We start from the raw sequence: 226,877 nt of genomic DNA on the forward strand, positions 1-226,877 counted from the left end.
CATCAGGGCGTACTGCCGGACATCGATTTCCCGTCGATTATCGACACCAAGGAAATCGGCGAAAGCGCCCTGCCGGAAGCCATGCCTTGGGACACCATCCGTCCTGCGATCAAGCCTGCTTCGGACCCGTTCAAGCCGTTCCTGGCGCAGTTGAAGGCTGACCACGACACCCGCTCCGCCAAGGATGCCGAGTTTGTGTTCATCCGCGACAAGCTGGCCCTGGCCAAGAAGCTGATGGAAGAAAAAACCGTCAGCCTCAACGAAGTGGACCGTCGTAAGCAGCACACCGACATCGAGAATCAGCAGCTTGTGCTGGAGAACATCCGCCGCAAGGCCAAGGGTGAAGACCCACTCAAGGAACTGAAGAAAGAAGACGAAGACGCGCTGCCAACCGAGGCGGATAAAACCAAGCCGGAAGACGACGCTTACCTGGCCGAGACAGGCCGGATCCTGCTGGATTACCTGAAGATCAGTAAACAGGTGGCCAAGCAGTAAATGATGGCAATTTAATGTGACCGCTCTGCGGAGTGTCATCAAATAGACATCATTCTGTCGTGAAATGAAGGACCCCAGGCGCAACGCCTGGGGTCCTTTTTTTCGATCGAGATCGCCATGACCATGAACGAACAGCTGAATGCACTGGGCTCTATCCTGGCTCAAGGCAGTTTGCACAGCCTGTTCCAACCGATCATCTGCCTGTCCGAACGGCGCGTTCTTGGCTACGAAGCCCTCAGCCGTGGCCCCTCCAACAGCCCGCTGCACTCCCCTGTCGCCTTGTTCTCGGTGGCCAGCCAGGCCGGGCGTCTCAGTGAACTGGAAATGGCCTGTCGCCTGAGTGCATGCCGACGTTTCAGCGAACAAAAGTTACCAGGCAAGCTGTTCCTGAATATCTCCCCGCAATCCCTGATGGAAACGGCGCACCAACCGGGGCGCACCCTGCAACTGCTGCGCGACTTCGGCATCCCGCCGAGTCAGGTAGTGATCGAACTCACCGAGCAAACCCCCACCGACGATTTCGACCTGCTGCAAACCGCCCTGCATCATTACCGCAACATGGGCTTTTCGATTGCCCTGGATGACCTGGGCGCTGGCTATTCGAGCCTGCGGTTATGGTCGGAGTTGCGCCCGGATTACGTGAAAATCGACCGACACTTTATCGATGGCATTCATCAGGATGCACTCAAGCGCGAGTTTGTCGGTTCGATCTTGCAAATCGCCAAGGCGTCCCGTGCCCAGGTGATTGCCGAGGGCATCGAGTTAGCTGAAGAACTGGCGGTGTTGACAGAAATGGGCGTGGACCTGGTCCAGGGTTACCTGCTCTGTCGTCCGCAGGAACAGCCGCCGCAGGAAGCGCGCCTGATGCTGCCCAAGCCAGACCAAAATATCGCAACCCTCAGCGAGGAAGGCAGCGACCTCAGCGCTCTGCTCAATGAACAACCGGCGGTGGACCAGGACACCGCCACGGCGCAAGTGCTGGAAGCGTTCCGCCGCCAGGCCAACCTCAACTCGCTGGCGGTGCTGGATGGGCGCGGCCACCCGGTGGGCATCGTCCATCGGCATTCGCTGTCCGACGCACTGCTCAAGCCGTTCGCCACCGACCTGTTTGCGCGCAAGCCCATCAGCCGTTTAATGAGCACCGACTTTTTGGCGGTAGAACTGAGCCAATCGCTGCAACAGGTCAGCCGCCTGCTCACCAGCCGCGCGCGGCAACGCATCGAAGAAGACTTCATCATCACGCTCAATGGCGACTACTTGGGTCTGGGGCGGGTGATCGATGTACTCAAGCTGATCACCGAGTTGAAGATCCAGCAGGCACGCTATGCCAACCCGCTGACTCTGCTGCCCGGCAATGTACCGATCCAGCAATGCCTCACACGGCTGTTGCAACAGCAACGGGAGTCGGTGATCTGCTACGTGGATATCGACAGCTTCAAGCCGTTCAACGACATCTATGGCTACGGGCGAGGGGATGAGGTGTTGCTGTGCCTGGCCCAATGCCTGAATGACCGGGTGGACCCCAGCCGCGATTTCGTCGGGCACATCGGCGGCGATGACTTTTTGCTGGTGCTGGGGCCGCAGGACTGGCGCAAGCGGCTCAATCAACTGCTGGACGACTTCCACACCCAATGCCGGCGCTTCTATCGCGCCGAGCACCTCGACGCCGGCTGTTTTGTCGCGTTGAACCGTCAAGGCGTGCGCCAGGAGTTTGCACTGCTGTCGCTGTCGATTGGGGTGGTGCATTTGTATCCACAGGCCTGTGGACAACTCGATGCCAGCCAGTTGGCAGAGCTGGCGTCGCAGGTCAAGCATCACGCCAAGGATGTGGCCGGTTACAGCATCCATGTGATCGACAGCATGGACACGCTACCCCAGGCCCTTTAAGCCTCGGCAGACTCCGGGTATTGGTACTCAAACACCCGCACCACTTCCGAAGCGTGCCAGGAGGCGGCGGCGACGCCATCGGACGGCCCACTGAAGCGCCCCAGGCGCTCCACGCATTCGAAGAACCCGGTGCGCGGCAGGCGGCTGGCGCCCTGGCTGATCACCAGAGAGCTGCGCAACGGCTGCTCGGCCTTGGCGTCCAGCGCCGCCAAGTGTTCCAGGGCCGCGGCCAGGGTTTGCATCGCCGGCGTCGGAAATTGCAGGCGTTCAAGCAGCGCGCGGTACGTCAGCAGATGCCGCTGGCGGCGCGCCTGATCCAGTTCATTGAGTAAACCATCCCAATGTTGACGGCTGATACGTAGGCTCAAGATTCATCCCTCCAACCTGCAACGCCCAATTCCCAGGCCAGGCTGCGGCGGATCGCTGCATCCGGCTGACGTTCACCACTTTCGATCAATCCGAGATACGAAGGGCTGATGCCCACGGTGCGAGCCAGGGTTTCGATAGCCAGGCCCTTGGCTTCACGCAATTGGCCCAGGTCCGCCAGCGGGCGCAGGTCCCGGTCGGGTGCGGCGTGTACAGGAGGAGAAGGAGTGTGCGTCGGTTGTTGCTGACCGGCAGCTTTTAGCAGCGCCTGGTACTGATCCCATGGCAGCACCGCGTATTCGGGCTCGCCATTGCGTGAAATTATCTGAATATCCATGACTGCCCCGTAGGATAACAACACTTACCAAGTAAGCCCTTTCCTTAGGAGTGTAATCCTAACAGCCACAAAGGTCGCAGGGGGATAGCCGAGTCGTCAGTTTTTTTGCGGGTTTTCCTTGGCCAGCAAGGCTGGCGTGGCAGGCAGCCGCTCTACAACAGCAAGCTTTTCCGGGCGCAGGGCGTCTCGCCAGGCACGAAAAGCACTGAGTTCGCCCTCCAGAGTTTTCATGATCCAGGCCAGTACAGCAATGTCATCGAGCATGCCGAACATGGGGATGAAGTCCGGGATCGCATCAATCGGGCTCAGGAAGTACATCAGCCCCGCCACCACCGAGATCAGCGCCTTGGGGCTGATCGCCCGGTACTCGCCCCGCCAGTACGCCAGGCAGAGGGACTGCAGCAATTTGAAATCATCCTTGAGCTTGCCCAGGCGATTGCCCTGGTTCGAACTCTTGGCGGCCACGGCGAACAACAGGGTCGGCAAGCGCCCACGGCCCAGCAAGCGTGCGGCCATGGGCAGGAAACGGGTGAAATTGAAGGGTGGTTTCATCTGTCACTCCAGTTCCATCAAACAGAAAGGTTATCCACACAAATTGTGGATAACCTTGTGAACAGAGCCTTTTTAAATGCCTGAAAGCCACGGACTACAAGGCTTCCAGTCAGATCGGGCGTTTTTTGCGCACATGAAAAAAACCCAAGATTTCATTGACTTGGCGAAGGCGTGCGGCTAGCCGCACTTGAGTCTTATATCAGACTGTTACCCACTACGGACGTTCGTTCGGATTTGCAGCGGCGCCCCACGTGGGAGCAAGCGCCCTCACCCATGTGGATCGATGCATGCCGCAGAAACAACAACGCCCCGTCGAGACGGGGCGTTGTGTGTTCAGGCGCCGATTACTTCTTGGCGGCAGGTGCAGCAGGTGCGTCAGCCTTGGCTGGGTCCTTGATGGCCAGCAGCTCCAAGTCGAATACCAGCACGGAGTTGGCTGGAATCGCCGGGCTCGGGCTCTGGGCGCCATAAGCCAGGTCGGACGGGATGTACAACTCGACCTTTTCGCCCACGTGCATCAGTTGCAGGCCTTCAACCCAACCCGGGATCACGCCGCTGACCGGCAGGTCAATCGGGCTGCCGCGATCCACGGAGCTGTCGAACGTGGTGCCGTTGGTGAGCTTGCCGGTGTAGTGAACAGTCACCACGTCAGTCGGCTTAGGCTGTGCGCCGTCGGCCTTCTTGATGATCTTGTACTGCAGACCGGAAGCGGTAGTGACTACGCCGTCTTTCTTGGCATTGTCTTCGAGGAATTTCTTGCCGGCGGCTGCCGACTCTTCGCTCATCTTGGTCATGCGTTCTTCAGCACGTTTTTGCAGTGCGGCAAACGCTTCAACCAGTTCGTCGTCCTTGAGCTTCTGCTCTTTCTTGCCGACAGCATCTTCGATGCCCTGGGCTACTGCTTTGGAGTCCAGGTCATCCATGCCTTCTTGGGCAAGGCTTTTGCCCATGTTCAGGCCGATGCCGTAGGAAGCTTTCTGCGCCGGGGTTTTCAGCTCTACGCTGGTCTGCGAATCACAACCCGCAAGTACCAGGCTAACCAGGGCCACCGCCGCCGCCAACCGATGCTGTTTCATGCTATTTCCTTGTTCATGCGCCAATAGGGCATTCGAATAAAGTCGCGAGCTTATCAGGCGGCCACGACCAATGGCTACCGGCATGTGAGCAGGAAACTTCCGATAAGTTCACGTGTTTAAAAGCATTTTCATTCATGATGGGGCCCCGCGAAGGATCGTGGGATCGCCTACTACCGGGCTCAGGGTCACTTGCCGCATGTGTGGCGTAGTGGCATAACAACACGACTCCTCGACAAGACCGAGACAAGGATAGCCATCTTGCGCATTTTTCGCCGTGTATTACTCCTGTTACTTGCCGCGCTGGGCCTGATCCTGGCCGTGGTGCTCTATTACACCGTCAACCCCAGGCTGCCGGACTATGTGCCCGTGGAACAGGTGCACTACCAGGATCAATGGAGTGCCGCCGACCGTCAGACGTATTACTTCACGCCTCAGGGCACCCAGGTCAAGGGCCTGCATTACGACTGGTTCACCGCCCTGGAATTGCCGTTCTCCGAGCGACGTTTTGCCACGCCCGACTACCTGGCGCGTTTCGGCTTCCTGGTCGACCCCAAACAAGTGCCCTCCGCGCAAAACCCCGGCAACCTGCCGGTAGGTTTCGCCCGGCACAAAAATGCCGGCAGCAACGTTGAATACCTGGATATCACCTGCGCCGCCTGCCACACCGGCGAGCTGCATTTCAAAGGTCAGGCAGTGCGTATCGACGGCGGTTCGGCGCAACATGTGCTGCCTTCCAGCGTGCCGACCTTGCGCGGTGGCAGCTTCGGCCAGGCCTTGGTCGCCAGCCTCGCCGCCACGTATTACAACCCATGGAAATTCGAGCGTTTCGCCCGCCAGGTCTTGGGTGACCGTTACGACGCCGAGCACAGTCAACTGCGCCAGGACTTCAAGCAGTCGTTGAACTCGTTCCTCAAGGTCGCCTGGAACGACACGCACCGCGGCCTCTACCCCACCGAAGAAGGCCCTGGCCGTACCGACGCCTTCGGCCGCATCGCCAACGCCAGCTTTGGCGACGCCATTACGCCGGACAACTACCGCGTCGCCAATGCGCCAGTAGACTACCCGCAGTTGTGGGATATCTGGACCTTCGACTGGGTGCAATGGAACGGTTCGGCCCAGCAACCCATGGCCCGCAATATCGGCGAAGCCCTGGGCGTGGGCGCCACCCTGACCTTTTTCGACAGCGCCGGCCAGCCGCTACAAGGGGATGCCCGCTACCCATCGAGCGTGCGCGTGCGCGACCTCAACCTGATCGAAGAAACCCTGCAACGCCTCAAGCCACCGACTTGGCCCGAGGACGTGTTCGGCGCTGTCGACAAGCCTCTCGCCGCCCAAGGCCGTGCGCTGTTCACCGAGAACTGCGCCAGCTGCCACGTACCCAGCGTCACCCAAGAAGGTGGCCGCCCGGTGCAGCACCTGAAGATGCTGCCCGTGGATTACATCGGCACCGACCCCGGCACCGCCAGTAATATTGCCGACCAACGCTACGACCTCAGCGCCCTGCAATGGGACCCGGCGGAGCTGGCCAAGCTCAATGTCCAACTGCACCCGACACCGACCGAGCCGCTGGACCTGAAAAAAATGTCGGTCGCCAAGGGCCTGGCCTACGTCACCGCCTTCGTTGAAGACCATGCCTACCGCGCCGCCGGCGTAACCCCCGCCGAACGCCCACGCCTGGACGGCTATGGCCTGCCCATCGGCGTGCGCGAGTTGCGTGCCTACAAAGCCCGCCCGCTGGCCGGCGTGTGGGCCACCCCGCCGTTCCTGCATAACGGCTCGGTGCCAACGATCTACCAGTTGCTTTCGCCCCAGGACGAGCGCAGCACCACCTTCTATAAAGGCACCTTCAATTACGACCCGCGTCACCTGGGCTTTGAGACCGGCGCGTTCAAGAATGCCTTCCTGTTCGATACCAAAATTACCGGCAACCACAACAGCGGCCACGAATTCCGGGCTGGCGAGCGTGGCAAAGGCGTGATCGGCCGCGGCTTGCTGCCGCAGGAACGCTGGGCGCTGCTGGAATACCTCAAAGTGCTGGGCGGCCCGCTGGAGCAACAATTGCCATGATGATCCGATCTCGATATGACCAACCGTCCCTGCTCGCCCGCCTGTGGCTGCGCCTGGGTGCGTTTCTCGGCAAGACCCTGTTGTGGCTGGTGGGCCTGGGCCTGCTTGGCTGGCTGGCGGCCACCGCCTGGTACGCCTGGCAACACAGCGGGCCAGTGTCGCCGGATGAACAGGTCCCGGCGGGTGAAGCAGCGATGACCCAGGGCATCATTCAGACCGCGGTGCGCATCGTCGACCAACACCGCGAAGGCACCCGCTACCTGCGCGATGCACACGCCAAGGCGCATGGTTGCGTGAAGGCCGAGGTCAGCGTGCTGGCCGACCTTGACCCGGCACTGCGCCAGGGCGTGTTCGCCGAGCCTGGCAAAACCTGGCAGGCGATGATGCGGCTGTCCAACGGCAACGCCTACCCGCAATTCGACAGCATTCGCGATGCCCGCGGCATGGCGATCAAGCTGCTCGACGTGCCGGGCAAACAGCTGCTCGCCGACCAGCAAACCCGTGCCGAACAGGACTTCGTGATGTTCAGCCATCCGAACTTTTTTGTCAGCGATGTGGCGGAATATGCGCAAAACATTGGTGCCCAGGCCGATGGCAAGAAAGTCCTGGCATTCTTCCCCAACGTCGACCCGCGCAGTTGGCAGGTGCGCCACCTGTTTATCGCGCTGGCGACCCTGGCACCCGCTCCGGCCAGCCCCACGCAGACCACTTATTTCTCGGTCTCGCCCTACAAGTTCGGCGCGGCCAACGCCAAGTTCCGCGTCGCCCCCGACCCGCAAAGCTGCCCTGAATATGTATTGCCTAAACAGAATCAGGACCTGCCGAACTTCTTGCGCAGAGCCCTGAGCCAGCAGCTTTCCACCGACCGCGTACCGGCGTGCTTCGTGTTGCAGATCCAGCGGCAGAACCCGCAGAAATTCATGCCGATCGAAGACACCAGCATCGAATGGAAGGAAAGCGACGCGCCCTATGAAACCGTGGCCAAGGTAAAGATCCCGGCACAAGACTTTGATACCCCGCAACTGAACCTGGCCTGCGACAATCAATCGTTCAATCCGTGGTTTGGTGTAGAAGAGCACCGCCCGATCGGCGGCATCAACCGTTTGCGCAAGGCCGTTTACGAGGCTGTCAGCGACTACCGCCATAGCCGCAACGCGCCGTAAAGGATAAAGGTGGAATCAAGCAGGAGGCGGCTCTATAGCCGCCCTCCTCCCACGCCACCGTACTTACGGGCTCGGGGGCATGTTTAACCGGTCGCCATAAACGCTGGCTTGCTCAGTAACGAGCATGCCCGCATGAATGCTTGCGGCATCAATGATGGCATTAAAATATCAAGTAAGCGCTTGTTTGAATTTTCGTATGTGATTTCTTGAAATCCTCTCGTCCTTGGTCAATCTTATAGGCCTGCTCATTCATGGATGAAGCCGTCATGCCAGCCAAACAAGCGAACCGTAGTTGCGAAAAATTCAATAAAATCTACGAGCCTGCTACGGAAGCGGAGCCCGCATATAGGGTGTCTACTTTTTCGGAACGGTTATGCCCTAAGTGCAAACAACAGTACTCACTAGAGTATGTCAGCAGTGCATTACGCGTTAATGTGGAAAAGTTATGCATGTTAGCGAACAAGAGAAACGGTTGACCTGATTTATACACGAACGTATGGACTTTTTGCGGTAGTGCATTCATTCGGGTGGAGGGGGAATGTAGGGCTTCGGGTTAAATGGCACAGTGCCAGACGGCCGCCACCTCACGTTTTCAAGCCCATAGCGCTCTGCCATCGGTTTGCTGATGCGTTTGAGCTTGTCATTACGTGACCTCGGAATGATGCCTATCCCCGCATCGCAACAAGCCCAGTGCCAAGCCTCTGCATTATTCATAACTTCGCTTCTTATAATGAAGGACCGGGGTGTGTGATGAAGTTCATACTCGATGATATATAAATAGCTTGTCATGTTTGCTCCTTCTGAATTTTTTTTGTTATCTCGTCAGAAGGAAGGTTCAGATTTTTTTCCTGTACAAATCATACCGCTTCGTACAAGTTTCCCCCTTGCCGGCTTATTACGCCGTTGGTCGGCATCGCACAAAAGAAAATAAACTTGCGAAGCGTTTTATGTTTCTCACTACTGAGTCTGTGCACTCATGCAGTCTCTAAAATTCCTGTCTTGCCCGCACTCTGCGGGCTTTTTTAATGTGGGTTTAGTCCGACGGAGTTGGCCGATGTGTGCCATTCACCAATGACGTCAATCGATCCTTTTTCTGCCTTTGCGCATAGGCAGCTTTGGCTCAGCCTCAACCCGCACAAATCTTCTAAACTTCCTGTTCAAAAGCGCGGTAATTTAGCCGCCCGCACCGTTCAAAACTGACCCCTACCTCTGGAGCCTTCCGTGGATAAACGCAACTGGATTGAGCTGTCCCAGGATGCCGATACCGGGATTGAATCGATTCGCGCCCATTTTCAGGGGCATGCCTACGATCCGCACTGGCATGACAGTTTTCTGATTGGGGTCACCGAACAGGGGGTACAGCAGTTCAATTGCCGACGCGTTCGCCATCTCAGTACACCGGGCAAGGTATTCATGCTGGAGCCGGGGGAAATCCACGACGGACATGCGCCGACCGAGGAAGGGTTTACCTATTCCATGCTGTACCTTGACCCGCACTGGCTTGAACGGGAGCTGCATGCGTTGTTCGAGCACGCGCCGGCCAATAGTCAGCCGGGCTTTGCCGACACCCTGAGCCAGGAACCGGGCCTGGCCGCTGCCGTTTATCAAGCCTTCCACGTGCTTCACGGGGGTGATTTGCGCATCGTGCGCCAGAACGCCATCGATACCTTGTTAGGGTCGCTCACTTGCCACCTTGATTGGCGCAAGCGGCGGGTGTTTGATCCGCGCCTGCCGTTGGTGGCCCAGGTGGCGCGTGACTATCTGCATGCCCATGTCTACGAGGACATCGGGCTGGATGATCTGGCGCAAGCCTGTGGGGTTGATCGCTTTCGCCTGACGCGGGCCTTCAAGGCCGCCTTTGGGCTGGCGCCTCATGCTTATCTGATCCAGTTGCGCCTGGCCAAGGCGCGGCAGCTACTGGCGCGGGGCGAGTCACCGGCGCAGGTGGCCAGTGCTCTCGGGTTCTCCGATCAAAGCCATCTGGGGCGCTGGTTCCGCCGTGCTTACCAGCTCACACCAGCGGACTACCGCAAGCGCTGCTCAAACCTTCCAGACTGAATCCAGCTGACCCGCGACCATGGCCTCCCATCTGATCAAGGAGTCCATGCCATGTTTTTTTCGCTGTTCTTTTCTGCCCCTTCGACGCGTCCACTGGGAGCCTGAGCCATGGAATCGTTGTTGCCGTTCCTGCTGTTTGCGATCGTTGCCTCGATCACCCCGGGGCCGACCAATATTCTGGTGCTGAGCCACAGTTCGAGGTGGGGGCTGGGCGCCACACTGCCGATCATTTTTGGCGCATGCATCGCGGCGGCGCTGATTGTGTTTGTCGTCGGGTTCGGCGTGGGCGAGACGCTGCTGCGGTTTCCGCGCGTGCAGCAGGCGATGGCCTGGGCCGGGGTGCTGTGGTTGACTTGGCTGGCCTGGCAGATTTTTCAAAGCGCGCCGCCGTCGCTGAACCCGACTACCCCACGCGACGAGGGCCTGAGCGTGTTCGGTGCCGCGACCCTGCAATTGCTCAACCCAAAAGTCTGGATGATGGCAGTGGCGGTGGCGAGCGTGTTTGTCGGTGGCGGCGACAAGACCACGCGGCTGGTGGTGTTGTCGCTGGTGTTCCTGTTGGTCTCCTTGCCGTGCATGACCCTGTGGGCATTGCTCGGGGTGGCGAGCGCGCGGCTTTTTGGTTCGCCACAGGCGTTCAAACGCGCGAACTATGCACTGGCTTTTTTGCTGCTGGTGTCGGCCTGGCTGACGGTGCTGGCGTAGAGGTCACTGAATAACGTACTTAAATGTGTACTTAAAACCCGTGGCTGGAGATGGATCGCAGCGCAATGCTGCAGACGAAAAAAAGCCCGCTCAATGAGCGGGCTTTCTGTGGTGACCTGGCGTTCAGCGTTCCAGGTTACCGAATATGGCGCAGCGGACGGGACTCGAACCCGCGACCCCCGGCGTGACAGGCCGGTATTCTAACCGACTGAACTACCGCTGCGCGTAACACATGAAGCGAATGGTGGGTGATGACGGGATCGAACCGCCGACCCTCTGCTTGTAAGGCAGATGCTCTCCCAGCTGAGCTAATCACCCTTCGTTTCGGTGTGGGCGGCATAATACAGCAAAAATCTGCAATGTCTTGATTTAAATGCAATTTATTTTAAATATTTTCTGGATAGCACCACAGCCCCCGTAAATACGGGTGTTTGCCCTCAACCCTGGCGCTTTGCGCCGAATGTAGATGCCGTCTACGTGCTGAACGAAGCCGAGGTAGACAGAACCGGCCCGGCCGCAGCGATTGGCTTCAAGCCACGGGACAACTGCCCGCCCTCCCTTTTGTCGTCTTTGGAGCATAAACCCGTTTCCGGGACTTGCACTGCCGGTATTATGGTATACCATCAGACGCATAGACACCCAAACCCCTCTACGGAGCAGCTCATGAGTTTCGAAATCCGCAAGATCGTCAGCTATGTCGAAGAAACCTTTATCGAAGGCGGCAAGGCTACTGACAAGCCTGTGACTATGGTCGGGCTGGCCGTAGTGATGAAAAACCCTTGGCTGGGCCGCGGGTTCGTTGAAGACCTGAAACCGGAAATCCGCGCCAACTGTTCCGACCTCGGTGCGCTGATGGTCGAACGCCTGGTGAACATCATCGGCGGTGCCGAAAAGATCGAAGCCTACGGCAAGGCCGCGGTAGTCGGTGCCGACGGCGAAATCGAGCATGCTTCGGCGGTGATCCACACCCTGCGCTTCGGTAATCACTACCGCGAAGCCGTTAAAGCCAAAAGCTACCTGAGCTTCACTAACAAGCGCGGCGGCCCGGGCACTTCGATCCAGATCCCGATGATGCACAAGGACGATGAAGGCCTGCGTTCGCACTACATCACGCTGGAAATGCAGATTGAAGATGCCCCGCGTGCCGACGAAATCGTGGTGGTTCTGGGCTGCGCCGATGGCGGCCGCCTGCACCCACGCATCGGCAACCGTTATATCGATCTGGAAGAGCTGGCGGCCGAGAACGCTCAGTAATCCAGGTTAGTCACCAAAACAAGAAAGGCATGCAGGAGCGCTCCATGATTCGGCTCACCGCTGAACGCACCCCGGCTGGCACCAGTTACCTGGCGACCGGCCAAGGCCAGCCCGTGGTTTTGATCCACGGCGTGGGCCTGAACAAAGAAATGTGGGGCGGCCAGGTTGTCGGCCTAGCCACGAAGTACCGTGTGATTGCCTACGATATGCTTGGCCATGGCGCCAGCCCGCGCCCGGAAAGCGGCACGCCTCTGCTCGGCTATGCCGATCAGTTGCTGGAGCTGCTCGACCACCTGCAATTGCCCCAGGCGACCGTGATCGGCTTTTCCATGGGCGGGTTGGTCGCGCGGGCTTTTGCCTTGCATTACGCGCAACGCCTGCAAGGCCTGGTGGTGCTCAACAGCGTGTTCAATCGCAGCCCCGAACAGCGTGCCGGCGTCATCGCACGCACCGCTCAAGCGGCCGAGCACGGACCGGATGCCAACGCCGAAGCCGCCCTGTCGCGCTGGTTCAGCCGTGAATATCAGGCGGCCAATCCGGCGCAGATTGCGGCCTTGCGCCAAACCCTGGCAAACAACGACCCTCAGGGTTACCTGACCACCTATAAGCTGTTCGCGACCCAGGACATGTACCGCGCCGACGATCTAGGCAGCATTCAGGTGCCGACACTGATCGCCACCGGTGAGTTGGACCCGGGTTCGACAGCGCAAATGGCCGAGCAATTGGCCGCACGCATTCCCGGCGCGACCGTTGCCGTGCTCGCCGAGCAGCGGCATATGATGCCCGTAGAATCACCGCGCCTGGTCAACCAGCTGCTGCTGGAGTTTCTCGACACCGCGCACTCCCGACAAAACCAAATAAAGGGGATCGTTGCATGACACTCGCACGCTTCCAGATGTGCATCGGCGGTGAATGGGTCGATGCCCTGTCCGGCAAGACCTTTGAAAGCCTAAACCCGGCGCTGGCCCAGCCTTGGGCCGAATTGCCCGACGCCGACGAAGCCGATGTCGAGCGCGCCGTGCAGGCCGCGCAAACCGCTTTCGACAGCTCGGCATGGCGTGGCTTGACCGCCACCGCTCGTGGCAAATTGCTGCGACGCCTGGGCGACCTGATCGCCGAAAACAAAGAACAACTGGCGCAGCTGGAAAGCCGCGACAACGGCAAGCTGATTCGCGAAACCCGTGGCCAGGTCAGCTATCTGCCGGAGTTCTTCCACTACACCGCGAGCCTGGCGGACAAGCTCGAAGGCGGCACTCTGCCGCTGGACAAGCCGGACCTGTTTGCCTACACCGTGCACGAAGCCATGGGTGTGGTCGCCGCAATCATTCCGTGGAACAGCCCGCTGTACCTGACCGCGATCAAACTCGCCCCGGCCCTCGCGGCGGGCAATACGATCGTGATCAAGCCGTCGGAACACGCCTCGGCGACCATCCTTGAACTGGCGCGCCTGGCGCTGCAAGCCGGCATCCCACCGGGCGTCGTCAACGTAGTGACCGGCTACGGCCCGAGCACCGGCGCCGCCCTCACCCGCCACCCGCTGGTGCGCAAGATCGCCTTTACCGGCGGCGCCGCCACGGCACGGCATGTGGTGCGCAGCAGCGCCGAGAACTTCGCCAAGTTGTCCCTGGAACTGGGCGGTAAATCACCGAACATCATCTTTGCCGACGCCGACCTCGACAGCGCCATCAACGGCGCGATTGCCGGGATCTATGCCGCCTCCGGGCAGAGCTGCGTCTCGGGCTCGCGCTTGCTGGTTCAGGATGAAATCTACGACGAATTCGTCGAGCGCCTGGTGGAGCGCGCCCAACGCATTCGCATCGGTAACCCTCAAGACGACGCCAGCGAGATGGGCCCCATGGCCACCGCGCAGCAACTGGCCGTGGTCGAAGGCCTGGTAGCGGTGGCCATCGCCGAAGGCGCGCGCCTGCGCACCGGCGGCAAACGCCCGCAGAACCTCGGCGAAGGCTGGTTCTACGAGCCGACCTTGTTCGAGTGCGACCACAATTCGATGAAGATCATGCAGGAAGAAGTCTTCGGCCCGGTGGCCTCAGTCATCCGCTTCAAGGATGAAGCCCAAGCGCTGGCCATTGCCAACGACTCGCAGTTCGGCCTCGCCGCCGGTATCTGGACCCGCGACCTGGGGCGTGCCCATCGCCTGGCCCGGGACGTTCGTTCGGGGATTATCTGGGTCAACACCTACCGCGCCGTCTCGGCCATGGCGCCGATCGGCGGTTTCAAGAACAGCGGCTATGGACGCGAGAGCGGCATCGATTCGGTGCTGGCCTACACCGAGCTGAAAACGGTGTGGATCAACCTCTCTCAGGCCCCCATGCCTGATCCCTTCGTGATGCGCTAGGAGCCCTGAAAAATGATCGAACCCGGCATTTACAAAGACGTCATGAGCTCGTTCCCATCCGGGGTCACGGTGGTGACCACCCTGAACCAGGACGGTGAGATCGTCGGCATCACCGCCAGCGCCTTCAGTGCGCTGTCGATCGATCCGGCACTGGTGCTGTTCTGCCCCAACTATGCCTCGGACACGTACCCGATTCTGCGTGACAGCAAGCAGTTCGCGATTCATCTGCTATCGGCCGACCAGACTGCCGAAGCCTATGCGTTTGCGGGCAAAGGCAAGGACAAGGCCAAAGGCATCGAGTGGCACTTGAGCGATCTGGGCAACCCGCTGCTGCACAACGCCACGGCGATCATCGAGTGCGAACTGTGGCGTGAATACGACGGCGGCGATCACGCGATCATCGTCGGCGCGGTGAAGAACCTGATTCTGCCCCAGCAACCGGTCACGCCGATGATCTATCACAAAGGCAAGCTGGGCCCGCTACCCACGCTGGCCTGACGATGACATGGGGGCTGCGTCTACCCGCTCAAATACACCTGGATGGGCGGGCTCGATGACTTTGGGAGCACACAGCAATGAACAACGAAAAATATGAAAAAGGCCTGAAAATTCGCACTCAGGTGCTGGGTGAGGCTTACGTGAACCGCTCCATCGAGCAAGCCGACGACTTCACCCGGCCGCTTCAGGAGATGGTCACCGAGTACTGCTGGGGCCACGTCTGGGGGCGTGAGGGTTTGTCGCTTAAAGAGCGCAGCATGATAAACTTGGCAATGATTTCGGCCCTCAATCGGCCTCACGAACTCAAGCTGCATGTACGCGGCGCCTTGCGTAACGGGCTGAGTCGTGAACAAATACGCGAAATTCTGCTTCAGGTCGGTATTTATTGCGGCGTTCCCGCTGCCGTAGACAGTTTCCGGCTCGCCCGTGAAGCGTTCGCCGAAGCCGATGCCGAGGCCTCCAGTTAACCCTTGGCTGTTGTGATGACCTGAGCACGATGATCCTGGATCGACGTGCTCTTTTTGCATGGACAGCCACACTCAGAGCGGACCCCATGAAACGCCTGCCACTCGACGACAGCTTCAAGGTCAATCGCAACCCCGTTACCCTGCGCGAAATCGTGCTGGATAAACTGCGAAGCGCCATCATGAACTTCCAGCTCTTGCCGGGAGATCGTCTGGTTGAACGCGATCTGTGCGATCGCCTGGGCGTCAGCCGCACGTCCGTACGAGAAGCCTTGCGTCATCTGGAATCCGAAGGTCTGGTGGAATTTGCCGACGCCAAGGGCCCACGGGTGGCGATCATTACCCTGGCCGATGCCGTGGATATCTATGAGCTGCGTTGCGTGCTCGAAGGCCTGATCGTCCAGCTGTTCACCCTGCGTGCCAAGGCCAAGGACATCAAGGCCCTGGAAAAAGCCCTCGAGGAAAACCGCAAGGCCCTCAAGGAAGGTGAACTGCAACAGGTGATCGATTCGGTTCAAGGTTTCTACGACGTCCTGCTCGAAGGCTCCGGCAATCATGTCGCGGCCACTCAACTGCGTCAGTTGCAGGCACGGATCAGTTACTTGCGGGCGACATCGGTGTCCCAGCAAAACCGCCGTGGCGCGAGCAATCAGGAAATGGAACGCATGGTCGAAGCGATCAAGAGCGGCGATCCCCTGGCCGCCCACCAGGCTTGTGTCGACCACGTGCGCGCCGCCGCGACTGTCGCGCTCGATTACCTCAAGCGCAAACAGGAAGAGACCGGAAAAATCCCCGAGATCACCCTGCCCATCGCGCTCAAAGAACCTCGCATAGGTCGCTAAGCATGTTCAGCCCGAGCTTTTGTCCAAAGTGCGGCGGCGGTGACCTCGGTTACCAGCTACCACCGGGCGATACGCACGAGCGTCTGATGTGCCGCGGCTGCGACTACATCCATTACGTCAATCCGAAAATCATCGCCGGCTGCATCATCGAGCAGGACGGCAAGTACCTGTTGTGCCAACGCGCGATCCCGCCGCGTCCGGGCACCTGGACGCTGCCGGCGGGCTTCATGGAAGGTGGCGAGACCACCGAGCAGGCAGCACTGCGTGAAGTCTGGGAAGAGAGCGGCGTGCGCGCGGAAATTCTCTCGCCCTACTCGATCTTCAGCGTGCCGAAGATCAGCGAGGTGTACATCATCTTCCGCGCCATCGCGCTGGAAATCACCGGCCAGTACGGGCCGGAAACCCTCGACTACCAATTCTTCGCGCCCGAGGACATTCCTTGGGACAGCATCTATTACCCGGCAATCCGGCAGATCCTCGAACGCTATATCGAGGAGCGCCAGGCCGGGGTCTACGGCATCTACATCGGCAACGACGATACCGGCAAGATCCACTTCATTCGCTGACATCTACTGGGGCGTCACGCCCTCGACAATGATCACCTCAGCCCGGGCCACGCCCTCACGGTGACGTTTCGCCTCCTGATAGGGCTCGCTGTGGTAACAGGGTCAGCGCCTGCTCGTAGGAATCGAACTCGATGACCACGCTGCGTTGCGGTGTCGACCGGCCTTCCATCGCTTCACTGCGCCCACCGCGAGCCAACATCCGCCCGCCATATAAAGCGAACGCCGCCGGAGCGCGCTGGGTGTATTGGCTGTAGTGATCGGGGTCGGTGACATCCACGTGAGCAATCCAGTACGCCTTCATAGTGACCTCTTGGTTTATTTTGTATTATGGTATACCAATAAATATACCCACCAATCACTGAGAGTTCCAGCATGGCCTTCAACAGCATCGAAGAAATCATCGAAGATTACCGGCAAGGCAAGATGGTGCTACTGGTCGATGACGAGGACCGGGAAAACGAAGGCGATCTGCTGCTCGCCGCCGACCGCTGCACCGCCGAGGCCATCAGCTTCATGGCTCGTGAAGCGCGGGGATTGATTTGCCTGACCCTGACCGATGCGCACTGCCAGCGCCTTGACCTGGAGCAAATGGTGCCGAGCAATGGCAGCGTGTTCAGCACCGCGTTCACGGTTTCCATCGAGGCCGCCGTGGGCGTGACCACCGGTATTTCCGCCGCCGATCGGGCGCGTACCGTGGCCGCCGCCGTAGCGGCCCATGCAGGCCCAACGGACATTGTGCAGCCCGGCCATGTCTTCCCGCTACGCGCCAAGGAAGGCGGCGTGCTGACCCGCGCCGGCCACACCGAAGCGGGTTGCGACCTCGCTCGCCTGGCCGGTTTCACGCCCGCCTCGGTGATCGTTGAAGTGATGAACGACGACGGCACCATGGCCCGCCGCCCGGATCTGGAAGTGTTCGCCCGCAAACATGCCATCAAGATCGGCACCATCGCCGACCTGATCCACTATCGCCTCAGCACCGAACACACCGTGGTGCGCATCGGCGAACGCGAGCTGCCGACGGTGCATGGCACCTTCCGCCTGATCACCTTCGAGGACCGCATCGAAGGTGGCGTGCACATGGCGATGGTCATGGGTGACATTCGTCGAACAGAACCCACCCTGGTGCGGGTGCATGTGATCGATCCGCTGCGCGATCTGGTCGGTGCGCAGTACAGCGGCCCGTCCAACTGGACGCTGTGGGCCGCACTGCAACGGGTGGCCGAAGAGGGTCGTGGCGTGGTGGTCGTCTTAGCCAATCACGAATCATCCCAGGCGCTGCTCGAACGCGTCCCTCAACTCACCCAACCGCCAAAACAATTCAGCCGCTCACAATCGCGCATCTATTCTGAAGTAGGGACTGGGGCGCAAATTCTTCAGGAGCTTGGCGTGGGAAAATTGCGTCATCTCGGCCCACCGTTGAAATACGCAGGTTTGACCGGCTACGACCTGGAAGTGGTCGAGAGCATCCCTTTCACCGAATGAGTCCGGGGTTGGCCCCGTTCTACGCAAGTCACTCATAAAGGGCCTGACGGCAAAAAAACCGCTTTTGCGCTGATAGCCGGTACGGCAAAGTGCTTGCACAAAGTTTGGAATACCATAATATGATATTCCATAGGCCAGCTGCTCGTCATTGACCAGATGGACCTACTGCTCCCGATAGGCGGGCACTCGAAGCCCCGCTCATAAACACAACAATGAGGGCGTGAAAATGGTGTTGAACAAACGTGCGACCGCAGTTCTTTTGGCGGGACTGCTGAGTGTGACCAGCCAGGCATTGCTGGCGGCTGAAAGCGTCAACTTCGTGAGTTGGGGCGGCAGCACCCAGGATGCGCAGAAACAGGCCTGGGCCGACCCGTTCAGCAAGGCCAGCGGCATCACCGTGGTGCAGGACGGCCCGACCGACTACGGCAAACTCAAGGCCATGGTTGAAAGTGGCAACGTGCAATGGGACGTGGTCGATGTCGAAGCCGACTTCGCCCTGCGCGCTGCCGCCGAAGGCTTGCTCGAGCCCCTCGATTTCAAAGTCATTCAGCGCGACAAGATCGACCCGCGCTTCGTCAGCGATCACGGCGTCGGCTCGTTTTTCTTCTCCTTCGTCCTCGGCTACAACGAAGGTAAGCTCGGCGCCGGCAAGCCTCAGGATTGGTCCGCGCTGTTCGACACCAAGACCTACCCCGGCAAACGCGCCCTCTATAAATGGCCAAGCCCCGGCGTGCTCGAACTCGCACTGCTGGCCGACGGCGTGCCTGCCGACAAGCTGTATCCGCTGGACCTGGACCGCGCCTTCAAGAAACTCGACACCATCAAGAAAGACATCGTCTGGTGGGGCGGCGGCGCGCAGTCGCAGCAACTGCTGGCCTCCGGTGAAGCAAGCATGGGCCAGTTCTGGAACGGCCGGATTCACGCCCTGCAGGAAGACGGCGCCCCGGTCGGCGTAAGCTGGAAGCAGAACCTGGTCATGGCCGACATCCTGGTCATTCCCAAGGGTTCAAAAAACAAGGACGCGGCGATGAAGTTCCTGGCCAACGCCAGCAGCGCCAAGGGCCAGGCGGACTTCTCCAACCTGACCGCCTACGCTCCGGTCAACGTCGACAGCGTGCAGCGCCTGGACTCGGTGCTGGCGCCTAACCTGCCGACCGCTTACGCAAAGGATCAGATCACGCTTGATTTCGCGTACTGGGCCAAGAACGGTCCGGCCATCGCGACACGGTGGAACGAATGGCTGGTCAAATGAAAATGACGGCCACTGCGTCCCGTCCCTCCACTGCCACCGGGAGCGCGACCAGCGCTGCCGGTTCGGCCCACGGCAAGGCCAGCGCAATAGCGCAAGCCCCGTCCTTCAAACAACGCTGGCGTGGCGCCGGCAATCTGTTGCCGGCGCTGCTGTTCCTCGGCCTGTTCTTTCTCGCGCCGTTGATTGGCCTGTTGTTGCGCGGCGTGCTGGAACCGACCCCGGGCTTTGGCAACTATGAACAACTGTTCGCCAACTCGGCGTACGCAAGGGTGCTGCTCAACACCTTTTCGGTGGCTGGGTTGGTGACGATCTTCAGTCTGTTGCTGGGCTTTCCGCTGGCCTGGGCGATCACGCTGGTGCCACGCGGCTGGGGACGCTGGATCCTCAACATCGTGCTGTTGTCGATGTGGACCAGCCTGCTCGCCCGCACCTATTCGTGGCTGGTGCTGCTGCAAGCCTCGGGGGTGATCAACAAGACCTTGATGGCGCTAGGCATCATCGATCAGCCGCTGGAGATGGTGCATAACCTCACCGGCGTGGTGATCGGCATGAGCTACATCATGATCCCGTTCATCGTGCTGCCGTTGCAGGCGACCATGCAGGCCATCGACCCGATGATCCTGCAGGCCGGCTCCATCTGCGGCGCCAGCCCGTGGACCAACTTCTTCCGGGTGTTCCTGCCGCTGTGCCGGCCGGGCCTGGCGTCCGGCGGGTTGATGGTGTTCGTGATGTCGCTCGGTTACTACGTCACCCCGGCGTTGCTCGGCGGTGCGCAGAACATGATGCTGCCCGAGTTCATCATTCAGCAGGTGCAGTCGTTCCTCAACTGGGGCCTGGCCAGCGCCGGCGCCGCGTTGCTGATCGCGATCACGCTGGTGCTGTTCTACTTCTACCTGAAGCTCCAGCCGGAATCCCCGGTTGGCGCCAGCAATGCGAGGTAAGTCGTCATGCTCCTGACCCCCAATGCCATGAGCCGGCGCATGCGCTTCGGCCTGTATGCGACTACCGGGCTGATTGGTCTGTTCCTGCTGCTGCCGATTGTGTTCATCGTGCTGCTGTCGTTCGGATCGTCGCAATGGCTGGTGTTCCCGCCGCCGGGCTGGACGTTGAAATGGTACGGCCAGTTCTTCTCCAATGCCGACTGGATGAACGCGGCAATGGCCAGCCTCAAGGTCGCGGTGTTGACCACCTTTTTCGCCGTGGCCCTGGGCCTGCCGACAGCGTTCGCCCTGGTGCGTGGCCGCTTCCCCGGCCGCGAAATGCTCTACGGCCTGTTCACCCTGCCGATGATCGTGCCGCTTGTGATCATCGCGGTGGCGGTGTACGCGCTGTTCCTGAAACTGGGTTACACCGGCACCCTGTTCGCGTTCGTGGTCAGCCACGTCATCGTCGCGCTGCCGTTCACCATCATCTCGATTATCAATTCGCTGAAGCTGTTCGATCAGTCGATCGAGGATGCGGCGGTGATCTGCGGCGCCTCGCGCCTGCAAGCGGTGTTCAAGGTGACCTTTGCGGCGATCCGTCCGGGCATGGTGGCCGGCGCCCTCTTCGCCTTTCTCGTCTCGTGGGACGAAGTGGTGCTGAGCGTGATGATGGCCAGCCCGACCCTGCAAACCCTTCCCGTGAAAATGTGGACCACCCTGCGCCAGGACCTGACGCCCGTGATCGCCGTCGCCTCGACGCTGCTGATCGGCCTCTCGGTATTGGTCATGGTGATCGCCGCCGCTCTGCGCCGGCGCAACGAAATCAGCGCCTGAGCGCCAGGAGTACGACATGAGTGCAGTGATCAAAAATTCCGCCCAGCACCACGACACACCGCTGGTCAGCCTGCGCAACCTGAACAAGTACTACGGCGACTTTGCCGCCGTGGACGACATCTCGCTGGACATCAAGGACGGTGAATTCCTGACTTTCCTCGGCTCCAGCGGCTCGGGCAAAAGCACCACGCTGTCGATGCTCGCCGGCTTCGAAACCCCGAGCAGCGGCGAAATCCTGGTCAACAGCCAGTCGCTGGTGAACGTGCCGCCGCACAAGCGCGACATCGGTATGGTGTTCCAGCGCTACTCGCTATTCCCGCACCTGTCGGTACGCGACAACATCGCGTTCCCGTTGGCCATCCGCAAACTGGCCGCCGCCGAACGCGAGCGCCGGGTGGATGCAATGCTTAAACTGGTGCAGCTCGAGCAGTTCGCCCATCGCCGCCCTTCACAACTGTCCGGTGGCCAGCAGCAACGGGTCGCCATTGCCCGTGCGCTGGTTTACGAACCACGCATCCTGCTGATGGACGAACCGCTCGGTGCCCTGGACAAGAAACTGCGCGAAGACCTGCAAGATGAACTGCGCCAGCTGCATCGGCGCCTGGGCATCACCATCGTCTACGTGACCCACGACCAGGAAGAAGCCATGCGTTTGTCCCAGCGCATCGCGATCTTCAGTCACGGCAAAATCGTTGGCTTGGGCAGTGGCTATGACCTTTACCAAAATCCGCCAAATGCCTTCGTTGCCTCGTTCCTCGGCAACTCGAACTTTCTCAAACTCAAAGCCCAGGGCAATGCGGTCGCTTCGTTTGAAGGTCAGTCTCTGTCGATTCGCCTGAGCGCAGGGCTGCAGACCGATCAAGATGTTTTGCTGATGGTACGACCGGAGAAAGCGTTGGCCTTGAGTGCCGAGCAGGCCACGCAGGAACCGTTGGCGGCGGGCTGGAATGAAGTGTCGGCCAAGGTCGTGGAGGTGCTGTTTCTGGGTGAAAGCCAGACTTGCAGCGTGGTCACTGGCGGTGGCACGTCGATGACGGTCAAGGCACTCTCCGCTGCGGGCATGCCGCTCAAGGCCGGCGATCCGGTGTTGGTACGTTGGGCCACCGCCGATGCATGCGTTTATACCGAATGGGCCGAGAGCGATCTGAACAAGGCTGCTGGCGCTCATTGATCCTCAAGCGGCCCATGCCAGTGGGCCGCGCGTTATCGGTCACCCTTGGGCCGCTGCAACGTCGGGTTGCAGCGGCCTTTTTTTATCTCACTCTCCCCTCTGCCTGACTCTTTGCTTTTAAGAACAAAGGTCCCGGATCGCCACGAACACAGCACTCGAACTCGGTACCAATCAACTGTGCGCCTTCAACTCCCCCTCTGTTTGCCATCCAAACGAAAATGCCCGGCACAGGCCGGGCATTTCACACATACAGAACACGAGTTTGATTAATCGGCATAACCGAATCTGGAAGCTTTGCGCGCGTGCACTTGGCTGCGGGTAGCCAGGCAGTAATACAACGGGCAAGTCACCACCAACCCCACCAGCCACGACAGATCAGCCCCTTGCACCCAATTGGCATACGGCCCGACATACAACGACGTATTGGCAAACGGCAACTGCACAATAATCCCGATGAAATACGCAACGATCGCATGCAGGTTGAAACCGCCGCGGGTGAAGAAGTCCGCGGGCAAGTCATGAGCGAAGACGTATAGGAAACCGGCGAGCAAGGCACTGCCCATGACCCAGCTGCCAATGCGATTGAGGGTGTGAATGAAGCGGTAACCGATCACCCCGATCGCGGTGGCGCTCAAGGCGCCGATGAGGATGCTCGCCGGCACCGGAACCGAAGGCACGATACCGACAATGGACTTGCCGGCCAGCACGATATTGGAGATGAAAAAGCCGATGTAGATAATCGCCGCAAAGCACACGATCAGCAGCGCACCATAACGGCCGAACTGGCCGCGGCTCTGGACCATCTGCGCAATCCCCATGCGCGGACCTTGCGCCGACGCCAGGGCAATCACCTGACCGCCGACCATATGCCCGAGCGCGATCGCCAGCAGCCCCCAGAACAGGTCGAGGTGGAACACCTGAACCACCATGGCACCGGTCACGATGGGCAACGGCGCGATGTTGGTACTGAACCATAAAGTGAAAAGGTCGCGGGCCTTCCCGTGGCGTTCCGCGAGTGGAACGTAATCGACCGTGTGATTCTCGATGAGGGGGTCTCGCCGGGACATCTGGCACATGTGCATGAACTCTAGTTTGTCTGATCTTATAGTTGTACGAAGCCAAACCGGGGAGCTCTTTGGCCACCCCTCAGATGCAAACCATATTATGGTACTCCAAACTTTTAACAAGGCTGACCCGATGTTTTAGAACCCATCTGAGCCGCAACCTTAAAGCGACAGCGCGTGTTCAATCGGGCTAAAAGCCCAGTAAACATTAGCTAAAAGACCAAAGGCGTACGTTTATTGGGTCCAAAAAAAGCCCTTGCAAAGCATGTATTACGGTATACCATAAGACTACAAACACATAAACACCGCCAGAGGACCCTCCCATGATCGATGCCGCCATCTACAAACAAGTGATGGGTTCGTTTCCTTCCGGGGTGACGGTGATCACCACGCTGGATGACGATGGCCAAATCGTCGGCCTGACCGCCAGCGCCTTCAGCTCTCTGTCCATGGACCCGGCCCTGGTGCTGTTCTGCCCCAACTACAGCTCCGATTCCTATCCAGTACTCATCAAGAACAAACGCTTTGCCATTCACGTCCTGTCCGGCGGCCAGCAGAGCGAAGCCTATGCCTTCGCGCGCAAAGGCAAAGACAAGGCGCAAGGCATCGAATGGACATTGAGCGAACTGGGCAACCCGATTCTGGCTAACGCCACGGCGGTGATCGAATGCGAGCTGTGGCGCGAATATGAAGGGGGCGACCACGCAATCATGGTCGGCGCGGTGAAGAACCTGATCGTGCCCCAGCACAACGCCGGGCCACTGGTGTATTGCCACGGCAAAATGGGCGCCCTGCCTGCCGTCGCCTGATCCAGACGTATTTTGCGCATAGTGCGAATTTCGATTATTCAATAAGCCGCCAGCCGACTCCCGATCGACAGGCCAACAACAAAAGATCCGAGGTAAGCGTCATGAAGTTTTCCCTGTTCGTGCACATGGAACGTTGGGACGAAAGTGTCAGCCACCGTCAGCTGTTCGACGACTTGACCGAACTGACCCTGATGGCCGAAGCGGGTGGTTTCAGCACCGTCTGGATCGGCGAACACCACGCCATGGAATACACCATCTCGCCGAGCCCTATGCCGCTGTTGGCCTACCTGGCCGCCAAGACCACCACCATTCACCTCGGCGCCGGCACCATCATCGCGCCGTTCTGGCACCCGTTGCGGGTCGCGGGCGAATGCGCCTTGCTGGACGTGATCAGTAACGGTCGCATGGAAGTCGGTCTGGCCCGTGGCGCTTATCAGGTGGAGTTCGACCGAATGGCCGGTGGCATGCCCGCCTCCTCCGGCGGCCAGGCGCTGCGCGAGATGGTTCCGGTGGTGCGCGCCCTGTGGCAAGGCGATTACGCCCACGATGGCGATATCTGGAAATTCCCGACCTCCACCAGCGTGCCCAAGCCGATCCAGAAGCCTAATCCGCCTATGTGGATCGCCGCTCGCGATCCGGACTCGCATAACTTCGCCGTGGCCAACGGCTGCAACGTCATGGTCACGCCGCTGATGAAGGGCGACGAAGAAGTCCTCGATCTGAAGAACAAATTCCAGGCCGCGCTGGATAACAACCCGGACGTGCCACGCCCGCAACTGATGGTGCTGCGTCACACCCACGTTCACGCGGCCGACAACCCCGAGGGCTGGAAAGTCGGGGCCAAGGCGATCTCGCGTTTCTATCGCACCTTCGATGCCTGGTTCGGCAACAAGGTAACGCCGGTCAACGGCTTCCTGGAACCGAGCCCGGAAGAGAAGTTCGCCGAGCGCCCGGAGTTCCAACTGGAGAGCCTGCACAAGACCGCCATGATCGGCACCCCGGAAGAAATCATCCCGCGCATCAAGTACTACCAGCAATTGGGTGTCGACGAATTCAGCTTCTGGTGCGATAACAGCCTGCCTCACGCGGAAAAGAAAAAATCCCTGGAGCTGTTCATCAAACACGTGGTCCCGGCGTTCCGCTGAAAGTCCACCACCCCGGCCCCTCGGACGCAAAGCCAGGGGCCGCCTGACGTGTAGGGTCGATTCCAATGATCAATGATCGCCGCCCATCACTCGCCCTTCCCTCCGGCGCCGAGCAGGCTTACCTGCGCGGCGAATCGACCGTTTCACATCTGCATTTCAAGCGCCTGCGCGCCAGCGTGACTGCCAAGCAGAACGGTTTCTGGCAACCCGTTTATTGAGCTGACCCGAACTGGAATTCACGCACCCGCGTCTCTTCAAAACGAGGCGTGCCCGGTGCTTTGTGCTTCGGCCCATGATCAGGTTTGCTCAATGAATAATAAAAATGCGCTGTTGATCATCGACATGCAGCAGGAGGACGGATTCGTCCTGGAACACTTCGACACCGTGGCGGCCAACACCGTCGCCCTGCTCAAGACCGCCCGCCGCCAGCGGGTGCCTGTCATCTATACCCGTCACATCAATCAGGCCGACGGCAGTGACCTGCCGCGCGGCGAACCGCGGGCGGCCGACGGCGGCCCCAGCAGCTATCGCGCGGGCACCCGCCAAGTGGAAATCCTCGAACTTTTGGCGCCGCAGCCTGATGAGCTCGTTATCGACAAGAGCCGTTACAGCGCCTTCCACCGCACCGACCTGGATGGCCGGCTCAAGGCGCTCGGGGTCGATACCCTGATCGTCTGCGGCGTGTTGACCGATGTTTGCGTGCTCAGCACGGTGTTCGACGCCTTCGCCCTGGGTTATCAGATTCGGCTGGTCAGCGATGCCTGCACCACGACCACACTGGCGGGGCATTACTCGGCGCTGCTGATGATGGCCAACTGGATCTACGCCATGGAAATCCTGACCGGCGCCGAATGCCTGCGAGCCCTGGAGAACCGCGATTATCTAAGCCTGATCCCCGAGCGCCCAGACCTGTTCGCCCACCAGCCCCATGAGCTGGAACGCACCATCGCCCGCTTGCAAACCCATCTCGCCCGGACTCAGGAGTAATCGCCATGCAAGTTGAAAAAAGAAGCATCGATTTCATCCCTGAGGCTGAACGCCATGGCCAACCCGGCTCGCTGTTCTTCATCTGGTTTGGCGCCAACATGAACATCACGACCATTGCGTCCGGCGTGTTGCCGGTCGTGATGGGGCTCAATCTGTTCTGGAGCGCGCTGGCGATCATCATCGGTTCGCTGCTGGGGGCCATCTTCATGGCCTCCCATTCTGCCCAGGGACCGAAACTGGGCATCCCGCAAATGATCCAGAGCCGGGCGCAATTCGGCGTGCTGGGGGCGGTATTGCCGCTGCTGTTCGTGATGCTGATCTACCTGGGGTTTTTCGTCAGCAACACCTTGCTCGCCGCCCAGGCATTGGAGTCCGTCAGCCCGTTGCCGGCCACCGGCAACATCTACCTGATCGGGGCATTGTGCTTTGTCGTCGCGCTCTACGGTTATCGCCTGATTCACCGCTTGCAGAAGCTGCTGTCGATCCTTTCGCTGCTGGTGTTTATCGGCGCGACCGTGTCAGCGCTCCAGTTGCCAATTCCTGCGGAGCAATGGCTGCCAACCGACTTCTCGTTGTCGAAGTTCCTGGTGGCGGTGAGCATCGCCGTGACCTGGCAACTGTCCTACGCGCCGTACGTGGCCGACTACTCGCGTTACTTGCCGAGTAGCACGCCAACCGCAAAAGTGTTCTGGTACAGCTACGTCGGCACGGTCAGCGGCGGTGCCTGGATGATGATTTTAGGGGCGATTCTCAGCGTCGGTATCACGGGCTTTTCCAGTAACGTCGGCAGCCATATCGCCGGCCTGTTTGGGAGCGGCGCGCTGCTGCTGTTCGCCTTCATCGTCTATGGCCAGGTGTCGATCAATGTGTTCAACCTGTACGGCGCCTTTATGTCGACCATCACCGTGATCGAACCCTTTGCCCAGCTCAAGGTGACACCTCGTGTACGCGGCCTGTTCATGCTGCTGATCAGCCTGGTGGCCACAGCCTTGTGCACCATCAGTCAGGACGACTTCATCAACTTTTTCCTCAATTTCATTTTCTTCATGAGCTACTTCCTGATCCCTTGGACGGCAATCAATCTGGTGGATTACTACTGCCTGCGCAAAGGGCAGTACCGGATCGATGACATCTTCGACAAGGACGGGATCTACGGGCGCATCAACTGGATCGCTTGCGGCAGTTTCGTGCTGGCGATCGCGCTGGAAATCCCCTTCATGAACACCACGTTGTATGTCGGCCCGGTGGCCAACGCCCTGGATGGCGTAGACCTGGCGTGGATGGTCGGGTTGCTGGTACCCGCCCTGAGTTACTACTGGCTGATGAAACTCGGCAAGCGTGCCCAGGGGGTGGGCGAGATGTCTTGAGTGTGAGGCAGGGCAGCAGGTGTAAGGCCAACATCGATCGGTAGCCAACATGCCCTTGCTCGCAGGTTTGTGATGGATCATCGGGGCGCAACGATGCCTCGATGATCAGGTCTGTTTTCGGATCGAGGTCTTGATCGGGGCACAGGGAGCAAACGACCGTGTTGTTTCGCTGCTCACCCGGTGCGAATATTTCGCTTTATGTACCAGGCAATAGGGAGGCTTCGAACGTGAGCGCTACTGCTTCAATCTGGTTATTTGTCGTGCCATTCGCCATTGCAGCCGCAATCCCCGGCCCTGCTCAGGGAGCCCTGCTCGGCCAAGTGGTGTCGCGCGGCGCAAGGTCTACGATACCCTTCATCGGCGGTATGGTGCTGGGAAATGCGGCCTGGCTGGTGGTTGCCACCCTCGGTCTTGCGGCGCTGGCACTGCAGTTCGAGCATGTGTTCATCGCGGTGAAATGGCTGGGTGTTGCCTTTATTCTGTTCATCGCATGGAGCCTATGGTGCAAGAGCACCGAACAACCTCAAGCACCTCCCAAGCGCTCAGTGGGCCGAGGCCTTCTTGCAGGCGCTGTGCTGACCCTGAGCAATCCAAAGGCGGTGGTATTTTTCGGCGCGGTGTTGCCTCATGCATTTGATCTGACGGCTCTGTCCTGGCCCGAAGTCCTCTTTATCACCGCACTCGGCATTGGGATTGATCTGACCATCCAATTGGCTTACCTGGTTACCGCATCGCGAATCAAGTGCGCCCTCCAGTCACCCAAGGCAATGAAGCGTCTGAACAGAACATCCGCCGGCGTAATGACTGGCTGTGCGGGCTGGATGGCTGTTTCACACTGATCTGCTTGCAGCAATGTTCACCGTTGAAGTCTACGCCGCCCCAGGTTGGCCTTTTGCATCAAGGATGAAATGCGCAATGCTGCAGACGAAAAAAAGCCCGCTCAATGAGCGGGCTTTCTGTGGTGACCTGGCGTTCAGCGTTCCAGGTTACCGAATATGGCGCAGCGGACGGGACTCGAACCCGCGACCCCCGGCGTGACAGGCCGGTATTCTAACCGACTGAACTACCGCTGCGCGTAACACATGAAGCGAATGGTGGGTGATGACGGGATCGAACCGCCGACCCTCTGCTTGTAAGGCAGATGCTCTCCCAGCTGAGCTAATCACCCTTCGTCTCGGTGTGGCGCGCATTCTACGGAGCGACCCTGGGTCTGGCAAGCACTTTCTTAAATCTTTTTTTTGAGGCCTTCCAATGGCTTAGGCAGGGTTGGCCTGGGGCGTTATCAAGAGAATAATGCCCCCCTTTGTATAAAGGAGAGACTCACCCCATGTGGTTCAAGAACCTGCTTATCTATCGCCTGACCCAAGATCTGCCTGTTGATGCCGAGGCGTTGGAGACTGCAATGGCCACCAAACTGGCGCGCCCTTGTGCAAGCCAGGAGTTGACCACTTACGGTTTCGTCGCGCCTTTTGGTAAAGGCGAAGACGCTCCCCTGGTACACGTCAGCGGAGATTTCTTGCTGATCGCCGCACGCAAGGAAGAACGCATTTTGCCGGGTAGCGTGGTACGTGACGCGCTCAAAGAGAAAGTCGAAGAGATCGAGGCCGAGCAGATGCGCAAGGTCTATAAGAAGGAACGCGACCAGCTCAAGGATGAAATCATCCAGGCCTTCCTGCCGCGCGCGTTTATCCGTCGCTCGTCGACCTTCGCCGCCATCGCGCCGAAACAAGGCTTGATCCTGGTGAACTCGGCCAGCCCCAAACGCGCCGAAGACTTGCTGTCGACCCTGCGTGAAGTGATCGGCACCCTGCCGGTACGCCCACTCACCGTAAAAACCGCACCGACGGCGATCATGACCGACTGGGTGACCACCCAAAAACCTGCCGATGACTTTTTTGTCCTCGACGAGTGCGAACTGCGCGACACTCATGAAGACGGCGGCATCGTGCGCTGCAAGCGCCAGGACCTGACCGGCGAAGAGATCCAACTGCACCTGACCACCGGCAAGGTCGTGACGCAACTGTCCCTGGCGTGGCAGGACAAGCTGTCCTTCATACTCGACGACAAAATGACCGTCAAACGCCTGAAGTTCGAGGACCTGTTGCAAGACCAGGCGGAACAGGATGGCGGCGACGAGGCCCTGGGCCAACTGGATGCCAGCTTTACCCTGATGATGCTGACCTTCGGCGAATTCCTGCCGGCGTTGGTTGAAGCGTTGGGCGGCGAAGAGACCCCACAGGGCATTTAAAGCCATGTGAATCAAACTGTGGGAGGGGGCTTGCTCCCTGCCACATTTGATAGGTGTTCAACTTCAAGAATCTGATAACAAGGACATCCCCATGCGCGCACTCGCCGCCCTGAGCCGCTTCGTCGGCAATACCTTCGCCTACTGGGTGCTGATTTTTGCCGTGCTGGCCTTCCTTGAACCCGGTTGGTTCGTCGGCCTGAAAAGCACCATCGTCCCGCTGCTGGGCCTGGTGATGTTCGGCATGGGGCTGACCCTCAAACTCGATGACTTCGCCGAAGTCGCGCGCCACCCATGGCGAGTGGCGCTCGGCGTGGTTGCGCACTTTGTGATCATGCCGGGCGTGGCCTGGTTGTTGTGCCAAGTGTTCCACCTGCCGCCGGAAATAGCCGTCGGCGTGATCCTCGTCGGGTGCTGCCCAAGCGGCACCTCGTCCAATGTAATGACGTGGCTGGCACGCGGCGATTTGGCGCTGTCGGTGGCCATCGCGGCCGTCACCACCCTCCTCGCCCCACTGCTCACGCCGGCGCTGATCTGGCTGCTGGCCTCGGCCTGGTTGCCCGTGTCGTTCATGGAACTGTTCTGGTCGATCCTGCAAGTGGTGCTGCTGCCGATCGTGCTCGGCGTGGTTGCACAACGCCTGCTCGGCGAGCGGGTGCGTCATGCCGTGGAGGTGTTGCCGCTGGTGTCGGTGATCAGCATCGTGATCATCGTTGCGGCGGTGGTTGCCGCCAGCCAGGCGAAGATCGCCGAGTCGGGCCTGTTGATCATGGCCGTGGTGATGTTGCACAACAGCTTCGGTTTCTTGCTGGGTTACTTCACAGGCCGCGTGTTCAGGTTGCCATTGGCGCAACGCAAGTCGCTGGCGCTGGAGGTGGGCATGCAGAACTCCGGGCTGGGCGCTGCGCTGGCCAGCGCGCACTTCTCGCCACTGGCGGCGGTGCCGAGTGCGCTGTTCAGCGTCTGGCACAATATTTCCGGGGCGTTGCTGTCGACCTACTTCCGTCGCATGAGCGAAAAGGAAGACCGGCGCATGGTGGAGAACACTCCGCAAACTTGATCGCCCGATCCGTTTTCGGCACTCTACGGGCTTCGCGGGGACGACCTCGCGACGCCAACGAGCGTTGAATCCGGGGACGACCCCGCCTGAAGAAGCGAGGTCATCATGTCCTGGATCATTCTGTTTTTTGCCGGGTTGTTCGAAGTCGGCTGGGCCGTGGGCCTTAAGTACACCGACGGTTTCAGCAAGCCGCTGCCCACTGCCCTCACGATTGTCGCCATGGCCATCAGCCTCGGCCTGCTGGGGCTGGCAGTCAAAGAGCTGCCACTGGGTACCGCCTATGCCGTATGGACTGGCGTAGGCGCCGTGGGTACGGTGATTGCGGGCATTGTCCTGTTTGGTGAATCCATGGCGTTGTTTCGGTTGGCCAGTGTGGCCTTGATCATTTGCGGGCTCATTGGTCTCAAGATCAGCACTTAGGCCACTGCCGCTTCCCAGAGCGAGCCCCACATTTTGATGTGTGAATGTGGGGCTTGCTCCCGATGAGGCCGACCCAACCCATGCAGGGCTACCGGACACTCCCCCGCAAACCGCCCACCACAGCCTGCAACTGCACAGGCGTTGCAGCCTGCGCGGCAATCGGCTCCCCGGCCACCAACACCACCCGCGACCAAATCCGGTGGAAAAACCCCTTGTTTGGATCGCGACTGAAGAAACTTCCCCACAGCCCCTGCAACGCCATCGGGATCACCGGCACCGCCGTCTCTTCCAGAATGCGTGTCACCCCGCCACGAAACTCATTCATCTCGCCATCGGCGGTCAGCTTGCCTTCCGGGAAGATGCACACCAGTTCGCCGTCCTTCAGGTACTGCGCAATCCGTGTGAAGGCCTTTTCGTAGATCTGGATGTCTTCATTGCGCCCGGCAATCGGAATCGCGCCGGCGGTGCGGAAGATAAAATTAAGTACCGGCAGGCGGTAGATCTTGTAGTACATGACAAAACGAATCGGCCGACGCACTGCGCCGCCAATCAACAATGCATCGACAAACGACACGTGATTGCACACCAGCAACGCCGCGCCTTCATCAGGAATGGCCTGCAGGTTGCGATGTTCCACCCGGTACATGGAATGGCTGAGCAGCCAGATCATGAAACGCATGGTGAACTCGGGGACGATCTTGAAGATGTAGGTGTTGACCGCGACGTTGAGCAGCGACACCACCAGGAACAGTTCGGGGATCGACAGCTTGGCCACGCTCAGCAGCACGATCGACACAATCGCCGACACCACCATGAACAGCGCGTTGAGGATGTTGTTGGCGGCAATCACCCGTGCGCGCTCGTGCTCGGCGGTACGCGACTGGATCAGCGCATACAGCGGCACGATATAGAAACCGCCGAACACCCCCAGGCCGAGGATATCGAACAACACCCACCACGCCTGGCCGACACTGAGCACCGCCAGCCAGTCGTTGGCCTGGATGTTCTGCACGAAGCCGCCGGAATGCCACCACAGCAACAGGCCGAACACCGTCAGGCCGAATGAGCCAAAGGGCACCAGGCCGATTTCCACCTTACGCCCGGAAAGTTTCTCGCAGAGCATCGAACCGAGGGCGATACCCACCGAAAACACGGTGAGGATCAACGTCACCACGGTTTCGTCGCCATACAACCACTCTTTGGCGTACGCGGGGATCTGCGTCAGGTAGATCGCCCCGACGAACCAGAACCATGAGTTGCCGACGATCGAGCGCGACACCGCCGGCGTCTGGCCCAGGCCCATGCGCAAGGTGGCCCAGGACTGGGTGAAGATGTTCCAGTCCAGGCGCAGCTGCGGGGTCGACGCCGCCGCACGGGGAATGCTGCGACTGGCCAGGTAACCCAGCACCGCGACGCCAACAATCGCCACGGACACCACAGGCGCATAGTGGGCGGACGACATCATCACTCCCGCACCGATAGTGCCGGCCAGAATAGCCAGGAAGGTGCCCATTTCCACCAAGCCGTTGCCGCCCACCAACTCGTCGTCGTGCAGGGCCTGGGGCATGATCGAATACTTGACCGGGCCGAACAGCGCCGAGTGCGTGCCCATGGCAAACAGCGCCAGCAGCATCAGCTCCAGATGGTTGGTCAGGAAGCCTGTGGCGCCCACGGCCATGATCACGATCTCGCCGATCTTGATCGCGCGGATCAGCGCATCCTTGTTGAATTTCTCGCCAAACTGCCCGGCCAACGCCGAGAACAGGAAAAACGGCAGGATAAACAGCAGCGCGCACAGGTTGACCCAGATAGAGCGGTCACCGTCGATGGTGAGCTTGTAGAGAATGGCCAGGATCAACGACTGCTTGAAGATGTTGTCGTTGAAAGCGCCCAGCAACTGGGTAACGAAGAACGGCAAAAAGCGCCGTGTGCGCAGCAAGGTAAATTGCGAGGGGTGGCTCATCGTCCGTGTTCCTGCGTGGCCTTTATTTATCAGGCCACGACTTTACCTAATCGCGCTTACTTATTCCCTAATCCTGCAATGCAGGGTGAAACAAAAAGCTCACCTTTGTAGGCGCCTTGCACGGTGCGCTTGGCGACAACCCACCACATCAGCGCCAAGGCCGCTACCAACACGCAGCCCATTACGCCGAAGAAGCCCAGGTGCAGCACGGCTGCCAGTTTCAGCGTAGCCAGGGCATACACCCCCAATGGGAAGGTAAACCCCCACCAACCGAGGTTGAACGGGATACCGGCGCGCAAGTAACGCAGGGTGATCAGCACCGCGATCAGCATCCACCACAGGCCGAAGCCCCACAGGGTGATACCCGCGATCAGGCCAAGGCCGCCGGCAATTTCACCGACGCCGGGCAAGCCATTGGCGGCAAAGATGACGGGAGCATCGCCGCCCAGCAACAACATCCCAAGGGCCCCGGTGCCGATGGGACCGAGCGCCAGCCAACTCGACGCGGCCATATTGGCGTGGGGCAATTTATGCAGGGCCATGCGCAGCATCAGGATAGTCAGGATGCTGAACGCCACCGGCAGGGAAAACGCCCATAGCACGTAGCTGGTCACCAGCATCACCAATTGCCCATGGGCATCTGCCAGGTGTGGCGCGAGCAAGCCACCGCTGGCTGCGGCGACTTCAGCGGCGACTACAGGCAGCAGCCACACGGCGGTCATCTGGTCGATGCTGTGTTCCTGACGGGTAAACATCATGAACGGGATCAGCACACCGCAGGCCAGCGCCATGGCCACGTCCAGCCACCACAGCGCTTCGGCCAGCGGAATCACATCGGCACCCCAGCGCGGCAGGCCGAACAGCAACAAGCCGTTAAGAATGGTTGCCAGGCCCATGGGAATGGTGCCGAAAAACATCGAAACCGTGGAATGCCCGAAGATCCGGCGCGCCTCGTGAAAAAACATCACCCACCGCGCCGCATACAAAACGCTGAACAGCAGGAACAGGCCAATGGTCAACAGCCAAAGCCCTTCGGCGAGCGCCTGCACACCTGGCAGAGTGACGGGCAACTGCGCCAAGGCCAGCGCCAGCACCCCGGTGCCCATGGTCGCGGCAAACCAGTTGGGGGTGAACTGGCGAATCACTTCCCGAGGGCGGGTCAGGTGGCTGAAGGGTTTGAAGCGGGCAGTAGTCGAGCAGGTCATGATGGCAATCCTCTTCCTCGCATGAGGGTGGGACCATGGTAGAACCTGATCGAATATCTATATAACGGGTAATATCTCTAACTGTTATCTATTTTGCCGATAAGCGCTAAACACTGCCCTCGCTTTCTATCACCAGAATTCGCGCAGGGCCCTGGGGATGAGCCACGTGCTCGGTGCCGACGCTGGCGTAGAAAATATCCCCCACCGCCAGCTCCGCCACCTGCTCCAACCCATGGTCGCGGTAGTACATGTTTACCCGCCCATCCAGCACCACAAACACTTCTTCACCGTCGTTGGTGTGCCAGCGATACGGCTGGTCGGTCCAGTGCAAACGGGTGGTGATGCCGTTCATGTTGGCAATATCCAATGCTTCCCAGGCACGGCTGCCGGTGAAGTCCTTGCTGCGGATGATCTTCATGCTTGAATCTCACGGCTTTTTGAATCGGCGATTATTACCGGATCAAGGGCTGGATGTCGCCTTGCGCCTGGAAGAATCCTGCATGAGCAGCGCGACCAAGGCACTGAGTGTCAGCCCGATCAACAGCGCCCCATACGCATCCGTAGTGGCAATTAAACCAACGCTGCGGATCAGATTACCCGCCAACAGTGATGGCACGCAGAACGCCAGGTAACTCAGCACATAGAACGCCGACATCAAACCCGCCCGCTCGTGGGGCAAGGCCAGCGGTACGACGCTGCGCACAGCCCCAAGGAACCCGGTTCCGAAGCCACTGCCGGCGATCAGCGTGGCGACAAAAAATAACGGCAAGCTGCCGGCGTGCACAGCGCTCAGGATCAACGCCACACCCACCGCCAGCAATACAGCCCCCAGGCGCAGGAGCCTGTCGGCCGAGCGATTGCGCAGGCTGTAGATCATCAGCGCTGCGCTCAATGTCAGCACGGCCACCAACCCGCCACCGATCAGATGGGATGTGGAGCCGGTCGCCGCCCGCACCAGCGACGGCGCGAGGGACAGATAAAAACCTCCCATGGCCCATACCGCGACGTCTACCGGCAACGCCACCCATAACGCGCGGCGAGCCTGGGCCGGCACGTGCAAGGTGGGCCACAGCGAGGCCAGCGCTCCCGGTATCCGGCTGACGGTTTCCGGCAAGCGCACTACATACAAGGCTTGTAACAGCATCAGGCTGAACAGCACCGCGTAAATCAAGGTGGTCGGGAACGGTGCAAACTCCACCAGCAGGCTGCATCCCATCGCCCCGCACGCCATCCCCAACATCGGCGCCACACTGTTGATCAGCGGCCCTCGCTGGCGATCGGTATCGAGCAACGCCGCCCCCAGCACCGCCGTGGCCATGCCGGTGGCAAAGCCCTGCAATGTACGCGCGGCAATCAGCCAGGCCACGCTGCTTTCATTGATAAATAGCAGCATCGCCAGCATGTTCAGGACCAGCGCGGCAAAAATCACCGGCCTGCGCCCCAGATGGTCCGACAACGACCCCACGGTCAGCAGCGCCGCCAGCAGGCTCAAGGCGTACACGCCAAAGATCAGCGTGAGCATGCCTGCCGAGAAATGCAGGCCTTCCTGATACAGAGGGTACAACGGCGTCGGCGCGCTGGAGGCGGCCAGGAATGTGAGCAAGGTGATCGCGAGGAACACCAGACTGGAACGATGAGACGTCAGGTTGGGCATGGGCACGCTCCGCTAAAGCTAATATTTTGCTTTTGTGGAGTGTGCGACCGGCCAGCACTTAAAGCAAATTCTTTGTGTTAAGGTCACAAACATGGTGATTAAAGAAGGCCTCCGCCCGGGAGGCCGTAGTGCCCGGGTACAAGAATCCGTTCATTCGGCAATGCGCGAACTGCTGGAGACCCATGAACGCACGAGCGTGACCGTGCCGATGATAGCCGCGCGCGCAGGCGTCACCCCGTCGACCATCTACCGACGCTGGGGCGACCTGTCGGTGCTGCTCGCCGACGTGGCCCTGGCGCGCATGCGCCCCGACAGCGAACCGGCCAACACCGGCAGCCTGCGCGGTGACCTGCAAGCCTGGGCCGAGCAATATCTGGATGAAATGAGTTCGGCGCCGGGGCGCAACATGATGCGTGACGTGCAGTGCAGCGTGACGCCAGGATATTGCGTGAGCATCTTGAGTGGGCAGTTGCAGGCGATTGTCGACCGCTACCCGGACCAGGCGCCACCGAGCGTGGACCGTTTGATCAACCTGCTGGCGGCGCCGACGGTGTTTCGCATTCTGTTTTCAAGCGCACCGTTGGAAGTTGAACAACTGCACGAGCTGATCGAGCTGGCGCTGAAGTCATAAGGCCTCATACAAAACCAAATGTGGGAGGGGCTTGCCCCCGATGGCGGTGTAACAGTCCACATAGTTTTGACTGCGCCACCGCTATCGGGATGTAAGCCCCCTCCCACATTTTTTACCGCGTTCAGATCAGTACTTACGTACGCATCCCACGCCCACTCACCAGCAACCGCGCGCAACCGATATACAACACCACGGTGGCCACGATCATGAAGGTGATCGCCACGCTGATCTTGATATCCGACACACCCAGGATGCCGTAGCGGAAGGCGTTGACCATGTGCAGCACCGGGTTGGCCAGTGACACGGTCTGCCAGAACGGTGGCAGCAAGGTGATGGAATAGAACACGCCGCCCAGGTAGGTCAGCGGCGTCAGCACGAAGGTTGGGATGATCGAAATATCATCGAAGTTGCGTGCAAACACGGCGTTGATAAACCCCAGCAGCGAGAAGATCGTCGCCGTGAGCACCACCACCAGAATCGTCACCCCGAGGTGATGCACTTGCAGCTGCGTGAAGAACAGTGACAACAGCGTCACGATCACCCCGACCATCAAACCGCGCAGCACGCCACCCAAGGTGTAGCCGATCAGAATGGTGTGCGGCGACACCGGCGACACCATCAATTCTTCGATGGAGCGCTGGAACTTGCTGCCGAAGAAACTCGACACCACGTTGCCGTAGGAGTTGGTGATCACTGACATCATGATCAGGCCCGGCACGATGTACTCCATGTAGGTGAAACCACCCATGTCGCCGATCTGCCGACCGATCAGGTTACCGAAGATCACGAAATACAGGACCATGGTGATCGCCGGCGGCAGCAACGTCTGCGGCCAGATCCGGGTAAAGCGCTTCACTTCGCGGTAGACGATGGTTTGCAGCGCAACGAGGTTAGGTTGCAGTTCGGAACTCATACCGCCACCTTCGTCAGATTTTTCTCCACCAGGGACACGAACAACTCCTCAAGGCGATTGGTTTTGTTACGCAGGCTCAGCACTTCGATGTTCTGGGTTGCCAACTGCGTGAACAGCGCGGTAATGCCCATGGCTTTGTCGACCTGGACTTCCAGGGTGTGGCTGTCCACCAGGCGGCTCGGGTAGCCGAGCAGTTGCGGCGGCACCGACAGATTGTTCTTCAGGTCGAGCAGGAAGGTTTCCACATGCAACTGGCCCAGCAGGTTACGCATGCTGGTGTTCTCGACGATGGTGCCGTGGTCGATGATGCCGATATTGCGGCACAGCTGCTCAGCCTCTTCCAGGTAATGGGTGGTGAGGATGATGGTGATGCCCTTCTCGTTCAGCTCGGTGAGGAAGGTCCACATCGAGCGACGCAGCTCGATGTCCACGCCGGCGGTGGGCTCATCGAGGATCAGCAGGCGCGGTTCGTGCACCAGTGCGCGGGCGATCATCAAGCGGCGTTTCATACCACCGGACAGCGAGCGCGAAGGCACATCGCGCTTGTCCCACAGGCCCAGTTGGGTCAGGTATTGCTCGGCGCGCTCCTTGGCGACTTTCATCGGGATGCCGTAGTAACCGGCCTGGGTCACGACGATGTCGAAGGTCTTTTCGAACTGGTTGAAGTTGAATTCCTGGGGCACCACGCCGATAGAGCGCTTGAGCGCCGCCGGGGATTTATCCAGGTCATGACCGAAAATATTCACCGTGCCGCTGGTCTTGTTCACCAGGGTCGAGAGGATACCGATGGTGGTGGATTTACCTGCGCCGTTGGGGCCGAGCAAGGCGAAGAAGTCACCTTCGGCGACGTCCAGATCGATACCACTCAGGGCCTGGAAACCGTTGCCGTAGGTTTTGGTTAGCTGCCGGATGGACAGAGCGGAACTCATATCGGAATACGCACCAAAGAAGGGAATAGAAAGAATAGATGAGGGCGCACCGCAGGTAGTTCAACCCGCGGCGCATGGCGAGCATGGTGCGTGCCCGCGTCGCACAAGTACAGTCACCTGTATTAATAGTCAGTATTAAGTCAACACGGTCATGACCGCTTTGCGATACGCCGGCCGCTGCTGCAGGCGTTGGTACCAGGCCTCTAGATGGGGCATTGCAGGACGTTCGATGGGCATTTCGAACCAGGCATAAATGAAACAGCCCAAGGGGATGTCCCCCATGCCGAAAGCGTCGCCGGACAGGTAAGGCTGCCCGGCGAGGGCCTGCTCGACCGTCTGGAGCGCATCAATGCAGGCTTGGCGTCCTGCGTGGATGGCGTGCCAGTCCTGTTTTTCTGCGGGGGTACGCAATACCCCCCAGAACACGATCTTGAAGGGCTCGGCCAGGGTCGAGGTGGTCCAGTCCATCCACTTTTCGGCATTGGCACGGGCTTGCAGGTCGCTTGGGTAAAACGCCGACGCGTGCTTGGCGCAGAGGTAACGCACAATGGTGTTGGACTCCCACAACGCAAAGTCGCCGTCCTGAATCATCGGCACCCGGCCATTGGGGTTCAGCGCCCGGTACTGCGGGGTATCGACCACACCAAAAGCCCCGCCCGCATCAATTGCCTCATAGTCCAGGCCGAGCTCCTCGGCGCACCACAGTGCTTTCCTGACATTGGATGAATTTTTACGACCCCAGATCTTCAGCATGACCGCGCCTTATTGTGGTGAACATGGCTTGATGAACGCAGCAGCATACGCCGGTTCACCCACGGCTTAAATCGCTCTGCAAGTCGCCCAGCAGGCTCGGCATGTGTTCGGCAAACAGGTGCGGGTAACATTTCTCAATATGGGCGAAGAACATTTCTTCGGGCACATCGGCAAATTGCCCATGGTCCAGCACGTACTCCATCGAACGCTGGCCTTGGCGATTGAACGCATGGAACACGCTGTCGTTAACCCCATCGAATTCCAGCGGCGGCACATCGAATAGCTCACACAATTGCTGATTGAACGCCGGCGTGGCCTTGACCCAGCCACCGTCCAGGTACAGCTCGGTGTAACCGTGCATGGCGAACACATCACTCTTGAGCAACGCGAGCAGACGCGGGGTCGACAGGTGATTACGCACATCCGCCAGGCCGATGCGCGCGGGGATACCGCAATGGCGGGCGCAGGCGGCGAGCAAGGTGGCCTTGGGCACACAGTAGCTCTCGCGGGTAGCCAGGGCGAAGCTGGCGTTCAACGTGCCGGGGTCGCGGCTGAAGGTGTAGGGGTTGTAGCGCACAGCCTCGCGTACGGCGAGATAGAGACTGACTGCCTGGTCACGTAAATTCGCATGGGTTCCGCGGTTTTTTTCGGCGAACTCCACCACCGCAGGGTGGTCACTATCGATGAAGCGGCTGGGACTCAGGTACGTTTCCATGAGCTTTATCTCCAAAGGAAGCCTGAAGTCTAACGACCGGCCTGCCGCAGAGATAACGACGATTCGGCCAAATGTCGGCGCCTGCTGATCGTTGCCTCCCGTACAACTCGTTACACCCCGACCACCGCGCTTTCTAGGATGCCGACTAAGCTCCTTGGTGGTTTCGCCCTGGTTCACGGAGGATTGAATATGCTGTTGTTGTGGATACTGGTTCTGGTGGTCGGCGTTGCTTACCTGGCGCACCGCCGCACGGCGCCCCTGCCCGCCTTGGGCGTGGTTGCCGTTTACTTGTTGGCGATGGGGGCCTGGAGCCATGCACCGGGTTGGCTGCTGCTGATCTTCTGGGTGTTGATCGCCATCGTCGCCGCGCCCTTGTTGCTGCCCGACCTGCGCCGCCAATACTTCACCAAACCACTGTTCAGTTGGTTTCAGAAAGTCCTGCCGCCGATGTCCGAAACCGAGCGCGACGCCATCGACGCCGGCACCGTGTGGTGGGACGGCGAGCTGTTCAGCGGTCGCCCCGACTGGGACAAATTGCTGGCCTACCCCAAGGCCCGATTGACCGAAGAAGAACAGGCCTTCATCGACGGCCCCACCGAAGAACTCTGCGCCATGGTCAGCGACTGGGAAATCGGCCAGGCCATGGACCTGCCGCCCGCCGCCTGGGAGCACATCAAGACCCACGGTTTCTTTGCCCTGATCATCCCCAAGGAATACGGCGGCAAGGGCTTCTCCGCCTACGCCCACTCCCAGGTCGCGATGAAGCTGGCCACACGCAGCGGCGACCTGGCGTCCACTGTGATGGTGCCCAACTCCCTCGGCCCGGCCGAACTGTTGCTGCATTACGGCACCGATGAGCAACGCAACCACTACCTGCCGCGCCTTGCGCGTGGCGACGACATCCCGTGTTTCGCCCTCACCGGCCCGCTGGCGGGCTCCGACGCAGGCGCCATGCCCGACACCGGCGTGATCTGCAAAGGTGAATGGGAAGGCCAGGAAACCCTGGGCCTGCGCCTGAACTGGGAAAAACGCTACATCACCCTCGGCCCGGTCGCGACCTTGCTCGGGCTCGCCTTCAAGGCCTATGACCCGGACCACCTGCTGGGTGAAGAAGAAGACCTGGGCATCAGCCTCGCGTTGATTCCTACCGATACCCCTGGCGTGGAAATCGGCCGTCGCCACCTGCCGCTCGGCGCCGCCTTCATGAACGGCCCCAACTCCGGCAAGGATGTGTTCATCCCCCTGGACTACCTCATCGGCGGCCAGGAAATGCTCGGCAAGGGCTGGATGATGCTGATGAATTGCCTGTCGGTAGGCCGTTCAATTTCCCTGCCGGCGGTCGGCACCGGCGCGGCCAAGTTCACCAGCCTGGTGACCGGCCAATATGCTCAGGTGCGCGAGCAGTTCAATGTGCCGCTGTCGGCTTTCGAAGGAATCCAGGAAGCCCTGGCGCGTATCGGCGGTAACGCCTGGCTGATGGACAGCGCCCGCATGCTCACCGCCAACGCCGTCGACCTGGGCGAGAAACCCTCAGTGCTGTCGGCGATCCTCAAATACCACCTCACCGAGCGCGGCCGCGAGTGCATCAGCCACGCCATGGACGTGCACGGCGGCAAGGGCATCATCATGGGCCCGAACAACTACCTGGGCCGCAGCTGGCAAGGCGCGCCCATTTTCATCACGGTGGAAGGCGCGAATATCCTCTCGCGCAACCTGATGATCTTCGGCCAGGGCGCCATCCGCTGCCATCCGTTCGTGCTCAAGGAAATGGCCCTGGCCGGTCGTGAAGACCACGACCAGGCGCTGAAAGAGTTCGATGGCCTGCTGATGCAGCATATTGGTTTTGCCGTGGGCAACGCTGCCAGCACCCTGGTACTGAATCTCGGCGTTGGGCATTTCGAGAAAGCCCCCGGCAACCGCTTGAGCCAAGGCTATTTCCGTGCACTCAATCGCCAGGCCGCCGCGTTCGCCCTGCTCGCCGACTTGAGCATGATGCTGCTGGGCGGCGAGCTGAAACGCCGCGAACGCCTGTCGGCACGCTTGGGCGATGTGCTGAGCCACATGTACCTGGCGTCGGCGGCGCTCAAGCGTTATTACGACCTGGATTCGCCCGACCATCTGGAACCGCTGTTTGCCTGGGCCATGGAAGAAAGCCTTGGCGAATCGGAACGCGCACTGGATGAACTGCTGAGCAACTTCCCGAACAAGGTGCTCGGCTGCCTGCTGCGGGTGATCGTGTTCCCGTTCGGCCGTCGCCACACCGGGCCGTCGGATGCACTGGATGCCCAAGTGGCTGCGGTGATCGGCCGCGCCAAAGGCGACCCGACCCTGGAAGAATTGCTGGCCGGCTGCTACCGCCCGCAATCGGCGGACGATCCGGTAGGCGCGCTGCAACAGGCTTACGATCTGCTCGGCGCCAGCCATCCGCTGCAGAAAAAACTCCACACCGCGCTGAAAAGCGGCCAGGTCAAACCGGCCGCCGGCGAGCATGCCATTGACGCCGCGCTGCACGCCGGCGTGCTGCAACCGGCCGAAGCGCAGGCCCTGCGTGACGCCGAAGCGGCGCGACGCAAGGTGATCGACGTGGATGATTTCAGCAAGGAAGAACTGAGCCAGGCAGAGGGCAAAACCCGCTGAGTCGAGCGGTCATATAAATACGGGCGCTTGAGCTATATACTCTCGCGCCCGTTTTTGCTTTAGAGGACTTATCTCGTGTCCAACGTCGTTGCCGATCATCTCGTCTTGCTCGACCACCTGCGCAGCATCCTGGTTGCCGTCGGCGAAGCCGAACAGGTGCCCGAGGAAAGCCACACCCTGTTCCTGGAGCGCTTTGACGAATTGCGCGCTCTGCTGCCCATCGACCCGATCGAGAGCCAGTACCTGGGCCAAGACCTGATGAGCCAGGTCATCCTGCGCTACCCGCAAATTGCCCACCTGGTGCCGCGCGACCTGCTGTGGTTCTTTGGCGGCGATTGCCTGCACTTTATGCCCGACGAAGAACTGGACCTGTACCAGGCCCTGGAAGAGCGTCGCTATGAAGCCGAACAGAACGACGAACCGTTCGATTGGAACCAGGAAAAGCAGTTGATGGCGATGCCCCAGGATCAGAGCAAGCACTGATCTGGAGAATGCTGAATTCCAGTCTGTGTGCGAGCACGCCCGCACACATTTCCATTGCGTTTCTACCGTCGACGCAATGTCGGCTCCTTCGCCATGCACTCCACCAGATAGTCGATAAACACCCGCAACTTCGGCGGCAGGTAGCGCGTGGGCGAATGCAGCAACCATGCGTCGCCATGGTAGGACGCAATAAAATCCCACCCTGGCAACACCTGGACCAATCGCCCCTCCTCCAGCGCATGACGCGCCGTAAAGTACGGCAGGCTAGCGATACCCACATGCTGCAACACCGCATCCAGCCGCACGCCGGTGTGATTCGCCACATAGCGCCCGCGCACGCCGACGGTGACGGCCTTGCCGCCCTGACGAAATTTCCAGCGTGAGTCAGCCGGGGTTTCGCCAAGGTAAATGCAACTGTGCTGCAGCAAATCATGGGGATGCGCCGGCGTGCCGTGTTCGGCCAGATAGTGCGGCGTCGCGCAGAGCAAATGCTCGATCGGCAACAACTGTCGCCCCACCAGCCCCGGCGGCGGGCTGTCGGTAATGCGGATGCTCAGGTCGACGTTATCGTCGATCAGGTCCACATGCCGGTCTTCTAGGATTAACTGCACATCCACCTTGGGATAGCGCCGCAGGAACGCCGGCATATGCGGATGCACCACAAACCGCCCCACCGCCTTGGGCACGCTGACCCGCACCAGGCCCTCGGCTTCATGAGTGAACTGGCCACTGACCTCCATTACCGAGCGCGCCGCACTGACCATCTCCTTGCAGCGCTTGAAGACTTCTTCACCGCCTTCGCTCAGGCGCAATTTGCGCGTGGTGCGTTGCAGCAAGCGCGTGGCCAGGGCCTTCTCCAGGCGCGAAATACTGCGGCTCACCGCCGACGGCGAAACGCTCAACTGTCGCGCCGCTTCGGAGAAGCTGCCGGTTTCCACCACTTTGACGAAAATTGCCATTTCGCCCAGTAGCGGCAAAGGAAGATTGATGCTCATGACGCATAGGTCCATTGATAATTGCGCGGATTATCACTCATCGGCGCACTATTTATACTGCCCACAGAACCCTGATGCGGATGTAGAAATGACCGAGCGCCTGTTTTTCACCCATGACCACCTGACCGCCGAACTTGAAGTGATCAGTTGCATACCCCGCGAGGGCCAGTTTGCGGTGATCCTGCGGTCGACGATTTTTCACCCGCAGGGCGGCGGCCAGCCCTTCGACACCGGCCAGCTCGGCGAAAGCAACGTACTGCGCGTGGCCCTTGAGGCCGATTGCGTGGTGCATTACCTCGACCAACCCGTGGCGCCCGGGCCAATCACCGTGCGCGTCGATGCACAACGCCGCGCCCTGCATAGCCGCCTGCATTCGGCCGGGCACTTGATCGGCAACGCTGGTGAAACCCTGGGCTGGAAGCCGATCAAGGCGCACCACTGGCCAGGTGAAGGCAAAATCACCTTTATCCGCGGCGAGGCCGCTCAAGCGATGAATGCCGAAGTGATTCAACAGCAAGTCAACCAATGGATCGCGGCGGACTTCCCACGCCATACGGCCCTGGAAGACGGCACCCGTGAAGTGGGCTTCGGTGAATTGCCCGTCTATGCCTGCGGCGGTACCCACGTGCAAACGCTCAGCGAATTGGGCCAAGTGACGATCCTGGCCTTATCAGAGAAAAAGGGCGCACTGTCGGTGCGTTACACCCTCGATTGAGGGGTGTGGCCATACCCTGGCCAGCCTTGACCATGGCCACCCGAGTAGTGGTAGTGTGTAGAAATGTTTCTGACAGATCGATCAGAAACGCCCTACTCCCACCTTGCAAAGGAATGCTTTCAACAATGCACTTTCCACTCAAGCAATTGGCGGCGGCCACCCTGTTCGCGGCTGGCCTTTCGTTAGTGACCTCGCCCGCCTTCGCTAATATCACGCCGTCACAAAGTACGGCGATTCTCAAACAGTTCAACGAAACGTCCGTCACCGATTTTCGTGGTTTCCTCGGCACCCTGGCCAAGGGCGACCTGGGCAAAACCGATGACGTGGGCCCGGCGATCGGCGCCTTCCTCGATAACCAAACCTTGAGCGCCGACCAGCAAAACGAGATCAACCGCCTGCTGGGCATTTATACGCGGGTGAAATACGGCAAGGCAGCCCTGGAAACCCTGCGCGAGCTGGTGGAAATTCCGACGTTCAATGTGGACGGCGTGCCGCAATACCAAAACCCGGAGTTCCTCAAGATCGCCGACAAGATCCAGGCCCTGGCCAAGACCTTCAACCTGGACTTCCGCAACGTCGATAACCGCGTGTACGAAATCTCGCTGGGAGGCAGCGGCGACGAAGTGGTCGGCATTCACGCACACGCCGACGTAGTGCCGGTGACGCCGGAAAACTGGGTGCTCAAGGACGGCACCAAACTCGACCCGTTCAAGGTCACGTTGATCGGCGACCGCATGTACGGTCGCGGCACCGAGGACGACAAGAACGGCATCGTGGTAGCGATGTACGCGATGAAGGTGATCAAAGAAGAAAAGCTGCCGCTGGCGCGCAACTTCAAGCTGCTGGTGGACACCACCGAGGAGACCTCCGGCGACGCGATCCCTTATTACTTTGAACACAACCCCACACCGCAATACAACCTGGCGCTGGATGGCGGCTACCCGGTGGTGATTGCCGAGAAGGGGTATGGCACCGTCATGGCCACGTTCCCGCGTCGCACGGGCGAAGGCAAAGGTGCAGAAATCGTCGCAATGACGGGCGGCATGGCGACCAACCAGATTCCGTCGGCCTCGGTCGCCACCTTTATCAGCGACACGCCTGCGCAATTGGCGGCCAGCCTGCAAACGGCCGGCACCGAATACGCCAAGCGCAACGGGGGCGACTTCGAGGTCACCGCCAAGGTCGACGGCAAGGACGTCAAACTGACCGTCACCGGTGTGTCGGCCCACTCCTCCGAGCCGGAATCCGGTATCAACCCGGTGGCGCGCATGCTGGAGCTGATCCACAGCGTCGACGGCAAGATCGCCCTCAAGCACAACCACATCACCGACGCTGCGCGGTATGCGTCCGATAACTGGGGCCTGGATTATCTGGGCGGTAAATTGGGCGTGGGTTTCTCCGATGAATTCATGGGGCCATTGACCACCTCACTGACCTTTGTCGGCCTGGATGACAACACTTTCAAGCTGGCGGTGAACCTGCGGGTGCCGAAGGGCAAGTCCCCGGAGAAACTCAAGGCCCAGATCGCCGAGAAGCTGAGCGCCTGGGACAAGCAGACCAAGGTCAACGTGAACTTCACTTACTCGGTCGCCGAGCCGATGTTCCGCAACCCGGAAGGTGAATGGGTGAAGGCCTTGCTCGCGGTAGCCAGTGAAAACCTGGGCATGGAACACAGGTTCGGCACCTCGGCCGGCGCAACCTCGGTGCATGAGCTGCCGAACGGCGTGCAATTCGGCCTGGCGCGGCCGGAGGTGAAGTACACCGGGCATACCGACAATGAGTTCAAGACGGTCGAGCAGTTCTTGCTGGACCTGCAGATCGTCACGGAAATGATGGGGCGTGTGGGGCAGTTGCCGAAACTCTGAAACCTCTGCTCTCACCCATATGAAAACGCCGCTCCCCCTCAGAGCGGCGTTCTTGTCTGGGCAGAACATGCGTAGGAAACCTCCTGTTTTGCTCGACCTCAGCCCCTATGAGTCTTTCAGGCTGCTGTTCGACACCACTTTCCATGGCATTGGGTGCTAGTTTCGACAGGCCTCTCCAACTACCTACGCAGATAGGAGTGCCATAATAATGAACAACCCACTCAAAGCACTGCTCGCCGCCACTGCGCTCGCCGGCAGCCTTTCAACATTCTCCCTGCCCACATACGCCAACATTACCCAGCAGCAGAGTTCAGTCATTCTCTCGACTTTCAGTGAGACATCGTTCACCGATTTTCGTGAGTTCCTGAGACGCCTGGGCACCAGCAGCCTCGCCGTCAGCCAAACACTCGCACCGGCAATCAATGCCTTCCTCGATGCCAAGGACCTTACCAACGAGCAGCAAAACCAGCTTCATCGACTGCTTGGCTTGTATGCACGACTCAAATACCGTGATGCAGCCATCGATACCCTGGGTGAACTGGTGGCCATCCCAACCTTCCGCGTGGAAGGCGTCGCTCAGCATGAAAATCCCGAGTTCCTTCGGTTCGCCTACACCCTCGAACGCATTGCCCGATCGTTCAACCTGACATTTCGCAACGTCGACAACCGCGTATATGAAATATCCTTGGGCGATAGCGGCAACGAGGTCGTGGGAATCCATGCGCATGCCGACGTGGTACCAGCCAATCCAGAGGACTGGGTGCTTGAAGACGGCACACGCCTCGATCCATTCCAGGTTACTCAGGTAGGTAACCGCCTGTATGGCCGAGGCACGGAGGATGACAAAAACGGGATCGTCGTGGCGCTATATGCAATGAAAGTCATCAAGGAAGAACAACTGCCGCAGGTACGCAGTTTCAAACTACTGGTGGATACCACCGAGGAGATCGCCGGCGATGCGATCGCCTACTACTTTTCACGCAACCCAACCCCCAACTACAACATCGCACTCGATGGCGGCTATCCCGTGGTGATCGCCGAGAAGGGCTACGGCACGCTAGTTACCCATTTCCCCCGGCGCGACGCACAGGGCAAGGGCGCCGAAATCACCTCCGTGACGGGAGGACTTGCCGCGAACCAGATCCCGCGGACGGCCGTCGCGACTTTTGCCGATGACAACCCGGCACAATTGGCGGCCGTCCTGCAAAAGACTGGCGCCGACTATGCCAAGGGCAATGGCGGCGACTTCGAGGTGACCGCCGAGGTCGTCGGCAAGGACGTCAAGCTAACGGTTACGGGGGTTGCGGCCCATTCCTCGGAACCCGAGTCAGGTGTAAACCCCGTCGCCAGGATATTGGGCCTGATCCACGAGTTGGCGGGAAAAATCGCCCTCAAGCGCAACCACATCACTGACGCAGCGCGCTACGCCACCGACAACTGGGGCCTGGATTATCTGGGCAACAAACTGGGGATTGGCTTTACCGATACATTCATGGGGCCACTGACCACCTCCTTGACCTATATCGGTATGGACGAAAGAGCTTTCACCGTGACGGTCAATCTGCGAGTGCCGAAGGGCAGGGCCACAGAAGTACTCAAAACCGATATCGATGAAAAGCTGCAAGCCTGGAGCCAACAGACCGGGGTGGCGATGACCATCGATTGCTCGATTGCCGAGCCGATGCACCGCAACCCCGAGGGTGAATGGGTCAAAGCATTGCTGGCCGTGGCCACCGAGAACCTTGGCATGGAGCCCAAATTCGGCGCGTCCGCAGCCGCTACATCGGTCCATGACCTGCCCAACGGCGTGCAATTCGGCCTTGCCAGACTCGATACCAAATATACCGGCCACACCAACGGTGAATTCAAAACAGTCGACCAGTTCCTCCTGGATTTGCAGAACGTGACCGAGATGATGGGGCGAATCGGGCAAATGCCCAAGCTCTGACGACGAGGTCTTTATAAATCAAGCACAAACAAAAACGCCGATCATCACTGATCGGCGTTTTTGTTGAATATGGAGCGGGAAACGAGACTCGAACTCGCGACCCCGACCTTGGCAAGGTCGTGCTCTACCAACTGAGCTATTCCCGCAAATGGCGTCCCCTAGGGGACTCGAACCCCTGTTACCGCCGTGAAAGGGCGGTGTCCTAGGCCACTAGACGAAGGGGACACGCTACTGAAACACATGGTGTGTATCTCAGTGCCCAGAGGCCTCGCCCGAAGACGCGGCCCTGGTTTCACTCAATGTCGCCCAAAGGCAACACTGCTTAAAATTTGGAGCGGGAAACGAGACTCGAACTCGCGACCCCGACCTTGGCAAGGTCGTGCTCTACCAACTGAGCTATTCCCGCAAATGGCGTCCCCTAGGGGACTCGAACCCCTGTTACCGCCGTGAAAGGGCGGTGTCCTAGGCCACTAGACGAAGGGGACACGCTACTGAAACACATGGTGTGTATCTCAGTGCCCAGAGGCTTCGCCCGAAGACGTGGCCCTGGTTTCACTCAATGCCGCCCAAAGGCAACACTGCTTAAAAATTGGAGCGGGAAACGAGACTCGAACTCGCGACCCCGACCTTGGCAAGGTCGTGCTCTACCAACTGAGCTATTCCCGCATATGGCGTCCCCTAGGGGACTCGAACCCCTGTTACCGCCGTGAAAGGGCGGTGTCCTAGGCCACTAGACGAAGGGGACACACGTACAACATTCACTACTCAACGCGTTTTGCTGTGTGCTTTACGCTTTAAGTGGCGCGCATTCTATGGATGGATTGGTAGATCGTCAACCCCCAAGGATAAATTTATTAAAATCAATGACTTCGCCTGCGTTTGCAGGCTTTCATGGGCATTCTGCCCGTCCAGGCCTTGGCGCCTATATTCTGGCGCACGACAAGACGTTATAGTTCGCTCAAGCAAATGATGGCAATGTGCATCCATGCAGGGAGCGCGTACCTATATAGAAGAAACTACCTGGGCAATTGGTCGATCAGTCCTATCCGATAGCTGGCCCAGTCACTACACTCCACTGTAAACCCTATAAAGAGGTCACACCGGTGACACCACTCATGATCACCCTGCTGGTAATAGCCGGGATCGCAATACTGATCGCCATTGGCTACATGAACCACGTGGTGGAAAACAACAAGCTGGAAAAACAACGCACCGTGATCGAGCTCAACGATCGCATGCGTCGTTGCGGTGAAATCACCGAGACGTTCCCTGGCCAATTCATGACCCCGGCGCTCAAACTGTTGTTGACCCGCCTGGAGCTCAACGTCAACCAGCGCCTGTTAAACCTCAACAAGACCAGCGCAGCTCACAAGGCGCGCATCACCGAGTTGAGCGCGCTGGTGGCCCAGGGCGAGTCCATTCCGGTAAACAACCCACCCACGCCGATCCAGACCGAAGCCAAGGCCAAGGACGTACGCTTTTTGCTCGAAGCCCTGCATGGCCAGGTCACTCGCGCCGCCCAGGACGGTTTCCTGCCGGCAAACGAAGCCAAGCACTGGATCAAGGAAATTCGCCATATCCTGGTGCTGCTGCACATCGAGTTCTTCAATAACCTCGGCCAGCACGCCTTGCAGCAGGGTCAGCCGGGCCAGGCGCGCCTGGCCTTCGAGCGCGGCGCGCAATACCTGCGCAAGCAACCGGAGCCTGTGCTCTATAGCGCGCAGCTGCAGCAGCTGGAAGCCCAACTGGCGCGTACCAACGCTACCGTGCTGGCCAACAGCCAACAGACGATAGAAGAAGCCAGCGAATTGACCGAGGGCATGAAAGAGGTCGAGGCCGACGCCGAGTGGAAAAAGAAAGTCATCTACGACTGACCAAGCCTCCCCTCGTGGTGAGCCCTGCTCACCACGAGATGCCATCACTTTGCACCTATCCCCATGCCCAAGACTCGCGTAAAAACATGCCCCTCACTCCGTGAAGTTAGAGGTCGTGCCATGCCTGTCGCCGTGATTGATGGACAACCGCTGCACTATATCGACCAGGGCACAGGCCCCGTGGTCCTGCTGGGGTCAAGCTACCTGTGGGACCGCCATATGTGGGCACCGCAGATCGAGGCCCTGTCGCAACAGTACCGCGTCATCGTTCCCGAGCTGTGGGGGCATGGCGAATCGGGCCCGCTGCCCACGCACACCCACTCCCTCGACGACCTTGCGCGCCAGGCCCTGGCGCTGCTGGATCAGTTGGACATCGCGCAAATCAACCTGGTTGGCCTTTCGGTGGGGGGCATGTGGGGCGCGCGTCTCGCATTCTTGGCGCCCGAGCGCATCAACAGCCTGGTGCTGATGGACACCCACCTCGGGGCCGAACCCGAAGCCACGCGCCAATACTACTTCTCGCTGTTCAAGATGATCGAAGACGCCGGCGCCATTCCTGAGCCGTTGCTGGATGTGATTGCCCCCATCTTCTTTCGCCCGGGTATAGACCGCGAGTCGGCGCTGTATCAGGATTTTCGCTCGTCGCTGCAAGGCTTCCCACGGGAACGCCTGCTGGACAGTATCGTGCCATTGGGCCGCCTGATCTTCAGTCGCGAGGATGTACTCAAGCAACTGCCGAGCCTGGACCGCGACACCACATTGGTGATGTGCGGCGAGCAGGACAAGCCGCGCCCCCCGCACGAGTCCGAGGAAATGGCCGAACTGATCGGCTGTACCCTGACATTGATTCCAGACGCCGGGCATATCAGCGCACGGGAAAACCCGGACTTCGTCAACGAAGCCCTGCTGACCTTCCTCGCCAACCACGCCTGACCACCCTCGCCTTTGCTCACCGCTCCCCGGCGGCGATCAGAGGCGGAAGTGCCCCACCATCCCCTTGAGCTGCGCCCCCAACTGCGCCAGTTGGATGCTGGACGCGGCGTTACCCTGCATGCTCAACGCCGACTGATCGGCGCTGGCACGGATACTGGTGACACTGCGGTTGATCTCTTCGGCCACCGAGCTTTGCTCTTCGGCCGCGGCGGCGATCTGCTGGTTCATCTGTTGAATCAATGACACCGCCGCCGCGATGCTGCCCAAGGCACTTTCTGTTTCCAGGGCATCACTGACCGCCAACTTCACCAGTTCGCCACTTTGCTGGATCTGTTGCACCGACGACTGGGGCCTGTCATAAATTTTGTGTTCGGGCATAACATGTTGATAGAGGTGCATGTATGCCGACCAAAAAGAAACCGGCCCGTGAGGCCCCGCGAGACCTTCCATCCATTCCCCAAGAGCTGATCGACCAGTTCGTCAGCGGCCCGATGAGTGCCGAAGCCATTCAGGATGCCTCGATGGCGTTCAAAAAGGCGCTGATCGAGCGAGCTCTTGGTGCCGAGTTGGGCCACCACCTTGGCTACCCTCAGGGCGCGGAGCGCCCTGAGGAATCGAGTAACCAGCGCAACGGCAAGAGCGGAAAAACGGTGCTAACCGATGACGGTCCGCTGCGTTTGGACATTCCCAGAGACCGTGATGGAAGCTTTGCTCCGATTCTGATCCCCAAACACGAACGGCGTTTTACCGGCTTCGATGACAAGATTATCGCGATGTATGCCCGAGGCATGACGGTTCGCGAAATCCGGGCGTTTCTCTCTGAACAGTACGGAACAGACGTCTCTCACGATTTCATCAGCTCAGTCACTGACGCAGTGTTGGAGGAGGTTACCGCCTGGCAACAGCGACCGCTTGAACCGATGTACCCGGTAATTTTCTTCGATGCATTGCGAGTCAAAATTCGCGACGAAGGCCTGGTTCGCAACAAAGCGATCTACTTGGCACTGGGAGTATTGCCGGACGGAACGCGAGATATTCTGGGCATTTGGATTGAAACAACCGAAGGCGCCAAATTTTGGATGAAGGTCTTTAACGACCTGAAAACCCGAGGCGTCGAAGACGTCTTGATCGCCGTAACTGACGGTCTCAAAGGCATGCCCGAAGCGCTGAGTGCTGTGTTTCCTGAGACGACGTTGCAGACCTGCATCGTCCACCTGATCCGTAACAGCCTCGATTACGCCCCGTGGGATAAGCGCCGTGAGCTGGCCAAGGCACTGAAACCGATCTATCAAGCACTCAATGCTGACGCCGCAGAACAAGCGCTACTGGCTTTCGAAGCCGGGCCTTGGGGTAAGCAATATCCGACAGTCGTATCGGCTTGGAAACGTGCTTGGGATCGAGTTATACCGTTCTTCGTGTTTCCCCCGGCAATACGCAAAGTGATCTACACAACCAATGCCATCGAGAGTATCAATGCCCAGTTGCGCAAGGTCATCAAAACGCGAGGCCACTTCCCAACGGATGAGGCCGCGACAAAGCTAATCTGGCTGGCATTACGAAATATCACCGCGAACTGGGGCAGTGCGGCTCATGATTGGAAGAACGCAATGAATCAATTTGCGATTCTGTACGGAGATCGATTTATCAGGCCGACCTGGTAAAGATAGGGCCTGCCTGACGGCAGGCCTTAACCGGCCCGAACACAAAAAATCTGACACTCTCACGACTGCGCCGCGCTGCGCAAGGTGCTGACCAGCCTCTCGATTTCTTCGGTCGATTGCTGAGTCCGCTTGGCCAGCGCCCGGACCTCATCGGCGACCACGGCAAAGCCACGGCCTTGCTCACCTGCACGGGCGGCCTCGATGGCTGCGTTCAAGGCCAGCAGGTTAGTCTGCTCGGCCACGCTCTTGATGACGCTCAACACCGTGCCGATGTTCTGGATTTCGGCGCTGAGGCTTTGGATGCTGGCACTGGCACTGGTGCTCGAATTGGCCAGCAACTCGATGCGCTGCAAACTCTGGCGGACCACTTGTTGGCCGCTGTCAACCTTGTCGTCCGCCGTCTGCGCGGCTTGCGCGGCCTCTTCGGCATTGCGCGCCACGTCGTGCACGGTAGCGGTCATCTGGTTCATCGCCGTGGCCACTTGCTCGGTTTCTTCCTTCTGGCTGCTGACCTCGACATTGGTCTGCTCGGTGACGCTGGACAACGAATGCGCCGAGCTGGCCAATTGCTCAATGCCAGCTTGCAGCCCACTGACCATATCGCTCAAGCCGTTCCCCATCTGTTGCATCGCCTGCATCAACTGCCCGATTTCATCCCGGCGGCTGACCTCCATGCGCCCACTCAGATCACCGGCTGCGATTTGCTGCGCCACCGCGATCACACTGCGCAGCGGCGCGACGATCAGGCGCGTAATCACCCAGGCCGCAATCAACCCCACCAGCAACGCCAACGCCGACGACCCGATGATCAACATCGCGCTTTTCTTCAGTTGTGCCCGCATCGACACATCTTCAGCGTCATAGGCCTGGTTGACCCGGCTGACCACTTGGTCGGCCCGATCATGCAACTGTTTGTAGACGACCTTTTCCTGCGCCAGCAGGCCGGTGTATTCGCCCAGTTTCTCGCTGAAGGCGGCGATATGCCCCGAGACTTCGCCGAGTACCGTCTGGTAGCCAGGGTCCTTGACCGCGGTTTTCAGCTGTTCCACCTGAGCCAGGGCTTGATCGGCCTGCTCGATCTTGCCTTGCTCGGCGTCATCCGCATCGACCCTGCGGCTCTGGTCCAGGCGCACGTGGGCTTCGTTCATGGCCTGCAGCATCAAACGCGAGACCTGACTGACCTGGCCGGCCTGCTCGATAAACTCGGCGCCCTCCTTGCCTTGGCTTTCCTTGAGACCATAGGCGCCGTCGTCCGCCAGCCCGGCCTGCAACACGTCGAGGTTATTGGCCACACTGGACACCGACCAACTGGCCATTTCCAGGGCCAGGTCCTTGGTCTGGGTCAGTTCGACAAACTCGTCGAACGCCTTGCGGTAGGCGGCCAGAGCCTGCTCTACATCCGTCATCACCGGCACATTCGCCGCAGACTGGGCCTTGAGGCTGGCCGCCTGCGCGGCCAGGGCATCGATACTTTCATGCAAGGCATCGACCGCCTTGGGGTCGGCATGCAATGCATAGTCCTGCTCGATCAAGCGCACCTTGAACAAACCGCTGTTGAGCGACGACATGGCCTTGAGGTCTTCGAAACGCTGACCAACGGTTTGCAATGACCACACGCCGATAGCCGCTACCAAGGCCGTCAGCAGCAGCACCAGAGTGAATCCAAGAGCCAGTTTTTTCGCCATACCGAGGTTGGCGAAACGTCGTTGCACGCCCGAAATCATTGCACGTGATCCTCTTGCAATGGCAGATGCCATCAAGCCCGATTGACAAGACACGAGATTCGCAACGACCAGGCCATCAACACAAGGCGTCGGCGCCACAATAATGGCAAAAAGCTACACGATCGTCGTTTTCAGGATGGTCGAGGTCGATCTGGCAGGTGCCATGGCACGGAACAAGGCCAAGGCCCGCTGATCAGCAGCATAGGCCACATTTATACGCAGCCACTCACTGTGTTCACCGGTCGGGCTGAACAGCGCCCCAGGCGACAGCAGCACCCCCAGCCGTCGGGCACAGGCTTGTAGCCGCGACAGCTCACTCTCGGCCGGTCGCGCCCATAACAACATGCCGCCGGCGGGCACGGCGAACACCTCCCATTCTTCGTCCTCCAGCACTTGCAACGTGGCGGTCATTTCCGTGCGCAGCCGCTTGCGCAAGCGCTGCACCCACTTGCGGTACGTACCATTGGCCAGCAGCGCGGCGACCACTGCTTCGGCAAACCGCGAAGTGCCGAAACCGGTCAACGTCTTGAGGCTGACCAACTGCGCGATGATCGCCGCGCTGGCACAGAGGTAGCCCACGCGCAACGCGCTGCTCAGGGTCTTGGAAAAACTTGCGATGTAGATCACGCGATCGCCATGGGGCAGCGCCGAAAGCCGTGTGCAGCTGGCGTGCTGCAGATCCCCGTAGACGTCTTCTTCAATGATCAGGAAGTTGTCGCGATGGGCCAGCTCCAGCAAGCGCTCGGCCACCGCCCGACCGAGGCTGGTCCCGGTGGGGTTGTGATACAGGCTGTGAATGAACAGGCATTTGGGGCGATGCTGCTGCAACAGCGTTTCCAGCGCCGGCAGGTCCGGGCCGCCTCGGGTGCGCGGCACTTCCAGCAGGTGCACGCCCTGGAACGCCAATTGCCGATAGAGGTTGCCATACCCCGGCGTTTCCACCACCACGCTGTCACCGGCCCGAAGTAACGTGCGTATCAACAGGTCCTGGGCATGGCTGGCGCCTGCGGTCGTGAGGATGCGATCAAGGCTGGTGGCGATGTGAACCCGGGTAAGGTGCTTGAGCAGTTGCTCGCGCAGCACGGGCAAACCCAACGGGGTGCTGTAGTTGAACAGGCCCGCCGTGTCGGAGCGGGTGACTTCACGAATGGCATAACTGATGTCATCGCTTTCATGCCAGGTATCCGGCAGCCAGCCGCAGCCGAGTTTAAGCTCGCCCACGGGGTTATCGGCAAACGCCCCCCAATCGCGCTCCGCGCCCTCATACCAGTGGCCCTCGTGCGAGACAGGCGGCTGGGCCACCACAAACCCCGAGCCCTGCCTCGGTGCCAGCAACCCTTGAGCGACCATCCGCTCGAAGGCCTCGATGACGCTGGATTGGCTAAGCAGGTTATCCAGGGCCACCTGCCGGATGGACGGCAGGCGCGTGCCGGGACTCACCCCGTCCTTGCGGATCCATTGCGCCACCGCGCTGACGATTTGCTGCACCACCGGTACAAGGGCTTGTCGATCGATCCCTAAATCCATGAGCCACTCACTTCAACTGTCTGATTTCAACCCGAAGAGTTAAGCACAGAAGCCCGTAGTGGCCGGCGGCAAAAATCTATTAAATTATTGATTTTATTAGCTTATTTACCTAATGATACACATTCGATCACAGCGTTTTGCCAGCTTTGGAAAAGCCCCACAGCACCCCAGACTTTTTCGAATAGGGTGCGGCGCAAGGTCCTAGATCGCCGTCGCGCCACCGTCGACCGCCAGGGCGTGGCCGGTGGTGAACGCAGCGCCATCGCTGCACAGGTACAACACGGCGCTGGCGATTTCCTCGACTTTGCCGATCCGCCCAACCGGGTGCATGGCCGCAGCGAATTCGGCCTTGCGGGGGTCGGCCTCATAGGCGCGGCGGAACATATCGGTGTCGATCACCGCCGGGCACACCGCGTTGACGCGGACTTTCTTCTTCGCATACTCGATGGCCGCCGACTTGGTCAGGCCGATCACGGCGTGTTTGGAAGCCGCATAAATGCTCATTTTCGGCGCCGCGCCCAAGCCCGCCACCGATGCGGTATTGACGATGGCACCGCCGCCCTGGGCCAGCAGCAACGGCAACTGATACTTCATGCACAGCCACACCCCCTTGACGTTGACGCCCATGATGGCGTCGAACTCATCCAGGCTGCCGTCCGCCAGCTTGCCTTTCTCGATCTCGATCCCGGCGTTATTGAAGGCGTAGTCAAGACGGCCATAGGCGTTGACGGTTTGCGCCATCAGTTGTTGCACGTCCGCCTCCAGCGTGACGTTGCAGCGCACGAACAGCGCCTCACCGCCAGCTTGCCGGATCAACGCCACAGTGCCCTCGCCGCCCGCCACATCCAGGTCGGCAACCACGACCTTCAAACCTTCTGCGGCGAACGCCAGCGCGGTGGCGCGGCCAATACCGGCGGCGGCGCCGGTCACCAGGGCGACCTGGCCGGAAAACGTCATGCTCATGGGAATGTCCTGTGGAAGAAATAGCGGTGGCGCGAGTCTAGCCAACGCCGGGACTTGCACGTCAGCACTATCAAACGGCCGGTTAGCGCTGCATGAGTGCGGGTGATAAGCCTCCAGGGCCGACTATCAATGACACCTATCGACAAGCATTCGCCCCCAGCACGAACCTTGCCCGCAGGCCCTGGAAGGTCTATCACTCATGCTTCATTTCTAAAGAGCCGCTGCCATGACCGCCCAGACCAATCGCCAATTCCTGCTCGCCAAACGCCCGGTCGGCGCAGCCACCCGGGACACCTTCACCTACCAGGAAGTGCCGGTGGGCACGCCGGCGGACGGGCAAGTGTTGGTACACAACGAATACCTGTCCCTCGACCCGGCCATGCGCGGCTGGATGAATGAGGGCAAGTCCTACATTCCGCCCGTCGGTATCGGCGAAGTCATGCGCGCGTTGGGCGTGGGTAAAGTAATTGCGTCGAACCACCCCAACTTCGCCGTCGGGGACTACGTGAACGGTGCCCTGGGCGTGCAGGATTACTTCGTCGGCGAACCGCGGGGTTTCTATAAGGTTGATCCGTCACTGGCGCCTCTGCCCCGCTACCTGTCCGCGTTGGGCATGACTGGCATGACCGCCTACTTTGCCCTGCTGGACACCGGCGCGCCCAAAGCCGGCGAAACCGTGGTGATCTCCGGCGCGGCCGGCGCGGTGGGCAGCATTGCCGGGCAAATCGCCAAACTCAAGGGCTGCCGCGTGATCGGCATTGCCGGCGGTGCCGACAAGTGCAAGTTCCTGGTGGATGAACTGGGCTTCGACGCCGCCATCGACTACAAGAACGAAGACGTACCCGCCGCCCTCAAACGTGAATGCCCCAAAGGCGTGGATGTGTATTTCGATAACGTCGGCGGCGACATTCTCGACGCGGTGCTCAGCCGCCTGGCGCTGAAGGCACGGGTGGTGATTTGCGGCGCCATCAGCCAGTACAACAACAAGGAAGCCGTGAAAGGCCCGGCCAATTACTTGGCACTGCTGGTCAATCGCGCGCGCATGGAAGGCTTTGTGGTGATGGATCATGCGGCGAACTTTGCCGCTGCCGGGCAGGAGATGGCCGGTTGGATGGCCCAGGGCAAGCTCAAGAGCAAAGAAGACATCGTAGACGGGCTGGAGACCTTCCCGGAGACGCTGATGAAGCTATTCAACGGCGAGAACTTCGGCAAGTTGGTACTCAAGGTCAACTGAACCACCCTGGAACCTCTCAACAGGGGAGCGGGCTTGGCTCGCTCCCCTGTTTTTTTACCGCGTATGCCCCAAGGTCAGGCGATCTCGGCCACTACCGCCGCCAACGCCTTGGCCGGATCGGCCGCCTGGCTGATCGGACGACCGATCACCAGATAGTCGGAACCCGCGTCCAGCGCCTGGCGCGGGGTCAGGATACGGCGCTGATCGTCGTGGGCGCTGCCTGCGGGACGGATACCCGGCGTCACCAATTGCAACGACGGGTGAGCGGTCTTCAGCGCCTGGGCTTCCAGGGCCGAGCACACCAGGCCATCAAGGCCGGCTTTCTGTGCCAGGGCGGCCAGGCGCAGTACCTGCTCCTGGGGCTCGATGTCCAGGCCGATCGCCGCCAGGTCTTCGCGTTCCATGCTGGTCAGCACGGTCACACCGATCAGCAGGGGCTTGGGGCCGCTGCGCTGTTCCAGCACTTCGCGGCAGGCACTCATCATGCGCAGGCCGCCTGAGCAGTGCACGTTGACCATCCACACGCCCATTTCGGCGGCAGCCTTGACCGCCATCGCGGTGGTGTTGGGGATATCGTGGAATTTCAGGTCGAGGAACACTTCAAAGCCTTTGTCACGCAGGGTGCCGACGATTTCCGCGGCGCAACTGGTGAACAGTTCCTTGCCGACCTTGACCCGGCAAAGCGCGGGGTCCAACTGGTCAGCCAGCTTCAGTGCGGCGTCACGGGTGGGGTAATCCAGGGCGACGATGATAGGAGTCTGGCAGACGGACATTGGGATGGGCTCTCAGGCAAGTCGAAATCGGCGCGGATTGTAGCGCAAGCGGCGCCGTTGCGGGATCCGATGATCGGTAAATACTGACCAAGCGCTACCCGGCGGGCATTGGCGGGCATTATGTCAAAGCCGATACATTCACGACATGCCCCCAACACGCCCCGCCGCTAGCCTCGCTCGCACGACCTACCGACCAGCACTTCCAGCCATGGGGCTGGGCGCCTATGCTGACCGCAACAACCAGGCAGACGATCGCACTATGCAGACCCCCTTTGTCCCAGTGAACGGCGAACAGAAAGGCGCGGTAATCGCCGATGAAAAACGTTGGAACACCCGCGCGCTGATCGTCGATGACGATGTGCCGATCCGCGAATTGCTGATCGACTACCTGGCCCGCTTCAATATCTTCGCCACCGGCGTCACTGACGGCACCGCGATGCGCCTGGCCATGCAGGCCGAAACCTTTGACGTGGTGGTGCTCGACCTGATGCTGCCAGGCGAAGACGGCCTGTCGCTGTGCCGCTGGCTGCGCGCGGAGTCGGATATCCCGATCCTGATGCTCACCGCCCGCTGCGAGCCCACCGATCGCATCATCGGCCTGGAGCTGGGCGCCGACGACTACATGTCCAAGCCGTTCGAGCCGCGCGAGCTGGTGGCGCGTATCCAGACCATCCTGCGCCGGGTGCGGGATGACCGTACCGAGCAACGCGCCAATATCCGCTTCGACAACTGGCGCCTCAACAGCGTGCTGCGCCAGTTGGTGGCCGACAACGGCCTGGTGGTGCCGCTGTCCAACGCCGAGTTCCGTCTGTTGTGGGTGTTTATCGAGCGCCCGCGCCGGGTGCTGAGCCGCGAGCAATTGCTGGATGCGGCCCGTGGGCGTTCCATCGAAGCATTTGATCGCAGCATCGACCTGCTCGTCTCGCGCCTGCGCCAGAAACTGGGGGACGACCCCAAGGCCCCGCAGTTGATCAAGACCGTGCGCGGCGAAGGCTATCTGTTCGACGCACGGGATATCGGTTGATGCGTGCGCCCTTCAACACACTGTTTGGTCGGTTGTTCGGCGTGTTGCTGGTGGCGATTGTGCTGGCCCATGCGCTGGCGTTCTTCTGGTTTCACCACTACGGGCAACCGCCTCCACCGCCGGAGCGTTTTATCGAGCAGCCGGGCGCGAGCAGCATGCCGCTGCGCGAAAAGCCCCCCCGCCCTTGGTTCGGCGGCCCGGTCGTGCCCCTGACCTTTCAATTTTTCTCGCTGATTATTGCGGCCTGGTACGGTGCCAAATTGTTGAGCCGACCGATCCAGCGCCTGAGCGAAGCGGCAGAACGCTTGAGCCTGGACCTCGACAGCCCGCCCCTCGACGAATCCGGCCCACGGGAAGCGCGCCAGGCAGCCTCGACCTTCAACCTGATGCAAAAGCGCATTCGCGAACAGGTCAGCCAGCGCGGGCGCATGCTCGGCGCTGTCTCCCACGACCTGCGCACTCCGCTGTCACGCCTCAAGCTGCGCCTGGAGCAGATCGACGATACAAAATTGCAGGGCCAGATGCGCCAGGACCTGGACGACATGATCGGTATGCTCGACGCCACCCTGAGCTACCTGCACGAACAGCGCACCAGCGAAACCCGACACTGGCTGGACGTGCAAGCCCTGGTGGAGTCGACGAGTGAAAACGCCCAGGACCAGGGGTCGGATGTGCAATTCACCGGCACCTGCGCCCCACTGCAGGTGCAGCCCATGGCCTTGCGCTCCTGCTTGAACAACCTGATCGACAATGCGTTGCGCTATGCCGGCACGGCACGTATCGAGCTGGCGGACAGCAGCGAAGCCTTGGTAATTCGGGTGATCGACCAGGGCCCGGGCATTGCCGCCGACAAGCGCGAGGCGGTGTTCGAGCCGTTCTATCGGCTCGAAGGCTCCCGCAATCGCAATTCCGGCGGCGTGGGTTTGGGCATGACGATTGCCAAAGACGCCGTGGAACGCCTCGGCGGCCGCCTGAGCCTGGAGGAGACCCCAGGCGGCGGCTTGACGGCGGTGATGTGGTTACCCCGCACCTGACCCGGTAGCCACTACGACGGTTTGTCTTCGCGGCGCCCCTGCGCCTGGGTGGCGCTCCAATCCGTCAGCAGGCTGTACGCCACGGCCAACAGGGTGGGGCCGATAAACAGGCCGATAAAGCCAAAGGCGATCAAACCGCCGAATACCCCGAGCAACACGATCACCAGCGGCAGGTTGCCGCCACGGCTGATCAGGTACGGCTTGAGCACGTTGTCCACGCCGCTGATGATGAACGTGCCCCACACGCCCAGGAACACCGCGTAGGTGTAGTCGCCCTTCCATGCCAGCCAGGCCGTGGCCGGGATCCACACCAGCGGCGGGCCCATGGGGATCAGGCTGAGCAGGAACGTGACGATCCCCAGCACCAGCGCGCCCGGCACACCGGCGATCAGGAAGCCGATCAGCGCCAGCACGGCTTGGGCGGCGGCGGTGCCGATCACGCCGTTGACCACCCGTTGCACCGTACCGGCCACCAGTTCGATGTAGTACCCCGCGCGGTCACCGATCAGGCGCTCCAACAGGCGGTGCACGAACATCGCCAACCGTGGGCCATCGCGATAGAAAAAGAATACGAACACCAGGCTCAAGGTCAGTTCAAGGATGCCGCCGCCGATCTGCGCACTGCGCGCCAGCAACCAGTTGCCCACCTGGCCCAGGTAAGGCTTGAGGCTGACCATCAACGCCGCACCCTGCTGATCGATGCTGTTCCACATCCCGACCAGGCGCTCCCCCACAAAAGGGATCGAACCCAGCCAGGTCGGCGCCTCGGGCAGGCCGTCGACCTGAATATCCTTGATCAATGCCACGGCGTCGCGCACATGGTCCGCCAGGTTGAACCCCAGCCACACCAGCGGCACCGCCACCAGCAGCATCCAACCCAGGGTCAGGATGCCGGCCGCCAACGATTCGCGGCCGCCCAGCCAGCGCGTCAGCAGCACCATCAGCGGCCAACTGGCAAATGCCAGTACCGCGCCCCAGAACAGCGCCGACCAAAATGGCGCCATCACCCAGAAGCTGGCACCAAACAACACCAGCAGCAGGATTTGCACCAGCAGGCGATCGTTATTGAGCATGGGTATCTCGAGAAGAAGACTGTAGGAAGAGAGCTTAGGCGAACGGCGCGGGTCCGTTCGCCTGGTAGCGGTCAGCGTATCAGATGCAGGTGCAGGCCTTTGGTTTCAGCGGTACCGGTTTCCAAACGGGCGGCGCGCACGCCTGTGTCGACCAAGGCCTGGCGCCAGGCCTCGGCATGCGGGCCGGCCAGGCTGACGCGCAACGTGGTGTCGAGGTTCAAGCCACGGGAGATCAAGGTCAGCCAGGTGGCGTCCGGCTCTGCGCCGAGTGCGGGAAAGTCCAGCTCGCCGGTGCTTTTCAACTCGCGCAACAACGTCGCCGAGGTGGGCAACAGAGCCCCCAGCGGCGCGCTCGCGTTCATTTGCTCTACATGCAGATAGGCGCGGCGGTTACCGCGGGTGATGCCGTACAACGCTACCAAGGCATTGTCCTGCGGTGCGGCCAGACGCAGCAGCAGGTATTCCTGCTGGCCATCGGCACCCACCAACTTGGCGTTGCCGAAAATCTCGTTGGCCCACAGGCTGCTTTCGCCGCAATCGCGGGCCTGGCACCAGAACAACAGTTGCGCGCCGTTGGCCTGCAATGCCTCGCGGGTGGCGGTAAACGCAGCGCTGGAGCTGTGTTCGGCGGGCATTTCATAGGTAATGGCGGTGGTTTGGCCGCGCGCGGTGGCCTGGCCTTCATAACGCAATTGGCCGCTGATCTTGCGGATCGCGCCCATGGGGTAGATACGTTCTTTTTCTTCGGCGGGGCGGTAATCGACGATTTGCGCATCGACCTGACGGGCCACGGCAGGCAGGTCCTGGCTACCCGGTACGTCGGCGGCAAACACCCAGGGGCTGAGAAGGCTCAACCCGAAGATACGGATACATCCGTTACGCACGCTCATAAGATCAACGCGCCTTGGCCATCGTAGGTCGCAGCGGTGTTGAGATTGTTCATGGTTGACTCCCTTTCAATCCGCCCAGCCTCGGCAGTTGACCGCGCCAAGTCAAGGCGCGGAGAAGAACCGATTGAAACAGTCTGCAACAAGAACCGCACCGGGCTCATCATTCAGGTGCAAATGATGGCCACCTGGCAGCGTCGTCACGCTAAAGGGGAGCTGGGAAAGCAATTCCGGATGTTTCGCCAGCATGCCGTCGGCTGCCACCACCAACTGCGCAGGGCAAGCGACACGACGCACGAAAGCCATGGCCTGTTCGTCGGTCAGACGCATCGGCGAAGCCAGGGTCAAGCGGCTATCGGTGCGCCAGGTATAACCGCCCGGCACCGGCATCAAACCACGCTGGGCCAGCAGTTCGGCGGCTTCACGGCTGACGGCCACCAAGCCTTTCATCCTCGCCTCGACGGCGCGATCCAGGGTGGTGTACACCGGCTTGCGCTTGCCTTGCAGGTTCAATTGCGCCTGCAACGCCATGCCCAGGCGCTCGGCCGCGTTCTCGCCACTGGCCGTCGGAGGGATCACACCGTCGATCAACCCCAAGTGCGTGACCCGTTCCGGCAAGGCACCGGCCAGCACCAGAGAAACGATGGCGCCGAGGGAATGGCCAAGTAATGCAAAACGTTTCCAACCCAGTTGCTCGGCCACTTGCAACACATCGAAGACGTAATCCCACAATGCATAACCGGCGCCGGTTGGACGGTGCGCCGAATGCCCATGGCCCGCCATGTCCAGCGCCACGATGCGCAAGCCTTCGAGCTTGGGCGCCAGGCGCGCAAAGCTGTTGGCGTTGTCCAGCCAGCCATGCAGGGCGATCACCGGCACGCCATCCTCCGGGCCAGACAAATGCGCGGCCAATTCGATATGCGCCAGGCTCAGGCGGACTTCTTCGACCGGCGTGCTCATGCGCAACTGCGCTCGCGGGCCTGCCAGCGGGCGAACAGGGTCTTGATCAAGGTCGCCGTGTCTTGCGGACGTTCAAGCGGGAACATATGTCCGCCCGGCATGGTGAGCATCTCTCCCATCGGCAGGCGGTCTACGCCGCTGGCATGGTGACGCATCACCACGCGGCTCTGGCGGCCGCGCACCACCGCCAAGGGCACCTTCAACTGGCGTACCTGGCCGGGGCTGGTGTGGGGCACACCACGGTAAATGCTGATTTCAGTGGCCGGGTCGAAACGCAAACGCAGGCGATCACCCGCCTGGTACAGGCCATGTTGCAGGTAAGCCTCGAAGCAATCCGGGTCGAAGCCACGAAACAGTGTCTTGCCGGCGAAGTAACTGCGCGCGGCGTCCAGGTCGCTGAACTCCTCACGCCGGCCCAGGGTGCGCCCCGCCGGGGTCAGGCGGTCGATAAAGCCGAAACGCTTGGCCGCGCGTATCACCCAGCGGTCCGCACGGGTCAGTACCGGCGAGTCGAGCATTACCACCCCGCGATACAGTTGCGGCCGGCGCAGGGCCGCGTGCAAATGCAACACGCCCCCCAAGGAGTGGCCCACGCCCCATACTGGTTCCGGCCGTTGTTCCAGATGGTGGATCAATTCATCCACCAGGTTCTGCCAGTTATCGTCCACGGGAAACCTGGGGTCGTGGCCGTGCTGCGGCAAGTGAGCCACGCTGTATTGCGGGGCCAGGGCGGCAAACAGCTTGCCGTAGGTGGCCGATGGGAAGCCATTGGCGTGGGCAAAAAACACGTGCTGCGACATACCGGCCCCCTCTCCAAAACAAAAGTGGATTGTCACAACGCCAGGTCGGCACAGCAATGACTGTAACTGCCAGGAATGATGACACTCACGCCACGCCTATCGCGCCGGCGGGTTCTCGCCCAGGGGCACCACGGCCATGGTCAGGCGCGAAACGCAGTTGGCCTTGCCATCCTCGGTGGTCAGGCGAATGTCCCACACCTGGGTGGTGCGGCCGATATGGATCGCCTTGGCCACCGCCGTCACGCGCCCGCTGCGCACGCCGCGCAAGTGGTTGGCGTTCACCTCCAGGCCCACGCAGTAGAACTTGCTGGGGTCGATGCACAAGTAGGCGGCCATGGAACCGACGCTCTCGGCCAGCACCACCGAGGCGCCACCGTGCAGCAGGCCGTAGGGCTGATGGGTGCGGTGATCGACCACCATGCTGGCGGTCAGGGAGTCGTCGTCGAAGCTTTCAAAGCGAATATCCAGCAGTTCACCGATGGTGTTTTTCTGCGCGGCATTGAGCTGTTCGATATTCGGTTGGGTGCGCCACAGGCTCATGGGGGTAGTCCTTGTTGGTTTTATGATGGGCCTAATCCTGCCACACAACGGTCTCGGAACGCTCGCTCCAACGCTGCAATTGCGCGCCGTAGGTCGACTCGATGACGTTGCGCTTGATCTTCAAGGTTGGCGTCAGGAAGCCGTTTTCCACGCCCCAATTGTCGTTGACCAACACCAACTGACGCAGGCGCTCGTGCTTATCCAGCGCCTGGTTGACGTGTTCCAGCCAGCGCTCAAGGCTAGCGCGCAACGCTTGTCGGTCATGGCCTGCCGCCGACAGCACGCACAGCCCTATCGGCGCCGCGAGGCCATCACCCACCACGCACACCTGCTCGATGCTCGCATGTTCGGCCAGGCGGTTTTCGATCGGCGCCGGGGCCACATATTTGCCTTTGCTGGTTTTGAAGATCTCCTTGAGCCGCCCGGTCAGGCGCAGGCGGCCGTCGGCATCCTGCTCGCCTTTGTCGCCCGTGCGCAGGAAACCATCGGCAGTGAGTGTCTCAGCGGTTTTTTGCGGGTCTTTGAAATAGCCGAGCATGGTCGCGTCGCTGCGCACCTGCACTTCTCCCGACGGTTCGATCCGCACCTCGACGCTCGGGCACGGCGGGCCGATCCAACCGATTTTCTGCGCGCCCGGGCGGCACACATGGGAATAACCGCAGCTCTCGGTCATGCCATACACCTCAAGCACGTCCAGGCCCAGCCGCCAATACCAGCGCAGCAGGGCTTGCGGCACCGGCGCCGCGCCGGACAGCGCAATACGCAACGCATCCAGGCCCAAGCCGGCAAGCACCTTATGGCCAACGTACTTGCCGATAAACGGCAGGCGCAGCAAGGTGTCGAGGCGCTTCTGCGGGATCTTGGCGTACACCCCCATCTGGAATTTGGTCCAGATACGCGGCACGCCAAACAGCGCGGTCGGGCGTGCCCTGCGCAAGTCCGCCAGAAACGTGTCCAGGCTCTCGGCGAAAAACACGGTTTGCCCGGTATAGATCGCGGCCATCTCCACGAACATACGCTCCGCCACGTGGCACAGCGGCAAGTACGACAGCAAGCGGTCACCCTCCCCCAGGCCAAACAATTCGGCGCCGCGGGTAGCGGCGAAGCCCAGGGCACCGAAACTGTGCATCACGCCTTTAGGCAGGCCGGTGGTGCCGGAGGTATAGATGATGGTTGCCAGGTCGGCGGCCGCAGGCGCGGGGTTGTCCTGGATCGGCGGGCAGGCTTGGAGGTCGGCCCAGCTGAAGTCGAACGCGCCACCCGGGCACAGCGGCAGGCTGATGGTCGGCAAGCCGCCAGGTACGCCAGGGGCCATGGCGGGCCAATCGTCGAGTTTGCCGACAAACACCAGCGCCGCTTCGGAATGCCTGAGCACATGGGCAACCGAGTCAGCCGTGAGGTTGGGGTAAAGCGGCACCGAGACATGCCCGGCCATCCAGATCGCCAGGTCGGCGATGACCCAGTGCGCACAGTTTTTCGAGATCAGGGCAATGTGCGAACCCGCCGGCAATTCCCGCTCGCGCAGCCAGCGCGCAGCGCAACGGGCCTGGTGGCCTACTTCACTCCAGGTGAGCGTCTGCACCTTGCCCCCGCGAAGGGGCTGAACCAGAAAGCGCTGGCGCGGATGGCGCGCCTCACGTTCGAAGAAGACGTGCAACGGCAAACGAACAGCGACGGGCATGGGACGCGCTCCTTTGTGATCCGACCATAGCCAACCAAGCACTTGCTTGGTCTACGGTATAGCACACACAAAGCAGCGCCAGCGCCTAGGGGTTCTTCACGCTCACCAGGCTCATCAGCCCCGCCAGCGGGAAGTCGCCCTCCAATTCCGCCAGGCTGGCGGTGTACATCGGCTGCGGCTGGCGTTGATGGCCATGCTGCAAAAAGCTGATCAGGCTGCCGACCAATGGCTGATGGCTGACCAGCAGCACAGTGTCATCGGTCTCGAGTTTTTGCAGCACCTCCAGTGGGTTGCCCTCCGGGGTCAGCCACGGCACGGTGCGGACCTGAGGTTCAAAACCAAGGGCTTCGCGCACCAGTTGCGCGGTCTGCTGCGCCCGTACGTAGGGGCTGGCGATGATCGCCGTGATCGGCTGGCCGATCAGGTGCGCGGCGCTGCGCAGCACTTCGGCGCGGCCATGCTCGGTGAGGTTGCGTTCAGCGTCGCTAGGGGCATGCCCCTCGGCCTCACCGTGGCGCAAAATCCACAGCTTCACAGTTTCGGCTCTTCATCACGCACCGGGTGCGGCGCCGGCGGCACGCTGTGGGCGGCCTCGCCCTCCGGTGCGCGCGGGGTGGGCCAATCGGCGAAAGGCCAAGGCTTTTGTTCGCTGTGAAAGCTGCCGAAGCGGCCGATCTGCGCCAGGAACTGGCTGAGGCTGTCGCCGAAGTTCATCAGGCCCAGGCTCGGCGCGCCGTACACCAGGCGGTAGATCAATTGCACCACGACCAGCGCGCCAAGGAGGAACTGCGCCACTTGCCACACCAGGGCAAACACCAGCATCCAGAGAATGCGCAGAACAATGGATTCGTATTGGGGGGCTGCTTTCGGATCGTTCATGACGCGTTCCTCAGTTGAAACCACTGGTGGAAATAAAGTCGACATCGGTTTTCGGCTCGGCGCGCATCAGCAACTCGATGACCTGATTCAAGGTGCGCCCTTCGAACAGGATCGCGTGCAGCCCGGCGACCAGCGGCATATACACGCCCACTTCCTGAGCCTTGGCCTTGAGCACCTTGAGCGTGTTGACCCCTTCGGCCACTTCGCCAAGACGCGTCACCGCGTCGTCCAGGCTCAAGCCCTGGCCCAGGGCGAACCCCACCTGGTAGTTGCGGCTTTTCGGCGACGAGCAGGTGACGATCAAGTCGCCCACGCCCGCCAGCCCCAGGAAAGTCATCGGGTTGGCCCCCTGGTTCACCGCGAAGCGGGTCATCTCCGCCAGCGCCCGGGTGATCAGCATGCTCTTGGTGTTTTCGCCCATGCCCAGGGCCACCGCCATGCCGGCGATGATCGCGTAGACGTTCTTGAGCGCGCCCCCCAGTTCGACGCCGAAGCGATCGCCGCTGGCATACACCCGGAACGTACGCCCGTGCAACACCGCCTGGACGCGCTCGCACAAGGCCTCATCTTCACTGGCGACCACGGTGGCGGTCAGCGCATGCTCGGCCACTTCCCGTGCCAGGTTCGGCCCCGACAGCACACCAATGCGCGCCTGGGGGGCGATGTCTTCAAGGATTTCGCTCATCAGCTTGAAGGTCTGCGCCTCGATGCCCTTGGTCAGGCTGACCAGCATTTTGCCCGCCAGGCGTTCGGCGTGAGGCGCCAGCACTGAGCGCAACGCGCTGGACGGCAGCGCGACAAAACACAGCTCGCAGTCGGTCAGGGTGGCCAGCAGGTCGGTAACCGGTTCGACCGCCGGATGAATCTTGATGCCTTTAAGGTAACGAGGGTTTTCGCGATGCACGCGAATGGCCTCGGCTTGCTCGGGATCACGCATCCACTGGCGCACCGCGTGGCCGTTCTCGGCCAGCAGGTTAGCCACGGCGGTACCAAAACTTCCGCCTCCCAGGACCGCAATAGGGCGCTGTTCAGTCATATGCAATCCGTTAATCCATACCAGTGGCGATGGCGGCATTATACGGAGCGGCCCGTTTGCGGCCAGCCCCCGTGTCAATTCGTGCGCCTGTCGGAAAATGCCATGTCTGTGTGAAGTAATTGCAAGGGCGACGACTGGCAAATGGCCCCGCCTCGGTTAACATGGGCGGCTACCCGTCATTATCAAGGCCGTGTCGTGTCTCTGGGCCCTCCTCCCCGTTCATCTGTATTGCTGATGCTGCTCTGCAGTGGCGCCGTGCTGGCCGACGACCTGTTCCTCGACAGCCAGCCGCTGCCGCAGGTCTTGACCGCCACCCGCCTCAAGCAGTCGGCCGCCGCCGTGCCCGGCAGCATGACCGTGATCGACAGCGAATTGATCAAGGCCAGCGGCGCGCGGGACGTCAGCGAACTGCTGCGCCTGGTGCCGGGGATGATGGTCGGCTACACCACCGGCAACCAAGCGGCGGTGAACTACCACGGCACCAGCGCCAGCGATGCGCGACGCATGCAAGTGTTGATCGACGGCCGCTCGGTGTATCGCGCGGGCCTGGCCACGGTGGACTGGAGCGACATTCCGGTGGCCATGGAGGATATCGAGCGCATCGAGGTATTCCGTGGCCCCAACACCGTCAGCTACGGCGCCAATGCGCTGATGGCAGTGGTGAATATTCTTACGCGCTCGCCGGCCAACAGCCATGGCTCGCGGGTAAAAGTCATTCGCGGCGAACGCGGAATCAACGACTTTTACGCCAGCCAGGGCGTGGGTTGGGAAACCGGTGATTTGCGCCTGACCTTGTCAGGGCAACAGGACGAGGGCTTTGACAGCGATGCCGCCGGCGCCGACCGCCGCGACGGCCGCCGCCTCAACCGCTTCAGCCTGGCAGTGAGCCAGACGTTGAATGCGCAGCAGAGCATCGACTGGCAGCTGGACGCCAAGGAAGGCACCAACCAACGCCCGTACACCTACACACCGGTATTTGCGGGGATTAACGAAGGTGGCGACAACTCCGACGTCAGCGCCAAGGACTACGCAGGCTCCCTGCGCTGGAACGTCGACTTCAACCCCGAACACAGCCTGTATGTGCAAGGCTCGGCCCAGCAGTGGGACCGCCGGCAAATCTGGAAAGCCTGCGACGCCAAGGTCTCGTTCAGCCCCGAGCTGACCCAGTTGTGGCAGCTCAACCCCAACTACGCCGAGCTTCTGGCCCGGCATATGGATACCTTCAGCAGCGCCCCACCCGGCAGCGCCGCCGAGCAGGCCTTGGCCAACCAGGTGCTCGATCAATGGCGCAACGGCGCCAACCAGAGCGTGTGCGGTGACATCGACCAAAGCACCCGCGAAAGCCGATACGACCTGGAGATCCAGGACACCCTCAGCCTGTCCGACAGCCTGCGCCTGGTCAGCGGCATCAACTACCGCTACGACCGCGCCGACTCCGACACTTACTTCAACGGCACCCTGGACGACACCACCTGGCGCCTGTTCGGCCAGTTGGAATGGCGTGCCAGCGAGCATTGGTTGCTACAAGGCGGCGCCATGTATGAAGACACGCACCTGAGCGGTCATTCCTTGACGCCCCGAGTGGCCGTCAACTACCTGATCAACCCGCGCCACGGCCTGCGCGCGGTGTATTCCGAAGCGATCCGCTCGCCGGACATGTTCGAGAACAACGTCAACTGGAGCTACCGCGTCACCAACCTCAGCTCCCCCACCTATGGGCAGAACACCGGGCAGTACTTCGTGAAGACCCGCGGCCCGGGCAACCTCGACAAAGAACTGATGCGCTCGCGGGAACTGGGCTACAACGGTTTTTTTGCCGACATCGGGCTGAACATGGACGTGAAGCTGTTCTACGACGAAATCACCAACATGATCAGCTCGCCCCTGCGCAACAACCAGTACATCGCCAGCAACGCCAACCGTTCGCGGTTCACCGGGGCGGAGTCGCAGTTCGACTGGCGCCTGAGCAACGCCGACCGCCTGCGGCTGACCTACGCTTACGTGGACGCCACGACCAGCAACCCGCTGGACAAAGCGCAAACCGCGCGTAACAGTGGCTCGGCCGGCTGGTTGCGCGAGTGGGGCCAGGGTTGGTCCAGCGCGCTGTTCTACTATGGCGACGACGCACTCAACCAATATCGCTTCGAACGGGTCGACCTGCGGGTGGCCAAGCGCATTGCCCTGGGCAAAGCCAATGTGGAGCTGGCCGGCATGTTGCAACAACGCCTCGATAACCAGCCCACCACCTGGGCCGACAACCATTACGACCATCGCCATGTGCTCTACTTCAGCGCGGAGTTAGAGTTCTGACATGGGCGACTCGTCACGGATGACCTTCTTCTTTATCCATACGCTGTGGCGACGCGCCGTGCTGCTCGCCTGCCTGCTGCTGGCCACGCCCGCGTGGAGCGCCGACATCCTGCTGACCGCCGCCGACGACGCTGCCGGCGTGCAGGCCTTTACCCACGCCCTGGCCGCGCAGCGCCCTGAAGACCGCATCACCTTTACCGCCCTCAAAGACTTGCCGGCACCCAACCGGCTGCCTGCCGGCACGCGCCTGATCCTGCTGGACCTGCCCGGCCTCGACTGGCGCCTGCAAGACCCCCAAGGGCCACCGACCCTGGTGCTGCGTATCAGCCGGCTGCAAGCCCATCAGCGGCCAGGTGTCGCGCAGCACGCGCGCATCAGCCTGTTATGGAGCGATCCACCGCTGGAACGTCAGTTGCAGCTAATCACCAGCATCCTGCCCCAGGCGCGGCGCATCGGTGTGCTCTATGGTGCCGAAAGCGAATTCCTGCTGCCCGAGCTGCGCCACCGGGCGTCGGCACTGGAGCTGGAGATAGTGCCCCAGCGCTGGGACAACACCAGCGACAGTCGCCCGCTGCAAACGCTGTTCAGGAACAGCGACGTACTGCTGGGCCTGGACGACCCGCAGTTATACAACCCGAAAACCGCGAAAAACCTGTTGCTGAGCAGCTACGCCCAGCAATTGCCCCTGGTGGGGCCCAATGCAGGGTTTGTACGGGCCGGCAGCCTGGCCAGCACCTACAGCGACCAGACCGACTGGCTGGCTGTGCTCGACCGCCTGTTGGATCACCCGCCGGCCAATTGGCCACGCACGCTGTACCCGGAACACTTCAAAGTCGTGGCCAACCCACAAGTCGCGCGCTCACTGGGCATCGAACAGATAGACGAAGCCGGCGTCGCCGCCCGCCTGGCCGAAGGAGAAAAACGCCCATGACCTTGCGCCGTCGTTGGGACATCAATACCCGCACCCAGCTCATCACCCTGGGCCCGGCGCTGTTGCTGACACTGCTGTTGATCAGCTTCTTTACCTTCGTGCGTATCCAGGACCTGCGCCAGGAACTGGACCACACCGGTCAATTGATCGCCAACCAGTTGGCCCCCGCCACCGAGTATGGGGTGATTTCCGGCAACAACGAGGTGCTCGAAAGTTTGCTGCGCGCCACCCTGGCCACACCGCACGTGCGTTTCCTGGAGATTCAGGACAGCACCGAAAACATCCTGGTGTACGTGGAGCAACCGTCGGAAAAACACGACCGCTCGCTGTCGGTAAAAGTGTTCCAGGCGCCGATTCGCCTGCAGCATATCCAATTGGGCAATGACTTTTTCCAGGACAACCTCAACGAACCCAAGGCGCCGCGCGCCGATTACCTGGGCCGGGTGATCGTCGGCATGTCCAACGATGCCTTCAGCCAGCGCCAACAGGAGATCCTGTTCAAGGCCGGCATCCTCGCGCTGTTCGCCCTGCTGTTTACCTTCCTGCTGGCCCGGCGCCTTGCCGCCAGCCTGTCGCAACCGATCAGCGCCATGGGCCATGCGGTCAAGGCCATCCAACAAGGCGACTACAAGACGCCGCTGCCGATTGTGGATGACTCCGAGCTGGGCGACCTGTCTCGACATATCAATAACCTCGCCGAAGGCCTCAACCAGGCCAGCCGCGAACAGCAGCAGGCCATGGCCCAGTTGATCCAGACCCGCGAAGAAGCCGAGCGCGCCAACAATGCCAAGTCGGACTTCCTGGCAATGATGAGCCACGAACTACGCACGCCGATGAACGGCGTGCTGGGCATGCTGCAGTTGCTGGAAACCACCGAAATGACCGAGGAACAGGCCGAATATGCGGCGCTGGCCTCCGAGTCCACCGAACACTTGCTCAAGGTCATCAACGACATCCTCGACTTTTCGCGCATCGAGCGTGCGGCGCTGGAGCTGGAACACATTCCGTTCAACCTGGCCGACCTGATCAACAGTTGCGCCCAGGCCTTCCAGCACAGCGCACAGCAGCGCGGGCTGGAGCTGAAGCTACCGATTCCGCCGGGCATGGAGACCTTGCGGGTGCAGGGCGATCCGACGCGCATCCGCCAGATCCTGGTGAACCTGATCGGCAATGCGCTGAAATTCACCGAGCACGGCAGCGTCAGCGTCGAGCCGCACTGTCAGCCCCTGGACCATGAGCTGGTGTGGTTCACCTGTACCGTGCGCGACAGTGGCATTGGTATTTCCACCGAACGCCTGGAGTTGATGTTCGATGCGTTCCAGCAGGCCGACAGTTCCATTTCAAGACGTTACGGCGGTACCGGCCTGGGCCTGCCCATCGCCCGCACCCTGGCCGAACGCATGGGCGGCACCCTGCGCGCCCAGAGTGAAGAAGGCCGTGGGTCAGTGTTTACCCTGGAAATCCCTCTGGCCATCGACCAGCACAGCCTGCCCGCCATTGCCTCGGACGCCGAGGGCAAAGCCAGTGCCGGTGATGGCCGCCATGTACTGCTGGTAGAGGACAACCCGGTCAACCGCGCGGTGGTCGAAGCCATGCTACGCAGCCTGGGTTTTGAAGTGAGTTTGGCTACCGACGGCGCCGAAGCGATCCGCAGTGCCGAAAGCCTGATTTTCACGGCCATCCTGATGGACTGCCGCCTGCCATTGATCGACGGCTATGAAGCCACTCGGCAGATTCGCCAGTTGCCGGGCTGCGCCGACCTGCCGATCATCGCGTTGACCGCCAATGCCTTGCAGGGCGACCGCGAAGCCTGCCTGGCAGCGGGAATGAACGATTACCTGGCCAAGCCGTTCAAACGCACCGAGTTGCAGCAAATCCTGCAGCGCTGGGTACAGTAGCGCCGCGCCATCAGCCAACTGCGACTGGCGTGAAAGACGAAAGTGCGGCAGTCTTAGGCACCCGAACGGGCCTATAAACAGACCCGGTTTAAAATTTCAGTGAACAAGTGTACATTCAGTGCCTTGAAGCTGTGACTTTCACTACAACGCAATAGTCTATGTGTAGGCTGCCGACATGAGGCATGAACGCTTCATTCGGTTCGGGAAGATTTGCCCTACCCTGCCGCATGGGATTATTGAGGAGCTCGCATGACCAAACAAAACGCCTTTACTCGGGAAGACCTGCTGCGCTGCAGTCGCGGTGAGCTGTTCGGCCCAGGTAACGCGCAATTGCCCGCCCCGAACATGCTGATGGTGGATCGCATCACCCATATCAGCGAAGAGGGTGGCAAGTACGGCAAAGGTGAATTGGTCGCCGAGCTGGATATCAACCCGGACCTGTGGTTCTTCGCCTGCCACTTCGAAGGTGACCCCGTGATGCCAGGCTGCCTGGGCCTCGACGCCATGTGGCAACTGGTCGGCTTCTACCTGGGCTGGCAAGGCCTGCCGGGCCGGGGTCGCGCCCTGGGTTCGGGCGAAGTGAAGTTCTTTGGCCAGGTCTTGCCGACCGCCAAGAAAGTCACCTACAACATTCAAATCAAGCGCGTCCTCAAGGGCAAGCTGAACCTGGCCATCGCCGACGGTTCGGTGACTGTCGACGGTCGCGAGATCTATACTGCCGAAGGCCTTCGGGTCGGCGTATTCACTTCCACTGACAACTTTTAAGGGTTATCCGCATGCGCCGCGTCGTTATCACTGGTCTGGGCATCGTTTCTTGCCTGGGCAATGACAAAGAGACCGTCACCGCTAACCTGCGTGCAAGTCGCCCTGGCATCCGCTTCAACCCGGAATATGCCGAAATGGGTCTGCGTAGCCAGGTTTCCGGCTCCATCGACCTGCCCCTCGAAGAACTGATCGATCGCAAGATCTATCGCTTCGTCGGCCACGCTGCCGCCTACGCCTACCTGGCCATGAAAGACGCCATCGCCGACTCAGGCCTGAGCGAAGACCAGGTTTCCAACGTACGCACCGGCCTGATCGCCGGCTCCGGCGGCGCATCAACCCTCAACCAGATGGAAGCGCTGGACATCCTGCGCGAAAAAGGCGTGAAGCGCGTTGGCCCCTACCGTGTAACGCGGACCATGGGCAGCACCGTTTCGGCCTGCCTGGCCACGCCGTTCCAGATCAAGGGCGTGAACTACTCGATCTCCTCCGCCTGCGCCACCAGTGCTCACTGCATCGGTACCGCCGTAGAGCAGATCCAGTTGGGCAAGCAGGACATCGTATTCGCCGGCGGCGGTGAAGAAGAGCATTGGAGCCAGTCGTTCCTGTTCGACGCCATGGGCGCACTGTCCACCCAGTACAACGAAACCCCGGAAAAAGCCTCCCGTGCCTACGATGCCAAGCGTGACGGTTTCGTCATCGCCGGCGGCGGCGGCATGGTGGTGGTTGAAGAGCTGGAACACGCTCTGGCCCGTGGTGCCAAGATCTACGCGGAAATCGTTGGCTACGGCGCAACGTCCGACGGCTACGACATGGTTGCGCCAAGCGGTGAAGGCGCCATCCGTTGCATGCAGATGGCGATGTCCACCGTCGACACCCCAATCGACTACCTGAACACCCACGGCACTTCGACTCCGGTCGGCGACGCCAAGGAAATGGAAGGCGTGCGTGCGGTATTTGGCGACAAGGCTCCGAAAATCAGTTCCACCAAGAGCCTGTCCGGTCACTCCCTGGGCGCCGCCGGTGTTCATGAAGCGATCTACTGCCTGTTGATGATGGAAGGCAACTTCATGGCCGGCTCGGCCAACATCGACGAGATCGACCCGGTCGTCGCCGATATGCCGATCCTGACCAAGACCGTTGAAAACGCGAAAATCGACACCGTGATGAGCAACAGCTTCGGCTTCGGTGGCACTAACGCCACCCTGGTGCTGAAACGCTGGCAGGGTCAGTAAGCCCTGTAGCCCCATGAAAAAGCCCCGACTGGTTCGGGGCTTTTTTATGGGTGAGCCCATGTGGAACCGCCTGGCCTTTACCGCACCTTCATTGCATTCAGCGCTTGGGCAGGATGGCCAGGAAGTTATCGCGGGCCACCTTGCGGGCGATGTCCTCAGGCAAGGCGTCCAGGAAAGGCTCAAAGCGGCGCATTTCCTTACCCAATTTGTTGAAACGCCCCACTACGTCCGAGCCCAACATAAACCGCTCCGGAAAGCGCTCCACCAGCTCGACCCACTCCGCACGAGGCACGCCTGCGTCATCAAGCAAATACGGCGTGAGCATGCTCCAGGACAGGTCGATGTACAGATTGGGGTAAGCCTCCAGCAGGCGACTCAAGGTGGGCAGCAAAAAATCCATCTGCACCTGATGTCGATGGATCTCTTTGCTGGTACCCGCGTGCGCCCAGATAAACCGTGTGTGCGGGTGGTTGCGCAGTGGCTCTTCGATTTCGGCCAGGTACAACGGGTTGCGCTCGCGCTTGGAGGTGATGTTGGAGTGCAGCATCACCGGCAAGTCGTTTTCGGCGGCCAGGTGGTAAATGCGCGTCATGGCTTCGTTGTTGGCGCGAGGGGTGTCGCCGGACGTCAGGGCCGTGAGGTCATCGTGGCGGGTAAACACCTCACCGATGCCCTGCCACAGGCCTGGGTTAAGGTCGAGCATGCGCTGGATATGCGCGTCGGAATTCTTGTCGTTGGGGTTGAAACCGCTTAGAAACGGATGAAAGTGCTGGCGCTGTTCAGGCGTCAGCTTATTCACGGCCGCGGCGACAATAACGTCGGTGGCGCTGTACCAATAGGCATCTGCGTCATCGCCCGCGTAGTAGCGCGGGCGCTTGGGTTCGTCTTCGTGCCACTTTTTCGCCACGGGGATGCCGGAAATCATCACGTGCTCAATGCGATTTTCGTGCATGGCCTTGAGCAATTTTTCCATGCCCGCCGTTTCCTGGAAAAAATCCACGTAATGCAGGTGCGCGTCGCTGTAGGCATAGTCGCGGGCCTGCACGGCAAGGCTGCTGGCGGCGAACAACAGGGCAACACTCAGGCGGGTCCAGAGCACGATACAACCTCGATCAGGGCGAGTACGAGTAGACCTTGCCTTGCGCGCCGAGGTTCATCATGCAAAAACGTGGAACACCCCAAGGCCCGCATGCTCTATAACTGCATGACCTACATCCTGCCACCCTGTGAGGTTTGCCATGCCTGTTACCGTGAATACACTGAACGCTGAAAATTTTCGCCACAGCGTCAACATCAATAACCACGAGTTGTTTACCGACCTGCCCAAAAGCCTGGGCGGCGACGACTCCGCGCCCTCCCCCCACGATTACTTCGACGCGGCATTGGCGTCCTGTAAAGCCCTGACCGTCAGGCTGTATGCGCAGAAGAAAAACATCCCGCTCACCGGCGTCACCGTGGAAGTGACCCACGACGCCGCCGAGGAACAAAAGGGCAAATACAAACTCGGCGTCAAGCTGACCCTCAAGGGTGTGCTCACCGACGCACAGCGCGACGAGTTGCACCGCGTTGCCGACAAATGCCCGGTGCACAAGCTGATGACCACCGCCGAGATCAGCATCGAGACCACGCTATCGGAAGGTGCGTTCAGCCAATAGCAGCAACCTCTCGTCGAGCGGGTTATGCTCACGGCCAACTAACCCGCTCAGATTGGGACGCACCATGACCCTCCTCACCGTGATCCGCCCTCGCCAGGAAGAGGTTGAAGGCCAGCCGATCCTGCGCCCGCTGCCCTCGCGCGAATGCCGTAGCGTCGGACCTTTTGTATTTTTCGACCATATGCTGTCCACCCGCTACGCACCGGGCAGCGGCATGAATATCCGCCAGCACCCGCATATCGGCCTGTCCACCCTCACCTACCTGTTTGAAGGCGCGTTGCAGCACAAGGATAGCCTGGGCTCCGACCAAGTGGTGCAGAGCCGGCGATGTGAGCTGGATGACTGCCGGCAGCGCAATTGCCCACGTCGAGCGCACACCCGAAGCCCTCAAGGCCAGTGGTTTCAGCCTGCATGGGTTGCAAGTATGGCTGGCCTCGCCCAGGGACCACGAAACCGGACCAGGCCATTACAGCCATCACCCCGCCAACAGCCTGCCGGTGAGCGACAACCTGGGCGTGTGGACTCGCATGATCGCGGGCAACGGGTTCTGCCTCGAATCACCGGTGCCGGTGCTGTCGCCCACGCTGTATGCCGAGGTGCGCATGCAGACGGCCACCACCCTGCCGATCCCGGACGAGCATCAGGAACGCGCGGTGTATGTGCTGGAGGGAGAAGCGCAGCTCGACGGCGAACTGTTGCAGGCACATAGCCTGGTGATATTGCCGAGCGGCCAAGCGATGACGTTGTTTGCCGAGTCCGATTGCCACCTGGTGGTGTTTGGCGGCGCGCCATTGGATGGACCGAGGCGGATCAACTGGAATTTTGTCGCGAGTGATCCCGCAGTGATCGAGCAAGCCAGGCAGCGTTGGGCGGCTGGGGATTGGCCGACGGTGCCGGGGGAATCCGAAAGAATTGAGTTGCCTGCGAGATAGCCATCGGAAGCAAGCCCCCTTCCACATTTGAAGGTGTATACCAATCAAGTGTGGGAGGGGGCTTGCTCCCGATGGGGTCGGAACAGGCGCTAGAGAATCAACCCTTGAACACTTCATCCAACAAGTTATGCATCGAGCGGAACGCCCGTGCAGCAGTCTTCGCGTCGTACATCATCTTGCCCGGCACATTGGCGTGCGGGTCGGTGAAGGAATGCACCGCGCCACCGTAGCTCAGCAGTTGCCAATCCACACCGGCGGCGTTCATTTCGTCTTCAAAGGCCGGCAGTTGCTCTTTGGGCACCAACGGGTCGGAGGCGCCATGCAGCACCAGCACCGAACCCTTGATGTTATTGGCATCTGCCGGGTTTGGCGTGTCGAGGGTGCCGTGGAACGATACCGCTGCCTTCAATGGCGCGCCCGTGCGGGCCAGCTCCAAGGAGCAGCAACCGCCAAAGCAGAAGCCGAAGGTCGCCAGCCTGGACGTATCAACAGCCGCTTCAGTCTGGCTTTGCAGTTGCTCAAGGGCCGCCTGCATGCGCTTGTTCAACAATGGGCGGTCATTTTTCAACGGCATCATCGCCGCACCGGCCTCATCGCCATTCGATGGACGCACGGTTTGCCCGTACAGATCGGCAATCAGCACCACGTAGCCCTTGCTCGCGACGGTCTTGGCGATTTCTTCCGCGCCGGCACTCACGCCCATCCAGTTCGGGGCCATCAGCAAGCCCGGCAACGGCCCTTTTTGGCTCGCATCGAACGCCAGGCGGCTCTCATAAGACTGGCCATCAATCTGATAGACCACGGAACGCACAGTGACTTGGCTCATCATTCTCTCCAGTTGAGGTGCACTAGAACGAAAAAACCCGCCGAAGCGGGTTTTTCTACAACGGTGTTAAACCGACAGTTCAACCAACAGCTTGTTCAGTCGGCGCACATAAGCGGCCGGGTCTTTGAGGCTGTCGCCAGCGGCCAGGGCCGCCTGGTCGAAGAGGATGTGCGACAGGTCGCCAAACCGCTCTTCGCTCTGCTCGCCGTCGAGTTTCTCGATCAGCGGGTGAGCCGGGTTGAACTCGAAGATCGGCTTGGAATCCGGAACCTTCTGCCCGCTGGCTTCGAGGATCTGACGCATCTGCATGCCCAGGTCCTGCTCGCCGATGGCCAGGATCGCCGGGGAATCGGTCAGACGGTGGGAAACCCGCACTTCGCTGACGGCATCGCCCAGGGCAGTCTTGATCCGCTCAACCAGGCCTTCTTTGGCCTTGGCGACTTCTTCGGCTTCTTTCTTCTCTTCTTCGGAGTCCAGGTTACCCAGGTCCAGGTCACCACGGGCCACGTCGACGAAGGTTTTACCGTCGAACTCGCTGAGATAGCTCATCAGCCACTCATCGATACGGTCGGTCAGCAGCAACACTTCAATGCCTTTTTTGCGGAAGACTTCAAGGTGCGGGCTGTTCTTGACCTGGGCGTAGGTTTCGCCGGTCAGGTAGTAGATCTTGTCCTGACCTTCCTTGGCGCGCGCCAGGTACTCGGCCAGCGACACAATCTGCTCGCCCTCTTCGCCCTGAGTGGAGGCAAAACGCAGCAGGCCGGCGATTTTCTCTTTGTTGGCGAAATCTTCCGCCGGGCCTTCTTTCATGACCTGGCCGAAGTTTTTCCAGAAGCCTTTGTATTGCTCAGGCTCGTTCTTCGCCAGTTTTTCCAGCATGTCGAGGACGCGCTTGGTCAACGCCGACTTCATGGAGTCGATGATCGGGTCTTTCTGCAGGATTTCCCGCGACACGTTCAGCGACAGGTCATTGGAGTCGACCACGCCTTTGATAAAGCGCAGGTACAGCGGCAGGAACGATTCCGCCTGATCCATCACGAACACGCGCTGGACATAGAGCTTGAGGCCTTTGGGCGCTTCACGCTGGTACAGGTCGAACGGCGCACGAGCCGGCACGTACAGCAGCGAGCTGTACTCGAGCTTGCCTTCGACCTTGTTATGGCTCCAGCTCAGCGGGTTCTCGTAATCGTGGGCGATGTGCTTGTAGAACTCCTGGTATTCCTCATCCTTCACTTCAGTGCGAGGACGGGTCCACAGGGCGCTGGCGCGGTTGACCACTTCCCATTCCTGGGCAGGGGCCTCTTCGCCTTCGGCGGCCGCTTGTTCTTTGGGCAGTTCAATCGGCAGCGCGATGTGGTCGGAGTACTTTTTGATGATGTTGCGCAGGCGCCAGCCGTCGGCGAATTCGTCTTCACCGTCTTTGAGGTGCAACACGATACGCGTACCGCGGTCGGCCTTATCGATGGTGGCGATTTCAAACTCGCCCTCGCCCTTAGAGGCCCAATGCACACCTTCGCTGGCATCAAGGCCGGCACGACGGCTGAATACTTCAACCTTGTCGGCCACGATGAAGGCCGAGTAGAAGCCCACGCCGAACTGGCCGATCAGGTGCGAGTCTTTCTTCTGGTCGCCCGACAGGTTTTTCATGAAATCGGCGGTGCCGGATTTAGCGATGGTGCCCAGGTGGGTAATCGCATCGTCACGGCTCATGCCGATACCGTTGTCTTCGAGCGTGACGGTCTTGGCGTCTTTGTCGAAGCTCACACGGATTTTCAGTTCGGCGCCACCTTCCAGCCACTCGGGCTTGGACAGGGCTTCGAAACGTAATTTGTCGACAGCGTCAGAAGCGTTCGAGATCAATTCGCGAAGGAAGATTTCCTTGTTGGAATACAGCGAATGGATCATGAGGTGCAGCAGTTGCTTCACCTCGGTCTGGAAGCCCAGGGTTTCCTTTTGAGTTTCCACACTCATGGTCATCAAACTCCAATTGGATGGCAGTGGCCGCCCCCGAAAGGGTTAGCGGCGGGTTGTCATCAGAGTTGGGGCCTAAGACCAGGATTTCAAGGGCGGCTCGTTTCCTCAATCTTGAAATGCGCACGGGCGGTGGCAATGGGTTCCGCCGGCGTGCTTTGCCAGGCGGTGATCGCCACATTCGCCACCCGGCGGCCTTGGCGCCAAACCTGGCACTTGGCGTAGGTGTCGCGGAACTGGCCCGCACGCAGGTAATCCAGGGAGAAATCGATGATCTTCGGCAGGCCGGGGGCGCCGGTAAACACCAGCAGGTGCAGCGCGACCGACAGCTCCATGAAGCCTGCAATCACGCCACCGTGCAGCGCCGGCAATATGGGGTTACCGATGTTGTCCTTGTTGGCGGGCAGACGAAACAGCAATTCGTCGCCCAGGCGCGTGCATTCGATGCCGATCAGCTTGGCATAGGGGATCAGGTTGAGCAGCGCCTCATAATCTGCGCGTTCATGGGCTTGTTCGAGGCGGGTCTTGAATCGGTGCGTCATGCCTGCTCTCCCTTGATCGTGCTGCGAAAGCCTTGGGTGCCGCTGAGACGCTTACCCATGCGTATGAACGTGCCGACCACATGGGCGATGGGTTGCTGCGGGTCGTCCTGGTAGGCGACACCACGAGTGAAGATCACGTCGGTGGTCACCCGGTAGCACTGAGCGAAACCGTAGACCGGTTTGTGCGGTTCAGCGGGATGCATGTAGTCGATGCGCAGGTCGAGGGTCGGGCACACCTCGAATTCCGGCAGCACGCACAAGGTGGCCATGCCGCAGGCGGTATCCATCAACGAGGTCAGGGCGCCGCCGTGGATGACGCCGGTGGTGGGGTCACCCACGATCGCCGGGGTGTAAGGCAACACCAGCGTCATGCCCTCCTCGCCAGCCTCGTGCACGTTAATACCCAGTACCTGGCAATGGCGCAGGGCCGATACAAATCGCGTCGCACGCTCTAACAATAGGTTTTCGGTCATTCGATCCAGACTCTTATTAGTGTTGATTCGCGCAGTAGGCGGTGCGCGAGAAAGTTCCTTGAACAACGCGGTTTATATATCTGCGTCATAAAAGGAACTAAAACTGAGCCCTCGGGCTCGAAAGGCCAGTAGATATCTTCAATAAGGAGAAACACCCCATGCGCAAGACTTTAGCTATTTCCATGATGTTGGCCGCTGCCCTCGGTCTCGCTGCCTGCGACAAAAAATCCGAAGACAAAGCCCAAGACGCTGCGGCACATTCTGAGCAAGCTCAGAAAGACATGGCCAAGGCTCAGGATAAAGTGAACGACGCTGCGAAAGAAAACGCCGATGCTGCCAAAGCTCAGGCTGAATCGAACGAAGCCGCCGCGAAAGAAGCAGCACCTGCTACCCCTGCCACCGGTTCTTGATACCGCGGCTTGAAATAGCTTGGCTGCAAAAAGAAAGCCCGCTTAGATAGCGGGCTTTACTTTGTCTGCCGTTTTTATTCGCAGCGTTAATACGCGCAAGTGGACTAGGCCGTCTCTTTGACGGTATCAGGCGCCGTCGTATCCGTTTGCGTATACACCATCACTTGCAAGACGTCGGAATGAAACTCGCGGCGATACAGCACGAACACCACCCCCGCGCTCATCAACATGAACAACCAAGGGCTGACGAACCACGCCAGCATGGTCATGCCGAAGTAATAGGCGCGCAGGCCAAAGTTGAACTGGTTGGCCGCCATGGAAATCACCCGTGCCGCGCGCAACGCAAACGCCCTGCGCTCCTGCTCCGACACCAGCCGTTCACCGATCATCGGCGCCGACCCCACCAGCACTGCCGCAAAGTTGTATTGGCGCATGCACCAACTGAACGTGAAGAACGCGTAGACAAACACCAGCGCCAGGCACAATAGCTTGATTTCCGACATGCCCTGGGATGCCTGTTGCACCATGGGAATGTCCGCCAGCAACGACACGGCCCGCTCGGATGCACCGAGCACGGTGAGAATGCCGGCGAGGATGATCAGGGTACTGGAGGCAAAGAACGAGGCATTGCGCTCCAGGTTACCGATCACACTGGCATCGGCGATACGGTTGTCCCGCAGCAGCATGCGACGCATCCAGTCTTCACGGTACAGATGCAACACACTGGCCAGGCATGCAGTGTCGCGGGCCTTCCAAGTGGCATAACGGGTATAGCCGCCCCAGCACAGCACAAACCAGAGGGCGGCAAGCAGGTGGATCTGATTGGTTTCGACGAATGACATGCGGGTCCTTTTTACACGGTGTTGGCTCGCGGAATGCAGTACGAATGTGGAAGGGAGTTTGCCCCGATGGCGGTGGGACAGTTACAGGTTTATCCACTGACACACCCTCATCGGGCAAGCCCCCTTCCACCTGTTGAAAGCGTGCCAACTCTAGAAGGTTGTCGCCTCTCAAACATAAAATGCCCCGTATCGATTGATACGGGGCATTTCAGTACTGCGCGAAACCGGTCGTTACGCGATCGCTTCGCTGCGCTTGCCGAGCATACGGTCAATCCCCACCGCTACCACCAACACCATCACCGACGGTATCAGCCAGGCCAGGCCTTGCTCGCTCAGTGGCAAGTTCGCCAACTGCACCGGCATCCAGCCCGCCAGCCCTGCCCCCTTGAGCGCGTCGATGCAGCCCAAGATGAACGACACCAGCATCACCGGGCCAACGATACGGCCCTGCTCCTGCCAGAAGTCTTTGCAGAAACTCAAGGCCACCAGCACGATGCACGGCGGGTAGATGGCGGTCAGTACCGGGATCGAGAAGGCAATCAGCTTGGTCAGGCCCAGGTTGGATACAAACAACGAGAACAACGCCAGGATCACCACCAGTGTCTTGTAGGACAGTGGCAGCACACGGCTGAAATACTCGGCGCAGGCGCAGGTCAGGCCGACGGCGGTCACCAGGCACGCCAGAGAGATCAGTACGGCGAGGAAGCCGCTACCCAGGGAGCCAAAGGTGTGTTGCACGTAGGCGTGCAGCACAGCGGCGCCATTCGCAGCGCCGGCGGCCACTTCATGGCTGCCCGAACCCAGGCGAAACAGGCTCACATAGACGAGGGCCAGGCCCATGCCGGCAATCAGGTCGGCGATGATCGCGTAGCGGGTGATCAGCTTGGGCGATTCGACGCCACGGGAGCGAATGGCGTTGACGATCACAATGCCGAATACCAGCGCGCCCAGGGTATCCATGGTCAGGTAGCCATTGATAAAGCCCTGGGAGAACGGCGCGGCGACGTATTCCGGAGTGGCGACACCCACGTCGCCGGCCGGCAAGGCAAACGCGGCGATGCCGAGGATGGCCAGCGCAATGATCTTCAACGGCGCAAGAAAACGACCCACGGTGTCCAGCAGTCGACCCGGGTACAGCGAAACGAAGAACACGACCAGGAAGTAGACCGAGCTGTAAAGGAACAGCGCCAGCGGGCTTTCACCCGTCAACGGCGCCAGGCCGACTTCAAAAGACACGGTCGCGGTACGCGGGGTGGCGAACAGCGGCCCTACCGCCAGATACGCCGCCGCCGCGAGCAGGCCACCGGCGATCTTGCCGATCGGGCTGCTCAACGCGTCCATGCCACCGCCGACCTTGGCCAGGGCGATTACGGTAACCACCGGCAAGCCTACTGCGGTGATCAGAAAGCCCAGCGCCGCCATCCAGACGTCAGGCCCCGCCTGCAAACCCACGATAGGCGGGAAGATGATGTTGCCGGCGCCCACGAACAGGGCAAAGGTCATAAAGCCCAACGCCAGGATATCCTGGCTTTTCAACACTTTCATTTGAGGAAATACCACACTACTGAATCGGAATTTAGAGAGGGATTCCCTATGGATGAGGGAAATACCGCCGGCCCTTATGGGGACCGACCGATCTAGCGCGCGGCTTCCTTTTGGGATGCGGGCGCATAAAGAGGCGGCTAGGGTACAGAATTGGGCTGACAAACGCACTGTTGCGGGGCGCACTGTCCGATAAGCGACAGCTCGATGTCGCGTTTTCGTACTTAATTCGGCAATACGATCCAATGCGGGAGGGGGCTTGCTCCCGATAGCGGTGGTTCAGTCACATCATCAGTGGCTGGCTCACCGCTATCGGGAGCAAGCCCCCACATTGGATTGAGTACATTTCAACCCAAAACGCACAAAGGCCACCCGAAGGTGGCCTTTGTGTGGTGAAGCGTCAGTTAAGCGCGAGGCTTACTTGACAGCCCAACCGGTCAGCTCGGCCAGGGCCTTGCCGATGTCTGCCAGCGAACGCACGGTTTTTACACCTGCGTCTTGCAGTGCAGCGAATTTCTCGTCTGCAGTGCCTTTGCCGCCGGAGATGATTGCGCCAGCATGGCCCATGCGCTTGCCCGCAGGGGCAGTCACACCAGCGATGTAGGAAACAACCGGCTTGGTCACGTGAGCCTTGATGTAGGCTGCCGCTTCTTCTTCAGCCGAACCGCCGATTTCACCGATCATGACGATCGCTTCGGTCTTCGGGTCTTCCTGGAACAGCTTCAGGATGTCGATGAAGTTGGAGCCTGGGATCGGGTCACCGCCGATGCCGACGCAAGTCGACTGACCGAAACCGGCGTCAGTGGTCTGCTTCACAGCTTCGTAGGTCAGGGTGCCGGAGCGCGAAACGATACCGACTTTGCCTGGCAAGTGGATGTGACCTGGCATGATGCCGATCTTGCATTCGCCTGGAGTGATCACGCCTGGGCAGTTAGGGCCGATCAGGACTACGCCCAGCTCGTCGCACTTAACTTTAGCGTCCAGCATGTCCAGGGTAGGAATGCCTTCGGTGATGCAGACGATCAGCTTGATGCCGCCGAATGCCGCTTCCAGGATGGAGTCCTTGCAGAAAGGAGCTGGAACGTAGATCACGCTGGCGGTGGCGCCAGTGGCAGCTACAGCGTCTTTCACGGTGTTGAACACTGGCAGGCCCAGGTGCTCGGTGCCGCCTTTGCCCGGAGTTACGCCGCCAACCATCTTGGTGCCGTATTCGATGGCTTGCTGGGTGTGGAAACTACCTTGCGAACCGGTAATACCCTGGCAGATAACTTTGGTGTCTTTATTGATCAGGACGCTCATTATTTGCCCTCCGCAGCTTTGACAACTTGTTGAGCAGCGTCGGTCAGGCTGGTAGCCGCGATGATGTTCAAACCGCTTTCTGCCAGTACTTTAGCGCCCAGTTCAGCGTTGTTGCCTTCAAGGCGAACAACAACCGGGATTTTAACGCCGACTTCTTTCACTGCACCGATGATGCCTTCGGCAATCATGTCGCAACGAACGATGCCGCCGAAGATGTTGACCAATACTGCAGCGACGTTGGAGTCGGACAGGATGATCTTGAACGCTTCGGTAACGCGTTCCTTGGTAGCACCACCGCCCACGTCGAGGAAGTTGGCTGGTTTGCCGCCATGCAGGTTGACGATGTCCATGGTACCCATGGCCAGGTCGGCACCGTTGACCATGCAACCGATGTTGCCTTCCAGGGCTACGTAGTTCAGTTCGAACTTGGCAGCGTGCGCTTCGCGCGGATCGTCTTGCGACGGATCGTGGAAAGTCTTCAGCTTAGGCTGACGGTACATGGCGTTGGCGTCGATGTTGATCTTGGCGTCCAGGCAGTGCAGATCGCCGTCAGCCTTGATCACCAGCGGGTTCACTTCCAGCAGGGCCAGATCGTGATCCTGGAACAGTTTGGCCAGACCTACGAAGATCTTGGCGAACTGGGCAACTTGCTTGCCTTCCAGGCCCAGCTGGAAAGCCAGCTCGCGACCTTGGAATGGCTGAGCGCCAACCAGTGGATCGATAGTGGCTTTCAGAATTTTTTCTGGGGTTTCGTGAGCGATCTTCTCGATGTCCACGCCACCTTCGGTGGAAGCCATGAACACGATGCGACGGCTCGAACGGTCAACGACAGCGCCCAGGTACAGCTCTTTAGCGATATCAGTGCACGATTCAACCAGGATCTTGGTGACTGGCTGGCCATTGGCATCAGTCTGGTAAGTCACCAGACGCTTGCCCAGCCACTGCTGTGCGAAGGCCTTGGCGTCTTCTTTGCTGCGAACCAGCTTAACGCCGCCCGCTTTACCGCGACCACCTGCGTGGACCTGGGCTTTGACAACCCACTCGGTGCCACCGATTTTGTCGCAAGCTTCTGCTGCTGCTTCCGGGGTGTCTACTGCGTAGCCCTTGGAAACTGGCAGGCCGTATTCAGCGAACAGCTGCTTACCCTGATACTCGTGAAGATTCATGCTTTTTACCGTCTTCGTTAGGTACTGCGCATTCGGCGCTGCGCTCATTATGAGTGCCGCGCCACCTGTGACTGCTGCTTGCGCAACTTGCGGGGCTTATGGCCCGTAAAGCTGCGCAAGGCTGCGTCCAGCGGATATTCCGCGGTGAGTCTTGCGCGCAAGGCTCACGACGGGCAACTCCGCCGTGGTTTCTTATTATCTCGCTTAGCGCTTCTTGCGGTTGGCGATGTGGATGGCGCCGCCATTCACTGCCAACGCAGCTTCGTGCAACGCTTCGGACAGGGTCGGATGGGAGAAGACCATCATGCCCAGGTCCTCGGCACTGGTGCCGAATTCCATACCGATTGCGCCTTGCTGAACCAGTTCTGCAGCGCTCGGGCCAATCACGTGGACGCCCAATACGCGGTCAGTCTTGGCATCAGCGATGACTTTGACAAAACCACCGGTGTCGTTGGCTGCCATGGCACGGCCAGAAGCGGCAAACGGGAAGGTGCCGACGTTAACTTCAACGCCTTCAGCTTTCAACTGCTGTTCGTTCTTGCCGACCCATGCAATTTCCGGGTGGGTATAGATGACCGATGGGATCAGGTCGTAGTTCATCTGGGTTTTGTGGCCCTTGATGCGCTCGACAACCATGATGCCTTCTTCGGACGCCTTGTGCGCCAGCATCATGCCGCGAACCACGTCGCCAATGGCGTACACGCCAGGCACGGTGGTTGCGCAGTGATCGTCAACGTGGATGAAGCCACGCTCGTCGATGTTCACGCCGCTGTCAGCCGCCAGCAGGTCGGTGGTCACTGGACGGCGACCAACGGCTACGATCAGCTTGTCGAACGTGATGGTTTGTTCGCCATCCTTGTCGGTGTAGGTCACGACCACTTCTTCGCCGTTGACCTTCGAACCGGTCACGCGAGCGCCCAGCTTGATGTCCAGACCTTGTTTGGTCAGGGTTTTCAGCGCTTCTTTGGACACTGCGGTGTCGGCAGCCAGCAGGAACGTGTCCAGGGCTTCCAGCACGGTCACTTCGGAACCCAGGCGGGACCAGACCGAACCCAGCTCCAGGCCGATCACGCCGGCGCCGATTACGCCCAGACGCTTAGGCACAGCCTGGAATTCCAGGGCGCCGGTCGAATCGACGATCACGTTCTGGTCAACCGGGGCCGGTGGAATGTCGATTGGACGCGAACCTGGCGCCAGGATCACGTTTTCGGCTTCGATGACTTCTACCGAACCGTCTGGCTTGGTGATTTCAACTTTCTTGCCGGCCAGCAGTTTGCCGTGGCCTTGCAGGGACGTTACGCCGTTGGCCTTGAACAGGGTTGCAACGCCGGAAGTCAGGCCTTTGACGATGTTGGCTTTACGGCCGACCATCGCTGGCACGTCCATGGTCACGCCAGCGTGGTTGATGCCGTGGATGGCAAAACCGTCTTGCGCTTCGTGGAATTTCCAGGAGCTGTCCAGCAGCGCCTTGGAAGGAATGCAACCAACGTTCAGGCAAGTACCGCCCAATGCCAGTTTGCCTTCCTTGTCGGTGTATTTTTCGATGCAAGCAGTCGAGAGGCCCAGTTGTGCGGCCTTGATGGCGGCAACATAGCCGCCAGGGCCTGCACCAATCACTACAACGTCAAATTTCTGCGACATGAAAATAGTTCCTCTATTTAGCAGCAAGCTTTCAAGCCGCAAGCTCCGGGCAAGGCCGCCTCATGGGCGACCCGCCACGGAGCCTGCAGCTGCTTCTATCAGATATCCAGCAGCAGACGAGCCGGGTCTTCCAGCAGGTTCTTGATGGTCACCAGGAAAGTCACGGCTTCTTTACCATCGATCAGGCGGTGATCGTAAGACAGTGCCAGGTACATCATTGGGCGGATCACGACTTGGCCATTGATGGCCATCGGACGCTGGATGATGTTGTGCATGCCCAGGATCGCGGCTTGTGGCGGGTTGACGATCGGCGTCGACATCATCGAACCGAAGGTACCACCGTTGGTGATGGTGAAGGTACCACCGGTCATCTCATCGATGGTCAGCTTGCCGTCACGGGCTTTCTTGCCGAAGCCGGCGATGCCGCCTTCGATTTCGGCCAGGCTCATCAGCTCGGCGTTACGCAGAACCGGAACCACCAGGCCACGGTCGCTGGATACGGCAACGCCGATATCCGCGTAGCCATGGTAAACGATGTCGGTGCCATCGATGGAAGCGTTGACGGCCGGGTAGCGTTTCAGCGCTTCGGTAGCCGCTTTCACGAAGAACGACATGAAGCCCAGGCGCACGCCGTTGTGGGACTTCTCGAACAGGTCCTTGTACTTCGAACGCAGCGCCATGACTTCGGTCATGTCGACTTCGTTGAACGTGGTCAGCATCGCCATGTTCGATTGTGCTTCAACCAGGCGCTTGGCCACGGTGGCACGTACGCGGGTCATCGGCACGCGCTTCTCGGTGCGATCGCCAGCGGCGAACACAGGCGCGGCGGCAGCCGGTGCGGCAGCCTTGGCAGGTGCGGCGGCTGGCGCGTTTTTCTTGGCTTCAACAGCGGCAACCACGTCTTCCTTGGTCACGCGGCCGTCTTTGCCGGTGCCTTTGATGGACGCCAGGTTGATGCCGTTTTCTTCAGCCAGCTGACGAGCAGCCGGTGCGGCGATTGGATCTTCACCGCCAGCGGCCGGAGCGGCAGCCGGTGCCGAGGCAGCCGGGGCTGCAGCGGCGGCAGGTGCTGCTGCGGCGCTGCCCTCTTCGATCGAACCCAGTACCTGGTTCGACAGAACGGTAGCGCCTTCTTCGGCAACGATTGCGCCCAGCACGCCGTCAGCTTCGGCCAACACTTCCAGAACGACTTTATCGGTCTCGATGTCGACGATCAGGTCGTCACGCTTGACGGCCTCACCTGGTTTCTTGTGCCAAGTGGCAACGGTGCCATCGGCAACCGATTCCGGGAATGACGGGGCTTTGATTTCGATAGCCATTATCTGTGGGTCCTTAAAATTCGGTTTCAGTCAGCGCGAAGGCGTTAAACAGTGAAAGCATCTTGCAGCAGTTTTTCCTGCTGCTCGGCGTGCATCGACGCATAGCCACACGCAGGCGCAGCAGAAGCATCACGACCGGCATACTCCAGGCCCAGGGCCTTGTTGTGATTGCCGATGCTGCGACGCAAGTGATGCTGGCTGCTGTACCAGGCGCCCTGGTTCATCGGTTCTTCCTGACACCAGACCACGTTCGTGAGGTTGGTATAAGGCGCGATGATCTCCATGAGGTCATCTTCCGGGAACGGGTAAAGCTGCTCGATACGCACAATGGCGATGTCTTCGCGGCCTTCGGCACGGCGTTTTTCCAGCAAATCGTAGTAGACCTTGCCGCTGCACAGGATCAAGCGAGTGACTTTGGCGGCGTCCAGCGTGTCGATTTCCGGAATAACGGTCTGGAACGAACCTTCGGCCAGATCTTCCAGGGTCGAGATGGCCAATTTGTGACGCAACAGCGACTTGGGCGTCAGCACGACCAGCGGCTTGCGCAGCGGGCGGATCACCTGGCGACGCAGCAAGTGGTAGATCTGGGCCGGGGTCGTCGGCACGCACACCTGGATATTGTGCTCGGCGCACAGTTGCAGGTAACGCTCCAGACGGGCCGAGGAGTGCTCAGGCCCCTGACCTTCATAACCGTGCGGCAGCAGCATGGTCAGACCGCACAGGCGGCCCCACTTGTGCTCGCCGCTGGTGATGAACTGGTCGATAACCACCTGGGCACCGTTGGCGAAGTCGCCGAACTGGGCTTCCCAGATCACCAGCGCGTTAGGCGTGGTGGTGGAGTAACCGTATTCGAACGCCAGCACGGCTTCTTCGGACAGGAACGAATCGTACAGGTCGAAACGTGGCTGGCCTTCGTACAGGTTCTGCAACGGGATGTAGGTGCCCGCGTCTTTCTGGTTGTGCAGCACCGCATGACGGTGCGAGAACGTACCGCGGCCGATGTCCTGACCGGTCATGCGGATCGGGTGACCTTCGAACGCCAGGGTCGCGTACGCCATGGTTTCGGCGTAGCCCCAGTTGATCGGCAGGCCACCGGCTTGCATCTTCTGACGGTCTTCGTAGATCTTCGCAACCTGGCGCTGCACCACGAAGCCTTCTGGGATTTCCAGCAGCTTGGCGGACAGTTCCTGCAGGGTCTTGAGGTCGAACGAGGTGTCGTGACGCGCGGTCCAGGTGTGACCCAGGTACGGACGCCAGTCCACGAACAACTCTTTGTTCGGCTCTTTGACCAGGCTTTTTACTACATGCAGGCCGTTATCCAGGGCGTTGCGGTATTCATCGATCTTCGCCTGAACACGCGCCTCATCCATCACACCGGCCTTGGTCAGGCTTTCGGCGTACAGCTCACGGGTGGTGCGCTGCTTGGTGATCTGCTGGTACATCAACGGCTGGGTGCCGCTCGGTTCGTCGGCTTCGTTGTGACCGCGACGGCGGTAGCACACGAGGTCGATCACCACGTCACGCTTGAACTGCATGCGGTAGTCGACAGCCAGTTGGGTCACGAACAGCACGGCTTCCGGATCATCACCATTCACATGGAGGATCGGCGCCTGGATCATCTTGGCAACGTCGGTGGCGTACTCGGTGGAGCGCGCATCCAGCGGGTTGCTGATGGTGAAGCCAACCTGGTTGTTGATGACGATGTGAACAGTACCGCCGGTCTTGAAACCGCGGGTCTGCGACATCTGGAACGTTTCCAGAACCACGCCTTGACCGGCGAACGCCGCGTCGCCGTGGATGGAAATCGGCAGAACCTTTTCACCGGTGGTGTCGTTGCGACGGTCCTGACGAGCACGGACCGAACCCTCGACCACCGGAGAAACGATTTCCAGGTGGGATGGGTTGAAGGCCATGGCCAGGTGAACTTCACCGCCGGTGGTCATCACGTTGGACGAGAAGCCCTGGTGGTATTTAACGTCACCGGAACCCAACTCGACCTTCTTCTTGCCTTCGAACTCGTCGAACAGCTCGCGCGGGTTCTTGCCGAAGGTGTTGACCAACACGTTCAAGCGACCACGGTGAGCCATGCCGATCACGATTTCCTTGGTACCGTAGGAACCGGAACGCTGGATCAGCTCGTCGAGCATCGGGATCAGGCTTTCGCCGCCTTCCAGACCAAAACGCTTGGTACCCGGGTATTTGGTACCCAGGTATTTTTCCAGGCCTTCGGCTGCGGTGACGCGCTCAAGCAGGTGGCTGCGCACGTCGGCGGACAGCACCGGACGGCCACGCACGCCTTCCAGACGATGCTGGAACCAGTGGCGTTGCTCGGAATCGGTGATGTGCGTGAATTCAGCGCCAATGGTGCGGCAATATGTCTGCTGCAACGCTTCGTGAATTTCGCGTAGGCTCGCTTCCTCTTTGCCGATGAACAGGTCGCCGGCACGGAAGGTCGTATCAAGATCGGCATTGGTCAAGCCGTAATGATTGATCGACAGGTCAGCCGGTGCAGGACGCTGCCAGAGCCCCAGCGGGTCAAGCTGGGCCGCCTGGTGGCCGCGCATGCGGTGAGGCCTGGATCAGTCGCAGTACTTCAACTTGCTTCTTCTCATGCTCACTGCTCACGCTGCCGGCGGAAACCGGTTGGGCGCGGCGCTGGTTCTTTGCCAGCAGCACAAATTGATCGCGAATTGTTGCGTGCGATACATCGGTGGCAGCGTTGCCGTCTGAAGACAACGTCTGAAATTTGGTGCGCCATTCTTCTGGCACAGCGTTAGGGTCGTGCAGGTAGAGCTCATAAAGCTCTTCCACATAGGCAGCGTTACCACCTGAAAGATAGCCGCTGTTCCACATGCGCTGCATCACGCTTTCTTGCATGCTTGGTCACCCTCGATTTGGGGACACCACCGGCGAAAACACCGAGTTTGCTTGCAAAAGGCCAAGTGCAGCGACCAAAACAAGCCACTTAGGATCACGCTGATAGTTCGGGTACCAACCCGAATGCCCCTGCTTGTCTCATTTCTTCAAAATAAGAGCTGCGGCTTTGTAAGTCGCTGCTCAAGTTAAAACTACGGCGCCGGTTGAAGCCTGCGCCGCAGCATTTACGGGCACAACGGTCCTGCTCTATTGCAACGTCAGTTACACGCCGCTTTGCAGCAACATGTTACGGATGTGACCAATGGCCTTAGTCGGGTTCAGGCCTTTAGGACATACGTTGACGCAGTTCATGATCCCGCGGCAGCGGAATACGCTGAACGGGTCATCCAGCGAAGCCAGACGCTCGGACGTCTTGGTGTCACGGCTGTCTGCCAGGAAGCGGTACGCTTGCAGCAGTGCAGCTGGGCCCAGGAACTTGTCCGGGTTCCACCAGAAGGACGGGCACGAAGTCGAGCAGCAGGCGCACAGGATGCACTCGTACAGACCGTCGAGCTTTTCACGTTCTTCAGGGGACTGCAGACGTTCGATGGCCGGAGCCGGCGTATCGTTCTGCAGGAACGGCTTAACTTTCTCGTATTGCTTGTAGAAGATGCTCATATCGACGACCAGGTCACGGATAACCGGCAAACCTGGCAGAGGACGAACGATCAGCTTGTTGCCTTTGACCACGGCCGACAGCGGCGTGATGCACGCCAGGCCGTTTTTGCCGTTGATGTTCATGCCGTCGGAACCGCACACACCTTCACGGCAAGAGCGACGATAGGAGAAACCTTCGTCCTGCTCTTTGATCAGTGCCAATACATCCAGCACCATCAGGTCTTTACCACCGGTATCGACCTGGAATTCCTGCATGAACGGCGCGGCGTCCTGATCAGGGTTGTAGCGATAAACACTGACTTTCAACATGGCAGCCACCCTTAGTAAGTCCGAATCTTCGGTTCAAACGTCGGCACCGTCTTCGGCGAGAAGTTCACGGCACGCTTGGTTACGCGCTTGTCACCCGGGAAATACAGGGTGTGGCACAACCAGTTTTCGTCGTCGCGATCTTCAAAGTCTTCACGAGCGTGAGCACCACGAGATTCTTTACGAACCTCGGCGGCGATCGCAGTCGCTTCAGCCACTTCCAGCAGGTTTTGCAGTTCAAGGGCTTCGATACGAGCAGTGTTGAACGCCTGGCTCTTATCGTTGATCTTGACGTTGGCGATGCGCTTGCGCAGGTCAGCCAACTGGGCGATACCCTTCTGCATGTATTCGCCGGTACGGAACACACCGAAGTAGTTCTGCATGCAGCTTTGCAGTTCACGACGCAGGGTCGCCACGTCTTCACCATCGGTACGCTCGTTCAGAGCGTTCAGGCGCGCGAGGGCGGTCTCGATGTTGGCGTCGGTGGCGTCATCGTATTCGATGCCGTCGGTCAGGGCTTTTTCCAAGTGCAGGCCGGCAGCGCGACCGAATACCACCAGGTCGAGCAGCGAGTTGCCGCCCAGGCGGTTGGCACCGTGAACCGATACGCACGCCACTTCGCCTACGGCGAACAGGCCATGAATGATCTCGTCCACGCCTTCGGCGTTCTGGGTGATCGCCTGGCCATGAATGTTGGTCGGCACGCCGCCCATCATGTAGTGGCAGGTTGGAACAACCGGAACCGGAGCAACCACTGGGTCAACGTGGGCAAAGGTCTTGGACAGCTCGCAGATACCTGGCAGGCGGCTGTGCAGTACTTCTTCACCCAGGTGATCGAGTTTCAGCAGTACGTGATCACCGTTAGGGCCACAGCCGTTGCCGGCGATGATTTCTTTAACCATCGAACGGGCAACCACGTCACGACCGGCAAGGTCCTTGGCGTTCGGAGCATAACGCTCCATGAAACGCTCGCCGTGCTTGTTGATCAGGTAGCCACCTTCGCCACGGCAACCTTCGGTTACCAGTACACCGGCGCCGGCGATGCCGGTTGGGTGGAACTGCCACATTTCGATGTCTTGTACCGGCACGCCTGCACGCAGAGCCATGCCGACGCCGTCACCGGTGTTGATCAGGGCGTTGGTGGTCGAGGCGTAGATACGGCCTGCACCGCCGGTCGCCAGCACGGTAGCCTTGGCGCGGATGTAGGTGGTTTCACCGGTTTCGATGCAGATGGCGATCACGCCAACAAATGCGCCGTCGGCGTTCTTTACCAGGTCGACCGCGTAGTACTCGTTCAGGAACGTAGTACCGGCTTTCAGGTTGCCTTGATAAAGGGTGTGCAACAGCGCGTGACCGGTACGGTCGGAAGCCGCGCAGGTACGGGCAGCCTGGCCGCCTTTACCGTAATCCTTCGACTGGCCGCCGAATGGACGCTGGTAGATACGACCTTGCTCGGTACGGGAGAACGGCAGACCCATGTGGTCCAGCTCGAACACCGCGGCAGGGCCTTCCTGACACATGTATTCGATAGCGTCCTGGTCACCGATGTAGTCGGAGCCCTTGACGGTGTCGTACATGTGCCAGCGCCAGTCATCGTTCGGGTCGGCGGAGGCGATGGCGCAAGTGATGCCACCCTGGGCCGAAACGGTGTGGGACCGCGTCGGGAACACCTTGGTGATCACGGCAGTCTTGTGACCACCCTGGGCCAGCTGCAGCGCTGCGCGCATGCCGGCACCGCCGCCACCAATAATGATGGCGTCGAAGGAAATAGTAGGAATGTTAGCCATGAATCAGATACCCCAAAGAATCTGCACACCCCAGACGAAGTAAGCGAACATCGCGACGCCGCATACAGCCTGGAAGAGGAAACGGACTGCGGTCGCAGACTTGCCCAGCGCCATCGGCGTGAGGTAGTCGGTCGCGATGGTCCACATGCCGACCCAGGCGTGAGCGCCCAGGGCTACAAGGGCCAGCAGACTGAAGATTCGCATCGCATTGTGGGAAAACAGGCCGTGCCATTGCTCATAGCCGATGCCCGGATTTGCGACGAGGTATCCGATCAGGAAAATGAAATAAGCCGCGAGAACGACCGCAGACACACGCTGTGCCATCCAGTCATAGAGGCCCGAACGCGACAGATTCGTTACGCTGGTTACCATATCCAAACTCCTGCCAGAACGATCAGCACCACGGAAATGGCGATGATGATTTTCGAGCCCAGGCGGCCGCCTTCCAGCGTCTCACCGATGCCCATATCCATGATCAAGTGGCGCACACCGGCTACCAGGTGATACAGCAGAGCGGACAGGAGGCCCCATGCTACGAACTTGGCCAGCGGGCTGGTCAAGCATGCCTTCACCTCGGCGTAACCTTCCTCGGAACCCAGGGATTTGCTCAATGCATAAAGCATGATGCCCAAGCCCAGGAACAGGATGATGCCGGAAACACGGTGCAGGAACGACGTAACGCCGGTGATGGGGAGTTTGATGGTCCTTAGGTCTAGGTTTACAGGTCGTTGGCTATTCACGGCTTTTTTTCACACTGAAGAGCCCCTAACAATCAGGGCAAAGTTGTTGGGGAGTGCGACTGGTCAGGTAAGCACCACCCAGGGAGTGCGACCCCCAATGAAAGCAAGCCCAAAAGCCCTTGGCGGTCGGTGGCCGAGTATAGACAGTTAGGTTACTAATGACAACGCGCGCACCTCACCCTAATAGCGGATTGCGCTGGCGGGATAAAAGGCGTAAATGGCAGTTAATTTCGACGAAAAAGTACGGTTAAAGCCTTCTGGAGCAAGACTTTAGGCAAATTGACATCTGAATTTATCTCACTATAGTGGTGCGGGCCCTGCGTGGGGGGTCTGTCTGATGATTTGAAGCATAAATAGGAGGCCACATGGCTGACAAAAAAGCGCAGTTGATCATCGAGGGCGCAGCCCCCGTCGAGCTGCCCATTTTAACCGGCACCGTTGGTCCCGATGTAATCGACGTACGGGGCCTGACGGCCACGGGCCGTTTCACTTTCGACCCAGGCTTCATGTCGACCGCCTCTTGCGAGTCGAAGATCACCTATATCGACGGCGACAATGGCATTCTGCTGCACCGGGGCTACCCGATCGAGCAACTGGCTGAAAAGTCGGACTACCTGGAAACCTGCTACCTGCTGCTAAATGGCGAATTGCCAACAGCCGAGCAAAAAGCCCAGTTCGTCAGCACCGTGAAGAACCACACCATGGTTCACGAGCAGTTGAAGACCTTCTTCAACGGCTTCCGTCGCGACGCCCACCCGATGGCCGTCATGTGCGGCGTGGTCGGCGCCCTGTCGGCCTTCTATCACGACTCCCTCGACATCAATAACCCGCAGCATCGCGAAATCTCCGCGATCCGCCTGGTTGCCAAGATGCCGACCCTGGCCGCAATGGTTTACAAGTACTCCATGGGTCAACCCATGATGTACCCGCGCAACGACCTGACGTACGCGGAAAACTTCCTGCACATGATGTTCAACACCCCGTGCGAGATCAAACCGATCAGCCCGGTACTCGCCAAGGCCATGGACCGGATCTTCATCCTCCATGCCGACCACGAGCAGAACGCCTCGACGTCCACCGTGCGCCTGGCGGGCTCTTCGGGTGCCAACCCGTTCGCCTGCATCGCCGCCGGCATCGCCGCGCTGTGGGGCCCTGCCCACGGCGGCGCGAACGAAGCCGTATTGACCATGCTCGATGAAATCGGCGATGTCTCCAACATCGACACCTTCATCGCCAAGGCCAAGGACAAGAACGATCCGTTCAAGTTGATGGGCTTCGGTCACCGGGTCTACAAGAACCGCGACCCGCGCGCCACCGTGATGAAGCAGACCTGCGACGAAGTGTTGAAGGAACTGGGCATCAAGAACGATCCGCAACTCGAACTGGCCATGCGCCTGGAAGAGATCGCCTTGACCGACCCGTACTTCATCGAGCGCTCGCTGTACCCGAACGTCGATTTCTACTCGGGGATCATCCTCAAGGCGATCGGCATTCCAACCAGCATGTTCACCGTGATCTTCGCCCTGGCGCGGACCGTGGGCTGGATCTCCCACTGGAAAGAAATGCTCTCCAGCCCGTACAAGATTGGCCGCCCGCGCCAGCTGTACACCGGCTACGAGTCGCGCGACATTACCAAGCTGGAAGATCGCAAGTAAGCAATCAGCTTAAGTTGTACTGAAAACGGCCTCCCTTAGTGGAGGCCGTTCTTATTTGTGTCTCCTGATCTACCGCTATCGGGAGCAAGCCATAGCCCAGACACCCCAGAACCCCAGATAAAAAAATACCCCGGCCTTGCGACCGGGGCACTTCTTATCCAGCGACAACCTTAGTGGTTAACCGCCCCACTCGCCCCCAGGCCAGTCTGCGAACGCACAAACTGCGGGAAGTACAGTGCACGCTCTTTCTCTGCCGCCGCCGACTTGTCGGTGATGGAGAAGAACCAGATACCCACGAACGCGATGATCATCGAGAACAGCGCCGGGTATTCGTACGGGAAGATCGCTTTTTCATGGTGCAGGATCGACACCCAGATGGTCGGACCCAGCACCATCAGGCCCACGGCACTGATCAGGCCCAGCCAGCCGCCGATCATCGCGCCACGGGTGGTGAGGTTTTTCCAGTACATGGAAAGCAGCAACACCGGGAAGTTACAGCTGGCGGCAATCGAGAACGCCAGGCCCACCATGAATGCGATGTTCTGGCTTTCGAACAGGATACCCAGACCGATGGCCAGCACGCCCAAGGCCACGGTGGTGATCTTCGACACACGAATCTCGTCCTTATCGTTGGCCTTGCCCTTCTTGATCACACTGGCATACAGGTCATGGGACACCGCCGAAGCACCGGCCAGGGTCAAACCGGCAACCACCGCCAGGATGGTGGCGAAGGCCACGGCCGAGATGAAGCCCAGGAAGATACTGCCGCCCACTGCGTTGGCCAGGTGCACCGCCGCCATGTTGTTACCGCCCAACAGTGCGCCGGCAGCATCCTTGAACGCCGGGTTGGTGCTCACCAGCAGGATCGCGCCAAAGCCGATGATAAAGGTCAGGATATAGAAGTAGCCGATGAAACCGGTGGCGTACAGCACGCTCTTACGCGCTTCCTTGGCGTCGCTTACAGTGAAGAAGCGCATCAGGATGTGCGGCAGGCCGGCGGTACCGAACATCAGTGCCAGGCCCAGGGAGAATGCCGAGATCGGGTCTTTCACCAGGCCGCCAGGGCTCATGATCGCTTCACCTTTGGGGTGAACCTTGATCGCCTCGGAAAACAGCATGTTGAAGTCGAAGTTGACGTGCTTCATCACCATCAGCGCCATGAACGAAGCACCGGACAGCAGCAGCACGGCCTTGATGATCTGCACCCACGTGGTGGCCAGCATGCCGCCGAACAGCACGTACATGCACATCAGGATGCCGACCAGGATCACCGCTACATGGTAGTCCAGGCCGAACAGCAGTTGGATCAGCTTGCCCGCGCCGACCATCTGCGCGATCAGGTAGAACGCCACCACCACCAGCGAACCACAGGCCGACAGGCTGCGGATCTGGGTTTGCCCGAGGCGGTAGGACGCCACGTCGGCAAAGGTGTATTTACCCAGGTTACGCAAGCGCTCGGCGATCAGGAACAGAATGATCGGCCAGCCCACCAGGAAGCCGATCGAGTAGATCAAGCCGTCATAGCCAGAGGTATACACCAGCGCGGAAATCCCCAGGAAGGATGCCGCCGACATGTAGTCACCGGCAATCGCCAGGCCGTTCTGGAAACCGGTGATCTTGCCGCCGGCCGCATAGTAGTCGGCCGCCGACTTGTTACGCTTGGAAGCCCAGTAAGTGATGCACAGGGTGGCACCGACGAATGCGATGAACATCACGATGGCCGAGATGTTCAGCGGCTGCTTGTGCACTTCACCGGTCAATGCGTCCGCCGCCCAAACGGCAGGAGCAAAAAGCGAAGCGCCGAATACTGCCAGTAGACGACGGATCATTGCGCAGCCTCCTTGAGAATCGCATTGTTCAGGTCGTCAAACTCGCCATTGGCCCGACGCACGTAAATGCCGGTCAAAATGAAAGCGGACACAATCAGCCCGACGCCCAGGGGAATGCCCCAGGTAATCGACGAACCAGGGCTGAGCTTGGCCCCCAGTACTTGTGGCCCGTAAGCGATCAACAGGATGAAAGCGGAGTAAAGCCCTAGCATGATCGCCGAGAGAATCCAGGCGAACCTTTCCCTTTTTCTCACCAGCTCCTTGAAACGCGGGCTGTTTTGAATCGAGAGGTAAATGCTGTCGTTCATTGTTTTTATCCTCGCAGCACAGCTTTTTTATTATTGGAACATGGCCACTGTATGCGGCTGCCGAACAGGTTCCAGACGACCTTAGTAGTAGATCGAGTGTAGCGAGGGATTGGGAGGGCGCAGAAACATTTGCGGGAGGGTGAAACCAATGTGGGAGGGGGCTTGCTCCCGACTGCGGCATGTCAGTCAATATTGCTTAACTGGCACACCGCAATCGGCAGCAAACCCCCTCCCACAAGGGATTGCATCAAGGTAGTGAATTACTTAGCGGTCCACTCGGCCACACGCTCAGGGTGCTTGGCGACCCAATCCTTGGCCGCTGCTTCAGGCTTGGCGCCCTCCTGGATGGCGAGCATGACTTCACCGATTTCATCCTTGGAGGCCCACTGGAATTTTTTCAGGAAGGCCGCGACTTCCGGCGCTTTCTTCTCCAGGCCCTTGCTGCCGATGCTGTTGACGGTCTCAGCAGCACCATAAATCCCTTTTGGGTCGTCCAGGAAACGCAGTTTCCACTTGGCGAACATCCAGTGTGGCACCCAACCGGTGACGGCAATGGATTCCTGCTTATCTTCGGCACGCGTCAGTTCAGCGATCATCGCCGCACCCGAACTGGCTTGCAGTTTGTAATCGAGACCGTACTGCTTGATGGCTTCGTCGGTCTTGAGCATTACGCCTGAACCGGCGTCGATACCGACGATCTTGTTCTTGAAGGTGGTGTCGGTCTTGAGGTCTTCGATGGACTTGGCCTTGACGTACTCCGGCACGATCAAGCCGATCTTGGCATCTTTGAAGTTGGGGCCGTAGTCGACCACCTTGTCCTTGTTCTTGGTCCAGTACTCACCGTGGGTCACCGGCAGCCAGGCGGAGAGCATGGCGTCGAGTTTGCCGGTGGCAACGCCCTGCCACATGATCCCGGTGGCGACCGCTTGCAGTTTCACGTCATAACCGAGCTTTTGTTTGATCACTTCTGCCGCCACGTGGGTGGTGGCAACGCTGTCCGACCAGCCATCCACGTAGCCGATGCTCAGGGTTTTGCTGTCGGCACTGGCCAGTGTGGAGCTCATCGCAACTACCAGAGTGGCAGCCGCGCCCAAGAGTCGTCGCATCTTCATCGTACTTCCCCGAAAGTGCTGCGCCCGACGGATGCCGAGCGACGTCAACCTGTTGTTATGTGGTGCACCACGCCCCCTTCACGCGCATCGATCCGGTGGCTGCGGTATCAGTGGAGTGCTGACAGCCTGATCATCAACCTGCCGGGTTCATCGACCTGCTCTGTCAGCGACCTCAGGTAAGCAAGAAACGACATCACATCGCCAGCAGGACGATTATGAGGACATGGCGTCAAAATCCCGCCCGAAGTTTGCATGTCAAAAACATGCTGCTGCCACTGGCGAGGGCCAAATCCGGGTAAGATGCGCGCCTTTGCTCCCCCAGATAAGCCGACCATGCCCGCGACTGCCCGCTTCCCTGCCCTGCCCTATTGCTTCGCTCTGATCCTTGGCCTGCTGGCCATTGCCGGCTACTGGTACGGCCTCGGCCGGCCGGTGGCGCTGCCGGACGTGGCCAGTGCCAGCCACAAGCTGCAATGTGCGTCCTACACGCCGTTCGACAAGGACCAATCGCCGTTCGACCAGCCTTTCACACTGCGCCCTGCACGCATGGACGCCGACCTGGCGCTGCTGGCCACGCGCTTCGAATGCATCCGCACGTACTCCATGACCGGGCTGGAAGCCTTGCCTGGCCTGGCGCGCAAACATGGGTTGAAGCTGATGATCGGCGCCTGGGTCAGCAGCGACCCGGTGGCGACCGAAAAGGAAGTCGATCAGTTGATTGCCTCGGCCAACGCCAACCCCGATGTCGTGACTTCGGTGATCGTCGGCAATGAAGCCTTGCTGCGCAAAGAGGTCACCGCCACGCAACTGGTGCGACTGATCCAAAAAGTCAAAGGCCAAATCAAGCAACCGGTGACCTATGCGGATGTCTGGGAGTTCTGGCTGCAACACCCGGAAATCGCCCCGGCGGTGGATTTCCTCACCATCCACCTGTTGCCGTACTGGGAAGATGACCCGTCCGGCATCGACCAGGCCCTTAAGCATGTGGGCGAAGTGCGCCAGACCTTCGGCAACAAATTCGCGCCCAAGGATGTGCTGATCGGCGAAACCGGCTGGCCCAGCGAAGGTCGCCAGCGCGAAACGGCGGTGCCGAGCCGGGTCAATGAAGCCAAATTCATGCGCGGCTTCGTGGCCATGGCCGAAGCCAATGGCTGGCGCTACAACCTGATCGAAGCCTTCGACCAGCCGTGGAAGCGTGCCAGTGAAGGGGCCGTGGGCGGGTATTGGGGCCTGTTCGACGCCGACCGCCAGGACAAGGGTATCCTCGCCGGGCCGGTGACCAATGTGCCTTATTGGCCGCTATGGCTGGGCGTGGGCGGCGCCATCCTGTTGGCTACGTTGGCACTCGGTGGTCGCGTGCGCAGCGCGCGCAACGCACTCGCGCTGCCGCTGCTCGGCGCCGTTGCTGCGTGTTCCATCGGCACCTTTGCTGAACTCACCCGTATCACGGCCCGTTTTAATGATGAGTGGGTATGGGCAGGCTTGCTGGTGCTGTTGAACCTGCTGGTGCTGGCTCACGCCGCCTTGGCCTTGGGCGCCCGCGAAGGATGGCGCCAGCGTGCCTTCAACTGGCTGGAGCATCGTGCGGGCTGGCTGGTCGCGATCGCAGGGTTCGCAGGCGCGGTGATGATGCTGGCGCTGGTGTTCGACCCGCGCTACCGCAGCTTCCCGAGTGCGGCACTGGTGCTACCGGCGTTGATTTACCTGGTGCGCCCGGTGACCGGGCCGCGTCGGGAGATTGCGTTGCTGACCTTCATCATCGGTGCCGGCATTGCGCCGCAGTTGTACCGGGAAAGTCTGTTGAATCAGCAGGCATGGGGGTGGGCGGTAGTCAGCCTGCTTATGGCGTTAGCCCTGTGGCGTTGCCTGCGGGTGCGCAAGGCTTAAGAGCGCTATCGGGGCTGCCTGACCAACCGCAACCCCGCAATCACCACCGAAAACACCGCAAATGTGGTGTTGTACAACGCCAGGGCCGGCAGCCCGAACACCAGCCCCAGTACCGCCAAGCCCCATCCGCCACGGCCCGGTACGAAAAACGCCAGCACCGAGGTCATCAGCGCGGTCCAGCCCAGCACCTTGAAATGGATCAGCAGGCCCAGGTTCGAACGCAACTGACACTCCCAGCGACTGGCGTCGTCAACACAAATACCGACCCACTGGCCATCCTCCACGAAGCCGTAACGTGCGGCATAACTGGCAGCCAGCCATAACGGCAGGGCAATAAGCAGCAAAATCAACGGCAAGCGGCGGGACATGGAGCACTCCGATAGACAAAAACGGCGCTCAGCTTAATGCGCCGGCGGCCGTTAGCAAGGTACATACACACAATTTGTATTCACCCATGCGTGGCAAAGTGTATCGTCTCGCTACTATTACGCCGATTCCGACGGTATTTCCGAATTTTCGCACTGAGTGCTGGCACTTCGGTGATACGGCGGTGGTCATAGCCTGCGAACTTCATTCAGCACGTTTCCTCTTAGGGATTAAGTCATGCTCCGTTCCTTGCGCTGTGCTGCCTTACTGGGCAGCCTTTTTTTGAGTGCGTCAGCACTGGCGGTCGACATCGACCAAGCCAGCTATGGCTACCCTTTGACCAACCCGTTCGAAGCGACCATCGCCACCACCCCGCCTGACCTTCGGCCCAAATTGCCGACCGACGACGAGATCAACCAGTCCGACTACACCCTGACCATGCGCCCCGAGCGCGAGTTCAGCCTGCCGGACAACTTCTGGGCAGTGAAGAAACTCACCTATCGCATCGCCAAGCAAGACCGCGCCGCACCGCTGATCTTCCTAATCGCGGGCACCGGTGCGCGGTTTGACAGCAGCATCAACGAATACCTGAAAAAACTGTACTACCAGGCTGGCTACCACGTGGTGCAACTGTCGTCGCCCACCAGCTTTGACTTCATCGCCTCCGCGTCGCGCTTCGCCACCCCCGGCATCAGCCAGGAAGACGCCGAAGACATGTATCGTGTAATGCAAGCCGTGCGGGCGCAGAACGCCTCGCTGCCGGTGACCGACTTCTACCTCACCGGCTATAGCCTGGGTGCCCTGGATGCGGCATTCGTCAGCAAGCTCGACGAAACCCGCCGCAGCTTCAACTTCAAGAAAGTCTTGCTGCTGAACCCGCCGGTCAACCTCTACACCTCGATCACCAACCTCGACAAGTTGGTGCAGACCGAGGTGAAGGGCATCAACAACACCACCACCTTCTATGAGCTGGTGCTGAACAAGCTGACCCGCTACTTCCAGCAAAAAGGCTACATCGACCTCAACGACGCCCTGCTCTACGACTTCCAGCAATCCAAGCAACACCTGACCAACGAACAGATGGCCATGCTGATCGGCACCTCGTTCCGCTTCTCGGCGGCCGACATCGCCTTCACCTCGGACCTGATCAACCGCCGCGGCCTGATCATCCCGCCGAAGTACCCGATCACCGAAAGCACCAGCCTTACGCCATTCCTCAAGCGTGCGCTGCAGTGCGACTTCGACTGCTACCTCACCGAGCAGGTGATCCCGATGTGGCGCGCCCGCTCCGACGGCGGCAGCCTGCTGCAACTGGTTGACCAGGTCAGCCTGTACGCCCTTAAGGACTACCTGCATACCAGCCCGAAAATCGCCGTGATGCACAACGCCGACGATGTCATCCTGGGCCCGGGCGACCTCGGCTTCCTGCGTAAAACCTTCGGCGATCGCCTGACCGTCTACCCGCTGGGCGGCCATTGCGGCAACCTCAATTACCGCGTCAACGCCGACGCCATGCTGGAGTTCTTCCGTGGCTAAATATCTTTTGCTGCTCGCCGCGCTGATGTGCGCAGGCGTCGCCAATGCCGACAACAGCAAGGCCCACGAGCCGGTGACGATCGATGCCGATGGCTTCAAGGAGCCGTTGACCAAGCTCAAGTTCAACCCGGGCCTGGACCAGCGCGAATTCGAGCGGTCGTCGCTCACCGCGCTCAACGTGTATGACCCGTTGGAGTCGTGGAACCGCCGCGTCTATCACTTCAACTACCGTTTCGACCAATGGGTGTTCCTGCCCGTAGTCAACGGCTATACCTACGTCACACCAAGCTTCCTGCGCACCGGCGTGAGCAATTTCTTCAACAACCTGGGCGATGTGCCCAACCTGTTGAACAGCCTGTTGCAACTCAAGGGGCATCGCTCCCTGGAAACCACCGGGCGCCTGCTGCTCAACACTACCGTCGGTATTGCCGGCCTGTGGGACCCGGCCACCGCCATGGGCCTGCCGCGCCAAAGCGAAGACTTCGGCCAGACCCTGGGCTTCTACGGCGTACCCGGTGGCGCCTACCTGGTGCTGCCGATCTTCGGCCCGTCAAATCTGCGCGACACCGGCGGCTTGCTGGTGGATTACACCGCGGAGTCCCAGATCAACTTCCTGAACGTCTCCGAAGTCAGCTCCAACCACCCGGAAATCTGGGCCCTGCGTGCCGTGGACAAGCGCTACCAGACCAGCTTCCGCTACGGTCAGATGAACTCGCCGTTCGAGTATGAGAAGGTGCGGTATATCTATACCGAATCGCGCAAGTTGCAGATTGCCGAGTAAACAGCGCGCACAAAAAAGGCCATTCGATTGAATGGCCTTTTTTATCGCGCTGATTTTTAATCTCTTACTCAGCTAATATTTTCTGGAATTTCTCATAATTCATTTGGAGGCACGCCGTAATCGTTCACTCCCCTATCGCCTTGGGTGAACAACTGAATGGACACCAGGATAAAACCAACTACCGGTATCAAAAGCCAAAGGACGTAAGCTCCCGTGACATTTACGTCATGGAGCCGCCGGAAGGTCACTGACAACGCGGGTGGAATCATAAACAACACGTAGATACCAAATGGAACGTAGAACCACGGATTCGAATAAATACCTGCCTGGTTCGCTACCACTACGGAGCCCAACATAACCATTGCGTCCATTACTGCAAACGCCCAATACTCCCGTCTACAGGCTCGCCCACTGAACTTGGCATAGTTTTTTATCGCTTGAAAACACCAGTTCATCCTTAACCCCTTATCGATCCATTTTTTATCGCGCCACTTCACATGAAGAAGCGCGACGCATCCTATAAATGCCTGGAAAACCGAACTGTAGGATTAATCTTAAACAGCGTTTCAAACTCTACTCGATACGAACGAATCAGCGTTTCGCCGCTCGCCATGCTTTGCCAAGTATCGATACAACCGCCAGCACGACGGCCCCGGCAATAATCCCCGCCACCGCATTGAGCACTGTAGGCATCAACCACGCCAGGCCACCGACACTCTGGCTCACCGTCTCGATCCAGTGATGCACCACCGGCACGCCGTGGGTCAGGATGCCGCCACCGACCATGAACATCGCCGCCGTGCCGATCACCGACAGGCTCTTCATCATGTACGGCGCCGCACGCAGGATGCCGCCACCGATACTGCGCGCCACCTGGCCGGGCTTCTGCGTGAGCCACAGGCCCAGGTCATCCAGCTTGACGATACCGGCCACCAGCCCATACACGCCCGCCGTCATCACAATGGCGATACCGGACAACACGATCACCTGCTGCGTCAGTTGCGCATCGGCCACGATGCCGAGAGTGATGGCGATGATTTCCGCCGAGAGAATGAAGTCGGTGCGGATCGCGCCTTTGATCTTGTCCTTTTCGAAGGCCACCAGGTCGGTCGCCGGGTCGGCCACGGCTTCGACCAATCGGGCATGTTCGGTTTGATCTTCTGCCTTGCTGTGCAGGAATTTATGCGCGAGTTTTTCGAACCCCTCAAAACACAGATACGCGCCGCCGAGCATCAACAGCGGTGTGACCGCCCAGGGTGCAAACGCGCTGATCAGCAGCGCCGTGGGCACCAGGATCAGCTTATTGACGAACGAGCCCTTGGTCACCGCCCATACCACGGGGATTTCCCGCTCGGCACGCACGCCGCTGACCTGCTGGGCGTTAAGCGCAAGGTCGTCGCCCAGCACGCCGGACGTCTTCTTCGCGGCCATTTTTGTCATCAGGGCGACGTCATCGAGTACCGCGGCGATATCGTCGATCAACACCAACAAGCTGCTTCCTGCCATGAATCGGGCATCCGTATAAAGAAAGATGGCGCGAGCATAACGCGGCGCAAAGCTTTGCGGGCACATTGTTGAGGCTCGCGGATGGCCGGTGCTACCATGCGCAACCGCCGGTCTTGGCAAGGAAGTTCCTGGTTTATGAGCAGCATTCGCGAGCGCAACAAAGAAAAAATCCTGCGGGCGGCCAGCGAGGAGTTTGCCGACAAGGGCTTCGCCGCGACCAAAACCAGCGACATCGCCGCCAAGGCCGGGCTGCCCAAGCCCAACGTCTATTACTACTTCAAATCCAAGGACAACCTCTACCGCGAGGTGCTCGAAAGTATTATCGAGCCGATCCTGGCGGCCTCCACACCGTTCAACCCAGACGGCGCCCCTTCGGTGGTGCTCGGCAACTACATCCGCTCGAAAATCCGCATCTCCCGCGACCTGCCGTTTGCCTCAAAAGTGTTCGCCAGCGAAATCATGCACGGCGCCCCTCACCTGAGCGCCGAGCAGGTCGAACAGCTCAATGCCCAGGCCAGGCACAATATCGAGTGCATCCAGAGCTGGGTGGATCGCGGTTTGATAGCCGCCATTGACCCTCATCACCTGATGTTCAGCATCTGGGCCGCGACCCAGACCTACGCCGATTTCGACTGGCAGATCTCCGCGGTAACCGGCAAGGCCAAGCTGGATGAAGCCGATTATGAAGCGGCGGCGCAGACGATTATCCGGTTGGTGCTCAAGGGCTGCGAGCCGGACTGATACACCGAAGGGCCTTTGCCCATCGGGAGCAAGCCCCTCCCCCATTTGAACGGTGAACACGGTCAAAACTGTGGGAGGGGGCTTGCTCCCGATGAGGTCCTGACAGTCACTCAATACTCAAGCTGACACCCCCGCATCCGCCCGCAACCCCACCCCCTCAATCGCCGTAATCGCACACTGCTCGTCAATATCCGACGTATCCCCGCTGATCCCGATAGCCCCCAACACCACACCGCCGTGATCGCGAATCAGCACGCCACCCGGCGCCGGCACGACGCTGCCCTGCCCCAGGCTGTTCAGCGCAGCGATAAACGCCGGGCGTTGCTGTGCGTCCAGCGCCAGCAAGCGCGAGCCCTTGCCCAGGGCAATCGCGCCCCAGGCCTTGCCGATGGCAATGTGCGGGCGCAGCAGACTGGCGCCGTCTTCGCGTTGCAGCGTGATCAAGTGGCCGCCGCTGTCGAGCACGGCGATGGTCAGCGGCGCGGCCGCGATGGTGCGCCCGGCGTTGAGGGCATGGCTGGCCAATTGGCTGGCGAGTTTCAAGGTTAAAGCGCTCATGGTGCCGTCCTTCTTTTGTTATTGAGAATACGGGTGGAGGTCTGTTTGATCAGATGCTCGGCACAACAAATAGAACACAATGACTTATATTTTTGTATACAATATTTTCTCCAATGCCTTCCATCTGTCGAAAAAACGCCTTCCGCCACGCGCAAACACCCATCAATAAAATGAATTGACCTGCGTCGCTTGTCGTGAATACACTTCGACCCAACACCACTTGTATACAATTACAAAACGCAAGAGGCACCAAAACATGAGCAAAATGAGAGCAATCGAAGCCGCCGTCCTTGTCATGCGCCGCGAAGGCGTGGACACCGCCTTCGGTATCCCTGGCGCCGCGATCAACCCCCTGTACTCAGCCTTGCAGAAGGTGGGTGGCATCGATCACGTCCTTGCTCGCCACGTTGAAGGCGCCTCGCACATGGCCGAGGGTTACACCCGCACCAAGGCCGGCAATATCGGCGTGTGCATCGGCACCTCGGGCCCGGCGGGCACCGACATGGTCACCGGCCTGTACAGCGCCTCGGCCGACTCGATCCCGATCCTGTGCATCACCGGCCAGGCGCCGCGTGCCCGCCTGCATAAGGAAGACTTCCAGGCCGTGGACATCACCAGCATCGTCAAGCCGGTGACCAAGTGGGCGACCACCGTCCTCGAACCTGGCCAAGTGCCCTACGCGTTCCAGAAAGCCTTCTATGAGATGCGCTCCGGCCGTCCGGGCCCGGTGCTGATCGACCTGCCGTTCGACGTGCAGATGGCCGAGATCGAATTCGACATCGACGCCTACCAACCGCTGCCATTGGCCAAACCGCTGGCCACCCGCGTCCAGGTGGAAAAAGCCCTGGCCCTGCTCGACACCGCCGAGCGCCCGCTGCTGGTCAGCGGCGGCGGCGTGATCAATGCCAACGCCAGCGAGTTGCTGGTTGAATTTGCCGAACTCACCGGTATCCCGGTGATTCCGACCCTGATGGGCTGGGGCACCCTCCCTGACGACCACCCGTTAATGGTAGGCATGGTCGGCCTCCAGACCTCCCACCGGTATGGCAACGCGACGATGCTCAAGTCGGACATGGTGCTGGGTATCGGTAACCGCTGGACCAACCGCCACACGGGTTCGGTGGAGGTCTACACCGAGGGGCGTAAATTCATTCACGTCGACATCGAACCGACGCAGATCGGCCGGGTATTCACCCCGGACCTGGGCATCGTTTCCGACGCCGGTTCCGCGCTGACGATGTTTATCGAAGTCGCCCGCGAGTGGAAAGCCGCCGGCAAGCTCAAGGACCGCAGCGCCTGGCTGCATGAGTGCCAACAGCGCAAGGCCACCCTGCACCGCAAGACCCACTTCGACAACGTCCCCGTCAAACCGCAACGCGTGTACGAAGAGATGAACCAGGTGTTCGGAAAAGACACCTGCTACGTCAGCACCATCGGCTTGTCGCAGATTGCCGGCGCGCAATTCCTGCATGTCTACAAGCCGCGCCACTGGATCAACTGCGGCCAGGCAGGTCCCTTGGGCTGGACCATCCCCGCCGCGCTCGGCGTGGTCAAGGCCGACCCGAGCCGCAAGGTAGTGGCGTTGTCCGGCGACTACGATTTCCAGTTCATGATCGAAGAACTGGCCGTGGGCGCACAGTTCAAGCTGCCGTACATCCACGTGGTGGTGAACAACTCCTACCTGGGGCTGATCCGCCAGGCCCAGCGCGGGTTTGAAATGGACTACTGCGTGCAGCTGTCTTTCGACAACCTCAACGCGCCGGAACTCAACGGTTATGGCGTCGACCACGTCGCCGTCGCCGAAGGTCTGGGTTGCAAGGCCCTGCGCGTGTTCGAACCGGGCCAGATCCAGCCGGCGTTACGCAAAGCCCAGGCGATGATCGAAGAGTTCAAGGTGCCGGTGATCGTGGAGATCATCCTGGAGCGCGTGACCAATATTTCGATGGGCACCGAAATCAACGCCGTCAACGAATTTGAAGACCTGGCACTGGTCGGCAACGATGCGCCCACTGCCATATCCCTGCTCGATTAAGGAGAACCCTATGCCACGTTTTGCCGCCAACCTGTCCATGCTGTTTACCGAGCAGGACTTCCTCGCCCGCTTCAAAGCGGCCGCCGAGGCCGGGTTCGAGGGTGTGGAATACCTGTTCCCGTATGAGTTCAGCTCCGCCGAGATCAAGGCGCAACTCGATGCCAATGGCCTGACCCAGGTGCTGTTCAACCTGCCGGCCGGGGACTGGGCCAAAGGCGAGCGCGGCCTGGCGTGCCATCCGGACCGGGTCGAGGAGTTCCGCGCCGGGGTCAAGCTGGCCATCGCCTACGCCCAGGTTTTGGGTAACACCCAGATCAACTGCCTGGCGGGCATTCGGCCAGAGGGGGTGGATGATCAAATGCTGCAAAAGACCTTCGTCGCCAACCTCAAATACGCCGCCGACAAACTGCAAGCGGTGGGTATCAAGCTGGTGATGGAGGCGATCAACACCCGCGACATTCCAGGCTTTTACCTGAATAACACGGCGCAGGCCCTGTCGATTCGCGAGCAGGTGGGCAGTGACAACCTGTTCCTGCAATACGACCTCTATCACATGCAAATCATGGAAGGTGACCTGGCCCGCACCCTGTCCGCGCACCTGGGTGAGATCAATCACGTCCAACTGGCCGACAACCCCGGCCGCAACGAGCCGGGGACCGGGGAGATCAACTACCGCTTCCTGTTCGAGCATTTGGACCGCATTGGCTACACCGGCTGGGTCGGCTGCGAGTACAAGCCGTTGACCACCACCGAAGCGGGACTGGGTTGGCTCAAAACCCATAACGCCATCTAACAAACACAACACAAAGCCCAATGTGGCAGGGGGCTTGCCCCCGAGGGGTCTCTGATTCAACAGGTGTGTCGGCTGGTACACCGCTATCGGGAGCATGCCCCCTCCCACAGGGGACCTGCGGTGTCATTACAAGAGGATTTCATCATGGCTAAAATCGGCTTTATCGGCACCGGCATCATGGGCGAACCCATGGCCGCGAACCTGCAAAAAGCAGGTCACCAACTGTTTCTGTCCGAACATCACGGCAAGGCTCCGCAAGCGCTGATCGACGCCGGCGCCGTGGCCCTCGCCACCCCGCAACATGTCGCGCAGGAAGCCGAGTTCATCATCGTCATGGTGCCCGACACTCCGCAGGTGGAGGACGTGCTCTTCCGCGCCGATGGCGTCGCTGCCGGCCTGTCGCCAAACAAGGTGGTGATCGACATGAGTTCGATCTCCCCCACCGCCACCAAGGCCTTCGCCGAGAAGATCAACCAGCACGGCGCGCAGTACCTCGATGCGCCGGTGTCCGGCGGTGAAGTCGGCGCCAAGGCCGGCACCTTGAGCATTATGGTCGGTGGCGAGCCGCGGACCTTCGAACGCGCCCTCGCGTTATTGCAGAGCATGGGCAAGAACATCACCCTGGTCGGCGGCAATGGCGACGGCCAGACCGCCAAGGTCGCCAACCAGATCATCGTCGCGCTGAACATCCAGGCGGTGGCCGAAGCGCTGCTGTTCGCCGCCAAGAACGGCGCCGACCCGGCCAAGGTGCGTGAAGCGCTGATGGGTGGCTTTGCCTCGTCGAAGATCCTGGAAGTGCATGGCGAACGCATGATCAAAGGCACGTTCGATCCGGGCTTTCGCATCAACCTGCACCAGAAGGATCTGAACCTGGCCCTGGCCGGTGCCAAGGAGTTGGGAATCAACCTGCCGAACACCGCCGGCACCCAGCAGGTGTTCAGCACCTGCGCGGCAATTGGCGGCGGTAACTGGGACCACTCGGCGCTGATCAAGGGCCTGGAGCATATGGCGAATTTTTCGATTCGCGATCAGTAATCCCCTTTGGAATGCAATCAACTGTGGAAGGCGGTTTGGCCCCTCCCACAGTTGATCCCATTCCACGTCTGAAAATGGCTGCACATCTAATAACAAAAATCCTCGGGAGCCCGCTTATGTCGGTCGATCCGCAACACCTGCTTCGCGAGCTGTTTGCCACAGCCATCGACGCCGCCCATCCCCGCCGAGTGCTTGAACCTTTTCTGCCCGCCGACCGCAGCGGCCGGGTGATCGTAATCGGCGCAGGCAAGGCGGCGGCCGCCATGGCACTCGTCGTCGAAAGTTGCTGGCAGGGTGAAGTCACTGGCCTGGTGGTCACCCGCTACGGCCACGGCGCGCCGTGCAAAAAAATCGAAGTGGTCGAAGCGGCTCATCCAGTACCCGATGCCGCTGGCCTGGCCGTGGCCTGCCGCGTACTGGCGTTGATCAGCAACCTGGGCGAAGACGACCGCGTGATTTTCCTGCTCTCCGGTGGCGGCTCGGCGCTGCTGGCGCTGCCCGCCGAAGGCATCACCCTGGCCGACAAACAAACCCTCAACAAAGCCCTGCTCAAGTCCGGCGCGACCATCGGCGAGATGAATTGCGTGCGCAAGCACCTCTCGGCGATCAAAGGCGGCCGGTTGGCCAAAGCGGCGTGGCCGGCGACGGTGTACACCTACGCGATCTCCGATGTGCCGGGCGACCAGGCCACGGTGATCGCCTCCGGCCCTACCGTCGGCGACCCAAGCACCTCGCAACAGGCGCTGGCGATTCTCAAGCGCTACGGCATTGAGGCTCCGGCGTCAGTGCGCAGTTGGTTGCAGAATCCGGCCTCGGAAACCGTCAAGCCCGGTGACCCGGTGCTCGCCCGCAGCCACTTCCAATTGATCGCCCGCCCTCAGCAATCCCTGGAAGCGGTGGCGGTCAAAGTGCGTCAGGTCGGCTTCAGCCCGCTGATCCTCGGCGACCTGGAAGGCGAAGCGCGGGACGTGGCCAAGGTGCACGCCGGGATCGCCCGGCAAATCGTGCAGCACGGCCAGCCGTTGGCGGCGCCGTGCGTGATCCTTTCCGGCGGTGAAACCACGGTGACCGTGCGCGGCAACGGCCGTGGCGGGCGCAACGCCGAATTCCTGCTGAGCCTCACCGACAGCCTCAAGGGCTTGCCCGGCGTGTATGCCCTGGCCGGCGATACCGACGGCATCGACGGCTCGGAAGACAACGCCGGCGCAATCATGACCCCGTGCAGTTATTCGCGCGCCGAGGCCTTGGGCCTGAGCGCCGCTGATGAGCTGGACAACAACAACGGCTACGGCTATTTCGCCGCGCTCGACGGCTTGATCATCACCGAGCCGACCCGCACCAACGTCAACGATTTTCGCGCCATCCTGATCCTTGAGACTGCCAACCATGACGCCTGACAAGAAGGTCAAAATCCTGGCCACCCTGGGCCCGGCCACCGACGGGGTCGACGCCATCCGCGAACTGGTGGAAGCCGGGGTGAATATCTTTCGCCTCAACTTCAGCCACGGCGACCACGCCGACCATGCCCGGCGTTATCAGTGGATCCGCCAGGTGGAGCGCCAGCTCAATTACCCGCTGGGCATTCTCATGGACCTGCAAGGGCCCAAACTGCGGGTCGGGCGTTTCGCCAAGGGCAAGGTGCAACTGGTGCGCGGCCAGGCGTTGCGCCTGGACCTGGATGAAACCCCAGGCGACCAGCGCCGGGTCAACCTGCCCCATCCGCAGATCATCGCGGCCCTGGAGCCGGGCATGGACCTGCTGCTCGACGATGGCAAGTTGCGCCTGCGGGTGATGACCAAGCATGCCGATGCCATCGACACCACGGTGCTCAATGGCGGCGAACTGTCTGATCGCAAAGGCGTGAACGTCCCACAAGCGTTGTTGGAACTGAGCCCACTGACCGCCAAGGACCGACGTGACCTGAGCTTCGGCCTGGAGCTGGGTGTGGACTGGGTAGCGCTGTCGTTCGTGCAACGCCCGGAAGACATTCGCGAAGCCCGCGAGTTGATCGGTGACAAGGCGTTTCTGATGGCCAAGATCGAGAAACCTTCGGCCGTGCAACGCCTGCGGGAAATCGCCGAACTGAGCGACGCGATCATGGTGGCCAGAGGCGACCTGGGCGTGGAAGTGCCGGCCGAGAGCGTCCCGCAGATCCAGAAAGACATCATCCGCACCTGCCGCCAATTGGGTAAGCCGGTGGTGGTGGCCACGCAGATGCTCGAATCCATGCGCTTTTCACCCGCGCCCACCCGCGCCGAAGTCACCGATGTGGCCAACGCGGTGGCCGAAGGCGCGGACGCGGTGATGCTCTCGGCGGAAACCGCATCGGGCGAGTACCCGCTGGAAGCCGTGCAGATGATGAGCAAGATCATTCGCCAAGTGGAGCGTGGGCCGGATTACCAGGCTCAACTGGACGTCAGCCGCCCAAAAGCCGATGCGACAGTCTCGGACGCGATCAGTTGTGCGATCCGCCGCATCAGCAGCATCCTGCCGGTAGCCGTGCTGGTGAACTACAGCGAGTCGGGCAACTCCAGCCTGCGCGCGGCGCGAGAGCGGCCGGTGGCGCCGATCCTCAACCTTACGCCGAACCTGTCCACGGCACGCCGCTTGAGCGTGGCGTGGGGCGTGCATTCGGTGGTCAATGACCGGCTGCGCCAGGTGGATGAAGTGTGTTCCACCGCGCTGGAAATCGCCCAGGCCCAGGGCATGGCGCAGCGCGGGGATACGTTGGTGATTACCGCCGGGGTGCCGTTCGGGCAGTTGGGGTCGACCAACTCGCTGCGTATCGAGACGCTGATTTAGCGCCGGTAAGGGCCTTATCGGGAGCAAGCCCCCTCCCACACTGGACTGTTTTCACACCTATGAATGTGAACCCAATCAAGTGTGGGAGGGGGGCTTGCTCCCGATGAGGGCAACTCGGTCTCACTGACAACCCATCATGCACAACCCAACCTGCCCCGACTGGGCCGAAGCCCTGCTCAACGGTTTCAGCCAGATTTTCCTGCAGCGCCACCCGCTGTGTGGCCTGCTGTGCCTGCTGGCGATCCTGATCGGCGCCCCGGCCGTGCTTGGCGGTGCGCTGCTGGGTGGGCTGGCGGGGCTGCTCACCGCTCAGCGCCGGGGCTATCCCAAGGCTGAACGCCAGGCGGGTCTATATAGCTACAACGGCGTATTGCTGGGCGTATTGATCAGCCAGCACTTTACCTGGTCAGCCTTGGTGCCGCCGTTGATCCTGGCGTGCGGCGGCCTGAGTGCGATCCTCACACGACAGTGGCTAAAACGCGCGCCACATCCCGAGAACCTGCCCGCCTACACCGCGCCGTTTGTCCTGCTGGGGTGGCTGCTGTTGGGCAGCATCCCGCCACCCCCGGTCGCCTTCAGCGAACCCGAGGTCTTGACCCTGCTCGCTGCGCCTCTCACCGACCTGGCGCAAGTCATGCTGCTGGACCAGCCCCTGGCCGGCGCCTTGATTGCCATCGGCCTGTGGCTGGCCGACCGGCGCGCCGCCGCGTGGGCGCTGGCCGGTGCGATCAGCGGCGTGTCGGCCGGCCTGCTGCTGGGCGATAACACCGCTACCCTGTTGGGCCTGCACAGCTACAACCCGGCCCTCGCGGCCCTGGCCTTGAGCCCGGCACGCCGCCAACCCTGGTTGCCACTGCTCGGCATCCTGCTGGCGATTCTGCTTACGCCGGGCTTTGCCAGCCTGCCCGTGCCGGCGCTCACCGCGCCGTTTATCCTCGCCTGCTGGCTGGTGCGCGCCGGCCGCCGAGTGCTTGCGCAACCGCGCATGGACAGCCCCTTCGAATCGCCCTAGGCTTGCTCGATATTCGATTCGGGCGGGACTTATGGACAGCAACAACGACTGGCGCCAGCGCCTCTACGTCATGGTTTTTCAGAGCGATACGCCGGCTGGGCGGCGCTTTGACGGCATCCTGCTGCTGATCATCCTGGCCAGCCTTGTGATCGTGATGCTCGACAGCATCGACCAGATCCACCAGAACTACGCGGATGTGCTGGCGTATATCGAGTGGGGCTTCACCGTGATTTTCCTGATCGAGTACGGGCTGCGCCTGTATTGCTCGCCCAAGCCGTTGCGCTATGCCTTCAGCTTTTACGGGCTGGTGGATTTGCTGGCCATCGTGCCCGGCATCCTCGCCCTGTATTACAGCGACGCTCAATACCTGCTGATCATCCGCATCATCCGCATGCTGCGTATCTTCCGCGTGCTCAAGCTCAGCCCGTACCTCAAGCAGGCCAATTACCTGATGGCGGCGCTGCGCGGCAGCAAGCAGAAGATCGTGGTGTTCCTGGTCAGCGTGTGCACCCTGGTCACGGTGTTCGGCACCTTGATGTATGTAATCGAAGGCCCGCAACACGGGTTTACCAGCATCCCCAAGGGCATCTACTGGGCCATCGTCACCCTGACCACCGTGGGCTTTGGCGATATCGTGCCCAAAACCCCGCTGGGCCAGGTGATTTCGTCGCTGGTGATGATCACCGGTTACTCGATCATCGCGGTACCCACCGGGATTTTTACCGCCGAACTGGCCAGTGCCATGCGCGGCGAGCAGTTGCAAACCGATTGCCCGGTGTGCAAAAAAAACAGCCATGAGCCCAGCGCGGCATTCTGTTCACGCTGCGGCAGCAATCTGTTTAAGAAAGTGGAATAAGCAAAGTTCTTTTTAATCTTTAAGCGACTATGGCGCCCCGGCTATAGTCGCTGGCAAATGGCCTTACCCTTCTCTCGAACAACAAGGAATGAGCAGTGAAAAAAATCCTCAGCGCCTCTCTATTGGCCGCCGGCCTGGCCCTGGCGGGCTCCGCCCAGGCAGCGACCACCCTGCTCAACGTCTCCTACGACGTGATGCGCGATTTCTACAAGGACTACAACGCCGCCTTCCAAAAGCACTGGGAAGCCGAGCACTCGGGCGACAAGCTGACGGTGCAGATGTCCTTCGGCGGCTCCAGCAAACAAGCGCGCTCAGTGATCGACGGCCTGCCGGCTGACGTGATCACCATGAACATGGCCACCGACATCAACGCCCTGGCCGATAACGGCAAACAGGTGCCGGACAACTGGGTCACGCGCCTGCCGGACAACAGCGCGCCGTTCACCTCGGCCACTGTGTTTATCGTGCGCAAGGGCAACCCAAAAGCCCTGAAAGACTGGCCGGACCTGCTCAAGGATGGCGTGCAGGTGATCGTGCCCAACCCGAAGACTTCGGGTAACGGCCGCTACACCTACCTGTCGGCCTGGGGCTATGTGCTCAAGAACGGCGGCGATGAAGAAAAGGCCAAGGCCTTCGTGGGCAAACTGTTCAAGCAGGCGCCTGTGCTCGACACCGGCGGCCGCGCCGCCACCACCACGTTCATGACCAACCAGATCGGCGACGTACTGGTGACGTTCGAGAACGAGGCCGAAATGATCGCCCGGGAGTTCGGCCGTGATCAGTTCGAAGTGATCTACCCAAGCGTCTCCGCCGAAGCCGAGCCACCGGTGTCGGTGGTCGACAAAGTGGTCGATAAGAAAGGCACCCGCGCCGCCGCCGAAGACTACCTGAAGTACCTGTGGTCGCCACAGGGCCAGGAAATCGCCGCCAACAACTACCTGCGCCCACGTGACCCGAAGGTGCTGGCCAAGTACACCGACCGTTTCCCCAAAGTCGACTTCCTGTCGGTGGAGAAGACCTTTGGTGACTGGCGCACCGTGCAGAAGACCCACTTCAATGACGGCGGGGTGTTTGACCAGATTTACTCCGGTCAATAACTGACAAAACGCGGTAAACCTGTGGGAGGGGGCTTGCTCCCGATAGCGGTGGATCAGTCAATACTGCGTTGACTGATACTCCGCTATCGGGAGCAAGCCCCCTCCCACATTTGGTTTTTGTGTAGTTGTTTCTGAATGTATCATCGCCCTGCATAAGTGATATCACCACAAACGGCCTACTCAGCATGGAGCCTTGTCTTTACTCTCGCTCGCCATCTTCCTTCGCTTTTATGAGAACACCATGAACGCAACTTCCCACGCTACAACCACCATGACCCGAGGCATGGTGATGCTGTTTGCGTTTTGCTGCGGCGCGATTGTCGCCAACATTTACTACGCGCAGCCGATCATCGAATTGATTGCCCCGGACATCGGCCTCACGCCGGCAATGGCCAGCCTGATCGTGTCGCTGACGCAGATCGGCTATGCGTTGGGCTTGTTCTTCCTGGTGCCGTTGGGCGACCTGCTGGAAAACCGCAAGCTGATGATCCTCACTACCGTCGTGGCGATTGCCAGCCTGTTGGGCGCTGCATTTACCGAGCAGCCGAACCTGTTTTTGCTGGTGTCATTACTGATCGGCTTCAGTTCGGTGTCGGTACAGATCCTGATCCCGCTGGCCGCGCACCTGGCACCCGCCGAATCCCGTGGCCGGGTGGTCGGTAGCATCATGGGCGGCCTGCTGCTCGGTATCCTGCTGGCACGCCCGGTGTCCAGCGTGGTGGCGGATCACTTCGGTTGGCGTGCAATGTTCATGGCCGCCGCAGCGTTGATGGCGTTCATCAGCGTGGTGCTGATGCTGACCATTCCCAAGCGCCAACCCGACCACAGCGCCAGCTACGGCCAGTTGCTGGGCTCGCTGGGCACCCTGTTGCGTCGCCAGCCGGTATTGCGCCAGCGCGCGTTTTACCAAGGCTGCATGTTTGCCGCCTTCAGCCTGTTCTGGACCGCAGCCCCGCTGGAACTGGCGCGCAATCATGGCCTGAGCCAAAGCGAGATCGCCCTGTTTGCCCTGGTCGGTGCCCTGGGCGCTGTCGCTGCGCCCATCGCCGGGCGCCTGGCCGATGCCGGCCACACTCACCGTGCTTCGCTGCTGGCCATGCTGTTTGCGGCGCTGAGCTTCCTGCCGGCCTTCATACACCCGCTGTTCAGTGTGATCGGCCTGGCGGTGACCGGCGTGGTGCTGGACTTCTGCGTGCAGATGAACATGGTCATCGGCCAACGCGCCGTCTACGCCCTTGACGCCCACAGCCGCAGCCGCCTGAACGCGCTGTACATGACCAGCATCTTCATCGGCGGCGCCTTCGGTTCGGCGATTGCCAGCAGTGTGTATGAACACGGCGGCTGGCTGGGGGTAGTGGTGGTGGGCAGTGCGTTGCCGCTGGTGGCGTTGTGGCGGTTCTTCAGTGCGTCACGGCAGACGGTTACGGCAGTGGCCTGATCGCAACTCCCACCGAGCTCGCATCAGGAGCGGACCAACTGTTGGCTGAGACTTCATCACGTCCGACAGTTGATCCAAGCTCCGTCAGGCTACGCCCCTAGCCCAGGCAGCAGAGCAAACGCTCGACCGTGTGCTCCAGCGGGCCGGAGTTATCCAGCACGCACAACCCCGCGCCATTGGCGGCGATCAGTTCCTCGGTGAACCGTGTGTTGCGCGCCAGGCGTTCCTCGATATCCGCCAGCGACTCACGCCCGCGCGCGAGCAAGCGCTGGCGCAATACGGTTTGATCCACCGTCAGCAACAGCACCAGCAACGTCGGGTAACGCTCGCGGGTTTGCGCCAGGTGCGCGCGGGAGCCATTGACCAACACGTCCTCCCCCGCCGCCAGCCATTCGTCAATCGCCTTGGGAATGCCGTAGCACAGGCCGTTGGCCTGCCAGCTGAGGGCAAATGCGCCCTCGGCCTCCATCACCGCAAACTGCGTCGGGCTCACGCCCTGGGCGGCTTCGCCTACCGCCTCCGGCGAACGCGTGATCACCCGGCGCGCAATGCGGCAGCCACGCTCGGCCAACCGTGGGCGTGCCGCGTCCAGCAGGCTGTCCTTGCCCGAACCCGAAGGCCCGATGAGATAGATCAACCTGCCTGCCATCACCACACTCTCTTTGCTTGTTTTCAGACTTCTTGGACCACGGCGCTGGGTAGTCGGCACGGGAAAGTTCACCCAGCACGCGCTCGGAAGCCAGGCCCGCGGCGGCCACATTACCGGAGTGCGACATGCCGTGCATCACGTTCTGCGTATACGCAAAGGGGTGCTTGCGCCGTAACGATGGAGCTTGGATGTTCCCTGACGGAGGGGCGGTGCCACTTGCTCCCGATATCGGTGTGGTAGCCCGGTTCCTTCATAGATCCCCAAAACGCTCAAGGGCGTTTTTTTGCGCGGGCTGCTTTGTGGCGGCTGTGCATGGGAGGCTTCGGCCTGCCGGGTTTCTATGACCGGTCTACCACCCCGTGTACAGTCGCCTCCTTACATCGTGTGGTAGCGAAATGGAGGTGCTCATTCATAGGAGCTTCGCCATGAAAAAGTTACTTCGAGTCCCCCACCATCCGCCTCGGATGACACCCCGCAACCCCCAGCCGACGTCATCTTCGGCGTCCGCCCCGGTCTCGGCACCGAAACAGGCCTGAGCAATGCCGCATTTTGACCCCGGTGTTTGGAAGGATGCATTTCACAGATATTAAAAAGGCGACCTCGTGGAGGTCGCCTTTTGTCATTGCGCGTACTGCTTGCTCAACCCCGGCGGTACGCCCTGCACGTCGGTGTCTTCCCACGGGCCGTTCGGGCTGATGGAGCGGCTCCAGCCGTTGCTCCAGCGGTAATAGGTGCGCTGGCGGTAGAAGGTGTCCGGCTGGTCGTCGAGCACGTAGACCTGCATCTTGCCGTCCCAATGGCTGGCGGCGCCGGGCGGTGGGGCGAATGTCGGCGATTTGGTCGGTAGCGGTTTTGGCGCCGGAGTGACTGGGCCGGAAGGTTGTTTGCTCGGCTGGCTGGACGGGCCCGACGGCGGGATGGTGGGGCCGGTGGGGCTCGGAGGTGGCCGGTGGACCGCACAGGCACTCAGGCCTAATACGAGGCTGAGCAGGGTAATGCGTGCGAATGCGGTCATGGTGTTTCCTCGAATTACTGGTCCGGACTGTCGATGGTCAGTTGCTGCTGCGCAGTGGTGCTGCTGGCCAGGGGTTGGCTGCGGCCGATCCACTCGCCCTTGGTCGGCTGACCGGCCCGGGAGATGCGCGCAACCAGTTGGACTTCAGGGAAGTTGGACAGTTTCAACTGCGGCATCATTGCGTCGGCATCGCCCAGTTCGACGGTGATGGGCAACTCGGCAACGGTGACGCGTTTAGCCGCCAACGGCGCCGGCGGGCCGCTGACGGCGCGGGCGAAGATGAATACGCTGTCGGTCGGCAGGGCGTTGGCCTTCACGTTGGCGGCCAGGTCCACGCGCACTTTAAGCCGCGCCTTTTGTGCGACGGTGCCGCCGCTCTCTTTGAGTTTTTCCGTCGCCCGGTCGATGCCGCCTTGCAGCGCAGCGCGGGAATTATCCTGCGCGGGTAACTGCGCCAGCAGGCGGCCCCAGTAATCAATCGCGTCCTGATAACGCTGGCCTTCAAAGGCGGCAATGCCCAGTAGACCCAAGCTGGTGACTTCGTTCGGGTCAAGCTTCAACGCTTCATCGGTCAGCGCCTGCACGTTGGGCGACCACTGTTTGTTGTCGGCAAAGTACTGCGCCTGGGCCCATTGGCCGAGCAGTTCCGGCTGGCGACCGGCCAGGGCCACGGTGCGTTCGAAGACCTTGGCGGCATCGGCGGCACGGTCCTGGGCCATATACGCACGGCCGAGAAAGTACAGGCCTTCGGCCGAGTCCGGCTGGGCGGCGGCGGCGCGCTCCAGGCGCTGGGTCATGTCTTGCAGGGACACCGGCGGCTGGGAGAATTCGCGAGTCAGTTCGACCTTGTCGCTGGCGCCGAAGTGCAGGTAGAGCCCCAGGCCCAACACGGGCACCAGCACGGCGGCGAGCAGCGGCAGCGGTTTGCCCAGGCGCGATTCGCGGGTTTTTTCCACGCCTTCGGTATCGGCGAGCAATTCGCGGGCGGCTTCGGCGCGACCGGTGTCGAGTTGCGCGGCGTTCAATACGCCTTCGTCCTGCTGCATTTGCAATTCGGCGACGCGCTCTTGATACAGCGCCACGTTCAGCGCGGTACGATCCTCTTCACGCTGGGCACGACGGCCGCGCAACACAGGGATCAACAGGAAACTCAGGGCAATCAGAAGCAGCAAGCCGGCTGCGAGCCAGAAATCAATCATCAGTCTTGGTGTCCAGCAATTGGTCGAGACGTTTGCGTTCTTCAGGGGACAGCGCGTCACTGCCATCGGCAGGCGCGGCGCGGCGGCGGCGGACGATCACGGCCATCACCACCACACCGGCCAGCAGCAGCCCGGCGGGGCCAAACCAGAGCAGCGCGGTCTTGCCGGTAAGCGCCGGTTTGTAACGCACGAAATCACCGTAGCGGTCGACCATGAAGTCGATGATCTGCTGGTTGTTCTTGCCCTCCCCCAGCATGCGGAAGATCTCTTTGCGCAGGTCGGCGGCGATGGGGGCGTTGGAGTCGGCAATGTCCTGGTTCTGGCACTTGGGGCAGCGCAGTTCCTTGGTCAGGTCGCGAAAGCGCTCACGCTCGGCGTCGTTGGCGAATTCATAGGTGTCGATGGCGGCGTGGGCCACACCGACCAGCCCCAGGGCCAGGACAGCAGCGGCTAACAGACGCTTCATGGCTTGGCCTCATCGACCAGCGCCTGGTACTTGGCGGCCAGTTGCTCGCGCCATACCACTTCGTCGATCACGCCCACGTATTTGTCGCGGATCACGCCCTTGGCATCAATAAAGAAGGTTTCCGGCGCGCCGTACACGCCCAGGTTCAAACCGAGGTTGCCGTCTTCATCGCGGATATCCAACTGGTACGGGTTGTGGAACTCCGCCAACCATTTCAAGGCCGCCGCGTTGTCGTCCTTGTAGTTGATGCCGTAGATCACCACGCCTTTGTCGGCCAGTTTGTTCAGCACGGGGTGCTCGACGCGGCAGGAGATGCACCAGGTGCCCCACACGTTGACCAGCGCCGGTTTGCCCAAGAGGTCAGCACGGGTCAGGGTTTTGTCGCCCTGCACGTTGGGCAGCGAAAACTCGGGGAACGGCTTGCCGATCATTGCCGACGGCAACTCGGCCGGGTCCAGGTACAAGCCGCGATAGAGGAACACCGCCACCACCAGAAACGCCGCCAGCGGCAACACCATCAACCAACGCTTCATACCGCCACTCCCATGCCGAGGGCGTCACGCACCCGGCTCTTGACCTTGACCCGATAACGCCGGTCCAGCGCCGCGAGCAACCCACCAAACCCGGTAAGCAAGCCGCCGAACCAGATCCAGCGTACAAACGGTTTTACATGTACGCGCACCGCCCAGGCACCCTCGCCCAGCGGCTCGCCCAATGCCACATACAGGTCACGGGTGAAACCGGCGTCGATACCCGCCTCGGTCATCATCGAACTCTGCACGGTGTACAGGCGTTTTTCCGGGTGCAGCACGGCGATTTCCTTACCGTTGCGTACTACGCGCACGGTGCCTTTGTCTGACGTGAAGTTAGGCCCCTCGAAGTGCTTGGCGCCTTCGAAGATGAACTGATAGCCGGCCAGGTCCATGGACTCGCCCGGCGCCAGGCGCAGGTCGCGCTCGGCACTGTTCTGGCTGGAGAGCACCACGCCCAGGGCGCATACGGCGATGCCGAGGTGGGCGATTTGCATGCCCCAGTAACTGCGGGTCAGCGTCGGCAGCCCTTTGATCAGGCCTTTGTGGCGGGTCTTGTCGGCGATATCACGCACGCCGGCCAGCAACACCCAGGCCGCCAGCAGGAACGTGGCCAGTACCGCCCAGTTGAAGTCGCCATAGGCCATGCCGGCGATCACCGCCAGGGCAACACTGCCCAACAGCACCGGCATCAGCATGCCGGCCAGCCATTTCACCGGGGTGTCTTTCCAGCGCACCAGCACGCCCACCGCCATCACCACCATCAACAGGCCCATCAACGGAATAAACAACGCGTTGAAATACGGCGGGCCGACGGACAACTTGGCGCCGCTCAAGGCATCCAGCACCAGCGGGTACAAGGTGCCAAGCAAAATCATCGACGCGGCCACCACCAGCACCAGGTTATTGCCCAGCAACAGGGTTTCCCGCGACCACAGGTTGAAGCCCACCTGGCTCTTGACCACCGGCGCGCGCAGGGCAAACAGGGTCAGCGAACCGCCCACCACAAACAGCAGGAATATCAGGATAAACACGCCGCGCGCGGGGTCGGAGGCAAACGCATGGACCGAGGTCAACACGCCCGAACGCACGAGGAAGGTGCCGAGCAGGCTGAGGGAAAACGCCGCGATGGCGAGCAACACGGTCCAGCTTTTGAACACGCCGCGTTTTTCGGTGACGGCCAGCGAGTGAATCAGCGCCGTGCCCACCAGCCAGGGCATGAACGAGGCGTTTTCCACCGGGTCCCAGAACCACCAACCGCCCCAGCCGAGTTCGTAGTAGACCCACCACGAGCCGAGGGTGATGCCGATACCGAGGAAGGCCCAGGCGACGATGGTCCACGGCCGCGACCAGCGCGCCCATGCTGCGTCAAGACGCCCGCCCAGCAAGGCGGCGATGGCAAACGCGAAGGCCACCGAGAAACCCACGTAACCCATGTAGAGCATCGGCGGGTGCACGATCAGGCCGATGTCTTGCAGCAAGGGGTTGAGGTCATGCCCGTTGGCCGGGATCTGCGGCAGGATGCGGCTGAAGGGGTTGGAGGTCATGATCAGGAACAGCAGGAAACCGATGCTGATCATGCCCATCACCGCCAGTACCCGCGCCAGCATCACCTGCGGCAGTTGGCGCGAGAACACCGACACGGCGAAGGTCCAGCCGCCGAGGATCAGCGCCCACAGCAGCAACGAGCCTTCGTGGGCGCCCCACACGGCGCTGAACTTGTAGTACCACGGCAGCGCGCTGTTGGAGTTATTGGCGACATAGGCGACGGAAAAGTCGTCGGTCATGAAAGCGTAGGTCAGGCAGCCAAACGCGAACAGCAGGAAGGCGAACTGGCCCCAGGCGGCCGGCTGCGCCAGGCTCATCCACAGGCGGTCGCCACGCCAGGCGCCGAGCAACGGCACCACGGCCTGTACGATGGCGAAGCACAGCGCGAGGATCATCGCCAACTGGCCCAATTCGGGAATAAACAATGCGGGCATCATCACTCAGCCCTCCTTCGCGGGTGTTGGCGCGGATTGGCCGCTGTCCTTGAGCGCCTTGGTGACCTCCGGCGGCATGTATTTTTCATCGTGCTTGGCCAGCACTTCATCGGCCACCACCACGCCGTCGGCGTTGAGCTTGCCCAGGGCGACGATGCCCTGGCCTTCGCGGAACAGGTCCGGGAGGATGCCCCGGTAGGTGATGGTCACGGCCTTGTTGAAGTCGGTGACCACGAAGGTCACGTCCAGGGAGTCGCCGGAGCGCTTGAGCGAGCCCTTCTCGACCATGCCGCCGGCGCGGATGCGGGTATCGACAGGCGCTTCGCCATTCGCGATCTGGGTCGGGGTGTAGAACAGATTGATGTTCTGCTGCAGGGCGCTCAGGGCCAGGGCCACGGCAATGCCGACGCCGGCCATGATGGCGAGGATGATCAACAGACGCTTTCTACGCAGCGGATTCACTTTTCGGTCTCCCGGCGCAGACGACGCGCCTCTTGTTGCAGGTAACGCTTGCGGGCCAGGATCGGCGCGGCGACGTTGAGGGCCAGCACCGCCAGGCAGATGCCATAGGCCGTCCAGACATACAGGCCATGGTGGCCCATGGCGAGAAAATCACTGAAAGAAGCAAAACTCATCCGCGCACTCCCAGGCTGCTTTGCACGTGGGCCTTGACCCAACTGGTGCGGGCTTCACGCTTGAGCACTTCGAGGCGCATGCGCATCAGCAGCACCGCCCCGAAGAAGCAGTAGAACCCCAGCACCATCAGCAGCAGCGGTGCCCACATCTCCACGGGCATCGCCGGTTTTTCGGTGAGGGTGAACGTGGCGCCCTGGTGCAGGGTGTTCCACCACTCCACCGAGTATTTGATGATCGGGATGTTGATCACACCAACAATCGCCAGCACCGCGCAGGCCTTGGCGGCGCTGTCACGATTGCTGATCGCGTTGCCCAGGGCAATCAGACCGAAGTACAGGAACAGCAGGATCAACATGGACGTTAGTCGCGCATCCCACACCCACCATGAACCCCAGGTAGGTTTGCCCCAGATAGCGCCGGTGACCAGCGCCACGGCCGTCATCCACGCACCGATAGGCGCCGCGCATTGCAGGGCCACGTCGGCCAGTTTCATCTTCCACACCAGGCCGACGATGCCGCACACCGCCAGCATCACGTAGCAGGACTGGGCCAGCATCGCGGCGGGCACGTGGATATAGATGATGCGAAAGCTATTGCCTTGCTGGTAGTCCGGCGGCGCAAAGGCCAGGCCCCAGACCAGGCCGATGCCGATCAGCAACACGGCGGCGACGCTCAACCATGGCAGCAGCTTGCCGCTGATGCCGTAAAACCATTTGGGCGAGCCGAGCTTGTGAAACCAGGTCCAGTTCATTGCTGTTTCTCACGGTTGCTTCTTGTCGTTGCAAGAAGCGTAGGGTCTTTACTGGCCAGGCGTGCAAAGCCTGACCAGACCTCATTATTCGCCGACGCTGATCTTCAGGCCGGCGGCTATGGCAAAGGGTGTCAGGGTTACCGCCAGGGCGGTCAGGCTGCCAAGCCACAGGAGGTAACCGGTCGCCGGCATGCCCATGAGCGCGGCTTGCAAAGCGCCGCTGCCGAGGATCAGTACCGGGATGTACAAAGGCAGAATCAACAAGGCCAGCAACAGGCCGCCGCGCTTCAAACCCACGGTCAACGCTGCGCCCACCGCCCCCAACAGGCTGAGCACCGGCGTACCGAGCAACAACGACAGCAGCAATACCGGCAGGCACTCCACGGGCAAGCCGAGCATCATGGCCAGCAGCGGCGAAAGCAAGACTAGCGCCAAACCGGAAAAAGCCCAGTGTGCCAGTACCTTGGCCAGTACCAGAAGTGGCAAGGGGTGCGACGAAAGGACCCACTGCTCCAGGGAACCGTCTTCGAAATCACTGCGAAACAGCCCGTCCAGCGAGAGCAGGACCGATAAAAGCGCCGCCACCCACACCAGCCCCGGAGACAAGGTTTGCAACAGTTTAGTCTCAGGGCCGACCGCCAACGGGAACAGCGCGATGACGATGGCGAAGAACACCAGCGGGTTGGCCAGTTCGGCCGGACGACGGCACAGCAGGCGCGCTTCGCGAGCGACCAACAAGGCGAATACGCTCATGCCGACCACCGCCCCAGGTCCAGATCGCGGTAACCGGCAGGCATACGGGTGAGGGTGTGATGAGTGGTGAGCAGTACCGTGCCGCCCTGCTCGCAATGGCGCGCCAAGTGTTCTTCAAGCTGGGCGACGCCTTGTTTATCCAGGGCGGTGAAGGGTTCGTCGAGAATCCACAGCGGCGGGCCCGGCAGGTACAAGCGGGCCAGGGCCACGCGGCGCTGTTGGCCGGCGGACAGGGTGTGACAGGGAACGTCTTCGAAGCCCTTGAGGCCCACGGCCGTGAGTGCCTGCCAGATGGCGTCACGCGAGGCGGGGTGATGCAGGGCGCTGAGCCAACTGAGGTTTTCTTCGGCGGTGAGCACGTCTTTGATACCGGCGGCGTGGCCGATCCAGATCAGGTTGCGCGCCAGCGTAGTACGTTGCTCATTGAGCGGTTTGCCGTTGAGGCGTACAACACCGGCCGTAGGCTGCATCAACCCGGCCAGCAAACGTAACAAACTGGTCTTGCCGCTGCCGTTGGGCCCGCTGACCTGCACCATGTCACTGCCCGCCAGTCGCAGTTCGAGGTGCTCGAACAACAGGCGCAGGTCGCGTTCACAGGAGAGCGCTACGGCTTCAAGAAGAGGGCTGGTCAAGAGATCGCGGGCCTTTACGGTTCAAGTCGGCGGTGCAGCGGCCGTTAAAGAGAGATGCACAATAACGGCTTTGGCGACCGATTTTAGAGAGCTGGATCAAATAGTTGTGAGGTTTTTACCGCTCTCTTTACAGACGGGCGGCATTATACATGCGATGCCCTACGCTAAAGAGGGCTATTTCCCAGAGACGATGCGCACGATGACCGGCGAGATCAACCTTCCTACGCTTGCTCCCCCTCCCGCCGCCGGGCAAAGCCCCGCGCCTGCACCGGGAGCCTTGCTCAAACTGCTGGAGCCGCAGATCGGTTTGATCGATCCGGGGAAAACCGCGAACGCCGAAGTCATCGCCCTTAAACAAGGCGGCGAAGCCTTTCAGTTATTGCTCAAATTGACCCTTGAGGGCGGCCGCCAGACCCTGGTACAGGCCAGCAGTGCCCAACCGTTGCCGCTGGGCAGCAATGTGGCCGTGAGCCAGACGCCAGCGGGCAACCTGACCCTCAGTTTGCAGCAGGCCTTAAGCGCCAATGTGGCGGCCCTGACCCGCATCGACATCGACCGGATGCCGATGGGCACGTTGTTGCAAGCCAAGGTGCTGACCACTCAGATGCTGCCCCAGGGCACCACGCAGCCGGCGATCTACCGCTCGCTGGTGACCGTGCTCAACAACGCCCTGGCGGGTGCGACGCTGACCGTGGAAAGCCCCCAGCCCTTGCGCGTGGGTAGCCTGCTCAGCGCCGTGGTGCAGGACGCGCAAACCTTGAGCTTTGTGCCGCTGAGCGGGCTCAAGGATCAATTGGCCGTCGCGCAACAGCTGGCTACCCAGCAGAGTCGCCAAGGCTCGCTGGATGCAGTGTTCACGGCCTTGCAGAACCTGCCGCGCGGCGACAGCACCTCGGCCGACCTGCGCGCCGCGGCGGATCGTTTGCTCGCCGCCCTGCCCGACCTGGCACAGGTGAGCAACCCCAAGGTGCTGGCCCAGGTGATCCAGAACAGCGGCGCGTTTCTGGAAGCCAAGTTACTCGCCGGGCAAAACCCCCAGGTACCGCCGCTGGATATGAAAGGCGCGCTGCTGCGCCTGGTCGCCGATCTGCTGCCCGCCCTGCCCACCGCCACCAACCTGAACGCCATCCTCGCCGCCAACACCCTGGCTCAGGTCATGCCGAATTTCGTGCGCAGCCCGCTCAACACCCTCGGCCAGGTCAGCGCCCGGCAGGCACCGGTGGGCTTCCCGCTGCCGGAGCGGCTCATGGCCAAACTGGAAGGCGAAGGCGACCTGGAAAACCTGCTGCGCCTGGCCGCCGGCGCGATTTCCCGCCTGCAAAGCCATCAACTGTCGAGCCTGGAACAAACCGGCACCACCGCCGATGGCCGCCTGCAGACCACCTGGCAGTTGGAAATCCCCATGCGCACCCTGCAGGACATCGTGCCGCTGCAGGTCAAATTCCAGCGCGAAGAACCGGCGCAGGAGAAGGAACAGCCGGAACGCAAGGCGAATAAAGAGGCCAAGCAGATGCTCTGGCGCGTCGAACTGGCCTTCGACATGGAGCCGCTGGGGCCGTTGCAGGTGCAGGCGCAACTGAGCCAGGGCAAGCTGTCCAGCCAGCTCTGGGCAACGCGGCCGTTCACGGCGAGTTTGATCGAAAGCCATTTGGGCAGCCTGCGCGAGCGCCTGGTGACATCGGGCATCAACGTCGGCGACCTGGATTGCCACCTGGGTACCCCGCCACGCGGGCCGAAGACCGGACTGGAGCAACGCTGGGTGGATGAAACCGCATGAAGAACACCGAATCACCACGCCAGGCGATTGCCCTCAAATACGACGGCCAGCAGGCCCCCACCCTCACCGCCAAAGGCGACGATGCCCTGGCCGAAGCGATCCTCAAGCTGGCGCGGGAAAATGAAGTGCCGATCTATGAAAACGCCGAGCTGGTAAAACTGCTGGCGCGCATGGAACTGGGCGACAGCATTCCCGAGGAGCTGTACCGCACGATTGCCGAGATCATCGCGTTTGCCTGGACGTTAAAGGGCAAGTTCCCGGTAGGGTATGACCCGGATGCGGGGCCGGTGGAGCGGGATGTGACGGAGCGCGGCGACGATTACTGAATAGCCATAGGCACGCACACGTCCAAAATGTCGGAGGGGGCTGGCTCCCGATAGCGGTGGGTCAGCTACGGATGTATGGCTGAGCCCCTGCTATCGGGAGCAAGCCCCCTCCCACAGTTGGATTTGTGTTCAGTTCAGGACTTCACTCAGGGGAATGAAATTGACTCGATCGCCGACCTTGAGCGTCGTCCCTTCCACCACTTCCACAAACCCCTCGGCCCACGCCGCGCTGCGCAGCACGCCGGAGCTTTGGTTGCGGTAGATGATCGCCTGGCCCTGCTCGATACGCCCGCGCAGATACTCGCGGCGATTGCCCGGCTTGGGCCACTCAAAGCCCACCGGCACCTCCAAGCGCAACGGTTCCACGTCGGCCACGCCTTGGCGCCGCAGGATGTAAGGCCGCGCCAGCAATGCGAAGGTCACCAGGGTCGAGGCCGGATTACCCGGCAGGCCGATCACCGGCACACCACGGAAATGGCCGACGGTCAGCGGCTTGCCCGGTTTGATCGCCAGCTTCCACAGCGCCAACTCGCCCTCTTCGCGCAGGGCGACACCGAGGAAATCCGCTTCGCCCACCGACACGCCGCCAGTGGACAGGATCAGGTCGACGCTGCCCAGGCTCGCCAACCGTGTACGGGTCTGTTCGAGGTCATCCGGCAGGATCCCGGCGTCGAGCACTTCGCAGCCCATGCGTGCCAACCAACTGCACAGCACGCGGCGGTTGCTGTTGTAGATCTGGCCCGGGCTCAGCGGCAAACCGGGTTCGATCAGCTCATCGCCCGTGGACAACACCGCCACGCGCACGCAGCGCACCACCGCCAAGCTGTCACGGCCCAGGGAGGCGGCCAGGCCCAGTTCGATCGGGCCCAGGCGTGTACCGGCCGACAACACGCATTCGCCGACCGTGGTTTCCTGGCCCTGGGGACGAATGTTCTGATGAAGATGCAGGGGTTCGGTAAAGCTCACGCGCGCGTCGGCGTGGAGCACAGCGTTTTCCTGCATTTCGACGCAGTCGGCGCCCGCCGGCACCGGCGCGCCGGTGAAGATGCGCGCGCAGGTGCCGGGCGCCAAGGGCTCAGGCGCAGTGCCGGCGAAAATGCGCTGGCTCACCACCAGCGGCTCGCCGGTCCAGTCGGCCAGGCGCAGTGCGTAACCGTCCATGGCGCTGTTGGGCCAGGGCGGCAGGTCGAGGGTGGAGACCAGGTCCTGCGCCAAGACCCGACCATCGCATTCAGCCAGCGACAAAGCGTGCGACTCACGGATCGGCGCGGCTTCGGCCAGCGCCAGCAGCTGCTGCAGTGCGGTTTCCACCGGCATCAGAGTGCCGGTCTTGCCGGGCTTACCCACGGGATTCACAAGGCTCGGCCTGTTTCAGATGCGGCACGAAGTTGCACGGGCGATGGCGGTTATCCAGTTGCTCGGCAAGGATGCCGTCCCAGCCGGTGCGCACCGCATTGGTGGAGCCCGGCAGACAGCACACCAGCGTACCGTTGGCCAGGCCGGCCAGGGCGCGCGATTGCACGGTGGAGGTGCCGATATCGGCCACGGAGATCTGGCGGAACAGTTCGCCAAAGCCATCGACCTGTTTGTCCAGCAGGCAGCTCACGGCTTCGGGGGTGCTGTCGCGGCCGGTGAAACCGGTGCCGCCGGTGATCAGCACCACTTGCACCACGTCTTCGGCGATCCAGTGGGCTACTTGGGCGCGGATTTTGTAGAGGTCGTCCTTGAGCAGTACGCGCTCGGCCAGGTGGTGGCCGGCGGCGCTCAGGCGGTCGACGAAGACCTGGCCCGAGGTATCGGTGTCCAGGGTGCGGGTGTCGCTGACAGTCAGTACAGCAATATTCAGGGGTACGAAGGGCGCATCAGCCTTGGCTTTCATGGCACGGTCCGGTTGTCGAAGGAACAGCCCGGTGTTATATCACAGGCCCCCATTTACCTGCCGCAGCGGAACCGCCATGTCTCTTGATTCTTCGCGCCTGCCCTGTTCGATTCTGCTATTGGCCGGTGGCCGTGGCCAACGCATGGGGGGCCAGGATAAGGGCCTGGTGAAGTGGCGCGGCCAACCCCTGATCGCCCACTTGCAGCGCCTGACGCGCCCGCTGACAGACGACCTGATTATCTCGTGCAACCGCAATCACGACCGCTACGCCCCCTATGCCGATCAACTGGTGAGCGACGACAGCCCGGACTTCCTTGGCCCCCTCGCGGGCATCCGCGCCGGTTTGGCGGCGGCACGCCACTCGCGTCTGCTGGTACTGCCGTGTGATGTGCCGACTATTGACGCTGACTTACTCAACGCCCTGCGTGACACGCTGGAGCGCAACCCGCTGTGGCCGGTCATGGTGCGTCACGGCGAATTCTGGGAGCCGTTGATCTGCATCATCCCGACCTACCTGCGCGCCGAGATAGAACAGGCTTGGCACGCCGGTGAGCGCAGCCCGCGCCAGATCTTCCTGCAACTGGGTGGCATCGGCGTGGAATGCGCGGCGGATGACCCACGCTTGGCCAACCTGAATACGCCTGAGCTGTTGCACCCAAGGTCCGACGTGTCAGAATGAACCTTCGCACAAGGAACTTTGATGACGTCTTACACGTCTCAAGGTCAGCACTTAAAAGTATTCTCTTGGAGACAACACCCATGACTCAACGGACCATCGCCGCTTTCATGCTTGCACTGGGCCTCGCTACCCTCGCCGGTTGCGCCTCGCCAACAGTGATCACCCTGAATGACGGTCGCGAAATCCAGGCCGTCGACACCCCGAAATACAACGAAGATTCGGGTTTCTATGAATTCGAACAACTGGACGGCAAGCGTACCCGTATCAACAAGGATCAGGTGCGTACCGTTAAAGACCTGTAAGTCTTAACGTTTGCCATCAAGGCCCGCCTCGCGCGGGCCTTGTCGTTTCCGGGGTTACCAGTCGAGCGTGATCCGGCTGCGGAAACTGCGCGTTTGACCGGTCACCGGGTCGACAAATCGCACGCCCTGGGCCAGCAGTTTGAGGGGGTTGGCGTAGTCGTCCACGGCGTCCTGGATCACCTGCGGGTAGAACGGGTCGTTGCAGATGCTCGCGCCGAGCGCGGCCATGTGCACGCGCAACTGGTGCTTCTTGCCGGTCACGGGGAACAGGCCGTAGCGCCACAGGCCGGCGTGTTTTTCCCGCACCTGCACCGCCGTTTCGGTGTTGCTGGCACCTTCGCCTTCCTGCATGCGGAAAAAGGGTTCGCCCTCCACCAGGCGGCTTTTGTGCACCAACGGGAACGTCAGCCCAGGCAGGGCCGGGGCGATGGCTTCGTAGAATTTATCGATCCGGCGTGTGGGAAACAGCTGCTGATAGGCCGAACGACTGGCTGGATTGGCCGAGAACAGCACCAACCCGGCGGTGTGCCGGTCGATGCGATGCAGCGGCACCAGCGAGGGGTTGTCCAGGCGGCGGATGAGGCGGCGCAACAGGGTTTGCTCGACATACTCACCGGCAGGCGTCACCGGCAAGAAGTGTGGTTTGTCCGCCACCACCAGGTGTTCATCGGCGTACAGGATGGTTTCCTGCACCGGTATTACCTTTTCGTTCGGCACTTCGCGGAAGTAGTAGATGCACAGCCCCTCTTTGTACGCGAGGTCCTGGCGGATCGGGCTGCCGCTGATATCCAGCACCCGACCGCGGGCGATGCGGTCCAGCCAGTGTGCGCGGCTGACGGCCGGGAAGTGTTCGCACAGGCAGTCGAGCACCGTCGCCCAACGGCCTGGAGGCAAGTACAACGTGCTGGCTTGATGCTGGGACGCGGAAAAACCGGAAGTGGACATGCCGATGCTCGAAGCCTTGAGAAAACCGGCGGGCATTATCCCGCATGAAGCGGGATTCGGCCTAGGGCGGATATCACGCCTTGGCCAATTGCGCCCGCAGGATCGGCGACGCACTGGCGGCCTCGGTGAACTCCTTGAGCCAGCGCAGTACGTCCACTGCTTCCCAGCGGCCCGGATCGTACAAGGCGTAGAGCAAGCCCTGGTAGCCCACTACGTCCAACTGCTTGTGGTAACCGGCGCGCTGGAACAACGCTTCGATCTCGGCAAAGCAGGTATTGAAATGCACCTTGTTAAACGGCGTCTTGCCTTCCGTGACCAAGCCATCGAGGCGCAGCTCGTTCACCGCATCGCGCACGACGTCGGCAGACATGCGATTGACGCTGCTTTTCAGTTGTTCAACATTCACCACGGGCGTTCCCTCTATTCAATCGCTGTACAAACATACAGTAACTTAATATTTGGAAACCCGCCATCGCATAAACCTCAGCGAAGGAAGGCGACAACCTGTTCAGTGTCGAACGGCCAGTCCAGTTCCGCGCCCGTGTCCCTGCGTCGAAGCACCGGAATTCTTAGGCCATAGGCCTCGGTCAGGTCGTCGGGGTCGGTGATGTCGACCAATTCAACGAGCAGTCCGTGTTCGACGAGCGGCATGATTTCAGCTTCAGCAATCTCACACAGATGGCAACCCAGGGTGCCGAACAGCTGGCATTCAGGAAGCATGGCGAATAGACCTGGCAGGGGACGAGTGAGCATTCTAAAGCCGCCCTGGCGCTGTGACCCACAAAAAAAATTGACCCAGATCAGCATGGCCTATAACTGATTCAGCGATTCTCGCGGCTTTTTGCCCGCTCACCCTGCAACGGAGATGCTCGTGTTTGCCAACCTGCTGATCATTCTGGCCTCCTCCCTGGTGGTGATTGCGCTGTTTCGCCGGCTGCAACTGCCTCCCGTGCTGGGCTACCTGTGTGTGGGCCTGGCCGTGGGGCCGACGGCTCTGGATTGGGTGAATGACAGCGAAGAGCTGCCCGACCTCGCGGAGTTGGGCGTGGTGTTCCTGCTGTTTTCCCTGGGTTTGGAGTTTTCCCTGACCAAGATGCTGGCCCTGCGCCGCGTCGTATTCGGCCTGGGCAGTTTGCAAGTGCTGGGTTGCGCGGTGCTGCTGGGCGGTATGTTGATGGCCTTGGGCGTGGCGCCAGGCATCGCCTTGCTGCTCGGTGCGGGGCTGGCGTTGTCGTCTACGGCCATCGTCAGCAAGGAGCTGACCAGCCTCGGGGAAATCTTCAGCAGCCATGGCCAGAATGCGATCGGCGTGCTGCTGTTCCAGGACGTGGTGGCCGTGTTGCTGCTGACCCTGGTGCCCGTGTTTGCCGGCAGCAGTGACCACGCCTGGTACTGGGCCTTGCCGCTGACCCTGGGTAAAACCGGGGTGCTGTTCGTGGGCCTGCTGCTGGCCAGTCGCTGGTTGTTACCGCGCCTGTTTCACGAAGTCGCCGCGTCCCATTCGGCCGAGCTGTTTGTGCTGTTGGCGCTGGTGATTGTGTTGTTGACCGCCTGGCTCACGCACTTGCTCGGCCTGTCTCCGGCCCTTGGTGCGTTCCTGGCCGGCATGCTGCTCGGCGAAAGCCATTATCGCCACCAGATCGAAGCGGATATCCGACCGTTTCGCGACATCCTCCTGGGGCTGTTTTTCGTCAGTATCGGCATGCTCATCGACCTGCAGTTATTCCTAAGCCACGGCCTGCTGATCCTCGGCCTGACCCTCACCTTGATGCTTATCAAGGGCGCCGTGGTCGCCGTGCTGGTCAAGCTGCGCGGCAGCGACAGTGAAACCGCCTGGCGCAGCGGCCTGGCCCTGGCCCAGGGCGGTGAGTTCTGTTTTGCGCTGATGGCGCAGATGCAGCAGAGCCAACTGATTCCGGACCAGTTCAATGGCGTGCTGCTCGCCGCGACCTTCTGCTCGATGCTGCTGACTCCGCTGTTGTTGCGCGCCGCGCCGGCGATTGCCCTGCGCCTGCACCGCAAACCCAACCAACAGGTGCAACTGGAAGCAATCACCGCGCTCAACGCGCAGTTGCACGGGCATGCGGTGATCTGCGGCTATGGCCGTGTCGGGCAGTCCATCGGGCGTTTTCTGCACCGCGAGCGGCAGGCGTTTATCGCCCTGGATGACGACCCGGAACGGGTGCAGGAGGCGGCCACCGAAGACAGCAGCGTGCATTACGGCGACTGCCGCCGAGGCGCGCTGCTCAGTGCGGTGGGCCTGGAGCGCGCGCGGTTGGTGGTGATCGCCGTGGACAACAGCGATGTCGCCCTGCTGGTGTTGAAGGAGGCACGCCGAATCAACCCCGACGTGCCGATCCTGGTGCGTACCCGCGATGACAGCCAACTGGCTGAGCTGAAAGCCGCGGGCGCCAGTGAAGTGGTGCCCGAGTTGTTGGAGTCGAGCCTGATGCTCGCCTCCCACGCCTTGATCCTGCTGGGCCTGCCGGACCAACAGGTACAGGCCCGGGTCGATGAAGTGCGGCAAACCCGCTACCGCCTGCTGCACGGTTTTTACTCCCACCCCGGCAATGACGACGAGGCGCCGATCAATCCTGACTGACCGCGCCGATCTTGTGGATCGACAGGTCCGCGCCGTAGTACTCCTGCTCCTGGCTCAGGCGCAGCCCGCTTGCGCGCTTGATCACACCGTACACCAGCAGGCCGCCGCCAAACGCCACGGCTACGCCCAGGCCGGTGCCGATCAACTGGCTGATCAGGCTCACGCCGCCCAACCCGCCCAGCGCCGTCTGGCCAAAGATGCCGCAGGCGATGCCACCCCATACGCCGCACAAACCGTGCAGCGGCCATACGCCCAGCACGTCGTCGAGCTTCCAGCGATCCTGGGCCGCAATAAAACACCACACAAACAAGCCGCCGGCGACCACACCGGTCACCAGCGCGCCCACCGGATGCATCAAGTCGGAACCGGCGCAGATCGCCACCAGCCCGGCCAGCGGACCGTTATGTAGAAAGCCTGGGTCATTGCGGCCGATCACCAGCGCGGCGACGGTGCCACCGACCATGGCCATCAACGAGTTGACCGCCACCAGCCCGCTGACGCCGCTCAGGGTCTGCGCACTCATCACGTTAAAGCCGAACCAGCCGACGATGAGGATCCACGACCCCAGCGCCAGGAACGGAATACTCGACGGTGCAAAGGCCACCAGGCGCCCTTCGCGGTAGCGCCCATTGCGCGGGCCGAGCAGCAACACCGCCGCCAGCGCCAGCCAGCCGCCCATGGCGTGCACCACCACGGAACCTGCGAAGTCATGGAAACTGGCACCAAAGGCGGCAAGCAACCAGGCTTGCACGCCGAAATTGCCGTTCCAGACCATGCCTTCAAAGAACGGGTAGATAAACGCCACGATCAACGCAGTGGCACACAGCTGCGGGGCGAATTTTGCACGCTCGGCAATGCCTCCGGAAATAATCGCCGGGATCGCTGCGGCAAACGTCAGCAGGAAGAAGAACTTCACCAAACCGTAACCGTGGTCGGCGCTGATCACGGCCGCCGGTTGCATGAAGCTCACGCCGTACGAGATCCAATAGCCTATAAAGAAATAGGCCAGGGTGGAGATGGCGAAGTCGCTGAGGATCTTGGACAGGGCGTTGACTTGGTTTTTCTGGCGCACCGTGCCGACTTCGAGGAACGCGAAGCCGGCGTGCATGGCCAGTACCATGACCGCACCGATCAGGATAAACAGGGTGTTGGAGCTGTGGACCAGAGTGTCCACCGCGCTTTGCAAATTTTCCATGGAGGTTGGCAGGCCTGTGTTAAACACAAAAAGCACCAAAGCGGTTCGAGCCAGGGTTGCGCGCACTAAATTGGCACCGACGGCCCCGCCCCTCTGCAGAAGGCGTGAACCGCTTTAGCGCAGCGGTCAACCTGAAAAGCCGTGGCCGACAGGGTTTTTCCGCGAGTTTGAGTTATTTAAGGTAAGGTTTTTGATGGCTTGAGGCCTTACCGCCCAGATTCAGCGCAGCCTTCAGGGCCTGCGCACCAAGGCAAAGCAAAAGCTGTACCAGACAATTGCACTGAACCTTCACCGATGCCGGTGACTCGAAACCACACGTACAGATCAGCCCATCACGGAGATACCATGGCCAGAAAAACAGCACAGACCGCGCAGGAAATATTGATGGCGGATTTTCAAACCCTGGTCAGTGACACCGAAAAGTTGCTGGACGACACCGCGATCCTGGCCGGTGACCAGGCCGACGAACTGCGCAGCAAGATCCATGAAAGCCTGCTCAAAGCCCGCGAAACCCTGCAACTGACCGAAGACTCCCTGCGCGAACGCGGCCAGGCAGCGGTAACCGCCACTGAAGATTACGTGCAGGCCAACCCTTGGCAGGCGGTGGGCATTGCCGCTGGCGTGGGGTTTCTGATCGGCCTGCTGGCTACAAGGCGCTAACACTATGTCTATCGACGAAAGCGGCTCGTCCACGGGCACACGTTCTACCTCACGACGCCTGGGCGCGGCCGTTCTAGGGCTGCTGCACAGCCACGTCGAATTGTTTGGCATCGAACTGCAGGAACAAAAGGCGCGTACCGTCAGCCTGCTGCTGTTTGCAGGCCTGGCGCTGGTGTTTGCCCTGCTGTTGCTGGTGGGGTTGTCGACGCTGGTAATGATTCTGGTATGGGACACCGGCTATCGCCTCACCGGGATCATCTGTCTATGCGTGTTTTATACCCTCGCCGCCGCGTTCTGCGGGGTGCGCCTGAAGGCGGCGGTGTTCGATGAATCCACGCCCTTCCACGCCACGCTCGAAGAGCTGGCCAATGATCGGGAGCGCCTGCTGCCATGAGCCTGACTGAAATCCCCCACACCACCTCCCGCCGGGAAATGCGCAAGGCGTTGATCCGCCTGCGCATGGAAATGCACCGCCAGGAAATCCGTCACGAGTCGCAACAATTGCTCGCGCCCCTGCACAAAGTCCGCGATATGCGCCACAACTGGCAGGACAGCCTGGGCATCAAGCACGCGCCGCTGTGGGGCGTGGCGGCGGTGACGCTGATGGGCTTCTTTACCGGCAAGGGCGCCAAGGGCGGCAGCCTCAGCAGCCTTACGCGCCTGGTGCGCCTGGGTGCCGGTTTGATCCCGTTGATCAAATTGGCGATGGCCAGCTCTTCGCGTAAAGCTTGAGCCCTGCTGGCTGCATTCTTGCAAACAGAATCGGCCCGGCCCTCTTGAATGAGGGCCGGGCCTTTTTTCGCCACCTCGCTTAAGGAGGCCCCGTGATCGACGGGCAACCGCTCGCCTGCTTCCAGCCGTTTATCGATACCGCCACCGGGCGCATTGCCGGCGTCGAGGCCCTGGGCCGACTGCGCCAGCCGGACGGCCGTTTGCAATCCGTGGGCCCGCTGTTCGACGACCCGCGCACACCGGGCGTGGCGTTGCGCCGCCTCGACCGGCAGATACGCGACAACGCGCTGAGCCGCCTGCATGAAGCCCCCGACGATTGGTTCCTGAGCCTGAATATGTCGCCGCGCTGGATCAACCGCCTGCGCCCGGGCCAGGCGTTGCCGAGCCTGAAACAGATACACAGGCATGGCGTCGACCCTGCGCGCATTGTGTTCGAGATCACCGAGTTGGGCGGCGATATACAGCGCCTGGCCGACGTGGTGGCGCGCTATCGCGCGGCGGGCGCACGTATTGCCATTGACGATTTCGGCGCTGGCTACTCCCAGCTCGACCGGGTACTGGCCTTGCAACCGGACATTCTCAAGCTGGACATGCGCCTGTTCCAGGCCGCCGCCCGAGGCGGACCGAGCAGCGACGTGGTGCGGGCGCTGGCGCAGATGGCGGAAAAGACCGGTTGCTGGATCATCGCCGAAGGCGTGGAGACCGAGGCGCAACTGAGCTTCGCCCTGGAATGCGGCTCGCGGTATGTGCAGGGCTATCTGTTTGCCCAGGCGCAGTTGGACTGGTTCGCCACCGACGCCTTCGTACCGCGTTTTGCGCAACTGCGCACGGCGTATGTGCAGCAAAAACTGGCGGAGCGCGGACGCCTCATGCACCTGCGCCAGCAACTGACCGAACTGATGAAGATCCTGCAAACCTGGGCCCAAGGCCAGGCGCCGCTGGCCCTGCTGCCGCAGCTACCGGACTTCCCCTGGTTGCTGCGCTTTTATCAGTGCGACCGGCATGGAACGCAGTTGACGCCCAACTTCGAGTGGCGCCAGGACGCGTGGCAGTCCGACAGCCGCTACCTGGGCCATAACTGGTCGTGGCGCCCGTACTTCTATCACTTGCTGGCCGAAGGTTGGGAGGAACGGCGCCTGACCCTGTCCTCGACCTACCGCGACGCCACCACCAACCAGTACTGCCTCACCGCCGGACAATTCTTCGACAATGGTCAGCGCCTGCTGTTAATCGATATTGACGCCGCCGGCCTGTAGATTTTCGCTTGCCCCGCCAAGGCGGAACCGGGAAGCTGGGAGGGTCATTTACCGCCCGGAGAGTACTCGCCTTGGATTGGCCCACCCTGCTTACCCGCGAACGTCTTGGAAAACCCCTCCACAGCCCGGAAGAATTGGGCCGCAGCCCGTTTCACAAAGACCATGACCGCATTATTTTCTCCGGTGCGTTCCGCCGCCTGGGCCGCAAGACCCAAGTGCATCCGGTGTCGAGTAACGACCATATCCACACGCGCCTGACCCACTCGCTGGAAGTCAGTTGCGTAGGCCGCTCCCTGGGCATGCGCGTTGGCGAAACCCTGCGCGGCGCCTTGCCCGATTGGTGCGACCCGAGCGACCTGGGCATGGTGGTGCAATCGGCTTGCCTGGCCCATGACATCGGCAACCCACCCTTCGGGCATTCCGGCGAAGATGCCATCCGCCATTGGTTTCAACAGGCGGCGGGGCGCGGCTGGCTGGACGACATGAGCGGTGCCGAGCGCAATGACTTTCTCAACTTCGAAGGGAACGCCCAGGGCTTCCGGGTGCTGACGCAGCTTGAATATCACCAGTTCGATGGCGGCACACGGCTGACCTACGCCACCCTGGGGACTTACCTGAAATACCCCTGGACCGCCCGCCACGCCGACTCCCTGGGCTACAAAAAACACAAATTCGGCTGTTATCAGAGCGAGCTGCCGATCCTCGAACAGATCGCCCACAAACTCGGCCTGCCGCAACTCGAAGAACAACGCTGGGCCCGTCACCCGCTGGTGTATCTGATGGAGGCCGCGGATGACATCTGCTATGCCTTGATCGACCTGGAAGACGGCCTGGAAATGGACCTGTTGGACTATGCCGAAGTCGAGTCGCTGCTGCTTAACCTGGTGGGCGACGACCTGCCGCAGACTTATCGGCAACTGGGCCCACTGGACTCACGCCGCCGCAAGCTGGCGATTTTGCGCGGCAAAGCCATTGAGCACCTGACCAACGCCGCCGCGCACGCGTTCGTCGAGCAGCAGGACGCCTTGCTGGCCGGTACCCTCCCCGGCGACCTGGTGGAGCATATGCACGGCCCGGCCAAACGCTGTGTACTGGATGCCAAAGACATGGCGCGCAAGAAAATCTTCCAGGACAAGCGCAAGACCCTGCATGAAATCGGCGCCTACACCACGCTGGAGATTCTGTTGAACGCCTTTTGCGGTGCGGCGCTGGAGCAACATGGCGGACGCACGCCGTCCTTCAAGAACCGGCGCATTCTCGACCTGCTTGGCAACAATGCGCCCAACCCTGCATGGCCATTGCACACCTCGTTCCTACGCATGATCGACTTCATCGCCGGCATGACCGACAGCTATGCCACCGAGATGGCGCGAGAGATGACCGGGCGCTCCAGCCCTCAGTAACGGAATTGATCAAGCCGTCTGCCGCCTTCAAAGAATCCCCCTACACAGGGAACAGAGCGGCCTGATCGAATTCGCACAAACACCCGGAGAATAATCGCGCACGCTCCGGGCAAACGTGGATAACTGCCCTGCGTCCCCATCGACGCTTGACTCATCGTGTACTTTCTATGCCCAGTTACCCCCTTCGTATCCTGTTGGTGGAGGACCATCCCTTTCAACTGTTGGCCACCCAGTGCCTGCTTAGAAGTTTTGGCTTCGAGCAACTGACACCGGCGGAAAACGCCGAACAAGCGATCCGCTTGATGACGCTGGCCGAGGCGCCCTTCGACATCCTCCTGTGCGACCAATGCCTGCCCGACCTGCCTGGGCTTGAGTTGATAGACATCGCCAGTCGCCAACGCTTTATCAACACCGCGATCCTGCTCAGTGGCTTGCCCTTGGCAGAACTTTCCATGCTGCAAACCCAAGCCTTGGAACGAGGCCTTCCCCTGCTCGGCTACTTGCCAAAACCCTTAAACAAACATGAACTTTCATGCTTGATCCGAGCATTGAGCCCGGCCTGAATGTAGGACGTTAAACCTATTAACCCGTCGAAAACATTCCGGCTTATCTTCACCTAATCCATCGCATCAGCATTCAGCCAGCTAGTTGCAAAACACCGGAATGCCGCTTCAGAAAGCCTTAGCAACTCGTAAGTCTTCACCTTTTTTTATGTAGGACCTTTCCTGTTTTATATCTGCCCCCCTTCGTGCTCATGCTCCACACCCTCTTCTGAGCTAATGTGCCCGCTTTATTTGCACCAGCATGGAATGTGACTATGAACACCGTTTTTATTATCGATGACCATCCGGTTATAAGGCTTGCCATCCGAATGTTGTTGGAACATGAGGGCTACAAAGTAGTGGGTGAAACGGATAACGGATGCGACGCCATACAAATGGTGCGCGAATGCCTGCCGGACCTGATCATCCTCGATATCAGCATTCCAAAACTGGACGGGCTGGAAGTGCTCTGCCGATTCAACGCCATGAATGCCTCAATGAAAACGCTGGTGCTGACGGCCCAGTCGCCGACACTCTTCGCCACGCGATGCATGCGGTCGGGCGCCGATGGGTATGTGTGCAAGGAAGGCGACCTGAGCGAGCTGCTGAGCGCTATCCGTGCCGTGCTATCCGGTTACAACTACTTCCCCAGCCAGGCATTGAATGCCGCCGGCATCGACTCCAAAGAACTCGAACTGTTCAAAGCGGTCAACGATCGCGAACTAATGGTATTGCAACTTTTTGCACAAGGCCGCACCAATAAGGAAATTGCAAAAGGTATGTTCTTGAGCAACAAGACAGTAAGTACTTATAAAAAGCGGCTAATGCAAAAACTTCAAGCCAAGTCCTTGGTAGAACTTATCGAGATGGCAAAACGAAACGCGCTAGTGTGAGAAAGCGGATGCCCAGGTGTATAAAGGACTATCTGATTATATTGAGTGCCGGTTTGTGCTTCAGCACCGCTGTGCCTGCAAACACTCAAACAAGCCCGGAACACTTCAACTTGTTGAGTCGCGCAAGCGCCATACAACTGGAGCCCAATCTGGACAAGGCGCAACGCCTGTGGTTGCAGAACAAACGCGAACTACTGCTGGGGGCCGCATCACCCGACTATCCGCCCTTCGACCTCACCTCAAGCGGTCGCGACTATGAAGGCCTTACCGCCGACTACGCTGGCCTGCTGGCTCAGGCACTGGACCTTCCGGTGAAAGTGTTGCGATATCCGTCCCGTGAGGCCGCCATACGCGCCCTGGAAACAGGCGATATCGATTTGCTGGGTTCCTCCAACGGTTTTGAAGCGGCGAACCCCAACCTGACCTTGTCAGAACCCTATGCCGTGGATCAGCCGGTACTGGTCACCCGCGAGGGCGAAACCCGCAGCCTCAGTGATGGCCTGGCGCAACTGCGCCTAGCCCTGGTCTACCACTACCTGCCGCTGGACGAGGTAGAGAAGCTGTACCCAGAGGCAATCATCCGCGCCTACCCCTCCTATCAAAACGCCCTGAATGCGGTGGCATTCGACCAGGCCGACGTGTTCCTGGGCGATACCATTTCCACCCATTACCTGATCAACAAGGGCTACCTGAAAAACATCCGCATGGCCAACTTCAGCAAGCACGAAGCCTACGGTTTCAGTTTTGCCGTGCCCCAGCACCAGCGCACCCTGTTGAGCATCGTCAACGCGGTATTAATGGCCGTGCCCATCAATGAACGGGAAGCGATTGCCAAGCGCTGGAGTGCCGGCAGCGATATCTTGCTGACTGACCACAAGCTGCAACTGACCCTTCGCGAAGAGCGTTGGCTGAAGGACAACCCGGTGGTCAGGGTGATCGTCAACGAAGCCTATGCGCCGTTGACGTTCTTCGATGCCGAAGGCAATTTTCGCGGCATCACCGCCGACCTCCTGGAGCTGATTCGCCTGCGCACCGGGTTGCGCTTCGACATCCAGCGCGGCCGGGATGTGGACGCGATGATCAACCAAATCGAGGCCGGCAAAGCGGACATCATCGGCGCCATCGTTCCCAGCACCGAACGAGAAACCCAGCTGAACTTCAGTCGCCCCTATCTGGAAAACTCCTACGTGATGTTAACGCGCAAGGAGAACCAAGCTCCCACTGGCCTGGAAGAAATGGAAGGCAAGCGGCTGGCGATCACCGTAGGCAGCCCGTTGGAAAAATTCCTGCGCGAGAATTTTCCGAAGATTCATCTGGTTGAAACAGGTGACTCCTTCAAGTCGACCGAACTACTGGTAAAAGGCGAGGTGGAGGGTGCGGTCAATACCCTGGTGGTCGCCAACTATTTCCTGTCATCGCGGGTGTTCCAGGACAAAACTCAAATCAGCTTCAGCATCGGGACGATGCCCGCCACTTTTGCGCTGGCGACCTCACGCAGCGCTAACGAACTCAGCTCGATTCTCGACAAGGCCCTGCTCAGCATCGCGCCGGATGAACTGGGGGTGATCAATAGTCGCTGGCGAGGCTACAGCGTCGACTCCGACAGCTACTGGCGCGATTACCACCAATTGATCGCGCGCATCATCATCGGGACCGGGCTGCTGCTGCTGACGTCCCTGATCTGGAACGCTTACATGCGCCGCCAGATCAAGCATCGGAAGATGGCCGAACGCGCGCTCAATGATCAGTTCGAGTTCATGCGCGCCCTCGTCAATGAAACCCCGCACCCGATCTATGTGCGTGACCGACAGGGCTTGCTGCAGACCTGCAATGACAGCTACCTGCAAGTGTTCGACGTCAAGCGTGAAGACGTGATCGGTAAAACCGTGACCCAGATCGGCACCGCCCAGGCGGCGGAGGCGGCGCAATATCACGCCGACTACCAGCGCGTGGTCGCCGAGGGCAACCCGCTGATCCTGGACCGAACCCTGCACATTCATGGCAAGAAGCTGACGATCTACCACTGGATCCTGCCGTACCGCGATTCCGTCGGTGAAGTCCAAGGCATCATCGGGGGCTGGATAGACATCAGCGAACGACGCCAACTATTCGATGAACTGCGCGCCGCCAAGGAGCAAGCCGATGAAGCCAATCGCGCCAAGAGTACGTTCCTCGCCACTATGAGCCATGAAATACGCACGCCGATGAACGCGGTGATCGGCATGCTCGAGCTGACTCTCAAGCGAGCCGACCAGGGCCACCTGGATCGGCCGGCCATCGAAGTGGCCTACAACTCAGCCAAGGATCTGCTGGAACTGATCGGCGATATCCTCGACATCGCGCGTATCGAGTCCGGCCGCCTGAGCCTGGCGCCGGAACGCGTCAACCTGCGCGAGGTGATCGAGTCGGTGGTGCGCGTCTTCGACGGCCTGGCCCGCCAGAAAACCCTCAGTTTGTTGCTGGAGTTCAAGCCCGACCTGGTCCATACCGAAGTGCTGATCGATCCACTGCGCTTCAAGCAGGTGCTGTCGAACCTGGTGAGCAATGCCATCAAGTTCACCGAGCGTGGCCAGGTGAAAATCAAGGTGGAGGTATTGCCCACCCAACTGCCGCAACAGGTCGAAATGAAATTGGTGGTGGAAGACACCGGCATCGGCATCAGCCGGGACGATCAGGCGCGCCTGTTCGAACCCTTTGCCCAGGCCGACAACTCCGGGCAACTGGCCAGGAGCGGTGCGGGCCTGGGGCTGGTGATCTGTCGCAGCCTGTGCGAAATGATGGGCGGCCAATTGAGCCTGAGCAGCGTGCCGATGGTGGGCACCCAAGTGCACGTCAGCCTGAAGATGACGCGCCTTCAACCTGAGCTGGCGAGCACCGAACCCAAGCCCGAGGCGACGGCGACCGCACCGGTGCTCAGTGTGCTGGTGGTGGACGATCACCCGGCGAACCGCTTGCTGATGTGCCAGCAGCTCGGTTTCCTGGGCCACCAGTTCACCGCGGCCCAGAACGGTGCGATGGGCTTCCAGGCCTGGCGCCAGGCGCACTTCGATCTGGTAATCGCCGACTGCAACATGCCGATCATGAATGGCTACGAGTTGAGCCGTTCTATCCGCGAATACGAGCAGCGCGAACAACTCACACCTTGCGTGGTGTTGGGCTTTACCGCCAATGCCCAGCCCGAAGAGAAGCAGCGCTGCGCCCAGGCGGGCATGAACGATTGCCTGTTCAAGCCCATCAGCCTCACGGCATTGGAGCGGCAATTGGCCCATATCCACCCTAAACCGGCTGGCCCGATGCTCGACCTCGGCAACTTCGATGCCCTGACCGGCGGCGACCCAGACATGCGCCGACGCTTGCTGGAGGAGCTGTTGAACAGCAGCCGGCATGACCGACAGCAATTGCTCACGCTGATGGCGCCGCCGGCCAAGCCCCAGGAGATTATCGAGCAGGCCCACAAGATCAAGGGCGCCGCCCGCATCGTTCAAGCCCGCTCATTGGCCGCGCAATGCGAAGTCATCGAGCAGGCCTGTGCGCGCGGCGATGACCCACCCTCGATCGAAGCCGCCGTGAAAACCCTGGAAAAGCTGATGTTGGAATTGGAAGAGAGGCTGCACATCCAGCTCGGGGAACTGAATGACCAATAACGGAGGGCGGTCCCAAGACCGCCCCTGCCGGATCAGCAATCGGTCAGGCGCAGGAAAATCGCCGCCAGCTGTTCAATACCCACTTGGTCCTGCGGGGTAAAGCGGGCCAGCGAAGGGCTGTCCAGGTCGAGAACGCCGATCAGTTGGCCGGCCTTGACCAACGGCACTACCAACTCACTGTTGGATGCACTGTCACAGGCGATATGCCCGGGGAACGCGTGTACATCCTCCACCCGCTGGGTTTGCCGCGACGCCGCTGCAGCCCCACACACCCCTCGCCCGAACGGAATACGGACACAGGCGATCTGGCCCTGAAACGGCCCCAGCACCAGCTCATCATTACGATTGAGATAAAAGCCGGCCCAGTTCAGATCGTCCAGCTGGTTAAACAGAAAGGCGGAAAACTGCGCGCTATTGGCGATGAAATCACGCTCATCGGCCAACAGCGACTCCAGCTGTGCGCAGAGCATGGCGTAGCCGTCCAGGCCGGTGCCGGCCTGCTGTAAATCGATCATGGTTGACGCTCCAGCAGTTTCAGGCCCACCCAATAGCGGGCGAATTGATACGCGCAACGGCCATTGCGGTTGCCGCGCCCGGTCGCCCAGCGCACGGCAAGAATGTCGAGTGCTTCATCCCGCTGCCATTGCAAACCGGCCTTGCCGGCCAGCTCACCCACCCAGTGCTCCACCACCTCCAGGAAGTGCTCTTGAGTAAAGGGATAGAACGACAGCCACAAGCCAAAACGGTCAGACAAGGCAATCTTGTCTTCCACCGCTTCGCTGGGGTGCAGTTCACCCTCCACACGCTTCCAATTGTCGTTGTCGCTCTGGTTTTCCGGCACCAGGTGGCGGCGGTTGGACGTGGCGTACAGCAGCACGTTTTCCGGCGCCTGCTCCAGGGAGCCGTCCAGCACACTCTTGAGTACGCGGTAGTCGCCTTCACCGGCCTCGAACGAAAGGTCGTCACAGAACAGAATGAACCGCTGCGGCAGCTTGAGCAGTTGCTCGACCACCCGCGGCAGGTCGGCCAGATGGTCACGCTCGATCTCGATCAGGCGCAAACCGGCCTGGGCATGCTGGGCCAGCAAGGCGCGCACCATCGACGATTTGCCGGTGCCACGCGAACCCCACAGCAACGCATGGTTGGCGGGCAGGCCATCGAGGAATTGTTGAGTATTGCGCGCCAGTGTTTCACGTTGCTTGTCCACGCCGATCAAGTCGGACAAGCGCATATCCAGGCTCACCTCCAGCGGCAACAGAAAACCGCTGCGGCCTTCGCGCTGCCAGCGGGCGGCGAGGCACTGGTTCCAGTCGATGGTTTGCCGTGGCGCGGGCAATAAGGGTTCCAGGCGGGCGAGCACGGCGTCAGCGCGCTCAAGAAAGGCATTCAATCGAGAATCCACAATTATTCCTCTGGCAACTTCCTGCAAAAGATGGCGTATTGGCAACCCTGCGACAGGCCGTACAGGGCTGCGTAAAGAACGATTCATGCCGGGCAGCAAACGCTTGTGGATGTTCAGCTATGCTTGCCGGGCGAAGGGAAACGTAACGTGGTTCAACACTCGATGGATATCAAGTTCGCCCACCGCTTGTCTTATAAACAAGCCAGATTGACTGTGCTGGTCGGTTTCGTCTTGGGAACCTTGCTCAGCCTGATCCAAATCGGCATTGATTATGCCAGCGAAGACGCATCCATCAACCGTGAAATTCGCTCGTTGATTGAAATCAGCCACAACCCCGCGTCACGCATTGCCTACAACATCGATGCCGAACTGGCCCAGGAACTGACGTTGGGCTTGTTGTACTCCCCCGCCATTACGCACGTGCAGTTGATCGACAACAACGGTGTGGTGCTGGCCGATGTCGACCGGCCGCGCAAAGAAAGCACCTATCGTCCCATCAGCGACTTTTTGTTCGGCGCCAACCGCCAGTTCGAAGACCGGCTGTTCCTGAGCCACATGCCCAACGAGTCCCTTGGCGTGCTGCGGCTGGACGTCGACACCTACGCGTTTGGCAGCCGCTTCCTGCGTCGCGCCGAGATAACCCTGCTCAACGGTTTTGCCCGCAGCCTTTTGCTGACCGGCATCCTGCTGGGCTTGTTCTACGTGATGCTGACGCAACCGCTGGTGCGCATTATCGGTGAGCTGAGCACTCGCAAACAGACCCGCCTGGACTGCCCGCCGGGGCATGAACACGATGAAATCGGCGTGCTGGTAAACGTCGCCAACCAGCAATTCGACACGCTGGAAACCGAGATCCAACAGCGCCGCCATGCGGAAGACCGGTTGACGGAATATCTGGGGCAACTGGAGAACATCGTCTCCGCGCGCACCCTGGAGCTCAAGGCCAGCAACCAGCGCTTGAGCCAGTCCAACGATGAGTTGGAAGCCGCAAAGATGAGTGCATTAGGCATGGCTCAGGCCCGGGCGGCGTTCCTGGCCAATATGAGCCACGAGATTCGCACGCCGCTCAATGGCCTGTTGGGTATGATCGCGCTGTCGCTGGACAGCCCGCTGAACGCCGAACAACGTCAGCAACTGTCCATCGCCCATGACTCCGGCAAAGTACTGGTGGAGTTGCTCAACGATATTCTCGACCTGTCCAAATTCGACGCCGGCCAACTGGAGCTGGAGCACATCCCGTTCGACTTGGGGGCGCTGGTGGAAGACACCGCCAACCTGCTGTCGCAGAACGCCGCGCCAAGCGTCGAGCTGACGTGCCTGATCGACCCGCAGTTTCCATCCCAGGTACTGGGCGACCCGACCCGGGTACGGCAAATTGTCAGTAACCTACTGTCCAACGCGTTGAAGTTCACACGCTTCGGCCGGGTGGACGTGCGCCTGCGCACCCATGACGGCGGAGTGCGCGTTGAAGTGTGTGATACCGGCATCGGCATTGCGCAGGAAGCCCAGGCGAAAATTTTCCAACCGTTCACCCAGGCGGGCGCAGGGATCACTCGCCAGTTTGGCGGTACCGGCCTGGGCCTGGCGTTGACGCATAACCTGTGTGACGCGATGAAGGGACGCTTGAGCATCAGCTCGGAAGTGGGCTTTGGCAGCCAGTTCTGCGCAGACCTGCCACTGCCCACCCACCTACCGGCGGCCCAACTCGCGCCGCTCACAGGCGCAGTGATCGTCATCACCAATACCGGCAGTGGCCTGGCGGAGTTGCTCACGACCCTGCTGCCCAGTTGGGGGCTGGCACCGCGTTGCTTAACCCTGGATGACGACTTGAGCGGGCAAACGCCCGACCTGCTGATTACCGACTGCCCGGAATGCCTGTTCCGCATACGGCCGGGTATTACCGCGCCCATTTTGCTGGTGACGGCCTACGGCAACTTTATGCCCAGCGAAGAAGTCGCCGCCCTGGCGCCGCTGCAGCAACAGGCACGCCCTTTGAGCCGCAGCGCGTTGCACCAGATCCTGCAACGCAACTTGCGCACCGACGCGCACCTGGTACTTGACCCGATCCAGCTGGACGCCGCCCCGCTCGCACATCGGGCGCGAATCCTGCTGGTGGAGGACAACCCCGTCAACCAATTGGTGGCCAAAGGCATGCTCAGCAAGCTGGGTTGCGAAGTGATCGTGGCCGCCCACGGTGGCGAAGCGCTCAGATTTCTCGAAGAACAACGCTTCGACATGGTGTTGATGGACTGCAACATGCCGGTGATGGACGGCTACGAGGCCAGCCGGCAGATACGCCACAGCGGACGCTGGCCGGAATTACCGATTGTCGCGTTGACGGCCAACGCCATGTCCGAAGAACGCGAGCGCTGCCGTGCGGCGGGAATGAACGATTACCTGGCCAAGCCGTTCCGCCGCGAAGAACTCAACGCCCTGCTGGACCTGTGGGTGCCGACGAAGACAGCGCTGTGACCTGTGCCAGCAATTGATCCAGACCGTCGCGCAGGGCGTCGGCCTGGTTCAGGTCGACGCCGCTGTCGCACAACAGCCGGGCCTTCAGGGCGAGGGTCCGATCACGCAGTTGCGCGCCGGTGTCACTCAGGCTCAGGTGCACTTCGCGTTCATCCTGGGCACTGCGTCGGCGTCGCACCCACGCCAGTTGCTCCAGGCGCTTGAGCAAGGGTGTCAACGTGCCTGAGTCGAGCATCAGACGCTCACCCAAGGCCTTGACCGTAGGTTGTGCCGGGGGAGCGTCGTGCCACTCCCACAACACCAACATCGCCAAATATTGCGGGTACGTCAGGCCCAACTGATCGAGCATCGGCTTGTAGGCGCGGGTTACCGCGCGTGAAGCCGCGTAGAGCTTGAAGCACAGCTGGTTGTCCAGCGCCAGGGATACAGCGGGCAAATCGGTCATTTGAGCAGCGCTTCGATCTCTTGAGTCAGGTCCTGGGGCTTGGTAGTCGGGCCGAAGCGCTTGACCACCTGGCCGTCATGGCCGACGAGGAACTTGGTGAAGTTCCACTTGATACCCTTGGAGCCGAGCAAGCCCGGCGCGCGTTTCTTCAGTTGGACGAACAGCGGGTGGGCGTCGCTGCCATTGACGTCGATCTTTTTGAACAACGGGAAACTGACACCGAAGTTCAGCTCGCAGAACTCGGAAATAGCGCCTTCGTCACCCGGCTCCTGCTTGCCGAACTGGTTGCAGGGGAACCCCAGCACCACCAGGCCCTGATCCTTGTATTGCTGCCAGAGCTGTTCAAGGCCCTTGTACTGCGGGGTGAAGCCACATTTGCTGGCAGTGTTGACCACCAGCACAGCCTTGCCCGAGAAGTCGGCCAAGGTCTTTTGCTCGCCCTTGATGGTGGTGCAGGGGATGCTCAGCAGGTTGTCGCTCATGGCAGTGCCTCGACGTCAGAGAAAGGCGATAAAAATAGCGAGCAATTCAATTGTGTGCAATTTAATTGACCACACTTATAACCCGTTATAGATCGCCCCCGCACGCAAATGCAAAGGCTGGGGGCGATCATGGCTTAGCGCGGCACCAGGTCCAGGCACACCGAGTTGATGCAGTAACGCAAGCCTGTCGGCGGCGGGCCATCCGGGAACACATGGCCCAGGTGCGCGTCGCATTTGGCACAGGTGACTTCGGTGCGAATCATGCCGTGGCTGACGTCACGGATCTCGACCATCGCGCTGTCGGCGATCGGCTCATAGAAGCTGGGCCAGCCGCAGCCGGAGTCAAACTTGGCCTTGGAATCGAACAGCGGCTCATTGCAGCAAATGCAGTGGTACACGCCGTCGGTCTTGGTGGCGTTGTACTTGCCGCTGAAAGGTCGCTCGGTGCCCTTGAGGCGGCACACGTTGTACTGCTCCGGATCGAGCATGGCCTTCCATTCTTCAACGGTCTTCTGCAACTTTTCCATCGGTACACCTCGGCAACTGAAAAAGCCTGATCTGTGTCTTTTCCATGGATCAGGCGGCACGTATGATTGCGCCTCTTCAAAACGCCAGTCTGGCACCCGCGCTATCGGCATTCAAACGTATTTATGGGTGCGCGCCTCGCGGGATTTCACAGTACGGTAGTGTCCACGCCGTCTGGATCGTTCATTTTCAGGATCACATCGCCATGCAGGTCAGCAAATCGAACAAGCTCGCCAACGTCTGCTATGACATTCGCGGCCCAGTGCTCAAGCACGCCAAACGCCTGGAAGAGGAAGGCCATCGCATCCTCAAGCTGAACATCGGCAACCCGGCGCCCTTTGGTTTCGAAGCGCCCGACGAGATCCTGCAGGACGTGATCCGCAACCTGCCTACCGCCCAGGGCTACAGCGACTCCAAGGGCCTGTTCAGCGCGCGCAAGGCGGTGATGCAGTACTACCAGCAAAAGCAGGTGGAAGGTGTCGGCATCGAAGACATCTACCTGGGCAATGGCGTGTCCGAGCTGATCGTGATGTCCATGCAGGCACTGCTCAACAACGGCGACGAAGTGCTGGTGCCCGCACCTGACTACCCGCTGTGGACCGCTGCCGTGACCCTGGCCGGCGGCCACCCGGTGCACTACCTGTGCGATGAGGGCGCCGACTGGTTCCCGGACCTGGCCGACATCAAGGCCAAGATCACCCCTAACACCAAGGCCCTGGTGATCATCAACCCGAACAACCCTACCGGCGCGGTGTATTCCAAGGAAGTGCTGCTGGGCATGCTCGAACTGGCGCGCCAGCACAACCTGGTGGTGTTTTCCGACGAGATCTACGACAAGATCCTCTACGATGACGCCGTGCACATCTGCACCGCCTCCCTGGCACCGGACCTGTTGTGCCTGACGTTCAACGGGTTGTCCAAGTCCTACCGCGTGGCGGGGTTCCGCTCCGGCTGGATCGCCATCTCCGGCCCGAAACACAATGCCCAGAGCTACATCGAGGGCATCGATATGCTGGCCAATATGCGCCTGTGCGCCAATGTGCCGAGCCAGCACGCGATCCAGACCGCCCTGGGCGGTTACCAGAGCATCAACGACCTGATACTGCCCCAGGGCCGCCTGCTGGAACAACGCAACCGTACCTGGGAGCTGCTCAACGCAATCCCGGGCGTGAGCTGCGTAAAACCCATGGGCGCGTTGTACGCCTTTCCCCGGATCGACCCGAAAGTCTGCCCGATCCTCAATGATGAGAAGTTCGTGCTCGACCTGCTGCTGTCGGAAAAACTGCTGGTGGTCCAGGGCACCGCGTTCAACTGGCCATGGCCGGATCACTTCCGCGTGGTGACCTTGCCGCGTGTGGACGACCTGGAAATGGCCATTGGTCGTATCGGCCATTTCCTCAAGTCCTATCGCCAGTAGCGAAAATCGCGCTGTACGAGCGACATCCGGTCGTACAGCGATTATCTGGCAACACTTCTCTGTGCGTGGCCGTTCGAAGCCCTTGAGTTGCCCCTCTTCAGCCGCCGGCCCCCTATAATTGCAGGGCTGTGAGGCAACCGGAGGCTAATCAGGGGTTATATTCCGGGTCGGAAAATCCCTTCAGGGCTCTACATCCAGGCTGTAGGACACAGTTTGAAATAGTCGCCCGGTTGAATCACCCCAGGCTGCACCTTATATACCCCGCAGTAAGCGACATATTAAGCATGAGGAGAACTCTACAACCATGATGCGCATCCTGCTGTTCTTGGCCACTAACCTGGCGGTCGTGCTGATTGCCAGTGTCACCCTGAGCCTTTTCGGGTTCAACGGGTTCATGGCGGCCAACGGGGTTGATCTGAACCTCAATCAGCTGCTGATCTTCTGTGCGGTCTTTGGTTTTGCCGGCTCGCTTTTCTCGCTGTTCATCTCCAAGTGGATGGCGAAGATGAGCACCAGCACCCAGATCATCACTCAACCACGCACTCGCCATGAACAATGGCTGATGCAAACCGTGGAGCAGTTGTCTCAAGAAGCAGGTATCAAAATGCCCGAGGTGGGGATTTTCCCTGCTTATGAAGCCAACGCCTTCGCCACGGGCTGGAATAAGAACGACGCCCTTGTGGCCGTGAGCCAGGGGCTTCTGGAGCGTTTTTCGCCCGATGAAGTAAAAGCGGTGCTGGCCCATGAAATCGGTCACGTGGCCAATGGCGACATGGTCACCCTGGCATTGGTGCAGGGCGTGGTGAACACCTTTGTCATGTTCTTCGCGCGGATCATCGGTAACTTTGTCGACAAGGTGATCTTCAAGAATGAAGGCGGTCGCGGCATCGCCTACTTCGTGGCGACCATCTTCGCTGAAGTGATACTGGGCTTCCTGGCCAGCGCCATCGTGATGTGGTTCTCGCGCAAACGCGAGTTCCGCGCAGACGAAGCCGGCGCACGCCTGGCGGGCACCAGCGCAATGATCGGCGCACTGCAACGCCTGCGCTCCGAACAGGGCCTGCCGGTGCATATGCCCGACAGCCTGACCGCCTTCGGCATCAACGGCGGCATCAAGCAAGGCCTGGCTCGCATGTTCATGAGCCACCCGCCGCTGGAAGAACGCATCGACGCACTGCGTCGTCGCGGCTGATAGCATCGGCAAACACAAAAGGAGCGACTGGATCGCTCCTTTTTTGTGAGCCCCGGTTTATTCCAGCACGAGCCTGTAGACCCGCTCGTCGAGGTGCGTGACGCCGTCCTGCACGAACTTCCAGCTCTCGCTCAGGATGTCTTGCTCTGCAAGCTTCCGCTGGGTCCAGTGCGACCCGAACAGAACCCTCACTTCGTCATCCGTTACTGCAAAGGGTGGGCCGGCCTTTTGCGTCTGGTCGTAGTCGAGGGTGACCAGCAACCCTTGGCAGCCCTGCTGCAACAGGCCGCTTAGATGCTCGGCGTACCGCGCGCGCATCAATGGCGGCAAGGCAATCAACGCGGCACGGTCGTAGAGCGCGGTGCAATCGGCCACTGCGTCCGCAGCCAGGGCGAAGAAGTCACCGCACCACAGTTCAATCGAACCCGCCTGGTACACCTTGAATTCGCCCCGTCGAGTGATGCGAGGCGTCAGATTCTGCTCGTCAAAGAACGCTTCAACCGCCAGCTCCGACAGTTCTATACCGAGCACAGGGTGCCCATGACTGGCCAGCCAGATCAGGTCCAGGCTTTTGCCACACAATGGCACCAGCACCTTGGCGCCTTCAGCCAAGTCCAGCTGCGGCCAATACTGGAGTAGGTAAGGGTTGACCTCGGACAAGTGAAAGCCGATCTGATTGCGCGCCCAGCGCTCTTGCCAAAATGTGGGCTCCATGGGGTCACCTCTGAAAAATCGATCAAATAGCGCTAAAACTTATATTAGATTTAGATCAATGATCTGATTGAAGATGGGCTCATGTTAACGCTCAGGACCCCTCTTATGCTCCCTAGCCTGTTTATCTCTCACGGTTCGCCGATGCTCGCCCTGCAACCCGGCGCCAGTGGCCCGGCGCTGCAACGTTTGGCGGCGCAAATAACCCGCCCGAAGGCGATTGTGGTGGTGTCGGCACACTGGGAAAGCCATGAACTGCTGGTCAGCGGCAGTGCGGCGCCCGAAACCTGGCACGACTTCGGCGGCTTCCCTCGCGAGCTGTTTGCCGTGCAATACCCGGCACCGGGCGACCCGCAGCTGGCGGGCGAGATCGTCGAACGCTTGCACGCCGATGGCCTGGCAGCTCGAATCGATGACAAACGCCCTTTCGACCACGGCGCCTGGGTGCCGCTGTCGCTGATGTACCCCGAGGCGGATATCCCGGTGGTCCAGGTTTCCCTGCCCAGCCGAATGGGCCCTGCCCTGCAAACCCGAGTCGGACACGCCTTGGCGGGGCTGCGTGAACAAGACATGCTGCTGATCGGTTCCGGCAGCATCACCCATAACCTGGGAGAGCTGGACTGGCATGCCGGGCCTGAAAGCATCGAGCCCTGGGCACGCGACTTTCGCGATTGGATGGTAGACAAGCTGACTGCCGATGATGAAGCCGCGCTGCACGATTACCGGCGCCAGGCCCCACATGCCGTGCGCAGCCACCCCAGCGATGAGCATCTGTTGCCGCTGTACTTTGCGCGCGGTGCCGGCGGTCAGTTCAACATCGCGCACCAAGGCTTCACCATGGGCGCCCTGGGAATGGACATCTATCGCTTCGGCTGACGCAGATCCCGAATTTCCAGACAAAAAAAATCCCCGAACCAGTCGGGGATTTTTTATCTGCGATCAATCAGCCAAGAGGCGGATCAATCTTCGCGGTAGCGACGCAGCTTCAACTGCTTACCGGCCACGCGAGTGTCTTTCAGCTTGGTCAGCAGTTTTTCCAGACCGTCTTCCGGCAGCTCTACCAACGAGAAGCTGTCACGAACCTGGATGCGACCGATGGCTTCACGTGCCAGGCCACCCTCATTGAGGATAGCGCCCAGTAGGTTCTTGGCGGCGATACCGTCACGCGCGCCCAGCGCGGTACGGCAACGAGCACGACCTTCAGCCAATGGAACCGGAGCACGACGCTCACGATCGCCACGGTCCGGGCGGTCGCCGGTACGCTCTGGACGATCACCGCGTGGCGCGTTGTTCGGTACCAGCGGGCGTTCTTTCTCGATGGCGGCCAGGGTCAGGGCCTGACCGTTGGTAGCTTTGCGCAGCAGGGCTGCGGCCAGGGCACGCGGGGTGCACCCGATATCGGCGGTCAGGCGGTCCAGCAGATCGCCGTGGGTCGATTCGGCGTCAGCCACCAGCGGTGCCAGGCTGTTGGTCAGTTTCTTGATGCGGGCATCAAGAACGGCCTGGGCATCCGGCAGGCGGACTTCGGCGACTTTCTGACCGGTTACGCGCTCGATCACTTGCAGCATGCGGCGCTCACGTGGAGTCACCAGCAGCAGTGCGCGACCTTCGCGACCCGCACGGCCGGTACGGCCGATACGGTGAACGTAGGACTCCGGATCGTAAGGCATGTCAACGTTGAACACGTGGGTGATACGTGGAACGTCTAGACCACGAGCGGCTACGTCGGTTGCCACAACGATGTCCAGGCGGCCATCCTTGAGGGAATCGATGACGCGCTCACGCTGGTTCTGGGCAATGTCACCGTTCAGCGCAGCGGCTTTATAGCCTTTGGCTTCCAGGGCACTGGCCAGGTCCAGGGTCGCTTGCTTGGTGCGCACGAACATGATCAGGGCATCGAAGTCTTCGACTTCCAGCAGGCTCAATACAGCCGAGGTCTTCTGGTCAGCGTGAACCAACAGGTGAGCCTGTTCGATCGCGGTAACGGTCTGGGTCTTGGTCTGGATCTTCACGTGTTGCGGATCGCGCAGGTGGCGTTCGGCAATGGCACGGATCGACTGTGGCAGGGTAGCCGAGAACAGTACGGTCTGACGGGTCGGTGGCAGAGCCTTGAAGATGACTTCCAAGTCATCCATGAAGCCCAGCTTGAGCATTTCGTCAGCTTCGTCGAGCACCAGGTGATTCACGGTCGACAGGACTTTTTCGTCGCGACGCAGGTGGTCGCACAGACGGCCCGGGGTGGCGACGACGATCTGTGCGCCGTTACGGATGGCTTTCAGTTGTGGGCCCATAGGCGCGCCGCCGTAAACGGCCACAACGGTTACGCCTGGCATTTGCTTGGCGTAGGTTTCGAAAGCGGTTGCTACTTGCAGCGCCAACTCACGGGTTGGCGCCAGGATCAGGGCTTGCGGTTCGCGCTTTGCAGGATCGATGCAGTGCAGGATAGGCAGGGCGAACGCGGCGGTTTTACCGGTACCGGTTTGCGCCTGGCCAATCATGTCCTGGCCGGCCATGATGATCGGGATCGATTGCTGCTGAATAGCCGAAGGTTCTTCGTAGCCGGTCGCAATGACGGCAGCAAGAATGTTCGGGTTAAGATTAAAAGCGGCGAAGCCGCCGGTTTCCTGGGTCATGGGTCTGCCTCTAAGTGCATCCGCAAAGACCCATGCTCCAAAGCTGCGCATGCCGTGTTGAGACTCAAGAGTCGCCCTGGCTGCTTTGTCGGCGGGGATTTGCGAAAACGAATGAATGAAAAAGATTCGTCAAGGAAGAGTCCGCTGTGCGGACGTGCAGCCGAAGCTGACTTCGGGGAATTGCGCTACCTAAACGCGGCCCGGTTAAAGGCCGGCGCGCACTATACCGGAAATACCTGAAAAAGGGAGCTTTTTTTATCAGCAAGCGCCGATAAACCGCGCTGAATCACAGTCTTTGCAGATAACACCGCCAGGGTCTATTTTTTACAGGCCCGGCGCTGTTGGTCATAACGCTTAAACGGTTCACCCAACCCTGAAGACCTTTGGTCCGAAACCCTTCCCCCGCACCCGAGGGCACCCCCGATGAATCTAGCCAGCAGCAGCCGTGTCAGTCGTGAACTCCAGGGCCATGTCCTGCTGTTGGGCCTGGACCGGGTGGCCAAGCGCAACGCCTTTGACCTGGAGTTACTCAACCAATTGAGCCTGGCGTATGGCGAATTTGATCGAAACGAGGCTGCACGCGTCGCGGTGGTATTTGCTCACGGCGACCACTTCACCGCCGGCCTGGACCTGGCCAATGTCAGCGCCGTGATGGCCGGGGGCTGGCAGCCGCCACTGGGAGGCTGTGACCCATGGGGCGTATTTGCCGGCCCACGCGTGAGCAAGCCGGTGATTGTCGCCGCCCAGGGTTATTGCCTGACGCTCGGTATCGAGTTGATGCTGGCGGCTGATATCAACCTGTGCGCGAGCAATACGCGCTTTGCGCAGATGGAAGTACAGCGTGGGATCTTTCCGTTTGGCGGCGCGACATTGCGCTTTCATCAGATCGCCGGCTGGGGTAACGCCATGCGTTGGCTGCTTACCGGCGATGAATTCGATGCCCATGAAGCGCTGCGCCTGGGGCTGGTGCAGGAAGTGATGGCCAGCGAGGACCTGCTACCGCGTGCCATCGAACTGGCCAGCCGCATCGCCCGCCAGGCACCGCTGGGCGTGCAGGCTACGTTGATGTCGGCACGGTTGGCGCGCATGGAAGGCGAGACGGTGGCCGCCGCAGCCTTGCCGCCGATGGTGGACAAATTGTTTAACAGCGAAGATGCCAGGGAAGGGGTGCGGGCAATGGTCGAGAAGCGGCCGGGAGTGTTCAAGGGGATTTGAGTTGGCTGTACGGCCGCCATCGGGAGCAAGCCCCCGATGGCGTCACGACAGACAACTAGGTCGCCGGCCGAATCGCCTTGATCAACGCCTGCAACGAATACCCCAAACGCGGCGCCAGCGCCTCGGCGCGGGCCGTGAGCGCGCCAAGGTCGAGTTCCTGATCAAGCTCCGAAGGCACCAACAGAATCACATTGCCCTCCTTCACCGGCAGTTCCCAGTAATGCCGGTGATACAACCCACGCAACAAGGCCGCCCCCAGGGGCTTGCCATCGTCGGTGGCCCACTGGTTGATCACCAGCCAGCCGCCGGGGTTGAGTTTTTTCTGACAGTTTTCCAGGAAAGTCCAGGCCAGGTGCCCGACTCCGGGGCCGACATCGGTATACAGGTCGACGAAAATCAGGTCAGCCGATTCAGCGGTCTCCAACAAATCCAGGGCGTCGCCGATGCGGATGTACAACCGCGGATCGTCATCCAACCCCATGAATTCAATGGCCAGGCGCGGTACATCGGGGCGCAGTTCGATGGCTTCGACGTCCTCCAGCGGCAGGAACTTGAGGCAGGCCTGGGTCAACGTACCGGCGCCCAAACCGAGGAACAATGCACTCTCCGGCTGTTCATGGCACAACGCGCCGATCAGCATCGCGCGGGTGTAGTCGTACTCCAGCCAACTCGGATCGGCGGTGAACACGCAGCTTTGCTCGATGGCATCGCCGAACTCGAGAAAACGGTAATCGGCCACTTCGAGCACGCGGATCATGCCGAAATCATCATGGACTTCAGCCAGCAGGCGCTCGACACGCTCCTCGGTCATCACTACTCCTAAAGGGTTTACCGCACGGCAAAGGCGCGATTGTCGGCCAACCGGCAGCAGCAGGTCACGCACTAATTGCTGATAACATTGGCGCCCGACCGTCAATCACCCAATCGAGTTCATGATGAGCCAACCCTGGAGCCCCGACAGCTGGCGCGCCCTGCCGATCCAGCAACAACCCCAGTACCCGGACGCCGCACACCTGTTGCAGGTAGAGCAGAGCCTGGCCAGCTACCCGCCATTGGTGTTTGCCGGGGAAGCGCGCGAGTTGCGCCGTCAGTTTTCCGAGGTAACCCAGGGCCGCGCCTTCCTGCTGCAAGGCGGCGATTGCGCCGAGAGTTTCGTCGAGTTCTCCGCCGCGAAAATCCGCGACACCTTCAAGGTGCTGCTGCAGATGGCGATCGTCATGACTTTCGCCGCCGGCTGCCCGGTGGTGAAAGTCGGGCGCATGGCCGGCCAGTTCGCCAAGCCGCGCTCGGCCAACGATGAGACCATCGACGGCATCACCCTGCCCGCCTACCGTGGCGATATCGTCAACGGCATCGGCTTCGACGAAAAAAGCCGCGTGCCGGACCCGGACCGCCTGCTGCAGTCCTACCATCAGTCCACCGCCACCCTCAACTTGCTGCGTGCCTTTGCCCAGGGCGGCTTTGCCGACTTGCATCAGGTGCACAAGTGGAACCTGGACTTTATCGCCAACTCTGCCCTGGCCGAGAAATACAGCCAACTGGCCGACCGCATCGATGAAACCCTGGCGTTCATGCGCGCCTGCGGCATGGACAGCTCGCCGCAACTGCGCGAAACCAGCTTTTTCACCGCCCACGAAGCGTTGCTGCTCAACTATGAACAAGCCTTCGTGCGCCGCGACAGCCTGACCAATGACTACTACGACTGCTCGGCCCACATGCTGTGGATCGGCGACCGCACCCGTCAGTTGGATGGCGCTCACGTGGAATTCCTGCGCGGGGTGAACAACCCGATCGGCGTCAAGGTCGGCCCGAGCATGAACCCCGATGACCTGATCCGCCTGATCGATATCCTCAACCCGGACAACGACCCCGGCCGCCTCAACTTGATCGCGCGCATGGGCGCCGGCAAGGTCGGCGATCATTTGCCAGACCTGATCCGCGCCGTGCAGCGCGAGGGCAAACAGGTGCTGTGGAGTTCGGACCCGATGCACGGCAACACCATCAAGGCCAGCAGCGGCTACAAGACCCGCGACTTTGCGCAGATCCTCGGTGAAGTGAAGGAGTTCTTCCAGGTACACCAGGCCGAGGGCACCTATGCCGGCGGGATTCATATCGAGATGACCGGGCAGAACGTCACCGAGTGCATCGGCGGCGCGCGACCGATCACCGAAGACGGCTTGTCCGACCGCTACCACACCCATTGCGACCCACGGATGAACGCCGATCAGTCGCTGGAGCTGGCGTTTCTGATTGCCGAGACCTTGAAGCAGGTCAAGCGCTGAGAGACTTGCCGACTGAACTGACGCCCTCGCGGGCAAGCCCGCGATCAGCCCCTAGAAATCAATCTCCAGCCTGATCATCGCCGCCCTTAACCGGGCGGCACTCGGCCTTTGGCAATTGAGCTGGACCTGCTCCAGCCCAAGCCAGCTCGCCATTTGCCGCAGGTTCAGCGCAAGCGCCAGCAGGCCTTCCTCATCCAGCCCCGGTTCTTCTTCGTGTACCGCATGCACCGCCAGGCGCCCGTTGGCGCGTTCGGCACGTAGGTCGATCCGCGCGGCAATCCGCTCGTGATGCAAAAACGGCAGCACGTAGTAGCCATACACCCGCTTGTGTTGCGGGGTGTAGATCTCCAGCCGGTAACGGAAATCAAATAAACGCTCGGTGCGGCTGCGCTCCCAGATCAACGAATCGAAGGGCGACAGCAAGGCGCTGGCTGCCACCTTGCGTGGCACCTTCGGCTCGGGGAGACAGTACGCCGCTTGCTTCCAGCCCTGCACCTGACACGCGAGCAACTGGCCATCCTCGACCAATTCGGCCAAGCGACTGCGGCTATCGGCGGGGTCCAGGCGAAAATAATCGCGCAGGTCTTTTTCGGTGCCCACGCCCAGGGCTGTCGCGCTGTGCAACAGCAGGCCGCGCTGGGCCTCGGCTTCGGTCAGGGGCGCGCGTTGCAGGATGTCGGCGGGGATGACACGTTCGGGTAGATCGTAGAGCCGTTCGAACCCGCGTCGCCCCGCGACGGTGACCAGGCCGGCGGCGAACAGCCATTCCAGCGCATGTTTTTCATCGCTCCAGTCCCACCAGGGGCCGGCGCGCTCTTCACGGGTGGACAAACTGCCCGCGCCCAGCGCGCCCTGTTGTTCGACGGTCTTCAACACACGCTCGATAGTCGCCTGCCGCTCGCGCCCAAAACGCGCCATTTGCGAGTAAATGCCTTGCCCGCGCTGCGCCCGCGCCATGCGCCAACGCATCAACGGGTACAGCGCCATGGGCAGCAATGACGCCTCATGCCCCCAATACTCGAACAACGAACGCCGTCGTCCCTGGCTCCAGGCCGCCTGTTCAAGTATCAACGGGGAATAACTGCCCAGCCGGGAAAACAGCGGCAGGTAATGAGAGCGCACCACCGCGTTGACAGAATCGATCTGCAACACGCCCAGGCGTTCGATCAGGCGGTTAAGGTGCGCAGCCTTGATCAGCGCAGGCGCCTGGCGCCCGGAAAAGCCCTGGGCCGCCAGAGCCATGCGTCGAGCTTGCTTGAGGGAAAATGCCAGGTCGGCGAGCATGTACATCTCCTTGAGTGCGCGCGACCTACCCTACTGCATCCCGCGTCATTTTCGCAGCGGGTCTTCCCAGAAATGCCGATGATTTTCGTGCTCCACATCGGCGCGGTTGAGGCCGATGTCCTTGAGCGCATCGTCGCTCATGCTCGCCAGCATCTGGCGCTCGCGGTGCAAGGCCTGCCAACGCGCCAGGGTGTGGAACAGCCCGACTAGCGGCCGTTTAGCCATCAATACAAAACCTTGTTGACCTTTCATCTTCTCGCCCTCCCTTGGGGATGACGGAAGTGTGTGCCCGGCCTTATGATCAATCCAACGAATGTTTTTAATGCAATACATCTCAGAGTTTGATCAATTGTCCAGCTACCCGAGTATCGACACCGATGTGCTGCGCACCTTCGTCGCCATCGCCGACCAAGGCGGTTTTACCCGCGCCGGCGAGCAGGTCAACCGCACGCAATCAGCCGTGAGCATGCAGATGAAGCGCTTGGAAGAAGACGTGCTGCAACGCAAGCTGTTCGAGCGCGATGGCCGGCAGGTGCGGCTGACTCCCGAAGGCCAGGTGTTGCTCGGGTATGCGCGGCGCATCCTCAAACTGCACAGCGAAGTGTTCAACACCCTGCGCGAACCGCACATGGTGGGCCTGGTGCGCATCGGCACGCCGGATGATTATGTGATGCGCTTTCTTCCTGGGATTCTCAAACGGTTTTCCAAGGCTTATCCGCTGATCCAGATCGAGATGCACTGCGAGTCGTCGCAAGTATTAATGCAACGCAGGGATTTGGCCTTGACCGTGATCAGCCGCCAGCCCGGCGATGACATTGGAGAACTGTTGCGCACTGAGCGCCTGGTATGGGCAGCGGCGCAGAGTTTTTGCGTGGATGAGCACCAGGTCGTGCCTTTAGCCGTTTCGGGGACCGATTGCTTCGGTACCCAGTGGATCCAAACGGCATTGGATGCGGCCGGGCTCGACTACCGCCTGGCCTATCACAGCTCCAATTGCGCGGCGATTCAGAGCGTGGTCGGCGCCGGGCTGGCGGTCATGGCCAGCATGGAAAGCCTGGTGACCGAAGACTTGCGGATACTGGGCAGCAACGAAGGCTTTCCGCCATTGCCTTCGATGAACCTGCGCCTGCTACGCAACCCGGCGATGGCGTCGCCCATCACCGAATGCCTGGCCGATTACATCCTCGAAGGCTTCAAACTTTAAAGGTGAGCATCACCGCGCAGAGCACCAGGAAGCCGCAGAACAGGCCGCGCAGCAGACGCTCCGGCAATGCATGGGCGACCTTCACCCCCCAACTGATGCTGAGCAGGCCACCGATGGCCAGGGGGATGCCGATCATCCAGTCGACTTCGTGGTGCCAGGCGTAGGTCACCAGCGTCACACCGGTGCTGGGCAGCGCCAGGGCCAAGGACAAGCCTTGGGCGACGACTTGGGTGGTGCCGAAAATACTTGTCAGCACCGGTGTCGCAACCACCGCGCCGCCGACCCCAAACAAACCGCCCATGGAGCCGGAAGCGGCGCCCAACACCCCAAGCCATGGCCAGGAGTAACGCATCTGTGCTGTCGGCGGCGCATTGCGGGTGAACATGCGCACCAGGTTGTAGGCCGACAGCGCCACCAGAAAGGCAATAAAACCGATACGCATGGCACCAGCATCCAGGCCTACTGCCCAGATCGACCCGAGCCACGCAAAGGTGAAACCCATCACCCCCAGCGGCAACGCATGGCGCAATTCAATCCGGTTGCGCTGGTGATACCGCCACAGCGCAAGCATCACGTTCGGCACCACCATCACCAGCGCGGTGCCCTGGGCGATCTGCTGATCCAGGCCGAACAGCACGCCCAGCACCGGGATGGCGATCAGCCCGCCGCCAATCCCAAACAGCCCGCCCACCGTGCCCAAGGCCGCGCCCAATACCAGGTACATCGCTAAATCCAACACCACGCATCACTCCATAAACCCAGGCCTTGCATGCTACGCAGTCGGCTCTGGCGCGCAAAGGCACAGCAACGCACAATGGCTGTGCCAATCTCGCATAAGCGTTTGCTCATGAACCCCAACACCCTTACCGACCAGTTGAGCCTGTTTCTGGATGTATTGGAGACCGGCAGTTTTTCCGCCGCCGCCCGCCGCCATCCGCTGACGCCCTCGGCGGTGGCGCGGCGTATCGACAGCCTGGAAAGCTCGGTGGGCAGCCGCCTGTTCCAACGCAGCACCCATGCCGTGGTGCCAACGCCCGCCGGCTTGGCGTTCGCCGAGCGCGCGCGGCGGATCGTCAGTGAGTTGCAACTGGCGCGCGCCGAAGCGGTTTCCCTGAGCCATGCGCCCGAGGGGTTGATCCGGGTGGACGCACCGGCGGCATTTGGTCGGCGGCACCTGGCGCCGGTGATTGCAGACTTTCTGAAGGTGTACCCCGGCCTGGATGTGCACCTGCATCTGATCGACAGCTTTGTGGACATGCAAGGCGCGCATTTGGGCAAAGTCGATCTGGTGCTACGCGCCGGGCATATCGTCGATACCCGACTGATCGCCACGCCCCTGGCCAGCATCGTACGCATCGCCTGCGCCAGCCCGGCCTACCTGAAAAGCCGTGGCACGCCGACCCATCCCCGCGAGCTGAATGAACACGACGGCCTGGACTGGGATGGCCTGGCGCCGATGTTCGCCTGGCGCTTTGAGCTGGACGGGCGCCGTGCGACGTACCGCCCGCAACGTATCCGCATGAGCGCCAACAACGCCGAGGCCCTGCTTTGCGGCGCGCTGGCCGGTTTGGGTATCGCCCACTTGCCGACCTGGCTGGCCAGCGAGTACCTGGTGCGTGGCGAACTGCTGCCCCTCTTTTGCGAAAATGGCCTGCCCAGCCCGGAAACCACCGGGATCTATGCCCTGCGCCTGGAACAACAGCCCAATGCGCGCAGCCGTTTATTGCTGGAGTACCTCAAATCCCGTTTCAGCCCGGTTCCGCCCTGGGACCTGGCACTGCAAAGCGGCCTGGCCTGACCGTTCGGCCAGAATTATCTGGCGCATTAAACATTTGCCCGCTAGATTCCAGGCCAGACACGTTTTTTAAAGGCCCCGCCATGAGCAAGAACCCTGACCCATGCGAATCCCTGATGCTGAACAATCAGCTGTGTTTCGCCCTGCATTCCACGTCGCTGTTGATGACCAAGGTCTACAAGCCCCTGCTGCAGGCTCTCGGCCTGACCTACCCACAGTACCTGGCCATGATGGTGCTGTGGGAAGAGGACGGTTTGACCGTCGGCGAAATCAGCAGCCGCCTGCTGACCGATCCCGGCTCCCTGACACCTTTGCTTAAACGCCTGGAGGTCGAAGGCCTGCTCAGCCGCACCCGCAGCCGTGAAGACGAACGCGTGGTGGTCGTGGAATTGACCGACGCCGGGCGCGCCTTGCAGGACAAGGCCATGGGCATTCCCCACTGCATCCTCGGCGCCAGCGGGCTGGAGTTGGACCAACTGCGCAAGCTGCAAGGTGAATTGATTGCCCTGCGCAACAACCTGCAAAACGCGCTCTGACAGGCGATAAAGCACGCCAAAAAATGTGGGAGGGGGCTTGCTCCCGATAGCGCTGGGTCAGTGACATAGGGATTGACTGACGCACTGCTATCGGGAGCAAGCCCCCTCCCACACTGGTTTCAGGGGCACAGAAAAAATATTTGTAGATTTATCTTGCGCACTAAACATTAGCGCTATACATTCGCCTCACCAACTACTTAGCGCGCAAATGTTTAGCGCAAAACACCACAAGAGGAAAACCTCATGCAAACGCTCTATACCGCAGTAGCCACCGCCACCGGCGGCCGTGATGGTCGTGCTGTTTCCAGCGATAACATCCTCGACGTCAAGCTTTCCACTCCGAAAGAACTGGGCGGCGCCGGCGGCCAGGCCACCAACCCGGAACAACTGTTCGCCGCCGGTTACTCGGCCTGCTTCATCGGCGCACTGAAATTCGTGGCCAGCCAGACCAAACGCAAAATCCCGGATGACGCCTCGATCACCGCCCACGTGGGCATCGGCCAGATCCCCGGCGGTTTCGGCCTGGATATCGACCTGCACATCAGCCTGCCGGGCCTGGCCCAGGATGATGCGCAAAGCCTGGTCGACGCCGCTCACCAGGTGTGCCCGTACTCCAACGCCACCCGTGGCAACGTCGATGTCCGCCTGCACGTGACCGTCTGATCACCTCTACCGCCCTCAGGAGAAGAACATGAACACTATTGGTAAAGCGCTCACCGGTACCCTGCTCGCCCTGTCCATCAGCAACGCCTTCGCCGCCGGCGGCGATGTCGAGCACAACACCCAGGCTTTTCTGGATGTGTTGAACGCCGGCACGGGCAAGCCGATCGAGCAGCTGACGCCCAAGGACGCCCGCGCGGTGCTGACCGGCGCCCAGGCCGGCGTAAAGCTGACGCTGCCCAAGGCCGATGTGAGCCAGAAGACCATCCAGGTCGATGGCAAGCCACTGGAGCTGACGATCGTGCGTCCGGCCGGGGTCAAGGGCACATTGCCAGTGTTCATGTTCTTCCACGGCGGCGGCTGGGTGCTTGGGGATTACCCGACCCATGAGCGTCTGGTGCGAGATCTGGTGGCGGGTTCGGGGGCGGTGGCGGTGTTTGTCAATTACACACCGTCCCCTGAAGCGCACTACCCGGTGGCGATCAACCAGGCCTACGGCGCAACCAAATGGGTGGCCGAGCATGGCAAAGAGATCAACGTAGACGGCAAGCGCCTCGCGGTAGCGGGCAACAGCGTCGGCGGCAACATGGCAGCCGTGGTCAGCCTGATGGCCAAGGACAAGGGCACGCCGGCCATCAAGTTCCAACTGCTGCTATGGCCGGTGACCGACGCCAACTTCGACACGGGGTCCTACAACCAATACGCCGAAGGGCACTTCCTCACCAGGAACATGATGAAGTGGTTCTGGGACAACTACACCACCGATGCCAAGCAACGCGCCGAGATCTACGCCTCGCCGCTGCGGGCCACCACTGAACAACTCAAGGGCCTGCCGCCCGCGCTGGTGCAGACCGCCGGTGCCGACGTGCTGCGTGATGAAGGTGAAGCCTATGCCCGCCAGCTGGATGCGGCCGGTGTGCCGGTGACCGCGGTGCGCTACAACGGCATGATCCACGACTACGGTTTGCTCAACGTGGTCAGCCAGGTGCCGGCGGTGCGTTCGGCAATGCTGCAAGCCTCGGATGAGCTCAAGCAACACCTGAAGTAAAACCTGCGCTCATAAAAAACCCGACTCATGGTCGGGTTTTTTGCTTCGTACGGCAGGGCCAGAATTACTTCTTGGCGCGACCTTTGTACGAACCGCCTTCGCGGGTGTCGATCTCGATGTCATCACCGATTTCGATAAAGTCTGCAACTTGCAGTTCGGTACCGTTTTTCAGTTTGGCTGGTTTCATCACCTTGCCAGAAGTGTCGCCGCGAGCGGAACCTTCGGTGTAGTCAACGGTACGAACGATAGTGGTCGGCAGTTCTACGGAAACCAAGCGCTCTTCGAAGAAGATGGCTTCGCAGACGTCGGTCATGCCTTCTTCCACGAACGGCAGAACGGCTTCGATGTCTTCAGCGTTCAGCTCGTACATGGTGTAGTCGGTGGTGTCCATGAACGTGTAGGTGTCGCCGCTGATGAACGACAGGGTCGCTTCTTTACGGTCGAGGATCACGTCGTCCAGTTTGTCATCGGCGCTGTAGACGATCTCGGTTTTGTAACCGGTCAGCAGGTTCTTCAGCTTGGTCTTCATGATTGCGCTGTTACGACCAGACTTGGTGAACTCAGCTTTCTGAACCAGCCAAGGGTCGTTTTCAAGACGGATCACTGTACCGGGTTTCAGTTCTTTACCAGTTTTCATTGCATATATCCGAAATTTGGATGGGATTTACAAAATTCAAGGTGGCGTATCATATCCAACTTTCATAAAACTGTACCAGCGCCGTTGCAAGATCGGCCTGCAAGGCCTGTTCCAGAGGCCACGTTTGGGCGTGCCGACTCACTTGCGGCCAGTGCTCCAGCAGCATTTTCCACGGCTGCACCATATCGCCTTCGGTGTTCCAGGCTTGCCAGAGCGCAACCAGTGCAGCCTTGGCGGCCGGCGATAACGCCGCGGTGTACAACGCAAGAAAAGCATCGAGCTTGTCGAGATGGATGTCTTCGTCCTGGCGATAGATATGCCACAGCAACGGCCGCCCGGCCCACTGGGCGCGCACGAACGAGTCTTCACCGCGCACGGCATTGAAGTCGCAGCACCACAGCAAGCGGTCATATTGCTCCTGGCGCACGAACGGCAGCACCTGCACGGTCAGGCCGTCGCGTTGATGCACATCCCCCGCCGCCAGCCGCTCTACACCGAGCCAACGTTGTACGTCGCCGAGGATGCGCCCCTCCGGCACCAATAGATGAGTGGCATGCCCGTCCGTCGACAAGACGTCCAGCCAACCGGCCAGGCCGGCGTTTTCGTAGGCAAACAGGGAAAACAACCGCGCACCGGCTGCCGGAAATACACCCAACCCCTGCAAGAATTGTCGCTGTGCTGTGGCATCCGCCTGAAATGCCTGACGTTGCTCAAGCAACCCCGCCTCACGCAACAGACCACCGGTACCGGCGCGGAAGCCAGGGAAAAAGAAGTACTTCTGCACCCCCTTGAACTTCACCGACGGCAGGCGATGACAGCCCACCACCCAGTCCTCGGCGCTCAGGTAATCCAGATTCATCCACAACGGCGTGCGCTCACGCTCGGCCATGGCTTCCATATAGTCAGGCGGTAACTGGCAGGCGAACGCGGCAATCACCACGTCGGCCGCCGGCGTTGCCGACCATTCGGCCGGCCAGTGGCGTACTTCGACGCCGTCTTGCCATTGTTGGGCCGACTGCACGTCAATGTCGGGGCACATGCGCTCAAAGGCGCGCAGGTCATCGACCCACAAGCACACGGCACAGCCGTGCTCCGCCACCAATTGCCGGGCCAGGCGCCAGGTCACGCCGATGTCGCCGTAGTTATCGACAACGCTGCAAAAAATATCCCAGCGGGCTTTCATTCCGGGCTCCAACACTCAAAGGCTCGATTGTCCGCATAAAAGCGCCGATGCAGAAGGCTTGATCGCGATTATTCTGCACAGTGGCTGTGCGACAATCGCGGCCACGCCGTCAATGCCTGCCAGGAGGCCATCATGTCCGAACGTCCGTTGTCGCTGTTCAAGCTCAGTGCTGCCGTGGCTTTTGGCCTGTGGCTGGGGTTTATCGCTATTGTGCTGACCGCCTGGCTGGCATCGCGCTACCTGTTCCCACACAGCCTGGCCCCCGTCGCCCAAGCGGTTCAGCAGTTGGGCAAACCGGCCGCTGCTGCGCCGGAGCCGCCCAACCGCATGTTTGAGCAGTACCAACAGAACCTGCAAAAGCAGGAACAGCAGCAAACCCTGGACCAGGTACGTAACAATGCGCGCAACCTGTCCAACCCCAAATGCCAGTTCTGGCTGCAACAGGACCAGAACGCCCCGAATGAAAAAAGCCGGGCGAATGTCCTGCAATTCTGCGATTGATGACCCATTACCCCATGAATAAACACGCCGTTCTCCAACTGATCCTGGAAAAACTCAACGTCGACCTGGAGACCGCCCAACGTGCGGCCCAAACCGCCTACGAAACCGCGACCCACGAAGAAAACATCGCGGAAAACAAATACGACACCCTGGGGTTGGAGGCTTCTTATCTGGCGGCCGGACAGGCCAAGCGGGTCGAAGAGATCCGGCAGTCGCTGGCGCTGTGCCAGAACCTTCAGTTGCGCGCATACGATGATCAGCGCGGGATCGAACTCGGTGCGTTAGTGGGTCTGGAGGATGAGAACGGGCGCCAGCAATGGCTGTTCCTGGCACCCGATGCAGCGGGGTTGAAGGTGGATGTGGTCGGGCAACCGGTAACCGTCATCACGGCGCGCTCCCCCTTGGGCAAAAACCTGCTGGGCAAGCGCATCGATGATGAGGTGGAGATTCTGGTGGCGGGCGCCCAGCAACACTTCACTGTCACCGAGGCCCGCTGACGCCGTTAGTGGACAGGCAGTTCTACGCCGTCAAACAGCTCTTCCAGTTCCTGTTTGTTATGGCACTGAATCGCCTTGGCCATGACTTCACGGGTCAGGTGCGGCGCGAATTTTTCGATGAAATCGCACATGAAGCCACGCAGGAAGGTGCCACGACGGAAGCCGATCTTGGTCACGCTGGACTCGAACAGCTCGCTGGCATCGAGCACCACCAGGTCTTTGTCGAGGTTGGTGTCGACCGCCATCTTGGCGACGATCCCCACGCCCAGGCCCAGGCGCACGTAAGTCTTGATCACATCGGCGTCGGCGGCGGTGAACACCACTTTAGGCGTAAGGCCGCGATGGCTGAAGGCTTCGTCGAGCTTGGAACGCCCGGTAAAACCAAAAACGTAGGTGACGATCGGGTATTCAGCCAGGGCTTCCAGGGTCAGCTTCGGCAGCTTGGCCAATGGGTGGCCCTGAGGGACGACCACGCAGCGGTTCCAGCGGTAGCACGGCATCATGACCAGGTCGCCAAACAGCTCGAGGGCTTCGGTGGCGATGGCGAAATCCACGGTGCCATCAGCGGCCATCTCGGCAATCTGCATCGGCGAACCCTGGTGCATGTGCAGGGCCACGTCGGGGTATTGCTTGATGAAATCGCGGATCACCGGCGGCAATGCATACCGTGCCTGAGTGTGCGTGGTGGCGATCGACAGGGTGCCCTTTTTCTCGTTGGAGAACTCCTGGGCGATCTGCTTGATGCTTTCGACTTTACGCAGGATCTCGCCGGCGGTGGTGATGATGCGCTCACCGGCCGGGGTGACACGGGTCAGGTGCTTGCCGCTGCGCGCGAACACTTCGACGCCCAACTCATCTTCGAGCAGGCGGATCTGCTTGCTGATACCGGGTTGCGAGGTGTAAAGGCTTTGAGCGGTAGCGGAAACGTTGAGGTCGTGGTGCGCCACTTCCCAGATGTAGCGCAGTTGTTGGAGCTTCATATGTGTCCCTCAAAGCAGATAGACGCCACGGGTATCAGCGACGGTATATAACTATATTAAAGGTCAGACAGATAAATCTAGAACTTTTTTATCGTCTTCACCCTTCACACGTCATCACTGCGTCGACGTTGTAACGACGGCACCAGGTAAACCGGCACCGTAGACAGCTGCAACACACGTGCAGCGGTGCGCCCAAGGGGCGTGGCGGCTGGCGTTGCATCGCTGTGACTTCCTACGATCAACAAGTCGACGGAAAGTTTGCGCAGTTGGTCGAGAATCACCTCGCATGGGTCCCCCTGGATCACCCGTACCGAGCGGATCAACTGCAGGTCCTGCCCGCCCTCTCCCAATTCCTCGCGAAAACTGTCGAGCACCCGTTGCTCGATAGTCGCCAATACTGTGGTCATCCCCTGGCTCTGCCACTCAATCAAGGCCTTTTCATCCAGGTAACTTTGCAACACCGACTCAGCGAACAGCCCGATTGGCTCGACCACGTGGATCACATACAGGTCCGCCTTGAACGTTCGCGCCAGCGCCAGTGCATGCTGCATCACATACGGGGCATACAGACCGAGGTCCGTGGCATACAGCATCGAACGAATCATAAAACCTCCTGGACTGCCAGGCTGGAGGAGATTGAATGAGCTTAGCAGCGCCCTCAGGGCTCGGCCTGAATCCTCACTTCGTTACTGATGCCATGGGGCACATGCCCGGTGGCCACCACTTCCCTGGCTTTTTCGCAGTGACCGGCCTGGTCGTCGAAAAACACATCGGCGGCAAACGCTTCCAGAAACGCGGATTTCTCCAGCCCACCGAGAAACAACGACTCGTCCAAACGGATATCCCACTCACGCAGTGTGCGAATCACGCGCTCGTGAGACGGCGCCGAGCGGGCGGTAACCAGCGCCGTGCGGATCGGGCAGGCATCGTCTGGAAACTCGCGCTGCAACAAGTTGAGCGCCGCCAGGAACCCCTTGAAGGGGCCGCCATGCAAGGGCTGTCGGGCCGATTCGCGCTCGCTGACCTGGAACGCCGCCAAGCCGCCGGCCTGGTAGACACGCTCGGACTCATCGGAAAACAACACCGCGTCACCGTCAAAGGCGATGCGCAACTCTTCACTGCAAGCACGACGCGCGCCGCCGGACAAAATGGTCGCGGCGGCGAAGCCGGCGTCCAGGGCACTGCGCACATCTTCAGCATGGGTCGAAAGAAACAGGTGGCAACCAAATGCCGCCAAATAAGGATAAGGACTACGCCCGCCTACGAAAGCGGCGCGGGAAATATCCAGGCCGTAATGCTGGATCGAGTTGAACACACGCAGGCCGGTGTCTGCGCTGTTACGCGACACCAACACCACCTCGACCCGGGCGCGCCCCAGGCTGGCGTTGAGGCTCAGCAGTTTCTTGACCAGCGGGAAGGCATCGCCGGGTTCGAGGATTTCCTCATCGTGCTCGATCTGGTATTTGCGGTACGCCTCCACCCCTTGGGCCAGGTAGACCTTGTGGCTGTCGCTCAGGTCGAACAGTGCCCGCGACGAAATCGCCAGCACCAGTTTGTCGCCCAATCCCGTTGCCATGACGCTTCCCCCCGACTCAGCGGTTGTGCCGATCAATAAAACTCAAGGCCTGGTACAGCGCCTGTATGCGCGGCAACTCGCAACCGGCGGCCTTCGCGGCCGCCAGAGGTCGAGCATAGATTGCCGCCAGCTCCAACGGGCGTTTGTGCACGTGATCGTGGTACATGCTCGGCAGGTAATCCTCCATGCTCTCGGTCATGGTGAACATCTGCTCGGCGTAACTCTGGGGAATATCATGGCCGCAGGCATGGGCGCCCTGCACCACTTCGGTCATCAGCGCCTGGATCAACGCGCGGCTGGACTCGTCCGCCATCATCGCGGTGGTGCCGCTGCCCAACAATACCGAGAGACCGTTATAAGGCACGTTCCACACCAGTTTGTGCCAGCGCGCCTGATGCACATTGGCCATGGCCTGGGATTCGATGCCGGCTGTATGAAACAACGCAGCGCCGGCTTCGACAATGGCCTTCTGGCGGGCCTCATCGTTGGCCGCCGTGCCGCTGTGGTAGCCCAGATTGACGCGCCCCAGCGCCTGGTGCTCGACCACACCCGGGCCCGAGCGGTGCACACCGATGTAGCACAGGCCACCGAGCAGATGCAGCGACGCCGGCAGGTGCTCACGCAGGCTGTCTTCCACATCCAGGCCGTTCTGCAGCAAGATCACTTTGGCGTCGGGAGCCGCGACCTGAGCAATGGTCGGCGCCAGGTCGACATTGCCCGTGGATTTGGTGCCCACCAGCAACCAGTCGCACGGCGGCATGTCGGCGGCCTGGGCGTAGGCCTGCACCGGGTGCAGGTGCAATTCGCCGTGCAGCGTGCTGTTCAGGCGCAAGCCGTGCTCGTTGACTTGGGCGTACTCGCTGCGCAACAGGAAGTGCACATCGAACCCGGCGCGCGCCAGCATCACACCGTAGAAACCACCGATGGCGCCGGTACCGATGATGCCGATGCGCGGGGATTGAGTGGTCATGGCAAGTCCTCTGGTGTGCGGGTAAGCGCTTGATTGATCGCGTCGGTAAGGTCGGCAGACGTAAGGCGGGCCTGTAGCTGTCCGAGGAATTGACCCTCGCACACCACGAACAACGCGGGCAAATGAAAGATTTGGTAACGCTCGACCGCGCCGCCGTTGTGCCCGGCATCCACCCAGCACACGCGGTCTACCGGCAGTTGCCAGCCGGGTAATTGCTGGCGCGCCCAACGGCAACTGGAACAGCCCACACTGGTGAACACCACCAGCGAAATGCCTGGCAATCCCAGCAATTGCTGGTCAATATCCAGGTCGGTCAATTCCTGTTCCTTCACTATACTGCTGCTGCCGCCGTCAACTGGACGGTGCTCGGAGTCCGTGTACATGGGTCGTTTTTTACCTCACCCTGATGATGTCGCCGCACTGTTGATCCAACGTCCTTCCCCCGCCCTTCCCCGCCAACGCCTGCACACTATCGGCCTGGGCGGCATCGCCTGCAATTGCCCACGTGCCTGGCGCCAGGGCACAGCGGTGGATCTGCATATCCCGTCCCTGGGCGCCACTGCGCGTTATCCGGGCTACGTGGCGTGGTGCCGCAAGGTCGAAAGCGGCTACCGCGTCGGTATTTCATTTACCGATGAACATGCGTTGTTCGGTGCGCGAATGGGTGAGCAAGCATGCCGGATGGAACGCTACTGCCGCCAGCACGAAGATGCCGAGCCAACCCCCGCGCAAGTCGAAGCCTTGGCCCGCGAGTGGGTGTCGCGCCATGCCGGCGAGTTCTCCCATGAGGCATTTGTGCGGCCGGCACTGGATTAAAGCGGGCTTTGCCCATTGTCGCGGCCCCGTGTTACGCGCTAAGGTTCCTCCCCCCTGCATCCAAATCATGCTGTGCTCCGCCGCACGGGGATGGCTGGCGGCCGGCACCCGTGACCCTGACGAGTAACACGATGGCTGATTTACCGATCAATGACCTAAACGTCGAATCCAACGAGACCCTGATCACACCTGATCAGCTCAAGCGCGAAATTCCTTTGAGCGAGGCTGCCCTGCAGACCGTCACCAAAGGCCGCGAAGTCATCCGTGAGATTCTTGACGGCACCGACCACCGCCTCTTCGTCGTCATCGGCCCTTGCTCGATCCACGACCTCAAGGCCGCCCACGAATACGCCGAGCGCCTCAAGGTGCTGGCGGCGGAAGTGTCCGACACCCTGTACCTGGTGATGCGCGTCTATTTCGAGAAGCCGCGTACCACTGTCGGTTGGAAAGGCTTGATCAACGACCCGTACCTGGACGACTCGTTCAAGATCCAGGACGGTTTGCACATCGGTCGCAAATTGCTGCTGGACCTGGCCGAGATGGGGCTCCCCACCGCCACCGAAGCGCTGGACCCGATTTCTCCGCAATACCTGCAGGACCTGATCAGTTGGTCGGCCATCGGCGCGCGCACCACCGAATCCCAGACCCACCGCGAAATGGCGTCCGGCCTGTCCTCGGCCGTCGGCTTCAAGAACGGCACCGACGGCGGCCTGACCGTGGCGATCAACGCGCTGCAATCGGTCTCCAGCCCTCACCGTTTCCTGGGTATCAACCAGGAAGGTGGCGTCTCCATCGTCACCACCAAGGGCAATGCCTATGGTCACGTGGTGCTGCGCGGCGGCAACGGCAAGCCAAATTATGACTCCGTCAGCGTTGCCCTGTGCGAACAGGCGCTGAACAAGGCCAAGATCAAGCCAAACATTATGGTCGATTGCAGTCACGCCAACTCCAACAAGGACCCGGCCCTGCAACCACTGGTGATGGAAAACGTCGCCAACCAGATCCTGGAAGGCAACCAGTCAATCATCGGCCTGATGGTCGAGAGCCACCTGAACTGGGGTTGCCAGGCCATTCCAAAGGACTTGGCCGACTTGCAGTACGGCGTGTCGATTACCGATGCCTGCATCGATTGGGCCGCCACCGAAAACACCCTGCGCAGCATGCACGCCAAGCTCAAGGACGTATTGCCCAAACGCAAACGCACCTGAATTGCGCACACAAAAACGCCGGGCTAAGCCCGGCGTTTTTGTGTGCGCAGTTTATTCCTTACAGCTTCGCGGCATGGCGCTGATGGCGCTCCATGTAGCGTTCGACATAGGAACAGGATGGAATCACCGTGTAGCCTGCCTCTTCGGCAAACTTCAAGGCCTCTTCGGTCAATGCCGCCGCGATGCCACGGCCCCGCAGTGCGTTGGGCACGAAGGTCCGATAGATATCCAGGGTCTGCTTCCCGAGGTCCATATAGGTCAGATAGGCACGATGACCGTCCACATTGGTCTCGAACTGATGACCAGCCTGGTCATGGTGGATGGACAACGCCTCGCTCATCACTACTCCTCGCGGGTCTTGGTTTCTGACCCCTACCTTACCGATGTTTTTCCGGCGAAGGAACATCTACGCCACCCCGTGCCGGTTTCGACAACGAGAAAACCTTTAGCGCTCACAACCAGCACGTAGGGAATAGTAGGCACCAATCCTGCGATTGCTCAAGGCGCACTCGTCATCCCCTGCCGCTGGTGGATATAGAAAGAGCCCCCGACCCATCTGTGATCGAAAGCCTGAACATTGCCGGCAGTTGAACCTTGAGACGAACAGGCGCTCTTAAAGTCACCTCTACATGCGTGAAAGATACGCGACCCGGCAACACCCAACTGAACGAAAGTGTCGGCGCAGATATATAAAATTTCATCTATTCACGCGGCTCAACACATGCGGGCCGGCCCTTTCAGCCTGGGTAGCGTTTGCCTCCAATGAAAAAAATTGGACACTTTTTATACAAATCCCCAAAAGGTTAGCCAAAATAGATTCGCCGCGAGAATTTTTTTTGCTTCTTGCGCTACGTCAGTTTACTTACTACAAGTAATGGGTAGTATGTACGCCGGCTATTAGCTCACTCTGAGAAAGTAGCCATTTAATAGAAAGTCCTTGAAGGGGAACACGATGAACAACGTTCTGAAATTCTCTGCTCTGGCTCTGGCCGCAGTTCTGGCTACCGGTTGCAGCAGCGTCTCCAAAGAAACCGAAGCTCGTCTGACTGCAACTGAAGACGCAGCAGCTCGCTCCCAGGCCCGTGCAGACGAAGCCTATCGTAAAGCTGATGAAGCTCTGGCTGCTGCTCAAAAAGCACAACAGACTGCTGACGAAGCTAACGAGCGCGCTCTGCGCATGCTTGAAAAAGCTAGCCGCAAGTAATAATCCCTCGGGGTTGTTATCAAGCCGATCCATTTATGGGTCGGCTTTTTTATTGCCTGAATGCATGAAGGGCTTGCTCCCGATAGCAGTGTAGCCGCCAGCACATCAGGTACTGACCGACCGCTATCGGGAGCAAGCCCCCTCAAACATGGTTGTTCGCTCGGGTTTATTGCTGCAGATCGATCGGCGTGCTCGAGGCTATAGGCGCTGCACCCGGCACCCCGATTTCGGTGGGCAAACCATCTTCCGCCGCCACCACATCACGCACTTGGTCCCAATTGACCCGCAGGTTATTGGCCAGGTCTTCACGCTTGAGCAAAGCGTTGATCACCGCCGTGTGCTTGTCGACCACCGACGGCGTGCCATCGTCGTTCAACGGCGTATGCGCCTCCAGATAGACCTTGCCGCCGCTGCTGCCGAACTTGTACGCATCGTTGATGATGCGCACCGAAGTGCCCACCGGCACCATGCCGGCCATCTCCAGCACGTTGTTGTTGAACATGCGGAAGCAACCATGGCTGGTACGCGTGCCGATGCCGAACTTCATGTTGGAACCGTGAATCAGGTAACCCGGCGTGCCCAGGGTGAACTTGAACGGCCCCAAGGGGTTGTCCGGGCCGGCCGGTACCACATTGGGCAGCGGGTCGCCGTTGGCGGCGTGTTCTGCCTTGATCGAGGCGGGCGGCGTCCAGGTCGGGTTCGGCGTCTTGGCGATGATGCTGGTATGGGCAATCGGCGACCCCCAGCCCTCACGACCAATCCCCAGCGGGAAGGTGTAGACCACGTTCTGGCCCTTGGGGAAATAATAGAGCCGATACTCCGCCAGGTTGATCACGATGCCCTCACGCGGCCCCGGTGGCAGGATGAAGCGTGTCGGCAACACGACCTCGGTGCCCGCCCCCGGCAACCAGGCATCGACTCCCGGGTTGGCGGCAACCATCTCCGAATACCCCAAGTCGTAAGTGGTGCCCAGGTCGGCAAAGGTGTCTTCGTACTTGGCCTTGATCACCTGCACTTGCCCGACGATGTCTTCACCCGGCGGCGGCAAAGGCAACTGCAAAGCGGATGCAGAACCGGCCGCACAAAGTGCAGCAAGAGACAGGCAGCAGGTAACGACGGAAAGGCGCGACAACATCCGGAAAATCCTTCGCAGAACGACGGGTAGGTAAAAATCGATTGTATACGTGAAGCGAGCTTGTAGCTGCAAGCGTGTAGAAGCTACTAGAGTTCGAAACGCAGCTCCGGCCAGATTGGCGGCGTGCCACGCTTTTGGGACTCCAGGATCGCGCGGCACAAGGGGCACAGGCGCTGGTCCTGAAAGATCGAACGGTCGACCACCGACCAGCGTGGTTGCGCCGGCAATAACGTGCCGCACAGCGTGCGATCAATGGAGCCGCCCAATTCCAACTGTCGCGTCACCAAATGCACCCGCACTTCCTGGCAGGCGAACAGATCCAGCTGCTCGTCAGGCTCGATCAGTTGGTAGTTAAACAAGGACCAGGCAGGACGCGACATCAGGGGCTCCAGATCGGGGGGGCGCCACCTTAGCCGAAAGCCTGCCGGTAGAAAAGCGTCACAGCAGGGGTTTTAGCGTCGGCCAGACATTTTCCAGCAACTTGCCTTGCGCGGCGACCGCCGGGTGCAGCCCATCAGCCTGCATCAGCTCCGGATGGCCACCAATGCCTTCAAGGAAAAACGGCACCAACGGCACCTTTTTCTGCTCCGCCACGTCACTGAATACCTTGGCGAAAGAATCGACATAACGTTTACCGTAATTGGGCGGAATCTGCATGCCCAGCAGCAACACCTTCGCGCCGCTGTCCTGGGACTTCTGGATCATCGAAGCAAGATTTTGTTGCAATTGCGCCGGCGGCTGTCCGCGCAGGCCATCGTTGCCACCCAACTCGATAACCACCACGTCCGGCTTATGCTCTGCAAGCGCCGCGGGCAGCCGTGCCAGGCCTCCGGCGCTGGTATCACCGCTGATGGAGGCGTTGACCACTTTATCGTCGAAACCCTCCTTCTTGAGCCGTTGCTCCAGCAAGGCAACCCAACCTTTGCTGGTATCCAGGCCGAAACCGGCACTGATACTATCGCCAACGATCAGGACTGTACCCGCCGCTGCGTTCTGGGCCATGCACATCAAGGCCAGGCCAGCACTCAAAAACCACATTCGCATCGGATTCTCCATGGGCGCAAGCATTCTCATCGCGCGGGACCTTAGCAAAGTGGTTCCCAGCGCGGAAGGTGAACTGACTATCCTGCACGAACTGAGCCTGGAACTGAACACAGGCGATAGCCTGGCTATTGTCGGCAGCTCCGGCTCAGGCAAATCCACCCTCCTCGGCCTGCTGGCCGGCCTCGACCTGCCAAGCAGCGGCGAGGTCATCCTGGCCGGGCAAGCCCTCAGCACACTCGACGAAGACCAACGGGCGCGCATCCGCGCCGAACACGTAGGCTTTGTGTTCCAGTCGTTCCAGTTGCTCGACAGCCTCAATGCATTGGAAAACGTCATGCTGCCGCTGGAACTGGACGGCCGCAAAGACGCCCGCGAGCGCGCCAAACATCTGCTGGAACGCGTAGGCCTGGGCCAGCGCCTGACCCATTCGCCGCGCCAATTGTCTGGTGGCGAACAACAGCGGGTAGCGATTGCCCGTGCGTTTGCCGCCGAACCGGACGTGCTGTTTGCCGATGAACCCACCGGCAACCTCGACAGCCACACAGGAGAGCGCATCAGCGACTTGTTGTTCGAACTCAATAAAGAGAGCGGCACGACCCTGGTGCTGGTCACCCATGACGAGCGCCTGGCCCACCGCTGCCGACGTCTCATCCGCCTTGAAGCCGGCCTGATGGTCGCACCCCTGGAGCCTTGATGGCACGTTTGCCGCTGTTGCGCCTGTTCAGCCTTGCCATGCGCCAATTACTGCGCGACGCTCGCGCGGGCGAATTGCGTGTGTTGTTTTTCGCCCTGCTGGTAGCGGTAGCCGCCAGTACCGCCATCGGTTACTTCGGCGCGCGCCTCAATAGCGCCATGCTGTTACGCGCCACCGAGTTCCTGGGCGCCGACCTGGTGCTTGAAGGCAGCTCGCCGGCCCGCTACGAACAAATCAAATCCGGCACCGAACTGGGCCTGAACCATGCTCGCGTGGTGGAGTTTTCCAGCGTCATTGCCACCGACAACGGCATCCAGCTGTCCAGCATCAAGGCCGTCAACGAGCAGTATCCGCTGCGTGGCGAGCTCAAGAGCGCCGCGGCCCCCTTCGCGGATGAAACGGCGGGGGGCGGCCCGAAACCCGGCGAAGCCTGGGTGGAGGCTCGGTTGCTGACAGCGCTCGAACTCAAGGTGGGCGACAGTATCGATGTGGGCATGAAAACCCTGCGCCTGGCCCGTGTGCTGACCTATGAACCCGATCGCGCCGGCAATTTCTATAGCCTCACGCCTCGGGTAATGATCAACCTGGCGGACCTTGACGCCACGGGCGTGGTCCAACCCGGCAGCCGCGTCAGTTATCGCGAGTTATGGCGCGGGCCGCAAGACAGCACCGCACTGCAAACCTATCGTGACCTGATCAAACCCGGCCTTGCGGCCAATCAGCGCCTGCAGGATTCACGGGACGGCAACCAGCAGATCGGCGGCGCCCTCGGCAAGGCCGAACGCTACCTGAACATGGCCAGCCTGGTGGCGGTGCTGTTGGCCGGTGTGGCTGTGGCCTTGTCCGCCAACCGCTTCGCCACCCGACGCTTCGACGCCAGCGCACTGTTGCGCTGCCTGGGTTTGTCGCGACGTGAAGCCATGATGCTGTTCAGCCTGCAACTGACTGTGCTGGGCCTGTTGGCGAGCCTGGCCGGCGCCCTGCTCGGCTGGCTTGCGCAATTTGGCCTGTTCTACTTCCTGCACGACTTGTTGCCAGCCGATGTCCCACCTGGCGGCCTGTTACCGGCCGTTGCCGGGGTCGGCACCGGGCTGGTCGCGCTCGCTGGTTTCGCGCTGCCGCCGCTGGCCGCGCTGGGTCGCGTGCCACCGCTGCGGGTATTGCGACGCGACTTGCTGCCTATTCCGTCCAGCACGTGGATGGTCTACGGCGCCGCGCTGTTTGCCCTGGGCCTGATCATGTGGCGCCTGAGTCTCGACTTGGTGTTGACCTTCGCCCTGCTGGGCGGTGGCGTGGTGGCTGCATTGGTGCTGGGCGGCTTGCTCCTGCTGTTGTTGCAAAGCCTGCGGCGCCTGTTGGCTCGAGCATCCCTGCCCTGGCGCCTGGGCCTGGGCCAGTTGCTGCGCCACCCCCTCGCGGCGGCAGGCCAGTCCCTGGCGTTTGGCTTGATCCTGCTATCCATGGGCCTGATCGCCCTGCTGCGTGGCGAATTACTCGACACCTGGCAAAACCAGTTGCCCAAGGACGCACCCAACTATTTCGCCCTGAATATCCTGCCGGCCGACAAGGACGCCTTTGGCGCCCGCCTGCTTGAAGTCCAGGCGCAATCCGCGCCGTTGTACCCCGTAGTACCAGGGCGACTGATCAGCATCAATGGCGAACCGGTGCAAGAGATTGTCAGCAAGGACTCCAGCGGTGACCGCGCGGTACAACGCGACCTGAGCCTGACCTGGGCCGCCGACCTACCGCCCGGCAACGCCCTGACCGCGGGCTCGTGGTGGTCGCAGCAACCCACCGATGACATTCCCGGCGTCTCGGTGGAGGCCAAGGTCGCGCAAAGCCTCAAGCTCAAGCTCAACGACCACTTGGTGTTCACGGTGGCGGGGGAAAACCGCGAAGCTCGGGTGACCAGCCTTCGCACCATCAACTGGGATAACTTCCAGCCCAACTTCTTTATGATTTTTCAGCCGGGCACCTTGAAGAATCTGCCCGCCACCTACCTGACCAGTTTTTACCTGGCGCCGGGTCATGACCAGCAGATCGTCGACCTGTCGCGGGCCTTCCCCGCAGTGACCATCCTGCAGGTCGAAGCCCTGCTGGAGCAATTGCGCAGCATCCTCGCCCAAGTAACCTTGGCGGTGGAATATGTGCTGTTGTTCGTACTGGCAGCCGGGATGGCGGTGTTGTTCTCAGGCTTGCAGGCCACACTGGATGAACGCATCCGCCAGGGCGCGCTGCTGCGAGCGCTGGGCGCGGAACGCGCGCTACTGGTGAAGGCCCGACGCATCGAGTTCGGCTTGCTGGGCGCGGTAAGTGGTTTGCTGGCGGCATTGGGCACCGAGCTGGTGACCTGGGTGCTCTACCGCTACGCCTTCGACCTGGCCTGGCACCCGCACCCGTGGCTGTTGCTGCTGCCGGTGATCGGCGCCGTACTGATCGGCGCCGCCGGGGTATTCGGCACACGTCGCGCGCTGAATGCCAGCCCACTGACGGTATTGCGCGAAGGCTGAAAAGTTGATTGCCCGCGCCGCCAAGGGGCGCGGGCCAATGCTGTTTACTTCACGTACTCAATGGCCGTAATCCACCAACAGACTTCGCCACCTGGGGTCTGCACGATGGCCTCATCGTCAACCTCTTTGCGTAACAGCGCGCGCGCCATCGGCGAATCGATGGAGATGTAGTCCATGCGATCATAAATTTCGTCATAACCGACGATACGAAAACGCTTGGTCTCGCCCTGCTCGTTTTCGATTTCCACCCAGGCACCGAAAAACACCTTCCCTTCCTGCTCGGGCACGTACTCCACCACGCGCATGTCTTCCAGGCGTTTGCGCAAGTAGCGCACACGGCGGTCGATCTCACGCAGCAGTTTCTTGTTGTACTGGTAGTCGGCGTTCTCGCTGCGATCCCCCAGAGACGCAGCCCACGTTACCTTTCGCGTGGTATCCGGGCGCTTCTCTCGCCACAGGTAATCCAGTTCCTTCTTCAGCGCTTCATGACCTTCTTTGGTAATCAGCTTGGTACTCAAACGCTTGCATCCCCAGGCAATGTCCATCGGTGCCGATACGCCAGGGCTCACGCTCCGGCGTCGACTGGCTGGCATTGATAATAAATGAACCGAGAAAAGTAGCCAGGGCAGTTCTAACGATCCAAAGCCTGATCCAGTTCATGCAGCACGCCTTGCAGACTCTGGCGCAAGCTTAATAACTGCGACGTCATCACATTCAATGCTTCGGCCTTCCGGTTGACTGCCGACGCCTGCTCCTGCAGTTCAAGGTTGCGCTGCTCTTGGGCTCGCGCGGTGTCGTCCACTTGATCCTGCTCGCGCTGCAGCCGAGCCTTCCATTGAGCCAATACTGTCTCCTGCTCGACCGCAGCGAGTTTCTGCTGGGTCAACTCCTGCGCAACACGAGCAAGGTTGGTGAGCGTGCTGTCCACCTGGAACAAAGCGCTCTGGTCCAGTGGCGCCGCCAGCCCTGGCTGCATTGACAAGTCGGGCTCAGCCGTGGAAATGGACGCTATTTGCAATGGCACCACGGATGGCGTCTCGACGAGGGCCGGTACTGGCTCTTCAAGCCTTCGCTCGGGCAGTGCCTGCGGGGCAGGTTCAGGTCGGCTTGGCGCTCTGGGCGGCGAGACCATTTGCGATGAGAAGCGAATGGACGGCACGATCAACGTAGCGCTTTCAATGGCCGGCAAAGTGGGCGCGGATATGCCCAAGGTGATCACTTTCATCACCAGCGCTTTCTTGATGATCAGCGAGTGATGATCCTCTGGCCTGGCAGGCGGCAACTTACTGCCCTTCAGATCAACAAAATGGTACGGCACCTGGGTTTCATTGGTACCACCAGCCTTGGTCTCCAGTGCGGCCGCCAGTATCAGGATCTGCTTGAACACATGCATGGCTATTTGCAGGTCTTCCTTGGACTCAACACCGCCCAAAAAATACCGTTCGGCTTTTTTGCGCAAGGTCGCGATATACACCCGTGAACTACCAGGCTCAACCTCCTCATCCAGGCTGTAGGCAATAAAGTTAGAGGCAATCTGACCGACAGCAAAACCACACAGCAACGCGCCGTTGACAGGAGCATCTTGGCCATTGCGTTCAAGAACTAACGTACGTAGAAGCATCATGATAATCAGGCCTCACTGAGACATTTAAAAATACACACCAATTGTTTCAGTGACGCGCCCGACACGCACGTAGGATTTTTCTTATTAATACCAATGGACATTCCCAAACGAGACCATTAACCGTACTCTTTTTCAAATCTCAGCACCTGCGTCATACACACTTATTCGGTAAAACCCGTGATCGAAATAAGCAACCTGACAAAATACCTGAACAAAAAGAATAGACTTAGCGATATTTCATTCAACGCAAAGCCCCGCGAATGCTTGGGATTATTTGGGGATGACCCCATTGCCAAAACGACACTTTTGAATTTAATGTCGGCTTCAATATTTCCCTCCAGTGGAAATATAAATATTCAAGGCTTGGATACACGTACTCAAACGCGCGAAGTCAAAAGACTGGTTGGTTATCAACTTTACCGACACGTTAGCCATGCCACTCTGACCGTAAAAGAATTCCTTTACTACATCGCAGCGACGTATGGATTTAAAGGCGCCGAACAGCGTGCACGCGTGGAACAAGCCGCCACGCGCCTGGAATTGCTGACGGCGCTCAATGCCCCCCTCGACGCCTTGTCCATCGGGTTGAAGCGCAAAGTCGGGATCGCCCAGGCCATTTTGCACACGCCCCTTGTGTTGCTGATGGACGAACCAACGGAAGGCCTCGCGCCTGATCAGAAACATGCATTCACCGGGCTGATCCAGTCGTTGAAGCAGGACATGACGCTGGTCATCGCTTCGCGTAACCCTGATGAACTGTCGCAGTTCTGCACGCGTGCGCTGGTTATCGCCGACGGCCGCCTGGTGACGGACGCCCCCTTGCAGAAACTGCAACGTGATTCCCGTCATTTCCAGGCGGTCACCCTCACCGCCGATACCCCCTTGGACTTGCTGGCCCTCGCTGTGCTGCCTGGAGTCGCGGGTATTGAAGAACATCAACATGCACCGGGCACCGTCACCGTTCTGGTCATGCCCGGGCACACCATCTACACCCACATTCACACACTCATTGCCAACCGTGGCTGGAAAATCAACACATTGGATCTGGAGCCCGGTCGCGTGAACGAGGTGGTTCCATATCCGAGCCAGGAGAGGCGCCTGTGAGACTGTTGCCCGTTATTTTCAAGCATCAACTCACCAGTTATGCCTCAACGCCTGCGACCTACTTGAGCATTGCTCTGTTTTTGCTCATGTCCGTCACGCTGGGGCTTTATGCACACCGCTGGCTGGAGCAAGACACGCTTGATCTGCAGATTTTCTTCCAACTGCATCCCTGGCTCTATTTGGTGCTGATGCCTACCCTGACGACGCAACTCTGGGCAGAGGAATCCAATGCCGGTTTTCTCGACGTGGTCAAAATACTTCCCATCACTGCGTCAGAACTGGCTATTGGCAAATTCCTGGCCGCCTGGGCCGTGGCATCGGCGGCCTTGATCTCAACGTTCCCTCTCGTCATCGTGGCTAACTATCTCGGCACCGCAGATAACGGGCTTATCGCGTCTCAATTTATAGCGAGCTGGCTGTTAGCGGGCAGTTATTTGGCGGTAGGCTGTTTTATATGTTCCTTTACACGCCAGCATATAATTATTTTCATACTCACGTTATGTTTGCTGTTGATCGCCAGTGGTTTGTCTACGGCCATCGATAATCTTGAACATCAGGCACCTGTGTGGTTGATCGACAGTTTAACTGTTCTCAACCCACTATCACGCTTCAGCACTATCGACAACGGCAAGCTGACACTTCATGACGCGGCTTACTTCATCAGCATTATTGTCGCCTTTCTCACTGCGACAACTGTCATTCTCAACCATAAACACCGCTGAGGAGGACAGATCACCATGCGATCCACTTTGCGTACGGGCATGACACTTACTGTCATATTGCTGCTGTTCCTCGCTTTTAATCTGGTTTGGGTAGCAAAAATCCCTGATATCCGGTGGGACTTTTCTGAAAAAAAATCCATACCCTATCCCCTTCGGTCCACTCGTTATTGGTATCCCTGAATAGCCCTCTGGACTTGTATTACTTCAACGCACACAACACCCCAACACGCAGCGATGCCTTGAAACGCTACGGCAAGCGCATTGAAGATCGGCTTCGGGAATACGAAAAGGCAGCGAAAGGCATGATCAACCTGCACGTTATCGACCCCGAGCCTTTTTCAGAAGACGCCTACAAAGCCGGGTTGTTCGGCCTCAACGGCGAGACGGGTTTCATGGGGCTGATTGGCACGCGTGCGAATCGCGGAGCACAACGGATAGAGTCATTCAGTCTGGATAGGGAGCCGTTGCTTGAATATGAGATCAGCCAGTTGATCTCCCGGTTGCAGCACCCGCAACCTCCTACCGTAGGGCTGCTGCCAGGGCTGACCCTCGACGAAACATCGGGCCGGCTATTGGGGGAACTACAGCAGCACTTCAAGGTGGTCAACTTGGGAACGACCACCGATCGCGTGCCGGAGAATGTCCAAACGCTGATGGTTGTGTATCCGCAAGCGCTGTCCGAACGGACGTTGTATGCCATTGAGCAGTTTGTACTGAAGGGCGGCAGGCTCATGATGTTTATCGACCCGATAAACGAACAGGACTCAACCCCATCGGTGGTCAATCCCAAGCTGGATGAACTGCTCGCCGCATGGGGCATACAATTGCCAGCGGACAAATTGCTCATCGATAACCACTATGCAATGTCGCAGACACAGGGTGCCGGCAAGCCCACCGTGCAGCATCCGGCCAGGTTGAATCTGCCCCGACAAGCAATGAATACACACGATATCAGCACCCGGAAAGTGAATACCGTGACGGTATCGAGCAGCGGCGCCCTTTTTCAGCGCAAAAAAGCGCGCACAACCTTCACCCCTCTCCTACAAAGCTCAAGGCACTCCGCACTGCTGGAAACCGAGCGTTTCGCTTCAGCAACCACGTTCAGTTCGGTATTCGAAGAAGCCTCCACTGCAGCGCAACGCCACGTGATCGCGGCCCGTATTGAAGGGCCGGCTTACTCAGCCTTTCTCGACGGCATGGCGGGACAGCCGCCCGGTTTGCAGCAAGCGGCGAACATCCATGTGGTGGTAGTCACCGACACAGACCTGCTCACGGATCAAGTCAGCAACTGGGCATCCGACAGCAATGCGCTGTTTGTACTCAATACACTGGATAACTTGGCGGCCCCCGATACGCTCGCCAATATCCGCCCACGCGCAGCGGCGCAGGGGTCGACAAGTAAGCTGGGGCGACTGCGTGATGATGCCGCACGCGCCTATCATCAACAGGCGATTGAGTTGGAGCAGCGTCTACAGCGAACAGAACGGGAATGGCAACGGCTGAGCCCACAAGCGCTGGCTCCCGGGCCCCAGGCTGTGGATACGAACTCAACCTTACAGGCGCTCAATAAAGAGCGCCTGCGTTTGCCTATCGAATTACATGCTTTGAAGGTAAAGACGTATGCCCCCGTGCATCGCATGGAGCAGACGATAAAGGGGGTGTTGAGCTTGGCGATGCCACTGACATGGTGCCTGCTCGCCTGGTTTATCTTCCTGCGCCAGCGTCGCCGGCTGCGGCATGAAGCGGTCTTATACTAACGCGCTATCAACGACGGGCAATCAACCCCTGGCGGGCGATTCGGGTCAACTGACGGATCACTTCATCCGCTTCATCGGCACATGGCGCCTGGATAACCGCAAGGTCAAAGCTATCACTGGCAAAGCGCGCAAGAGAATCGCCATCCTCAACGAACTGAATCAGGAACGCTGAAGGGCGCCCGGTGCGACGTGGCCAGCCGTCCAGATAACGCAATAGCGTCGGCTGGTGCTTGCCACCCAGGAGAATCTTTGGATTGCGTTGAGTGAGGTCCGCTGTGATCGGGGCCAGGCGTATCAGGGGGCGTAGTGCATTCATCGTGTCGTGTCTCTGCCTCAAAAGTCTGCGGGCAGGTGAGAGGCAACACCGAACCAGCGCTTTAGCGGTATTTCGAAGTGCTCTCGTCAGGCGAGAACAAGCTTCTGTCGGGCTGCATCGAGTCCCAGTGGCGCCCCGCAATTAGCTGTTTAAATCGGCGCATGAACGGCATCCTAGAGAAGCCGATGGGCCGGTGTCAAGAATCCCAGGCAACGAAAAGGCCCGCATGGCGGGCCTTTTCGATGTGTCAGCAGGCAATCAGTTGGCGATGGCCCGGTCGGCAGACAGTTTGCCGGCACCTTCCAGCAACACTGCCAGCGAGCCGCCCAACAAGGCCAGTGCGAACTCGTAACCGTTATTGGCCATGAACAGACCGTTATGGATATGCACCGAGAAGATCGCCACCAGCGACAGGATGGTCAGGCCCAACGCCGCCGGGCGTACCAGCAAGCCAATGATCAACGCCAGGCCGGCAAAGAACTCGGTGCCACCCGACAGCAGCGCCATCAGGGTACCCGGTGCCAGGCCAATGCTTTCCATCCACTGGGCAGTGCCCGCCAGACCGTAGCCGCCGAACCAGCCAAAGAGTTTTTGCGACCCGTGCGCGGCGAAGATGATGCCGACAACAATGCGCAAAATAGTCAGGCCGTAGCCGGCACGGGTGGACAGAAGACTTTTGATCATTGGGCTCATGCTGAGAATCCTTTTCGGAGTAGGGGTTGGTTGGCCGCTATATTAATCAGTTTAAGCAATGATAAAAGCCGAAAAAATGCTTAATTAATATCGATAAACCTGATCACTTGCGTGATGCCACTTTCGCCACCGGGGGCTCCAGAGACTCCCGCTCCCGGTCAAACGCCAAATAATACTTGTTGACGCTATTAACATAGCTGACCCCGCCCATCCCCACCTGCTCCATGGCGATGCGTTCGACCTGGAAGAACCACTGGTTCGGATTAAGCCCCCGGCGCTTGGCCTCGGTACGCATGCCCTGCACCCGCTCCGGCCCCATGTTGTAGGCCGCCAGCACAAACGCCATGCGTTCGCGCTCGTTAAGCTTGGGGCTGGCAAAAAATTTGCGCCGGATCAACGCCAGGTAACGTGCGCCCGCCTGCACATTGCTGTCGAGGTTTTCAATATTGTTGACGCCCACCCGTTGCGCCGCCGAGGGTGTGATCTGCATCAGGTCGGTGGGGCCACCGCTGTTGCGTGCACCGGGGTCGAAAGCGGACTCCTTGAAAGCCAGTGCCGCAAGGTTCAACCAGTCCATACCCTGCTCCCGGGCGTGCTTTTGCAACACCGGGCGCAGTTTTTCCAGGCGTTGGCGGTCGACACGGGCCAGTGGATTACGGACTTGGTAGAGGCGACGGTAGATACGTTGAAAGGCCACATCCTGGTCGGACGGCGTTCGGTAAGTCTTGAGAAATCGATCAATACTGGCTCGCAGCATCGAAGCGTCCTGGCTCACAAACCAGTACTCGTCGCCCGGCTCACTGATCACCACCTGCTTGTCGAAACGCAGTTTGGGCAGGACCTTCGACCAGCGCTCGGCAATCGGCTTTTCGACAATGGTCAGATGAAAGATGCCCGCCTGGACCATCTCCAGCACATCTTCCACGGCCAGGGTCGGGTCGACCCATTCCACTTTGATCGGCGGCTGCTTGTGCAACGCCAACTTCTGGTTGACCTGGTTGATGGCGTCCGCCGCCGCACTGCCGGTGGTCAGCGCCAGCGTGCGCCCAGACAACTGCTCCAGCTTGGTAAAGCGTTTTTCGCCTTTTACGCCAACCAGCCACAAGGGTATGCCGCTGGCAATCGGATCGCTGGTGGTGATCTTGTGAGCGGCGGTTACATCGAGCAACTCGCCAGGTGCCACGAGGTCGCCTTCGCCACGTGCCAGCGCGCCGAGCAACTGGTCCTTGGCCTTGGGAATGATCTTGAGGTTGATTTCCTGGCCATCACGGGCGTGGCCATTGAGGTATTGCTCGAAGGCCCGCAGGCGATGGTACTCGACACCGATGGCCTGGCCCTGTACTTCGCCGGAACTGTTGCGACTCTGGTTGACCAAAACACGCAAGGTGCGGCTGGCGCGGATCTGCGCCAGGTCGCGCACCTTGCCGGGCTTGGTCACTTCCAACGGCCCGTCCAGACGCGCGACCGCCGCCATGGGCAGCAGTAATGTCAGGCACAACACAAGCAACGCCGAGGGTCGGATCATCCGCTCTCCGGAAAGAATACTGGCCAGTGCCCTCGCGAAAACGAGGCGCTGGGAGTCAGAAACAGAGCGCTTTAAGCGCAGGCTTTGCGCGCAACGGTGGCACAGTGCAAGGCAGCCAGCCAATCACGATGTCACTTGCGACGTTCAAAGACAGCTATAACTCGTTGTAGTTCTTCGATTTTCTTATAAATCTACAGCTCTGATATGCTTTCCGGCCGCAGGCGGAGATAGCACCATGCAACTCATTGATATCGGCGTCAACCTGACCAACCCCAGTTTCGACGACAAGCACCAGGCCGTTCTCGACCGCGCCTATGCCGCCGGCGTGCACCAGTTGGTGCTCACCGGCACCAGCGTCGACGGCAGCGAACAGGCTTTGGAGCTGTGCGTAAACCTCGATGAAAGCGGCCAACGCCTGTTCAGCACCGCCGGCATCCACCCCCATTGCGCCAGTGACTGGAATGATGACAGCGCCCAACGCTTGCGCGGTTTGCTCAGCGAAAGCCGTGTGCGGGCGGTGGGCGAATGCGGCCTGGATTTCAACCGGGACTTCTCGCCGCGCCCGCAACAGGAAAAGGTCCTCGAAGAACACCTGGCCCTGGCCGTGGAACTGAAACTGCCGGTATTTCTTCACGAGCGCGACGCCAACCAGCGCTTGCTGGACATCCTCAAGGGCTACCGCGACCACCTCAGCGCAGCCGTGGTGCATTGCTTCACCGGCGAACAGCAGGCGTTGTTCGGCTATCTCGACCTCGACTTGCACATCGGCATCACCGGCTGGATCTGCGACGAGCGCCGTGGGACGCACCTACATCCACTGGTCAGGGAAATTCCCCGCGGCCGCCTGATGCTGGAGAGCGATGCGCCCTACCTGCTGCCGCGCACCCTGCGACCCAAACCAAAGAACGGCCGCAACGAACCGGCCTACCTGACCGAAGTACTGCGCGAAGTCGCCCTGCACCGTAACGAAAGCATGGAAGACCTGGCCCGCCACAGCACCGCCTGCTCCCGGGCGTTTTTTGGGTTGCCTAGCGTGGATTGATGCGGCGCATTGACCCATGTCAAAACCGGATTTCTGAGTAGCGGCACAATAATGGCACCTTGCCAATGCTGTTTCCGCTATCAGAGAAAACCTTCCATGGGTGCCTGGCTTAGCAATATCTCGCTGAAGTACAAATTCTGGGCCGTGAACGCGGTCGCCTTTATCACCACCCTGCTGCTGGTCCTGTACGCCGTGCAGCTCGAACAACAAGCGCGCAGCACAGCGTCCCAGGCCTCGGCGCAGGCCCAAGGGCAACTGCTCGGCGCCTGGCCGGCCGACAAACCGTTGCCCAAGGGCGAGCATTGGCTGGCTTTTGCACGCGGCCAAGTCCCACAGCTTGGCGACCTGGATCTGTCCGCCCTGAGCAGCAGCACCGGCTGGGTCGAACTCAACCCTATGCCGCTGTTCGGTGAAAACCCGCTGCTGGGCGCTGAAGTGGTCGCCCGTCCTGACGGGCAATATATCGCCGTGCTTGCTCACGCCCCCAGCCTGAGCCAGGTCTTCGGCGAACGCTTCGCCAACTATGCGGTGGCGGTCCTCATCCTGATGCTCGCCATGCTCGGCGCTTCGCAGTTGCTGATCCGCTTCCTGCTCAGCCAACTCAACACCCTCAAGGACGTGATGCTACACGTGGAGAAAACCGGCGACCTGTCGGCCCGCGTGCCGTTGGCCTGCAAGGACGAAGTCGGCCAGATGGCCAGCGCATTCAATGCCATGCAGGCCGGTTACCAGCGGGTCGTCAACACTGTGGCGCGCACCGCCCGGCAACTGGACGAGGGCGCCGCACGCCTGGCCGGCAGCATGAACGAGGTGCAACACGGCATGCTCGGCCAGCAAAGCGAAACCGACCAGGCCGCCACTGCCATCAACGAGATGACCACTACCGTCCACCACATCGCCCAGCATGCCGGCGCCACCCGCGATTTATCCCAGACCGCCGACACCCTCGCCGGCAGCGGCCAGGCCGTAGTAACCCGCGTGCAACACTCTATCGCGGGCCTGTCCAGCGGCGTGCAACAGACCGCCGAAATGATCCAGAAACTGGCCGAAGACAGCCAGAAAATCAATGGCGTGGTCAGTGTGATCCACAGCATCGCCGAACAGACCAACCTGCTGGCCCTCAACGCCGCCATCGAGGCCGCTCGCGCCGGGGAAATGGGCCGTGGCTTTGCCGTGGTCGCCGACGAAGTACGCAACCTCGCCAAACGCGTACAAAGCTCCACCGATGAAATCACTCACATGGTCTCGGCGCTGCAAGCCGGCACCCGCGACGCCGTGGACTTCATGCAGGAAAGCTCGTTCAAGGCCGACGATTGCGTGCAGCAGGCTCAGGAAGCCGGCGCCGCTCTCGCCGAAATCACCGGTGCCGTGGCGCAGATGCGCGAGAGCAACACCCAGATCGCCGTCGCCGCCGAACAACAAAGCCATGTGGCCGAAGAGATGAACCGCGCGGTGGTGAGCATCCGCGATGTGACTGAGAACACGGTGCGGCAAACCGTGGACTCGGCCACCACCAGCCAGGAGCTGGCCACCCTGGCGGGTGAGTTGAGCAAGGCGATTGGCCAGCTAAAACTGTAGGACCGACCAGCCTGTAATCCGACTCCTACGATCGGCCCTGCATTTACCCGCCGTTTTGGCGAAACCTCCTAACCGTCCTGGCGAATAGCGCCGACTTCTTTACCTGACGAACCTCTCCAAAGTCTCTCGCCTGATCATTCAGTGCGAGGGACCGCCGATGTACCTACCCGTTAATGCCCTGCTCAGTGGGGCTGCCTCTTGATTCCGGTCATTGCCAGCCTGGTCCTGGCCCCCATGGATGCCAAGGCGCCGGACGTTGAAGGCGTCTTGCGTGATTTGCGGGCATGTCTCAACACCTTTGACGACTGGGCCGAAAGCGTCTGGAGTGGCTCGGCGCTTGAGGTGGAGCAGGTTTTCAAAGTCGGCGAAGAGGTTGCATTGATCGCGCCGGTTTCTTCCAGAGAGCCCAGCGCTGTCGTCGCCAAGTGCGATGCCCAGGGCTCGCTCACCCTGCTGCACATGTTCGAAAGCACACGGTCGGTGCCTATCGGCAACACGCCGGTAGTGCTGCAGGCCATTGACCAGGATGGCAGCCCGACGGGACCGTCCATCCATCGAACCATCGGCCCCAGCGGCATTCTTGAAATCCAGGAATGTACCCGCGACCAGAAATACCAGATCACCTTTTATCCCAACGTTTCCAAGGATCACGTCAAGGCGCTGTATGCGTCTTATCAGTCGGTGATCGCGGAGCTGGAAACGCGCCTGCGTGATGAATGGGCCAAGACCTTCAAACCCCAGTGGGACGAGTTTGCCAACGCTACATCGTTGCAACGCAGCGCGATGCAGGGCATGGCGTTTTCCAGCGGTTTGGCTCAGGCGCTCTACAACCTATGGGACAACGTTACGCAGGTGTATGAACTGCTGGCGGATCTCAAGGCCAACAGCGAGAAGCTGTTGGCGTACATCTCCCAGGCTGAACTCGATGCGCTGCTGGCGCTCGGCAGCGACGCGATTGCCAACGGTTTGCTGGTGCTTAGTGATGAGCCGCTGCTCTTCATCTACCTGACAGCGATGGTCAGTTGGATACGCCTGTTGCCGCCGCCTGAGATGTACGAAGTACTCGGAGAAATCACCGGTGAGGTGTTGATCAATCTGCTGCTGATTTGGGCGACGGCGGGCACCGGCGTGGCACTGCGCTTGGGCGCCCAAACGCTGAGTTCCATCAAGTCCGTACGGGTGCGAGGGTTGTTGGAGTTGCTCGCCAAGCACCTTGTGGGGCCGAGATTGGAACTGCATGTCGAGACGGCTAAACCATTGCTGCTGGGCAGTGCGCCAACGCCGATCAAGACGATTCCGGTTGCGCCGTTGAAGGCTGGGGATCAGGTGGTCTCGAACCCTGTTCCGTTGGTTCGTAACAAGTCCCAGCGGACGGTATTGGTTCGGCAGGAGTCTGTCGATGATGTGCCGGTCGTGGCTACGAATCCCAAGGGTGACGCGGCGACTTCGGCGGACAAAACAGCGACCAATGGCTGCCCGGTGTCGATGGTCACTGGGGAGGAATTGCTCACCCTCACCGATGGTGTTTTGGACGGGATATTGCCGTTTGAGTGGACCCGTTTGTACCGCACCAGCGCGGTGGAAGTGGATGTTGGGCTGGGGTTTGGCTGGAGTCATTCGCTGGCGCAGCGGCTTTCTGTTTCGGGCGATTCGGTGGTGTGGACCGACCATGAAAACCGGTCGACTGAGTTTCCACTGCCGACCGAGGCGCGACCGGCGATCACCAACAGCCTGGCTGAAGCGGCGATCTATTTGGGGGCTTCGCCGGATGAGTTAGTGCTGGCCCAGGCCTCGCGGTTTTATCACTTTCGCGACGGTGTGCTGGTCTCGATCAGCGATGCGTATGACAACCGCCTGCGGATTTCGCGGGATGTGTTGGGGCGTATTGCACGGCTGGATAACGGCGTGGGTCGCTCGCTGTGTTTGCGCTATGAGCTGGGCCGCATGGTGGCGGTGGATTACCAGGTTCAGCGGGCCAAGGGGTACGAGCCTTACGAATGGATCACGGAACAGAACGTTGTTTCCTACGCCTATGACGACGCCGGACGACTGGTTTCGGCGACCAACGCCGTCGGCGAAAGCGAGGTTTATCGGTACGACGAGCAGCACGTCATTCTGGAGCGGGGCTTGGCCGGCGGGGCGAGTTTCTTCTGGGAATGGGAACGCTCTGGCAAGGCGGCGCGGTGTGTCCGGCACTGGGCCAGTTTTTCGCAGATGGATACGCGGTATGTCTGGGAGGACAACGGCCGCGTGGTCGTGCATAACGCCGATGGCAGTCAGGAAGTGTATGTCCACGATGACCGCGCACGGCTGGTGCAGCGCATTGATCCGGACGGCGCCCAGCACTTCAAATCCTACGATGACAAGGGTCGACTGACAGTCGAGCAGGATCCGCTCGGGGCGGTGACGGCGTATCAGTACGACGATACCGGACGCTTGGTGGCGTTGTTTCCGGGAGATGATGAACCGACGTCCTACGAGCATGACAACGGCTTCGTACGGGTGGTGCGGCGTGGTGAGGCGGTCTGGAAATACGAGCGTAACGACCAGGGCGACGTGACGCGTAGGACCGATCCCGATGGTGAGGTGACGGACTACAGCTACAACAAGTACGGGCAACTAACGGGCGTTTGGTATCCCGACCACAGTTGTCATCGGCTGGTGTGGAACGAACGCGGCCAGCTCATTGAAGAGCAACTGCCCAATGGCGGCGCCAAGCGCTATCGCTACGATGATCTGGGCCGCCAGATTGCCCGCGAGGATGAACAAGGCGGGCTGACCGGGTATCAGTGGGACAGCGTCGGCCGGTTGATTCGCATCGTGTTGCCAGACAGCGCCACGCGAGAATACAGCTACAACCCCTACGGAAAAATCACCGCCGAACGCGACGAACTCGGCCACGTCACCCGCTACGAATACGCCAACGGCCTGCACCTGATCAGCCGCCGCCTCAACGCCGATGGCAGCCAGGTCAAATACCGCTACGACAACGCTCGACTGCTGCTGACCGAAATCGAAAACGAAGTCGGCGAAATCTACCGATTGGATTACCACCCCAACGGCCTGATCCGGCAGGAAATCGGCTTTGACGGTCAACGCACCGCCTATATCTACGACCTCAACGGCAACCTGCAGGAAAAAACCGAACACGGCGACAATGGCAGTCAGTTAGTGACTTGTTACGAACGCGACCACGCAGGCCGCCTCGTACGAAAAACCCTACCCGACGGCAACATGGTCGATTACGCCTACGACCGCCAGGGCAACCTCCTCAGCGTCGACGACGGCCACTGGGCGCTGGTCTACGAGTACGACGCCCAAAATCGCCTCACCGGTGAACATCAGGGTTGGGGCACCTTGCGCTATGGCTATGACGCCTGCGGTCAGCTTCAACATTTACGCCTGCCAGACAACAACCGCCTGGTTTTTAGCCACGGTAAAGGCGGCGACCTCGCTACCGTCCAACTCAACGGCGCATTACTGACCTCGCATCTCTTCAAATCCGGCCAGGAACACCAGCGCCAACAAGGCCAACTCCTCAGCCACTACCACTACGACGACCAACACCGCCTGCACGCCCACACCGTCACCCAACAGGAAAACCACCTCTACCAACGCCATTACGATTACGACAAATCCGGCAACCTCACCCGCCTGAACGACACCCGCAAGGGCGAACACCACTACCGCTACGACCCGCTAGCCCGCCTCACCCGCGCCGACCATTCGCAAGACCTGCACGAACGCTTCGGCCACACCCCAGCGGGCAATCTACTGATGCACGACCGCCCCGGCCCGGACATCGTCGCCGGCAATCGGTTGATGATCCAGGGCGACCGGCACTATGACTACGACGCCTTCGGCAACCTGATCCGTGAACGGCGTGGCAAAGGCCATCAACTCGTTACCGAGTACCGCTACGACTGCCAGCATCGCTTGATCGGTATTACACAACCCAACGGCCAGACCGCGAGTTACCGCTACGACCCGTTTGGGCGGCGCATCAGCAAAACCGTTGATGGCATAACGACCGAGTTTTTCTGGCAAGGCGAAAAGCTGATCGCCGAGCACCATGCGGATCGGCATCGCAGCTACCTCTACGAACCGGACAGCTTCCGTCCGTTGGCCTTACTGGAAGGGTTTGGTCCCAAAGAAACCAAGCCCTACCACTACCAACTCGACCACCTCGGCACGCCCCAGGAACTCACCGCTCCAGACGGAGAAATCGTCTGGTCCGCCCACTACCGCGCCTACGGCCAAATCAGCCGACTCGACATCGGAAAAATCGACAACCCGCTGCGCTTCCAAGGCCAATACTTCGACCCAGAAAGCGGGCTGCACTACAACCGCCATCGCTACTACAATCCGGATGTTGGTCGTTACCTGACGCCGGATCCGGTGAAGCTGGCGGGTGGGATCAACGCCTACCAGTACGTGCCCAACCCGACTGGATGGATTGACCCGCTAGGGCTAAATGCAAATTGTCCAGCAACAGGCAGAAAAAGCGCCGAATGTGAAAAACAAGCGGAACTAACTGCACCGGAAGTTTCTAGGAACGGGGCGTTTAAGCAAGCAAAGTCCGATGCCGGAATACCGAGAACACAACATCCGGAGCCGGTGTTTGATCCTAGATTGGGGAAAACCAGGCAATACTCAATGGTCACGATGAGAGACAGACAAAAAAATGAAGTTTTGGACGAACACGGCAAACCGATAATGACTCGGGAATACCTATTCACTCGTGGTGACCGCTTTCCAGTCTTGATTCAAGATCACGGAGCCGGACACAAATACTCAGATCCCGACGGTAAAGGAAATCAAACCGCGCATTTCAATCTTCGACCGAAAGAAAGACCTCGAACTGGCAAACTAGATGAAGCCAAAACCCATTACTACTTCAAGGATAAAAAAATGAAGCACTGGAACGAGTTAAACGACACGATCTTTTTCAATAAAGTATTTACTTTCCCCGTGGAAATTGGAGAAATCACCCTCTACTCACTAACCATCGATAATGACAGACCCAATATCGGAATGGGTTTTGACATCAAAGAGTTACCGGACGCCCCACCAGAAAAATGGATCAAAGAAGGATATAACACTTGCAGGATAGGCTTGGATTTCGGAGGGGTAAGCGATGTAAAAATCGAAAATATCCCTACTCGCGAACCTCTGAGAATGAAAATAACCAAGCTTGAAGATCATTATGCAATCCACGCTAAATCCGGTACATCTACAATCGAATTAAAAGCCAAATACGTTTCTCTGTGCGGACCTTCCGTTTATATCTGCGATCCAGATTCCGCTGGTTATTAGCTTTTATAGCTTACGGACTTTGCTTTTTCTATGCCTCCCATAGCCAACCCCAATTCGCCGCCCCGCCCTCTCCCACCTAGACTCCATCCAAGCCATTTCAACGGACAGAGGATTCACCATCATGGGCAAACGTCATCCCAATCTCCCCGCCTGGCAATGGCGTAACTACCCCCGGAACCACCAGCACCCGACCAACCTGGCGTTGCATCTGATTGCCGTGCCGCTGTTCATCATCGGTTTTCTGCTGATCGTGTCGGGGGTGTTCAGCCTGAGCCTGGTCAGTTTTGCCGTCGGCATCGTTGGCATCTTGGCCGGCCTGGCCTTGCAGCGTCATGGCCATGGCTTGGAAGCCGAGGCCAGTGAGCCGTTCAGTGATCGTAAGGATGCGGTGCAGCGCCTGGTGGTCGAGCAGTTCGTGACGTTCCCGCGCTTTGTGTTAAGCGGTGGCTGGTGGCGCGCCTGGCGGCAACGCCATCGGCATTGAGGTTCAGGCGAAGACCACCACGGTCTGGCGGCTGAGGGCGATCAACTCGCCGGTTGGGCTCCACAGCGCGGCGGCGGCATGGCCGTAGCCGTCGCGGGCGTGTTCGATATTGACGTGGTATTGGCACCAGTCGAGCGTCGTCAGCTCTTGCAGCGGCTGGATGAATTCGATGGTCCAAGTCAACGTGCTGCCCGGCGCCGGTTTCTTCAGGTGCGGGAGCAAGGCCGGAGGCCAGGCGTCGACCAAGGCCAGGATGTGCGCTTCGCTCAGCGGCTCTTCTTTTACATCGCCACGCAAGCGTACCCAGCCGCCCATATCGCGGGATTTATTGCCGGTAAATGGCAGCCCGCCGACACTCCAACGCATTGCCATATGCCGCATGAATTCAGGGGTTACGCCCTTGATATAGGGCAGTTCCTGGCACTCGTCCCAATGTTTGAATGTCGGAGGCGCTTCGCTTGCCACGTCGATCTCTGACTGCCGGGACGCGCCGAAACTGGCCTGTACCAAGGTGGCAATTTCACCGTTTTGCACCACGCGCCCAAGCAATTGGCTGACCGCCTTGCCTTCGCGCAGCACTTCGACCTGGTAACTGGCGGACACATCCGCTGCCACCGGGCCCACGAAGGTAATGGCCAGCGAGCGCAATGGACGATCGGCAGGCACCTGGGCGCGCAATGCTTCATATTGCAAAGCGGCGACCAGGCCACCAAAGGTCGCGCGCCCCTGGGCCCATTCGGCGGGGATGGTCACATCCAACGGGTTGCTACGGGCGGCGTCGAGCAAATCACTGAAGCGCATGGCGACCTCACGTCAAAAGAACAGATGGGGGATCTTAACCATCGGGCCGGCGAGGTACAGCGCTCATTCCGGCCAAAAGCCGGACCGATTCAGAAACATTCGGCGCTGAGTTTGTCCAGCACACGATCCGCCTGCCCTTCGGCCTTGACCATGGTTTTATGCCATATCGCCACGCAGGGTTGCAGGTCGGCTTGCTGTTCGGCCTGGGCCAGCCACTGCCAGCAGTCGTGCCAATCGCCCAGGGCTGCCTGGGCTTTCTTCAGGCGCGACATGGCGTTGGCAGGCAATCTGTCCAGTTCGGGATAGGCCTCGGCAGCGTAGCGCACACGCTTGATCAACAAGCGCAGGCGGTGGCGATCATGGTCGGGATCCTTCAGGGCCTCGTCGAGTGCCTGCCATTGCTTGGCCAGACGTTTCTCGACGCGCGAACGCAAGCCCTTGAGGAGTTTCTGATGTTCTGAGGCGCGAATAAAACGCGGGAAGGCATCCAGGATCAGCAGCAAATGCGCAAGTTGAGCACTTTGCGCCACCTGGCGATACGCATCGGGTTGCAGGCGCAAGCGCCGATCCGCCGCTGCGTGATGACCATGCTGATGCAGATAGGCCGCCAACACTTCACGGTCACGCAGCGGCGTGGTCAATTGGCCGACCGCGGCGGCGGCCATTTCAAGCTGTTCGACGCCTGGCAACCCACGCAAGGGGCGCAACAGGCTGCGCAGGCGCCGCACGGTGGTGCGCAAATCATGCAAGGCTTCATCGTCGGTGACGGCAGCAAGGCGAGCCTGGCAGCTCAGTAACCCTACTTCCAGGCCAATGACCTGAGCGACTAACTGATCGACCAACGCTGACATCCTGCCCTCACTTTCCGATGAAAAATCCTACTTGCTATACCTCAACGCCCGGCGCGCGACTCACGGATATAGAACCGCGCCTTCTCAGCCTTGTTGGAGCAACCTTCAAACGCTTCAAACTGTTGCTGGGTCTTGGCGCCCGTCAACAGGGATAAAGCCTTGGAGTAACTGACGGTGCCGGCAAACCCTTCTGCCTTGGCCAGATCGAGCTCTTTCCAGGCGGCGTCCAGTTGCGAGCCGCAGCTGTCGCGGTAGGCAGTCTTCCCGGCACAACCGGCCAGGGCCAGCATGATCACAGGCACACACATCCAGGCTTTCATCGATGACACCTCAAAAATAGAAAAACAGTCGTAGCGTGTAGACGTTACCTACGACAAAAAGTGCCTTGTCCATAGCCTGAAATCGGTAGTACCTATTGCCAGAGCATACCCGAGCCTAGTGGTTTTTCTGGAAAAATATTGCGCAGCTCAGCGAAGATTGAAGCCGCCCCCTCAATAGGTGCATTGTGGGCACCTGCCGATAAAGGACATGGACCATGAAGAAACGTGTTGCCTTGGTGCTGGGCTCCGGCGGCGCCCGGGGCTACGCCCATATCGGAGTGATCGAAGAGATCGAACGGCGTGGCTACGACATCGCCTGTATCGCCGGTTGTTCCATGGGCGCCGTGGTAGGCGGGATTTACGCCGCCGGCAAGCTGGATGAATACCGCCGCTGGATTGAAAGCCTCGATTACCTGGACGTACTGCGCCTGGTGGATGTGAGTTTTCGCCTGGGCGCAATTCGCGGCGAGAAAGTCTTCGGGCAGATCCGCAAGATCGTCGGCGATATCAATATCGAAGAGCTGCGCATTCCCTACACTGCCGTGGCCACCGACCTCACCAACCAGCAGGAGATCTGGTTCCAGGAAGGCTGCCTGCATCAGGCCATGCGCGCTTCGGCGGCGATCCCCAGCCTGTTCACCCCGGTAATGCAGGGCAACCGCATGCTGGTGGACGGCGGCCTGCTCAACCCGTTGCCGATCGTGCCGGTGGTGTCGAGCCACTGCGACTTGATCATTGCGGTCAACCTCAACGCCACTAACCAGAAGCACTACCAGTTGCCGGTGATCCAACGCCCGCCCGCGTTCAAGAGTCGCTTTAACAGCCTGGCCAAGTCATTGGGTTCGCACCTGCCGTTTCGTCGCAAGCAAGCCGAGCAGTTGATGAAACTCGAGCAGGAAGCCCTGCACGCCCAGGCCGCCGAGATCAACCCGTGGCTGGAATCGGCCGAACCCGAATCCCAGCAACCCGCCGCCGCGCCGGAAAAACCCGGCGCGCCGAAGTCGGCCACCGGGTCGTTCATCATCGACAACGTGGGGCCGGCGTCGCTGCTGGACCTGATCAACCAGAGTTTCGAAGTGATGCAAACGTCGCTGGCCCAGTACAAGATCGCGGGCTACCCGCCCGATGTGTTGATCAACGTGCCGAAGCGGGTGTGCCGGTTCTTCGAGTTCTACAAGGCGCCGGAATTGATCGCCCTGGGGCGGGAGATTGCCAGTGACACATTGGATCGATATGAGAGTGAGCAGCCTTGAACGCGATAGCGGCGGTTCAGACAACGAAATGCATCAGGCTCAAGCACTGAGCAACCGATACCCCACCCCCGCCTCGGTCACGATAAACCGTGGCTGAGTGGGGTCATCCGCCAGCTTCTGGCGTAGATGGCCCACCACGATACGCAAGTAGTGGCTGTCTTCGGTATGGGTAGGGCCCCAGATATCCTTGAGCAGTTGCTGCTGCGTAATCACCCGTCCCGCATGCCGCGCCAGCTGCGCCAGCACTGCATATTCCTTGCGGGTCAGCGCCACTTCGGCACCGTCCAGCAACACGCGGCGATAGGCCAGGTCCACCGTCAACGGGCCAAAATTCAACGCCGCTTCCTGCGCCTCCCCCGCTGGCGCCTGGCGCAGCAATGCGCGCACCCGAGCGAGGAACTCCTGGATGCCAAACGGTTTGGTCACGTAATCGTTGGCGCCACCGTCGAGGGCTTCGACTTTCTGCCCTTCGCTGGCGCGCACCGACAATACCAGCACCGGCACCGTCGACCATTCGCGAAACTCACGTAGCACCTGCTGGCCGTCCATGTCCGGCAGCCCGAGGTCGAGCACCAGCAGGTCCGGTTTGTTCAATGCTGCCTGGGCCAGGCCTTCGTTACCGGTACCGGCCTCGATCACTTTGTAGCCCTGGGAGGCCAGGCTGATGCGCAAGAATTTGCGGATCTGCGGTTCGTCATCAATGACCAAAATCGTCGCGGTCTGGCTCATGGTGTCCAATCAAAATACGAGGTGCAAAGAGGGTAGCTCACGAGTCGCGCTCCAGGCCAGGCTGTGTCGGTAACGGCAGGAACAGCGTGATGCAGGTACCGCGCCCTTCGATGCCATCGGCCACGCTGATGTGCCCACCGTGTGCGCCGACCATGCCCTGGCAAATCGCCAGGCCCAGGCCCGTGCCCTGCCCGCCTCGATCGCCGCGCGCAGCGGTGTAGAACATATCGAAAATCTTCACGCGCTCGTCCTCGGGAATCCCAGGCCCCTCATCGGCCACGGCGAAAAACAGCTGGTTATCCAACGCCCCCGCGCTCAATTTCAAACGGCCCTGGGGCGGCGAAAAACGCGCGGCGTTTTCCAGCACATTCACCAGGGCCTGCTCGATCAGCGCCGCATGCACGTACAACAACGGCAACTCGGGCGGCACGTCGGTGCTCACCTGCAACGGCGCCAGCACCGCTCGCAAGCGGCCGAGGGCGCTGCCGACGATATCGCCGGGCGACACCCAATCGCGCGCCAGCTTCAGCGCGCCGTGCCCCAGGCGGGTCATGTCCAGCAAGTTCTGGATATAGCGGTCGAGGCGCTCGGCCTCGTCGCGGGTGCCTTCGAGCAACTCGCGGCGATCCTCCAAGGGGATGGCCTCCCCCAGCGCCAGCAGGCTGTCGATGCTGCCGCGCATGGACGTCAACGGCGTGCGTAAATCATGGGACACAGAGGCGAGCAAGGCGCTGCGCAGCTGCTCGGTTTCGCCGTGCAAGCGCGCGGACTCCAGTTCCTGCGCCAATTGAGCCCGGGCCAGCGCCTGAGCCAGCGGCTGGCTCAAGGCCGTGAGCAAACGCCGACGTTGGCCGCTCAGCTCCAGCCCTGGTTTGGCGCTGACACCGAGCAAGCCCAACGGGCCTTCTTCACCCGACAACGGCCACCACCACCAGCGCCCAAACGGCAAGGTGCCAGTGCCCATGCCAGCGGGTTGATCATGCTGCCAGGCCCAGTCGGCGGCAGCGCGTTCAGATTCGCTGAGGGTCAGCGGGCCGCCCGTCTCGATCTTCCAGCCACCCTGACCATCGCGATTGAGCAGGCACAGGTCCAGGTCGCTCCAGCCCTCCAGGTGATGGGCCGCCGCGCTGACCACCGCCTGACGATCGGTGGCGGCGGTGAGTTTGCGCGACAGGTCGAGCAGTTCGCTGGTTTCTTCCTGTGTGTCTCGCAAGGCTTGCAGTTGTCGGCGCTGGCGGGCGGCGAGGTTGCCGGTGAGCGCCGCCATCAGCAGGAAAAACAGCAGGGTCAGCACATCTTCTTCGCGCTGGATGGCGAAGGAAAAATTCGGCGGAATAAACAGAAAATCGTACGTGAGAAATGACAACGCCGCACACACCAGGGACGGTCCCAGGCTGCTGCGCACCGCGACCAGCAGCACGGCGGCGAGAAACACCAGCGAGATATTCGGCAGCGGCAACACACTGGACACCGCCCACGCCATCGCGGCGGCCACGACGGTGGCAACCACCGCCAGGGCGTAATCGAACCACACCAGTCCACGCACCTCCGGCAAGCGTGGCGGTGCCGGCGTGTCGTCGCTGTCGAGCACGTTGATTTCCAGGCTTCGGGCATTGCGCAGCAGGCGCGACGCCAGGCCGCCACCAAACAGGCGACGATGCCAACGCATTCGCGACTGCCCCACCAACAACAGACTGGCGCGACGTTCGAGGGCGTGCTGGATAAGCGTCTTGGCCACCTCCCCCGCCCGTAGCAACACCACCTCCCCACCCAGGCGCTCGGCCAGTTGCTGAGCGTTTTGCAAGCGCAGGCGCGACTGCTCATCCCGCGCACGGCCGTTATCGATATGCACCAGGCTCCACGGCAGGTGCCGACGCTGCGCCACACGACTGGCATGCCGCACCAGGCGTTCGGCCTGCGCGTCGCCATCCACGCCCACCAGTAAACGGCCGCGCACAGCCGGGGCGGCCTGGCCAAGTTGGCGATAACCCTGGGCCAAGTCGTCGTCGACATGGGCCGCGGCGGTCTGCATCGCCAGCTCGCGCAAGGCCATCAGGTTGGTCTGGGTGAAAAACGCGTCGATGGCGGCACGCGCCTGTTCCGGCACATACACCTTGCCATCACGCAGGCGCTCCAGCAGCTCGCGCGAAGGCAGATCGATCAGCAGCAGTTCATCGGCCTCTTGCAGCACCCAGTCGGGCAAGGTTTCACGCACTTGCACGCCGGTGATGCCACGCACCTGATCGTTGAGGCTTTCCAGATGCTGAACGTTGACCGTGGTGAACACGTTGATACCGGCGGCGAGCAGTTCCTGAATGTCTTGCCAGCGCTTTTCATGGCGGCTGCCGGGAGCATTGCTGTGGGCCAGTTCATCCACCAGTACCAGCTTGGGCTTGGCGGCGAGCAGGCCGTCGAGATCCATTTCTTCGAGCATCACGCCACGGTACTCGCTGCGCAGCAACGGTTGCTGCGGCAGACCGCTGAGCAGGGCCTCGGTCTCGGCGCGGCCGTGGGTTTCGACGACGCCGGCGATCAGCTTCACGCCCTGGCGCAGTTGAGTGTGGGCGGCCTCGAAGCATGGCGTAGGTCTTGCCCACGCCGGGCGCGGCGCCGAGGAAGACCTTGAGCCGGCCACGGCCGTTGCGGGGTAAGTCGGCTAACAGGGCGTCGGCGCGGCCGGAGTCGCTCATGCGTGGGGTTCCTTCAGGTGTTGATATCGTCAGTTCAATCACGATCAAAATGTGGGAGCGAGTCGAATCGTCGCACCGCCCCTCCCACAAGGGTTCAGAGTTTTTCCAGGGCCATGTTCAGTGCCAGTACATTCACCACCGGCGGGCCCACCAACGGGCTTTCGGTGTGCTCATCCAACAGCCGTTGCAAGGTCGACACCGGCAGATTCCGCGCCGCCGCCACCCGCGCCAGTTGATAGGCAATCGCCTCGGGTGGCAAGTGTGGATCAAGACCGCTGCCGGAGGTAGTCAGCGAGGCTAAAGGCACCGGGCCCTGGCCGGGCACCTGCTGTTTGTTGGCGTCGTCGAACACGCGGGTGGCCAGCGCCGGGTTGCTCGGGCCGAGGTTACTGGCACTGCTGGAAACCGTCGCAAAGGCGCCGGCCGAAGGACGCGGGTGGAACCAGCTGTCACCGCTAAAGTCCTGGGCGATCAGGCTGGAGCCGCGCACTTTGCCACTGGCATCGCGCACCAGGCTGCCATTGGCCTGGTCGGGAAAAGCGACCTGAGCGACGCCGGTCACCACCAGAGGGTAGGCGACGCCGGTGACCAGGGTCATGAGCACCAGCAGGCTCAGGGCCGGACGGATGATGTTGGACATATTCAAATCCTCAATTGAGTCGAGAAACCCTGTGGCGAGCGAGTGTGCTCCCTCGCCACATAAGCACCGTTCGGGTTACACCAGGTGCAACGCGGTCAACAGCATGTCGATGGCCTTGATGCCCACGAACGGCACCAGCAGCCCGCCCAGGCCGTAGATCAGCAGGTTGCGCCGCAGCAACGCCGCCGCACTCGCCGCCTGCACCCGCACGCCACGCAGCGCCAGGGGAATCAGCACCACGATGATCAGCGCGTTGAACACGATGGCCGAAAGGATCGCGCTTTGCGGGCTCTGCAGATGCATCACGTTGAGCACGCCCAACTGCGGGTAGATCGCGGCAAACAGCGCCGGCAGGATCGCGAAGTATTTGGCCACGTCGTTAGCGATGGAAAACGTGGTCAGCGCGCCACGGGTCACCAGCAACTCCTTGCCGATCTGCACCACATCCAAGAGCTTGGTGGGATCGCTGTCGAGGTCGACCATGTTGGCGGCTTCGCGGGCGGCCTGGGTGCCATCGTTCATCGCCATGCCCACGTCGGCCTGGGCCAGCGCCGGCGCGTCGTTGGCGCCGTCACCGCACATGGCGACCAGGCGACCGTCGTTCTGCTCATGGCGAATACGCGCGAGTTTTTTCTCTGGGGTGGCTTCGGCCAGTACGTCATCCACGCCTGCTTCTGCGGCAATCGCGGCGGCGGTCAAGGGGTTGTCGCCGGTCACCATCACGGTGCGGATGCCCAGTTTGCGCAGCTCGGCGAAACGTTCGCGGATGCCGGGCTTGACCACGTCCTTCAGGTGGATCGCACCGAGCAGTTTGCCATCGGCGCAGACCAGCAACGGCGTGCCGCCGCTTTGGGCGATTTTGTCGATTTCCCGCGACAACGCCGGTGGCAGCTCACTGCGCTGCTGGCCTATGAATGCCAGCAGCGAATCCACCGCGCCCTTACGGAACACACGGCCCTGGTAATCGACACCGGACAACCGGGTTTCAGCGCTGAACGGCACGGCCGTCAGTTCATCGACGGATGGCTCAGCCTGGGGATGCAAGGCGCGCAGGTACTCGACGATGGATTTACCTTCCGCCGTGTCGTCCGCCAGGGACGCAAAGAGCGCGCCTTCGGCCACTTCGCGAGCGCTGACGCCAGGCGCCGCCACCACCGCCGCACAGCGACGGTTACCAAAGGTGATGGTGCCGGTTTTGTCCAGCAGCAGCACATGCACGTCCCCCGCCGCTTCCACCGCCCGGCCGGACTTGGCGATCACATTGAGGCGCACCAGGCGGTCCATGCCGGCGATGCCGATGGCCGACAACAAGCCGCCAATGGTCGTCGGAATCAGCGTCACCAGCAGTGCGACCAGGAACACCAGCGGCAAGCTGCCATTGGCGAAGTGGGCGAACGGCTGCAGGGTGACGACCACCAACAAAAAGATCAGCGTCAGACCGATCAGCAGAATATCCAGCGCAACTTCGTTGGGGGTTTTCTGGCGTTTGGCGCCTTCCACCAACGCGATCATGCGGTCCAGGGTCGACTCGCCCGGGTTGGCGGTGATGCGGATCAGCAGCCAGTCCGAGACCAGGCGTGTATTGCCGGTGACGGCCGAACGGTCACCGCCGGACTCGCGGATTACCGGGGCGGACTCGCCGGTGATCGCCGCTTCGTTGACCGCCGCGATGCCTTCGATGACCTCGCCGTCACCGGGGATCATCTCCCCAGCGGCAACACGCACCACATCGCCTTTGCGCAGGCTGGTGGCCGGCACCACCTTGAAACTGCCGTCGGCCTCCTTGCGCCGTGCACTGAGGCCCTCGCTGCCGGCCTTGAGGCTGTCGGCGCGGGCCTTGCCGCGGCCTTCCGCCAAGGCTTCGGCGAAGTTGGCGAACAGCACGGTGAACCACAGCCACACGGCGATTTGTACGGCGACAAACGTGGGCACGGCGGTATCAGGCACAAAGCACAGCACGGTCGTGAGGATCGCGGTCAGCTCAACCACCAGCATCACCGGTGAGCGTTGCAACTGGCGCGGGTCCAGTTTGACGAACGCCTGGATCAGCGCCGGGCGCCACAGCGCGGAAATGGCGGTTTTGCCAGGCGCCTGAGTATTGGTCGGGGCCGCGTTTTTTGCAGGCATATTCATCTTCATATCCCCTCTTAGAAGCCCATGCTCAGGTGTTCAGCAATAGGGCCCAACGCCAGCGTCGGCAGGAAAGTCAGGCCGCCCACCAGCAAAATGGTCACGGTCAACAGGGTCACGAACAGCGGTCCGTGGGTGGGGAAGCTGTTCTGGCCAATCGGTGCGCTCTTTTTCATCGCCAGGCTGCCGGCCAGGGCCAGTACCGGGAGGATGTAGCCAAAGCGACCGATCAACATGCCCAGGCCGAGCATCAGGTTATGGAACGGCGTGTTGGCGCTGAAGCCAGCAAACGCCGAGCCGTTGTTGGCACTGGCTGAGGTGTAGGCGTAGAGCAGTTGGCTGAAGCCATGGGGGCCAGGGTTGCTGATGGCACCGGCTGGGCCTGGCAGGCTGGCAGCAATGGCACCGAGCACGAGCACGCCAACCGGCATCACCAACAAGGTCACGACGAGCAGTTGCACTTCCTTGGCCTGGAGCTTCTTGCCGAGGTATTCCGGCGTACGCCCGATCATCAGGCCGGCGAGGAACACGGCGATCAACACGTTGAGCAACATGCCGTACATACCGGCGCCGACGCCGCCGAAGATCACTTCGCCGACCATCATATTGACCAGCGCCACCATTCCGCTGAGCGGGCTCAGGCTGTCTTGCATGCCGTTGACCGAACCGTTGGACGCCGCCGTGGTGGTCACCGACCAGAGCACCGTGCCGGTGGTGCCGAAGCGCGCTTCCTTGCCTTCCAGCGGCGCGGTTTGCTCCACGGCCGGGTTGTTCAGGCTCGGGTTGGGCTGGTACTCAGCCCACAGTGACGTCGCGCCGCCGATCAGGAACAGCGCGAGCATGCAGCCCAGAATGGCGCGGCTCTGGCGCAAGTCTTTGACGTAGTGGCCGAAGGTGAACACCAATGCCACCGGGATCAGGATGATCGACGCCACTTCAAACAGATTGGCCCAGGCGGTAGGGTCTTCAAACGGGTGCGCCGAGTTGACGCCGAAGAAGCCACCACCGTTGGTACCCAGTTGCTTGATCGCGATCTGACTGGCCGCCGGGCCCAGCGGGATCACCTGATCCACGCCTTGCATCGTCACGGCATCGACGTAATGGGCGAAGGTCTGCGGTACGCCCTGCCACACCAGGAACAGTGCCAGCACCAGGCACAACGGCAACAGCCCGTAGAGGGTGGCGCGGGTCATATCGACCCAGAAGTTACCGAGAGTCTGAGAAGATTTGCGACCAATCCCACGGCATAACGCGACCAGGACTGCCAGACCAGTGGCTGCACTGACGAAGTTCTGCACGGTCAGGTCGGCCATCTGGCTGAGGTAACTCAGGGACGCTTCGCCGCTGTAGTTCTGCCAGTTAGTGTTGGTCATGAAACTGACTGCGGTGTTGAAGGCCAGCGTCCATTCCTGGCCCGGCAATTTCTGCGGGTTCAGTGGGAGAGATCCCTGGAACAGCAAAATCGCGAACAGCAGCAAAAAGCCCGCAAGGTTGAACGCGAGCAACGCCAACATGTATTTGCGCCAGCTTTGTTCCTGCTGCGCGTCCACGCCGGCCAGGCGATAACAGGCCCGCTCGACAGGCCCCAGCAGCGGGCTGAGCCACGTGCGCTGGCCTTCCATCACCTTGTAATAGAACCGCCCCAGGAACGGCGCCGGCACCAGCACCACGGCAAAGAAGGCGATGATCAGCCAATAGTCATAACTGTGCATAGCCCGCTCCTAGTTCCGATCCGCGCGTAACAGCGCAACCAGCAGATAAATGAACAGCGCCACGGCCAATAGCAGTGACACCCCGTCCAGAACGCTCATGGAAGTCTCTCCGTTTAGCGGCGAGTGCCGCGTGTGGGGCAATTGTCCGCAGGAGTGGCGTAAAGGAACGAGAGCATGGGGGTAGGCGGGGCGTAAAGATGGCGTAAAGAGTGGGTTTATGCGGGGTTTACGCCGGGGTATTCGGCGTTTGGGCGGGCGTTATCGGGAGCAAGCCCCTTCCCACATTGAACCGTATTCCAAGGATGTATCCGGTCAACATGTGGGAGGGAGCTTGCTCCCGATAGCGCCGGCACAGTCACCGCCGCACCCCTCTGGTGCAACGCCGAGAAATTTCAAACGCCAAACCGTCCCCCAGGCGACAGTTGCGTCGCTTTACGACAATGATTCTCAGGCTGGCATGGCCGCTGCAACACCTTGAATCATTCCAAACCGTTCCGGGAGCGCAGCACAATGAACACACAACTCAAACCCACCTTGGGCACCCTGCACTTATGGGGCATTGCCGTCGGGCTGGTGATTTCCGGGGAGTATTTCGGCTGGAGCTACGGCTGGGGCGTGGCCGGGACCTTGGGCTTTCTGGTGACCTCGTTGATGGTCGCCGCGATGTACACCTGCTTTATCTTCAGTTTCACCGAGCTGACTACCGCGATTCCCCATGCCGGCGGGCCATTTGCCTACAGCCGCCGCGCCTTCGGTGAGAAAGGCGGCTTGATCGCCGGCCTCGCCACACTGATCGAATTTGTCTTTGCGCCACCGGCCATCGCCTTGGCCATCGGCGCGTATCTGAATGTGCAGTTTCCGGCACTGGACCCCAAACACGCGGCCGTCGGCGCTTATATCGTGTTTATGGGCCTGAATATCCTCGGTGTGAAACTCGCCGCCACATTCGAACTGGTGGTGTGCGTGCTCGCCGTCGCCGAGTTGCTGGTGTTCATGGGCGTGGTCGCCCCGGCCTTCAGCTTCAGCAACTTCGCCCTCAATGGCTGGGCCGGTTCCGACACCTTTGGCGCACCGGCGATTGCCGGCATGTTTGCGGCCATTCCGTTCGCCATCTGGTTCTTCCTCGCCATCGAAGGCGCAGCCATGGCCGCTGAAGAAGCGAAAGATCCCAAGCGCACCATTCCAAAGGCCTACATCAGCGGCATCCTGACCCTGGTGATCCTGGCCATGGGCGTGATGTTCTTCGCCGGCGGCGTGGGTGACTGGCGCACCCTGTCGAACATCAACGACCCGCTGCCACAGGCGATGAAAACCGTGGTGGGCGACAGCTCCGGCTGGCTGCACATGCTGGTGTGGATCGGCCTGTTCGGTCTGGTGGCAAGCTTCCACGGGATTATCCTCGGCTACTCTCGCCAGTTCTTTGCCCTGGCTCGCGCCGGTTACCTGCCGTCTTTCCTCGCCAAGCTGTCGCGTTTTCAGACACCGCACCGCGCCATCATCGCCGGTGGTGTCGTCGGTATTGCCGCCATCTACAGCGACGGCCTGATCAACCTGGGCGGCATGACCCTGACCGCGGCGATGATCACCATGGCCGTCTTCGGCGCCATCGTGATGTACATCATGAGCATGCTCAGCCTGTTCAAACTGCGTAAGACCGAACCGCTGCTGGAACGCACCTTCCGCGCACCGGGTTATCCAATCGTGCCCGGCATTGCGCTGGTACTGGCGGTGGTGTGCCTGGTGGCGATGGCCTGGTTCAACACGCTGATCGGCCTGATCTTCCTGGGCTTTATGGCGGTGGGTTTTATCTATTTCCAACTGACCGCGCAGGACCGTGCCGATGCACCGGTGGACGCAATGTTGACCGGGCTCTAAGGTTTCGAGGCAGAACGGGCCTACACTGAACTACTCAGAAAGCCCGTTACTCAAAGCAGCTATTGCCGTGGGAAAATTCTCCCACGGCAAGCTGCCTCAAGGAGAGCCTTATGCCGTGGTATGCGTGGTTGATTATGGTGGTTGCGATCGGGTCGATCGTCGGTGGGCTGATGATGCTGCGTGACAGCGCCAACAAGGTGGAACTCACCGACGAACAACGCAAACGCGTAGCCGAGCGCAACGCCCAGGCGGATGCCAAGGATGCGCAGGATCGCTAGGGCTGCTTACTCCCAGTCCGCCTTGGCGATATGCAACCCGTGCTGCCCCTTATAGGCAGCACGCTCCGGCTGGCTCCAGCCGCTCAATAGTTCATCCTCCAGCTTATAGATCTCAACCCCAAGCGGACGGCAGACCGTCAGCGGGTCCTGTGCATCCGGCCCCCACATGGGCAGCGACAAATCCCCACCCGGGCACGTCGACAGCGCGCACAACACATCTATCTCGGCAAAAAACTCCAGGTAATCGCCCTTCTGCGCCGGGCACGCCTTCATGAAATACATGTCGTCGTGATTCAGGCCCGTACATTGGAAGATATTCAGCACGTCATGCACGTCAAACTCTGTCAGACCGTGGGGTAATACCGCACGGGTCAGGTTCGAATGGCAATGGTGATGGAAGTCCTCACCGGTCAACATGCGGTTCACATAGGGATCGCAACGCGTGCCCAGCAAATCGTGCAGGCGCCCGCCGTGTTCATCGATGCCGTAACTGGCCAGGCTGTCATCGGTGATGGTTACCAGAGGCCGCAAAAATGGCAGGTTCGACCACAGCCGATCATGGGTGCTGACATGCGCCCCCTGCAACTGGCGAGTACGCGCCGCCCACAGACGCTCGCGCGGATCATGGGCATTCCACACGTTAAAATCCCCCACCTGCGGCCCCACCGGCGTGGTCACACGAAACACATGCCCTGCCGGCACCTTCCACGCTTTGCCCGTTCGAATCGGTACCTCGAACTGCTCGATCAACGTACGTTTATCCGCCCGATCACGAATACGCTCATAAAACGCAGTGTCGACCTGCAGCGCTGAACCCTTACTGACCTGATAAGCGGCCGGATAGTCTTTGTACATGGTGCAAGTCCTCGATCAGGGATAGGAAAACAGGGCCAATGACAGGCGTTCCGAATCATCCAGGTACAAGCTCATCGCCTCCCCTGCCGCCGGCTTGTCTTGCTGGACCAATAATTGATAAATCTCACGGTCACGCTCCAGCCAGGGCGATTGAAAACGCTGCTCATCAGGCGCCGCGCAAAACACCAGGCGCAGTTGCGCGATGACTTGGGCGAAAAACTCATCGAACAACGGGCTGCGCATCAACCCGACAATCTGCTGATGGAACAGCAAACTGTGAGTCGCCACGGCTCGCCAATCTTCACGTTCGCGAGCCAGGATGGTGGCGTCAATCGCGTTTTGCATGCACTCCGATTGCTGCAGGGTGAGCGCACCGCTCAGGGCTATGGCCTGCAATTCAAGGGTGCGACGGACGACGAATAAATCCCGCACCTCTGCGCGCTCCAATCGTCGGACCACCACCCCCTTATTGCGCACATAGCGGGTCAGCCCTTCCTGCCCCAGGCGATGCAAGGCTTCCCGGATGGTATTGCGCGACGCGTTATAGGCCTTGACCAATTCCACCTCCACCAACGCCATACCCGGCAACAGCCGCCCACCGATGATATCGGCGCGCAACTCCAGAGCTATCTGGTCGGCTAAAGACAAACTGAGCGTCATGGCTACCTCGGGATTGTTGAACAATCTTTCGGGTAGATGTAATCACTTTTCATGCCAAGGCCGGCGCACGAGGGAAAATACAGAGTGGTTAACCTGCGAGTCTGTAACCGAGGCTGCGCTATGTTTTTTTCTAACGGCTATGTAAAACGGCATCAGGGAATGGATGTGAGCAAAAGCGCTTGGCGACAATGTCGACCCTGATGGTCGCATTGGGGTTGGCGAGAAGTGGAAAACGCAGAATTGGCGAACCGCGTCATGAACAGGCTGCGGGGAAGACCTAAGGCACAGGTTTCGAAATGGCAAAAAGGCCGGCCAACGACCGGCCCCCTTTACTTAATTGACAACAAGCCTTTCGCGGTTCTTTTCCAGCAACGCTTTACCGATGCCTTTTACTTCCAGTAACTCGTCCACCGCCGTAAACGGGCCGTTACTTTCGCGGTAAGCGATGATTGCCTTGGCTTTGGCGGCACCAATACCGAACAGGTCGCGACGCAGGGTTTCGGCATCAGCGGCGTTGAGATTGACTTTGGCGGATTGCTCGGCCTGGCTCATCTGCGCCGAGACAGGGGCTGGGGCTTCGGGTTTGATGGAAGGGGCTGCGGTGGTCGCAACCGAAAACGCGGTGACGACGGCAAAGATCAGGGAAGAGATGTAGGTATTTTGCATTGGTGACGCTCCATGACATCGGTAGAAGAGAAGCAGCTTTCCGAAGCTGCTTTTCAAACTTAGGCGATGTCTGGAAGGAGTCAAAAACCCAGGCGTTACAGAGTGTGAGCTTAAGGCTCCAAACGGCGCTGTTGAAAAATAAGATCGACGATTTCACCATCCGGCGAATAGCCACTTACCGTGTCGCGCAGCAGCTGTCGAACACGGGAGTAATCGTCCTGATCCAAGGCCCCCAACAGTTCGTTCAACTTACCTTTGAGAAGATCCCAAGCCAGATGATCTTCATTGGCGCTCATGATCATCGGGTGCTGAGTTGCAACTACGTTGTCGCCGATAAGTAATTCTTCGTAAAGCTTTTCACCGGGGCGCAGTCCTGAAAACTCGATGGCGATATCGCCATGAGGGTTTTTATCAGAGCGCACACTGAGGCCCGACAAATGAATCATCTTCTCAGCGAGCTCGACAATCTTCACCGGCTCGCCCATGTCTAGCACGAATACGTCGCCGCCCAAGCCCATGGAACCGGCCTGAATTACCAACTGCGCAGCTTCCGGAATAGTCATGAAGTAGCGGGTGATTTTCGGGTGAGTGACGGTCACCGGGCCACCCGACTTGATTTGCCTGTGGAACAGCGGAATCACCGAGCCAGAGGAGCCAAGGACATTGCCGAAACGCACCATGGTGAATCGGGTCTTGTTAACGCGCGAGACGTTTGAATTGTCGCCAAACAATACGGGGGCTACCTCTCGACTAAGGGCTTGCAGCGTCAGTTCGGCGAGGCGCTTCGTACTGCCCATCACATTGGTCGGGCGGACCGCCTTATCGGTAGAGATCAGCACGAAATTGGCGACGCCCGTCTGCAATGCGGCTTGCGCCGTATTCAGTGTGCCCATGACATTATTCAACACGCCTTCGGCGATGTTGTGCTCCACCATCGGCACATGTTTGTACGCGGCAGCGTGATAAACAGTGCTGATGTGCCAGGCTTTCATGACATCGAGCAACTTGGATTGGTTACGCACCGAACCCAGGATGGGTAAAATTTTGACCGGTAGCGACTCGCGGTTAATACGCTCTTCGAGTTCGCAAAGGATGCTGTATAAATTGAACTCACTGTGTTCGAACAGCAGCAGCGATTTAGGGCGCAGTGGAAGAATCTGCCGGCACAGTTCTGAACCAATTGACCCACCCGCACCCGTTACCATCACGTTCTGCCCTTTGATACAGCGTTCGAGCAATTCGTGCTGGGCTGGCACCGTGTCCCGACCCAAAAGGTCTGCAATATCGACTTCCTGGATATCGTCGACCTTCACCCTGCCACTGGCCAAGTCCATGAAGCCGGGAACACTGCGCACATGCAGAGGGAAACCTTCAAGAAACCCGAGGATTTCACGGCGGCGACCGCGGTTGGAGGATGGAATAGCCAGCAGTATTTCCTGCGCCCCCGTGGCATCGATCATGCGTTGAATGTGCTTGGGCTTATACACTTGCAGCCCGGAAATAACGCGCTCGGAAATACTAGAATCATCATCAATAAAAGCCACCGGCCGCATAACACGCCCCATTCGCAAGGCGGCTACCAATTGATTGCCGGCAGCGCCTGCGCCGTAGATGGCGACGCGCGGCAGCCCATCCTCACGATTAGTAAACGGCACATGTTGCGCAGCGGAAAACCAATCACCCAAGAAGTATTGGCGCATGCCAAGTCGCACGCCGCCTACCATGATCAGACTGAGCCACCAGTAGTTGAAAATAATGGAGCGCGGAACCACATTTTGATGGTTGCTGTACCAGTAAACCACCACGCCAAGAATGAGCGAAGACAAGCTGACCGCCTTGATAATCGCGATCAATGCGTCGTTGCCGAAGTAGCGCATCACAGCACGGTACATACCAAAGCGAATGAACAGCGGAATTGAAATCACTGGAGCGGCAATGAACAACCAGAGGTGAAGACGAACCGGGTTGGCCAATTCATCGATGCCCAGGCGTACAACGAAAGCAAGCCATAAGGCAGCCCAAACGACAAACACATCCGTGCCGACCTGAATCAGTCGTTTTTTTCGTCTAGGCAAAGCGACCAAGTAGGCCCTTAACTTATCCATAGCGTTTTCAAACACCTCTTAACATCCTAATGCTTTGCCTTGGTAAAGCCATCCATGAGCCCTTCGAGGCGTTCTGCCCGGCTGCACGTGCGGCTCAGTCAATAACGTCTGATCGCTCAAGTTCTCCAGCATGAAACTTGATCGCCAGGAAGATCAGCGGTAGATAAGCGACAACCAGAGCCCACGTTCCATCCCATCCATATAGAACAACACCGAGTGCAATGGGCAACAACCAAACGATATTAATGGCCGCCACCGCCAACGTCACTGGCAGGTGTCTACCGAACTTGCGTGAAGCAAACTGATAGGCATGACTGCGATGCGCTTCGTAGACCTTATCGCCCCGTAGCAGGCGGCGCACCAGAGTGAACGTTGCATCAACCACAAACACACCCAACAAAATCAACCAGGCCCAGAAAAACGATGATTGAACCCAACCGGCCTGAATCGCAAAACAACCCAAGATAATGCCCAGAAATCCGCTTCCGGCATCCCCCATGAAAATTTTGGCAGGTGGGAAATTCCAAACCAGGAACGCGCTCACCGCAGCAGCTAAGAGCAGCGGTAACCAAATCATGTCCTGATGACCACTCAACGCAAAGAGCAAACAGCCACCAAGGCACGCGCAGATGGCTTCAACACTGGCAATCCCATCTATACCATCCATAAAATTATAGAGGTTGAGCATCCAGACCAGAAACACAGCGGCCAGAATATTCCCGATCAGCCCCAGATGCAGTTCCCAGCCGAACACCGTCAGCGGGCCAAGTCCGTCCATCCAGAACAACGCCCAGATCGCTGATGCGAAATGGCCAGTCAGGCGCCAGCGGGCAGCGATATGGCCATGATCATCCATAAAACCCAGTACGGCTACCAGCGCGCCGGCTCCTCCCATTGCGATCAACGTATGGGCCGAAACCAAATCCAGCCACCCCAAAACAGGAGTCACCGCCAGAAACGCCAGCACGATTGCAACACCACCACCGCGTGGCGTGGGAATCGAATGCGAACTGCGCGCATTCGGGATATCCATAATGCTTCGCGAAAGCGCATAACGCCTAAGTACAGCAGTCATCAAAAATGAGGTTAATGCAACAACAAGAACAATCCACCCTTCACTCATTTCTTTTCATTTTCCATGTAATCCGAGGCAGTGAGCTTCAACGCCTGTTCCACTGACAATGGCGGCGTCCACCCCAGAACAGCACGCGTTTTGGCGATATCAACCTGCAATGAACCACACAACCGTTGAGACAAGCTGCGCTTGCCTAGCATGCGGGCAGCGGCATTCAGTAAAACGGCAGGGACGGGAAGCAGACGCGCCGGCTCTTCCAACGCTGATGCCATCTTGCGTAACAGGGCGGTGGTGGACAAATCTTCGCCATCGCTGACCATAAAGGTCTGGTTGGCAGCCGCCGGATGACTCAGACACAGAACGGTCAGATCAACCAGGTTATCCAACGCTACAAGGCTGCGAGCGTTATGAATGGCGCCAAAAGGCAAAGGTAACCCCTTATGCAGCCAACGCATCATGCTCAGAAAATTAGCTTTCACACCTGGCCCATAAACCAGTACGGGGCGAATGATCACCACCTCCATACCCGTCGTTAGGGCCAACTCCCGAAGGCGCTGCTCGGCTTCCATCTTTGAAACCCCGTAAGGGTCTACCGGGTTGCCTGGCTGATCAGCAGTAAACGGCACACCGGGCTCGGTGCCTTCGCCGTTGACCTTGATCGAGCTGAGAAACACAAAGCGACGTACCCCAGCCTCCGCAGCCTGACGCGCCACGTTAAGCGTGCCTTCGACATTGACCACGCGGAATGCGTGAAGGGGGTTAGCTTCCAAGTCGTTCATGACGTGAACACGAGCGGCGCAATGGACCACTGCGTCCACCCCAGACAGTTCCGCCGAGAAACTCGCCGTTGCAAGGTCCTCGAATCGAACCACCCGCTCGGCCGTTGCGCAGGTAAGATGACGGCCCCTTGCGGCAACAGTGACACGAGTGTCAGCACGAGCGGCTAACACTTGAACCAACCGGCTGCCGACAAATCCCGAAGCTCCAGTGACGAAAATGTGCACGTAAAGCTCCTTGCCTACGACTTAGACCAAACAGTGCGATTAATATAATCAGTATAACTGTGCACAATACGCACGACTTTCTTGGATACAGCACCGCCAAGATAATCATCGACCACCGCAAGCGCCCGCTCGCCACGAACATGTTGCGTGGTGACGATACGCACCGAATCAAGAACGCGCTCGGCTCTCAACCCACACATTATCAGCGTGCCTGCATCCATGCCCTCTGGTCGCTCATGAGCATTGCGGATGGTGACTGCCGGCAAGTTCAGCAACGAGGCTTCTTCGGTGATAGTACCGCTGTCGGACACCACGCAAAACGCCTCCATCTGCAATTTGATGTAGTCGAGCAGGCCAAACGGCTTTACGAAGCGAATCAGCGGATGATCCAGAGACTCGCCCAGTGCCTCAAGGCGCTTGCGGGTGCGAGGGTGAGTAGAGACGATGACCTGATAGTGGTATTCGTCTGCCAGTGCCTTCAGTGAACCGAGCAAATCCTTCAAATTGTCTGGGGTATCAACGTTTTCCTCACGGTGCGCGCTGACAATAAAATATTGCCCCGCGACCAGCCCTTCTCGAACCAGAACATCCGATGCTTCAATTTTGGGCATGTAATGCTGCAAGACTTCCGCCATATGCGACCCGGTCTTGATAATGGTCTCGGGACGCACACCTTCATCCAGTAAATAACGACGTGCATGCTCGGTGAGTACCATATTGATATCACTCAAATGGTCCAGCACTTTGCGGTTGAGTTCCTCGGGTACACGCTGGTCGAAACAGCGATTCCCCGCCTCCATGTGGAATACCGGGATTTTTCGACGTTTGGCGGATATAACCGCCAGACACGTATTCGTATCCCCGTAGAGCAACAGGGCGTCGGGTTTTTCCAACTCAAAAAGCGCGTCTGATTTGGCGATCACCTCTGCAATTGTCTGAGCCGCAGTTTCGCCAACGGCGCCTAAAAAGTGGTCGGGCTTGCGAATGTCCAGCTCGTCAAAAAACACTTGATTAAGCTCATAGTCATAATTCTGGCCCGAGTGAACCAAAATATGCTGAGTCTGTTTATCGAGTTCTGCGATCACCCGACTCATCTTAATAAGTTCCGGGCGAGTACCGACTAGCGTCATGACCTTAAGCATTGAGCTGCTCCTGAATAAACTCCAACTTCAACAACAGCGTTTTAACACCTTCGACGTCCAAACGTTCTGTATTATGGGAGGTGTAATCATCCAACTCGGAAATATGCGTTTCGCCTTCGACAAAGTACTTCTCATAATTCAAGTCGCGATTATCCGCCGGAATCCGATAGTAGCGCCCCATGTCCTCGGCCTTGGCCATTTCCTCCCGCGAAATCAGCGACTCATAAAGTTTCTCACCGTGTCGAGTGCCAATAACTTTAATCGCATTTAAACGCTTGAACAGTTCTTTCAGCGCTTGCGCCAAATCCTCTACCGTAGAGGCCGGAGCCTTTTGCACGAAAATATCGCCTTGCTCGGCAAACTCGAAAGCATGCAACACCAAGTCCACGGAGTCTTCCAGCGACATCAAGAAGCGGGTCATATTGGGATCGGTAACCGTCAATTCGCCGCCTTGTTTCAGCTGATTGACGAACAACGGGATGACCGAACCCCGCGAGGCCATGACATTGCCGTAACGCGTGGAGCAAATAACCGGGCCGCCTTGTGGGATCATTCTGGACTTGGCAACCACCAGCTTTTCCGCCATAGCCTTGGAAATACCCATGGCGTTGATCGGGTACACCGCTTTGTCAGTGCTCAACACCACGACACGTTCTACATTGTTCGCAATGGCCGCGTTGAGCACGTTCTCTGTACCCAGAACGTTGGTTTTGACAGCCTCCATTGGGTAAAACTCACAGGACGGAACCTGCTTGAGTGCCGCCGCGTGAAAGATATAATTGACGCCCACCATGGCTTGGGAAATGCTCGCGTAGTCACGCACATCACCAATATAGAACTTGACTTTGTCATTGCCCAACGCAATGCGCATATCTTCCTGTTTTTTCTCGTCGCGACTGAATACCCGAATTTCTTTTACTTGGGTGTCGAGAAAGCGCTTTAAAACGGTATTACCGAAAGAACCAGTGCCACCGGTAATCATCAAAATTTTGTTATCAAACATAAAACCTCCTAATTTATCGCTGTGCGCGCATAAACTGAATCAGCTCCGGCCATGACGGCGGATTATAACCCACGGCCTCCCGAAAGCGCGTCGAGTCAAGGGAACGATCGATCGCTAATTGGTTATCGGGAATAATATCGATATTTTTCTGGTAGACCTTAGCGATTTCGGTCAGCAGCGTAAATTTATCAATTGGTTTGGCAGAGACGTGATAAAGACCGGATAACTCTGGTTTTGGCAGTACAAACTCAGCGATGATACGAGCCAGCTCTACGGTAGGCACACCGGAAAAAATAGCTTTCGTGAAGCCCTTTACCGAACCTTCCTGGGACAGAAACCAGTCGACCAGAGATGCACTACTTGCTAACTCATGGCCAATAATCGAAGTGCGCAACGTTATCGCATGAGGCTGATCATTCACCTCACCAATGAATTTGGATTTACCGTAAAGGTCCACTGCATCCGACGTATCGGATTCGAGGTACATGCCCTTCGTTCCAGTAAATACGCAGTCGGTACTGATATGAATCAGCCGTGCGTTAATCAATTGGCATAACTTGGACAGGCGATGCGGCAGCATTGAATTGAGCGGCAGCGTCGACAGGGGATCTTTGGCTTGGGCTAATTGCTTGATCAGGCCGACACAGTTGATCACCACGTCAGGACGGTTTTTTTCAAACACCGCTACCAAAGACTCGTAATCCAAAACATCAACATCCGAATAAAAGCCGCACGCGTGCTTCTCTTCGAAGTAATTGGCCCCGCCTTTGCCACGCATAGTACCGAAAACGCTATGTGAAGTGTGATTGGAAATGTACTTGAACACGGTACTTCCAAGCATTCCCGTCACGCCCAGCACTAATATTTTCATGATTGATCTCTAAGAGTTGGCAATACGGTTTTCAATAATTTGTACCAATCGATGGCATTGCGTCTTCATTTCGTAATTGTCACAGAAAAACCTGAATGCCGCCGCTCCGTAGGCAGCTCTTTTTCCGGCGTAGCCTCGTAGAGCGCCTCAATGTTCTTGGCCAGCGCTGCGGCATCCTCTGCTTGCGAACATAAGCCAGCCCCCGCCTGGGCCAAAATCCTCGCCCCTTCGCCATCCAGAGCAGCCAGAATAGGCTTGCCTGCTGCCATATAGGCTTGGATCTTACTGGGTATGGTCAATGCGAATATCTCTTCTCGCTTGAGTGTCACCAGTAACGCCCCACTTTTTGCGAACAATTCGGGCATAGCTGAGGAGGGCAAACGGCCTACGAGTTCCAGATTGTGCAGATGGTGCTGGCGTTTTTGTTCCTGCATCCAATCCAAACGGCTACCACTGCCCACCACGACAATCTTGCAATCCAGGTGCACCAGAGCCTTGGCGGCATCGACAATAGTCTCCAAGGACTGTGCAAACCCAAGGTTCCCGGCAAAGACCACGCAAAAATTCGACAGCAATAACTGGCGGACCTCAAGCGGCACGCCATCAACAGCATTCGCTTGCGTGGCTGCAACGCGGTAAGAGTTGGGGTAGTAGACGAGCTTGTCTTTCGCCACGTACTTGGACGCAGAGGAAATGAACGCTTCAGATTGAACCAGGACCGTGTCCGCCCGTGCGTAGATAAAACGCACCAAGACACCTATTGCCTTCAACAGCATTGGATTTTTGATAAACCCTGTTGCCTTGAGCGTTTCCGGCCACAAATCCTGCACCCAAACCATCAAGTGAGCCTTGCAGGAACGTTTTAACACGATGGCAGGAATAGCTGCTGTAATCGGCGAAACCGCAAAAACGATGATTGCGTCAAATTGCTTACCAGCGTTTTGTTTCGGGAAGTACCTGACGCCATTTGCCACAAAGGAAAGGTAGTTGAGAAGCAAGTTTTTAGCGCCACCTGACTTTCTGGGCCTCAACGGAACCCTATGAACTTTTACTCTGTCCTTGTAGATCTGCTCACTACAAGCAGTGGAGTCATAACCTTTGTAGGTATCGCCTTCGGGATAATTAGGTTGTCCTGTAAAGACTTCAACAGTGTGCCCGAAGCACGCCAACTCCTCGGCAACATCATTGATAATGAAGCTCTCAGGATAAAAATACTGAGTGACAATCGCTATATTCAAAGACATATCATCCCACACTATCAAATCGGGACTTAAGCGCTTTAGGCCCCTGAAGAATAACTGACTTGACAAATGACAACATGGCAACCCAGCGATTAATTGAAATATCAAATACAGGGGTCCGATTAGACAGCTCAACAAACCGCTTTGATGTTTCAACGATATCAAACGATTTGGCTTTTTGCCGATGTTTATCAGAAACTTCGCTGTATCCCTCAGGACTCATACTATGTAACATCTCGATTGTTTCCCGAATCCCTACTCTCACTGTAGTCGCTGACACTTCGTTGTAGGAATACCCTGAGACATCCGAAAATAGACCACACGTCAGCGGTAACTCTATGGATTCAATGCCCACCACCGAAGGAATACCGGCTGCAGATGCTTCAATGATCGTCGTACCAGAGCCCACGAAACAAAACGCGCCGTCGAAAATGCTGGGGAGCTCGGCATACTCCACTTCGCCCATAAAGTGCACATAATCACTGACACCGCATCTCTCAGCCAGCGAGATAAGCGCAGCGTGCTCTGGACCGGCGCCGTAGATAAAATACTCAAAATTTGCACGTTTACGAAGCTCTGACAGCTGTGCGATGACATGCTTATTATAAACTTTAAAATCGACTAAACGGCCTATGGAAACGATGCGCAGAGACGACTGAAGTGGCTGACGAGTACTATAGCTTTCAAAGGATACCCCCAGCGGCAATACATCCAGCGTCGCCACATCGACATTAGAAAGCGCCGCTGCCATCTCCGCGGTTCTCTCATTAGGAAACAGCGTCAAGTGGACGTTTTTATCATACAATTCGAGCATTTTCTTTCTGAAATATATATTTCGACCCCGCCACCAACTGACTTCCATAGAGTGATAGATACCAATACTAAGGAAAGTGAACTTCAACCGCGCCTTATTCAAAAAAACATAAGCCAACGTTAACACGTCCACCACATGAACGACATCGTATATAACCGGATCCTTTGGCACGGGCAACAGCGCATTTATCCAACTGGACGCAGGAAAAAATGGCAGATGTTCTACGATATTGACTGTAGCGTAATTAGACAACTCATTGAACAGGCCTGCGTCATACTTATTCGAAAGTAATGTAACTGTTACATTACACCCGGACTGACTGAGGTATTTAGACAACCTGACAACATAGGTCTCAACGCCACCAATGGCCAAGCCACCCAATACAAGCAAAATATTCTTCATACACTCACCGAGAAAAATTATAAAAAATCAAAAAAAATTTCAGAACCGCCCGTCCACCTTAAATTGCTGCTCAGATTCAAATAAAGTGCACCGAGGGCGTAGACAGCGACAATCAAGAAGCCATTTCTCTTGCCAAAAAGATGCACTGCAATCATAGGCAACAGTATATATTCAAACATTGATATACTCGCGTACCCGCGACCTGCAAGAATTGCAAAGTCGCCCAAGACAATTCGCAAGAACGTCGCGCAATAAAAAACGCAAAAAACGAGATTGAAAGTGGGATAGCTTACCTCCAGCTTTTTCCACCACACCCACCCAGCTATAATCAGAAGTAAATTCTTAATATTGACCATATCAAAAAGTGGCAATGCGTAGCCGTACTTTTCAGTGGTTAGATATGAGTCAATTTTTTCACTGATAAAACTGATGAACGCCATTTGCCGCAACAACCATTTCGAGTCAACAAAGGATGTCATCAAAACAAGAACTACCGTGAGCAACAGATACATCACGCGTGTTGGCCTGAGCATATACAACACGACAGGAACTATAAAAAAAGCCGACGACACGTGTACAGTCATCGCCAGCGCAAGATAAAACGCCAACAGCATATATTGTTTTTTATGAAGATACGTCGCGGCTAAAAATACTATGCCAGAGGCTATCCCCAGACGTATCGCGTTCAAGTCCTTCGCAAGATAAAAATGCGTAAAGTAAATCAGCATACCCAAGGCAAAGTAAGGAGAGAAATACCGAATACTCCTGACATTGAAACTTATCGCCGCCAGTGAACTGACCCCAAATAAAATATAAGAGTTTCTCGCTAACGCCGCGAGCGTTGAGAGAAGCATAAAGAAACCGAATTCGATATTAAATGTTGTATAGCTGTAATCACAATAAATATTGCTGCATTCCAAAATTGAAGGAATTTCATGCAGCATTGTCAGGTAAGCAAGATCGTCATTGCCCAC

The 226,877-nt window shown here is 60.0% G+C and carries 213 protein-coding genes, 10 tRNA genes and 7 pseudogenes (2 of these 230 only partly in view); 102 read left to right on the forward strand and 128 right to left on the reverse strand.

Annotated elements, in window-relative coordinates; translation table 11 throughout:
• Positions 1-495, forward strand: partial view of a carboxy terminal-processing peptidase gene (locus tag AB4O23_RS23270; RefSeq protein ID WP_223271462.1) — the 3' end only. 1,587 nt of this gene lie to the left of the window's left edge; the window shows 495 of its 2,082 coding nt (coding positions 1,588-2,082); the start codon falls outside the window, past its left edge; the stop codon is at positions 493-495.
• A gap of 117 nt (positions 496-612) precedes the next feature.
• Entirely contained in the window at positions 613-2,382 is a 1,770-nt protein-coding gene (locus AB4O23_RS23275; protein WP_460060778.1) for a bifunctional diguanylate cyclase/phosphodiesterase, read from the forward strand.
• Here the strand turns inward: AB4O23_RS23275 and AB4O23_RS23280 are convergent.
• The 4 genes from AB4O23_RS23280 to AB4O23_RS23295 all read right to left on the reverse strand — a co-directional run bounded on the left by AB4O23_RS23280 (position 2,379) and on the right by AB4O23_RS23295 (position 4,713).
• Complete coding sequence (locus tag AB4O23_RS23280) at positions 2,379-2,750, reverse strand: hypothetical protein (RefSeq protein WP_017530344.1); 372 nt, start codon at positions 2,748-2,750, stop codon at positions 2,379-2,381. The genes AB4O23_RS23275 and AB4O23_RS23280 overlap by 4 nt on opposite strands.
• A complete protein-coding gene (locus tag AB4O23_RS23285; protein ID WP_460060782.1) occupies positions 2,747-3,085 on the reverse strand; it encodes a helix-turn-helix domain-containing protein in 339 nt (112 codons plus the stop codon). The genes AB4O23_RS23280 and AB4O23_RS23285 overlap by 4 nt, the downstream gene beginning before the upstream one ends.
• Positions 3,086-3,181: 96 nt before the next feature.
• Positions 3,182-3,637, reverse strand: coding sequence for a YkvA family protein (locus AB4O23_RS23290; protein WP_017530342.1), 456 nt, complete (start codon positions 3,635-3,637; stop codon positions 3,182-3,184).
• 344 nt (positions 3,638-3,981) lie between these two features.
• The gene (locus AB4O23_RS23295; protein WP_003172938.1) at positions 3,982-4,713 is read right to left on the reverse strand and encodes an FKBP-type peptidyl-prolyl cis-trans isomerase; all 732 of its coding nucleotides are present in this window, start codon (positions 4,711-4,713) and stop codon (positions 3,982-3,984) included.
• A 258-nt stretch (positions 4,714-4,971) separates the two neighbouring features.
• Here AB4O23_RS23295 and AB4O23_RS23300 point away from each other — a divergent pair, with 258 nt between their 5' ends.
• Both AB4O23_RS23300 and AB4O23_RS23305 read left to right on the forward strand, forming a co-directional pair.
• Positions 4,972-6,780: a di-heme-cytochrome C peroxidase gene (locus AB4O23_RS23300; protein ID WP_460060787.1), complete on the forward strand. Its 1,809-nt coding sequence runs from the start codon at positions 4,972-4,974 to the stop codon at positions 6,778-6,780.
• Entirely contained in the window at positions 6,777-7,943 is a 1,167-nt protein-coding gene (locus tag AB4O23_RS23305; RefSeq protein ID WP_065876936.1) for a catalase family protein, read from the forward strand. The genes AB4O23_RS23300 and AB4O23_RS23305 overlap by 4 nt, the downstream gene beginning before the upstream one ends.
• A gap of 519 nt (positions 7,944-8,462) precedes the next feature.
• Here the strand turns inward: AB4O23_RS23305 and AB4O23_RS23310 are convergent.
• Positions 8,463-8,732 (reverse strand): DUF6555 family protein, encoded by a 270-nt coding sequence (locus tag AB4O23_RS23310; RefSeq protein WP_017530339.1) that lies wholly within the window; start codon positions 8,730-8,732, stop codon positions 8,463-8,465.
• 432 nt (positions 8,733-9,164) lie between these two features.
• Between AB4O23_RS23310 and AB4O23_RS23315 the strand changes: the two genes are divergently transcribed.
• Together AB4O23_RS23315 and AB4O23_RS23320 are read left to right on the forward strand one after the other, a co-directional pair.
• Entirely contained in the window at positions 9,165-10,001 is an 837-nt protein-coding gene (locus tag AB4O23_RS23315) for an AraC family transcriptional regulator (RefSeq protein WP_017530338.1), read from the forward strand.
• Between the two features lie 108 nt (positions 10,002-10,109).
• On the forward strand, positions 10,110-10,706 hold the full coding sequence (locus AB4O23_RS23320) for a LysE family translocator (RefSeq protein WP_065876935.1): 597 nt from the start codon (positions 10,110-10,112) through the stop codon (positions 10,704-10,706).
• 146 nt (positions 10,707-10,852) lie between these two features.
• Here the strand turns inward: AB4O23_RS23320 and AB4O23_RS23325 are convergent.
• Both AB4O23_RS23325 and AB4O23_RS23330 read right to left on the reverse strand, forming a co-directional pair.
• Positions 10,853-10,929, reverse strand: a tRNA-Asp gene (locus tag AB4O23_RS23325).
• A 19-nt stretch (positions 10,930-10,948) separates the two neighbouring features.
• Positions 10,949-11,024, reverse strand: a tRNA-Val gene (locus AB4O23_RS23330).
• Between the two features lie 345 nt (positions 11,025-11,369).
• On the opposite strand from AB4O23_RS23330, the gene AB4O23_RS23335 reads away from it, so the two are divergent.
• The 7 genes from AB4O23_RS23335 (at position 11,370) to AB4O23_RS23365 (ending at position 16,686) form a co-directional block, all read left to right on the forward strand.
• The gene (locus AB4O23_RS23335) at positions 11,370-11,960 is read left to right on the forward strand and encodes an amino acid synthesis family protein (RefSeq protein ID WP_065876934.1); all 591 of its coding nucleotides are present in this window, start codon (positions 11,370-11,372) and stop codon (positions 11,958-11,960) included.
• Between the two features lie 44 nt (positions 11,961-12,004).
• Positions 12,005-12,838, forward strand: coding sequence for an alpha/beta fold hydrolase (locus AB4O23_RS23340; protein ID WP_017530558.1), 834 nt, complete (start codon positions 12,005-12,007; stop codon positions 12,836-12,838).
• A complete protein-coding gene (locus AB4O23_RS23345; protein ID WP_460150275.1) occupies positions 12,835-14,316 on the forward strand; it encodes an aldehyde dehydrogenase in 1,482 nt (493 codons plus the stop codon). Before AB4O23_RS23340 ends, AB4O23_RS23345 begins: the two co-directional genes overlap by 4 nt.
• Positions 14,317-14,328: 12 nt before the next feature.
• The gene (locus tag AB4O23_RS23350) at positions 14,329-14,814 is read left to right on the forward strand and encodes a flavin reductase family protein (RefSeq protein WP_017530560.1); all 486 of its coding nucleotides are present in this window, start codon (positions 14,329-14,331) and stop codon (positions 14,812-14,814) included.
• Between the two features lie 77 nt (positions 14,815-14,891).
• Positions 14,892-15,281 (forward strand): carboxymuconolactone decarboxylase family protein, encoded by a 390-nt coding sequence (locus AB4O23_RS23355; protein WP_017530561.1) that lies wholly within the window; start codon positions 14,892-14,894, stop codon positions 15,279-15,281.
• An 86-nt stretch (positions 15,282-15,367) separates the two neighbouring features.
• Positions 15,368-16,120: a GntR family transcriptional regulator gene (locus AB4O23_RS23360; protein WP_017530562.1), complete on the forward strand. Its 753-nt coding sequence runs from the start codon at positions 15,368-15,370 to the stop codon at positions 16,118-16,120.
• Between the two features lie 2 nt (positions 16,121-16,122).
• Positions 16,123-16,686: an NUDIX hydrolase gene (locus AB4O23_RS23365; protein WP_017530563.1), complete on the forward strand. Its 564-nt coding sequence runs from the start codon at positions 16,123-16,125 to the stop codon at positions 16,684-16,686.
• A 3-nt stretch (positions 16,687-16,689) separates the two neighbouring features.
• Here AB4O23_RS23365 and AB4O23_RS23370 read toward each other — a convergent pair.
• Positions 16,690-16,987, reverse strand: a pseudogene (locus AB4O23_RS23370) (DUF1330 domain-containing protein).
• Positions 16,988-17,058: 71 nt separating this feature from the next.
• Between AB4O23_RS23370 and ribBA the strand changes: the two are divergent.
• From ribBA to AB4O23_RS23395, 5 genes are all read left to right on the forward strand, one after another.
• On the forward strand, positions 17,059-18,168 hold the full coding sequence (ribBA, locus tag AB4O23_RS23375; protein ID WP_460069091.1) for a bifunctional 3,4-dihydroxy-2-butanone-4-phosphate synthase/GTP cyclohydrolase II: 1,110 nt from the start codon (positions 17,059-17,061) through the stop codon (positions 18,166-18,168).
• Between the two features lie 226 nt (positions 18,169-18,394).
• The gene (locus AB4O23_RS23380; protein ID WP_017530566.1) at positions 18,395-19,420 is read left to right on the forward strand and encodes an ABC transporter substrate-binding protein; all 1,026 of its coding nucleotides are present in this window, start codon (positions 18,395-18,397) and stop codon (positions 19,418-19,420) included.
• A complete protein-coding gene (locus AB4O23_RS23385) occupies positions 19,417-20,361 on the forward strand; it encodes an ABC transporter permease (protein ID WP_017530567.1) in 945 nt (314 codons plus the stop codon). The genes AB4O23_RS23380 and AB4O23_RS23385 overlap by 4 nt, the downstream gene beginning before the upstream one ends.
• Before the next feature lie 6 nt (positions 20,362-20,367).
• Positions 20,368-21,177: an ABC transporter permease gene (locus AB4O23_RS23390; RefSeq protein ID WP_026067478.1), complete on the forward strand. Its 810-nt coding sequence runs from the start codon at positions 20,368-20,370 to the stop codon at positions 21,175-21,177.
• A gap of 16 nt (positions 21,178-21,193) precedes the next feature.
• Positions 21,194-22,348, forward strand: a complete 1,155-nt coding sequence (locus AB4O23_RS23395; protein ID WP_017530569.1) for an ABC transporter ATP-binding protein — start codon at positions 21,194-21,196, stop codon at positions 22,346-22,348.
• A gap of 266 nt (positions 22,349-22,614) precedes the next feature.
• Here the strand turns inward: AB4O23_RS23395 and AB4O23_RS23400 are convergent, their stop codons facing one another.
• A complete protein-coding gene (locus tag AB4O23_RS23400; protein ID WP_460060802.1) occupies positions 22,615-23,424 on the reverse strand; it encodes a purine-cytosine permease family protein in 810 nt (269 codons plus the stop codon).
• A 311-nt stretch (positions 23,425-23,735) separates the two neighbouring features.
• Between AB4O23_RS23400 and AB4O23_RS23405 the strand changes: the two genes are divergently transcribed.
• From AB4O23_RS23405 to AB4O23_RS23430, 6 genes are all read left to right on the forward strand, one after another.
• A complete protein-coding gene (locus AB4O23_RS23405) occupies positions 23,736-24,221 on the forward strand; it encodes a flavin reductase family protein (RefSeq protein ID WP_017530571.1) in 486 nt (161 codons plus the stop codon).
• Between the two features lie 101 nt (positions 24,222-24,322).
• Positions 24,323-25,366 carry an LLM class flavin-dependent oxidoreductase gene (locus AB4O23_RS23410; RefSeq protein ID WP_017530572.1) on the forward strand — a complete coding sequence of 348 codons (1,044 nt, stop codon included), beginning with the start codon at positions 24,323-24,325 and terminating at the stop codon, positions 25,364-25,366.
• A gap of 65 nt (positions 25,367-25,431) precedes the next feature.
• Positions 25,432-25,584: a hypothetical protein gene (locus AB4O23_RS23415; RefSeq protein WP_017530573.1), complete on the forward strand. Its 153-nt coding sequence runs from the start codon at positions 25,432-25,434 to the stop codon at positions 25,582-25,584.
• Between the two features lie 91 nt (positions 25,585-25,675).
• Positions 25,676-26,353 (forward strand): cysteine hydrolase family protein, encoded by a 678-nt coding sequence (locus AB4O23_RS23420; protein ID WP_017530574.1) that lies wholly within the window; start codon positions 25,676-25,678, stop codon positions 26,351-26,353.
• 5 nt (positions 26,354-26,358) lie between these two features.
• Positions 26,359-27,720, forward strand: coding sequence for a purine-cytosine permease family protein (locus AB4O23_RS23425; RefSeq protein WP_017530575.1), 1,362 nt, complete (start codon positions 26,359-26,361; stop codon positions 27,718-27,720).
• A 227-nt stretch (positions 27,721-27,947) separates the two neighbouring features.
• Positions 27,948-28,559: a LysE family translocator gene (locus AB4O23_RS23430; protein ID WP_116079454.1), complete on the forward strand. Its 612-nt coding sequence runs from the start codon at positions 27,948-27,950 to the stop codon at positions 28,557-28,559.
• Between the two features lie 157 nt (positions 28,560-28,716).
• Here the strand turns inward: AB4O23_RS23430 and AB4O23_RS23435 are convergent.
• Together AB4O23_RS23435 and AB4O23_RS23440 are read right to left on the reverse strand one after the other, a co-directional pair.
• Positions 28,717-28,793, reverse strand: a tRNA-Asp gene (locus AB4O23_RS23435).
• A gap of 19 nt (positions 28,794-28,812) precedes the next feature.
• Positions 28,813-28,888 (reverse strand) — tRNA-Val (locus AB4O23_RS23440).
• A gap of 159 nt (positions 28,889-29,047) precedes the next feature.
• Here AB4O23_RS23440 and rdgC point away from each other — a divergent pair.
• The 3 genes from rdgC (at position 29,048) to sugE (ending at position 31,445) form a co-directional block, all read left to right on the forward strand.
• The gene (gene rdgC, locus AB4O23_RS23445; RefSeq protein WP_065876930.1) at positions 29,048-29,968 is read left to right on the forward strand and encodes a recombination-associated protein RdgC; all 921 of its coding nucleotides are present in this window, start codon (positions 29,048-29,050) and stop codon (positions 29,966-29,968) included.
• A gap of 91 nt (positions 29,969-30,059) precedes the next feature.
• Entirely contained in the window at positions 30,060-31,025 is a 966-nt protein-coding gene (locus AB4O23_RS23450) for a bile acid:sodium symporter family protein (RefSeq protein ID WP_223496486.1), read from the forward strand.
• A gap of 105 nt (positions 31,026-31,130) precedes the next feature.
• Positions 31,131-31,445 carry a quaternary ammonium compound efflux SMR transporter SugE gene (gene sugE, locus AB4O23_RS23455; protein ID WP_017529791.1) on the forward strand — a complete coding sequence of 105 codons (315 nt, stop codon included), beginning with the start codon at positions 31,131-31,133 and terminating at the stop codon, positions 31,443-31,445.
• Between the two features lie 88 nt (positions 31,446-31,533).
• Here the strand turns inward: sugE and AB4O23_RS23460 are convergent, their stop codons facing one another.
• The 4 genes from AB4O23_RS23460 to AB4O23_RS23475 form a co-directional block, all read right to left on the reverse strand.
• On the reverse strand, positions 31,534-33,408 hold the full coding sequence (locus AB4O23_RS23460) for an MFS transporter (RefSeq protein ID WP_017529790.1): 1,875 nt from the start codon (positions 33,406-33,408) through the stop codon (positions 31,534-31,536).
• A gap of 56 nt (positions 33,409-33,464) precedes the next feature.
• Positions 33,465-34,613, reverse strand: coding sequence for a TDT family transporter (locus tag AB4O23_RS23465; RefSeq protein ID WP_135196744.1), 1,149 nt, complete (start codon positions 34,611-34,613; stop codon positions 33,465-33,467).
• Between the two features lie 106 nt (positions 34,614-34,719).
• Positions 34,720-35,031: a cupin domain-containing protein gene (locus AB4O23_RS23470; RefSeq protein ID WP_068932413.1), complete on the reverse strand. Its 312-nt coding sequence runs from the start codon at positions 35,029-35,031 to the stop codon at positions 34,720-34,722.
• Positions 35,032-35,073: 42 nt separating this feature from the next.
• On the reverse strand, positions 35,074-36,267 hold the full coding sequence (locus tag AB4O23_RS23475) for an MFS transporter (RefSeq protein WP_065876926.1): 1,194 nt from the start codon (positions 36,265-36,267) through the stop codon (positions 35,074-35,076).
• Positions 36,268-36,358: 91 nt separating this feature from the next.
• On the opposite strand from AB4O23_RS23475, the gene AB4O23_RS23480 reads away from it, so the two are divergent.
• On the forward strand, positions 36,359-36,898 hold the full coding sequence (locus AB4O23_RS23480; protein ID WP_460060816.1) for a TetR/AcrR family transcriptional regulator: 540 nt from the start codon (positions 36,359-36,361) through the stop codon (positions 36,896-36,898).
• A 133-nt stretch (positions 36,899-37,031) separates the two neighbouring features.
• Here the strand turns inward: AB4O23_RS23480 and AB4O23_RS23485 are convergent, their stop codons facing one another.
• The 4 genes from AB4O23_RS23485 to AB4O23_RS23500 all read right to left on the reverse strand — a co-directional run bounded on the left by AB4O23_RS23485 (position 37,032) and on the right by AB4O23_RS23500 (position 40,208).
• Complete coding sequence (locus AB4O23_RS23485; RefSeq protein ID WP_017529785.1) at positions 37,032-37,811, reverse strand: ABC transporter permease; 780 nt, start codon at positions 37,809-37,811, stop codon at positions 37,032-37,034.
• The gene (locus AB4O23_RS23490; RefSeq protein ID WP_017529784.1) at positions 37,808-38,740 is read right to left on the reverse strand and encodes an ABC transporter ATP-binding protein; all 933 of its coding nucleotides are present in this window, start codon (positions 38,738-38,740) and stop codon (positions 37,808-37,810) included. The genes AB4O23_RS23485 and AB4O23_RS23490 overlap by 4 nt, the downstream gene beginning before the upstream one ends.
• Before the next feature lie 135 nt (positions 38,741-38,875).
• Entirely contained in the window at positions 38,876-39,493 is a 618-nt protein-coding gene (locus AB4O23_RS23495) for a glutathione S-transferase family protein (protein ID WP_017529783.1), read from the reverse strand.
• Positions 39,494-39,548: 55 nt separating this feature from the next.
• On the reverse strand, positions 39,549-40,208 hold the full coding sequence (locus AB4O23_RS23500; RefSeq protein ID WP_068932418.1) for a transglutaminase-like domain-containing protein: 660 nt from the start codon (positions 40,206-40,208) through the stop codon (positions 39,549-39,551).
• Between the two features lie 189 nt (positions 40,209-40,397).
• Here AB4O23_RS23500 and AB4O23_RS23505 point away from each other — a divergent pair, with 189 nt between their 5' ends.
• Together AB4O23_RS23505 and AB4O23_RS23510 are read left to right on the forward strand one after the other, a co-directional pair.
• Positions 40,398-42,845: an acyl-CoA dehydrogenase gene (locus AB4O23_RS23505; protein WP_065876925.1), complete on the forward strand. Its 2,448-nt coding sequence runs from the start codon at positions 40,398-40,400 to the stop codon at positions 42,843-42,845.
• A gap of 75 nt (positions 42,846-42,920) precedes the next feature.
• Positions 42,921-43,328: a PA2817 family protein gene (locus tag AB4O23_RS23510; protein WP_065876924.1), complete on the forward strand. Its 408-nt coding sequence runs from the start codon at positions 42,921-42,923 to the stop codon at positions 43,326-43,328.
• 62 nt (positions 43,329-43,390) lie between these two features.
• On the opposite strand, the gene AB4O23_RS23515 is transcribed toward AB4O23_RS23510, so the two are convergent.
• Positions 43,391-44,323 carry a LysR family transcriptional regulator gene (locus AB4O23_RS23515; RefSeq protein ID WP_065876923.1) on the reverse strand — a complete coding sequence of 311 codons (933 nt, stop codon included), beginning with the start codon at positions 44,321-44,323 and terminating at the stop codon, positions 43,391-43,393.
• Between the two features lie 88 nt (positions 44,324-44,411).
• Between AB4O23_RS23515 and AB4O23_RS23520 the strand changes: the two genes are divergently transcribed.
• The 3 genes from AB4O23_RS23520 (at position 44,412) to AB4O23_RS23530 (ending at position 48,851) form a co-directional block, all read left to right on the forward strand.
• Positions 44,412-45,038 (forward strand): alanyl-tRNA editing protein, encoded by a 627-nt coding sequence (locus tag AB4O23_RS23520; RefSeq protein WP_017529778.1) that lies wholly within the window; start codon positions 44,412-44,414, stop codon positions 45,036-45,038.
• Positions 45,039-45,163: 125 nt separating this feature from the next.
• Positions 45,164-46,903 (forward strand): dipeptidase, encoded by a 1,740-nt coding sequence (locus AB4O23_RS23525; RefSeq protein WP_068932421.1) that lies wholly within the window; start codon positions 45,164-45,166, stop codon positions 46,901-46,903.
• Between the two features lie 208 nt (positions 46,904-47,111).
• Positions 47,112-48,851 (forward strand): dipeptidase, encoded by a 1,740-nt coding sequence (locus AB4O23_RS23530; RefSeq protein ID WP_017529776.1) that lies wholly within the window; start codon positions 47,112-47,114, stop codon positions 48,849-48,851.
• A 70-nt stretch (positions 48,852-48,921) separates the two neighbouring features.
• On the opposite strand, the gene AB4O23_RS23535 is transcribed toward AB4O23_RS23530, so the two are convergent.
• From AB4O23_RS23535 to AB4O23_RS23560, 6 genes are all read right to left on the reverse strand, one after another.
• Positions 48,922-48,997: transfer RNA gene (locus tag AB4O23_RS23535), tRNA-Gly, on the reverse strand.
• A 3-nt stretch (positions 48,998-49,000) separates the two neighbouring features.
• Positions 49,001-49,076: transfer RNA gene (locus AB4O23_RS23540), tRNA-Glu, on the reverse strand.
• Between the two features lie 105 nt (positions 49,077-49,181).
• Positions 49,182-49,257, reverse strand: a tRNA-Gly gene (locus AB4O23_RS23545).
• Between the two features lie 3 nt (positions 49,258-49,260).
• Positions 49,261-49,336: transfer RNA gene (locus tag AB4O23_RS23550), tRNA-Glu, on the reverse strand.
• Between the two features lie 105 nt (positions 49,337-49,441).
• A tRNA-Gly gene (locus AB4O23_RS23555) sits at positions 49,442-49,517 on the reverse strand.
• Between the two features lie 3 nt (positions 49,518-49,520).
• Positions 49,521-49,596, reverse strand: a tRNA-Glu gene (locus AB4O23_RS23560).
• A gap of 358 nt (positions 49,597-49,954) precedes the next feature.
• Between AB4O23_RS23560 and AB4O23_RS23565 the strand changes: the two genes are divergently transcribed.
• Both AB4O23_RS23565 and AB4O23_RS23570 read left to right on the forward strand, forming a co-directional pair.
• The gene (locus AB4O23_RS23565) at positions 49,955-50,725 is read left to right on the forward strand and encodes a hypothetical protein (RefSeq protein ID WP_026067464.1); all 771 of its coding nucleotides are present in this window, start codon (positions 49,955-49,957) and stop codon (positions 50,723-50,725) included.
• 120 nt (positions 50,726-50,845) lie between these two features.
• Positions 50,846-51,658 carry an alpha/beta fold hydrolase gene (locus AB4O23_RS23570; RefSeq protein WP_137220342.1) on the forward strand — a complete coding sequence of 271 codons (813 nt, stop codon included), beginning with the start codon at positions 50,846-50,848 and terminating at the stop codon, positions 51,656-51,658.
• 36 nt (positions 51,659-51,694) lie between these two features.
• Here the strand turns inward: AB4O23_RS23570 and AB4O23_RS23575 are convergent.
• A pseudogene (locus AB4O23_RS23575) lies at positions 51,695-52,006 on the reverse strand (methyl-accepting chemotaxis protein); the annotation flags it as partial.
• A 53-nt stretch (positions 52,007-52,059) separates the two neighbouring features.
• Here AB4O23_RS23575 and AB4O23_RS23580 point away from each other — a divergent pair.
• Positions 52,060-53,319, forward strand: coding sequence for an IS256 family transposase (locus AB4O23_RS23580; RefSeq protein WP_015372597.1), 1,260 nt, complete (start codon positions 52,060-52,062; stop codon positions 53,317-53,319).
• Between the two features lie 68 nt (positions 53,320-53,387).
• On the opposite strand, the pseudogene AB4O23_RS23585 reads toward AB4O23_RS23580, so the two are convergent.
• From AB4O23_RS23585 to AB4O23_RS23595, 3 genes and pseudogenes are all read right to left on the reverse strand, one after another.
• Positions 53,388-55,043, reverse strand: a pseudogene (locus AB4O23_RS23585) (methyl-accepting chemotaxis protein); the annotation flags it as partial.
• Between the two features lie 114 nt (positions 55,044-55,157).
• Positions 55,158-56,570: an aminotransferase-like domain-containing protein gene (locus tag AB4O23_RS23590; protein WP_017530385.1), complete on the reverse strand. Its 1,413-nt coding sequence runs from the start codon at positions 56,568-56,570 to the stop codon at positions 55,158-55,160.
• Between the two features lie 201 nt (positions 56,571-56,771).
• Positions 56,772-57,533, reverse strand: a complete 762-nt coding sequence (locus AB4O23_RS23595; RefSeq protein WP_017530386.1) for an SDR family oxidoreductase — start codon at positions 57,531-57,533, stop codon at positions 56,772-56,774.
• Positions 57,534-57,759: 226 nt separating this feature from the next.
• On the opposite strand from AB4O23_RS23595, the gene AB4O23_RS23600 reads away from it, so the two are divergent.
• The gene (locus AB4O23_RS23600) at positions 57,760-58,767 is read left to right on the forward strand and encodes an NADP-dependent oxidoreductase (protein ID WP_017530387.1); all 1,008 of its coding nucleotides are present in this window, start codon (positions 57,760-57,762) and stop codon (positions 58,765-58,767) included.
• Positions 58,768-58,841: 74 nt separating this feature from the next.
• Here AB4O23_RS23600 and pyrF read toward each other — a convergent pair whose 3' ends face one another.
• The gene (gene pyrF, locus AB4O23_RS23605) at positions 58,842-59,540 is read right to left on the reverse strand and encodes an orotidine-5'-phosphate decarboxylase (protein WP_017530388.1); all 699 of its coding nucleotides are present in this window, start codon (positions 59,538-59,540) and stop codon (positions 58,842-58,844) included.
• Positions 59,541-59,799: 259 nt separating this feature from the next.
• On the opposite strand from pyrF, the gene AB4O23_RS23610 reads away from it, so the two are divergent.
• Both AB4O23_RS23610 and AB4O23_RS23615 read left to right on the forward strand, forming a co-directional pair.
• A complete protein-coding gene (locus tag AB4O23_RS23610; RefSeq protein WP_065878062.1) occupies positions 59,800-60,564 on the forward strand; it encodes a response regulator in 765 nt (254 codons plus the stop codon).
• Positions 60,564-61,598, forward strand: a complete 1,035-nt coding sequence (locus tag AB4O23_RS23615; protein WP_065878013.1) for a sensor histidine kinase — start codon at positions 60,564-60,566, stop codon at positions 61,596-61,598. Before AB4O23_RS23610 ends, AB4O23_RS23615 begins: the two co-directional genes overlap by 1 nt.
• A gap of 11 nt (positions 61,599-61,609) precedes the next feature.
• On the opposite strand, the gene AB4O23_RS23620 is transcribed toward AB4O23_RS23615, so the two are convergent.
• From AB4O23_RS23620 to AB4O23_RS23660, 9 genes are all read right to left on the reverse strand, one after another.
• The gene (locus AB4O23_RS23620; protein WP_017529287.1) at positions 61,610-62,671 is read right to left on the reverse strand and encodes an AI-2E family transporter; all 1,062 of its coding nucleotides are present in this window, start codon (positions 62,669-62,671) and stop codon (positions 61,610-61,612) included.
• 71 nt (positions 62,672-62,742) lie between these two features.
• Positions 62,743-63,561 carry a DUF4892 domain-containing protein gene (locus AB4O23_RS23625; RefSeq protein WP_017529288.1) on the reverse strand — a complete coding sequence of 273 codons (819 nt, stop codon included), beginning with the start codon at positions 63,559-63,561 and terminating at the stop codon, positions 62,743-62,745.
• A 102-nt stretch (positions 63,562-63,663) separates the two neighbouring features.
• On the reverse strand, positions 63,664-64,518 hold the full coding sequence (locus tag AB4O23_RS23630; RefSeq protein WP_017529289.1) for an alpha/beta hydrolase: 855 nt from the start codon (positions 64,516-64,518) through the stop codon (positions 63,664-63,666).
• Positions 64,515-65,318 carry an alpha/beta fold hydrolase gene (locus tag AB4O23_RS23635; RefSeq protein WP_065878009.1) on the reverse strand — a complete coding sequence of 268 codons (804 nt, stop codon included), beginning with the start codon at positions 65,316-65,318 and terminating at the stop codon, positions 64,515-64,517. Before AB4O23_RS23635 ends, AB4O23_RS23630 begins: the two co-directional genes overlap by 4 nt.
• A 96-nt stretch (positions 65,319-65,414) precedes the next feature.
• Entirely contained in the window at positions 65,415-65,858 is a 444-nt protein-coding gene (locus AB4O23_RS23640; protein WP_017529291.1) for a hotdog fold thioesterase, read from the reverse strand.
• 31 nt (positions 65,859-65,889) lie between these two features.
• Positions 65,890-67,539, reverse strand: coding sequence for an AMP-binding protein (locus AB4O23_RS23645; RefSeq protein ID WP_116079445.1), 1,650 nt, complete (start codon positions 67,537-67,539; stop codon positions 65,890-65,892).
• A gap of 85 nt (positions 67,540-67,624) precedes the next feature.
• Positions 67,625-68,074 (reverse strand): phosphohistidine phosphatase SixA, encoded by a 450-nt coding sequence (gene sixA / locus AB4O23_RS23650; RefSeq protein WP_065878005.1) that lies wholly within the window; start codon positions 68,072-68,074, stop codon positions 67,625-67,627.
• Complete coding sequence (locus AB4O23_RS23655; RefSeq protein ID WP_017529294.1) at positions 68,071-68,418, reverse strand: DUF4389 domain-containing protein; 348 nt, start codon at positions 68,416-68,418, stop codon at positions 68,071-68,073. Before AB4O23_RS23655 ends, sixA begins: the two co-directional genes overlap by 4 nt.
• A 10-nt stretch (positions 68,419-68,428) precedes the next feature.
• Positions 68,429-69,454 (reverse strand): NAD(P)H-dependent glycerol-3-phosphate dehydrogenase, encoded by a 1,026-nt coding sequence (locus AB4O23_RS23660; RefSeq protein WP_017529295.1) that lies wholly within the window; start codon positions 69,452-69,454, stop codon positions 68,429-68,431.
• A 195-nt stretch (positions 69,455-69,649) separates the two neighbouring features.
• Here AB4O23_RS23660 and AB4O23_RS23665 point away from each other — a divergent pair, with 195 nt between their 5' ends.
• The 5 genes from AB4O23_RS23665 (at position 69,650) to fabB (ending at position 76,590) form a co-directional block, all read left to right on the forward strand.
• Positions 69,650-71,764 carry a TonB-dependent receptor plug domain-containing protein gene (locus AB4O23_RS23665; RefSeq protein ID WP_317617124.1) on the forward strand — a complete coding sequence of 705 codons (2,115 nt, stop codon included), beginning with the start codon at positions 69,650-69,652 and terminating at the stop codon, positions 71,762-71,764.
• A gap of 1 nt (position 71,765) precedes the next feature.
• Positions 71,766-72,695 (forward strand): ABC transporter substrate-binding protein, encoded by a 930-nt coding sequence (locus AB4O23_RS23670; protein WP_017529297.1) that lies wholly within the window; start codon positions 71,766-71,768, stop codon positions 72,693-72,695.
• On the forward strand, positions 72,692-74,593 hold the full coding sequence (locus AB4O23_RS23675; RefSeq protein WP_068932426.1) for an ATP-binding protein: 1,902 nt from the start codon (positions 72,692-72,694) through the stop codon (positions 74,591-74,593). The genes AB4O23_RS23670 and AB4O23_RS23675 overlap by 4 nt, the downstream gene beginning before the upstream one ends.
• 249 nt (positions 74,594-74,842) lie before the next feature.
• Positions 74,843-75,358 (forward strand): 3-hydroxyacyl-[acyl-carrier-protein] dehydratase FabA, encoded by a 516-nt coding sequence (gene fabA, locus AB4O23_RS23680; RefSeq protein WP_017529299.1) that lies wholly within the window; start codon positions 74,843-74,845, stop codon positions 75,356-75,358.
• 11 nt (positions 75,359-75,369) lie between these two features.
• Positions 75,370-76,590: a beta-ketoacyl-ACP synthase I gene (gene fabB / locus AB4O23_RS23685; RefSeq protein ID WP_017529300.1), complete on the forward strand. Its 1,221-nt coding sequence runs from the start codon at positions 75,370-75,372 to the stop codon at positions 76,588-76,590.
• Between the two features lie 97 nt (positions 76,591-76,687).
• Here the strand turns inward: fabB and AB4O23_RS23690 are convergent, their stop codons facing one another.
• Complete coding sequence (locus AB4O23_RS23690) at positions 76,688-77,689, reverse strand: amidohydrolase family protein (protein WP_065877997.1); 1,002 nt, start codon at positions 77,687-77,689, stop codon at positions 76,688-76,690.
• 139 nt (positions 77,690-77,828) lie between these two features.
• Here AB4O23_RS23690 and AB4O23_RS23695 point away from each other — a divergent pair, with 139 nt between their 5' ends.
• Together AB4O23_RS23695 and AB4O23_RS23700 are read left to right on the forward strand one after the other, a co-directional pair.
• Complete coding sequence (locus AB4O23_RS23695; RefSeq protein ID WP_017529302.1) at positions 77,829-78,245, forward strand: OsmC family protein; 417 nt, start codon at positions 77,829-77,831, stop codon at positions 78,243-78,245.
• Between the two features lie 64 nt (positions 78,246-78,309).
• Positions 78,310-79,177: pseudogene (locus tag AB4O23_RS23700) on the forward strand (pirin family protein).
• A 97-nt stretch (positions 79,178-79,274) separates the two neighbouring features.
• On the opposite strand, the gene AB4O23_RS23705 reads toward AB4O23_RS23700, so the two are convergent.
• The 4 genes from AB4O23_RS23705 to AB4O23_RS23720 form a co-directional block, all read right to left on the reverse strand.
• On the reverse strand, positions 79,275-80,003 hold the full coding sequence (locus AB4O23_RS23705) for a dienelactone hydrolase family protein (protein ID WP_065877992.1): 729 nt from the start codon (positions 80,001-80,003) through the stop codon (positions 79,275-79,277).
• Positions 80,004-80,069: 66 nt separating this feature from the next.
• Positions 80,070-81,974: a molecular chaperone HtpG gene (htpG, locus tag AB4O23_RS23710; RefSeq protein ID WP_026067377.1), complete on the reverse strand. Its 1,905-nt coding sequence runs from the start codon at positions 81,972-81,974 to the stop codon at positions 80,070-80,072.
• Between the two features lie 89 nt (positions 81,975-82,063).
• Entirely contained in the window at positions 82,064-82,516 is a 453-nt protein-coding gene (locus tag AB4O23_RS23715) for a PaaI family thioesterase (protein WP_460060846.1), read from the reverse strand.
• On the reverse strand, positions 82,513-82,989 hold the full coding sequence (locus tag AB4O23_RS23720; RefSeq protein WP_065877990.1) for a PaaI family thioesterase: 477 nt from the start codon (positions 82,987-82,989) through the stop codon (positions 82,513-82,515). Before AB4O23_RS23720 ends, AB4O23_RS23715 begins: the two co-directional genes overlap by 4 nt.
• 158 nt (positions 82,990-83,147) lie before the next feature.
• Here AB4O23_RS23720 and AB4O23_RS23725 point away from each other — a divergent pair, with 158 nt between their 5' ends.
• Positions 83,148-83,399 carry a hypothetical protein gene (locus AB4O23_RS23725; RefSeq protein ID WP_010211724.1) on the forward strand — a complete coding sequence of 84 codons (252 nt, stop codon included), beginning with the start codon at positions 83,148-83,150 and terminating at the stop codon, positions 83,397-83,399.
• Positions 83,400-83,503: 104 nt separating this feature from the next.
• Here the strand turns inward: AB4O23_RS23725 and AB4O23_RS23730 are convergent, their stop codons facing one another.
• The 11 genes and pseudogenes from AB4O23_RS23730 to sdhC form a co-directional block, all read right to left on the reverse strand.
• Positions 83,504-84,241, reverse strand: coding sequence for a DUF599 domain-containing protein (locus tag AB4O23_RS23730; RefSeq protein ID WP_017529308.1), 738 nt, complete (start codon positions 84,239-84,241; stop codon positions 83,504-83,506).
• Between the two features lie 231 nt (positions 84,242-84,472).
• The gene (gene brnQ, locus AB4O23_RS23735) at positions 84,473-85,786 is read right to left on the reverse strand and encodes a branched-chain amino acid transport system II carrier protein (protein ID WP_460150278.1); all 1,314 of its coding nucleotides are present in this window, start codon (positions 85,784-85,786) and stop codon (positions 84,473-84,475) included.
• A gap of 414 nt (positions 85,787-86,200) precedes the next feature.
• Complete coding sequence (gene sucD / locus AB4O23_RS23740) at positions 86,201-87,082, reverse strand: succinate--CoA ligase subunit alpha (protein WP_003172813.1); 882 nt, start codon at positions 87,080-87,082, stop codon at positions 86,201-86,203.
• Complete coding sequence (sucC, locus tag AB4O23_RS23745; protein WP_460150279.1) at positions 87,082-88,248, reverse strand: ADP-forming succinate--CoA ligase subunit beta; 1,167 nt, start codon at positions 88,246-88,248, stop codon at positions 87,082-87,084. The genes sucD and sucC overlap by 1 nt, the downstream gene beginning before the upstream one ends.
• 204 nt (positions 88,249-88,452) lie before the next feature.
• The gene (gene lpdA / locus AB4O23_RS23750; protein ID WP_017529310.1) at positions 88,453-89,889 is read right to left on the reverse strand and encodes a dihydrolipoyl dehydrogenase; all 1,437 of its coding nucleotides are present in this window, start codon (positions 89,887-89,889) and stop codon (positions 88,453-88,455) included.
• A gap of 98 nt (positions 89,890-89,987) precedes the next feature.
• The gene (gene odhB / locus AB4O23_RS23755) at positions 89,988-91,208 is read right to left on the reverse strand and encodes a 2-oxoglutarate dehydrogenase complex dihydrolipoyllysine-residue succinyltransferase (RefSeq protein WP_065877986.1); all 1,221 of its coding nucleotides are present in this window, start codon (positions 91,206-91,208) and stop codon (positions 89,988-89,990) included.
• A 44-nt stretch (positions 91,209-91,252) separates the two neighbouring features.
• A pseudogene (locus tag AB4O23_RS23760) lies at positions 91,253-94,085 on the reverse strand (2-oxoglutarate dehydrogenase E1 component).
• Between the two features lie 261 nt (positions 94,086-94,346).
• Entirely contained in the window at positions 94,347-95,051 is a 705-nt protein-coding gene (locus tag AB4O23_RS23765) for a succinate dehydrogenase iron-sulfur subunit (RefSeq protein ID WP_003172807.1), read from the reverse strand.
• 11 nt (positions 95,052-95,062) lie between these two features.
• The gene (sdhA, locus tag AB4O23_RS23770; protein WP_017529313.1) at positions 95,063-96,835 is read right to left on the reverse strand and encodes a succinate dehydrogenase flavoprotein subunit; all 1,773 of its coding nucleotides are present in this window, start codon (positions 96,833-96,835) and stop codon (positions 95,063-95,065) included.
• Between the two features lie 3 nt (positions 96,836-96,838).
• A complete protein-coding gene (gene sdhD, locus AB4O23_RS23775) occupies positions 96,839-97,207 on the reverse strand; it encodes a succinate dehydrogenase, hydrophobic membrane anchor protein (protein ID WP_003172805.1) in 369 nt (122 codons plus the stop codon).
• Positions 97,201-97,575, reverse strand: a complete 375-nt coding sequence (sdhC, locus tag AB4O23_RS23780) for a succinate dehydrogenase, cytochrome b556 subunit (RefSeq protein WP_003172804.1) — start codon at positions 97,573-97,575, stop codon at positions 97,201-97,203. The genes sdhD and sdhC overlap by 7 nt, the downstream gene beginning before the upstream one ends.
• A 365-nt stretch (positions 97,576-97,940) precedes the next feature.
• Between sdhC and gltA the strand changes: the two genes are divergently transcribed.
• On the forward strand, positions 97,941-99,230 hold the full coding sequence (gene gltA, locus AB4O23_RS23785; RefSeq protein WP_014717728.1) for a citrate synthase: 1,290 nt from the start codon (positions 97,941-97,943) through the stop codon (positions 99,228-99,230).
• Positions 99,231-99,400: 170 nt separating this feature from the next.
• Here gltA and AB4O23_RS23790 read toward each other — a convergent pair whose 3' ends face one another.
• The 3 genes from AB4O23_RS23790 to AB4O23_RS23800 form a co-directional block, all read right to left on the reverse strand.
• Positions 99,401-101,059 (reverse strand): cation acetate symporter, encoded by a 1,659-nt coding sequence (locus AB4O23_RS23790; protein WP_017529314.1) that lies wholly within the window; start codon positions 101,057-101,059, stop codon positions 99,401-99,403.
• The gene (locus tag AB4O23_RS23795) at positions 101,056-101,367 is read right to left on the reverse strand and encodes a DUF485 domain-containing protein (RefSeq protein ID WP_016972153.1); all 312 of its coding nucleotides are present in this window, start codon (positions 101,365-101,367) and stop codon (positions 101,056-101,058) included. The genes AB4O23_RS23790 and AB4O23_RS23795 overlap by 4 nt, the downstream gene beginning before the upstream one ends.
• A gap of 260 nt (positions 101,368-101,627) precedes the next feature.
• Entirely contained in the window at positions 101,628-102,479 is an 852-nt protein-coding gene (locus AB4O23_RS23800) for a glycine betaine ABC transporter substrate-binding protein (protein ID WP_017529315.1), read from the reverse strand.
• Positions 102,480-102,812: 333 nt separating this feature from the next.
• Between AB4O23_RS23800 and AB4O23_RS23805 the strand changes: the two genes are divergently transcribed.
• Entirely contained in the window at positions 102,813-104,366 is a 1,554-nt protein-coding gene (locus tag AB4O23_RS23805) for a glycoside hydrolase family 17 protein (protein WP_223496476.1), read from the forward strand.
• A gap of 5 nt (positions 104,367-104,371) precedes the next feature.
• Here AB4O23_RS23805 and AB4O23_RS23810 read toward each other — a convergent pair whose 3' ends face one another.
• Positions 104,372-104,734: a hypothetical protein gene (locus AB4O23_RS23810; RefSeq protein WP_460150281.1), complete on the reverse strand. Its 363-nt coding sequence runs from the start codon at positions 104,732-104,734 to the stop codon at positions 104,372-104,374.
• A gap of 235 nt (positions 104,735-104,969) precedes the next feature.
• Here AB4O23_RS23810 and AB4O23_RS23815 point away from each other — a divergent pair, with 235 nt between their 5' ends.
• Complete coding sequence (locus tag AB4O23_RS23815; RefSeq protein WP_141063719.1) at positions 104,970-106,268, forward strand: serine/threonine protein kinase; 1,299 nt, start codon at positions 104,970-104,972, stop codon at positions 106,266-106,268.
• On the forward strand, positions 106,261-107,049 hold the full coding sequence (locus AB4O23_RS23820; RefSeq protein WP_003172793.1) for an MlaA family lipoprotein: 789 nt from the start codon (positions 106,261-106,263) through the stop codon (positions 107,047-107,049). The genes AB4O23_RS23815 and AB4O23_RS23820 overlap by 8 nt, the downstream gene beginning before the upstream one ends.
• A gap of 92 nt (positions 107,050-107,141) precedes the next feature.
• On the opposite strand, the gene AB4O23_RS23825 is transcribed toward AB4O23_RS23820, so the two are convergent.
• Together AB4O23_RS23825 and AB4O23_RS23830 are read right to left on the reverse strand one after the other, a co-directional pair.
• Positions 107,142-107,504, reverse strand: coding sequence for a DUF805 domain-containing protein (locus AB4O23_RS23825; RefSeq protein ID WP_078823841.1), 363 nt, complete (start codon positions 107,502-107,504; stop codon positions 107,142-107,144).
• Between the two features lie 136 nt (positions 107,505-107,640).
• Positions 107,641-108,555 carry a DUF808 domain-containing protein gene (locus AB4O23_RS23830; protein WP_460150282.1) on the reverse strand — a complete coding sequence of 305 codons (915 nt, stop codon included), beginning with the start codon at positions 108,553-108,555 and terminating at the stop codon, positions 107,641-107,643.
• Positions 108,556-108,690: 135 nt separating this feature from the next.
• Between AB4O23_RS23830 and AB4O23_RS23835 the strand changes: the two genes are divergently transcribed.
• Entirely contained in the window at positions 108,691-109,296 is a 606-nt protein-coding gene (locus AB4O23_RS23835; RefSeq protein WP_017529321.1) for a TetR/AcrR family transcriptional regulator, read from the forward strand.
• Positions 109,297-109,413: 117 nt separating this feature from the next.
• On the opposite strand, the gene AB4O23_RS23840 is transcribed toward AB4O23_RS23835, so the two are convergent.
• Positions 109,414-109,854 carry a GlcG/HbpS family heme-binding protein gene (locus AB4O23_RS23840; RefSeq protein ID WP_017529322.1) on the reverse strand — a complete coding sequence of 147 codons (441 nt, stop codon included), beginning with the start codon at positions 109,852-109,854 and terminating at the stop codon, positions 109,414-109,416.
• Positions 109,855-110,110: 256 nt separating this feature from the next.
• On the opposite strand from AB4O23_RS23840, the gene gcl reads away from it, so the two are divergent.
• From gcl to AB4O23_RS23885, 9 genes are all read left to right on the forward strand, one after another.
• Positions 110,111-111,886, forward strand: a complete 1,776-nt coding sequence (gcl, locus tag AB4O23_RS23845; RefSeq protein WP_460060871.1) for a glyoxylate carboligase — start codon at positions 110,111-110,113, stop codon at positions 111,884-111,886.
• Positions 111,887-111,896: 10 nt separating this feature from the next.
• On the forward strand, positions 111,897-112,679 hold the full coding sequence (gene hyi / locus AB4O23_RS23850) for a hydroxypyruvate isomerase (RefSeq protein WP_017529324.1): 783 nt from the start codon (positions 111,897-111,899) through the stop codon (positions 112,677-112,679).
• Positions 112,680-112,742: 63 nt separating this feature from the next.
• Complete coding sequence (locus AB4O23_RS23855) at positions 112,743-113,714, forward strand: 2-hydroxy-3-oxopropionate reductase (protein ID WP_343229193.1); 972 nt, start codon at positions 112,743-112,745, stop codon at positions 113,712-113,714.
• 116 nt (positions 113,715-113,830) lie between these two features.
• Positions 113,831-115,111, forward strand: a complete 1,281-nt coding sequence (locus tag AB4O23_RS23860) for a glycerate kinase type-2 family protein (RefSeq protein WP_460106242.1) — start codon at positions 113,831-113,833, stop codon at positions 115,109-115,111.
• Complete coding sequence (gene pyk, locus AB4O23_RS23865) at positions 115,101-116,516, forward strand: pyruvate kinase (protein WP_017529327.1); 1,416 nt, start codon at positions 115,101-115,103, stop codon at positions 116,514-116,516. Before AB4O23_RS23860 ends, pyk begins: the two co-directional genes overlap by 11 nt.
• A 136-nt stretch (positions 116,517-116,652) precedes the next feature.
• Entirely contained in the window at positions 116,653-117,528 is an 876-nt protein-coding gene (locus AB4O23_RS23870) for an urea transporter (RefSeq protein ID WP_460060881.1), read from the forward strand.
• Positions 117,529-117,559: 31 nt separating this feature from the next.
• A complete protein-coding gene (locus AB4O23_RS23875) occupies positions 117,560-118,384 on the forward strand; it encodes an ion transporter (RefSeq protein WP_017529329.1) in 825 nt (274 codons plus the stop codon).
• A gap of 95 nt (positions 118,385-118,479) precedes the next feature.
• A complete protein-coding gene (locus tag AB4O23_RS23880) occupies positions 118,480-119,481 on the forward strand; it encodes a sulfate ABC transporter substrate-binding protein (RefSeq protein ID WP_065877971.1) in 1,002 nt (333 codons plus the stop codon).
• Between the two features lie 241 nt (positions 119,482-119,722).
• Positions 119,723-120,919 carry an MFS transporter gene (locus AB4O23_RS23885; protein WP_223497331.1) on the forward strand — a complete coding sequence of 399 codons (1,197 nt, stop codon included), beginning with the start codon at positions 119,723-119,725 and terminating at the stop codon, positions 120,917-120,919.
• A gap of 97 nt (positions 120,920-121,016) precedes the next feature.
• On the opposite strand, the gene phnN is transcribed toward AB4O23_RS23885, so the two are convergent.
• The 11 genes from phnN to ccmA all read right to left on the reverse strand — a co-directional run bounded on the left by phnN (position 121,017) and on the right by ccmA (position 129,532).
• Entirely contained in the window at positions 121,017-121,568 is a 552-nt protein-coding gene (phnN, locus tag AB4O23_RS23890) for a phosphonate metabolism protein/1,5-bisphosphokinase (PRPP-forming) PhnN (protein WP_017529332.1), read from the reverse strand.
• A gap of 619 nt (positions 121,569-122,187) precedes the next feature.
• Positions 122,188-122,583, reverse strand: a complete 396-nt coding sequence (locus tag AB4O23_RS23895; protein WP_017529333.1) for a hypothetical protein — start codon at positions 122,581-122,583, stop codon at positions 122,188-122,190.
• Positions 122,584-122,597: 14 nt separating this feature from the next.
• Complete coding sequence (gene ccmI, locus AB4O23_RS23900; RefSeq protein ID WP_135196757.1) at positions 122,598-123,782, reverse strand: c-type cytochrome biogenesis protein CcmI; 1,185 nt, start codon at positions 123,780-123,782, stop codon at positions 122,598-122,600.
• Positions 123,775-124,248: a cytochrome c-type biogenesis protein gene (locus tag AB4O23_RS23905; RefSeq protein WP_017529335.1), complete on the reverse strand. Its 474-nt coding sequence runs from the start codon at positions 124,246-124,248 to the stop codon at positions 123,775-123,777. The genes ccmI and AB4O23_RS23905 overlap by 8 nt, the downstream gene beginning before the upstream one ends.
• Complete coding sequence (locus tag AB4O23_RS23910) at positions 124,245-124,781, reverse strand: DsbE family thiol:disulfide interchange protein (protein ID WP_017529336.1); 537 nt, start codon at positions 124,779-124,781, stop codon at positions 124,245-124,247. The genes AB4O23_RS23905 and AB4O23_RS23910 overlap by 4 nt, the downstream gene beginning before the upstream one ends.
• Positions 124,778-126,763 (reverse strand): heme lyase CcmF/NrfE family subunit, encoded by a 1,986-nt coding sequence (locus AB4O23_RS23915; protein ID WP_460138601.1) that lies wholly within the window; start codon positions 126,761-126,763, stop codon positions 124,778-124,780. Before AB4O23_RS23915 ends, AB4O23_RS23910 begins: the two co-directional genes overlap by 4 nt.
• A 3-nt stretch (positions 126,764-126,766) precedes the next feature.
• Entirely contained in the window at positions 126,767-127,222 is a 456-nt protein-coding gene (gene ccmE, locus AB4O23_RS23920) for a cytochrome c maturation protein CcmE (RefSeq protein ID WP_017529338.1), read from the reverse strand.
• Positions 127,219-127,395: a heme exporter protein CcmD gene (ccmD, locus tag AB4O23_RS23925; protein ID WP_003172771.1), complete on the reverse strand. Its 177-nt coding sequence runs from the start codon at positions 127,393-127,395 to the stop codon at positions 127,219-127,221. Before ccmD ends, ccmE begins: the two co-directional genes overlap by 4 nt.
• Positions 127,392-128,147, reverse strand: a complete 756-nt coding sequence (locus AB4O23_RS23930) for a heme ABC transporter permease (RefSeq protein WP_065877960.1) — start codon at positions 128,145-128,147, stop codon at positions 127,392-127,394. The genes ccmD and AB4O23_RS23930 overlap by 4 nt, the downstream gene beginning before the upstream one ends.
• Before the next feature lie 84 nt (positions 128,148-128,231).
• On the reverse strand, positions 128,232-128,900 hold the full coding sequence (gene ccmB, locus AB4O23_RS23935) for a heme exporter protein CcmB (protein ID WP_003189951.1): 669 nt from the start codon (positions 128,898-128,900) through the stop codon (positions 128,232-128,234).
• Complete coding sequence (gene ccmA, locus AB4O23_RS23940; RefSeq protein WP_068935764.1) at positions 128,897-129,532, reverse strand: cytochrome c biogenesis heme-transporting ATPase CcmA; 636 nt, start codon at positions 129,530-129,532, stop codon at positions 128,897-128,899. Before ccmA ends, ccmB begins: the two co-directional genes overlap by 4 nt.
• Before the next feature lie 199 nt (positions 129,533-129,731).
• Between ccmA and fliK the strand changes: the two genes are divergently transcribed.
• Together fliK and AB4O23_RS23950 are read left to right on the forward strand one after the other, a co-directional pair.
• Entirely contained in the window at positions 129,732-131,309 is a 1,578-nt protein-coding gene (gene fliK, locus AB4O23_RS23945; RefSeq protein ID WP_065878060.1) for a flagellar hook-length control protein FliK, read from the forward strand.
• The gene (locus tag AB4O23_RS23950; RefSeq protein WP_017529343.1) at positions 131,306-131,635 is read left to right on the forward strand and encodes an EscU/YscU/HrcU family type III secretion system export apparatus switch protein; all 330 of its coding nucleotides are present in this window, start codon (positions 131,306-131,308) and stop codon (positions 131,633-131,635) included. The genes fliK and AB4O23_RS23950 overlap by 4 nt, the downstream gene beginning before the upstream one ends.
• 129 nt (positions 131,636-131,764) lie before the next feature.
• Here the strand turns inward: AB4O23_RS23950 and AB4O23_RS23955 are convergent, their stop codons facing one another.
• Positions 131,765-132,991, reverse strand: coding sequence for a molybdopterin molybdotransferase MoeA (locus AB4O23_RS23955; protein ID WP_065877958.1), 1,227 nt, complete (start codon positions 132,989-132,991; stop codon positions 131,765-131,767).
• On the reverse strand, positions 132,975-133,514 hold the full coding sequence (moaB, locus tag AB4O23_RS23960) for a molybdenum cofactor biosynthesis protein B (protein ID WP_017529345.1): 540 nt from the start codon (positions 133,512-133,514) through the stop codon (positions 132,975-132,977). Before moaB ends, AB4O23_RS23955 begins: the two co-directional genes overlap by 17 nt.
• A gap of 76 nt (positions 133,515-133,590) precedes the next feature.
• Here moaB and mobA point away from each other — a divergent pair, with 76 nt between their 5' ends.
• A complete protein-coding gene (gene mobA, locus AB4O23_RS23965) occupies positions 133,591-134,193 on the forward strand; it encodes a molybdenum cofactor guanylyltransferase MobA (protein ID WP_017529346.1) in 603 nt (200 codons plus the stop codon).
• A gap of 80 nt (positions 134,194-134,273) precedes the next feature.
• On the forward strand, positions 134,274-134,495 hold the full coding sequence (locus tag AB4O23_RS23970; RefSeq protein WP_065877956.1) for a YgdI/YgdR family lipoprotein: 222 nt from the start codon (positions 134,274-134,276) through the stop codon (positions 134,493-134,495).
• A 54-nt stretch (positions 134,496-134,549) separates the two neighbouring features.
• On the opposite strand, the gene AB4O23_RS23975 is transcribed toward AB4O23_RS23970, so the two are convergent.
• The 3 genes from AB4O23_RS23975 to AB4O23_RS23985 all read right to left on the reverse strand — a co-directional run bounded on the left by AB4O23_RS23975 (position 134,550) and on the right by AB4O23_RS23985 (position 136,160).
• Positions 134,550-135,440 (reverse strand): pseudouridine synthase, encoded by an 891-nt coding sequence (locus AB4O23_RS23975; RefSeq protein WP_065878058.1) that lies wholly within the window; start codon positions 135,438-135,440, stop codon positions 134,550-134,552.
• A gap of 73 nt (positions 135,441-135,513) precedes the next feature.
• Positions 135,514-135,849 carry a hypothetical protein gene (locus AB4O23_RS23980; protein ID WP_017529348.1) on the reverse strand — a complete coding sequence of 112 codons (336 nt, stop codon included), beginning with the start codon at positions 135,847-135,849 and terminating at the stop codon, positions 135,514-135,516.
• 74 nt (positions 135,850-135,923) lie between these two features.
• Positions 135,924-136,160: a glutaredoxin family protein gene (locus AB4O23_RS23985; protein WP_065877953.1), complete on the reverse strand. Its 237-nt coding sequence runs from the start codon at positions 136,158-136,160 to the stop codon at positions 135,924-135,926.
• Between the two features lie 145 nt (positions 136,161-136,305).
• On the opposite strand from AB4O23_RS23985, the gene AB4O23_RS23990 reads away from it, so the two are divergent.
• Positions 136,306-138,042: a cation:proton antiporter gene (locus tag AB4O23_RS23990; RefSeq protein WP_065877951.1), complete on the forward strand. Its 1,737-nt coding sequence runs from the start codon at positions 136,306-136,308 to the stop codon at positions 138,040-138,042.
• On the opposite strand, the gene AB4O23_RS23995 is transcribed toward AB4O23_RS23990, so the two are convergent.
• Positions 138,029-139,237, reverse strand: coding sequence for an ammonium transporter (locus AB4O23_RS23995; protein ID WP_068935765.1), 1,209 nt, complete (start codon positions 139,235-139,237; stop codon positions 138,029-138,031). The genes AB4O23_RS23990 and AB4O23_RS23995 overlap by 14 nt on opposite strands.
• A 345-nt stretch (positions 139,238-139,582) precedes the next feature.
• Here AB4O23_RS23995 and AB4O23_RS24000 point away from each other — a divergent pair, with 345 nt between their 5' ends.
• The 8 genes from AB4O23_RS24000 (at position 139,583) to AB4O23_RS24035 (ending at position 148,367) form a co-directional block, all read left to right on the forward strand.
• A complete protein-coding gene (locus tag AB4O23_RS24000; RefSeq protein ID WP_017529352.1) occupies positions 139,583-139,897 on the forward strand; it encodes an ElaB/YgaM/YqjD family protein in 315 nt (104 codons plus the stop codon).
• Between the two features lie 4 nt (positions 139,898-139,901).
• Positions 139,902-140,291, forward strand: coding sequence for a phage holin family protein (locus tag AB4O23_RS24005; RefSeq protein WP_017529353.1), 390 nt, complete (start codon positions 139,902-139,904; stop codon positions 140,289-140,291).
• A complete protein-coding gene (locus tag AB4O23_RS24010) occupies positions 140,288-140,629 on the forward strand; it encodes a hypothetical protein (protein ID WP_017529354.1) in 342 nt (113 codons plus the stop codon). The genes AB4O23_RS24005 and AB4O23_RS24010 overlap by 4 nt, the downstream gene beginning before the upstream one ends.
• A gap of 92 nt (positions 140,630-140,721) precedes the next feature.
• Complete coding sequence (locus AB4O23_RS24015) at positions 140,722-141,885, forward strand: EAL domain-containing protein (protein WP_065877948.1); 1,164 nt, start codon at positions 140,722-140,724, stop codon at positions 141,883-141,885.
• Positions 141,886-141,956: 71 nt separating this feature from the next.
• Positions 141,957-143,288 (forward strand): deoxyguanosinetriphosphate triphosphohydrolase, encoded by a 1,332-nt coding sequence (locus tag AB4O23_RS24020; protein WP_017529356.1) that lies wholly within the window; start codon positions 141,957-141,959, stop codon positions 143,286-143,288.
• Between the two features lie 167 nt (positions 143,289-143,455).
• A complete protein-coding gene (locus tag AB4O23_RS24025) occupies positions 143,456-143,851 on the forward strand; it encodes a response regulator (RefSeq protein WP_065877946.1) in 396 nt (131 codons plus the stop codon).
• 254 nt (positions 143,852-144,105) lie between these two features.
• Complete coding sequence (locus AB4O23_RS24030) at positions 144,106-144,723, forward strand: response regulator transcription factor (protein WP_017529358.1); 618 nt, start codon at positions 144,106-144,108, stop codon at positions 144,721-144,723.
• Positions 144,724-144,731: 8 nt separating this feature from the next.
• On the forward strand, positions 144,732-148,367 hold the full coding sequence (locus AB4O23_RS24035) for a transporter substrate-binding domain-containing protein (protein WP_460069064.1): 3,636 nt from the start codon (positions 144,732-144,734) through the stop codon (positions 148,365-148,367).
• 32 nt (positions 148,368-148,399) lie between these two features.
• On the opposite strand, the gene AB4O23_RS24040 is transcribed toward AB4O23_RS24035, so the two are convergent.
• Together AB4O23_RS24040 and AB4O23_RS24045 are read right to left on the reverse strand one after the other, a co-directional pair.
• Positions 148,400-148,882, reverse strand: coding sequence for a GAF domain-containing protein (locus AB4O23_RS24040; RefSeq protein ID WP_017529360.1), 483 nt, complete (start codon positions 148,880-148,882; stop codon positions 148,400-148,402).
• The gene (locus tag AB4O23_RS24045; RefSeq protein ID WP_065876587.1) at positions 148,879-149,769 is read right to left on the reverse strand and encodes an ATP-binding protein; all 891 of its coding nucleotides are present in this window, start codon (positions 149,767-149,769) and stop codon (positions 148,879-148,881) included. Before AB4O23_RS24045 ends, AB4O23_RS24040 begins: the two co-directional genes overlap by 4 nt.
• Positions 149,770-149,931: 162 nt before the next feature.
• Between AB4O23_RS24045 and AB4O23_RS24050 the strand changes: the two genes are divergently transcribed.
• Entirely contained in the window at positions 149,932-152,241 is a 2,310-nt protein-coding gene (locus AB4O23_RS24050; RefSeq protein ID WP_460070336.1) for a hybrid sensor histidine kinase/response regulator, read from the forward strand.
• Here AB4O23_RS24050 and AB4O23_RS24055 read toward each other — a convergent pair.
• From AB4O23_RS24055 to msrB, 3 genes are all read right to left on the reverse strand, one after another.
• The gene (locus AB4O23_RS24055) at positions 152,195-152,686 is read right to left on the reverse strand and encodes a MarR family winged helix-turn-helix transcriptional regulator (protein ID WP_017529363.1); all 492 of its coding nucleotides are present in this window, start codon (positions 152,684-152,686) and stop codon (positions 152,195-152,197) included. The genes AB4O23_RS24050 and AB4O23_RS24055 overlap by 47 nt on opposite strands.
• Positions 152,683-153,168 carry a glutathione peroxidase gene (locus AB4O23_RS24060; protein ID WP_017529364.1) on the reverse strand — a complete coding sequence of 162 codons (486 nt, stop codon included), beginning with the start codon at positions 153,166-153,168 and terminating at the stop codon, positions 152,683-152,685. Before AB4O23_RS24060 ends, AB4O23_RS24055 begins: the two co-directional genes overlap by 4 nt.
• 134 nt (positions 153,169-153,302) lie before the next feature.
• On the reverse strand, positions 153,303-153,695 hold the full coding sequence (msrB, locus tag AB4O23_RS24065) for a peptide-methionine (R)-S-oxide reductase MsrB (RefSeq protein ID WP_017529365.1): 393 nt from the start codon (positions 153,693-153,695) through the stop codon (positions 153,303-153,305).
• Between the two features lie 203 nt (positions 153,696-153,898).
• Between msrB and AB4O23_RS24070 the strand changes: the two genes are divergently transcribed.
• Entirely contained in the window at positions 153,899-155,110 is a 1,212-nt protein-coding gene (locus AB4O23_RS24070) for a pyridoxal phosphate-dependent aminotransferase (protein ID WP_017529366.1), read from the forward strand.
• A gap of 304 nt (positions 155,111-155,414) precedes the next feature.
• The gene (gene htpX, locus AB4O23_RS24075) at positions 155,415-156,302 is read left to right on the forward strand and encodes a protease HtpX (protein WP_017529367.1); all 888 of its coding nucleotides are present in this window, start codon (positions 155,415-155,417) and stop codon (positions 156,300-156,302) included.
• A 57-nt stretch (positions 156,303-156,359) separates the two neighbouring features.
• Here htpX and AB4O23_RS24080 read toward each other — a convergent pair whose 3' ends face one another.
• Complete coding sequence (locus tag AB4O23_RS24080; protein WP_065876588.1) at positions 156,360-157,016, reverse strand: thiopurine S-methyltransferase; 657 nt, start codon at positions 157,014-157,016, stop codon at positions 156,360-156,362.
• 105 nt (positions 157,017-157,121) lie between these two features.
• On the opposite strand from AB4O23_RS24080, the gene AB4O23_RS24085 reads away from it, so the two are divergent.
• The gene (locus AB4O23_RS24085) at positions 157,122-157,889 is read left to right on the forward strand and encodes a DODA-type extradiol aromatic ring-opening family dioxygenase (protein WP_068935767.1); all 768 of its coding nucleotides are present in this window, start codon (positions 157,122-157,124) and stop codon (positions 157,887-157,889) included.
• Positions 157,890-157,972: 83 nt separating this feature from the next.
• Here the strand turns inward: AB4O23_RS24085 and AB4O23_RS24090 are convergent, their stop codons facing one another.
• Entirely contained in the window at positions 157,973-159,646 is a 1,674-nt protein-coding gene (locus tag AB4O23_RS24090) for a DEAD/DEAH box helicase (protein WP_003233351.1), read from the reverse strand.
• Between the two features lie 423 nt (positions 159,647-160,069).
• On the opposite strand from AB4O23_RS24090, the gene AB4O23_RS24095 reads away from it, so the two are divergent.
• On the forward strand, positions 160,070-160,861 hold the full coding sequence (locus AB4O23_RS24095) for a crotonase/enoyl-CoA hydratase family protein (protein ID WP_017529370.1): 792 nt from the start codon (positions 160,070-160,072) through the stop codon (positions 160,859-160,861).
• A gap of 55 nt (positions 160,862-160,916) precedes the next feature.
• Here the strand turns inward: AB4O23_RS24095 and AB4O23_RS24100 are convergent, their stop codons facing one another.
• Complete coding sequence (locus tag AB4O23_RS24100; protein ID WP_017529371.1) at positions 160,917-161,672, reverse strand: spermidine synthase; 756 nt, start codon at positions 161,670-161,672, stop codon at positions 160,917-160,919.
• A 124-nt stretch (positions 161,673-161,796) separates the two neighbouring features.
• On the opposite strand from AB4O23_RS24100, the gene AB4O23_RS24105 reads away from it, so the two are divergent.
• A complete protein-coding gene (locus tag AB4O23_RS24105; RefSeq protein WP_017529372.1) occupies positions 161,797-163,143 on the forward strand; it encodes a class II 3-deoxy-7-phosphoheptulonate synthase in 1,347 nt (448 codons plus the stop codon).
• 51 nt (positions 163,144-163,194) lie between these two features.
• On the opposite strand, the gene AB4O23_RS24110 is transcribed toward AB4O23_RS24105, so the two are convergent.
• Positions 163,195-164,427 carry a winged helix-turn-helix domain-containing protein gene (locus AB4O23_RS24110; protein ID WP_017529373.1) on the reverse strand — a complete coding sequence of 411 codons (1,233 nt, stop codon included), beginning with the start codon at positions 164,425-164,427 and terminating at the stop codon, positions 163,195-163,197.
• A gap of 45 nt (positions 164,428-164,472) precedes the next feature.
• Entirely contained in the window at positions 164,473-164,679 is a 207-nt protein-coding gene (locus tag AB4O23_RS24115) for a DUF1127 domain-containing protein (RefSeq protein WP_026067384.1), read from the reverse strand.
• A gap of 70 nt (positions 164,680-164,749) precedes the next feature.
• Here AB4O23_RS24115 and AB4O23_RS24120 point away from each other — a divergent pair, with 70 nt between their 5' ends.
• On the forward strand, positions 164,750-165,631 hold the full coding sequence (locus AB4O23_RS24120; RefSeq protein WP_017529375.1) for a LysR family transcriptional regulator: 882 nt from the start codon (positions 164,750-164,752) through the stop codon (positions 165,629-165,631).
• On the opposite strand, the gene AB4O23_RS24125 is transcribed toward AB4O23_RS24120, so the two are convergent.
• On the reverse strand, positions 165,621-166,370 hold the full coding sequence (locus AB4O23_RS24125; RefSeq protein ID WP_026067386.1) for a sulfite exporter TauE/SafE family protein: 750 nt from the start codon (positions 166,368-166,370) through the stop codon (positions 165,621-165,623). The genes AB4O23_RS24120 and AB4O23_RS24125 overlap by 11 nt on opposite strands.
• A gap of 108 nt (positions 166,371-166,478) precedes the next feature.
• On the opposite strand from AB4O23_RS24125, the gene AB4O23_RS24130 reads away from it, so the two are divergent.
• From AB4O23_RS24130 to AB4O23_RS24145, 4 genes are all read left to right on the forward strand, one after another.
• On the forward strand, positions 166,479-167,429 hold the full coding sequence (locus AB4O23_RS24130) for a LysR family transcriptional regulator (RefSeq protein ID WP_026067387.1): 951 nt from the start codon (positions 166,479-166,481) through the stop codon (positions 167,427-167,429).
• A gap of 80 nt (positions 167,430-167,509) precedes the next feature.
• Positions 167,510-167,962: a MarR family winged helix-turn-helix transcriptional regulator gene (locus tag AB4O23_RS24135; RefSeq protein ID WP_017529378.1), complete on the forward strand. Its 453-nt coding sequence runs from the start codon at positions 167,510-167,512 to the stop codon at positions 167,960-167,962.
• 243 nt (positions 167,963-168,205) lie between these two features.
• Positions 168,206-168,625, forward strand: a complete 420-nt coding sequence (locus AB4O23_RS24140) for an organic hydroperoxide resistance protein (protein WP_010176159.1) — start codon at positions 168,206-168,208, stop codon at positions 168,623-168,625.
• 28 nt (positions 168,626-168,653) lie between these two features.
• Positions 168,654-169,670 (forward strand): alpha/beta hydrolase, encoded by a 1,017-nt coding sequence (locus tag AB4O23_RS24145; protein WP_460060919.1) that lies wholly within the window; start codon positions 168,654-168,656, stop codon positions 169,668-169,670.
• 64 nt (positions 169,671-169,734) lie between these two features.
• On the opposite strand, the gene AB4O23_RS24150 is transcribed toward AB4O23_RS24145, so the two are convergent.
• Both AB4O23_RS24150 and earP read right to left on the reverse strand, forming a co-directional pair.
• Complete coding sequence (locus tag AB4O23_RS24150) at positions 169,735-170,307, reverse strand: elongation factor P (protein ID WP_065876590.1); 573 nt, start codon at positions 170,305-170,307, stop codon at positions 169,735-169,737.
• Between the two features lie 49 nt (positions 170,308-170,356).
• Complete coding sequence (gene earP / locus AB4O23_RS24155) at positions 170,357-171,490, reverse strand: elongation factor P maturation arginine rhamnosyltransferase EarP (protein ID WP_017529381.1); 1,134 nt, start codon at positions 171,488-171,490, stop codon at positions 170,357-170,359.
• A 132-nt stretch (positions 171,491-171,622) separates the two neighbouring features.
• Here earP and AB4O23_RS24160 point away from each other — a divergent pair, with 132 nt between their 5' ends.
• Both AB4O23_RS24160 and AB4O23_RS24165 read left to right on the forward strand, forming a co-directional pair.
• Complete coding sequence (locus tag AB4O23_RS24160) at positions 171,623-171,991, forward strand: hypothetical protein (RefSeq protein ID WP_017529382.1); 369 nt, start codon at positions 171,623-171,625, stop codon at positions 171,989-171,991.
• Positions 171,992-172,005: 14 nt separating this feature from the next.
• A complete protein-coding gene (locus AB4O23_RS24165) occupies positions 172,006-172,488 on the forward strand; it encodes a GreA/GreB family elongation factor (RefSeq protein ID WP_065876592.1) in 483 nt (160 codons plus the stop codon).
• 5 nt (positions 172,489-172,493) lie between these two features.
• Here AB4O23_RS24165 and cysB read toward each other — a convergent pair whose 3' ends face one another.
• The 5 genes from cysB to AB4O23_RS24190 all read right to left on the reverse strand — a co-directional run bounded on the left by cysB (position 172,494) and on the right by AB4O23_RS24190 (position 176,397).
• Complete coding sequence (gene cysB, locus AB4O23_RS24170; RefSeq protein ID WP_003189876.1) at positions 172,494-173,468, reverse strand: HTH-type transcriptional regulator CysB; 975 nt, start codon at positions 173,466-173,468, stop codon at positions 172,494-172,496.
• A 104-nt stretch (positions 173,469-173,572) separates the two neighbouring features.
• Positions 173,573-174,073 (reverse strand): universal stress protein, encoded by a 501-nt coding sequence (locus AB4O23_RS24175; protein WP_017529384.1) that lies wholly within the window; start codon positions 174,071-174,073, stop codon positions 173,573-173,575.
• Positions 174,074-174,126: 53 nt separating this feature from the next.
• Entirely contained in the window at positions 174,127-175,044 is a 918-nt protein-coding gene (locus AB4O23_RS24180; RefSeq protein WP_460138599.1) for a 5'-nucleotidase, read from the reverse strand.
• A gap of 16 nt (positions 175,045-175,060) precedes the next feature.
• Complete coding sequence (locus tag AB4O23_RS24185) at positions 175,061-176,014, reverse strand: putative 2-dehydropantoate 2-reductase (RefSeq protein WP_065876595.1); 954 nt, start codon at positions 176,012-176,014, stop codon at positions 175,061-175,063.
• Positions 176,011-176,397 (reverse strand): YbbN family protein, encoded by a 387-nt coding sequence (locus AB4O23_RS24190; RefSeq protein ID WP_017529387.1) that lies wholly within the window; start codon positions 176,395-176,397, stop codon positions 176,011-176,013. Before AB4O23_RS24190 ends, AB4O23_RS24185 begins: the two co-directional genes overlap by 4 nt.
• On the opposite strand from AB4O23_RS24190, the gene AB4O23_RS24195 reads away from it, so the two are divergent.
• Together AB4O23_RS24195 and AB4O23_RS24200 are read left to right on the forward strand one after the other, a co-directional pair.
• Positions 176,396-176,830 carry a PilZ domain-containing protein gene (locus AB4O23_RS24195; protein WP_065876596.1) on the forward strand — a complete coding sequence of 145 codons (435 nt, stop codon included), beginning with the start codon at positions 176,396-176,398 and terminating at the stop codon, positions 176,828-176,830. The genes AB4O23_RS24190 and AB4O23_RS24195 overlap by 2 nt on opposite strands.
• Before the next feature lie 131 nt (positions 176,831-176,961).
• Positions 176,962-178,038, forward strand: coding sequence for a 3-deoxy-7-phosphoheptulonate synthase (locus AB4O23_RS24200; RefSeq protein ID WP_065876597.1), 1,077 nt, complete (start codon positions 176,962-176,964; stop codon positions 178,036-178,038).
• 58 nt (positions 178,039-178,096) lie between these two features.
• On the opposite strand, the gene AB4O23_RS24205 is transcribed toward AB4O23_RS24200, so the two are convergent.
• On the reverse strand, positions 178,097-178,378 hold the full coding sequence (locus AB4O23_RS24205; RefSeq protein WP_003189869.1) for a GNAT family N-acetyltransferase: 282 nt from the start codon (positions 178,376-178,378) through the stop codon (positions 178,097-178,099).
• A 612-nt stretch (positions 178,379-178,990) separates the two neighbouring features.
• Here AB4O23_RS24205 and oprI point away from each other — a divergent pair.
• Positions 178,991-179,242: an outer membrane lipoprotei OprI gene (gene oprI / locus AB4O23_RS24210; RefSeq protein WP_003172710.1), complete on the forward strand. Its 252-nt coding sequence runs from the start codon at positions 178,991-178,993 to the stop codon at positions 179,240-179,242.
• A 166-nt stretch (positions 179,243-179,408) separates the two neighbouring features.
• On the opposite strand, the gene AB4O23_RS24215 is transcribed toward oprI, so the two are convergent.
• The 3 genes from AB4O23_RS24215 to AB4O23_RS24225 form a co-directional block, all read right to left on the reverse strand.
• Positions 179,409-180,377 (reverse strand): L,D-transpeptidase family protein, encoded by a 969-nt coding sequence (locus AB4O23_RS24215; RefSeq protein WP_017529390.1) that lies wholly within the window; start codon positions 180,375-180,377, stop codon positions 179,409-179,411.
• An 86-nt stretch (positions 180,378-180,463) separates the two neighbouring features.
• Positions 180,464-180,757, reverse strand: coding sequence for a hypothetical protein (locus tag AB4O23_RS24220; RefSeq protein ID WP_017529391.1), 294 nt, complete (start codon positions 180,755-180,757; stop codon positions 180,464-180,466).
• Positions 180,758-180,815: 58 nt separating this feature from the next.
• Complete coding sequence (locus AB4O23_RS24225; protein WP_017529392.1) at positions 180,816-181,421, reverse strand: arylesterase; 606 nt, start codon at positions 181,419-181,421, stop codon at positions 180,816-180,818.
• 10 nt (positions 181,422-181,431) lie between these two features.
• Here AB4O23_RS24225 and AB4O23_RS24230 point away from each other — a divergent pair, with 10 nt between their 5' ends.
• Entirely contained in the window at positions 181,432-182,115 is a 684-nt protein-coding gene (locus tag AB4O23_RS24230; protein ID WP_017529393.1) for an ABC transporter ATP-binding protein, read from the forward strand.
• Positions 182,115-184,625, forward strand: a complete 2,511-nt coding sequence (locus tag AB4O23_RS24235; RefSeq protein WP_460089594.1) for an ABC transporter permease — start codon at positions 182,115-182,117, stop codon at positions 184,623-184,625. Before AB4O23_RS24230 ends, AB4O23_RS24235 begins: the two co-directional genes overlap by 1 nt.
• A 44-nt stretch (positions 184,626-184,669) precedes the next feature.
• Here AB4O23_RS24235 and greB read toward each other — a convergent pair whose 3' ends face one another.
• Positions 184,670-185,143: a transcription elongation factor GreB gene (gene greB / locus AB4O23_RS24240; RefSeq protein ID WP_026067388.1), complete on the reverse strand. Its 474-nt coding sequence runs from the start codon at positions 185,141-185,143 to the stop codon at positions 184,670-184,672.
• Between the two features lie 113 nt (positions 185,144-185,256).
• Complete coding sequence (locus AB4O23_RS24245; protein ID WP_065876600.1) at positions 185,257-186,249, reverse strand: hypothetical protein; 993 nt, start codon at positions 186,247-186,249, stop codon at positions 185,257-185,259.
• 177 nt (positions 186,250-186,426) lie between these two features.
• Between AB4O23_RS24245 and AB4O23_RS24250 the strand changes: the two genes are divergently transcribed.
• The 3 genes and pseudogenes from AB4O23_RS24250 to AB4O23_RS24260 all read left to right on the forward strand — a co-directional run bounded on the left by AB4O23_RS24250 (position 186,427) and on the right by AB4O23_RS24260 (position 189,832).
• On the forward strand, positions 186,427-187,353 hold the full coding sequence (locus AB4O23_RS24250) for an ABC transporter ATP-binding protein (RefSeq protein WP_460069042.1): 927 nt from the start codon (positions 186,427-186,429) through the stop codon (positions 187,351-187,353).
• Positions 187,350-188,075, forward strand: coding sequence for an ABC transporter permease (locus tag AB4O23_RS24255; RefSeq protein ID WP_017529398.1), 726 nt, complete (start codon positions 187,350-187,352; stop codon positions 188,073-188,075). Before AB4O23_RS24250 ends, AB4O23_RS24255 begins: the two co-directional genes overlap by 4 nt.
• A gap of 15 nt (positions 188,076-188,090) precedes the next feature.
• Positions 188,091-189,832, forward strand: a pseudogene (locus AB4O23_RS24260) (Gldg family protein).
• A gap of 7 nt (positions 189,833-189,839) precedes the next feature.
• Here AB4O23_RS24260 and AB4O23_RS24265 read toward each other — a convergent pair.
• The 3 genes from AB4O23_RS24265 to AB4O23_RS24275 form a co-directional block, all read right to left on the reverse strand.
• Positions 189,840-190,148, reverse strand: a complete 309-nt coding sequence (locus AB4O23_RS24265) for a hypothetical protein (RefSeq protein WP_017529400.1) — start codon at positions 190,146-190,148, stop codon at positions 189,840-189,842.
• 258 nt (positions 190,149-190,406) lie between these two features.
• Complete coding sequence (locus tag AB4O23_RS24270; protein WP_017529401.1) at positions 190,407-190,841, reverse strand: DoxX family protein; 435 nt, start codon at positions 190,839-190,841, stop codon at positions 190,407-190,409.
• 103 nt (positions 190,842-190,944) lie between these two features.
• A complete protein-coding gene (locus AB4O23_RS24275; RefSeq protein WP_460069039.1) occupies positions 190,945-192,366 on the reverse strand; it encodes an MltF family protein in 1,422 nt (473 codons plus the stop codon).
• Between the two features lie 235 nt (positions 192,367-192,601).
• On the opposite strand from AB4O23_RS24275, the gene AB4O23_RS24280 reads away from it, so the two are divergent.
• From AB4O23_RS24280 to AB4O23_RS24295, 4 genes are all read left to right on the forward strand, one after another.
• Positions 192,602-193,408, forward strand: a complete 807-nt coding sequence (locus AB4O23_RS24280) for a TatD family hydrolase (protein ID WP_017529403.1) — start codon at positions 192,602-192,604, stop codon at positions 193,406-193,408.
• A gap of 96 nt (positions 193,409-193,504) precedes the next feature.
• Positions 193,505-194,986 carry a methyl-accepting chemotaxis protein gene (locus AB4O23_RS24285; RefSeq protein ID WP_068937870.1) on the forward strand — a complete coding sequence of 494 codons (1,482 nt, stop codon included), beginning with the start codon at positions 193,505-193,507 and terminating at the stop codon, positions 194,984-194,986.
• Between the two features lie 198 nt (positions 194,987-195,184).
• The gene (locus tag AB4O23_RS24290; RefSeq protein ID WP_460150285.1) at positions 195,185-200,302 is read left to right on the forward strand and encodes an RHS repeat-associated core domain-containing protein; all 5,118 of its coding nucleotides are present in this window, start codon (positions 195,185-195,187) and stop codon (positions 200,300-200,302) included.
• A 121-nt stretch (positions 200,303-200,423) separates the two neighbouring features.
• Positions 200,424-200,786: a DUF962 domain-containing protein gene (locus AB4O23_RS24295; protein ID WP_460060947.1), complete on the forward strand. Its 363-nt coding sequence runs from the start codon at positions 200,424-200,426 to the stop codon at positions 200,784-200,786.
• 3 nt (positions 200,787-200,789) lie between these two features.
• Here AB4O23_RS24295 and AB4O23_RS24300 read toward each other — a convergent pair whose 3' ends face one another.
• The 3 genes from AB4O23_RS24300 to AB4O23_RS24310 all read right to left on the reverse strand — a co-directional run bounded on the left by AB4O23_RS24300 (position 200,790) and on the right by AB4O23_RS24310 (position 202,758).
• Positions 200,790-201,587 carry an acyl-CoA thioesterase gene (locus AB4O23_RS24300; RefSeq protein WP_460060949.1) on the reverse strand — a complete coding sequence of 266 codons (798 nt, stop codon included), beginning with the start codon at positions 201,585-201,587 and terminating at the stop codon, positions 200,790-200,792.
• A gap of 89 nt (positions 201,588-201,676) precedes the next feature.
• On the reverse strand, positions 201,677-202,438 hold the full coding sequence (locus AB4O23_RS24305; protein ID WP_065876993.1) for a CHAD domain-containing protein: 762 nt from the start codon (positions 202,436-202,438) through the stop codon (positions 201,677-201,679).
• A 41-nt stretch (positions 202,439-202,479) separates the two neighbouring features.
• Entirely contained in the window at positions 202,480-202,758 is a 279-nt protein-coding gene (locus AB4O23_RS24310) for a hypothetical protein (RefSeq protein ID WP_003172685.1), read from the reverse strand.
• A 215-nt stretch (positions 202,759-202,973) separates the two neighbouring features.
• Here AB4O23_RS24310 and AB4O23_RS24315 point away from each other — a divergent pair, with 215 nt between their 5' ends.
• Entirely contained in the window at positions 202,974-204,011 is a 1,038-nt protein-coding gene (locus tag AB4O23_RS24315; protein WP_017526575.1) for a patatin-like phospholipase family protein, read from the forward strand.
• 39 nt (positions 204,012-204,050) lie between these two features.
• On the opposite strand, the gene AB4O23_RS24320 is transcribed toward AB4O23_RS24315, so the two are convergent.
• The 6 genes and pseudogenes from AB4O23_RS24320 to kdpF form a co-directional block, all read right to left on the reverse strand.
• Positions 204,051-204,740: a response regulator gene (locus AB4O23_RS24320; RefSeq protein WP_017526576.1), complete on the reverse strand. Its 690-nt coding sequence runs from the start codon at positions 204,738-204,740 to the stop codon at positions 204,051-204,053.
• Between the two features lie 37 nt (positions 204,741-204,777).
• Positions 204,778-207,430 (reverse strand): annotated as a pseudogene (locus AB4O23_RS24325) (DUF4118 domain-containing protein).
• 94 nt (positions 207,431-207,524) lie between these two features.
• Positions 207,525-208,070 (reverse strand): potassium-transporting ATPase subunit KdpC, encoded by a 546-nt coding sequence (gene kdpC, locus AB4O23_RS24330; RefSeq protein ID WP_065876995.1) that lies wholly within the window; start codon positions 208,068-208,070, stop codon positions 207,525-207,527.
• Positions 208,071-208,145: 75 nt separating this feature from the next.
• Positions 208,146-210,203: a potassium-transporting ATPase subunit KdpB gene (gene kdpB, locus AB4O23_RS24335; protein ID WP_460060959.1), complete on the reverse strand. Its 2,058-nt coding sequence runs from the start codon at positions 210,201-210,203 to the stop codon at positions 208,146-208,148.
• A 14-nt stretch (positions 210,204-210,217) separates the two neighbouring features.
• The gene (kdpA, locus tag AB4O23_RS24340) at positions 210,218-211,912 is read right to left on the reverse strand and encodes a potassium-transporting ATPase subunit KdpA (protein ID WP_460060962.1); all 1,695 of its coding nucleotides are present in this window, start codon (positions 211,910-211,912) and stop codon (positions 210,218-210,220) included.
• A 9-nt stretch (positions 211,913-211,921) separates the two neighbouring features.
• Positions 211,922-212,011, reverse strand: coding sequence for a K(+)-transporting ATPase subunit F (gene kdpF / locus AB4O23_RS24345; RefSeq protein WP_003218754.1), 90 nt, complete (start codon positions 212,009-212,011; stop codon positions 211,922-211,924).
• Between the two features lie 411 nt (positions 212,012-212,422).
• Here kdpF and eat point away from each other — a divergent pair, with 411 nt between their 5' ends.
• Both eat and AB4O23_RS24355 read left to right on the forward strand, forming a co-directional pair.
• Positions 212,423-213,787 carry an ethanolamine permease gene (gene eat, locus AB4O23_RS24350; RefSeq protein ID WP_017526581.1) on the forward strand — a complete coding sequence of 455 codons (1,365 nt, stop codon included), beginning with the start codon at positions 212,423-212,425 and terminating at the stop codon, positions 213,785-213,787.
• Positions 213,788-213,897: 110 nt separating this feature from the next.
• Positions 213,898-214,065, forward strand: a complete 168-nt coding sequence (locus tag AB4O23_RS24355) for a DUF2897 family protein (RefSeq protein WP_003172675.1) — start codon at positions 213,898-213,900, stop codon at positions 214,063-214,065.
• A 6-nt stretch (positions 214,066-214,071) separates the two neighbouring features.
• Here the strand turns inward: AB4O23_RS24355 and AB4O23_RS24360 are convergent, their stop codons facing one another.
• The 12 genes from AB4O23_RS24360 to AB4O23_RS24415 all read right to left on the reverse strand — a co-directional run.
• Positions 214,072-214,920 (reverse strand): urea carboxylase-associated family protein, encoded by an 849-nt coding sequence (locus tag AB4O23_RS24360; RefSeq protein WP_017526582.1) that lies wholly within the window; start codon positions 214,918-214,920, stop codon positions 214,072-214,074.
• Positions 214,921-214,935: 15 nt separating this feature from the next.
• Complete coding sequence (locus tag AB4O23_RS24365) at positions 214,936-215,580, reverse strand: GntR family transcriptional regulator (RefSeq protein ID WP_135196688.1); 645 nt, start codon at positions 215,578-215,580, stop codon at positions 214,936-214,938.
• Between the two features lie 333 nt (positions 215,581-215,913).
• Positions 215,914-216,246, reverse strand: coding sequence for a ComEA family DNA-binding protein (locus AB4O23_RS24370; protein ID WP_017526584.1), 333 nt, complete (start codon positions 216,244-216,246; stop codon positions 215,914-215,916).
• Positions 216,247-216,356: 110 nt separating this feature from the next.
• The gene (locus AB4O23_RS24375; RefSeq protein ID WP_017526585.1) at positions 216,357-218,351 is read right to left on the reverse strand and encodes a polysaccharide biosynthesis protein; all 1,995 of its coding nucleotides are present in this window, start codon (positions 218,349-218,351) and stop codon (positions 216,357-216,359) included.
• Between the two features lie 94 nt (positions 218,352-218,445).
• Complete coding sequence (locus AB4O23_RS24380; protein ID WP_116079478.1) at positions 218,446-219,474, reverse strand: MraY family glycosyltransferase; 1,029 nt, start codon at positions 219,472-219,474, stop codon at positions 218,446-218,448.
• A complete protein-coding gene (locus tag AB4O23_RS24385) occupies positions 219,471-220,430 on the reverse strand; it encodes a UDP-glucose 4-epimerase family protein (RefSeq protein WP_460060970.1) in 960 nt (319 codons plus the stop codon). Before AB4O23_RS24385 ends, AB4O23_RS24380 begins: the two co-directional genes overlap by 4 nt.
• Before the next feature lie 14 nt (positions 220,431-220,444).
• A complete protein-coding gene (gene wecB / locus AB4O23_RS24390) occupies positions 220,445-221,572 on the reverse strand; it encodes a non-hydrolyzing UDP-N-acetylglucosamine 2-epimerase (protein ID WP_017526588.1) in 1,128 nt (375 codons plus the stop codon).
• Positions 221,565-222,575 carry a polysaccharide biosynthesis protein gene (locus AB4O23_RS24395; RefSeq protein ID WP_017526589.1) on the reverse strand — a complete coding sequence of 337 codons (1,011 nt, stop codon included), beginning with the start codon at positions 222,573-222,575 and terminating at the stop codon, positions 221,565-221,567. The genes wecB and AB4O23_RS24395 overlap by 8 nt, the downstream gene beginning before the upstream one ends.
• A gap of 13 nt (positions 222,576-222,588) precedes the next feature.
• Positions 222,589-223,446 carry a dTDP-4-dehydrorhamnose reductase family protein gene (locus AB4O23_RS24400; protein ID WP_460060974.1) on the reverse strand — a complete coding sequence of 286 codons (858 nt, stop codon included), beginning with the start codon at positions 223,444-223,446 and terminating at the stop codon, positions 222,589-222,591.
• A gap of 65 nt (positions 223,447-223,511) precedes the next feature.
• Positions 223,512-224,690 carry a glycosyltransferase family 4 protein gene (locus AB4O23_RS24405; protein ID WP_460150287.1) on the reverse strand — a complete coding sequence of 393 codons (1,179 nt, stop codon included), beginning with the start codon at positions 224,688-224,690 and terminating at the stop codon, positions 223,512-223,514.
• Between the two features lies 1 nt (position 224,691).
• Positions 224,692-225,903: a glycosyltransferase family 4 protein gene (locus tag AB4O23_RS24410; RefSeq protein ID WP_460060980.1), complete on the reverse strand. Its 1,212-nt coding sequence runs from the start codon at positions 225,901-225,903 to the stop codon at positions 224,692-224,694.
• A gap of 17 nt (positions 225,904-225,920) precedes the next feature.
• Positions 225,921-226,877, reverse strand: the 3' portion of a protein-coding gene (locus AB4O23_RS24415) for an EpsG family protein (RefSeq protein ID WP_017526593.1). Its footprint extends 159 nt past the window's final position; the window shows 957 of its 1,116 coding nt (coding positions 160-1,116); its start codon lies beyond the right edge, outside the window — the gene reads right to left on this strand; its stop codon occupies positions 225,921-225,923.

The organism is Pseudomonas sp. H2_A10 (genome assembly GCF_054680085.1).

What these genes read in the sequence shown, in the direction of transcription:
- AB4O23_RS23275 (WP_460060778.1), top strand. Translation starts at nt 613, where the DNA reads ATGACCATGAACGAACAGCTGAATGCACTGGGCTCTATCCTGGCTCAA.
- AB4O23_RS23285 (WP_460060782.1), bottom strand. Translation starts at nt 3,085, where the DNA reads ATGGATATTCAGATAATTTCACGCAATGGCGAGCCCGAATACGCGGTG.
- AB4O23_RS23290 (WP_017530342.1), bottom strand. Translation starts at nt 3,637, where the DNA reads ATGAAACCACCCTTCAATTTCACCCGTTTCCTGCCCATGGCCGCACGC.
- AB4O23_RS23295 (WP_003172938.1), bottom strand. Translation starts at nt 4,713, where the DNA reads ATGAAACAGCATCGGTTGGCGGCGGCGGTGGCCCTGGTTAGCCTGGTA.
- AB4O23_RS23305 (WP_065876936.1), top strand. Translation starts at nt 6,777, where the DNA reads ATGATGATCCGATCTCGATATGACCAACCGTCCCTGCTCGCCCGCCTG.
- AB4O23_RS23310 (WP_017530339.1), bottom strand. Translation starts at nt 8,732, where the DNA reads ATGACAAGCTATTTATATATCATCGAGTATGAACTTCATCACACACCC.
- AB4O23_RS23320 (WP_065876935.1), top strand. Translation starts at nt 10,110, where the DNA reads ATGGAATCGTTGTTGCCGTTCCTGCTGTTTGCGATCGTTGCCTCGATC.
- AB4O23_RS23335 (WP_065876934.1), top strand. Translation starts at nt 11,370, where the DNA reads ATGAGTTTCGAAATCCGCAAGATCGTCAGCTATGTCGAAGAAACCTTT.
- AB4O23_RS23340 (WP_017530558.1), top strand. Translation starts at nt 12,005, where the DNA reads ATGATTCGGCTCACCGCTGAACGCACCCCGGCTGGCACCAGTTACCTG.
- AB4O23_RS23345 (WP_460150275.1), top strand. Translation starts at nt 12,835, where the DNA reads ATGACACTCGCACGCTTCCAGATGTGCATCGGCGGTGAATGGGTCGAT.
- AB4O23_RS23350 (WP_017530560.1), top strand. Translation starts at nt 14,329, where the DNA reads ATGATCGAACCCGGCATTTACAAAGACGTCATGAGCTCGTTCCCATCC.
- AB4O23_RS23355 (WP_017530561.1), top strand. Translation starts at nt 14,892, where the DNA reads ATGAACAACGAAAAATATGAAAAAGGCCTGAAAATTCGCACTCAGGTG.
- AB4O23_RS23360 (WP_017530562.1), top strand. Translation starts at nt 15,368, where the DNA reads ATGAAACGCCTGCCACTCGACGACAGCTTCAAGGTCAATCGCAACCCC.
- AB4O23_RS23365 (WP_017530563.1), top strand. Translation starts at nt 16,123, where the DNA reads ATGTTCAGCCCGAGCTTTTGTCCAAAGTGCGGCGGCGGTGACCTCGGT.
- ribBA (WP_460069091.1), top strand. Translation starts at nt 17,059, where the DNA reads ATGGCCTTCAACAGCATCGAAGAAATCATCGAAGATTACCGGCAAGGC.
- AB4O23_RS23380 (WP_017530566.1), top strand. Translation starts at nt 18,395, where the DNA reads ATGGTGTTGAACAAACGTGCGACCGCAGTTCTTTTGGCGGGACTGCTG.
- AB4O23_RS23385 (WP_017530567.1), top strand. Translation starts at nt 19,417, where the DNA reads ATGAAAATGACGGCCACTGCGTCCCGTCCCTCCACTGCCACCGGGAGC.
- AB4O23_RS23390 (WP_026067478.1), top strand. Translation starts at nt 20,368, where the DNA reads ATGCTCCTGACCCCCAATGCCATGAGCCGGCGCATGCGCTTCGGCCTG.
- AB4O23_RS23395 (WP_017530569.1), top strand. Translation starts at nt 21,194, where the DNA reads ATGAGTGCAGTGATCAAAAATTCCGCCCAGCACCACGACACACCGCTG.
- AB4O23_RS23400 (WP_460060802.1), bottom strand. Translation starts at nt 23,424, where the DNA reads ATGTGCCAGATGTCCCGGCGAGACCCCCTCATCGAGAATCACACGGTC.
- AB4O23_RS23405 (WP_017530571.1), top strand. Translation starts at nt 23,736, where the DNA reads ATGATCGATGCCGCCATCTACAAACAAGTGATGGGTTCGTTTCCTTCC.
- AB4O23_RS23410 (WP_017530572.1), top strand. Translation starts at nt 24,323, where the DNA reads ATGAAGTTTTCCCTGTTCGTGCACATGGAACGTTGGGACGAAAGTGTC.
- AB4O23_RS23415 (WP_017530573.1), top strand. Translation starts at nt 25,432, where the DNA reads ATGATCAATGATCGCCGCCCATCACTCGCCCTTCCCTCCGGCGCCGAG.
- AB4O23_RS23420 (WP_017530574.1), top strand. Translation starts at nt 25,676, where the DNA reads ATGAATAATAAAAATGCGCTGTTGATCATCGACATGCAGCAGGAGGAC.
- AB4O23_RS23425 (WP_017530575.1), top strand. Translation starts at nt 26,359, where the DNA reads ATGCAAGTTGAAAAAAGAAGCATCGATTTCATCCCTGAGGCTGAACGC.
- rdgC (WP_065876930.1), top strand. Translation starts at nt 29,048, where the DNA reads ATGTGGTTCAAGAACCTGCTTATCTATCGCCTGACCCAAGATCTGCCT.
- AB4O23_RS23450 (WP_223496486.1), top strand. Translation starts at nt 30,060, where the DNA reads ATGCGCGCACTCGCCGCCCTGAGCCGCTTCGTCGGCAATACCTTCGCC.
- sugE (WP_017529791.1), top strand. Translation starts at nt 31,131, where the DNA reads ATGTCCTGGATCATTCTGTTTTTTGCCGGGTTGTTCGAAGTCGGCTGG.
- AB4O23_RS23460 (WP_017529790.1), bottom strand. Translation starts at nt 33,408, where the DNA reads ATGAGCCACCCCTCGCAATTTACCTTGCTGCGCACACGGCGCTTTTTG.
- AB4O23_RS23465 (WP_135196744.1), bottom strand. Translation starts at nt 34,613, where the DNA reads ATGACCTGCTCGACTACTGCCCGCTTCAAACCCTTCAGCCACCTGACC.
- AB4O23_RS23470 (WP_068932413.1), bottom strand. Translation starts at nt 35,031, where the DNA reads ATGAAGATCATCCGCAGCAAGGACTTCACCGGCAGCCGTGCCTGGGAA.
- AB4O23_RS23475 (WP_065876926.1), bottom strand. Translation starts at nt 36,267, where the DNA reads ATGCCCAACCTGACGTCTCATCGTTCCAGTCTGGTGTTCCTCGCGATC.
- AB4O23_RS23480 (WP_460060816.1), top strand. Translation starts at nt 36,359, where the DNA reads ATGGTGATTAAAGAAGGCCTCCGCCCGGGAGGCCGTAGTGCCCGGGTA.
- AB4O23_RS23485 (WP_017529785.1), bottom strand. Translation starts at nt 37,811, where the DNA reads ATGAGTTCCGAACTGCAACCTAACCTCGTTGCGCTGCAAACCATCGTC.
- AB4O23_RS23490 (WP_017529784.1), bottom strand. Translation starts at nt 38,740, where the DNA reads ATGAGTTCCGCTCTGTCCATCCGGCAGCTAACCAAAACCTACGGCAAC.
- AB4O23_RS23495 (WP_017529783.1), bottom strand. Translation starts at nt 39,493, where the DNA reads ATGCTGAAGATCTGGGGTCGTAAAAATTCATCCAATGTCAGGAAAGCA.
- AB4O23_RS23500 (WP_068932418.1), bottom strand. Translation starts at nt 40,208, where the DNA reads ATGGAAACGTACCTGAGTCCCAGCCGCTTCATCGATAGTGACCACCCT.
- AB4O23_RS23505 (WP_065876925.1), top strand. Translation starts at nt 40,398, where the DNA reads ATGCTGTTGTTGTGGATACTGGTTCTGGTGGTCGGCGTTGCTTACCTG.
- AB4O23_RS23515 (WP_065876923.1), bottom strand. Translation starts at nt 44,323, where the DNA reads ATGAGCATCAATCTTCCTTTGCCGCTACTGGGCGAAATGGCAATTTTC.
- AB4O23_RS23520 (WP_017529778.1), top strand. Translation starts at nt 44,412, where the DNA reads ATGACCGAGCGCCTGTTTTTCACCCATGACCACCTGACCGCCGAACTT.
- AB4O23_RS23525 (WP_068932421.1), top strand. Translation starts at nt 45,164, where the DNA reads ATGCACTTTCCACTCAAGCAATTGGCGGCGGCCACCCTGTTCGCGGCT.
- AB4O23_RS23530 (WP_017529776.1), top strand. Translation starts at nt 47,112, where the DNA reads ATGAACAACCCACTCAAAGCACTGCTCGCCGCCACTGCGCTCGCCGGC.
- AB4O23_RS23570 (WP_137220342.1), top strand. Translation starts at nt 50,846, where the DNA reads ATGCCTGTCGCCGTGATTGATGGACAACCGCTGCACTATATCGACCAG.
- AB4O23_RS23580 (WP_015372597.1), top strand. Translation starts at nt 52,060, where the DNA reads ATGCCGACCAAAAAGAAACCGGCCCGTGAGGCCCCGCGAGACCTTCCA.
- AB4O23_RS23590 (WP_017530385.1), bottom strand. Translation starts at nt 56,570, where the DNA reads ATGGATTTAGGGATCGATCGACAAGCCCTTGTACCGGTGGTGCAGCAA.
- AB4O23_RS23595 (WP_017530386.1), bottom strand. Translation starts at nt 57,533, where the DNA reads ATGAGCATGACGTTTTCCGGCCAGGTCGCCCTGGTGACCGGCGCCGCC.
- AB4O23_RS23600 (WP_017530387.1), top strand. Translation starts at nt 57,760, where the DNA reads ATGACCGCCCAGACCAATCGCCAATTCCTGCTCGCCAAACGCCCGGTC.
- pyrF (WP_017530388.1), bottom strand. Translation starts at nt 59,540, where the DNA reads ATGTCCGTCTGCCAGACTCCTATCATCGTCGCCCTGGATTACCCCACC.
- AB4O23_RS23610 (WP_065878062.1), top strand. Translation starts at nt 59,800, where the DNA reads ATGCAGACCCCCTTTGTCCCAGTGAACGGCGAACAGAAAGGCGCGGTA.
- AB4O23_RS23615 (WP_065878013.1), top strand. Translation starts at nt 60,564, where the DNA reads ATGCGTGCGCCCTTCAACACACTGTTTGGTCGGTTGTTCGGCGTGTTG.
- AB4O23_RS23620 (WP_017529287.1), bottom strand. Translation starts at nt 62,671, where the DNA reads ATGCTCAATAACGATCGCCTGCTGGTGCAAATCCTGCTGCTGGTGTTG.
- AB4O23_RS23625 (WP_017529288.1), bottom strand. Translation starts at nt 63,561, where the DNA reads ATGAGCGTGCGTAACGGATGTATCCGTATCTTCGGGTTGAGCCTTCTC.
- AB4O23_RS23630 (WP_017529289.1), bottom strand. Translation starts at nt 64,518, where the DNA reads ATGAGCACGCCGGTCGAAGAAGTCCGCCTGAGCCTGGCGCATATCGAA.
- AB4O23_RS23635 (WP_065878009.1), bottom strand. Translation starts at nt 65,318, where the DNA reads ATGTCGCAGCACGTGTTTTTTGCCCACGCCAATGGCTTCCCATCGGCC.
- AB4O23_RS23640 (WP_017529291.1), bottom strand. Translation starts at nt 65,858, where the DNA reads ATGAGCCTGTGGCGCACCCAACCGAATATCGAACAGCTCAATGCCGCG.
- AB4O23_RS23645 (WP_116079445.1), bottom strand. Translation starts at nt 67,539, where the DNA reads ATGCCCGTCGCTGTTCGTTTGCCGTTGCACGTCTTCTTCGAACGTGAG.
- AB4O23_RS23655 (WP_017529294.1), bottom strand. Translation starts at nt 68,418, where the DNA reads ATGAACGATCCGAAAGCAGCCCCCCAATACGAATCCATTGTTCTGCGC.
- AB4O23_RS23660 (WP_017529295.1), bottom strand. Translation starts at nt 69,454, where the DNA reads ATGACTGAACAGCGCCCTATTGCGGTCCTGGGAGGCGGAAGTTTTGGT.
- AB4O23_RS23670 (WP_017529297.1), top strand. Translation starts at nt 71,766, where the DNA reads ATGGGCGACTCGTCACGGATGACCTTCTTCTTTATCCATACGCTGTGG.
- AB4O23_RS23675 (WP_068932426.1), top strand. Translation starts at nt 72,692, where the DNA reads ATGACCTTGCGCCGTCGTTGGGACATCAATACCCGCACCCAGCTCATC.
- fabA (WP_017529299.1), top strand. Translation starts at nt 74,843, where the DNA reads ATGACCAAACAAAACGCCTTTACTCGGGAAGACCTGCTGCGCTGCAGT.
- fabB (WP_017529300.1), top strand. Translation starts at nt 75,370, where the DNA reads ATGCGCCGCGTCGTTATCACTGGTCTGGGCATCGTTTCTTGCCTGGGC.
- AB4O23_RS23695 (WP_017529302.1), top strand. Translation starts at nt 77,829, where the DNA reads ATGCCTGTTACCGTGAATACACTGAACGCTGAAAATTTTCGCCACAGC.
- AB4O23_RS23705 (WP_065877992.1), bottom strand. Translation starts at nt 80,003, where the DNA reads ATGAGCCAAGTCACTGTGCGTTCCGTGGTCTATCAGATTGATGGCCAG.
- htpG (WP_026067377.1), bottom strand. Translation starts at nt 81,974, where the DNA reads ATGAGTGTGGAAACTCAAAAGGAAACCCTGGGCTTCCAGACCGAGGTG.
- AB4O23_RS23715 (WP_460060846.1), bottom strand. Translation starts at nt 82,516, where the DNA reads ATGACGCACCGATTCAAGACCCGCCTCGAACAAGCCCATGAACGCGCA.
- AB4O23_RS23720 (WP_065877990.1), bottom strand. Translation starts at nt 82,989, where the DNA reads ATGACCGAAAACCTATTGTTAGAGCGTGCGACGCGATTTGTATCGGCC.
- AB4O23_RS23725 (WP_010211724.1), top strand. Translation starts at nt 83,148, where the DNA reads ATGCGCAAGACTTTAGCTATTTCCATGATGTTGGCCGCTGCCCTCGGT.
- AB4O23_RS23730 (WP_017529308.1), bottom strand. Translation starts at nt 84,241, where the DNA reads ATGTCATTCGTCGAAACCAATCAGATCCACCTGCTTGCCGCCCTCTGG.
- brnQ (WP_460150278.1), bottom strand. Translation starts at nt 85,786, where the DNA reads ATGAAAGTGTTGAAAAGCCAGGATATCCTGGCGTTGGGCTTTATGACC.
- sucD (WP_003172813.1), bottom strand. Translation starts at nt 87,082, where the DNA reads ATGAGCGTCCTGATCAATAAAGACACCAAAGTTATCTGCCAGGGTATT.
- sucC (WP_460150279.1), bottom strand. Translation starts at nt 88,248, where the DNA reads ATGAATCTTCACGAGTATCAGGGTAAGCAGCTGTTCGCTGAATACGGC.
- lpdA (WP_017529310.1), bottom strand. Translation starts at nt 89,889, where the DNA reads ATGTCGCAGAAATTTGACGTTGTAGTGATTGGTGCAGGCCCTGGCGGC.
- odhB (WP_065877986.1), bottom strand. Translation starts at nt 91,208, where the DNA reads ATGGCTATCGAAATCAAAGCCCCGTCATTCCCGGAATCGGTTGCCGAT.
- AB4O23_RS23765 (WP_003172807.1), bottom strand. Translation starts at nt 95,051, where the DNA reads ATGTTGAAAGTCAGTGTTTATCGCTACAACCCTGATCAGGACGCCGCG.
- sdhA (WP_017529313.1), bottom strand. Translation starts at nt 96,835, where the DNA reads ATGGCTAACATTCCTACTATTTCCTTCGACGCCATCATTATTGGTGGC.
- sdhD (WP_003172805.1), bottom strand. Translation starts at nt 97,207, where the DNA reads ATGGTAACCAGCGTAACGAATCTGTCGCGTTCGGGCCTCTATGACTGG.
- gltA (WP_014717728.1), top strand. Translation starts at nt 97,941, where the DNA reads ATGGCTGACAAAAAAGCGCAGTTGATCATCGAGGGCGCAGCCCCCGTC.
- AB4O23_RS23790 (WP_017529314.1), bottom strand. Translation starts at nt 101,059, where the DNA reads ATGATCCGTCGTCTACTGGCAGTATTCGGCGCTTCGCTTTTTGCTCCT.
- AB4O23_RS23795 (WP_016972153.1), bottom strand. Translation starts at nt 101,367, where the DNA reads ATGAACGACAGCATTTACCTCTCGATTCAAAACAGCCCGCGTTTCAAG.
- AB4O23_RS23800 (WP_017529315.1), bottom strand. Translation starts at nt 102,479, where the DNA reads ATGAAGATGCGACGACTCTTGGGCGCGGCTGCCACTCTGGTAGTTGCG.
- AB4O23_RS23805 (WP_223496476.1), top strand. Translation starts at nt 102,813, where the DNA reads ATGCCCGCGACTGCCCGCTTCCCTGCCCTGCCCTATTGCTTCGCTCTG.
- AB4O23_RS23810 (WP_460150281.1), bottom strand. Translation starts at nt 104,734, where the DNA reads ATGTCCCGCCGCTTGCCGTTGATTTTGCTGCTTATTGCCCTGCCGTTA.
- AB4O23_RS23815 (WP_141063719.1), top strand. Translation starts at nt 104,970, where the DNA reads ATGCTCCGTTCCTTGCGCTGTGCTGCCTTACTGGGCAGCCTTTTTTTG.
- AB4O23_RS23825 (WP_078823841.1), bottom strand. Translation starts at nt 107,504, where the DNA reads ATGAACTGGTGTTTTCAAGCGATAAAAAACTATGCCAAGTTCAGTGGG.
- AB4O23_RS23830 (WP_460150282.1), bottom strand. Translation starts at nt 108,555, where the DNA reads ATGGCAGGAAGCAGCTTGTTGGTGTTGATCGACGATATCGCCGCGGTA.
- AB4O23_RS23835 (WP_017529321.1), top strand. Translation starts at nt 108,691, where the DNA reads ATGAGCAGCATTCGCGAGCGCAACAAAGAAAAAATCCTGCGGGCGGCC.
- AB4O23_RS23840 (WP_017529322.1), bottom strand. Translation starts at nt 109,854, where the DNA reads ATGAGCGCTTTAACCTTGAAACTCGCCAGCCAATTGGCCAGCCATGCC.
- gcl (WP_460060871.1), top strand. Translation starts at nt 110,111, where the DNA reads ATGAGCAAAATGAGAGCAATCGAAGCCGCCGTCCTTGTCATGCGCCGC.
- hyi (WP_017529324.1), top strand. Translation starts at nt 111,897, where the DNA reads ATGCCACGTTTTGCCGCCAACCTGTCCATGCTGTTTACCGAGCAGGAC.
- AB4O23_RS23860 (WP_460106242.1), top strand. Translation starts at nt 113,831, where the DNA reads ATGTCGGTCGATCCGCAACACCTGCTTCGCGAGCTGTTTGCCACAGCC.
- pyk (WP_017529327.1), top strand. Translation starts at nt 115,101, where the DNA reads ATGACGCCTGACAAGAAGGTCAAAATCCTGGCCACCCTGGGCCCGGCC.
- AB4O23_RS23870 (WP_460060881.1), top strand. Translation starts at nt 116,653, where the DNA reads ATGCACAACCCAACCTGCCCCGACTGGGCCGAAGCCCTGCTCAACGGT.
- AB4O23_RS23875 (WP_017529329.1), top strand. Translation starts at nt 117,560, where the DNA reads ATGGACAGCAACAACGACTGGCGCCAGCGCCTCTACGTCATGGTTTTT.
- AB4O23_RS23885 (WP_223497331.1), top strand. Translation starts at nt 119,723, where the DNA reads ATGAACGCAACTTCCCACGCTACAACCACCATGACCCGAGGCATGGTG.
- phnN (WP_017529332.1), bottom strand. Translation starts at nt 121,568, where the DNA reads ATGGCAGGCAGGTTGATCTATCTCATCGGGCCTTCGGGTTCGGGCAAG.
- AB4O23_RS23895 (WP_017529333.1), bottom strand. Translation starts at nt 122,583, where the DNA reads ATGACCGCATTCGCACGCATTACCCTGCTCAGCCTCGTATTAGGCCTG.
- ccmI (WP_135196757.1), bottom strand. Translation starts at nt 123,782, where the DNA reads ATGATTGATTTCTGGCTCGCAGCCGGCTTGCTGCTTCTGATTGCCCTG.
- AB4O23_RS23905 (WP_017529335.1), bottom strand. Translation starts at nt 124,248, where the DNA reads ATGAAGCGTCTGTTAGCCGCTGCTGTCCTGGCCCTGGGGCTGGTCGGT.
- AB4O23_RS23910 (WP_017529336.1), bottom strand. Translation starts at nt 124,781, where the DNA reads ATGAAGCGTTGGTTGATGGTGTTGCCGCTGGCGGCGTTTCTGGTGGTG.
- AB4O23_RS23915 (WP_460138601.1), bottom strand. Translation starts at nt 126,763, where the DNA reads ATGATGCCCGCATTGTTTATTCCCGAATTGGGCCAGTTGGCGATGATC.
- ccmD (WP_003172771.1), bottom strand. Translation starts at nt 127,395, where the DNA reads ATGAGTTTTGCTTCTTTCAGTGATTTTCTCGCCATGGGCCACCATGGC.
- AB4O23_RS23930 (WP_065877960.1), bottom strand. Translation starts at nt 128,147, where the DNA reads ATGAACTGGACCTGGTTTCACAAGCTCGGCTCGCCCAAATGGTTTTAC.
- ccmB (WP_003189951.1), bottom strand. Translation starts at nt 128,900, where the DNA reads ATGAGCGTATTCGCCTTGTTGGTCGCTCGCGAAGCGCGCCTGCTGTGC.
- fliK (WP_065878060.1), top strand. Translation starts at nt 129,732, where the DNA reads ATGACCGGCGAGATCAACCTTCCTACGCTTGCTCCCCCTCCCGCCGCC.
- AB4O23_RS23950 (WP_017529343.1), top strand. Translation starts at nt 131,306, where the DNA reads ATGAAGAACACCGAATCACCACGCCAGGCGATTGCCCTCAAATACGAC.
- moaB (WP_017529345.1), bottom strand. Translation starts at nt 133,514, where the DNA reads ATGAAAGCCAAGGCTGATGCGCCCTTCGTACCCCTGAATATTGCTGTA.
- mobA (WP_017529346.1), top strand. Translation starts at nt 133,591, where the DNA reads ATGTCTCTTGATTCTTCGCGCCTGCCCTGTTCGATTCTGCTATTGGCC.
- AB4O23_RS23970 (WP_065877956.1), top strand. Translation starts at nt 134,274, where the DNA reads ATGACTCAACGGACCATCGCCGCTTTCATGCTTGCACTGGGCCTCGCT.
- AB4O23_RS23975 (WP_065878058.1), bottom strand. Translation starts at nt 135,440, where the DNA reads ATGTCCACTTCCGGTTTTTCCGCGTCCCAGCATCAAGCCAGCACGTTG.
- AB4O23_RS23985 (WP_065877953.1), bottom strand. Translation starts at nt 136,160, where the DNA reads ATGCTTCCTGAATGCCAGCTGTTCGGCACCCTGGGTTGCCATCTGTGT.
- AB4O23_RS23990 (WP_065877951.1), top strand. Translation starts at nt 136,306, where the DNA reads ATGCTCGTGTTTGCCAACCTGCTGATCATTCTGGCCTCCTCCCTGGTG.
- AB4O23_RS23995 (WP_068935765.1), bottom strand. Translation starts at nt 139,237, where the DNA reads ATGGAAAATTTGCAAAGCGCGGTGGACACTCTGGTCCACAGCTCCAAC.
- AB4O23_RS24000 (WP_017529352.1), top strand. Translation starts at nt 139,583, where the DNA reads ATGGCCAGAAAAACAGCACAGACCGCGCAGGAAATATTGATGGCGGAT.
- AB4O23_RS24005 (WP_017529353.1), top strand. Translation starts at nt 139,902, where the DNA reads ATGTCTATCGACGAAAGCGGCTCGTCCACGGGCACACGTTCTACCTCA.
- AB4O23_RS24010 (WP_017529354.1), top strand. Translation starts at nt 140,288, where the DNA reads ATGAGCCTGACTGAAATCCCCCACACCACCTCCCGCCGGGAAATGCGC.
- AB4O23_RS24025 (WP_065877946.1), top strand. Translation starts at nt 143,456, where the DNA reads ATGCCCAGTTACCCCCTTCGTATCCTGTTGGTGGAGGACCATCCCTTT.
- AB4O23_RS24030 (WP_017529358.1), top strand. Translation starts at nt 144,106, where the DNA reads ATGAACACCGTTTTTATTATCGATGACCATCCGGTTATAAGGCTTGCC.
- AB4O23_RS24035 (WP_460069064.1), top strand. Translation starts at nt 144,732, where the DNA reads ATGCCCAGGTGTATAAAGGACTATCTGATTATATTGAGTGCCGGTTTG.
- AB4O23_RS24040 (WP_017529360.1), bottom strand. Translation starts at nt 148,882, where the DNA reads ATGATCGATTTACAGCAGGCCGGCACCGGCCTGGACGGCTACGCCATG.
- AB4O23_RS24050 (WP_460070336.1), top strand. Translation starts at nt 149,932, where the DNA reads ATGGATATCAAGTTCGCCCACCGCTTGTCTTATAAACAAGCCAGATTG.
- AB4O23_RS24055 (WP_017529363.1), bottom strand. Translation starts at nt 152,686, where the DNA reads ATGACCGATTTGCCCGCTGTATCCCTGGCGCTGGACAACCAGCTGTGC.
- AB4O23_RS24060 (WP_017529364.1), bottom strand. Translation starts at nt 153,168, where the DNA reads ATGAGCGACAACCTGCTGAGCATCCCCTGCACCACCATCAAGGGCGAG.
- msrB (WP_017529365.1), bottom strand. Translation starts at nt 153,695, where the DNA reads ATGGAAAAGTTGCAGAAGACCGTTGAAGAATGGAAGGCCATGCTCGAT.
- AB4O23_RS24070 (WP_017529366.1), top strand. Translation starts at nt 153,899, where the DNA reads ATGCAGGTCAGCAAATCGAACAAGCTCGCCAACGTCTGCTATGACATT.
- htpX (WP_017529367.1), top strand. Translation starts at nt 155,415, where the DNA reads ATGATGCGCATCCTGCTGTTCTTGGCCACTAACCTGGCGGTCGTGCTG.
- AB4O23_RS24080 (WP_065876588.1), bottom strand. Translation starts at nt 157,016, where the DNA reads ATGGAGCCCACATTTTGGCAAGAGCGCTGGGCGCGCAATCAGATCGGC.
- AB4O23_RS24085 (WP_068935767.1), top strand. Translation starts at nt 157,122, where the DNA reads ATGCTCCCTAGCCTGTTTATCTCTCACGGTTCGCCGATGCTCGCCCTG.
- AB4O23_RS24090 (WP_003233351.1), bottom strand. Translation starts at nt 159,646, where the DNA reads ATGACCCAGGAAACCGGCGGCTTCGCCGCTTTTAATCTTAACCCGAAC.
- AB4O23_RS24095 (WP_017529370.1), top strand. Translation starts at nt 160,070, where the DNA reads ATGAATCTAGCCAGCAGCAGCCGTGTCAGTCGTGAACTCCAGGGCCAT.
- AB4O23_RS24100 (WP_017529371.1), bottom strand. Translation starts at nt 161,672, where the DNA reads ATGACCGAGGAGCGTGTCGAGCGCCTGCTGGCTGAAGTCCATGATGAT.
- AB4O23_RS24105 (WP_017529372.1), top strand. Translation starts at nt 161,797, where the DNA reads ATGAGCCAACCCTGGAGCCCCGACAGCTGGCGCGCCCTGCCGATCCAG.
- AB4O23_RS24110 (WP_017529373.1), bottom strand. Translation starts at nt 164,427, where the DNA reads ATGCTCGCCGACCTGGCATTTTCCCTCAAGCAAGCTCGACGCATGGCT.
- AB4O23_RS24115 (WP_026067384.1), bottom strand. Translation starts at nt 164,679, where the DNA reads ATGAAAGGTCAACAAGGTTTTGTATTGATGGCTAAACGGCCGCTAGTC.
- AB4O23_RS24120 (WP_017529375.1), top strand. Translation starts at nt 164,750, where the DNA reads ATGCAATACATCTCAGAGTTTGATCAATTGTCCAGCTACCCGAGTATC.
- AB4O23_RS24130 (WP_026067387.1), top strand. Translation starts at nt 166,479, where the DNA reads ATGAACCCCAACACCCTTACCGACCAGTTGAGCCTGTTTCTGGATGTA.
- AB4O23_RS24135 (WP_017529378.1), top strand. Translation starts at nt 167,510, where the DNA reads ATGAGCAAGAACCCTGACCCATGCGAATCCCTGATGCTGAACAATCAG.
- AB4O23_RS24140 (WP_010176159.1), top strand. Translation starts at nt 168,206, where the DNA reads ATGCAAACGCTCTATACCGCAGTAGCCACCGCCACCGGCGGCCGTGAT.
- AB4O23_RS24145 (WP_460060919.1), top strand. Translation starts at nt 168,654, where the DNA reads ATGAACACTATTGGTAAAGCGCTCACCGGTACCCTGCTCGCCCTGTCC.
- AB4O23_RS24150 (WP_065876590.1), bottom strand. Translation starts at nt 170,307, where the DNA reads ATGAAAACTGGTAAAGAACTGAAACCCGGTACAGTGATCCGTCTTGAA.
- earP (WP_017529381.1), bottom strand. Translation starts at nt 171,490, where the DNA reads ATGAAAGCCCGCTGGGATATTTTTTGCAGCGTTGTCGATAACTACGGC.
- AB4O23_RS24160 (WP_017529382.1), top strand. Translation starts at nt 171,623, where the DNA reads ATGTCCGAACGTCCGTTGTCGCTGTTCAAGCTCAGTGCTGCCGTGGCT.
- AB4O23_RS24165 (WP_065876592.1), top strand. Translation starts at nt 172,006, where the DNA reads ATGAATAAACACGCCGTTCTCCAACTGATCCTGGAAAAACTCAACGTC.
- cysB (WP_003189876.1), bottom strand. Translation starts at nt 173,468, where the DNA reads ATGAAGCTCCAACAACTGCGCTACATCTGGGAAGTGGCGCACCACGAC.
- AB4O23_RS24175 (WP_017529384.1), bottom strand. Translation starts at nt 174,073, where the DNA reads ATGATTCGTTCGATGCTGTATGCCACGGACCTCGGTCTGTATGCCCCG.
- AB4O23_RS24180 (WP_460138599.1), bottom strand. Translation starts at nt 175,044, where the DNA reads ATGGCAACGGGATTGGGCGACAAACTGGTGCTGGCGATTTCGTCGCGG.
- AB4O23_RS24185 (WP_065876595.1), bottom strand. Translation starts at nt 176,014, where the DNA reads ATGACCACTCAATCCCCGCGCATCGGCATCATCGGTACCGGCGCCATC.
- AB4O23_RS24195 (WP_065876596.1), top strand. Translation starts at nt 176,396, where the DNA reads ATGGGTCGTTTTTTACCTCACCCTGATGATGTCGCCGCACTGTTGATC.
- AB4O23_RS24190 (WP_017529387.1), bottom strand. Translation starts at nt 176,397, where the DNA reads ATGTACACGGACTCCGAGCACCGTCCAGTTGACGGCGGCAGCAGCAGT.
- AB4O23_RS24200 (WP_065876597.1), top strand. Translation starts at nt 176,962, where the DNA reads ATGGCTGATTTACCGATCAATGACCTAAACGTCGAATCCAACGAGACC.
- AB4O23_RS24205 (WP_003189869.1), bottom strand. Translation starts at nt 178,378, where the DNA reads ATGAGCGAGGCGTTGTCCATCCACCATGACCAGGCTGGTCATCAGTTC.
- oprI (WP_003172710.1), top strand. Translation starts at nt 178,991, where the DNA reads ATGAACAACGTTCTGAAATTCTCTGCTCTGGCTCTGGCCGCAGTTCTG.
- AB4O23_RS24215 (WP_017529390.1), bottom strand. Translation starts at nt 180,377, where the DNA reads ATGTTGTCGCGCCTTTCCGTCGTTACCTGCTGCCTGTCTCTTGCTGCA.
- AB4O23_RS24220 (WP_017529391.1), bottom strand. Translation starts at nt 180,757, where the DNA reads ATGTCGCGTCCTGCCTGGTCCTTGTTTAACTACCAACTGATCGAGCCT.
- AB4O23_RS24225 (WP_017529392.1), bottom strand. Translation starts at nt 181,421, where the DNA reads ATGCGAATGTGGTTTTTGAGTGCTGGCCTGGCCTTGATGTGCATGGCC.
- AB4O23_RS24230 (WP_017529393.1), top strand. Translation starts at nt 181,432, where the DNA reads ATGGGCGCAAGCATTCTCATCGCGCGGGACCTTAGCAAAGTGGTTCCC.
- AB4O23_RS24235 (WP_460089594.1), top strand. Translation starts at nt 182,115, where the DNA reads ATGGCACGTTTGCCGCTGTTGCGCCTGTTCAGCCTTGCCATGCGCCAA.
- AB4O23_RS24245 (WP_065876600.1), bottom strand. Translation starts at nt 186,249, where the DNA reads ATGATGCTTCTACGTACGTTAGTTCTTGAACGCAATGGCCAAGATGCT.
- AB4O23_RS24265 (WP_017529400.1), bottom strand. Translation starts at nt 190,148, where the DNA reads ATGAATGCACTACGCCCCCTGATACGCCTGGCCCCGATCACAGCGGAC.
- AB4O23_RS24270 (WP_017529401.1), bottom strand. Translation starts at nt 190,841, where the DNA reads ATGAGCCCAATGATCAAAAGTCTTCTGTCCACCCGTGCCGGCTACGGC.
- AB4O23_RS24275 (WP_460069039.1), bottom strand. Translation starts at nt 192,366, where the DNA reads ATGATCCGACCCTCGGCGTTGCTTGTGTTGTGCCTGACATTACTGCTG.
- AB4O23_RS24280 (WP_017529403.1), top strand. Translation starts at nt 192,602, where the DNA reads ATGCAACTCATTGATATCGGCGTCAACCTGACCAACCCCAGTTTCGAC.
- AB4O23_RS24285 (WP_068937870.1), top strand. Translation starts at nt 193,505, where the DNA reads ATGGGTGCCTGGCTTAGCAATATCTCGCTGAAGTACAAATTCTGGGCC.
- AB4O23_RS24295 (WP_460060947.1), top strand. Translation starts at nt 200,424, where the DNA reads ATGGGCAAACGTCATCCCAATCTCCCCGCCTGGCAATGGCGTAACTAC.
- AB4O23_RS24300 (WP_460060949.1), bottom strand. Translation starts at nt 201,587, where the DNA reads ATGCGCTTCAGTGATTTGCTCGACGCCGCCCGTAGCAACCCGTTGGAT.
- AB4O23_RS24305 (WP_065876993.1), bottom strand. Translation starts at nt 202,438, where the DNA reads ATGTCAGCGTTGGTCGATCAGTTAGTCGCTCAGGTCATTGGCCTGGAA.
- AB4O23_RS24310 (WP_003172685.1), bottom strand. Translation starts at nt 202,758, where the DNA reads ATGAAAGCCTGGATGTGTGTGCCTGTGATCATGCTGGCCCTGGCCGGT.
- AB4O23_RS24315 (WP_017526575.1), top strand. Translation starts at nt 202,974, where the DNA reads ATGAAGAAACGTGTTGCCTTGGTGCTGGGCTCCGGCGGCGCCCGGGGC.
- AB4O23_RS24320 (WP_017526576.1), bottom strand. Translation starts at nt 204,740, where the DNA reads ATGAGCCAGACCGCGACGATTTTGGTCATTGATGACGAACCGCAGATC.
- kdpC (WP_065876995.1), bottom strand. Translation starts at nt 208,070, where the DNA reads ATGTCCAACATCATCCGTCCGGCCCTGAGCCTGCTGGTGCTCATGACC.
- kdpB (WP_460060959.1), bottom strand. Translation starts at nt 210,203, where the DNA reads ATGAATATGCCTGCAAAAAACGCGGCCCCGACCAATACTCAGGCGCCT.
- kdpA (WP_460060962.1), bottom strand. Translation starts at nt 211,912, where the DNA reads ATGCACAGTTATGACTATTGGCTGATCATCGCCTTCTTTGCCGTGGTG.
- kdpF (WP_003218754.1), bottom strand. Translation starts at nt 212,011, where the DNA reads ATGAGCGTTCTGGACGGGGTGTCACTGCTATTGGCCGTGGCGCTGTTC.
- eat (WP_017526581.1), top strand. Translation starts at nt 212,423, where the DNA reads ATGAACACACAACTCAAACCCACCTTGGGCACCCTGCACTTATGGGGC.
- AB4O23_RS24355 (WP_003172675.1), top strand. Translation starts at nt 213,898, where the DNA reads ATGCCGTGGTATGCGTGGTTGATTATGGTGGTTGCGATCGGGTCGATC.
- AB4O23_RS24360 (WP_017526582.1), bottom strand. Translation starts at nt 214,920, where the DNA reads ATGTACAAAGACTATCCGGCCGCTTATCAGGTCAGTAAGGGTTCAGCG.
- AB4O23_RS24365 (WP_135196688.1), bottom strand. Translation starts at nt 215,580, where the DNA reads ATGACGCTCAGTTTGTCTTTAGCCGACCAGATAGCTCTGGAGTTGCGC.
- AB4O23_RS24370 (WP_017526584.1), bottom strand. Translation starts at nt 216,246, where the DNA reads ATGCAAAATACCTACATCTCTTCCCTGATCTTTGCCGTCGTCACCGCG.
- AB4O23_RS24375 (WP_017526585.1), bottom strand. Translation starts at nt 218,351, where the DNA reads ATGGATAAGTTAAGGGCCTACTTGGTCGCTTTGCCTAGACGAAAAAAA.
- AB4O23_RS24380 (WP_116079478.1), bottom strand. Translation starts at nt 219,474, where the DNA reads ATGAGTGAAGGGTGGATTGTTCTTGTTGTTGCATTAACCTCATTTTTG.
- wecB (WP_017526588.1), bottom strand. Translation starts at nt 221,572, where the DNA reads ATGCTTAAGGTCATGACGCTAGTCGGTACTCGCCCGGAACTTATTAAG.
- AB4O23_RS24395 (WP_017526589.1), bottom strand. Translation starts at nt 222,575, where the DNA reads ATGTTTGATAACAAAATTTTGATGATTACCGGTGGCACTGGTTCTTTC.
- AB4O23_RS24400 (WP_460060974.1), bottom strand. Translation starts at nt 223,446, where the DNA reads ATGAAAATATTAGTGCTGGGCGTGACGGGAATGCTTGGAAGTACCGTG.
- AB4O23_RS24405 (WP_460150287.1), bottom strand. Translation starts at nt 224,690, where the DNA reads ATGTCTTTGAATATAGCGATTGTCACTCAGTATTTTTATCCTGAGAGC.
- AB4O23_RS24410 (WP_460060980.1), bottom strand. Translation starts at nt 225,903, where the DNA reads ATGAAGAATATTTTGCTTGTATTGGGTGGCTTGGCCATTGGTGGCGTT.